The organism is Cronobacter malonaticus LMG 23826 (assembly GCF_001277215.2).
In the GTDB taxonomy this organism is placed as follows: Bacteria; Pseudomonadota; Gammaproteobacteria; order Enterobacterales; family Enterobacteriaceae; genus Cronobacter; species Cronobacter malonaticus.
In genome coordinates, this window is record NZ_CP013940.1 from 680,940 (window position 1) to 911,625 (window position 230,686).

Sequence of the window (230,686 nt, forward strand, 5' to 3'; positions counted from 1 at the left end):
CAGCGCGCGCAGCCTCGAATCGCAATCAGCCACAGAAGTGCGTCACCAGGTGGCAGCGTTTATGGAGCGTCGCGGCATGGGTGGCCTGATTCGCGGCGGCCTGTAACGCCGCGATAACCGGCTGTGCTCTTACATATCTTTTACAACTTCCTGTCCTCGCCCACGTCTGGCTTTATGCTATGATCCGCAGCCTCAGGAGCGTCCGGAAAAGGGCGCAGCATCTCACCCGCTGTCCACTTTCAGCGGGATAACAACAGGTTTTGGTGACAGATGAATAGTGGCTATCTGCATTTTCCCGATTTTGATCCGGTAATCTTCTCCCTTGGGCCGGTTTCGCTTCACTGGTACGGGCTGATGTATCTTGTGGGCTTTGTATTCGCCATGTGGCTCGCCGTTCGTCGTGCTAATCGTCCTGGTAGCGGCTGGACAAAAAACGAAGTTGAAAACCTGCTCTATGCGGGCTTCCTCGGTGTTTTCCTGGGTGGGCGTATCGGTTATGTGCTGTTTTACAATCTGCCGCTTTTCCTTGAAAACCCGCTGTATCTGTTCCGCGTATGGGATGGCGGCATGTCCTTCCATGGCGGACTCATCGGCGTTATCTGCGTCATGATTTGGTTTGCGAAGCGCACCAAACGTAACTTCTTCCAGGTCTCCGATTTTATCGCGCCGCTGATCCCCTTTGGGCTTGGCGCGGGCCGTCTGGGTAACTTTATTAATGGCGAGCTGTGGGGCCGTGTCGATCCGGGCTTCCCGTATGCCATGCTTTTCCCGGGCTCGCGCAGCGAAGATATCAGCCTGCTGGCCTCGCATCCGGAATGGCAGTCGTTGTTTAACACCTATGGCGTGCTGCCTCGCCATCCGTCGCAGCTTTATGAGCTGTTCCTGGAAGGCATCGTGCTGTTTATCATTCTGAATCTGTTTATCCGGAAACCGCGTCCGATGGGTGCGGTTTCCGGCCTGTTCCTGATTGGTTACGGCGCATTCCGTATTATTGTTGAATTTTTCCGTCAGCCGGATGCGCAGTTTACCGGCGAGTGGGTGCAGTACATCAGCATGGGGCAAATCCTCTCCATTCCGATGATCGTTGCAGGCGCAGCTATGATGATCTGGGTTTATCGCCGCCGCCCACAGCAACAACTTTCGTGAGACGCCATGAAACAGTATCTTGAACTGATGAACAAAGTGCTCCATGAGGGAGCACAAAAAGATGACCGTACCGGCACCGGGACGCTCTCGATTTTTGGCCACCAGATGCGTTTTAATTTGCAGGACGGTTTCCCGCTGGTTACCACTAAACGTTGTCATTTACGCTCCATCATCCATGAGCTGCTCTGGTTTCTGAAAGGCGATACCAATGTCGCTTATTTACATGAAAACAACGTCACCATCTGGGACGAATGGGCAGACGAAAACGGCGATCTTGGCCCGGTATACGGCAAGCAGTGGCGCTCCTGGGGGGCACCCGATGGCCGCCAAATCGACCAGCTTGAAACCGTGATTAACCAGCTGAAAAACGATCCGGACTCGCGCCGTATCATTGTTTCCGCCTGGAACGTCGGTGAGCTGGATAAAATGGCGCTGGCGCCTTGTCACGCGTTTTTCCAGTTCTACGTAGCGAATGGCAAACTCTCTTGTCAGCTCTACCAGCGCTCGTGCGACGTCTTCCTCGGACTGCCGTTTAACATCGCCAGCTACGCGCTTCTGGTACATATGATGGCGCAGCAGTGTGACCTCGAACCTGGCGATTTCGTCTGGACGGGCGGCGATACGCACCTCTACAGCAATCACCTGGAACAGGCGCGTTTGCAGCTCACCCGTGAGCCGCGCCCGCTGCCGAAGCTGGTTATCAAACGTAAGCCAGATTCGCTCTTTGATTACCGGTTCGAAGATTTCGAAATCGAAGGCTACGATCCTCACCCGGCTATCAAAGCGCCCGTCGCGATTTAACGCTTACCCTGCCATAACCGACGCTCGCCTGCGTCGGTTTTTTTATCCTCGTTATTCATTCTTCGGCACGTCTTCCAGGACGCCTGCAAGCACATGCAAACGTGCCGATTTCTTCCGGGATGTCTTCCAGTTTCACGGATTGCCGCTGGTCACGTTTGCTGACAGTGGCACACTTGCGCCATGAACAGAAAAGAGCAGGGCTATAGCCTGATTGAAGTGATGGTGGTGCTGGTCATTGTTATCGGCATGAGCACGGCTGGCGTGTATGGCTGGCAGCGCTGGCAAAACCAGCAACGCTTGTGGCAGACCGCACAGCAGACGCGGGATTTTCTTGAAGCACTCAGGGAGGATGCAAACTGGCGTAACGTTGACCACAAACTCTGGTTGAACCGTGGTTCTCAGGGATGGTGCCTCGGCACACAGACGAGCGGTGAGCAGACATGCAATACAGGGGCAAAAAACCAGTTTTCGCCACCGTGGCCGGAGGTAGAGATCGTTGAGATAACGCCAGGTCTCGCCTTTTATGGCTTACGCAATACGGCCTGGCCCGGTCACATCATTTTACGTAGCCCGGCGGGTGAGTGGCGCATTATTATTTCAGTCTGGGGGCGGATCCGGCTGTGCGAGCCGGGAGAAGGGACATCATGCGTGTAAAAGAGACAGGATTCTCTCTGCTTGAAGTACTGATTGCGCTTGGCATAAGCAGCGTATTGTTAACTGGCGCGTCCAGACTGCTCCCGGCGTTACAGCTTGGGGTACTGCGCCAGGCGCAGCAAACGCTACTGCAGGAAGAGCTCTGGCAGCTGGCATTTACGGTGGGTAAACAGATACAGCGAGCCGGTTACTGCTACGGCGGTTGTGATAGCCGTGCACTGCAACTCAATAGCGACGGCAGTTGTTTGCTGGTGCAGTGGGACGCTAACAACAATGGACGTTTCGAGACCACGCCTTCTGCAGATGCTGAACAAACAGGGTATCGCCTGCGCGACGGTAGCCTTGAGACGCAGCGTGGCGCCATGTCCTGCGAGGGTAAAGGATGGGAGAAAATGACGAATCCCGCCATGGTGCGCATCGACAAGTTTCAGGTTCAGGAAAAACAGCGGCCCGGCTTTCCTCCGCTATTTACCGTGGCGTTACGTGCAACAATGCTCCGCTATCACGGCGAGCCGGTGGCCGTTGAGCATAGCGTCAGCGGGTTTAATTTATGAATGCCAGGGAGAAGGGCATGTCGACGATTGCTATGGTTCTGGCCTTGCTGCTGTTGGGTAGCTTGATGCTGAGCGGGTTGCAGCAGCAACTGGACAGCCGTTTTGGCCGGGCGGCAAATGAGAGCGCGGCGATTAAAGCGTTTAACGCGGCGCTCTCAGCACTGACGCTCTCGCAAAGCCGGGACTGGGCCTTTACGCCGCAGTGGCAATGTCAGCTGTTGCCTGAAGTGAAAGGCCGCGCCTGCGTCAGGCAAATGCAAACGTATTTTCTGGTCGCAGCAGAGGGCGTGGAAGAGAATGCGGCGCCCCTCACTCTATGGCGTTGGGCGCAGCCAGACGGTGAGCGTCTGCGTTTTATGCCGCATGGCTGGAGCGACTTTTGTCCACTCCCGGAGGCGAAGCAATGCAAGCTTCCATAGCTCGCCACCGTCAGACTGGGTTTAGCCTGCCGGAAGTGCTGGTTTCTTTGGTTTTATTCATCGTCATCATCGGGGCATTGACGGGGTATTATCAGGTACTTGCGCAAGGGTTTCTTCATCAGTGGCACTATCGGCAGCTCTGGCGTTTTGCGAGCCAGCAGGCAGAAATCGACCCACCGTCTTTACCTGAAGGCTGGAAAGCGACGCGGGTGAAGACTTCCAGTGCGGGATGTGTCAGCATTTCGGTTCTTGTGTCGAGCCCTGGGGGCAGGCAAGGGCAGTTAAGACGTCTACATTGCCCCTCTGAAAAGCAGTAGTCAGGAGTCACTATGTTACGGGTTTATCACTCCAACCGGCTTGATGTGCTGGAGGCGATTATGGAGTTCATTGTTGAACAACAGCCGCTTCCCGATCCCTTCGAGCCAGAAATCGTCCTGGTGCAAAGCACCGGTATGGCGCAATGGTTGCAGATGAGCCTGGCACAGAAATTTGGCATCGCTGCGAATATCGAGTTTCCACTTCCGGCAAGCTTCATTTGGGACATGTTTGTGCGCGTGCTGCGCGATATTCCGCAGGAGAGCGCTTTTACCAAACAGAACATGAGCTGGAAACTCATGAAGCTTTTGCCTGGTATGCTCACTTCACCTGACTTCGACATGCTGCGGCACTATCTGCATGATGACGAGGACAAACGGAAGCTGTTCCAGCTCGCCTCGCGCGTGGCGGATCTCTACGATCAGTATCTGGTGTATCGCCCCGAGTGGTTAACTCGCTGGGAGGCGGGAGATATTGTCGATGGTCTTGGCGATCCACAGCGCTGGCAGGCGCCGCTCTGGCGTGCGCTGGTTGAACACACCGCTGAACTGGGGCAGCCGCAGTGGCACCGCGCCAACCTCTATCAGCGTTTTATTCGCACGCTTGAGACGGCGGAAAGCCGCCCGGAAGGGCTGCCCGCGCGCGTGTTTATTTGCGGCATCTCGGCGCTGCCGCCCGTCTATTTACAGGCCTTACAGGCGCTGGGTAAACACATTGACGTGCATCTTCTTTTTACTAACCCGTGCCGCTATTACTGGGGTGACATACAAGATCCGGCCTTCCTGGCGAGGCTATTGAGCCGTAAGCGTAAACTGCATGCGAAAGAGGGAACGGCACCGCTTTTTAAAGACAGCGAAACAGCCCCCGCGCTGTTCAACGAGGAAGGCGAACAGGAAGTGGGAAACCCCCTGCTTGCTTCCTGGGGTAAATTAGGCCGCGACTATACGTACCTGCTTTCAGGCCTTGAGCGCTTTGAAGAGATGGATGTGTTTGTCGATCTCGAACCCGATAACCTGTTGCACAGCCTGCAGTTCGATCTGCTGGAGCTGCGTAATCAGGCGCAGGCGGGCGTGACGCTTGAAGAGTTTGAGCGCAGCGACGGGAAACGCCTGTTGGATCCTGACGATCGCAGCATCAGTGTGCACGTCTGCCACAGCCCCCAGCGCGAAGTTGAAATTCTCCATGACCAGCTTTTGCAGATGCTGGAGGCCGATCCAGAGCTGACGCCGCGCGATATTATCGTGATGGTGGCGGATATCGACAGCTACAGCCCGTTTATTCAGGCCGTGTTTGGCAGCGCGAGTCAGGAACGATACCTGCCGTTTGCCATCTCGGACAGGCGCGCCCGTCAGGCGCATCCTGCGCTCCAGGCCTTCATTACGTTACTCTCGCTGCCGGACAGCCGTTTTGTCTCTGAAGATGTTCTGGCGCTACTGGAAGTCCCGTCGCTTTCCGCCCGCTTTAACATCAGCGAAGAAGGGCTGCGTTTTCTGCGCCAGTGGGTGAATGAGTCCGGCGTACGTTGGGGCATTGATGATGACAACGTGCGTGAACTGGCGCTGCCAGCGACTGGCCAGCACACCTGGCAGTTCGGCCTCACCCGTATGTTGCTGGGCTACGCCATGGAAAGCCATCTTGGCGAATGGCAGTCTGTGCTGCCCTACGATGAATCCAGCGGGCTGATTGCCGAGCTGGTGGGCCACCTTGCTGAACTCTTAATGCAGCTCAATTTGTGGCGCAAAGGGCTTTCGCAGGCGCGGCCGTTGGCGGAATGGCTGCCGGTCTGTCGGGAAATGCTTGATAGTTTCTTCGCCCCGGACGCCGAAACTGAAGCCGCGCTGGCGCTAATTGAACAGCAGTGGCAGGCGATTATCGAGCAGGGCATAGGCGCGCACTATGAAGATGAAGTGCCACTCACGTTGTTGCGCGATGAGCTTGCGAAAATGCTCGACCAGGAGCGTATCAGCCAGCGCTTCCTCGCCGGGCCAGTGAACTTCTGCACGTTAATGCCGATGCGCTCGATTCCTTTTAAGGTCGTGTGCCTGCTTGGCATGAACGACGGCGTTTATCCGCGAACGCTTGCGCCACTAGGGTTCGATCTGATGAGCCAGAAGCCGCAGCGTGGGGATCGCAGCCGTCGTGACGACGACCGCTATCTCTTCCTGGAGGCGCTGATTTCCGCCCAGCAGCAGCTTTACATCAGTTATATTGGCCGCTCGGTACAGGATAACAGCGAAAAATATCCGTCAGTGCTTGTGCAGGAACTCGTGGATTATCTTGCCCAGAGCCATTACCTGCCGGGCGACGAGGTGCTCAATTGTGATGAAAGCGCGAAAAAGGTCAAAGCCCATCTGATGCGGCTTTATCCCCGTACCCCTTTTGATGCGGAAAACTTTCAGCCAGCCAGAGAGACGCAGAGCTATGCCCGCGAATGGCTGCCAGCGGCCAGCGATCAGGGCGAGGCGCATCCGGAATTTATCAAACCGCTGACGCCGGTCACGCTTGAGGAGCTGCCGTTTGAACAGTTCCAGCGCTTCTGGCGACATCCGGTGCGTGCCTTTTTCCAGTTACGGCTGAAGGTTAATTTCCGCACGGAAGAGAGCGAACTGCCGGATGCCGAGCCTTTTACGCTGGATAGTCTCGGCCGCTATCACATGAACCAGCAGCTATTGAATACGCTGGTAGAACAGCAGGATCCCGAGGCGCTTTACCGACGATACCGCGCGGCAGGCGAGCTGCCCTATGGCGCGTTCGGCGAGCTGTTCTGGGAAAGTCAGCTACAGGAAATGCAGGTTCTGGCCGAGCGAGTGCTTGCCGAGCGCGATAGCGGCGAAAGCCAGGAGATTGCACTTGAGCTTGGCAATGTTGAAATGACCGGCTGGCTGCAGCATGTGCAGCAGGACGGCCTGTTACGCTGGCGGCCTTCCATACTGCGTGTTGAACATGGAATGCAACTTTGGCTCGAGCATCTGGTCTACTGTGCCTGCGGCGGTGAAGGAACCAGTCGGATTTACGGTCGAAAAGATAGCTGCTGGCGCTTTCCGCCTGTACCGCGTGAGCAAGCGGAACACTATTTACGCGAGCTTACCGAAGGTTATCAGCAGGGTATGCGCGAACCTCTGATTTTATTACCCCAGAGCGGCGGCGAGTGGCTAAAAGCCTGTTATGACGTGAAGAACGACGTCATCCTGTGGGATGAAGAAACCCAGCAGAAAGCGCGTAATAAGCTGATTCAGGCGTGGACGGGTAACCAGATGGTGGAAGGCGAGGGGATGGATATCTGGTATCAGCGTCTGTGGCGCAATCTGGAACCCGAATATTACGAGGCCATCATCCGCGAAGCGCAGCGTTATTTGTTGCCGCTCTTTCGCCATCACCAGCCCTGATCCATTAAGCGCAGACGGCCACTTTAACGGCCTCATGAGAAGGGTGTAGCCACATGCGCCGTTTGTTAATGATGAATAGTAGAAGCAGTAAATGAGAGGTTTATTGATGCCTGGATGTCGTAACTGGTACAAAGCGCTGTTGATCTGCATGGCCTTCTGGGCACCCTTGTCTCAGGCCGACTCGGGCTGGCAACCATTGAAAGAAACGATCCGCAAAAGCGATCGTGATAATCGTCAATACCAGGCTATCCGGCTCGATAACGGAATGGTGGTGTTACTGGTCTCCGATCCGCAGGCTGTAAAGTCGCTCTCTGCGCTGGTGCTGCCGGTGGGGTCGCTGGAAGATCCTGACGATCATCTCGGGCTCGCGCACTATCTTGAGCATATGACGCTCATGGGCTCGCAAAAATACCCTGAGCCTGACAGCCTGGCGGAATATCTGAAGCTGCATGGCGGAAGCCATAACGCCAGCACGGCGCCTTACCGTACCGCCTGGTATCTTGAGGTAGAAAACGATGCTCTCGACGGCGCGATGGACAGGCTTGCGGACGCGATCGCCGCGCCGAATCTTGATAAAACCTATGCCGATCGTGAACGTAACGCGGTTAATGCTGAATTAACCATGGCGCGTGCACGTGACGGCATGCGTATGGCGCAGGTCAGCGCCGAAACGTTAAACCCGGCGCATCCGGGCTCGCGTTTTTCCGGTGGCAACCTGGAGACGCTGCGTGATAAACCCGGCAGCCCGCTGCATGAGGCGCTGGTGGGCTTCCGGGATAAATACTATTCCGCGAATCTCATGAAAGCCGTGGTTTACAGCAATCGTCCATTGCCGGAGCTTGCCCGCATGGCCGCGAAAACCTGGGGACGCGTGCCGAATAAAAAACTGACGGCGCCGGCGATCACAACGCCTGTCGTTACGCCCGCACAGCAAGGGATTTTTATTCATTATGTTCCTGTACAGCCGCTTAAGGCGCTGCGCGTTGAGTTTCGCATCGATAATAACAGCGACAAATTCCGCAGCAAAACCGATGAACTCATCGGCTATATGATAGGCAGCCGCAGCCCTGGCACGTTATCAGACTGGCTGCAAAAGGAGGGGCTTGCCGAAAGTGTCAGAGCGGACTCTGACCCTGTTGTTGCCGGAAACAGCGGCGTAATGGTCATTTCCGTCTCGCTCACGGACAAAGGGCTCTCACAGCGCGACCGCGTTGTGGCAGCCATCTTCCGTTACCTTCAGACGCTGCGCGAAAAAGGCATTGATAAACGCTATTTCACCGAGCTGTCTCATGTGCTGGATCTCGATTTCCGCTATCCCTCCATCACCCGGGATATGAACTATGTCGAGTGGCTGGCAGACAGCATGCTGCGCGTGCCTGTCGAGCATACGCTGGATGTGGTGAATATTGCGGACCAGTTTGATCCCGGGGCGGTGAAAGCGCGTCTTGCGATGATGACGCCGGAAAACGCGCGAATCTGGTATATCAGCCCTGACGAGCCGCACAACAAAACGGCCTATTTTGTCGGCGCGCCGTATCAGGTTGAGAAAATCCCGGCTGCAACGCTAAAACAGTGGCAAACGCTGGGGCAGCAGATTGCGCTTACCCTGCCGGAGCCAAACCCTTACATCCCGAGCGATTTCAGCCTGATTAAACCCCAGAAGCCGTATGCGCACCCTAAGCTGCTGGTTCAGGATCCGGAATTGCGCGTGCTCTATATGCCAAGCCGCTATTTCGCCAGCGAGCCGAGAGCGGATATCACGCTGGTGCTACGCAATGAGCAGGCGATGAACAGCGCGAAAAACCAGGTGTTGTTCGCGCTTAACGATTATCTGGCTGGAATTGCGCTTGATCAGCTGAGCAACCAGGCTTCCGTGGGCGGCATCAGTTTTTCCAGCAGTGCCAATAGCGGGTTGCTGATCAGCGCGAACGGCTACACCCAGCATTTACGTAAGCTGTTCCTCACGCTGCTGGATGGCTATTTCAGCTATGAACCCACCGAGGATCAGCTGGCGCAGGCGAAGTCCTGGTATAAGCAGATGCTGGCATCGGCGGAACAGGGGAAAGCCTACGATCAGGCCATTATGCCGGTACAGATGGTCTCTCAGGTGCCGTATTTCCAGCGCGAAGAACGTCGCGCGCTGCTGCCGGAGATAACGCTTAATGACATTCTCGCTTACCGCGAGAGCCTGAAAACCCATGCCCGTGCAGAATTTCTCGTGGTCGGCAACCTGGCCCCTGAGCAGGTGAAAAATTTCACACAGGAGGCCGTTCACCAGTTGGGCCTGAAAGGGAAAAGCTGGACACGCACCCGGGATGTCAGCGTTGAGAAAACACAGCAGGCCATTTTTAACAAAGCGGGCAGCAGCACGGATTCCGCACTGGCAGCGCTGTTTGTCCCTGTCGGGTATAGCGAGTCCACGAGTTCGGCCTGTAGCGCTATGCTTGGGCAGATTATTTCGCCGTGGTTCTATAACCAGTTGCGTACGCAGGAGCAGTTAGGGTATGCGGTCTTTGCGTTCCCGATGCCGGTAGGACGTCAGTGGGGGATCGGTTTCCTGCTCCAAAGCAGCGAAAAGCAGCCCGATTTCCTCTGGAAACGCTATCAGGCTTTCTTCCCGCAAGTGGAGTCGCGGCTTCGCGCGCTTAACGCGCAGGATTTTGCGCATATTCAGCAAAGCATCATTAACGATATGCAACAGGCCCCACAGACGCTTGGCGAAGAAGCCTCGCAGGTGAGTAAAGACTTCGATCGGGATAATTTAAATTTCGATTCTCGTGATAAAGTTGTGGCCGAAATCAGACAGCTGACGCCGCAAAAACTGGCCGACTTTTTCCATCAGGCCGTGCTTGCCCGACAGGGCATGACGATCCTCTCACAGGTTTCCGGTAGCCAAAGCCCGCAGGCGCGTTATGCGACGCCTGAAGGATGGCCGGTCTATCAAAGCGTCAGCGAATTGCAACAATCTTTACCGCTTCTGAGTGATACGCAATGACCGATGAGCCAGCAGCGCCCCTTGATCCCCTCCGCCTGCCCTTAACGGGCGAGCGGTTGATAGAAGCCTCTGCAGGCACCGGGAAAACCTATACCATCGCAGCGCTGTATCTGCGCCTGCTATTAGGACTGGGCGGCGAGGCGGCTCACCCGCGCCCGTTAACCGTTGAAGAGCTGTTAGTCGTAACCTTTACCGAGGCCGCGACGGAAGAACTGCGCGGGCGTATTCGCAGCAATATTCACGAACTGCGTGTGGCCTGCCTGCGCGAGCGCACCGACGATCCGCTCTACCAGCGGCTGCTGGATGAAATTTCCGATAAACCACTGGCGGCCCGCACGCTGCTGCTGGCGGAACGGCAGATAGACGAGGCGGCCATCTTTACCATTCACGGCTTCTGCCAGCGCATGCTGAGCCTGAATGCCTTTGAGTCGGGTATGCCGTTTGAGCAGCAGTTAATTGAAGATGAATCGCTGCTGCGTTATCAGGCCTGTGCCGATTTCTGGCGCCGTCACTGTTACCCGCTCGCCAAACCGCTGGCGCGCGTGGTCTGTGAACAGTGGGACGGGCCGGAATCGCTGTTGCGTGATGTAAACAGTTTTCTGCATGGCGAAGCGCCGAAGCTCAAAACGCCACCGCCGGATGACGAAACGATTGAGTCGCGCTATGAAACCGCGATAGCGCGTATCAACGAGGTCAAAGCGCTATGGCGTGAAAACGCCGCTGAACTGGCAGTGCTGATTCAGAATTCGGGCGTTGATAAGCGCAGCTACAGCAGCCGTTATCTGCCCGCCTGGCTCGATCAGGTTGCCGCCTGGGCGGAGGAAGAAACCACTTCCTGGCAATTGCCGGGCGCGCTGGAAAAATTTGCCCAGAGTACGCTGCTTGAGAAGACCAAAAAAGGCGACGCGCCACGTCACGCGGTGTTTGAAGCAATTGATGCGCTGCTGGCCGAGCCTTTCACCATCCGCGATCTGCTCATTGCCAGAGCGATGACGGAAATCCGCTACACCGTCGCGCAGGAGAAGCGCCGCCGCGGCGAACTGGGCTTTGACGACATGCTAAGCCGCCTCGACGAGGCGCTGAATCAGCCGGGCGGCGAGGCACTGGCGGCGGCGATTCGCGCGCGTTATCCGGCGGCGATGATCGATGAGTTTCAGGATACCGACCCGCAGCAGTACCGCATTTTCCGTCGTATCTGGCTGGGCCAGCAAGAGACCACGTTGCTGCTCATCGGCGACCCGAAACAGGCGATTTATGCGTTTCGCGGCGCAGATATCTTTACTTACATGCGTGCTCGCGGCGAAGTAAACGCTCACTATACGCTAGATACCAACTGGCGTTCGGCACCGGGTATGGTGGAGAGCGTCAATAAAGTGTTCAGCCAGATGGATAACGCGTTTATGTTTCGCGATATCCCTTTCCTGGCAGTGAAGCCTGCCGCGCGCAACCAGTCGCTGCGTTTTACCTTCGCCGGGAAAACTCAGCCCGCCATGAAGCTTTGGCTCATGGAAGGCGACGGCGCAGGAGTAAGTGATTACCAACAAACGATGGCGCGCGTCTGTGCGCAGCAGATCCGCGACTGGTTAAGCGCGGGTATGAAGGGCGAAGCGCTGTTATGGCGCGAAGAGCGTGCGCGACCGGTACAGGCGTCAGATATCACGGTGCTGGTGCGTAACCGCATCGAAGCGAATCTGGTACGCGAGGCGCTGAACGCGCTTAACATTCCTTCCGTTTATCTTTCTAACCGCGACAGCGTCTTCGCAACCCAGGAGGCGCTGGAGATGCTCTGGTTGCTACAGGCTGTGCTGGCACCAGAGGTGGAAACGCGGCTTCGCAGCGCGCTGGCGGCAAGTATGCTCGGGCTGGATGCGCCTGCCATCGAAGCGCTCAATGAAAATGAAAACGCCTGGGATGCGCTGGTGGAAGAGTTCGACGGCTACCGGCAGATCTGGCTGCGCCGCGGCGTCATGCCGATGCTGCGCGCGCTTATGACGCACCGGCAGGTGGCGGAAAACCTGCTCGCCACACCCGGCGGCGAGCGCAGGCTGACGGATATTCTCCACCTGAGCGAATTGCTCCAGGAGGCTTCCGCGCAGGCCGACAGTGAATATGCGCTGGTGCGCTGGTTAGCCCAGCATATCGCCGAGCCGGACGCCAGCGCCTCCAGCCAGCAACTGCGTCTGGAAAGCGACAAGCATCTGGTTCAGGTCGTTACTATTCATAAGTCGAAAGGGCTTGAATATCCGCTGGTCTGGCTGCCCTTTATTGCCGATTTCCGCGAGCAGAAACAGGCCTTTTACCACGATCGCGAGACGTTTACGCCGATGCTCGATCTGAGCAACGCCGAAGAGAGCCTGGAGCTGGCAGAGATGGAGCGGCTGGCGGAGGATTTACGCCTGCTGTATGTGGCGTTGACGCGCTCCATCTGGCATTGCAGCCTGGGTATAGCGCCGCTTTTTCGCCGCCGTGGCGCGAAAGAGGGAGAAACCGATCTTCACCGCAGCGCGCTCGGCAGGCTGATTCAACAAGGCGAAGCGCTGGATGCGAACGGCCTGCGTCGCTGTATCGAAGCCTTGTGCGATGAAAATCTGGCGCTGGAGATCCCGGGCGAGCCGGATAACACGCCCTGGATGCCGCCGGAATCTGCTCCGCCGACGCTTGCGGCGCGCGAGCTGCAACGACGCATCATGGATGAGTGGCGCGTCACCAGTTATTCCGGCTTGCAGCAGCATGGTGCAGGGCGCGCGCTGGATCTGCTGCCAAAGCTGGATCTGGACGGTGCGGGCGCGCGTGACGTGCCTGATGAACCGGTGATGTCGCCGCATACGTTTCCACGCGGCGCGTCGCCTGGCACGTTTCTGCACGGCCTCTTTGAGGAGATCGATTTCACCCAGCCGGTATCAGCGGAGTGGGTAACGCAGCAGTTGCAGCTGGGCGGTTTCGATGAGGCCTGGCAGCCGGTTTTGAGCCGCTGGATAAATGACGTGCTGAGCGCGCCACTCAACGAGACCGGCGTGTCGCTGAATCAGCTTGGCGCGAAAGATAAACAGGTGGAGCTGGAGTTTTATGTGCCGATTGACGCCGCGCTTCGCCCTGAGGCGCTGGACGCGCTGATTCGCGAGCACGACCCGCTTTCGGCGCAGTGTCCGCCGCTCGATTTCCGCCAGGTGCGCGGCATGCTGAAAGGCTTTATCGATCTGGTTTTCCGCTGGCAGGGGCGTTATTACCTGCTGGATTATAAATCGAACTGGCTTGGCGACAGCCCGGAAGCGTATACGGTGGAAGCGATGTCGCAGGCGATGCAGACGCACCGTTACGATCTGCAGTATCAGCTATACACGCTGGCGCTACACCGCTATTTGCGCCATCGCCTGCCGAATTATGATTACGAACGCCACTTCGGTGGCGTGATTTACCTGTTTTTGCGCGGCGTAACGAAAGAGGATACCCGTCAGGGCATCTTTACCACGCGTCCCGCGCAGGCGCTGGTGACGGCGATGGACGCGCTGTTTGCCGGCGCGGAGGAGAAAGCGTCATGAAAATGCATCAACTGATCCAGCAAGCCGTGGTGCAAAAGCTTCTGCGCCCGCTGGATGCCCAGTTTGCGATGATGGTGGCAAGCGATGAAGAACCGGCAGTGATGCTCGCCGCCGCGCTGGTGAGCCGCGACGCCGGAGAAGGCCACGTCTGTCTGCCGCTCTCCCGGCTTTGCGCGGCGCACAGCTTCGCCGGGCGTCACGATGAAATGGCGCAAACGCTGTTTGAGGCGGCGGGCAATCCGGACGACTGGCGCTCGCTGTTACTGGCATCGCCTGCGGTGAGCGAGGACGAGGCGCCGACGCCGCTGAAGCTCATCGGCGAGCGTTTGTATCTGAACCGCATGTGGCGTCATGAGAGGGCGGTCGCAGCGTTCTTTCGCGAGCGTAATCATCGTATCGAGCTGGAAGAAGCGCGCCTGAGCGCGGTGCTGGAGTCGCTTTTTGGGCCACCAGGCGATGAAGTGGACTGGCAGAAAGTGGCGGCAGCGGTCGCGCTCACCCGACGCATCTCGGTGATTTCCGGCGGGCCGGGCACCGGGAAAACCACCACGGTGGCGAAACTGCTGGCGGCTATGGTGCAGCTCTCAGAAGAGAAATTGCCTCGTATCCGCCTTGCCGCGCCGACCGGTAAAGCCGCGGCGCGCCTGACGGAATCGCTCGGCGCTGCGCTGCGTCGTTTGCCACTGAGCGACGCGCAGAAAAACGCGCTGCCGGAAGAAGCCAGCACGCTGCACCGCCTGCTGGGCGCGCAGCCGGGCAGCCAGCGGCTGCGCTACCACGAAGGTAATCCGCTGCATCTGGATGTTCTGGTGGTGGATGAGGCTTCGATGATAGACCTGCCGATGATGGCGCGGCTTATCGCGGCGCTGCCGGACCACGCGCGGGTGATTTTTTTAGGCGATCGCGATCAGCTGGCCTCTGTGGAAGCGGGCGCGGTGCTCGGCGATATCTGCCACTACGTAAACCACGGCTTTACCACTGAACGCGCCACCGAGCTTGCCCGCATCACGGGGTGTCACATTAGCGGCGGCGAGCCGCATCCGGCAGGCGCGCTGCGCGACTGCCTGTGCCTGCTGCAGAAAAGCTATCGTTTTGGCAGCGATTCCGGCATCGGCCAGCTCGCGTTTGCCGTTAATCGCAGCGATCATCGCGCCGCCAGAGCGACGTTTAGCCGGGGATTTGACGATATAGCCTGCAAAACGCTGGCGGGTAACGACGATTATGCGCAGATGATTGACGAGACGCTGGCGGGCTACGAGCGGTTCTTAACACTGATCCGCGAGCGTGCCGAGCCGGAGGCCATTCTTGCGGCCTTTAGCGAATTCCAGATGCTTTGCGCACTGCGTGAAGGGCCGTTCGGCGTCGCCGGGCTTAACGAACGGGTGGAACATGCGCTGGCGCAGCGGCGTCTGATTCGTCGCATGCCGCTGTCGCGCTGGTATGAAGGGCGGCCGGTGATGATTTCGCGCAACGACAGCGCGCTGGGGCTGTTTAACGGCGATATCGGCGTGGCGCTGGATCGTGGCGACGGCCTGCGCGTCTGGTTCCCGATGCCCGGCGGCAAGCTGAAACCCGTCGTGCCAAGCCGCTTGCCGGATAATGACACCGCGTGGGCGATGACGGTGCATAAATCACAGGGTTCAGAGTTCGATCATGCGGCGCTGCTCCTGCCGGGGCAGTTCGCGCCGGTGGTCACGCGGGAGCTGGTCTATACGGCGATTACGCGCGCGCGGCGACGGTTGTCGCTGTATGCGGATGAGCGGGTGCTGGAGATGGCCATTGCGACCAGAACGGAACGGCGCAGCGGCCTGATGGCCTGCTTTGAACAATAAGCGCGGCCCGGCGATGGCCAGGCCGCAGCGCTGCTGTCAGGTTAAATCTGCCATCAGCACCTTCGAGCGGCGCTGGTAGTTGTACATCTGCTTTTTGCTTTCGGGCAGCAGGTCGATATCTACCGGCGCGAACCCGCGCTCCTGGAACCAGTGAATGCTGCGTGTAGTAAGCACAAACAGTTTGGATAAGCCCATCTGTTTGGCCTGGGTGGCGATGCGCTGCAACAGCACTTCGCCGCGCGCTGAGCTGCGGTAATCCGGATGCACGGCCACGCATGCCATTTCACCGATTTTCTCTTCCGGGAATGGATAGAGCGCGGCGCAGGCGATGGTCAGGTTATCGCGCTGAATAATCGTGAATTTATCGATCTCCATCTCCAGCTGTTCGCGCGAGCGGCGCACCAGAATACCCTGCTGCTCCAGCGGCCGGATAAGCTCCAGAATGCCGCCGATGTCATTAATGGTGGCGCGGCGGATCTGCTCGGCGCTCTCCATCACAATCTGCGTGCCGATACCGTCGCGGGAGAACAGCTCCTGCAACAGCGCGCCATCTTCCTGATAGCTGATGAGATGGCAGCGACGTACGCCGCTGCGGCAGGCTTTGACCGCGCCACGCAGAAAACGCACGGTACCGGAGTGGTAGTCGCCTGCCGCTTCCAGCGTCTCAAGACGCGCCTGCGCCTCGTTCGGGAACAGCTCGGAAATAATGTCGCCATCGTCGCTCATCACGCCCTGCGACGAGCAGAAACCGATCATCTTCTCAGCCTTAAGCTTGATGGCAAGCTGGGTGGCGACTTCTTCTGACGTCAGGTTGAAGCTCTCACCCGTCACCGACACCGCCACCGGCCCGAGCAGCACGATAGCGCCGCTGTCGAGCTGGCGGTGAATGGCGTCTTCATCAATGCGGCGAATGCGCCCGCTGTGGCAGTAATCGACACCGTCATCCACGCCGAGCGGCTGCGCGATGATAAAGTTGCCGCTCACTACATTAATATGCGCGCCCTGCAGCGGCGTGTTGCCGAGGCTCATCGACAGACGAGCGGTGATATCGAGCTGCAGCAACCCGGCGGCCTGCTTGACCAGCTCCAGCGTTTTGGCGTCGGTAACGCGGGTGTGTTTGTGATAAACCGGTTCATGATGGTGTTCGGCAAGGTTAGCGTCGATTTGCGGACGCGCGCCATACACCACCACCAGGCGGATGCCGAGGCTGTGAAGAAGACCTATATCGTTGACGATACTGGAAAAGTTTTCATGCTCAATAGCTTCGCCGCCAAGCATGATGACAAACGTTTTGCCCCGATGGGCATTAATATAGGGAACAGAATGGCGGAATCCCTGGACCAGTTCGGTTCGACGCTCCTTCACCACGGCAAAACCTCTCAGTGAATGGTTATTCGTAATTTGTGTATTTTTATTCTTTTATTATCCCATGCGCAAGTGGCAATTTTATGGCGGCGGCGCGTCATTACCGCGAACGTACACGCGCAAAGGCATTTGTTTACCCTTTTATAGATGACAGTTTCGCTACCATTCGCTAAAGTTTTTGGCCATTTTGGTCGTAAGTTGAGTTATTCGCATTAGTGCTCGGGAGTGGCATGTCAGGTTCCAGTCATCTTTTTAGTCGCCGCCAGCTGTTACAGGGCGCGGGGGCGATGTGGTTATTGAGCGTCAGCCAGGTGGGCCTGGCTGCGTCGGGCCAGGTTATTGCGGTGCGCGTCTGGCCTGCTTCCGCCTATACCCGCGTGACGCTGGAATCTAACCGTGTGCTGAAATATCGCCAGTTCGCGCTGAGTAACCCGGAACGCATCGTGGTCGATCTCGAAGGCGTTAATCTGAATGCGGTGCTGAAAGGCGTAAGCAATCAGATCCGCGTCGACGATCCGTTCATAAAATCCGCTCGCGTCGGGCAGTTTGACCCGAAAACCGTGCGTATGGTGTTTGAGCTAAAGAAAAACGTCACGCCGCATCTGTTTGCGCTGGCACCCGTCGCGGAGTTCCGCGAACGTCTGGTTATCGATCTCTACCCGGCTAACGGCACTAACGAGCAGGATCCGCTGCTGGCGCTGCTTGAGGATTACAACAAGGGCGAGCTGGATAAGCAGGTGCCGCCTGCCACCAGCGGCCCGCAGCCGGGCAAGGCGGGGCGCGATCGCCCGATTGTCATTATGATTGACCCCGGCCACGGCGGCGAAGACCCCGGCGCGATCGGCAAAAATAAGACGCGTGAAAAAGACGTGGTGCTGCAAATCGCCCGCCGCCTGCGCGCGTTGATTGAACGCGAAGCGAATATGAAAGCGTTCATGACGCGCAATGAAGATATCTTTATTCCGCTGAAAGTGCGCGTGGCGAAGGCTCAGAAGCAGCGCGCCGACCTGTTTGTCTCTATTCACGCTGACGCCTTTACCAGCCGCGCCGCGCGCGGTTCGTCCGTTTTTGCGCTCTCGACCAAAGGGGCGACCAGTACGGCGGCGAAATACCTGGCGCAAACCCAGAACGCCGCGGATCTCGTGGGCGGTGTGAGTAAAAGCGGGGACGTTTATCTCGATCACACTATGTTCGATATGGTGCAGTCGCTGACGATTTCCGACAGCCTGAAATTTGGCAAAGAGGTGTTAGGGCGTCTCGGACGGGTGAACAAACTGCATAAGAACAAAGTGGATCAGGCGGGCTTCGCCGTGCTGAAAGCGCCGGATATTCCGTCGATTCTGGTCGAAACCGCATTTATCAGTAATGAGGAAGAGGAGCGTAAGCTTCGCACCGCGACATTCCAGCAGGAAGTGGCGGAGTCGATTCTGGCAGGGATCAAAGCTTACTTCGCCGATGGCGGGACGCTGGCAAGGCGCGGATAACGCGCCTTTTTGCCTTGCTGGGACAGAGTGATACAGGGAATGGCTGAATTGCGGACATAAAAAAACACCCGTCAGGGTGTTCATTTTATTGGTTGCGGGGGCCGGATTTGAACCGACGACCTTCGGGTTATGAGCCCGACGAGCTACCAGGCTGCTCCACCCCGCGTCCGTCTTACTTCTTCACATTGTCGCGCCGTGCGCGTTAATTGGTTGCGGGGGCCGGATTTGAACCGACGACCTTCGGGTTATGAGCCCGACGAGCTACCAGGCTGCTCCACCCCGCGTCCGTGGATGCGCACTATACTCCGCTGAGCTTTCGTTGCAACCTTTTTTTAAAACAATAAGCTGAATCGGCGTCAGCTTGCCGAAATATTATCCGTCTTGATGATTCTTTAATCCCGATGTCCGTCTGAAAGGGCTTATGCGTTTCCTTGCGAGCGCCGGTTTGCTATCTTCGCCTGCGGACAGCGCAATAGCGGAGAGAGTCATGAAAGGACGTTGGGCAAAATATCTGGCGGCAGGGGCGATGATCGCGCTGCTTTCCGCCTGTTCCTCCAAACCGACCGATCGCGGTCAGCAATATAAAGACGGCAAATTTACGCAGCCGTTTTCGCTGGTAAACCAACCGGACGCCGTTGGCGCGCCTATTAACGCCGGAGATTTCTCCGAGCAGGTCGCGGCTATTCGCAGCGCCTCGCCGCGTCTTTTTGGCTCTCAAAGCAGCGTCTATAACGCCGTGCAGGAGTGGCTGCGCGCCGGTGGCGATACCCGCTCGCTGCGCCAGTTCGGCATCGACGCCTGGCAGATGGAAGGGGCGGATAACTACGGCAACGTCCAGTTCACCGGTTACTACACGCCGGTAGTGCAGGCGCGCTATACCCGTCAGGGCGAATTCCAGTACCCGATTTACCGTATGCCGCCGAAACGCGGTCGCCTGCCATCGCGCGCCGAAATTTACGCCGGCGCGCTCAGCGATAACTACGTGCTGGCATACAGCAACTCGCTGATGGATAACTTCATTATGGATGTGCAGGGCAGCGGCTATATCGATTTCGGCGACGGTCGTCCGCTGAACTTCTTCGCCTATGCCGGGAAAAACGGCCATCCGTACCGCAGTATCGGCAAGGTGCTTATCGATCGCGGTGAAGTGAAGCGTGAAGATATGTCGATGCAGGCGATTCGCCACTGGGGCGAAACCCACAGCGAGCAGGAAGTGCGCGCGTTGCTGGAAGAGAACCCGTCCTTTGTCTTCTTTAAGCCGCAAAATTACGCGCCGGTGAAAGGCGCAAGCGGCGTACCGCTGATTGGCCGCGCGTCGGTGGCCTCTGACCGCTCCATTATTCCGGCAGGCACCACGCTGCTGGCAGAGGTGCCGCTGCTGGACAATAACGGCAAGTTCAACGGACAATATGAGCTCAGGCTGATGGTGGCGCTGGATGTCGGCGGCGCGATTAAAGGCCAGCATTTCGATATTTATCAGGGGATCGGCCCGGACGCCGGGCACCGCGCAGGCTGGTATAATCACTACGGCCGCGTCTGGGTGCTGAAAACCGCGCCGGGTGCCGGCAACGTGTTCAGCGGCTGATTATGCTATTCTGAGCAACCTGTCGCCCGGCGGCGTAACCCTGCCGGGCCTGCGGATTTCTGAGCAAGGGTGAGGGAGAACTCTCACCCTTTTTACATCTGAGGTTTTATGGCTGTAGTTATCACAGACGCCTGGCGCAGCCGCTTTGGCGGCACGGCCCGTTTATATGGCGAAGCGGCGTTGCAGCTCTTTGCCGACGCGCATGTGTGCGTGGTGGGGATTGGCGGTGTCGGCTCATGGGCGGCGGAAGCGCTGGCGCGCACCGGTATCGGTGCAATTACGCTTATCGATATGGATGACGTGTGCGTCACCAATACCAATCGTCAGATCCATGCGCTACGCGACACGGTAGGGCAGGCGAAATCCGAGGTGATGGCCGAGCGTATTCGCCAGATCAACCCGGAGTGCCGCATCACTGTGGTGGATGATTTCGTCACTGTCGATAATGTGGCGCAATATATGAACGCCGGGTTTAGCTATGTCATCGATGCTATCGACAGCGTGCGGCCAAAGGCGGCGCTGATTGCGTACTGCCGTCGTAATAAAATTCCGCTGGTCACGACGGGCGGCGCGGGCGGGCAGACCGACCCGACGCAGATCCAGGTGGTCGATCTTGCCAAAACCATCCAGGACCCGCTGGCCGCGAAACTGCGAGAACGGCTGAAAAGCGATTTCGGCGTGGTGAAAAACAGCAAAGGGAAGCTTGGCGTGGACTGCGTTTTCTCTACCGAAGCGCTGGTCTATCCGCAGGCTGACGGCTCGGTATGCGCGATGAAAAGCACGGCGGAAGGGCCGAAGCGCATGGACTGCGCCTCAGGTTTTGGCGCGGCCACGATGGTCACCGCCACGTTTGGTTTTGTGGCGGTGTCGCACGCGCTGAAGAAGATGATGGCGAAAGCGGCGCGTAGCGCCGGGTGATCAGGCGTTGCGGGCGGCGTCCTGTACCGCCTGCGCCAGCGCGGTCAGGCCCTGGCCGCGCGATGCGCTAAGCTGGGCGCGCAGTCCTAACTCGTCAAATAACGCCAGCGGGGAGTTCTCCTGAAGCTCCTGCGGCGTTTTGCCTTCCACGGCGGTGAGCAACACCGCAAGCAACCCGCGCACGATGCGCCCTTCGCTGTCGCCATAAAAGTGCAGCCCGCCGTCGGGGCGTTTTTCATAGCCGAGCCAGACCCGGTTTTCACAGCCGGGGATCTCCTGCGCCTCTTGCTTTAATGTCTCCGGCAGCGCCGGAAGCTGTTTACCGAGCAGAATTAACTGGCGGTATTTGTCTTCCCACTGGGTGAGCGGGCCAAACGTCTGACGCAATGTGTCAGGCGTAATGGAAGCGCCGAACGGATGCCCGGCAAGGTAAGCAGTCGTCATTTAATCCACCAGTATGTCCAGCGCGCGGTCGATGGCGGCGATCAACGCCTCGACGTCGCCTTGCGTGTTATAGGGCGCGAAAGAGGCGCGCAGCGTGCCGCTGACGCCAAGCGCCGCCAGTAGCGGCTGGGCGCAGTGCTGGCCGGCGCGCAGCGCGATGCCGGACTCCGCAAGCAGCGTCACCAGATCGCTGTGGTGTACGCCTGCGAAATCAAACGCCAACAGGCTGGAATCCTGACAGCGAAAAGAGCGAAAGCCAGGGCGTTTCGCGAGTTCCGCCTCGGCAAGCGTCGCCAGCCCCCGGCTATAGCTTTCAGCTTTCGCCAGATCGATATCCTCAAGCCAGGCAAGCGCGGCGCTAAGGCCGATAACGCCCGCGACATTGGGCGTGCCTGCCTCAAAGCGGTACGGCACCGGCTGGGTTTTAAAACTGTCAAAGGAGACCTCAGTGACCATTTTTCCGCCGCCGAGCCACGGCGACATCTGCGCCAGCAGATCGGTTTTGCCATACAGCACGCCAATGCCGGTCGGCCCATAGAGCTTGTGGCCGGAGAAGGCGTAAAAATCGATGTCCAGTTGCTGGACGTCAGGCGGGCAGTGAACCACGCCCTGCGCGCCATCCACCACCACCACTGCGCCTGCGGCGTGCGCGGTGCCAATCGCCCGCGCGAGATCCGGGCAGCCACCGGTGACGTTGGACATCTGGCCGAGCGCCAGCAGGAATGTGCGTTCATTGATAAGCGCAGGGAGTGCCGCGAGATCCGGCAGAAGATCGGTGCCCAGCGGCAGTTTCACAACCTTCGCGCCGGTCTGCTCCGCCACCATCAGCCACGGCACCAGGTTGGCGTGATGCTCTGCTTCACTGACGATAATCTCATCGCCCGGCTTCAGGCGCGGACGTGCGTAGCACTGAGCGATGAGATTGATGGATTCGGTGGTGCCGCGCGTCCAGACGATATCGCGGCTGTCGGGCGCATTGATTAATCGTGCCACGCAATCACGCGCGGCTTCATAGCGCTCGGTAAGGCGCTGCGCCTCAGCAAACTGGCTGCGATGCACATTTCCTGCGCTTAATGAATAGAACTGCTGGCTGGCGTCAATAACCGGCTGCGGTTTTAGCGCCGTAGCGGCGCTGTCGAGATAGACGCCTGCGTCACGAAGCGAGGGAAACTGCGCGCGAAATTGGGCGGGACTGAATGCTTTCATGATACTCCTCTTTCCAGTCCTTCGATCGTGGCCCATTTGACGTCGTTAAACAAGGTCATTGATAACCATCGGATAAGTCTGTTTATTCTGGCAAACGGCAGAAAGCAGGTTATGCTGAATAGTGTTAGGTGAATATTTCAGCCTGTTAGCAGACGAAGTTTACATAGCATTAAACTCTAAAGGAGAAGAACCATGAATAAACTTGCCGCTGTAGTATCAGCATGCATGATGACTTTTGCTCTGAGCGCTTGTTCCGGTCCTAACTACGTAATGCATACCAATGACGGCCGTTCTATCGTGACCGACGGGAAACCGAAAACCGATGACGATACCGGTATGATTAAATATAAAGACGCCAACGGTAATCAGCAGCAGATCAACCGTACTGACGTGAAAGAGATGGTTGCGCTGGAGAAATAATCGACTCGCGCAGGCAAAAAAAAGCACCGCAAAGTGCGGTGCTACATTAATCACTATGGACAGACAGGGTAAATGTACAGGAAGTGAAAGAGTAGCTTAGCTACGATGGTCTGAATCGCAGACCAAATGCAAACACAACAACACAACATCACAACCGTAAGCCAAAAGCCCTCCAGAACTCTCATTCCTAAAGACTTTTCGTTCCGGCTCAGGAAGTGCCGCCACTATAGGTATTTGCTGGTGTAACCTCAACGGACAAATTATAATGGCTCAGATAAAAAAAACTAATGGGTTACGACTTGTTTCTCGTTTGTTAATACGCATTTACACATAAGCCAAATCATCATGTCCAAGCGATTACCGCCGTTAAACGCATTACGTGTTTTTGATGCCGCCGCACGCCATTTGAGCTTCACAAAAGCCGCCGAAGAGCTCTTTGTCACCCAGGCTGCCGTCAGCCATCAGATAAAATCATTAGAAGATTTTCTCGGGCTGAAGTTATTCCGCCGACGCAACCGTTCTCTTCTTTTAACGGAAGAGGGGCAGAGCTATTTCCAGGACATTAAAGAGATTTTTTCACAGCTGACGGAGGCGACGCGCAAACTTCAGGCGCGCAGCGCGAAAGGCGCGTTGACGGTAAGCCTGCTGCCGAGTTTCGCTATTCACTGGCTGGTGCCGCGGCTCTCCAGTTTTAACAGCAGCTGGCCTGGGATCGACGTGCGTATTCAGGCGGTGGACCGGCAGGAAGATAAGCTTGCTGATGACGTGGACGTGGCGATTTTTTATGGACGAGGCAACTGGCCGGGGCTGCGGGTGGAAAAGCTTTATGCGGAGTATCTGCTGCCGGTCTGTTCACCGCTGTTGCTCACGGGTGACAAGCCGTTAAAAGCGCCCGAGGATTTAGCCCGCCACACGCTTCTGCATGACGCCTCGCGCCGCGACTGGCAAACTTATACGCGCCAGCTTGGTCTTAATCATATTAATGTCCAGCAGGGGCCGATTTTCAGCCACAGCGCGATGGTACTGCAGGCGGCCATTCACGGCCAGGGCGTGGCGCTCGCCAACAATGTGATGGCGCAGTCGGAGATCGAAGCGGGTCGGCTGGTCTGCCCGTTCAACGACGTCCTGGTCAGTAAAAACGCTTTTTACCTCGTTTGTCATGACAGCCAGGCAGAACTGGGTAAAATAGCGGCCTTTCGACAGTGGATACTGGCGAAGGCGGCGAGTGAACAAGAAAAATTCCGTTTTCGCTATGAACAATAACGATGATTCGCGCGACGTAATCGCGCCTTACTGTAGGGTTACATCATGACCAGCCGATTTATGCTGATTTTCGCCTCAATCAGTGGCTTTGTTTTTGTGGCGCTGGGTGCCTTCGGCGCACACGTCTTACGTAAAACGCTCGGCGTTGCGGAGATGGGCTGGATCCAGACCGGCCTTGAATATCAGGCGTTTCATACGCTCGCGATTTTAGGGCTGGCGGTGGCGATGCAGCGCCGCATCAGCATCTGGTTTTACTGGAGCAGCGTTTTTCTGGCGCTTGGCACGGTGCTTTTTAGCGGCAGCTTATATTGTCTGGCGCTCTCTCATCTGCACTTATGGGCCTTCGTTACGCCGGTCGGCGGCGTAAGTTTTCTGGCCGGTTGGATATTAATGTTAATTGGCGCGGTGCGTCTGAAGCGTAAAGGTTCGGTTCATGAATAAGGTCATTTTGTACTGCCGTCAGGGTTTTGAGAAAGAGTGCGCGGCAGAAATAACCGACAAAGCCGCGCAGCAGGGCGTGTTTGGTTTCGCCCGCGTCAAAGAAAACAGCGCCTATGTGATTTTCGAATGTTATCAGCCGGAAGAGGCCGATAAGCTCGCCCGTGAGCTGCCGTTCAGCTCGCTAATTTTTGCCCGCCAGATGTTTGTGGCAGGCGATCTGTTGCAGGATCTGCCGCCGGAAGATCGCGTGACGCCGGTCGTTGGTATGTTACAGGGCGTGGTGGAGAAGGGCGGCGAGCTGCGCGTTGAAGTGGCGGACACCAACGAAAGCAAAGAGCTGATGAAGTTCTGCCGCAAATTCACCGTGCCGCTGCGCGCCGCGCTTCGCGACGCAAAGATCCTGGCGAATTTCGAAACGCCGAAGCGTCCGGTGGTGCATGTCTTTTTCATCGCGCCGGGCTGCTGCTACACCGGGTATTCCTATACCAATAACAATTCGCCGTTTTATATGGGCATTCCGCGCCTCAAGTTCCCGGCGGACGCGCCAAGCCGTTCGACGCTGAAGCTGGAAGAGGCGTTTCATGTGTTTATCCCGGCGGATGAGTGGGATGAGCGTCTGGCAAACGGCATGTACGCGGTAGATCTGGGTGCTTGCCCTGGCGGCTGGACGTATCAGCTGGTGAAACGCAACATGTGGGTCGCGTCCGTGGATAACGGCCCGATGGCGCAGAGCCTGATGGATACCGGGCAGGTGACGTGGCTGCGTGAGGACGGCTTTAAATATCGCCCGACCCGCACCAATATCACCTGGATGGTGTGCGACATGGTGGAGAAACCGGCCAAGGTTGCAGCGCTGATGGCGCAGTGGCTGGTGAACGGCTGGTGTCGCGAAACCATTTTCAACCTCAAGCTGCCGATGAAAAAGCGCTATGAAGAGGTGTCGCAGAATATCGCCTCGATTCAGGCGCAGCTGGATGAGCACGGTATTAACGCGCAGATCCAGGCGCGTCAGCTTTATCATGACCGTGAAGAAGTGACCGTTCACGTGCGCCGCTGGTGGGCCGCCGTCGGCGGGCGTCGCGACGAGCGATAAGCGCGTTGAATGGCGCATAAGGAAACGGCGGGTGCGCTGCGCTTACCCGCCCTGGGGAATATACGGTTAAATAATTATGGTATGGCGGGTGCGCTGCGCTTACCCGCCCTACGGGATATGCGGTTAAATAATTAATGTAGGGCGGGTAAGCGTGAGCGCACCCGCCTTTTTTATGGGACGCATAGCGCCCTGAAATCATCCATGCAACCGCAGCTGCTGCAAATTCCCGTCGAGCTGTAAATCGGTTTTCAGCGTCGCCACCGCGCGGCAAACAAAGGCGCTCTCACGGTGCGCTTCGAGCTTTTTACGCCACTTCTCCGGCACCTCATCAAGCCGCTCGTAGAGCGCCTCCAGCGTGCCGAAATCGTTAATCAACTGCGTGGCGCTTTTCGGGCCAATACCCGCAACGCCCGGTATCTTCGAACTGCTAATGCCTGCAAGCCCCCAGAAATCCGCCAGCTGGCCTGGCGACACGCCAAATTCACTCTCGATAAACGGCGCGTCCAGCCAGCGTTTCTGGAAATAGTCGCGGATGCGGATTTCCGGACGTAAGAGCTGACAATAACCTTTATCGGTCGACACGATAGTCGCCTCATGGCCTGCGGCCGCGACTTTCACCGCGAGCGTCGCGGCGAGATCGTCAGCTTCGTTCCCTTCCACATGCCAGCAGGGCACACCGCGGCGGGTAAACGCTTCGCGAAGCGCGGGCATCTCATGATGCAAATCGTCCGGCATTGGCGGACGTCCGGCTTTGTAATCAGGCAGAAGCTGGTGACGCCAGCCCTGCGCGCGGGCTTCATCGTCAAACACCGCGACGGCGTGCGTCGGCTGACTGTTGCCAATCAGTTGCTCCAGTGCGTGCAGACAGGTATCCACGCACGGCGTGCCCTGCACCGCATGGATCCGGCGGATCAGGTTTAGCGCATCGACAATCAGCAAATGAACGGGCATGGCGGCATCCCTTGCGAAAATAACAGGCCGTTACCGTAACATTTTCGCCGGACGCTCACCATAAAGCGGTACAGATTCAGGAAGATAACGCGCAAAAAACCGCCCTGCGAACAGGGCGGTGGAGGAGGGGATTAATCGCAGGCGACCACTTTAACCGCCAGCCCGCCGCGAGAGGTTTCACGGTAGCGGGCGTTCATGTCTTTGCCGGTTTCAAACATGGTTTCGATGACTTTATCAAGGCAGACGCGCGGCTCGCTGGTGCGGCGCAGCGCCATGCGCGCGGCATTGACGGCCTTCACCGAGGCGATGGCGTTACGCTCGATGCACGGCACCTGTACCTGACCTGCGACCGGGTCGCAGGTCAGCCCCAGGTTGTGCTCCATCGCGATTTCCGCCGCGATGCAGACCTGCGCCGGGCTGCCGCCGAGCAGTTCCGCGAGACCCGCCGCCGCCATTGAGCAGGCGACGCCCACTTCGCCCTGACAGCCGACTTCAGCGCCCGAGATAGACGCATTCATCTTATAGAGTGAGCCAATCGCGCTTGCCACCAGCAGGTAGCGCGCCAGCGAGTTAGCATTTACTTCACGAATGAATTTGTCGTAGTACGCCAGTACCGCCGGCACGATACCGCACGCGCCGTTGGTCGGGGCGGTGACCACGCGACCGCCTGCGGCATTTTCTTCATTGACCGCCAGCGCGAACATGTTGATCCAGTCCACGACGTTCATCGGATCGGCGTCGTTCTTGTCGTGGCTGACAAGCATACGACGCAGCGCGGCAGCACGACGCGGTACGCGCAGCTTGCCGGGCAAAACGCCTTCGGTGGTGGTGCCGCGCTCAATCCCTGCGCGCATGACGTCCCACACCTGGGAGAAGTGCGCTTCGAGTTCTTCTTTACTGTGCAGCGCCAGCTCGTTTTTCATCATCAGGCCGGAGAGCGACAGGCCGGTTTCACGGCAGTGGCGCTGAAGATCCGCGGCAGTGTTATAAGGGTACGGCACGTTGATTGCGGACGTTTGCGTCTGGCCGAAGTGGGCTTCGTCGACAATAAAACCGCCACCAATCGAGTAATACGTCTGGCTGTAGAGCACGTCGTCGCCCACAAGCGCGGTAATACGCATGCCGTTCTCGTGCAGCGCCAGGTTATCGGCATGAAAATTCATGCATTGATCCACCGGGAACGCCACTTCGTGCGCGCCGTTCGCCAGCATCAGACGGCTGTGGGTATTCACGTCCTGAATGAAGCCAGGAATGGCATCAATGTCTACGGTGTCCGGCAGGTTGCCCGCAAGACCCATAATAATGGCGATATCAGTATGGTGGCCTTTGCCGGTCAGCGACAGGGAGCCATACACGTCCACCACGACTTTCGTCGTCTTATGCAGCAGGTTCTGCGCGATAAGGTCGTCGGTAAACTGTTTGCCCGCTTTCATCGGCCCTACGGTATGGGAACTGGATGGACCAATACCGATTTTGAAAATATCAAAAACGCTGATCATGATGTGTACCATCGAATAAATAACGGGGGAGGGCTCGCGCCGCCGGGCGGCGGCGCGGACAAAGCATTAGCTGAAAAGTGAGTAGAAAATCGCGGAGATAGCGATAAGACCCATGATGGTCACAAACACGTTGCTGATGTGGCCACTGTATTTGCGCATCGCCGGGACTCTTGCAATGGCGTACATCGGCATCAGGAACAGGATCATCGCGATAATCGGGCCGCCCAGCGTTTCGATCATGCCAAGGATGCTCGGGTTCAGGGTCGCTACGATCCAGGTGGTGATCAGCATGAACAGCGCGGTAATGCGGTTCAGTTTGCTCACTTCGATGGTTTTGCCACGGCTGCGCAGCGATTTAATCACCATGCCGTTGAAGCCTTCACGTGCGCCCAGGTAGTGGCCCAGGAACGATTTGGTGATGGCGATAATCGCGATAACCGGACCAACCCAGGCGATAACCGGCACGTTAAAGTGGTTAGCCAGGTAAGACAGGATGGTGATGTTCTGTGCTTTCGCTTCCGCCAGGTTTTCCGGGGAGAGGCTCAGTACGCAGCTGAATACGAAGAACATCACGGTAACGACCATCATGATGTGCGCGTACGCCAGAATGCGGGAGCATTTTTTCTCAGCTTCAGCGCCGTACTCTTCACGTTTCGCCACGGCGAAAGCGGAGATGATCGGCGAGTGGTTGAAGGAGAACACCATGACCGGGATAGCCAGCCACAAGGTCATCAGCAGGCCATTACCGGTAGACGCGTGGCTGAAAGACAGCGTTTCCAGCGCTGCACCACTCCAGTTCGGGATCAGGAAGCAGGCCATCAGCATCAGTACGGCAACGAACGGGAACACCAGGACGCTCATCGCTTTCACGATCATCTGCTCGCCGAAGCGTACGATAGTCATCATGCCGACAATCAGAATCAGAGAAAGGATCGCGCGCGGCGGAGATGCCAGCCCAAGCTGGTGCGTAATGAAGCTATCAACCGTGTTGGTGATCGCCACGCTGTACATCAGCAGGATGGGGTAAATCGCGAAGAAATAGAGCAGGGTGATGACTTTACCTGCGCCAACGCCGAAATGTTCTTCAACGACTTCGGTAATGTCTTCACCCGGGTTTTTACCGGAAAGCACGAAGCGGGTCAGCGCGCGGTGCGCGAAGAAGGTCATCGGGAATGCAAGAATGGCCATGATAATCAGGGGAATCAGGCCGCCAACACCGGCGTTGATCGGCAGGAAAAGAACCCCTGCGCCAATCGCGGTGCCGTACAGGCCAAGCATCCACATGGTATCAGTTTTTCGCCACGCGCTGCTTTTGGCTGCTGTAGCAACATTGACGGTTTGAGTCGTTTCCATCTGTGTATCTCCTGGAGGAAGCAAAAACGAACTTTAAAGTGACATTCAATAAATTTGCGACGAACGGTAAAACGAAATCCTGTAGAGCGGGATTTTTTTGTAATTTTTCCCCAAATCTCTGGCGGTGCGAAAGATACATTCACGCACTGAATCTATCAGTGATCCCGATCCCAATTGCAATAATCCACTTTTTTATTACGCGTTTTTTAGATCATAACACTGGGTTTTGGCACCACGCCGTTATTAATGCGCGCAGAGCCTGACACTGACGGCAGATGAGGTAAATAGAGTGGGCTAAAATGATTATTCTTTTTCTGTAAAAACCTGCAAAAACAGCACGTCCGGATTCTTTCGCAGAAATTTCCGGGATTATGCGCGGTGTTTTTTAGAGCGCAAACGTTTTGGTTAAGTCACAGATGATGAAAAAGGCGGCCTGATGGCCGCCTGATTTCAGGTGCAGATTTCGTAGCAGGGGATGTAGGCGGAGCCAGGAAGTTTCATGCGGTGCTGGGCAACGAACCCTTGCAGGAGATCGTCCATGCGCTTCATCATCTGCGCATCCCCATGAATTTTATAGCGTCCATATTTTTCGATGGCGCGGATGCCCACCTCTTTCACGTTACCCGCGACGATGCCGGAGAAGGCACGGCGCAGGTCGGCCGCCAGAATTTCCGTCGGCTGATCGGGGTAGAGCTTCAGATTAGCCATGTTTTCGTGGGTCGGTTCGAACGGCACCTGGAGATCCGGCGAAATGCGAATCGCCCAGTTAAAGCTATACGCATCGCCCGTTTCACGGCGGCACTCTTTCACCAGCGGCATCGCTTTTTTCATTTCACGCGCCACTTCCGCCGGGTCGTCGATGATGACGCGATAGTGGCGGCGGGCCTTCTCGCCGAGCGTGTTGACGATAAAGTCATCCAGCACGCGGAAGTAATCGGCGCTCTCTTTCGGGCCGGTCAGGATCAATGGCAGCACCTGATCCGCGTTGTGCGGGTTCATCAGAATGCCGAGCAGATAAAGCAGCTCTTCCGCCGTACCGACGCCGCCCGGGAAGATAATGATCCCGTGGGCGATACGCACAAACGCTTCAAGGCGTTTTTCGATATCCGGCATGATGATGAGTTCGTTCACCAGCGGGTTAGGCGGCTCGGCGGCAATGATGGACGGCTCGGTCATGCCGATAAAACGCCCTTCTTTATAGCGCTGCTGTGCATGTCCGACCGCAGCGCCTTTCATCGGCGCTTCCATCGCGCCCGGCCCGCAACCGGTGCAGATATTTAACTCGCGCAGCCCCAGCTGATTGCCGACGCGTCGGGCGTAGAGATATTCAGTTTCGTTAATGGAGTGGCCGCCCCAGCAGACCACCATATTCGGCGCCTCGCCCACGTGCAGCGCTTTCGCGTTACGCAGGATAGAAAACACCAGGTTAGTGATATGGATGGAGTCGGTCAGATTCAGATGCTGAAAGCGCCCGGCGTTATGGATTTGCCCGTTGACGAACAGAATGTCGCGCAGCACCGCGAAGAGGTTGGCCTGCAACGAACGAATAATCTGCCCGTCGACGAACGCCTCTTCCGGCGGGTTAATCAGCTCAAGCTTTACGCCGCGCTCGCGGCGCAGCACGTTGATATCGAAATTTTCAAAGCGCGACAGCAGCGCTTTGCTGTTATCGGTCTGGCTACCGGAATTGAGAACCGCGAGCGAACAGTTGCGAAACAGTTGATACAGGTCGCTGCTGGCGGTGCGCTTAAGCATGTCCACTTCCAGCTGCGACAGCAGATCCATCGAGCCCAGCGGGCTAATATGTGTAATCAAGTAAGCTCCTTACGGGGCGATAAACGCCGCTCCCTCTGATTACAATAGCCCCGCCATGTGACATTTAACAACCCACCCCGCACCGCCTTCATGACGGATTTGCGGGATGTTTAGCAATTACTGACGCGCCAGACGGCCGGTTGCTGGCGTAAAGTCGCAGTTGCTGCGCCACGGGTTGATATCCAGACCGCCGCGGCGGGTGTAGCGCGCGTATACGCTGAGCTGTTCCGGTTGGCAGAAACGCGTGATGTCGTTAAAGATGCGCTCGACGCACTGCTCGTGGAATTCGTTATGATGGCGGAACGAGACCAGATAGCGCAGCAGCTTTTCCCGGCAGATTTTCGGCCCGCGATAGCGGATCTGTACGGAGCCCCAGTCCGGCTGGTGCGTGATCAGGCAGTTGGATTTGAGCAGGTGGCTCACCAGCGTCTCTTCCACCGTCTCCTCGCCTGCGGCACCGGAAAGCAGCGCGGCATCGAATTCGTAATCGGTGATCTCAATATCCTGATTATCGATGCAGTCGCCGCTAAAACGCGCGACCGGCTCGCCTTCCACATCCTCAAGGCGGCGAAGCGTGACGGAGACATCGCCCTGCGCGCAGGCGCGTAAATCACGCTCCAGCGTCTCGCGTACCGCGTCCAGGCTGTCAAAACGCGTCTGGTTAAAGCTGTTGAGATAGAGCTTAAAGCTTTTCGATTCCACCAGATTGACGCTGGTCGCGTTAATCTCCACCTGGCCTATCGCCACCTGCGGCAGGCCGTTGCGGTTAAGCCAGGAGAGTTCGTACATCGTCCAGATATCCGCGCCGTGAAAGGGCAGAGCATCGGCGCGCAGGCCCAGCGGATCGCGGTTTAAACTGCGCGGAACGGGCTGGAGCAGCGAGGCGTCGTAAACGTCGCGGTAATCAGTGGATTTGCCGAGCGTCAGGCCGTGAAGCGCCTGATGATTTTCATAAGAAGTCATGTGTCACCGGAATAATACAGGTACAATACAGGGTTCAGTGTATCTTACCTGATCTGAAGAGAGAATCTGGTGCAAAACGAAGTCCAACAGGCGCTGGCGTCATTCAGCGCGCGCTACTGCGAAGCGTGGCGGCAACAGCGGGGCAGCCTGCCCGTCAGTGAAGAATATATCGGTATTTCCTCCCCATGCATTGTATCTACCCACCCGGACGCGGTAGAGTGGCAGCCTCAGCCGTTTACACCCGAAGACTCTCTCGGCGCGGTTGAGAAGGCGCTCGATATTGTGATTCAGCCGGACGCCCATGCTTTTTATGTAAGCCAGTACGCTGGCGACATGGCCGCGCGGCATGATGAACTGGCGTTAACGCTGTTACAGGCCTGGAGCCAGGACGATTTCCGCCGCGTGCAGGAAAACCTGATAGGCCATCTGGTAACGCAAAAACGCCTGAAGCTGTCGCCGACAGTTTTTATTGCTACGCTTGATAGCGAGCTGGATGTGATCTCGCTGTGTAACCTGACCGGCGAGGTGGTGCGCGAGACGCTCGGCACCCGTAAGCGCCGCGTACTGGCACCTTCGCTTAGCGCGTTTCTGAACCAGCTCGATCCCCTCGTGTAATCCTTTTTTGCCTGCACCCTTGTAAGAGATCTCTCACAAACCCTGTGAGAGATCGCCGTCAAAGTAAGGGTTTTCTTACGTAAGCTAAAAATTAATAGTCTTATATTTCAAAGGCCTTTGTGCTCACGCTTCGCTTGCGAATGAAACTTATCTTAAATTGAACCTGTAAGCTGCCTTGTAAGTGCAGGCAGATTGCGAGATTCTATCTCTGCCGACACGGAGTGGTGCTGAAGCGAACATCAGGATGATGGCGCTTCAAAAGGACACGCCGGAGGGCGATTCAGGGAAGGCTTCAGGATGAAGCGAAAGGACGGCGCAGGAGCGCTGAGGGACACCTCCAGGAAGGAGAATGTGAGCCGGTCAGGATTACCGGTGGGTCAGGAAGACCAGGACACGCATCTGGATGATGCACCAGTGACATCAGGACGATGTGGGCAGGACGCGTAAACGGACGTAAGGTCGCAAGGCCGCAGGAAAAGTTGTCACGGACGAGCAGGGAGCACCGAAAAGTAGCCGGACTGCTGCGAAACGAACCGGGAGCACTGTGTTATCACAGTGCTCCCTTTTTTTATGCTTTTTTTTCTGCCGCCGGGAAATGGTATGCTGCGCGCCCGGTTTTTTTGATTCACAGAGGTTGTTATGGAACGCCATCAACGGGTTCGCCAGCAGTTGCAGCGCGTCGAGCAGGTGTTGCGCCATCATCAGCAGTGGCAAAGCGCCGCGCCGCACTCCTCCGCGTTTGAAAGCACGCAGCCTTTTTGCATGGATACGCTTGAGCCTTACGAATGGCTGCAATGGGTGCTGATCCCGCGCCTGCACGCGCTGCTGGACGCCGGTGCGCCGCTGCCGCAGGCGTTTGCCGTCGCGCCTTATTATGAAGTTGCGCTTGAAGCGAGCTATCCGGCGCGCGACGCCGTTCTGGTGACGCTGGTGGAACTGGACGCGCTGTTCGCCGGTGACGACGCGTGAGCCTCGAAATCCTTTATCAGGATGAATGGCTGGTGGCGGTCAATAAGCCGTCCGGCTGGCTGGTGCACCGCAGCTGGCTCGATCGCGATGAAAAGGTCGTCGTCATGCAGACGGTTCGTGATCAGATAGGCCAGCATGTTTTTACCGCTCATCGTCTCGACAGGCCCACGTCCGGCGTACTGCTGATGGGGCTTTCCAGTGAGGCTGGAAGACGGTTAGCGCAGCAGTTCGAACAGCATCAAATCCAGAAACGCTATCACGCTATCGTGCGCGGCTGGCTCACCGACAGCGCCGTGCTGGATTATCCGCTGGTGGAAGAGCTTGATAAAATCGCTGATAAGTTCTCCCGCCAGGATAAAGAGCCGCAGCCTGCCGTCACGCACTATCACGGCCTTGCGACGACCACGCAGCCGGTGGCGGTCGGGCGTTACGATTCAGTGCGCTATAGCCTTGTAGAAATGTTGCCGCAGACCGGCCGCAAACATCAGCTGCGCCGCCATATGGCGCACCTTCGCCACCCTATTATCGGTGACTCAAAGCATGGCGATCTGCGCCAGAACCGCGCGGCGGCGGAGCATTTTGGCTGTAACCGGCTAATGCTACACGCCAGCGAGCTGACACTGACGCACCCGTTTACCGGCGCGCCGCTGACCATTCGCGCGGGTCTGGATGACGTCTGGCGTCAGGCGCTGGCGCACTTTGGCTGGCAGGCGCATTTCCCCGCTGCCGATGGGGTTGAGTTTCCTGTGACGAACCCTCAGGATGAAGGCAGTCTGCATTCGAAAGGAGAGTAAGCGATGGCAAGCGTAGGGATTTTTGTCGGCACCATGTACGGAAATTCACTGCTGGTGGCGGAAGAAGCACAGGCGATCCTGAAAAAGCAGGGACATGACGCGACGGTGTATGAAGATCCCGATATCACCGACTGGGAGCGTTATGGCGACGGGTATGCGCTTATTGTCACTTCCACAACCGGGCAGGGCGATCTGCCGGACAGCATCGTGCCGCTTTATCAGGCTATCAAAGATCAGCACGGTCATCAGCCGACGCGGCGCTACGGCCTGATTGCGCTCGGCGACAGCAGTTACAGCCATTTTTGCGGCGGCGGCAAGAAATTTGACGCGCTGTTGCAGGAGCATGCAGCGCAGCGCGTCGGCGAGGTGTTATACATTGACGCCGCGGAATATCCGGAGCCGGAAACGCTCTCCAGCCCCTGGGTCGAGCAGTGGAGCGCGCTGCTTAAGTAAATCACGCCGTCGGCGCTCTGTGCGCCGACGCGGTTTATATCCCGGAAATACGCTGCGCTTCGCGCGCCACGTTATCCATCTCATCAAGTAATTCCAGCAGCTCCGGCTCCAGGTCGCTTGCGGGAACGCCGCTGCGCAACTGCTGTTCAATTAACTGACAGAGATTTTTCAGGCGCGGCACGCCGCTGTAGCCGCAGCTCCCGTGCAGTTTATGAATAAGCTCCGTCAGACCTCCCGGGTTTTCCCCTACCAGCTGTTCTTCCACGCGGTTGCGGACTTCCGGTAAAAACGCCAGCAGCATTTGTAGCATATCGCGCGCCAGATCCGGTTTATTGGCGGCCTGTCGCAGCGCCAGGCTCCAGTCGAGCGTGGCGTCGGGGTTGCCCTCCAGTGGCGTTGTCACAGGAGCGCTTGCGGCCACCGGCACCGCGTAGCCGGGCTGATAGCGCAGTAACAGGGCGCGCAGTTTCTCTTCTTCGATAGGCTTCGCCAGATAATCATTCATTCCGGCGCTGAGCAGCTTTTCTTTCTGCCCTGACATCGCGTGAGCCGTGACCGCGATAATCGGCGTATGCTGCTGTTGCGGCAGTTTGCGGATAAGCTCGCAGGCGTGAATGCCGTCCATATCCGGCATCTGGATATCCATCAGAATAATGTCGAACGGCTGAAGCATGGCGCGCTCCACCGCCTGATGCCCGCTTTCGCACAGCACCACATGCTGAACCATATCTTCCAGCAGCGCGCCGATAAGCTTCAGGTTGGCCGGGTTATCATCCACGGCCATCACCGTCATCGGCATCCTGCTCTGATCGCCTTCCGGCAGTTCACGGGCGTGAATAAGACGACAGTGTTCCAGCAACAGCGGCATCAAACGCGTGGCCGTCACTGGTTTCAGCAGGCAGGCGCTGGCCCCCTCTTTTTTCAGCATCTCGGCGTTGATTTGGGCGTGGCACGGCAGGGCGAGGATCAGGCAGTCCGTCAGCGTCGCTGCACGGGCCAGTTGATCGTGGCGCATCGACAGCGGCTCGCGGTCTGTGACCGGGGCGGCGTACAGTAAAATGTCGTAATGCGCCTGCGGAAGCGTTGCCAGATCGGGGCTGTAGACGACCGTGAGCGGCGTGTTAGCGAGCAGATCCCGCGTGCTTTTCGCGGCCGCTTCGTTTTTCTCGACATAGGCCAGACGCATCCCCGCCAGCATATCGGTGGCGTGGCGGTCCACCAGCGCGTTCGGGTTGAGATCAAGGCTGATATGGAACCAGAACGTCGAGCCGCGATGCGGCTGGCTGTGGAAGGAGATATCGCCGCCCATTTCGTTCACCAGCTTTTGGGTGATCACCAGCCCAAGCCCGGTGCCGCCGTGACGGCGTGAAATACTGGCGTCGGCCTGGCGAAACGCCTGGAACAGACGCGACTGATCGCGCTCCGGAATGCCGATGCCGGTATCGCGGATTTGTACTTCGATCTGCACCTTGTTGTTACTGATGGCGCGCTTCTCAACCACGATGTCGATATTGCCGTGGTCGGTAAATTTAATCGCGTTGCCGACCAGGTTAGTAATCACCTGCTGGAGACGCAGCGGGTCGCCAATGACATTGTCCGGCACGTCGTGGCGCACGCTAATGGTCAGTTCCAGCCCTTTATCGTGCGCCGAGTGCGCGAGCAGCGTGACCACTTCATCAAGCGTGGTACGCAGCGGGAACGGAATGCTTTCCAGCAGCAGTTTCCCGGCCTCAAGTTTCGAGAAATCCAGCACGTCATTAATGATGCTGAGCAGATTATTTGCCGAACGCTCGATGGTATTGAGGTGATCGCGCTGGGTTGGCGTGAGGTCGGTTTTCAGCGTCAGGCGGGTAAAGCCAATCACGCCATTCAGCGGCGTGCGCAGCTCATGAGACATATTAGCGAGAAATTCAGACTTAATGCGCGCCGCTTCCTGGGCGCGTTTTTTCGCCAGATCCAGCTCAACGTTCTGGATCTCCATCTGCTCCAGCGTTTCACGAAGATCAGACGTCGCCTGATCGATATTGTGCTGCATCTCTTCATGGTAAGCGGCAAGCGACATCGCCATTGAGTTGATGCCGTTTTTCAGCATATCCAGTTCGCCCAGCATAAAGCCTTCCACGCGGCTGTCGAGCTGGCCGCGGCGAATACGGTCAACGGTATTAACCATATTGCGGATAGGCGCGGTGACGTCGCGCATCAGGCGCCAGGCGAACAGCACCGCGCAGGCCATGCAAATCAGCATCATCAGCAGCGAAATGGCGATCTCCTGATACTGCTGGAGGCGTACTGATTTCAGATCAAGCTCCAGCGCCACGTAGCCCAGCGGGTTGGCGCTGAGTTTGGCGTCAGAAATTTCAGACTCGTCAGGAGAATAGCGCTCGGAGACCACAGGCGTGCGCAAAATCAGTATATCGTCGCGGCGCGTCACGCCCAGGCTGGTCGGCATGGATGCGCCGTCCGGGAGCTGCAGTTCGGACGGGTCAAGCTGATAATTAGAGGTGACAAACAGCTTATTGTGCCGATCGTAAACCGAAATGGCGCGTACAATTTCCGAATGACGGCGATGCAGTACGCTCACCAGCTGGCGCACCGACTCCTTATTTTGCAGGCTCATGCCATATTCGCTGGCGACCGCCAGCGGCTCGATAATGCTGGCGCCGGCGTCTTCCAACTGACGCTGCAAATCATGATAGCGGTGCACAACGAAGAAGACGCTGAGCAGCAGGCCGATAATAAAGGTGGGCGCCAGGATAAGAATCATCATCCGCGCCCGCAGGCTGTAGTTGGTCATGGGGTTCCGTTATGGGACAATCAGCGACATTCAGTTTATGTGAGAAATTTCCTGGCGATGGCGCAATTCTACTCTGCAAAGCGACGCGTGACGACGCGTGAAATCATAACCGTGACGGCTGACGGCCTCGATGCCTTTGGTCAGGGCGTGGCGCGCCATCATGGCAAGGCGTTGTTCATCTCCGGTTTATTGCCAGGCGAGCGCGCGGAAGTGGTGCTCAGCGAAGATAAAAAACAGTTCGCGCGCGGCGACGTTAAAAAGCGGCTTTCACAAAGCCCGGAGCGCGAGACGCCGCGGTGTCCGCATTTTGGCGTATGCGGCGGCTGCCAGCAACAGCACGCCAGCGTGGAATTACAGCAGCGCGCTAAAGCGCAGGCGCTGAGCCGCATGATGAAGCGCGAGGTGGATGAAGTGATCAGCGGGCCTGCGTGGGGCTACCGCCGCCGCGCGCGTCTGAGCTTGAATTTCCCGCCGCGCAAACCAGGCTTACAGATGGGTTTTCGCAAGGCGGGTTCGAACGATCTGGTGGATGTGCATCGCTGCCCTGTGCTTGTGCCCCGTCTTGAAGCGTTGCTGCCGAAACTTCGCGACTGCTTAAGCAGCCTTGATGGCGTGCGTCATCTTGGCCATGTCGAGCTGGTGGATGTGACGAGCGGTCCGTTAATGGTCTTGCGCCATCTCAAGCCGTTAAGTGCCGCCGATCGCGAAAAACTGGAATGCTTTTCGCATTCCGAAGGCGTGGCGCTGTACCTTGCGCCCCAGAGCGATACCCTTGAGCACCTTAATGGCGAGATGCCGTGGTATGAATCCGACGGCCTGCGGCTTACCTTCAGCCCGCGCGATTTTATTCAGGTCAACGAGGCTGTAAACCAGCAAATGGTGGCCCGCGCGCTGGAGTGGCTGGATATTCAGCCCGGCGAGCGCTTGCTGGATCTCTTCTGCGGCATGGGCAACTTTACGCTGCCGCTGGCGCGGCGCGCGGAAAGTGTGGTGGGCGTGGAGGGCGTTGCGGCGCTGGTGGAGAAAGGTGACTATAATGCCCGCCTTAATGCGTTGAAAAACGTCACATTCTTTCAGCATAACCTGGAAGAAGACGTCACCCGGCAACCGTGGGCGCAGCAGGGGTTCGACAAAGTGCTGCTCGATCCCGCGCGTGCGGGCGCGGCGGGCCTGATGCAGCATATTGTGAAATTAAAACCGCGTCGGGTGGTCTATGTCTCCTGTAACCCTGCCACGCTGATGCGTGACAGTGAGGCGCTGCTTGCAGCGGGCTATCGCACCGAACGGCTGGCGATGCTGGATATGTTTCCACACACCGGCCATCTGGAATCGATGGCGTTGTTTGAAAGAGATTAAGTAGTCAGGCCACCGCGCGGTGCGGAGAGGCTGTCCCGAAAGGAGAGGACGATGGTTGCGGTAAGAAGTGCACATCTTAATAAAGCTGGCGAATTTGACCATGAAAAATGGGTGGCGAGCCTTGGCATCGCCAGTCAGCCGTCGTGTGAACGCTTAACCGAAACCTGGCGCTATTGCGAACAGCAGACGCAGGGCCACCCGCAGGCCGAGCTTCTGCTCTGGCGCGGCGTGGAGATGGTCGAAATCCTCACCACGCTGAGCATGGATATCGACACGCTGCGCGCCGCGCTGCTCTTCCCGCTGGTGGACAGCGGTGTCGTGAGCGAAGAGGTGCTCATTGAGAGTGTCGGCAAATCCGTGGTCGGGTTAATCCACGGCGTGCGCGATATGGCCGCCATCCGCCAGCTTAAAGCCACGCATCACGATTCCGTCTCTTCTGAACAGGTCGATAACGTGCGCCGCATGCTATTGGCGATGGTCGATGATTTCCGCTGCGTGGTGATTAAACTCGCAGAGCGCATCGCGCATCTGCGCGAGGTGAAAGACGCGCCGGAAGATGAACGCGTACTTGCGGCGAAAGAGTGCACCAATATCTATGCGCCGCTGGCGAACCGTCTTGGCATCGGCCAGCTCAAGTGGGAGCTGGAGGATTTCTGCTTCCGCTATCTGCACCCCGAAGAGTACAAGCGTATCGCAAAGCTGCTGCATGAGCGGCGCATAGACCGCGAGCATTATATCGACGAGTTTGTGACGCATCTGCGCAGCGCCATGAAAGAAGAAGGCGTTAAGGCGGAGGTTTACGGCCGTCCAAAACATATCTACAGCATCTGGCGCAAAATGCAGAAAAAGCATCTGGCGTTTGATGAGCTTTTTGACGTGCGCGCCGTGCGCATCGTCGCAGAGCGCCTTCAGGACTGCTACGCCGCACTCGGGATAGTTCACACGCACTATCGCCATCTGCCGGATGAGTTCGACGATTATGTCGCCAACCCGAAACCCAACGGCTACCAGTCCATTCATACCGTGGTGCTTGGCCCTGGCGGCAAAACCGTGGAAATTCAGATCCGCACCAAACAGATGCACGAAGACGCTGAACTCGGCGTGGCGGCGCACTGGAAGTACAAAGAAGGCGCGGCAAGCGGCGTGCGTAACGGTCATGAAGACCGTATCGCCTGGCTGCGTAAACTTATCGCCTGGCAGGAAGAGATGGCGGATTCCGGCGAGATGCTCGACGAACTGCGCAGTCAGGTCTTTGACGATCGTGTCTACGTGTTTACCCCGAAAGGCGATGTCGTCGATCTGCCCGCAGGCTCCACACCGCTGGATTTTGCCTACCACATCCACAGCGATGTCGGGCACCGGTGCATCGGCGCGAAAATCGGCGGCAGGATCGTGCCGTTTACTTACCAGCTGCAAATGGGCGATCAGATTGAAATCATCACCCAGAAGCAGCCGAACCCGAGCCGCGACTGGCTGAATCCGAACCTCGGCTACGTCGGCACCAGCCGGGCGCGCGCCAAAATTCACGCCTGGTTCCGCAAACAGGATCGCGATAAAAACATTATCGCCGGTCGCCAGATCCTGGATGACGAACTGGCACATCTCGGCATCAGCCTGAAAGAGGCCGAGAAACACCTGCTGCCACGCTACAACTTTAATGAAGTCGATGAGTTGCTGGCGGCGATTGGCGGCGGCGATATTCGTCTTAACCAGATGGTGAATTTCCTCCAGGCGCAGTTCAACAAGCCCAGCGCGGAAGAGCAGGACGCCGCGGCGCTGCGTCAGTTGCAGCAAAAAACCTATACGCCGCAGGGGCGCAACACGCGGGATAATGGCCGCGTCGTCGTCGAAGGCGTCGGTAATCTGATGCACCATATTGCCCGCTGCTGCCAGCCAATCCCTGGCGATGATATTGTCGGCTTTATCACCCAGGGGCGCGGGATTTCCATCCACCGCGCCGACTGCGATCAACTGGCGGAACTGCAGTCACATGCGCCGGAGCGTATTGTCGATGCCGTCTGGGGCGAAAGCTACTCAGCAGGGTATTCGCTCATTGTGCGCGTGACCGCGAACGACCGCAGCGGCCTTTTGCGCGATATCACGACGATCCTCGCTAACGAAAAGGTCAATGTGCTTGGCGTTACCAGCCGCAGCGATACCCGTCAGCAGCTGGCGACCATCGATATGGAAATCGAAATTTACAATCTCCAGGTGCTTGGCCGCGTGCTCGGCAAACTCAACCAGGTGTCTGATGTCATTGATGCGCGCCGCCTGCACGGCGGCTGACGCGCGCGGCGGCGCCGTGCGGTAACGCCGCGCCGCCTTTATTTTCTCCTCCAGCGTGAGGCGCGTGGCGGTTCTCGCCACGTCTGTTTTTATAAGGACTTTCCATGACTCAAATCGACCGCCTGCTCGGCATTATGAAGCGTCTTCGCGACCCGCAAACCGGCTGCCCGTGGGATAAAGAACAAACCTTCGCGACCATCGCCCCGTACACCCTTGAAGAAACCTACGAAGTGCTTGATGCCATTGCGCGCGAGGATTTCGACGATCTGCGCGGCGAGCTGGGTGACCTGCTGTTCCAGGTGGTGTTCTACGCCCAGATGGCGCAGGAAGAGGGGCGTTTTAATTTTGACGACATTTGCGCGGCCATCAGCGATAAGCTTGAGCGCCGCCATCCGCATATCTTTGGCGACGCGGATTTCGGCAACAGCGCCGAGGTGCTGGCCAACTGGGAGAAAACCAAAAGCGCCGAGCGGGCCGAAAAAGCGCAGCATTCCGCGCTGGACGATATTCCTGAAAGTCTGCCAGCGCTGATGCGCGCGCAGAAAATCCAGAAGCGTTGTTCGGCGGTCGGCTTTGACTGGACCTCGCTTGGGCCGGTGGTCGACAAAGTGCATGAAGAGATAGACGAAGTGATGCACGAGGCGCAGCAGGCGGTTATCGACGAGGCGAAACTCGAGGAAGAGATCGGCGATTTATTGTTCGCGACCGTCAATCTTTCCCGCCATCTGGGGGCGAAAGCGGAGACCGCGCTGCAAAAAGCCAACCGTAAGTTTGAGCGCCGTTTCCGCCAGGTCGAGGCGATTATTCGCGCGCAGGGCCTCGAAATGGAGCAGGCGAGCCTCGATCAAATGGAAGCGGCCTGGCAGACGGTTAAACGCCAGGAAGTTGATAGTTAACGTTTTTTCACGTCAAGCGCCTGTTGTTAACACTTATTTCCAACAAGCGCTTGATTTGCGTCAAAAACATTTCTGAGAAAAGGGCTATTTTCTTCCGGCTTGGGTCTGGCGAGACCAGCCGGTGATCGTGCAGAATGAAAGTTTGTGACCCCCGTCCTGTTCGGGTATACTACTTTCCCGTCCTGGTTATTCCATCGTCTTTAAACCTAACTTCTCAGGTTCAGCATGACAACGAACTATATTTTTGTGACCGGCGGGGTCGTTTCCTCTCTGGGTAAAGGCATTGCCGCAGCCTCCCTCGCAGCCATTCTTGAAGCCCGTGGCCTCAACGTGACCATCATGAAACTGGATCCGTATATCAACGTCGATCCTGGCACCATGAGTCCAATCCAGCACGGGGAAGTGTTCGTTACTGAAGACGGCGCTGAAACCGATCTGGACCTGGGCCACTACGAGCGTTTTATCCGCACCCGCATGACGCGCCGCAACAACTTCACGACGGGTCGTATCTACTCTGAAGTTCTGCGCAAAGAGCGTCGTGGCGACTACCTGGGCGCGACCGTTCAGGTTATTCCGCACATCACCAACGCTATCAAAGAACGCATTCTTGCGGGCGGCGAAGGCCATGACGTCGTTCTGGTCGAAATCGGCGGTACCGTGGGCGATATCGAATCCCTGCCGTTCCTTGAAGCCATTCGTCAGATGGCGGTTGAAGTGGGTCGTGAACATACGATGTTCATGCACCTGACGCTGGTGCCATACATGGCGGCGGCCGGTGAAGTGAAAACCAAACCGACTCAGCACTCCGTTAAAGAACTGCTGTCGATCGGGATTCAGCCGGATGTGCTGATTTGCCGTTCCGATCGCGCCGTGCCGGCCAACGAACGCGCCAAAATCGCTTTGTTCTGTAACGTTCCTGAAAAAGCGGTTATTTCTCTGAAAGACGTCGATTCCATCTATAAAATTCCGGGCCTGTTGAAATCGCAGGGGCTGGACGATTATATTTGTAAACGATTCAGCCTGAACTGTCCGGAAGCTAACCTGGCTGAATGGGAACAGGTTATTTATGAAGAAGCGAATCCGGCGGGCGAAGTCACTATCGGTATGGTCGGCAAGTACATTGAACTGCCGGACGCCTATAAATCGGTTATCGAGGCGCTGAAACACGGCGGCCTGAAAAACCGCGTGACCGTCAACATCAAGCTTATCGATTCGCAGGACGTAGAAACCCGCGGCGAAGAACTGCTGAAAGGTCTGGATGCTATCCTGATCCCTGGCGGTTTCGGTTATCGCGGCGTGGAAGGCAAAATCGCCACCGCGCGCTACGCCCGTGAAAACAACATTCCTTACCTCGGCATTTGCCTCGGTATGCAGGTTGCGATGATTGAATATGCACGCAATGTTGCGGGCATGGAGAACGCCAACTCCACGGAATTTGTGCCAGACTGTAAGTACCCTGTCGTGGCGCTCATCACTGAATGGCGTGATGAAAACGGTAATGTCGAGACGCGTAGTGAGAAGAGCGATCTCGGCGGGACGATGCGTCTGGGCGCGCAGCAGTGCCAGTTGTCAGACGACAGCCTGGTGCGCAAGCTGTACGGCGAACCAGTGATTACGGAACGTCACCGTCACCGTTATGAAGTCAACAACATGTTGTTGAAGCAGATTGAAGCCGCTGGCCTGCGCGTTGCGGGCCGTTCCGGCGATGATCAGTTGGTCGAGATCATCGAAGTGCCAAATCATCCGTGGTTTGTCGCTTGTCAGTTCCACCCGGAATTTACTTCCACACCGCGCGACGGGCATCCGCTGTTTGCAGGCTTCGTAAAAGCCGCCAGCGAGTACCAGAAACGCCAGGCGAAGTAAGCAGAGTTAAAACGGCAACGCGCGACAATTTCGCGCGTTGTTTGTCTGGAGTTTTAGTTTAACTTGTACTGAGGAAAATCTAATGTCCAAAATCGTTAAAGTCATCGGTCGTGAAATCATCGACTCCCGTGGTAACCCGACTGTTGAAGCCGAAGTTCACCTGGAAGGCGGTTTCGTAGGTATGGCTGCTGCCCCGTCAGGTGCTTCCACTGGTTCCCGCGAAGCGCTGGAACTGCGCGATGGCGACAAATCCCGTTTCCTGGGCAAAGGCGTAACCAAAGCGGTTGGCGCGGTTAACGGCCCGATCGCTCAGGCTATCGTTGGCAAAGATGCTAAAGATCAGGCTGGTATCGACAAGATCATGATCGATCTGGACGGTACTGAAAACAAATCTAACTTCGGTGCAAACGCCATTCTGGCCGTTTCTCTGGCTGCTGCTAAAGCTGCTGCTGCTTCCAAAGGCATGCCGCTGTATGAGCACATCGCTGAACTGAACGGCACCCCGGGCAAATTCTCCATGCCGGTTCCGATGATGAACATCATCAACGGTGGCGAACATGCTGACAACAACGTTGATATCCAGGAATTCATGATCCAGCCGGTTGGCGCTTCCAGCGTTAAAGAAGCTATCCGCATGGGTTCTGAAGTTTTCCATCACCTGGCGAAAGTGCTGAAAGGCAAAGGCATGAACACCGCGGTAGGTGACGAAGGCGGCTACGCGCCGAACCTGGGTTCTAACGCCGAAGCTCTGGCTGTTATCGCTGAAGCGGTAAAAGCAGCAGGCTACGAGCTGGGCAAAGACATCACTCTGGCGATGGACTGCGCAGCGTCTGAATTCTACAAAGACGGCAAATACGTTCTGGCTGGCGAAGGCAACAAAGCGTTCACCTCTGAAGAGTTCACTCACTTCCTGGAAGACCTGACCAAACAGTACCCGATCGTTTCCATCGAAGACGGTCTGGACGAGTCTGACTGGGACGGTTTTGCATACCAGACCAAAGTGCTGGGCGACAAAATCCAGCTGGTGGGCGACGACTTGTTCGTTACCAACACCAAAATCCTGAAAGAAGGCATCGAGAAAGGCATCGCTAACTCCATCCTGATCAAATTCAACCAGATCGGTTCTCTGACCGAAACTCTGGCTGCGATCAAAATGGCGAAAGACGCTGGCTACACTGCTGTCATCTCTCACCGTTCTGGCGAAACCGAAGACGCAACCATCGCTGACCTGGCGGTAGGTACTGCGGCAGGCCAGATCAAAACTGGTTCTATGAGCCGTTCTGACCGCGTTGCTAAATACAACCAGCTGATTCGTATCGAAGAAGCGCTGGGCGAAAAAGCACCGTACAACGGCCGTAAAGAGATCAAAGGCCAGGCATAATCGCCCGACCTTTTCTGTTAAAAATGCCAGTCGATTGACTGGCATTTTTTTTATTTAAAATCGACTTCCATCTGCTGTGGAATGGTCAACCCGTTCGTGGTCTGCACACAGCGCGCAATATAGTCGGTAAAGCGTGGTGGTTTCGGCATACCGAGCTTCAGCAGCTTATCGTTACAGAAACGTACATTCAGCGTGGCGAACGCGCCATATAAACGCATCGCTTTCAGCATCAGACGCTCATTACACGGCCCGAAAATATCTTTTAGCTCACGGCGCATTTTCACTAAGGTTTTATAGCTCACCTGTGCGTAGTTATCCGCTATCGGCGCTTTTTCCTGAGCCTTCGCCATCGCGATATCAATATCCGCAAAACGCACGCTGTTCTCTTCGCCGGCAGAAATATGCACCACTTCGCCTTGCGCGATTTCTTTATCGAGCAGCAGCAGCAACGCTTCGGCGCAATAATCCACCGGGATCACATCCACGCGGTCTTCCAGCGAGCACATAAATTTCTGAAGCATCAGCCCCATGCTGAAGACCCAGAAAATACTGGTGGAAGGCAGGCAGCCGTGATGGGTATGGCCAACTACGATAGAAGGACGGGCGATCACCAGCGGCAGTTGCGGACAGTGCTGGCGCATCAGCTGTTCAATCGTCGATTTCGAATGGGTATAGGTCACCAGGTGCTCGGCGTTTTCACGAAACTCGGTGCTTTCAGGCACCAGCGAATGCGGCTCAGGCGTACACGACATCGCTGTGCCCACATGCAGGAAACGCTGCAAACCTGTAACCTCAGCCATGCGGCGGGCGAACGCCAGGGTTCCTTCAACATTCACTTTCCAGATAAGCGGATTATTGCCGAACGACGCTACGGCCGCGCAGTTAATGACATGCGTGACGCTATCAAGGCGGGTATCGTGCAGAAAACTCTCCGGCTCGCCCAAATCACCGCACAAAACTTGCGTGGTGTTCAGCATCGCAAGCTGTGCCTCGCTGAGGTTGAACTTGCGCATATTACTGAGCACGCGCGACAGTCCGGCTTCGCTGTTCTGCGCACGCACCAGCAGCAATAAATTGATCTTTTCGGTGCGCTGAAGAATTTTTTCTAATACTGCACCGCCCAGAAAACCCGTTACGCCCGTTATTAATAAAGTCTTCATTTCTGTTATTCCACCTGGGTTAATTGGGCGGATTGTAGGAGCAGAAAAGTAAACGGCGTTTAAATAACAGCGAGGCGGTAAAGGAGGAAAATTAAGGTTATTTTAAGGAAAGTCGCATAAGGCATTTTTCTATGACATCGTAATGGTAGAAAAAATCCTTTTATTATAATAAAAATATTTATGTCATTGAATTTGCTTTTTTTATTTGATGGATTGAGAAATTTAATAAACCGAAAAAATCCCACGGAAATTACGTCTGGTTACATTATTGTAGGTTTAAAAAAGCCGTTGCAGATTATTCGCACCTTGCAACGGCATTTTATTACAGCAATAACGGCAGCGTGGCGCTGGCGGTTTGCTGGCTAATTTCCCGGTAACGGCTATCCGTCGCTATCAGCCCTGCTGTTAATAATTCCACCAGCAGCATTGCGCCGACTTTAGCGTTCAGCGCACCCGCATTCAGCGGGCCTTCCGGTTTGGCGGCCACAAGCAGCATATCGCTTATTGATGCCAGCGGACTGCGCGGCGTGTTGCTCAGCGTGAGAACAGGCGCCCCGGCTTTTCGCGCGAGCGTCACGGCATGCAGCAGGTCGCGCGTGGATCCCGAGCTGGAAATGGCGACCACCAGATCGGTTTCGCCAAGCGTTGTGGCGTTCATCGACGCACGGTGCATATCGCTAAACAGATGTGCCGCTTTGCCAAGGCGCAGCAGCTTGTAATGCATATATTCGCCAATGATGGCGCTCGCCGCGACGCCGTAAATCTGTACTGACCGCGCCTGATGCAGCGCCTGCGCGGCCTGTTCCAGCATGGCGCGATCCAGCAGTTGTGCAGTGTCTCGCAGCGCCTGCACCGATTCCTCCACCAGCGCGTCCAGCGCATCGCCGCTCTGCGCGCGCGGTGCCTGCCCGCGCTGAACATCGAGCGCCAGCGCCATTTTAAATTCGGTATAGCCTTTGCACCCGAGCGCGCGACACAGCCGCGTCACGCTGGCTTCGCTGGTGTCACTCTCGCGGGCGAGCTCGGTGATGGTGAGATAAAGCACGCGTGCCGGGTCGCTCAGCACATAGTCACCGAGTTTGCGCTGCGTGGGACTAAACCCAGACAGCGCCTGGCGCAGCTTAAGCAGTAAATTTTCATGGTCAGACATAACAGGATCCTGAAGCACCGACGGCTGCCGATGAGTGTGCGGGAAAGCCCGCTACCAATGCCAGCCATTTTAAAAAAGTATGATCGGCTTCGCTATTATTGGTGATAATTTTCATAATATATTTTTATTGTGATAAATATTTTCATCATAACTACAGCGGGGATTTCATCATGGCATTCTTCAGCGGAACATCGTCAGGGCGCTGGTTTGAAAAGGCGCAGCGGTTTGGTAAGTCGTTTATGTTGCCAATTGCCGTGTTACCGGCGGCGGGCCTCCTGCTCGGCGTCGGCGGCGCGCTCTCCAATCCCAATACGCTGACGGCGTATCCGTTTCTCGACGTCGGCTGGCTGCAGGCGATTTTCACGATCATGAGCAGCGCCGGGGCGATCGTCTTCGCGAACCTGTCGGTGCTGTTTGCCGTCGGCGTGGCGGTGGGCCTTGCGCGTACCGATAAAGGCACGGCCGGTCTCGCCGCGTTACTGGCGTTTCTGGTGATGAACGCCACCATCAATGCGCTGCTGACTTTGACCGGACAGCTCGCGCAGAGCAATCCGGGCGCGGTCGGGCAGGGAATGGTGCTCGGGATCCAGACGCTGGAAACCGGCGTTTTCGGCGGCGTGGTGATTGGCCTTGTGACCTGCGCGCTGCATCAGCGGTTTAATAAAATCGCGCTGCCGCAGTTTCTGGGTTTTTTTGGCGGCTCGCGATTTGTGCCTATCATCAGCGCGCTGGCGGCGATTGTGGTCGGCGCGGCGATGACCGTCGTCTGGCCGCATTTTCAGAAAATGATTTTCGGGCTTGGCGGGCTGGTTGAGGCGACCGGTTATGTCGGCACGCTGCTGTATGGTTTTATCCTGCGTATGCTTGGCCCGTTCGGCCTGCATCACATCTTCTATCTGCCTTTCTGGACGACGGCGCTCGGCGGCAGTGAAATCGTCAACGGCCAGCTGGTGGAAGGCACGCAGCGTATTTTCTTCGCGCAGCTTGCAGACCCGACCACGCAGCAGTTTTATATCGGCACGTCGCGGTTTATGTCCGGGCGCTTTATTACCATGATGTTTGGCCTGATCGGTGCATGTCTTGCGATGTACCACACCGCGAAGCCGGAGAATAAAAAGCGCGTTGCCGGTCTGCTGCTTTCTGCGGCGCTGACCTCGTTCCTTACCGGCATCACCGAGCCGATTGAGTTCTCCTTCCTGTTTGTCGCGCCCGTGCTCTATGTCATCCACGCCTTCTTCGACGGGCTGGCTTTTATGCTGGCGCACATTCTGCACATTACTATCGGCCAGACATTCTCAGGCGGTTTTATCGATTTCATTCTCTTTGGGGTCTTGCAGGGCGAGGCGAAAACGCACTGGCTGATGGTGCCGCTGGTCGGCGTGCCGTGGTTTTTCCTCTATTACTTCACGTTCCGTTTCCTCATTACACGTTTCGATTTCGCCACACCCGGCCGGGAAAAAGAGCCCCAGGAAAGCGTGGCGATGAAAGACAGCGAGCGGGCGCAGGCCGTCGTGGCCGGGCTCGGCGGGCGGGAGAACCTTCAGGAAGTCGACTGCTGCGCCACGCGGTTGCGCGTCACCGTGAACGACGGAACTCAGGTCGATGAGGCCGCGCTGAAAGCGACCGGCGCGCGCGGCGTGATCCTGCGCGGCAACGGCGTACAGGTTATCTACGGCCCGCACGTCACGATTATTAAAAACGAAATCGAAGAGTTATTAAGCTGAGGTCAACGATGTTAGAGCAGATTAAAGGAAAGCTGGTGGTCTCCTGCCAGGCGCTGGAAAACGAACCGCTGCATAGCCCGTTTATTATGGGAAGGATGGCGCTGGCGGCGGCCCAGGGCGGGGCGGCAGGGATCCGCGCTAACAGCGTGGCGGATATTCTGGCGATTAAAGAACAAGTGGCGCTGCCGGTCATTGGCATCATTAAACGGGATTACCCCGCAAGCGACGTGTTTATCACCGCGACGATGCGCGAAGTCAGCGAACTGATGGAGGCGGCACCTGAGATGATCGCGCTCGATGCCACCGCACGTCCGCGCCCTGGCGGCGAAACGCTCGAACAGTTCGTCGCGGAGATCCGCCGTACCTGGCCTGATGTGCTGCTGATGGCGGATGTATCAAGCGTTGAAGAGGCCGTGACGACCGAAGCGCTCGGTTTCGACTGTGTGGGCACCACGCTTTATGGCTACACGGCGAACACCCAGGGGCATCGCCTGCCGGAAGACGATTTCGCGTTGCTAAAGGCCGTGCTGGCGGCGGTGACGGTCCCGGTTATCGCCGAAGGGAATGTAGACACACCGGAGGGCGCGGCGCGCTGTCTGGCGCTCGGCGCGCACGCGGTGGTGGTGGGCGGCGCTATTACGCGCCCGCAGCAAATCACCCGCCGCTTTACCGACGCGCTGCGCTCACCAGTTGTCTGACGAGCCGCCGCCGTCACTTGAGCCGCCATCGCCTGAGCTGACGCTGTGGTGGCTGCTGTGATGGCTGGCGCTGTCGCCGCCTGAGGACGAGTGAAGGTGACTGGTCGCAAGCCAGGCGGCGGAGGTGTCGCCGGACGATGAGCCGTTACCTGCCGCGCTGAGCCGATAATTCGGGAAGGCAAACACCACGATCAGCGCCAGGATCATCAACAGAAAGGGCACGGAAAAGCTCAGCCAGAGAAAGGGCTCCACCCACGGGAAAAAGTTGCTGGTGATGGCAAACGCGGGAGTCAGCAGGCAGGAGGTGCCGAAAAAGAGCGTCACCAGCGTTTTCTTTTTGCGCAGCATGATTAAGGCAAACAGCACGATGACGAGAACAGGCAGCGCCAGCCAGTAAGAGAAATTCAGCAGCAATGGCTTGAGCCAGGCCTGTACCCACGAGGGCGATGTCGCAGGCGGCAGCGGCTGATGGCTGAGCAGCGCATCGATACCGGTAAGCCCCTGACGCAGGCCCGCGGTGAGATCGCCCGCCCTGAACCACGGCAGCATCTGTTCTTTGATTATTCGGCTCGCCAGTGCATCCGGAATCGTCTTCTGCAGCCCGCGCCCGGTTTCGATACGCACCAGACGATCGTGCCAGGCGACCAGAATCAGCACGCCATCGTTGCGCTGCGCATTGCCGAGCCGCCAGGTATTAAACGTGCGCGTCGCAAAACGCTCCAGGTTGTCGCCTTTTAATTCCGGTAACACCAGAATCGCCGTTTGCGCGTGGGTGCGGGTATTGATTGCCGACACATCGTCAAGCAAGGCCACGTATTCCTGGCCGCTCAGCAGATCGGCGGGATCGTTGATAACGCCACGCATCGGCGGCACGTCGAGGGGCTGCGCCAGCGCGCTCACGCTCACTAACGTCAGCGCTACCGTCAAAATGAATGACGTTAATATGCGTACCATAACTCTCGCCTTGTCCTTGTTATCCCGCTGGCCGTCCCGCGCCATACTAACCGCCGCCTTGCAGCCCTGCCAATGCCCTGGAATTGAGGGGTAAATACGCATCAGACTTGGTAAAGTCTGCCGGTAAGGCGCAAATGGCACATGCCAGTCTGACGGTTATCTGTAATAATTACCGTTTTGGTAATAAACCGAGTGAATCATGCAGTACCCGATTAATGAGATGTTTCAGACCCTGCAGGGCGAGGGTTATTTTACCGGCGTGCCCGCCATTTTTATTCGTCTGCAGGGATGCCCCGTAGGTTGTGCCTGGTGCGACACCAAACACACCTGGGATAAGCTCGCCGATCGGGAAGTGTCGCTTTTCAGCATTATCGCGAAAACCAAAGAGAGCGATAAATGGGGCGCGGCGAGCCCGGAAGATCTGCTGGCGGCCATTGAGCGTCAGGCCTATACCGCGCGCCATGTGGTGATCACCGGCGGCGAGCCGTGTATCCACGATCTGCTGCCCTTAACGGAGCTTCTGGAAGCGCACGGTTTTAGCTGCCAGATTGAAACCAGCGGCACCCATGAAGTGCGTTGCACTACGGGCACCTGGGTGACGGTTTCGCCGAAAGTGAATATGCGCGGTGGTTACGAGGTGCTGGATCAGGCGCTGATGCGCGCCGATGAAATCAAGCACCCGGTCGGGCGTATGCGTGATATCGAGGCGCTGGATGAACTGCTGGCGCGCCTGCATGATGAAAGACAGCGGGTGATTGCGCTGCAGCCGATTAGCCAGAAGGAAGATGCGACGCGCTTATGCATTGAAACCTGTATCGCCCGCAACTGGCGGCTGTCGATGCAGACGCATAAGTATCTGAATATTGCATAAAAAAGAGAGGCGTTGAGCCTCTCTTTTTTTGTGTGTGGCATGTGAGCGGTGGGTGCGCTGCGCTTACCCACCCTACGAGAATTCCATGACGTTTGTCTTGTAGGGCGGGTAAGCGCAGCGCACCCGCCATCAAAACGTGTACCCGCCATTATCGGCGGCTCACACCGCCAGAACCTTATTCGCCGCGATATACGCAACCCGCGGTGCAGGTCTCTTTAATCATCACCGCGCTCAGCAGCGGCAGGCGGGGTTTCATCTGATCCCAAATCCAGCGCGCCAGCACTTCGCTGGTCGGGTTTTCAAGGCCCGGAATATCGTTCAGATAATAGTGATCCAGGCTATCGTAGATCGGCTTAAACGCCGCTTTCAGCTCGGCGAAATCGATAATCCAGCCGGTATGAGGGTCTACCTCGCCCGTTACCTCCAGGCGCACCATAAAAGAGTGTCCGTGCAGACGACCGCACTTGTGGCCTTCGGGGACATGAGGGAGTCGGTGAGCGGCTTCGAAGATAAAATCTTTAAACAGGGTGGTAGGCATAACGCAGTCTCAGTCTTGCTAAAAAACCGCCGCATAGTACCGGAATTGACCGTTTTTAGCATTAACTAAAACCCTCATAAACGATAAGCGCACAAAACACCTCGCGACGTTAAAAAATAACCATGATTTTCAATGCGTTAATTAACCGATTTTTACGCTTATGCTTATTGGTAAAACTGGTTAGTCCATTTGGTTATTTATTATTTCCATCCCTTCTTTAATTGTTATTCTTGCCGCCGTTACCCTTACTTTCTCTTCTGTTTTTGCGATAAAAAACAGCTTTGCTACTGGAACATAACGACGCATGACGACTCAGGCCCCACCGAACGCTTTGCTCCCGCTCAGCCCGGAGCAGCTGGCTCGCCTTCAGACGGCGACTCATGATTTCACCCCCACGCAGCTCGCCTGGCTTTCGGGCTATTTCTGGGGAATGGTAAACCAACAGCCAGGTGCGGCGGTGGTGCAAACGCCCGCAGCGCCGGCGTCGGTGATTACGCTGATTTCCGCTTCCCAGACCGGCAACGCGCGCCGCGTGGCGGAAGCACTGCGTGACGATCTGCTGGCGGCGCAGCTCAATGTAAATCTGGTAAACGCGGGCGACTATAAATTCAAACAAATTGCCCAGGAAAAACTGCTGGTCGTTGTGGCCTCAACCCAGGGCGAAGGCGATCCGCCGGAAGAAGCCGTCGCGCTGCACAAATTTTTGCTGTCGAAAAAAGCACCGAAGCTTGACGGCACGGCTTTCGCCGTCTTTGGCCTTGGCGACACCTCTTATGAACGCTTCTGCCAGGCCGGTAAAGATTTCGATACCCGCCTTGCGGAGCTGGGCGCCGAGCGCCTGCTGGATCGCGTGGATGCCGATGTCGAATACCAGGCGGCCGCTCAGGCGTGGCGCCAGCGCGTGGTGGATGTCCTGAAAGCGCGCGTGCCGAAAGAAGCGCCGTCCCAGGCGGCGTTCACCGCCAGCGGTGCGGTCAATCTGGTTGATTCGACCCCTTATACCAAAGAATCGCCGCTTACCGCGACGCTCTCGGTGAACCAGAAAATCACCGGGCGCCATTCAGAAAAAGACGTGCGCCATATCGAAATCGATCTGGGCGACGCAGGCCTGCGCTATCAGCCGGGCGACGCGCTCGGCGTCTGGTATCAGAACGATCCGGCGCTGGTGCAGGAGCTTCTTGAGCTGCTGTGGCTGAAAGGCGACGAGCCGGTGACGGTAGGCGAGAAAACGCTGCCGCTCAGCGAAGCGCTGCAGTGGCATTTCGAGCTGACGGTGAACACCGCCGCTATCGTTGAAAATTACGCGACGCTGACTCGCAGCGAAGCGCTGCTGCCGCTGGTGGGCGATAAAGCGAAGCTGCAAGATTATGCCGCCAGGACGCCCATCGTCGATATGGTGCGCTTCGCGCCGGCCCAGCTTGAGGCCGAACAGCTGACTGGCCTGCTGCGCCCGCTCACGCCGCGCCTCTATTCCATTGCTTCGTCGCAGGCGGAAGTCGAAAACGAAGTGCACATCACGGTCGGCGTGGTGCGTTTCGACATCGAAGGCCGTCCGCGCGCGGGCGGGGCGTCGAGCTATCTTGCCGATCGTCTGGAAGAAGATGGCGAAGTACGCGTGTTCATCGAGCACAACGACAACTTCCGCCTGCCGGCAACGCCTGAAACGCCCGTCATTATGATTGGCCCCGGCACCGGCATCGCGCCGTTCCGCGCCTTTATGCAGCAGCGCGAAGCCGATGGCGCTACCGGTAAAAACTGGCTCTTCTTCGGCAACCCGCACTTTACGGAAGACTTCCTCTACCAGGTCGAATGGCAGCGCTATGTCAAAGAGGGGCTGTTAACCCGCATCGACCTTGCCTGGTCACGCGATCAGGACCATAAAATTTACGTACAAGACAAAATCCGCGAGCAGGGCGCGGAGCTGTGGCGCTGGATCCAGGAAGGCGCGCACCTTTATGTCTGCGGCGACGCCAATCGCATGGCGAAAGATGTCGAGCAGGCGTTACTGGAAGTGATTGCGGCTTACGGCGGGATGGATGCCGAAGCGGCGGATGAATATTTAAGTGAGCTGCGCGTTGAGCGCCGTTACCAGCGAGACGTCTACTGATGAGCGAAAAATACCCAGGACCTTTGGTGGTCGAAGGAAAACTTTCCGATGCGGAACGCATGAAGCGTGAAAGTAACTTCCTGCGCGGCACCATTGCCGAAGATTTACATGACGGGCTGACCGGCGGGTTTAATGGCGACAACTTTTTGTTGATCCGCTTTCACGGCATGTATCAGCAGGATGACCGCGATATCCGCGCCGAGCGCGCGGCACAGAAGCTGGAGCCGCGTCACGCGATGATGCTGCGCTGCCGTCTGCCGGGCGGCATCATGACGCCGCAGCAGTGGCTGGCTATCGACAAGTTCGCCGAAGAAAACACGATTTACGGCAGCATTCGTCTGACCAACCGCCAGACGTTCCAGTATCACGGCCTGCTGAAGAAAAACGTCAAGCCGGCGCACCAGATGCTGCATTCCATCGGGCTTGACGCGCTGGCGACCGCCAACGACATGAACCGTAACGTGCTCTGCACGTCAAACCCGGTCGAGTCGCAACTGCATGCCGAAGCTTACGAGTGGGCGAAAAAGCTCTCTGAGCATCTGCTGCCGCGCACCCGCGCCTATGCGGAGATCTGGCTCGATCAGGAAAAAGTGGCGACCACCGGCGAAGAACCGATCCTCGGTGCGACCTATCTGCCGCGTAAGTTCAAAACCACCGTTGTAGTGCCGCCGCAGAACGATGTCGATCTGCACGCGAACGACATGAACTTCGTCGCGATTGCGGAAAACGGCAAGCTGGTAGGCTTTAACCTGCTGGTGGGCGGCGGGCTCTCTATTGAGCACGGCAACAAGAAAACCTACGCGCGCACCGCGACCGAGTTTGGCTACATTCCGCTGGAGCATACGCTGGCGGTGGCCGAAGCGGTGGTGACGACCCAGCGCGACTGGGGCAACCGTACCGATCGTAAAAACGCCAAAACCAAATATACGCTGGAGCGCGTCGGGCCTGACGTCTTTAAAGCGGAAGTCGAGCGTCGCGCAGGCGTGACGTTTGAGCCGGTGCGTCCGTATGAATTTACCGGCCGCGGCGATCGCATCGGCTGGGTGAAAGGCATTGATGATAAATGGCACCTGACGCTGTTTATCGAAAACGGCCGTATTCTCGATTTCCCGGACAAGCCGCTGAAAACCGGCCTGAAGGAAATCGCCAGGATCCATAAAGGCGATTTCCGCCTGACCGCCAACCAGAACCTGATCGTGGCGGGCGTGCCGGAAGGCGATAAAGCGAAGATTGAACAGATTGCCCGCGCCCACGGCCTGATGGCCGGTGTGACGCCGCAGCGTGAAAACTCAATGGCGTGCGTCTCTTTCCCGACCTGTCCGCTGGCGATGGCCGAGGCGGAGCGTTTCCTGCCGCAGTTTATCGATAAAGTCGACGGGATCATGGCGAAGCATGGCCTTGCGGACGAGCACATTGTGCTGCGCGTGACCGGCTGCCCGAACGGCTGCGGCCGCGCGATGCTGGCGGAGCTGGGTCTGGTGGGGAAAGCGCCGGGGCGTTACAACCTGCATCTGGGCGGCAATCGCATTGGTACGCGAATTCCGCGGATGTATCGTGAAAACATTACCGAATCGGAGATCCTCGATAATATCGACGAGCTGGTCGGCCGCTGGGCGCAGGAGCGCGAGCCGGGCGAAGGGTTTGGCGATTTCACGGTGCGCGCCGGGATTATCCGTCCGGTGCTCGATCCGGCGCGGGATTTCTGGGAATAAGCGGTTAGCGCGGCGGGCGGTAACGGTGGATGCGCTGCGCTTATCCACCCTACAACGGGCTGCCTTTCCCCAGGGCGGGTAAGCGCAGCGCGCCCGCTAACGCCCAACGGTTAATATTCCGTAGGGCGGGTAAGCGTAGCGCACCTGCCAGCGCGCGTCTGGCGCGTCACCGCCGCACCGGTATCACATTCATGCAAGCGAGGTTCACATGTCCGTACTTGATCTACATGCGCTGAACGCACTGGAAAAAGACGCCCGCGCCGGGGCGCTGGCCGACACCAACGCGCAGCTTGAGGCGTTAAGCGCCGAAGCGCGCGTCAGCTGGGCGCTGGAAAACCTGCCGGGCGAGTTTGTGCTCTCCTCAAGCTTTGGTATTCAGGCGGCGGTCTGCCTGCATCTGGTCACGCAGCAGCGCCCGGATATTCCGGTGATCCTCACCGATACCGGCTATCTCTTCCCGGAAACCTACCGCTTTATCGACGAGCTGACCGAAAAGCTCAACCTGAACCTGAAAATCTACCGCGCCGAGCAAAGCCCGGCCTGGCAGGAGGCGCGCTACGGCAAGCTGTGGGAGCAGGGCGTTGAGGGGATTGAGAAATACAACGACATCAATAAGGTCGAGCCGATGAACCGCGCGCTGAAAGAACTTAACGCGCAGACCTGGTTTGCGGGCCTGCGCCGCGATCAGTCCGGCAGCCGCGCGAATCTGCCGGTGCTGGGCGTGCAGCGCGGCGTCTTTAAAATCCTGCCGATTATCGACTGGGACAACCGCACTGTTTATCAGTATCTCCAGAAGCACGGGCTGAAATACCACCCACTGTGGGACGAAGGCTATCTCTCGGTGGGCGATACCCATACCACCCGCAAATGGGAGCCAGGCATGGCGGAAGAAGAGACCCGCTTCTTTGGCCTTAAACGCGAGTGCGGCCTGCACGAAGGCTAATAAAAAGCGCGCCCTGAGGCGCGCTTTTTTACTTCTCCGCTTTCGCCAGCGTTTTCACCAGCGGCAGCAGTACGCGCATCACGTCGCGGCAGCGCTTATTGATACGCCCCGGTAGCGTCTGATCCAGGTATTGCAGGCTATCCTCGCGCGCGTTGTGCGCCACCGGCGCGAGCGCGTGACGCCCGCGATGGCGGGTGGCGTCATTAACGGCGGCTACCGCCAGCACCGGAATGCCCGCCTTATCAAACGCGGCGGCGTCGTTATCCGCAGGCAGCACGCTGTTTGCCGCGACCGGAATGCCAAAGCGGTGCGCGAGCTTCACCGCGCTGTCGCGCGTGAGCTGGCGCACCGCAGCGGGCGTATTCTTACCGCTGATAAACGCGAGTTTATCGCCCGCTACCAGATGGCTGAGATTAATCACCAGCAGCGTCTGTTTTTTCTCGATGGCGCTCATTCGTTTAAGCAGGTTCTCCGCGCCCATGCCGCCTTCTTCTTCACCGCTGGTGGCGATAAAGCGCACGCCGTAGCGCGTCGGCACATCTTTCAGGCGCTCCGCCAGCTCCAGCATCACGCCGACGCCCGCCGCGTTATCATCCACGCCCTGTAGCGTCAGCCCGCCAAGGTTGTTATCGACATCCGCGTCGCTCTGCGGCGCATAAGTATCAAAATGCGCCATCACGATGATCTGCTGCGGCGACGCGCCTTCGTGGGCGGCTATCACGGTGCTGCCGGTTACGTTCTGCCAGTTGGTGCGATGGTTTCCGGCGGTATAGATATAGCGGCTGTGAAACGCGCGGATATCGCTCTGATAGCCGAGGCGTACAAACTGTTGTCGCAGATAATCTGCGGCAAGCATCTCGGCGGGCGATCCTGTCATGCGGCCTGGAAATAACGTCGCGATATGACGGGTTTGCTCACTGGCGATATCGCCGGGGTGAAGAGATTGCGAGAAAGCGGGCAGGGTGAAGCATGCGCTCAGCGCCAGGCTCAGGGTGCAGCGGCGCACTGCGGAAAACATAGAACGTCCTTACTCAAAAAAGCGCGACCAGATAGTGGCGCTTAGTATGAAACTGTGACGACGGTTACACAATTTGATTTACCGTTAAACGCCCGAAATTTCACGGCTTAAGCACTTTTTGATATTTGCATTTCTGCGGCCTTATTCCTTTGTGGAACTATAAATGCCAATTCGTAATTTCATCTGCGATCGGCCTCCCCCTATAGTCCCCTCTGGTCCCCTGTTGTTAGCGAGTTGTATCGCCGTGGAATATCTCCCGTTATTTGCTCAACTGAAACAACGCCCGGTGCTGGTGGTTGGCGGCGGCGAAGTGGCGCTGCGTAAAATCGCGCTGCTGCGGCGCGCGGGCGCCTGCGTCTCTGTCGTGGCGAAAAAGCTGCACCCGGAACTCGCGGCACTTGAGCAGGAAGGCGCACTGCGCTGGCAGGCGCAGACATTTGAGCCTGCGCAGCTCGACGCGGTGTTTCTCGTTATCGCGGCAACCAACGACGCGGCGCTCAACCGCCGGGTCTTTGATGAAGCTAACGCTCGTCAGCGCCTGGTCAACGTGGTGGACGATCAGCCGCTGTGCTCGTTTATTTTCCCCTCAATCGTTGACCGCTCGCCGCTTATCGTCGCTATCTCCTCCAGCGGCAACGCGCCGGTGCTGGCGCGACTGTTGCGCGAGAAAATCGAATCTCTGCTGCCGGCAAGCCTCGGCCGTATGGCCGAAGTGGCGGGCGGCTTTCGCGATCGGATTAAAGCGCGCATTCCGACCACCGACGGACGCCGCCGCTTCTGGGAAAAAGCCTTTCGCGGACGCTTTGCGAGCCTGATGGCCGCGGGCGATACCCGCGCCGCCGAAGCGGTGCTGGAAGCCGAACTCGACGCGCCGCAAGGCCCGCAGGGGGAAATCATTCTGGTGGGCGCAGGCCCCGGCGACGCCGGGCTGTTGACGCTGCGCGGTTTGCAGGTGATGCAGCAGGCGGACGTCGTGCTTTACGACCATCTGGTGAGCGACGGCGTGCTGGATCTGGTACGCCGCGACGCCGACCGCATCTGTGTGGGCAAACGCGCGGGCGCGCATGCGGTGGCGCAGCATGAAACCAACCAGATGCTGATTGATTTCGCCCGTGAGGGCAAAACCGTGGTGCGCCTGAAAGGCGGCGACCCGTTTATTTTCGGGCGCGGCGGTGAAGAGCTGGAAGCGGCGAAAGCTGCAGGCGTACCGTTTCAGGTGGTGCCCGGCGTCACGGCGGCAAGTGGTGCCACGGCATATGCCGGCATTCCGCTGACCCACCGTGATTACGCCCAGAGCGCAGTATTTGTCACCGGTCACTACAAACCGGACAGCGAGCCGTTCGACTGGGCGCTGCTCGCCAAAAGCCGCCAGACGCTCGCCATCTATATGGGCACCATGAAAGCGGCGGAGATAAGCCAGCAGCTTATCGCGCACGGCCGCGACGCCAAAACGCCGGTCGCGGTGATAAGCCGCGGCACGCGCGAGGATCAGCGCGTTCTGACCGGCACGCTCGACACACTCAATATTCTTGCGAAAGACGCCCCCATGCCCGCGCTGCTTGTTGTGGGCGAAGTGGTGCAGCTCCACCAGCAGCTCGCCTGGTTTCAACATTCAACCGACGCGGAAGCGATTCGCTCTTCCGTGGTGAATCTGGCTTAAGGAAAGGTTATGGATCAAAAACGACTCACTCACCTGCGGCAACTGGAGGCGGAAAGCATCCATATCATTCGTGAAGTGGCTGCGGAATTCGCCAACCCGGTGATGATGTACTCCATCGGTAAAGACTCCAGCGTCATGCTGCATCTGGCGCGCAAGGCGTTTTACCCCGGCACGCTGCCATTCCCGCTGCTGCATGTGGATACCGGCTGGAAGTTTCGTGAAATGTACGAATTTCGCGACCGCACCGCCAAAGCCTACGGCTGCGAGCTGCTGGTGCACAAAAACCCGGAAGGCGTGGCGATGGGCATTAACCCGTTCGTCCACGGCAGCGCCAAACACACCGACATCATGAAAACCGAAGGGCTGAAGCAGGCGCTGAACAAATACGGTTTTGACGCGGCCTTCGGCGGTGCGCGTCGCGATGAAGAGAAATCGCGCGCGAAAGAGCGTATCTACTCCTTCCGCGACCGCTTCCACCGCTGGGATCCGAAAAACCAGCGCCCGGAGCTGTGGCACAACTACAACGGCCAGATCAACAAAGGCGAAAGCATTCGCGTCTTCCCGCTCTCCAACTGGACCGAGCTGGATATCTGGCAATACATCTACCTGGAAAATATCGAAATCGTTCCGCTGTATCTGGCCGCCGAGCGTCCGGTGCTGGAGCGCGACGGCATGCTGATGATGATCGACGACGATCGTATCGATTTGCAGCCGGGCGAAGAGATCAAACCGCGCATGGTGCGCTTCCGTACCCTGGGCTGCTGGCCGCTGACCGGCGCGGTGGAATCGAACGCGCAGACGCTGCCGGAGATCATCGAAGAGATGCTGGTCTCCACCACCAGCGAGCGCCAGGGGCGCGTTATCGACCGCGACCAGGCAGGCTCAATGGAGCTTAAAAAACGTCAGGGTTATTTCTAAGGAGCCGCCATGAACACCACTATCGCACAACAGATCGCCAAAGAAGGCGGCGTGGAAGCCTATCTGCACGCCCAGCAGCACAAAAGCCTGCTGCGCTTTCTGACCTGCGGCAGCGTGGATGACGGGAAAAGCACCCTGATTGGCCGCCTGCTCCACGATACCCGCCAGATTTATGAAGATCAGCTCTCGTCGCTGCACAATGACAGCAAGCGCCACGGCACCCAGGGCGAGAAGCTGGATCTCGCGCTGCTGGTGGACGGCCTTCAGGCCGAGCGCGAGCAGGGCATCACGATTGACGTGGCGTACCGCTATTTCTCCACCGAAAAACGCAAATTTATCATCGCCGATACCCCGGGGCATGAGCAGTACACCCGCAACATGGCGACCGGGGCTTCTACCTGCGATCTGGCGATCCTGCTGATGGACGCCCGTAAAGGCGTGCTGGATCAGACCCGCCGCCACAGCTTTATCTCCACACTGCTCGGCATCAAGCATCTGGTGGTGGCGGTGAACAAAATGGATCTGGTGGATTTCAGCGAAGAGACGTTTGAGCGCATTCGCCAGGATTATCTGACGTTCGCGGGCCAGTTGCCGGGCAACCTGGACATTCGCTTTGTGCCGCTGTCGGCGCTGGAAGGCGACAACGTGGCGGTGCAGAGCCAGAACATGCCGTGGTATACCGGCCCGACGCTGCTGGAAGTGCTGGAAAATATCGAGATCCAGCGCGTGGTCGACGAACAGCCGCTGCGTTTCCCGGTGCAGTATGTTAACCGCCCGAATCTCGATTTCCGTGGTTATGCGGGCACCGTCGCAGGCGGCGTGGTGAAAGTGGGCCAGCGCGTGAAGGCGCTGCCGTCCGGCGTGGAGTCGAGCGTGGCGCGTATCGTCACCTTTGACGGCGATTTAGAGGAAGCGGGCGCGGGCGAAGCCGTCACGCTGGTGCTGAAAGATGAAATCGACATCAGCCGCGGCGACCTGCTGGTGGACGCCTCCCAGACGTTGGCCGCAGTGCAAAGCGCGGCGGTGGATGTGGTCTGGATGGCCGAGCAGCCGCTGGTGCCGGGCCAGAGCTACGACATCAAAATCGCCGGGAAGAAAACCCGCGCGCGCGTGGATAACATCCACTATCAGGTCGATATCAACAACCTGACCCAGCGCGTGGTGGAAAACCTGCCGCTCAACGGCATCGGCCTTGTGGATCTGACCTTCGACGAGCCGCTGAACCTCGATAAATACCAGGAGAACCCGGTGACCGGCGGGCTTATCTTTATCGATCGCCTCTCTAACGTGACGGTCGGCGCGGGTATGGTGCGCGAGCCGCAACAGAATGTGTATCAGGAGCCTTCCGCGTTCAGCGCGTTTGAACTTGAGCTGAATCAGCTGATTCGCCGTCACTTCCCGCACTGGGGCGCGCGCGATCTGCTGGGAGGCAAATAATGGCGCAGCATGACGAAAACGTCGTCTGGCACGCCCACCCGGTGACCGCGGCGCAGCGCGAGCAGCTCCACGGCCACCGCGGCGTGGTGCTGTGGTTTACGGGGCTTTCGGGCTCCGGCAAATCCACCGTCGCAGGCGCGCTGGAAGAGGCGCTGCATCAGCTTGGCGTCAGCACCTATCTGCTGGATGGCGACAACGTGCGCCACGGCCTGTGCAGCGATCTGGGCTTTAGCGACGACGATCGTAAAGAGAACATTCGCCGCGTCGGCGAAGTGGCGAAACTGATGGTGGACGCGGGTCTGGTGGTGCTGACTGCGTTTATCTCGCCGCACCGCGCCGAGCGTCAGATGGTACGCGATCAGCTGGGGGAAGGGCGCTTTATCGAGGTGTTTGTGGACACGCCGCTTTCGGTGTGCGAAGCGCGCGATCCGAAGGGGCTGTATAAAAAAGCCCGCGCCGGCGAACTGCGTAACTTTACCGGCATTGATGCCGTGTATGAGGCACCCGAGAGTCCGGAACTTCATCTCGACGGCCAACAATTGGTAACAAATTTGATGGCGCAATTATTAGACCTGCTGCGTCGCGAAGATATCATCAAATCCTGAGACCGCGCCGGGAGTCCTTTTCCCGGCCCGTCACGTCACAGGATAAGCGATGCGGAATACCACGAATATGATTGTCACCCAGGCGGATAGCGCGCCTGCCGTCGAAGAACCCACCTGGGCCTGGCCTGGCGCCGTGGTGGGCTTTATTTCGTGGCTGCTGGCGCTTGGCGCGCCGTTTCTGCTCTACGGCTCCAATACGCTCTTTTTTATGCTCTACACCTGGCCGTTTTTTCTGGCGCTGATGCCGGTGGCCGTGGTGGTCGGCGTGGCGGTCTTTTCACTGCTGGAGCGTCGTCTGGTTTACAGCACGCTTGCCACGCTCATCAGCGTCGGGCTGATGTTCGGGCTGCTCTTTCTCTGGCTGGTGAGCTAACCTTTCGCGATTTTCACACTCTCTCTACCGGCGCATGCGCATCGGCGCGCTTTCTGTGGTACATTCTGCCGCTGTTTAATTTCTTAACCTGCACGTCGTAGCAAGCCGGGTAGAGTCCGGCGGGAAGTTATGGGATGATGAGGCCGTTTTTCAGGGGGCAGAATGGGTAAACTAACGCTGCTATTGCTGGCTTTGCTGGTCTGGCTACAGTATTCGCTGTGGTTTGGAAAAAACGGCATCCACGACTATTCCCGCGTAGCCGACGACGTGGCGGTACAGCAGGCCACGAACGCCAAACTCAAAGCGCGTAACGATCAGCTTTTCGCCGAGATAGACGATCTTAACGGCGGTCAGGAAGCTATCGAAGAGCGCGCGCGCAACGAATTAAGCATGACCAAACCGGGCGAAACCTTCTATCGCCTGGTGCCGGACGCCACGAAACGCGCCGGTGGGCCTGCGCAAAATAATCGATAACCAGAAGCGGGTTTTACACATGGCGCCTTCCTTTGCGGACGTGATTGCCGTGGTGCCGGCAGCCGGAATCGGCAGCCGTATGCAGACGGAATGTCCCAAACAATACCTCACCATCGGGAACCAGACGATTCTCGAACACGCGGTCGCCCCGCTGTTGCAGCATCCGCGCATCAGCCGGGTGATCATCGCGATAAACCCCGCCGATACCGCCTTTGCCCGGCTGCCGCTCGCGGCGCACCCGGATATCCAGGTGGTGCGCGGCGGCGCGCAGCGGGCTGATTCGGTGCTGGCCGGGCTTCAGGCCGCAGGCGACGCGCGCTGGGCGCTGGTGCATGACGCAGCGCGCCCGTGTCTTAGCGCCCAGGATCTTGAACGGCTGCTCGCCTTAACGGAAACCAGTCAGGTTGGCGGCATTCTCGCCGCGCCCGCCTGCGACACCATGAAGCGCGCGGAGCCAGGCAAACCCGCCATCGCGCATACCGTCGATCGCGAAAATCTCTGGCACGCGCTCACCCCGCAGCTGTTCCCGCTGGAACTGCTGCGCGACTGCCTGACGCGCTCACTCGCGGAAGGCGCGACCATTACCGACGAAGCCTCGGCGCTGGAGCACTGCGGTTTCCACCCGGAGCTGGTCGCCGGTCGCGCGGACAATATTAAAGTGACCCGCCCTGAGGATCTGGCTCTGGCGGCGTTCTATCTTACCCGCTTAACCCCTATGGAGACGGCATAATGCGTATCGGACATGGTTTTGACGTACACGCCTTTGGTGGCACAGGCCCGATTATTCTTGGCGGCGTCCGTATTCCTTATGAGCAAGGGCTGCTGGCGCACTCTGACGGCGATGTGGCGCTCCACGCGCTGACCGATGCGCTGCTTGGCGCGGCGGCGCTGGGCGATATTGGCAAACTGTTCCCGGATACCGATCCGGCCTTTAAAGGCGCAGACAGCCGTGAACTGCTGCGTGAAGCCTGGCGTCGTATCCAGGCGAAGGGCTATACGCTTGGCAACGTCGATGTCACCATCATCGCCCAGGCACCGAAAATGGCTCCGCACATCCCGCAGATGCGCGTGTTTATCGCCGAAGATCTGGGCTGCCATATGGAGCAGGTGAATGTGAAAGCGACCACCACGGAAAAACTCGGCTTTACCGGCCGCGGCGAAGGCATCGCCTGCGAGGCGGTGGCGCTGCTGATGAAGGCTGGCGCATGAGTGATTTCAACACGCTGCGCTGGCTGCACGGCCAGCCGCAGGGGCAGGGGCGTCTGAAGACCAGCCCGGGCGATTTTCAGGTGGTCGAGGATTTAGGCTTCGCGCCGGACGGCGACGGTGAACACCTGCTGGTGCGCATCCGTAAAACTGGCTGCAACACCCGCGCGGTGGCGGACGCGCTGGCGAAGTTTCTCGGCATCGCGGCACGTGAGGTCAGCTTCGCGGGGCAGAAAGATAAATACGCCGTCACGGAGCAGTGGCTGTGCGCGCGCCTGCCGGGCAAAGAGATGCCCGCGATGCGCGCGTTTACGCTCGAAGGCTGTGAAGTGCTGGAATTCGCCCGCCACCGCCGCAAGCTGCGTTTAGGCGCGCTGAAAGGCAACCGCTTCTCGCTGGTGCTGCGCGATATCACGCACCGCGATGAAATCGAACAGCGGCTGGGCCTGATTGGCGAAAAGGGCGTGCCGAACTATTTCGGTCCGCAGCGTTTCGGGCGGGGCGGCAGCAATATTTACCAGGCGAAGCGCTGGGCGCAAACCGGCCAGCCGCCGCGCGAGCGCAATAAGCGCGGCTTCGCGCTCTCTGCCGCGCGCAGCCTGATGTTTAACACGCTGGTTAGCGAACGTCTGCAACGCTTCGGGGTGAATCAGGTGATGGACGGCGACGCGCTGCAACTCGCCGGGCGCGGCAGCTGGTTTGTCGCCACGCCTGAAGAGCTTACTGATTTACAGGCTCGGGTGGATAACGGCGAGCTGCTTATCACCGCCGCGCTGCCCGGCACCGGCGACTGGGGCACCCAGCGCGCGGCGCTGGCGTTTGAGCAGACGACGCTTGCAGATGAAACCGAGCTGCTCACGCTGCTGACCCGTGAAAAGGTCGAGGCCGCCCGACGTGCCATGTTACTGTTCCCGCGCGAGCTGCGCTGGCAGTGGCAGGACGACGCGACGCTTGAGGTGAGCTTCTGGCTGCCCGCCGGCAGCTTCGCCACCAGCGTTATCCGGGAGCTGTTTAATACCGCTGACGATGTCTCGGATATCAGCGAGTAACAGCCCATTGCGCTGGCTTCTTCGCGACGCATTAAAAAACCGCCCCAGGGCGGTTTTTTTGTCGCTACGCTCAGTCAAACAGCCATCGCCCGGCTTTCGCGGATTGCGCAAACATGCGTACGGTCAACGGTTTCGCCGTCTGCACGACAGGTTTACGGGTGAACCATCGACGAAAGAACCACGGTTTTTCCCATGGAAAGTAGCGATCCCAGTTCATTGCTGACATATCGACATGAAAATGTTGATCGTACTGGTTAATGGCTGCCAGCAGATCGTCAGGCTCCGCATATTCCTGCAATGCATCATCTATTTCGAGAGGGATGCTGTTAAGCCTGAGATCGGCAAGCGTGGGCAATGCCTTACGAAAGAAAGCCAGCACGTCGTCTTCAGTTACCATATTTTATCGTTGCCTCTGGCTATCCTGTTGTATTTGTTCATTACATTAAATGTAATTGTAGCGAAATCTTTGGCGAGTAATACCCAACCGACAACAGGTATTGTTCTACCAACAAAAGCACCAAGATTCCTGGTCATCATAGGTCTTAACGTTTTGATGCTTGCGTTAGTGAAAGTAGGAAGTGGACGTGGCAATTCAATATTGAGCCATCGACGTCCTGCTGCTGAGGCAATGGATGTGCCCGGAGTTGCACCTCGGGGCTTACCCCGTGTCTTGAGGATGGGTTGTCCCAACAGTATTAATGAGATAGTAAGAAGATCACCAATGTTGCCAAAATAATCGTTAATTTCATCAAGCATGATCCAGAAAAATAATTCGCCTGCTGAAATGTTACAAATCCCTTTATAAAAGTATGTGCCGTTAAGTTCTTCAACCGTGTCCATATTGCACTCATCCTTTTAAACTGTTGAATGAAAATTATACGAGGCAGTATATTATCCATACAATAAAAGGGGTTAAAGATCAGATTAACACTCGGCCAAACTTTCTCTTTCCTCGGCAGAGCCAGTTTGGCTTTCCTCGCAAAAATGAACTAATAACTGATGACGCGAAGCGCGGGACGTTACCCCTCCTGCTCATGTAACAACATGATATTGCGAAAATCGACCCTACCGGACAGCGGCATCGCGCGTTAGAATGCCAGCGAGCGGCTATCCGGCCTTCTGCCTGAATCAGCTTCAGCGCAGGCAAACTGAAAAAGCAGAATGAGATTTAGGAATCACGCTTGCATGTTTAACACCAGGAAAGGATTACGCGCTTTATGCGGATATTGTTAAGTAATGATGACGGGATCCACGCGCCGGGCATTCAGGCGCTGGCGAAAGCGCTGCGTGAATTTGCCGAGGTTCAGGTGGTGGCTCCCGACCGCAACCGTAGCGGCGCGTCTAACTCCTTAACGCTCGAATCTTCGCTTCGCACGTTCACTTACCCCAACGGCGACATCGCGGTGCAGATGGGCACGCCCACCGACTGCGTCTTCCTCGGCGTTAACGCGCTGATGCGCCCGCGCCCCGATGTGGTGGTCTCCGGCATTAACGCCGGGCCGAATCTTGGCGATGACGTGATTTACTCCGGCACCGTGGCGGCGGCGATGGAAGGCCGTCATCTGGGACTGCCGGCGCTCGCGGTGTCGCTCAACGGCCACGAGCATTACGAGACCGCCGCTGCCGTGACCTGCACGTTGTTACGCGCGCTCGCCCGCGAGCCGCTGCGCACCGGGCGCATCCTCAATATCAACGTGCCCGATCTACCGCTTGAGGAGATCAAAGGCATTCGCGTCACCCGTTGCGGCAGCCGTCATCCGGCGGATAAAGTCATTCCGCAGGACGATCCGCGTGGCAACACGCTTTACTGGATTGGCCCGCCGGGCGAGAAGCTCGACGCCGGCCCGGATACCGATTTCGCTGCGGTGGACGAAGGCTACGTCTCCGTCACGCCGCTGCATGTCGATTTAACCGCGCACAGCGCGCAGGATGTGGTAACCCGCTGGTTATCCAGCGCCGGAGTGAACGGGCAATGGTAAACAATCGTGTTCAGACCCTTCTGAATCAACTGCGTGCTCAGGGCATCAAAGATGAACGCGTGCTTGAGGCCCTTTCGCGCGTACCGCGTGAAAAGTTTGTCGATGAAGCGTTTGAGCACAAAGCCTGGGAGAACGTGGCGCTGCCTATCGGTTCAGGGCAAACCATTTCTCAGCCTTATATGGTGGCGCGGATGACCGAGCTTCTGACGCTTACGCCCGCTTCCAGGGTGCTGGAAATCGGCACCGGCTCCGGCTACCAGACGGCGATTCTGGCCCATCTGGTGCATCATGTCTGTTCTGTCGAGCGCATTAAAAGCCTGCAATGGCACGCCAGGCGGCGTTTAAAGCAGCTCGATCTGCACAATATTTCCACCCGCCACGGCGATGGCTGGCAGGGCTGGCAGGCGCGCGCGCCATTTGACGCTATTATTGTGACTGCCGCTCCGCCTGAAATCCCGACAGCCTTGCTGTCGCAACTGGACGAGGGCGGCATTCTGGTTCTTCCCGTGGGCGACGAACAGCAGGTGTTAAAGCGCGTTCGTCGGCGGGGGAGCGAATTTATTATCGACACCGTAGAAGCCGTGCGCTTTGTGCCTCTGGTAAAAGGGGAACTGGCGTAAACCAGGAATTTTTCCTGAGTTTTTAGCGCGTTTTTGGCGTATGGTGGGCGAAAATCGCGCCGGCCAGACGCCGGGCAGAGCGGTTGTCATCGTATTTATAGAGAAGTAAACCATTCCAGGGGGATAAATGAGCGCGGGAAGCCCAACCTTCACAGCACGCCGTGTCGCGGCGCTGTCACTGATTTCGCTTTGTCTGGCGGCATGTAATTCAAATAACTCCTCCGCACCGGCGCCTGTCAGTTCCGTTGGCGGCAGCACGAGCAGCGCAGAAGCCAGTTCCGGCGCAGGCGGCGGGATGATCATGCCGCCATCGAATATCTCCACGCAGGCGAGCCAGCCGCAGATTCAGCCAGCGCCGGTTCAGCCGCAGATAAGCCAGCCGCGTCAGGCGCAGGCGATCCCTGAAGAGCCGGTTCAGACCCAAAATGGGCGTATTGTTTACAATCGCAAGTATGGGAATATTCCGAAAGGCAGCTATGCGGGCGGCAGCACCTACACCGTAAAACGCGGCGATACGCTGTTTTATATCGCCTGGATTACCGGGAACGATTTCCGTGACCTCGCGCAGCGTAACCATATTGAAGCCCCGTACAGCCTTAATGTCGGTCAGACGTTACAGGTAGGTAACGCTTCTGGTACGCCGATCACAGGTGGCAATGCAATTACACAAGCTGATGCAAGCGCACAAGGAATAGTCTCAAAACCTGCGCAAAATACCAGCACGGTGGTTGCGTCCAAACCGACAATTATTTACTCTGAGGATTCAGGTGAACAGAGTGCTAACAAAATGTTGCCTGGGAATGTGAGCTCTGGGGCAGTCGTAGCTCCTTCCACAGCACCTGCTGTTAGCACGCAAGAACCGACCGTAAGCAGCACGACCAATAGCGCACCTGTCGCTACCTGGCGCTGGCCGACTGAAGGCAACGTTATCGAGAACTTCTCCGCCGCTGAAGGGGGGAATAAAGGGATCGATATCGCAGGCAGCAAAGGACAGGCAATCATCGCGACCGCGGATGGTCGTGTTGTGTACGCCGGTAATGCGCTTCGCGGTTACGGTAATCTTATTATCATCAAACACAACGATGATTACCTGAGTGCCTACGCTCATAACGACACAATGCTGGTCCGGGAACAACAAGAAGTTAAGGCGGGGCAGAAAATCGCTACCATGGGTAGCTCCGGAACCAGTTCAACACGCTTGCATTTTGAAATTCGTTACAAGGGGAAATCCGTAAACCCGCTGCGCTATTTGCCGCAGCGATAAATTGGCAGAGTGCGCTTCTTCAGGCGCTTTGCTCAGGGATCACGGGTAGGAGCCACCTTATGAATCAGAATACGCTGAAAGTTCATGACTTAAATGAAGACGCGGAATTTGATGAGAACGGAGTAGAGGCTTTTGACGAAAAAGCCTTGGTAGAAGAGGAACCCAGTGATAACGACCTGGCTGAAGAAGAGCTGCTGTCGCAGGGTTCAACACAGCGTGTATTAGATGCAACTCAGCTGTATCTTGGTGAGATTGGTTATTCGCCTCTGCTAACCGCTGAAGAAGAAGTTTATTTCGCACGCCGCGCTCTGCGTAGTGATGTGGCCTCCCGCCGTCGCATGATCGAAAGTAACCTGCGTCTGGTGGTGAAGATTGCCCGCCGTTACAGCAATCGTGGTCTGGCGCTGCTGGATCTGATTGAAGAGGGCAACCTGGGGCTTATCCGCGCTGTTGAGAAATTTGACCCGGAACGCGGGTTCCGTTTCTCCACTTACGCAACCTGGTGGATTCGTCAGACCATTGAACGGGCAATCATGAACCAAACCCGTACGATTCGCCTGCCGATTCACATCGTAAAAGAGCTTAACGTCTATCTGCGTACCGCTCGTGAACTGTCCCATAAACTGGACCACGAACCGAGTGCAGAAGAGATTGCAGAACAGCTGGATAAACCGGTTGATGACGTTAGCCGTATGCTGCGCCTGAACGAGCGTATTACCTCTGTTGACACCCCGCTGGGTGGCGATTCAGAGAAAGCGCTGCTGGATATCCTGGCTGATGAGAAAGACAACGGCCCGGAAGACACCACGCAAGACGATGATATGAAACAGAGCATCGTCAAATGGCTGTTCGAACTGAACGCCAAACAGCGTGAAGTTCTGGCCCGTCGTTTCGGTCTGCTCGGTTACGAAGCGGCAACGCTTGAAGATGTCGGCCGTGAAATTGGCCTGACTCGTGAACGCGTTCGCCAGATTCAGGTTGAAGGCCTGCGCCGTCTGCGTGAAATTCTGCAGGGCCAGGGGCTGAACATCGAAGCGCTGTTCCGCGAATAATCACCCTTCCTGTCAAAAGGGCCAGTCATCTGACTGGCCTTTTTCTTTTGCGCCTTATGCCTGTCGCGTTTCATGCAGGTGACGCCAGCGCGGTTCTCCTTGAGAAAGTTCAAACACAACGGTCGACCAGCGAACCGTGCTCTCCTGCGCTATCCGCTGCGTTTCTCGATACCCCACCACTGCGCCATCGGGCCACTCGGCGATTACCGAAAGCGCATCCATCTGAATCTCAAGCCCGGGCTTACTGCCGCCCGCGCCGGTAAAGAACGCGTTAAGCATGTGCCTATCAAGCGGCGCGCCGTTCAGCGGGATCATGGAATAGTCCGGGCTAAAACGGCCCAGCAGCGCCTGGACATCGCCCTCGCCCCGGCCGAGCCAGCGTTCAATCGCCACATGGGCGTCGAGAACTTCTTTAAACCAGCGATTCATCTCTTCTCCTTCTCTTCGACAAATGACAGCGTGACAGCCTGACGGGGCAGACGCCACGCGAAAATCAGCGGCACCAGCGTCAGCGCCGCCGCAAGGGTAAAGGTCGTCTGCCAGGCGGTGAGCGGCGAAAGCCACGTCAGCAGCGCATTCAGCGCGAGGCTCACCAGCGTGACGCCAAAGCAGAAGCTGAGCTGGCGGTTGATGTTCCACACTGCGCTGGCGTCCGGCATATCGGCGTTAGCGGTATGCAAAAACGCGCTGCTCTGCGCCGTACTGCTGCACAGGCTGCCGCCTGCGCCCATCAGAAAGAATGCCGTCACCAGCAGCGCCCACGGGCTCTGCGCATCGGTTTGCGTCAGCAGCACAATCCCGCCCGCCTGCAACAGGCAGCCGAGGGAAATTAACGGCCGCGGGCCGAGGCGGTTAAACAGACGGGCAGTCGCGGAAATCGCCATAAACGACGCCACCGACCATGGCACCATCAGCGCGCCGCTGGCGGCAGGTGAAAGCCCGGCGACGGTTTGTAGCCAGAACATGCCGACCACGTTAACGCCAATAAACATGCCGGGCACGCACTGATAAACCAGCATCGAAAAACGCATCAGCGGCTCGCCCAGCAGATGCACCCTCAGCAGCGGCGCGGGATGACGACGACAGCGGCGCAGCATCAGCGTAATAAGCACAATGCCCGACGCCAGACCTGCCGCCGCCAGCCACGGCGCGGTTTTTTCGCTAAGCCCGTTCAGCCCGAACAGCACCAGCAGCAGGCCGCCCGCGCCGGTAATAACGCTTATCGTATCGAGCGGGCGTTTATCGCGCGCTGGCGCATCGGGCCTGAGCCAGCAGAACGCCATCACGAGCGCCAGCAGCGAGAGCGGCAGGCTCGCCAGAAAGACCCACTGCCAGCCCGCCGTCTGGACGATAATCCCGCCTGCGACCGGCGAAAGCGCCGGTGCCAGCAGGCCCGTCAGCATCACGGCGGAAGAGAGCCCGGCACGCTCGTGTTTTGCAAACAGCTGCCAGGCCAGCGCCTGTCCGACCGGGATCAGCACGCCGCCGCCCGCGCCCTGGATGACGCGCCAGAAGATGAGCGACTCCAGTGACGTCGCCAGGCCGCAGGCCGCCGTCGCCACGGTGAACAGCGCCAGCGACAGTAAAAACAGACGCCGCGCGCCGAGGCGCTGCGTGAGCCAGGCGCTGAGCGGGATAACCACCGTCAGCCCGGCAATGTAGCCGTTGCTAATCCAGGAAAGCTGCGTCACCGACGCATGCAGCGCATCGCCAATGGCCGGAAAGGCCACCGCCGCGATAAACATATTGATGAGATCGAGAAAAAAGCCCAGCAGGTAAATCAGGGTAACTCTGTTTCGGTAGGTCATGACACGCCCTCAGTGGAAGAGGGGCACTCTAACCGCTCGCCATGAAAGGAAAAACGGCGTCCGGGTTGATATACTGTCAAACCCTTTTTGACAATCGGCGTAACGAAGATGCTGAATTTATCGCGGCTGGCTATGTTTGTCGCCGTCGTGGACGCGAAAAGCTTTACCGGTGCCGCCGCGGCACTCGGGCAGACCAAAGCCGTAGTCAGCTTTAATATCCGCCAGCTTGAAAGCGAACTGGGCGTGACGCTGCTGCTGCGCTCGACGCGCCGCCTGACGCTGACCGACGCGGGCGAGCGTTTATACCAGCGCAGCCTGTTACTGCTAAAAGATGCCGGTGCGCTGCTGGAGGATGTGCAGGCAAGCCATGACGGGTTTAGCGGCGAGCTGCGCGTGACCACCACGCCGGAATATGCAACCCATGTGGTCGGCCCGGCGCTCGCCGCCTTCAGCCGCGCGCATCCGGCGCTGCGCATTCGTCATTTTTCGTCGTCGCAGCACGCCGATTTAATCTCAGAGCGCGTGGATGTCGCAATCCGGCTCGGCACGTTGCAGGATTCCGCCTATCGCGCGGCGCTGATTTCCCGTTTCGATATTTTTCCCGTCGCGTCGCCCGCGTGGCTTGAACGCCACCCGATCTCAACGCCGGAGGCGCTCAGCCAGGCGGACTGGCTGTTGCATACCCGGCTGGCGTCGCCGCTGCGCTGGGAGCTTACCGGCCCGCACAACGAGACGCTGTGGTTTGAGATAACGCGCCCGCCCGTCATAGCGGCCGACGGCGCAGGCGCGCTGATGACGTTCGCGCTGGAAGGCTGCGGCGTGGCGCTGCTGCCCGCGTGGCTGGTTAAAACCGCGCTGGAAGAGGAAAGCCTGGTGCGGCTACTCCCTGCGTATCGCTTCCCTGCGCAGGGCGTTTATGCGGTCTACCCCGACGCACGCCACGTTTCCGGCAAAGTGCGGGGGTTTATCGATTTTCTGCGCGCGCGCGAAGCGCAGGCGGCGGCAGGCAAATAGCGTTACGGTTTGTCTATCATCCGCGTGATGAGCGTGGCGAACAGCGCGCGTTCTTCGGCGTTCAGCTTGCCTAAAAACGCCTCATCTACGGCGTCGCCCTTCGGAATGCTGGCGTGCAACAGCGCCTCGCCCTCCGGCGTGAGGTAAATAAACCGGCGGCGCTTATCCTCCGGCGCGCTTTCACGGCGCACCAGCCCGCGGCTCTCCATCCGGCTCAGCATTTCGGCAAGCGTCGCTTTAGTGCTGACGGCGGCCTCGATCAACGCCACCTGTTCAATGCCGGGGTTTTCGGCTATCGATCGCAGCACCGCGTATTGCGGCTTGGTCAGCTCAGGCAACGCCAGTTGCCACTGCGCCGTATGCTGCTGAAAAAGCTGGCGTAACAGATGAAAGGCTTGTTGATTAACGGCCATACACACTCCGGGATCAAAATCACCTCACCATAATAACCGCTGCGGGGCTGAAAGCTAACGCGGTGGTTTTTAGCAAAAAGTGTGACTGTACACGAACGATCTTGCCAGATTCACCTGTCCGGCGTACTTTTAATTTATATGTTCGTACACGAACAATAATTGAGGTAACGCATGAGGATAATTGTCGGAATGACGGGCGCAACCGGCGCGCCGCTTGGGGTCGCGCTGTTGCAGGCGCTGAAAGCGATGCCCGAGGTGGAAACCCATCTGGTGATGTCGAAGTGGGCGAAAACCACGATTGAACTCGAAACGCCGTTCTCCTGGCAGGATGTCGCAGGGCTGGCGGATGTCGTGCACAGCCCGGCGGATCAGGCCGCAACGATCTCCTCAGGATCGTTTCGCACCGACGGTATGGTGATTATTCCGTGCAGCATGAAAACCCTGGCGGGCATTCGCGCGGGCTACGCCGACGGGCTGGTGGGCCGCGCCGCTGATGTGGTGCTGAAAGAGAATCGCAAACTGGTGCTGGTGCCCCGCGAGACGCCGCTTAGCACCATTCATCTGGAAAACCTGCTGGCGCTCTCAAGGATGGACGTGGCCATCGTGCCGCCCATGCCCGCCTGGTACAACCATCCCGCGACGATCGACGACATCATCAACCATATCGTCGCCCGCGTACTCGATCAGTTCGGGCTTGATTCCCGTAACGCCCGCCGCTGGCAGGGGCTGAATCCTGCGAAAACAGCCGACACCCATTCATCACGAGGAGGAAACACGCATGGCGTTTGACGATCTGCGCAGCTTTTTGCAGGCGCTTGAAGAACAGGGACAACTGCTGAAGATCAGCGAAGAGGTGCAGGCGGAGCCGGATATCGCGGCGGCCGCCAACGCGACCGGGCGTATCGGCGAAGGCGCGCCCGCGCTCTGGTTTGACAATATCCGCGGCTTTACCGACGCGCGGGTGGCGATGAACACCATCGGCTCCTGGCCGAATCACGCGATCTCGCTCGGCCTGCCGCCCGCCACGCCGGTAAAACAGCAGATAGAAGAATTTATCCGCCGCTGGGATACCTTCCCGGTCGCGCCGGAACGCCGCGATAATCCGCCGTGGGCGGAAAACAGGGTCGACGGCGACGATATCAACCTGTTCGATATTCTGCCGCTGTTTCGCTTAAACGACGGCGACGGCGGGTTTTACCTTGATAAAGCGTGCGTGGTCTCGCGCGATCCGCTCGATCCTGACCACTTCGGCAAGCAGAACGTCGGCATCTACCGGATGGAAGTGAAAGGCAAGCGCAAGCTCGGGCTGCAACCGGTGCCGATGCATGATATCGCGCTGCATCTGCATAAGGCCGAGGAGCGCGGCGAGGATTTGCCGGTTGCGATTACGCTTGGCAACGATCCAATCATTACGCTGATGGGTGCCACGCCGCTGAAATACGATCAGTCGGAGTATGAAATGGCGGGCGCGCTGCGCGAAAGCCCGTACCCGATCGCCACCGCGCCGCTGACCGGTTTCGACGTGCCGTGGGGCTCGGAAGTGATCCTCGAAGGGGTGATCGAAGGGCGCAAGCGTGAGATAGAAGGGCCGTTCGGCGAGTTCACCGGACACTACTCCGGCGGGCGCAATATGACCGTGGTGCGTATCGATAAAGTCTCTTATCGCACCAAACCGATTTTCGAATCGCTCTATCTCGGTATGCCGTGGACCGAAATCGACTACCTGATTGGCCCGGCGACCTGCGTGCCGCTTTACCAGCAGCTTAAAGCGGAGTTCCCGGAAGTGCAGGCGGTGAACGCGATGTATACCCACGGGCTGCTCGCGATTATCTCCACCAAAAAACGCTACGGCGGTTTCGCCCGCGCGGTGGGCCTGCGTGCGATGACCACGCCGCACGGGCTTGGCTACGTGAAGATGGTGATTATGGTGGATGAAGATGTCGATCCGTTCGATCTGCCGCAGGTGATGTGGGCGCTGTCGTCTAAGGTCAACCCGGCGGGCGATCTGGTGCAGCTGCCGAATATGTCGGTGCTGGAGCTTGACCCAGGCTCAAGCCCGGCGGGGATTACCGACAAGCTGATTATCGACGCCACGACGCCGGTCGCGCCGGATAACCGCGGGCATTACAGCCAGCCGGTGAAAGACCTGCCGGAAACCCCGCAGTGGGTCGAGAAGCTGACCGCCATGCTGGCTAACCGTAAAAAATAAGGAGACGAGATGATTTGTCCACGTTGTGCCGATGGAACCATCGAAATTATGGCGACGTCGCCGGTGAAAGGCGTCTGGACGGTGTATCAGTGCCAGCATTGTCTGTACACCTGGCGCGACACCGAGCCGCTGCGCCGTACCAGCCGCGAGCATTACCCCGAGGCGTTCCGGATGACGCAGGCCGATATCGATAACGCGCCGGAAGTACCAACGGTGCCGCCGCTGCTGGCGGAAGGTAAGCGTTAACCCTCTGGCGCGATTGTTTAAACGGTGGGTGCGGAAGTAGAACGGCGGGTGCGCTTCGCTTACCCGCCCTACACGACAAACATGATGGCATTCTCGTAGGGTGGGTAAGCGAAGCGCACCCACCATTCATGCCCTGCCATCACCAACGACATCCACCCTACGAAACAAAGGCGCTGAAATTATGTAGGGTGGGTAAGCGAAGCGCACCCACCACAGCCGCTTACACCAGGCTCTTAAGCCGGTAGATCCACTCCAGCGCCTGGCGCGGCGACAGCGAATCCGGGTCGAGATTCTCCAGCGCTTCTACCGCCGGGCTGGTCTCTTCGGCGGCGGCGAGCAGCGACATCTGCGTGCCGTCCACCTGCGTTGCCGCCGCGTTACCGGAAAGGCTCTCCAGCTCGCGCAGCTTCTGGCGCGCGCGCTTAATCACCTCTTTCGGCACGCCCGCCAGCGCCGCGACCGCCAGACCGTAGCTCTTGCTGGCGGCACCGTCCTGAACGCTGTGCATAAACGCTATCGTATCGCCATGCTCAATCGCATCCAGATGCACGTTAGCCACGCCTTCCATCTTCTCCGGCAGCTGGGTCAGCTCGAAATAGTGCGTGGCGAACAGCGTCAGCGCTTTAATACGGTTGGCGAGGCTCTCGGCGCACGCCCACGCGAGCGACAGCCCGTCATAGGTTGACGTTCCGCGGCCAATCTCATCCATCAGCACCAGGCTATGTTCGGTGGCGTTATGCAGAATATTGGCGGTTTCGGTCATCTCAACCATAAAGGTCGAGCGCCCGGAAGCCAGATCGTCGGCGGCGCCCACGCGGGTAAAGATGCGATCGATCGGGCCGATTTCCGCCTGCTCGGCGGGCACGAAGCTGCCGATATACGCCATCAGCACAATCAGCGCCGTCTGGCGCATATAAGTACTCTTACCGCCCATGTTCGGGCCGGTGATGATCAGCATCCGGCGCTGCGGGCTGAGCGACAGCGGGTTGGCGATAAACGGCTCGTTCAGAACGCGCTCCACCACCGGGTGACGGCCTTCCACCAGGCGAATGCCGGGCTTGTCGGTCAGCGTCGGGCAGTGATAGTTCAGCGTATCGGCGCGCTCGGCAAGGTTCGTCAGTACGTCGAGTTCAGCAAGCGCGGCGGCGCTTTTTTGCAGTTCCGCCAGGTGCGGCAGCAGCAGATCGAACAGCTCATCATAGAGCTGTTTTTCCAGCGCCAGCGCTTTGCCTTTGGAGGTCAGAACTTTGTCTTCATACTCTTTGAGCTCAGGAATGATATAGCGCTCGGCGTTTTTCAGCGTCTGGCGGCGCACATAGTGAATCGGCACCATGTGGCTCTGGCCGCGGCTCACCTGAATAAAGTAGCCATGTACAGCGTTGAACCCTACCTTGAGCGTGTCGATGCCGAGCTTCTCGCGCTCGCGGATCTCCAGGCGGTCGAGATAATCCGTTGCGCCGTCGGCCAGCGCCCGCCATTCATCAAGCTCTTCATGGTAGCCTGGCGCAATCACGCCGCCGTCGCGCACCAGCACCGGCGGCGCTTCAATAATGGCGCGCTCCAGCAGATCGCGCAGCTCAGCGAAATCGCCCATCTGCTCGCGCAGCGTCTGCACATACTCAGCGTCAATATCGCCGAGCAGCGTATTGAGCGTCGGCAACTGCTGGAAGGCGTGACGCATGCGCGCCAGATCGCGCGGGCGGGCGGTACGCAGCGCCAGGCGCGCCAGAATACGCTCCAGATCGCCTACCTGGCGCAGCACCGGCTGGATGTCGGCGCTGTATTCCATCAGCGCCGCGATGGCCTGCTGGCGGTGGCGCAGCACGGCGGCATCGCGCACCGGCATATGCAGCCAGCGTTTTAACATGCGGCTGCCCATCGGCGTGACGGTGCAGTCAAGCACCGACGCCAGCGTGTTTTCCATACCGCCCGCCAGATTCTGGGTGATCTCCAGATTACGGCGCGTGGCGGCGTCCATAATGATGCCGTCCTGCTGGCGCTCCATGGTGATGGAGCGGATATGCGGCAGGCTGGTGCGCTGCGTGTCTTTCACGTACTGCAACAGACACCCGGCGGCGCACAGTCCGCGCGGCGCGTTCTCAACCCCAAAGCCCACCAGATCGCGCGTGCCGAATTGCAGGTTAAGCTGCTGGCGCGCGGTATCGAGTTCAAACTCCCAGAGCGGGCGACGACGCAGGCCGCGGCGGCCTTCAATCAGCGACATCTCTGCGAAATCTTCGGCATACAGCAGCTCCGCCGGGTTGGTGCGCTGCAATTCCGCCGCCATGGTCTCGCGGTCCTGCGGCTCGCTTACGCGAAAACGGCCGGAGCTGATATCCAGCGTTGCGTAGCCAAAGCCTTTGCTATCCTGCCAGATGGCGGCCAGCAGGTTGTCCTGACGCTCCTGCAACAGCGCTTCATCGCTGATGGTGCCGGGCGTAACGATGCGCACCACTTTGCGCTCGACCGGGCCTTTTGACGTGGCCGGGTCGCCAATCTGCTCGCAAATCGCCACCGATTCGCCAAGGTTAACCAGCTTCGCCAGATAGTTTTCCACAGCATGGTGCGGCACGCCCGCCATCGGGATCGGCTCGCCCGCCGAGGCGCCGCGTTTGGTCAGCGAAATATCCAGCAGCTGCGACGCGCGTTTCGCATCGTCATAAAAGAGTTCGTAAAAATCGCCCATGCGATAAAACAGCAGAATGTCAGGGTGCTGCGCCTTGAGCTTCAGATACTGCTGCATCATGGGCGTGTGGGCGTCGAAGGTTTCGCTTGTGCTCATCGTTTTTTGATGTCCATTTACTTAAATATGAATGAGTTAGTGATGTTAATTTTCATTATTGAATTTCACTGTGGCTCATTTCAGCTCATGAAATCCTGTATCTGAATACAGGTTAAAGGGGACGTTGCCAGGCTCTGGTCTGGAAAACAGGGCTACATACCGCGCAGCCGCAAAGCTTTTCCTGAATATCCAGGGAGCATGATAACGGAGTCTTTTTGGCAGGCAAACAAAAGGCAAAGCCCGTGTGGTTTAAAGCGAAAGAAATGAGGGGCCGGGGGAAAGACAAGTGTGCGAAACAAACGCGGCTGGGAGTTATCGCCCATAACGCTGCATTTCGGAATAAGGCCTGGGCCGCTTGCGCCAGCACCCCACCAAAAATGGGTGCTATAAGCATTCAGAAAAGCTGTCATTATGACCTGCCTGCATGAATATAACCTGCTGATGAAAGGTTAAAAATTCACTCTTCACCAGGAATCATCTTAATTGCAAATCGCCTTACTTTCCTCCATTTGCATATCTTTACAATAGAGACAGAATGGCGGCACTTAACCATAGGGATATCAATACAATGGCATATATCGCAAACACGCCCTCGGCGTATGTCGGCCAGTCTGTCGGTAATGGTCAGTGTGTGGCGTACACGCAAAAAGCGGCGAATATGCCGCGTACCGTCGCATGGAGACGCGGCGCGTTAGTAAAAGGCAATATGTCGATTGCACCCGGTACGGCCATCGCCACGTTTGATGGCAATGGTCGTTATGGCAACCATACTGACGGAAGTTCTCATGCTGCGATTTATCTTGGGCAGGATGCGTCGGGAATCGTGGTTCTGGATCAGTGGATGACGCATCGCACGTTGCCTAACGGCCAACGCGTAGCGACGCCGCACGCTGTGAGCAAACGCATTATCCGTTTTCATAAAGCGCCCCGCGCCGAAAACAATGGAGATAATTATTATGTTGTGGAGTAAAACGCTTTTGCTCAGCGCCGGGTTATTTTTATCCGTGACGGGCGCGCAGGCCACTGTGACACTATGCCCGCAATATCCGACGGCGCAGGATAAAACACATGTTTTAGACGATGCCAGTTTGTTTGTCGGGCCGCCAGAAGGGTTAGTTGATCTGATGCCGGATAACGATAGCGATACCGTCTGGACTTTGCCTGATTATCAGGACGAGGCCAAAAAGAGTAAAACCTCGCTCTATTTTGTATGCCTGTATAAGAATACGAAGCAGACCGTTAATTTGATTGTTCCGGCAACCGCTAAAAAATGCTCCGTTGCTTACGATAAAAACAGCAAGCTTATCGCTGCCTGCGAATAAGTGCTTACTTAATGGCGGCGCAATGGCTAAATAAAATAGCGCCGCCCGTTTTATCGGGTCTCACGTATCATCTTACCTGTCTTTAAACTCCTCCAGGTGTTTAATCTGCCGCCCACGGTCGTTGAAGTTTTCCGGGCGCAGCCAGGCGCGCAGCGTTTTAGCGTGGTGCGGCCATTCGGCTTCGACAATCGAATACCAGTTCACATTACTGTTTCGGCCTTTTCGGACCTGACATTCCCGGAATGTCCCTTCATAAATAAAGCCAAGACGCTGCGCGGCCTGAATAGCGGGGGTATTCAGCTCATCAGTTTTCCATTCGCAGCGCCGGTATTTTAATTCTTCGAAAACATACGCCAGTAATAAATAGATAGCCTCCGTACCGTAATGGGTTCTTTTCATGGCGGGCGACCAGTTTACATTGCCGATTTCAATCACACCGTGCGTTTTATCGACATTCATCAGGCACAGCGTACCGGTGGGCTGGCCGCTGATATTCTCCAGCACGGTGAAATACCAGGCGTCCGGCGCGGCTTCCAGACGGCGCAGATAATATTCAGTCGCGGTCAGGGTTGGCGGGCGTTCGTCGGTGAGATAAGTCCAGTCGCGCGTATCGTCAATGCTGTGCCAGGCGTGATGCAGCGCCAGCGCGTGACGCACGCTGACTGGCTCAAGGTGACAAAAATGCCCGGCGAACATTTTCTTCTGCGGCAGCTCGCGCGGCGTCCACTCCGTCACGGGCTGGCCAACATACTGACCGAAGCTGTTTAGCTCTTTCATGGTGCCTCCTTAAAACCCGGAAGGGACGTTCTGGAACGCTCGCGGGGTGAAAGGGATACTTTGACTATCGGCCAGAAAAAGGGGGGGGTTATCTTTTTATTTTAAATTATGGCGGTGCTCTCATATTTAAGTGGGATGGATAAAGTTTGCGCAGGTTATTCCGATAACAGCTTCACACGAGCGCCTTTTTCAGGGGATAGTTAACGATGATTAAAAATATAAAAGTGGTTAGCGGGATTATTATTATCCTGTTGACCTTTACGGTGTTGCAGATGGTCACCGGCAGCCTTTTTTATTCGGCAGTCAATAATGACAGAAATAATTTCCAGAATGCGAATTTACTTAATTTTCAGCAGGAGCAGCTTGGCGACAGTTTTCAGACGCTGGTGAAAACCCGCGTGACGGTGAACCGCGTGGCGATCCGTTTTCTGAAAAACCAGCGCGATCCGGCGTCGCTTGCGGCAATCAACAAACTACTGGCGACCGCCTCCACCTCGCTTGGCAAAGCGGAAAAGCATTTTGCACTCTACAAAGACTCGCCGCGCCTGAAAGGGCAGGATGAAGCGACGGCCAGTAAAATAGCTGAAAAATACCAGGCGCTGCATGACACGCTTCAGGCGTCCATTGGTTATCTTAGCGCGAATAACTATGAGGCTTACGGCAATCTCGACGCGCAGAAAGCGCAGGATGAGATGGAAGAGATCTACACCACGTGGCGCGCGCAGAACACCACGCTGTTGCAGGCCGCCGCCCAGGAGAACCAGCAGAGCTTTACCGGCATGCTCTGGACGCTCGGCGTTATCGCAGTGATTGTCGTTCTGGCCATCGCCACCATCTGGCAGGGCTTACGCCATCTGCTGTTGGGGCCGCTGCGCGACGCGATGGAACATATCCGTGCGATTGCCGGCGGCGATTTAACGCGCCAGATTGCGGTGGGAGGACGTAACGAAATGGGGCAGCTTGCCGCGTCGCTTCAGGAGATGCAGCAGGCGCTGGCGGGTACCGTGACCGCGGTTCGCGACAGTTCAGAATCCATCTACACCGGCGCGGGCGAAATCTCCGCAGGCAGCAACGATCTCTCCGCGCGTACCGAGCAGCAAGCCGCGTCGCTGGAAGAGACCGCCGCCAGTATGGAGCAGCTAACCGCCACCGTAAAACAGAACAGCGATAACGCGCGTCAGGCGTCGCAGCTGGCGAAAAACGCGTCTGAAACCGCCGATAAAGGCGGGCGCGTGGTGGATAACGTGGTGCAGACCATGAAATCTATCGCCGAAAGCTCGCAGCAGATTGCGCACATCACAAGCGTCATCGACAGCATCGCCTTCCAGACCAACATTCTGGCGCTCAACGCCGCCGTAGAAGCGGCGCGCGCCGGCGAACAGGGCCGCGGCTTCGCGGTGGTGGCGGGTGAAGTGCGCACGCTTGCCAGCCGCAGCGCCAACGCGGCGAAAGAGATCAAAGCGCTTATCGAAAATTCAGTAAACCGCGTCGATACCGGCTCCGGCCAGGTACAGGAAGCGGGCGACACCATGAAAGAGATCGTGCAGGCGGTCACACGCGTGACCGATATTATGGGTGAAATCGCCTCGGCGTCTGATGAGCAGAGCCGTGGTATTGAGCAGGTGAGCCTTGCGGTATCGCAGATGGACAGCGTCACGCAGCAGAACGCCGCGCTGGTGCAGGAATCTGCGGCGGCAGCCGCAGCGCTGGAAGATCAGGCGGAGCAGCTGCGCCAGGCGGTGGCGGCGTTTAAGGTCTCCCGTGGCGTCGTTAGCACGCCAGCACGCACTGGTGCCGCGCCGCTTGCCCGCATGGAGCCGGTAAAACCCGCGCTGGCAACGTCTGCGGGCAGCGATAACTGGGAAACGTTCTGATCTCTCGCTGTTAGCGAAATAAAAAAGCGTGGCTCGCCACGCTTTTTTTACGCCTTCTGTTTATCGCTTCAACTGACGGAAACTTTGAAAAAGCTGCTTTTGACATTGCTGTTAAACCAGCTCTCTTTTTCGTTACTCATCAGAAAGGTTTGCCAGGTTTTCGCCGGTACGCCGAGAAACTGCTCCACGCGCCCGTTGGCGTACTCAATCTCCATAATCGAACAGGTTGGATCGTAGCCTGCACTTTTAAACGTTCTCGACTGGACAGGATGTCGTTTCATTTCAGCCCCTTGATTTGAAAACCACTGAGCGTTATCGGCATTTCACCCGCTGCGCTTGACTACCAGAACTGGCGGGGCGGGCGGGAAAGTGAAGAATATATTCTTGTTGCGCGACCTGATTAATCTATGTATTTTTATTCACATTCAGTGCATAAAAATGAGGGTTGCGATCATGGTAAAATCTTTACTCAAGGCCGGTTTATTAATGGCAGCCCTCGCGGGCAGCGCGTTTGCGGCGCAGGAAACCTATATTGTCGGCGCGGGCGGCACCTATCGTCCGTTTGAATTCGAAAACAGCCAGAAACAGCTGGAAGGCTTCGATATCGACATCATTAAAGCCATCGCCAAAGCCGAAAACTTCAACGTGAAGCTGGTGAACACGCCGTGGGAAGGGATTTTCGCGACGCTCGGTTCAGGCGATCGCGACATTATCATCTCCGGCATTACCATCACCGATAAGCGTAAGCAGATGGTTGATTTCTCAGCACCCTATTTCCCGGCAGAACAATCCATCGTCGTTCCGGCAGATTCAAAAGTGGATTCGCTCGCCGCGCTGAAGAATGAAAAAGTCGGCGTAGTGAACTCCAGCACCGGAGATATCGTGGTTTCTGACGCGCTTGGCAAAAACAACACGGCCATTAAGCGTTTCGACAATACGCCGCTGATGCTTCAGGAGCTGTTTGAAGATGGCGTCAGCACCGCCGTGGGCGACGTGGGCGTGGTGAAGTACTACATCAAACAGCACCCGGAAAAACAGTTCAAACTGGTGCCGGACGCCAAATTTGAACGTCAGTATTTCGGGATCGCGGTGGCGAAAGGCAACGACGAACTGCGCGATAAAATCAACGCGGGCCTCGCGAAAATCGTCGCTGACGGCACTTACGCGAAAATCTACAAAGCCTGGTTTGACGACAACGTGCCGACGCTGCCTGCGCAGTAATCGCGCGCTTTCGCTTCCTGTTATTTAGCGGCTGACCGTCTCTGCGTCAGCCGCCTCTTTTTCGGAAATGGACATGTCAGGATTTCATTGGGAGATAATCCAGGAGTATGGCCCGCTGTTTATGCAGGGCGCCTGGATGACCATCAAATGCACCATTATCTGCGTGATCCTCGGCACGCTGTGGGGCTTAACGCTCGGGCTGGGGCGCATGGCGCACGCGGAGCACGGGCCCTGGAAATATGTGCTGCGTTACCTGGTGCAGTTCCCGGTGCGCTTTTATGTCAGCGCGTTTCGCGGCACGCCGCTGTTTGTTCAGATAATGGTGGTGCACTTCGCGCTGGTGCCGCTCTTTATTAACCCACGCGACGGCTGGCTGGTGGAAAGCGGCCTGATGACCAGCGAATTCGCCCGTATGCTGCGCTCCGATTACGGCGCGTTTCTCTCCTGTATCGTGGCGATCACCCTTAACGCGGGCGCGTACGTGTCTGAAATTTTCCGCGCGGGCATTCAGTCTATCGACCGCGGGCAGATGGAAGCCTCGCGCGCGCTCGGCATGCCGTGGTGGAAAACCATGCGCAAAGTTATTCTGCCGCAGGCGTTTCGCCGCATTCTGCCGCCGCTTGGCAACAATGCGATCGCCATTGTGAAAGACTCGTCGCTCGCGTCTGCCATCGGTCTTGCGGATCTGGCTTACGCGGCGCGTACCGTCTCCGGCGCTTACGCCACATACTGGGAGCCCTACCTGACCATTTCGCTGGTCTACTGGGTGATTACCTTCCTGCTATCGCAACTGGTGGCGCGGCTGGAAAAGAGGTTTGGCAAAAGTGATTCACGTTAAAAATCTGCATAAGCATTTCGGCGCAAGCCACGTTCTGCGCGGCATAAACTGCGACATCAAACCGGAAGAAGTAGTCTGCGTGATTGGCCCTTCCGGCTCCGGGAAAAGCACCTTTTTACGCTGTCTGAACGCGCTGGAAACAGCAGAAGAGGGCGAAATCCTGGTGAACGGTTTTGCCGTGCATGACCGCAACGCCGATGTAAATCAGCTGCGCGCGGGCGTCGGGATGGTGTTTCAGCGCTTTAATCTGTTTCCGCACATGACGGTGCTGGAAAATCTCATTATGGCGCCGATGAGCCTGAAGGGCATGAAACGCGCGCAGGCGGTGACGCTCGCCGAAGGGCTGCTGGCTAAAGTGGGCCTGAGCGATAAGCGTGACGCGTGGCCTGCGAGCCTCTCCGGCGGTCAGCAGCAGCGTGTGGCGATTGCCCGTGCGCTGGCGATGAACCCATCGGTCATGCTGTTTGATGAACCGACCTCCGCGCTGGATCCGGAACTGGTTGGCGAAGTGCTGGCAGTGATGAAAAATCTTGCCGAAGAGGGCATGACGATGGTTATCGTCACCCATGAGATGGGATTTGCGCGTGAAGTCGCCGACCGGGTGATTTTTATCGACAGCGGCGTGATTCAGGAAGAAGGCCCGCCCGCGCAGCTTTTTACCGCCCCGCAAAACCCCCGCACCGCGGCTTTTCTTAGCAAAGTCCTCTGATGGCGCGCGCAGGCGGTAAAATTTCCCGCCTGCGCCTCGCGCCGCGCTTCCTCGCTCGGCCCAGGATGATCTACCATTACTGCCATTCGTTCTGAACAGCCATATGGATATCTCATGTTAAAGCGTCGCTATGTCGCCCTGTTGCCGCTGATGATGGCGCTTGCCGCCTGCAGCAGCAAGCCGAAGTCTCAATCTGCAACCACCCAGACCGCAGGCGCAAGCCAGGGCGGCTTCCTGCTCCAGCCGCAGCACGATATGTTGCTGCCAACCGGCGATTTCACCGGCAACCCGGCGGCGGAAAATTTCATCAACATGATGGTCAGCAAGCACGGGTTTAACCGTCAGCAACTCCAAGAAGTATTCTCACAGACCAAAAGGCTCGATTACGTGCTGCGTCTGATGGACCGTCAGGCGCCGACCACTCAGCCTGCGCCGGGGCCGAACGGCGCCTGGCTGCGCTATCGCAATAAATTCATTACGCCGGACAACGTGCAAAACGGCGTGGCGTTCTGGAACCAGTATCAGGATGCGCTTAACCGCGCCTGGCAGGTTTACGGCGTGCCGCCAGAAATCGTGGTCGGGATCATCGGCGTGGAGACGCGCTGGGGCCGCGTGATGGGGAAAACCCGTATTATCGACGCGCTGGCGACGCTCGCCTTTAACTACCCGCGCCGCGCCGACTATTTTGCCGGTGAGCTGGAAACCTTCCTGCTGATGTCGCGTGATGAAGGCGACGATCCGCTGGCGCTGAAAGGCTCGTTTGCGGGCGCGATGGGCTACGGCCAGTTTATGCCGTCCTCTTATAAAGAGTACGCGGTCGACTTTAACGGCGACGGGCATATCAACCTGTGGGACCCGGAAGACGCTATCGGCAGCGTCGCGCACTACTTCCAGCAGCACGGCTGGGTGAAGGGCGATCTGGTGGCGGTGCCCGCCAACGGCCAGGCGCCGCAGCTTGAGAACGGTTTTAAAACCAAATACAGCGTCGGCCAGCTTGCAGCGGCGGGCTTAACGCCGCAGCAGCCGCTTGGCGATCACACCGAAGCGAGCCTCCTGCGTCTTGATATCGGCAGCGGCTACCAGTACTGGTACGGCCTGCCTAACTTCTACGCCATTACGCGCTATAACCATAGTACGCACTACGCGATGGCGGTCTGGCAGCTCGGCCAGGCGGTGGCGCTCGCTCGGGTGCAGTAAGACGTTTCCCCGCCTGTCCGGGCGGGGAAATAAACTGACCTCAAACCTTGAATTCGCCTCGTAAAACCCGATGTAACTGCCTGCAACGCTGAAAAATCGCTGTGGGATGCTTGGGGTTACGTTTACAATCGGAGCCGTCATGACAGATAACGAATTAATGCAGTTAAGTCAGCAGCTTGGCGCTGCGCTGAAGGCGCAGGGCGCGACCGTGACGACAGCGGAATCCTGCACCGGCGGCTGGGTGGCGAAAGTCATTACCGATATCGCCGGCAGTTCCGCCTGGTTTGAACGCGGCTTCGTGACCTACAGTAATGAGGCCAAAGAACAACTTATCGGCGTGGATGGCGCCACGCTCGCGGCGCATGGCGCGGTCAGCGAGCCCGTTGTGCGACAAATGGCGCTGGGCGCGCTGAATGCGGCGGCGGCCTCTTACGCCGTCTCCGTCAGCGGTATCGCCGGGCCTGATGGCGGCACCCCTGATAAGCCCGTCGGCACCGTCTGGTTTGGCTTTGCCGACAACCAGGGAAGGGTCGAAGCTCGCGTGCAACGCTTTGATGGCAATCGGGATTCCGTACGCCGTCAGGCGACCGCGTTTGCGCTGCAAACCTTGTGGCAACATTTTATACAAAACACTTGATACTGTATGCTCATACAGTATAATTGCACCAACGAAACAAATTCGCAGCGTGGCGCAATTGGGCTCACCCTGCATGACAGGAGTAAAAATGGCTATCGACGAAAACAAGCAGAAGGCGTTGGCGGCAGCACTCGGCCAGATTGAAAAGCAATTCGGCAAAGGCTCCATCATGCGTTTGGGTGAAGATCGCACCATGGATGTGGAAACGATCTCCACCGGCTCTCTCTCCCTGGATATCGCGCTGGGAGCGGGCGGTCTGCCGATGGGGCGTATCGTGGAAATTTACGGCCCGGAATCTTCAGGTAAAACCACGCTGACGCTGCAGGTGATTGCCGCAGCACAGCGCGCGGGTAAAACCTGTGCGTTTATCGACGCAGAGCACGCGCTCGATCCCGTCTATGCCCGTAAGCTCGGCGTAGATATCGATAACCTGCTCTGCTCTCAGCCGGACACCGGCGAGCAGGCGCTGGAAATCTGTGACGCGCTGGCGCGTTCCGGCGCGGTTGACGTGCTGGTTGTCGACTCCGTTGCGGCCCTGACGCCGAAAGCGGAAATCGAAGGCGAAATCGGCGACTCTCACATGGGCCTCGCGGCACGTATGATGAGCCAGGCGATGCGTAAGCTGGCCGGTAACCTGAAAAACTCTAATACCCTGCTTATCTTCATCAACCAGATCCGTATGAAGATTGGTGTGATGTTTGGTAACCCGGAAACCACGACCGGCGGTAACGCGCTGAAATTCTACGCGTCTGTGCGTCTCGACATCCGCCGTATCGGCGCGGTGAAAGAGGGCGAAGAAGTGGTAGGTAGCGAAACCCGCGTGAAAGTGGTGAAAAACAAAGTCGCTGCGCCGTTTAAACAGGCTGAGTTCCAGATCCTCTACGGGGAAGGTATTAACTTCTACGGCGAGCTGGTTGACCTTGGCGTGAAGCACAAGCTGATTGAAAAAGCGGGTGCCTGGTACAGCTACAACGGCGAGAAGATCGGTCAGGGTAAAGCGAACGCGACCAACTTCCTCAAAGAGAACAAGCCGATGGCTGACGAAATTGAGAAGAAGCTGCGCGAAATGTTGCTCAACAATCAGGACTCTACGCCTGACTTCACCGTCGATGATAACGACGGCGGCGTTGAAGAAACCAACGAAGAGTTTTAATCTCAAGGGCTGCTGATGCAGCCCTTACTTTTTTCTGTCCCTTCAATTTCGCCACTGTTATTCACACCTATGACTGACGCCACTCCCCGCCGTTCCGCTTACTCCCGACTTCTTGACCGCGCCATGCGAATACTCGCGATGCGCGATCACAGCGAGCAAGAGCTCAGACGCAAGCTTGGTGCCGTGTTGCCTGGCAAAAATGAAGATGAGCAGGCGCAGGCCACGCCGGAAGATATCGAGAAAGTGATCGCCTGGTGCCATGAGCAGCATTACCTCGATGACGCGCGTTTCGCCGAGCGCTACATCGCCAGCCGTGGCCGCAAAGGCTACGGGCCGCAACGCATTCGTCAGGAGTTGCAACAGAAAGGCATCTCCCGAACCGCGTGCGACAGCGCCTTCGCTGCCTGCGAGGTGGACTGGGAGGCACAGGCCCGCGATCAGGCCGAGCGTAAATTCGGCGCACCGCTGCCGCGCACCTTCCCCGAAAAAGCCAAAGTCCAACGCTTTTTGCTGTATCGCGGCTATTACATGGAAGATATCCAGGCGATCTACCGAAATTTTGAGTGATGACCCCATGCGGGGTTTTACTTCCCTGTAAAGAAAACTTATCTTATTCCCACTTTTTTCCGTTTAGCCTGGTCTGGCGGCAGCGTGCTGCGCCACTCGGGTGACACATTTCGTTAGCTTGATTTCAGGATAATTATGAGCAAGAGCACCGCTGAGATCCGTCAGGCGTTTCTCGACTTTTTCCATAGCAAGGGACACCAGGTAGTCGCCAGTAGCTCTCTGGTCCCGAATAATGACCCGACTTTGCTGTTTACCAACGCCGGGATGAACCAGTTCAAGGATGTGTTCCTTGGTCTCGACAAGCGTAATTATTCCCGCGCGACGACGGCGCAGCGCTGCGTGCGCGCCGGTGGTAAGCACAACGACCTGGAAAACGTCGGTTACACCGCCCGCCACCACACCTTCTTCGAAATGCTGGGCAACTTCAGCTTCGGTGACTACTTCAAACATGACGCTATCCAGTACGCCTGGGAGCTGCTGACCGGCGCGCAGTGGTTTAACCTGCCGAAAGATCGCCTGTGGGTGACCGTCTACGAAACCGATGACGAAGCTTACGAAATCTGGGAAAAAGAAGTCGGCATCCCGCGCGAACGCATTATCCGCATCGGCGATAACAAAGGCGCGCCTTACGCGTCTGACAACTTCTGGCAGATGGGCGATACCGGCCCGTGCGGTCCGTGCACCGAGATTTTCTACGATCATGGCGACCATATCTGGGGCGGGCCTCCGGGCAGCCCGGAAGAAGATGGCGATCGCTATATCGAGATCTGGAACATCGTGTTTATGCAGTTTAACCGTCAGGCTGACGGCACCATGGAGCCGCTGCCGAAGCCGTCCGTGGATACCGGTATGGGCCTTGAGCGTATCGCCGCGGTGCTGCAACACGTTAACTCCAACTACGAAATCGATCTGTTCCAGAAGCTTATCCAGGCGGTGGCGAACGTCACCGGCGCGACCGATCTGAGCAACAAATCGCTGCGCGTTATCGCTGACCATATTCGCTCCTGCGCGTTCCTGATCGCGGATGGCGTTATTCCGTCTAACGAAAACCGCGGCTATGTGCTGCGCCGCATCATTCGCCGCGCGATTCGTCACGGCAATATGCTGGGCGCGAAAGACACCTTCTTCTATAAGCTGGTGGGGCCGCTGGTGGACGTCATGGGCGCGGCGGGCGAAGAGCTGAAACGCCAGCAGGCGCAGGTTGAACAGGTTCTGAAAACCGAAGAAGAGCAGTTTGCCCGCACGCTGGAGCGTGGTCTGGCGCTGCTGGATGAAGAGCTTTCTAAGCTTACGGGCGATACGCTCGACGGCGAAACGGCTTTCCGTCTGTATGATACCTATGGCTTCCCGGTCGATCTGACCGCGGACGTCTGCCGCGAGCGCAACATTAAAGTTGACGAACCGGGCTTTGAAGCCGCTATGGAAGAGCAGCGCCGCCGCGCGCGCGAATCCAGCGGTTTCGGCGCGGATTACAACGCGATGATCCGCGTTGACGGCGCGTCAGAATTTAAAGGCTACGATCAGACCGAGCTGACTGCGAAAGTCACCGCGCTGTTTGTCGATGGCAAATCCGTTGAGCAAGTCACTGCGGGCCAGCAGGCCGTTGTGGTGCTGGATGAGACGCCATTCTATGCGGAGTCCGGTGGTCAGGTTGGCGATAAAGGCGAGCTGAAAGGCAATGGCTTTACGTTCACCGTTAACGATACCCAGAAATATGGTCAGGCGATTGGCCATATTGGCGAGCTGGCCAGCGGCGTTCTGAAAGTGGGCGAGGGCGTTAAAGCGGAAGTAGACCATGCGCGCCGCGACCGTATCCGTCTTAACCACTCAGCGACGCACCTGATGCACGCCGCGCTGCGCCAGGTGCTTGGCACCCATGTTGCGCAGAAAGGTTCTCTGGTCAACGACAAGGGCCTGCGTTTCGACTTCTCCCATTTCGAAGCGATGAAACCGGAAGAGATCCGCAAGGTGGAAGATCTGGTGAACGCGCAGATCCGCCGTAACCTGCCGATTGAAACCAACGTCATGGACCTTGAAGCGGCGAAAGCTAAAGGTGCGATGGCGCTGTTTGGCGAGAAATATGAAGACCGCGTGCGCGTACTGAGCATGGGCGATTTCTCCACCGAGCTGTGCGGCGGTATCCACGCGTCGCGCACTGGTGATATCGGCCTGTTCCGCATCGTTTCTGAATCAGGCACCGCCGCAGGCGTGCGCCGTATCGAAGCGGTAACCGGCGAAGGCGCGCTGTCTCTGGTTCATGCCCAGAACGACCGCCTGAACGAACTCTCTCATCTGCTGAAGAGCGACAGCCAGACGCTGAACGATAAAGTTCGCGCGATGGTTGAGCGCACCCGTCAGCTGGAGAAAGAGCTGCAGCAGCTCAAAGAACAGCAGGCGGCGCAGGAGAGCGCGAACCTCAGCAGCAAAGCCGTCGACATCAACGGCGTGAAACTGCTGGTGAGCGAGCTTGCAGGCGTTGAGCCGAAAATGCTGCGCACGATGGTTGACGATCTGAAAAATCAGCTCGGCTCCTCGGTAATTGTGCTGGCGACCGTGGCGGAGGGGAAAGTGTCTCTGATCGCGGGCGTATCGAAAGATGTGACGGATCGCGTCAAAGCTGGCGAACTGGTGGGCATGATTGCTCAGCAGGTCGGCGGTAAAGGCGGCGGCCGCCCGGATATGGCGCAAGCCGGCGGCACTGATGCCGCGGCGCTGCCTGCAGCGCTTGGCAGCGTTGAAAGCTGGGTAACCGCGAAGCTGTAAAACCAAAACGGCAGTAAAGACGCCATAACGCATTGTTGTTATGGCGTCTTTATCTGTGCCCGAACTATAACGATAAAGTCGGGTTGATTTTTTCTGGATCGGCTAAACTTAGGTTTAACAGAATGTAATGCCGTGACTGCTTACACCTCAGGTGTTTGTCATCGCTTACTTTTTGGCGTTATATGATGGATAATGCCGGGATACAGAGAGACCCGACTCTTTTAATCTTTCAAGGAGCAAAGAATGCTGATTCTGACTCGTCGAGTTGGTGAAACCCTCATGATTGGGGATGAGGTGACCGTGACAGTTCTTGGGGTAAAAGGCAACCAGGTACGTATTGGCGTGAACGCCCCCAAAGAGGTATCTGTACACCGTGAAGAGATCTACCAGCGTATCCAGGCTGAAAAATCGCAACAGTCCAGTTACTGAGTTGTCGCGTCTCGCTCATAACGGCGAGGCGCATCCCCTTTTTCTTTTCCTTCCTCGTTTCTTCTCATTTCTTCGTCTTCCGACGCGCTTTTCTGTTTCTCTTTTCCTGGCTTGATATGCTCCTGTCGCAGCGCATTTGCGTTGATAAAACAGCCTTTTTGTTGGCAAAGCAGGCGGATTGGGCGGTAATTGTGCAAACGATACAGAGTCGGGAAAAATTGTTTGACTTATAAGTCCCAGAAAGTAATATGTGCGCCACGCAGCGACGATGAGATGAAACAAGCTCTTCGAAGCACTCGTAAGAGGCGTGTGGTGAGGTGGCCGAGAGGCTGAAGGCGCTCCCCTGCTAAGGGAGTATGCGGTCAAAAGCTGCATCGGGGGTTCGAATCCCCCCCTCACCGCCATTTTGCATCCGTAGCTCAGCTGGATAGAGTACTCGGCTACGAACCGAGCGGTCGGAGGTTCGAATCCTCCCGGATGCACCATCTCTTACTTAGTATGGCTTTCGTAGCGATACTAATATCAGCAGTACAGTAGTATTCCCGATGCATCCGTAGCTCAGCTGGATAGAGTACTCGGCTACGAACCGAGCGGTCGGAGGTTCGAATCCTCCCGGATGCACCATGTTTTTCCACGGTATCAGCGATGATGACGTGACCTGGTAAGCGATGATTATCGCGAATTCCAGGGAGGATAACGCTGCTTCAGCAGCGGCCCGTCAGGGTGAGGCGAAGCCGAATAATCCTCCCGGATGCACCATATTTTTCCACGGTATCAGCGATGATGACGTGAACCGCAGTAAAGCAGTATCCCCGATGCATCCGTAGCTCAGCTGGATAGAGTACTCGGCTACGAACCGAGCGGTCGGAGGTTCGAATCCTCCCGGATGCACCATCTTCCTGCACAGTATCAGCAATGATGACGTGACCTGGTGAGCGATGATTATCGCGAACTCCAGGGAGGATAACGCTGCTTCAGCAGCGGCCCGTCAGGGTGAGGCGAAGCCGAATAATCCTCCCGGATGCACCATATTCTCCACGCTATCAGCAATGATGACGTGAACCGCAGTAAAGCAATATCCCCGATGCATCCGTAGCTCAGCTGGATAGAGTACTCGGCTACGAACCGAGCGGTCGGAGGTTCGAATCCTCCCGGATGCACCATTATTCTCCACGGTATCAGCGATGATGACGTGACCTGGTGAGCGATTGATTGTCGCGAATTCCAGGGAGGATAACGCTGCTCTCGCAGCGGCCCGTCAGGGTGAGGCGAAGCCGAATAATCCTCCCGGATGCACCATTACTTCCCCCTGAATATCCCCTCTCTCTGACCAAAGATATCTCGCTACGCCTCCAATCCCTTTTTACACTTTCCCTGAAATCACTCTTATCAGTTTGATTCTTTAAGCTATCGCCACCGCCCCTAAGCCTTAACAGCGACAACATTAACGGTTTAGGCTAAAGTAACAGTCCTGGCGGTCAGGTGATGAGGACATGATGTACGAGCGTTACGACGGGCTGATTTTTGACATGGATGGCACCATCCTTGATACCGAGCCGACGCACCGGAAAGCCTGGCGCGACGTCCTGGGCCGCTACGGCATGCAGTTTGACGAACAGGCGATGGTTGCGCTGAATGGTTCGCCCACCTGGCGTATCGCCCAGGCGGTCATTGAACTGAATCAGGCCGATCTCTGCCCGCATGCGCTGGCGCGTGAAAAAACGGCGGCAGTGCAGGCGATGCTGCTGGATACGGTGCGTCCGTTGCCGCTGATTGACGTCGTTAAGGCGTGGCACGGCCGTCGTCCTATGGCTGTCGGTACCGGCAGCGAAAGCGCGATGGCGGAAGCGCTGCTGGCGCATCTCGGCCTTCGTCACTACTTCACCGCGGTGGTTGCCGCCGACCATGTACAGCATCACAAACCCGCTCCCGATACGTTCCTGCGCTGTGCCACGCTCATGGGCGTCGCGCCTGAAAAATGCGTCGTGTTTGAAGACGCGGATTTCGGTCTCGAAGCGGCGCGTCTCGCGGGGATGGATGCCGTGGACGTGCGTTTGCTGTGAGCGACGCGCTGTCGCTCCTCTCGCTCTTCACCAGCAGTTTTCTGAGCGCCACGCTGCTGCCGGGCAGTTCCGAAGCGGTACTGGTGGCGTTGCTGGTGAGCGTTAAAACTGCCCCCTGGCTTTTGGTATTAACCGCAACAATAGGTAATAGCCTTGGGGGGTTAACTAACGTTATTCTTGGGCGGCTGTTTCCGCTGCGCGAGTCATCGCGCTGGCAGGAGCGCGCGCAGGGCTGGCTGCAACGATTCGGCGCGCCGGCACTGCTGTTAAGCTGGCTGCCTTTAGTCGGTGATTTATTATGCCTGCTGGCAGGGTGGCTGCGTCTTCCCTGGGGGCCGGTGATTTTTTTTCTGTGCCTTGGCAAGGCGCTGCGCTACATCATTATCGCGGCAGCGACTTTACAGGGTATGACGTGGTGGCACTAATTGGATTGTTTGAGCGACCTTTCATCGTCAACCTTTACCATTACAATTATGCTTAATAAAAATATTTTCGACACGACAGGCGGGAGGTCAATTTGATCCCGGACGTATCACAGGCGCTGGCCTGGCTAACCGAGCATCCTGAGGCATTGAAAGGCATTCGCCGTGGGCTTGAGCGCGAAACGCTGCGCGTCACGCCCGAAGGCGAGCTGGCGACCACGGGGCATCCGGAAAGCCTGGGCTCCGCGTTAACCCATAAGTGGATCACAACGGACTTTGCCGAAGCCCTTCTGGAATTTATCACGCCGGTAGATGGCGATATCGATCACATGCTGACGGTCATGCGCGATATTCATCGCCACACCGCCAGAGCGCTCGGCGACGAGCGCATGTGGCCGCTCAGCATGCCCTGCTATATCAAAGAGGGGCAGGATATTGAGCTGGCGCAATACGGCACCTCGAATATTGGCCGTTTTAAAACGCTCTATCGCTCAGGCCTGAAAAACCGCTATGGCGCGCTGATGCAGACGATTTCCGGCGTGCACTATAACTTCTCGCTGCCGCTGGCGTTCTGGCAGGCGAAGTGTCAGGTGGAAGATGCTGAGAGCGGCAAAGAGGCGATTTCGGCGGGATATTTCCGGCTCATCCGCAACTACTACCGTTTTGGCTGGGTGATCCCGTATCTGTTTGGCGCGTCACCGGCGATTTGCTCCTCTTTCCTGCAGGGCAAGCCGACGAAACTGCCGTTTGAGAAAACCGACTGCGGCATGTATTACCTGCCTTACGCGACGTCGCTGCGTTTAAGCGATCTGGGCTATACCAATAAATCGCAAAGCAATCTCGGGATTACGTTTAACGATCTGCACAGTTATGTGGCAGGATTGAAGCGCGCCATCAAAACCCCGTCGGAAGAGTACGCGAAGCTGGGGCTGAAGAAAGACGGCGACTATCTGCAAATCAACACCAACATTTTGCAGATTGAAAATGAGCTCTATGCGCCGATCCGTCCGAAGCGCGTCACGCGTGATGGCGAATCGCCGTCCGATGCGCTGCTGCGCGGCGGTATTGAATACATCGAAGTGCGTTCGCTCGATATCAACCCGTTCTCGCCGATTGGCGTCGATGAAAACCAGGTGCGTTTCCTCGATCTCTTTATGGTCTGGTGCGCGCTGGCGGATGCGCCGGAGATGAGCAGCGACGAGCTGCTGTGTACCCGCGCCAACTGGAACCGCGTGATTCTGGAAGGCCGCAAGCCGGGGCTGACGCTCGGCATCGGCTGCGAAACGGCGCAGTTCCCGCTAGAGAAAGTGGGCAAAGATCTGTTCCGCGATTTACGTCGCGTGGCGCAAACGCTCGACGGCATTCATGGCGGGCAGGAGTACCAGCAGGTATGCGACCGTCTGGTAGCCTGCTTTGACGATCCGGAACTCACTTATTCTGCGCGTATCCTGCGCTCAATGATTGAAAACGGGATTGGCGGCACCGGACGGATGCTGGCGGATAACTACCGCAACATGCTGCGTGAAGAGCCGTTACAGGCCCTGAATGAAGAGGATTTCCGTCAGGAGCAGGCGGCGTCGCTGGCGCGCCAGCGTGAGATTGAAGCCGCGGATACCGAGCCGTTTGATGAATGGCTGGCGAAGCAGGCGTGACACAAAAGAAAAAGGCCACATCGCTGTGGCCAAATTGTCATCTCTGAACTCAGTGATGATGATAACAAATGCGCGTCTTTCATAGAGTCAGACCCGGCCCGCGAACATAAGTTCAGTTAAATTTCAAAAAATCACTACTCGGAGGTGATCAGATGCCATTGCTTGATAGCTTCACTGTTGACCATACCCGTATGGAAGCGCCTGCGGTACGCGTGGCGAAGACCATGAACACGCCGCACGGCGACACTATCACCGTGTTTGACCTGCGTTTTTGCGCGCCGAACAAAGAAGTGATGCCGGAAAAAGGGATTCACACGCTGGAGCACCTGTTTGCCGGTTTCATGCGCGATCACCTGAACGGCAACGGCGTGGAGATTATCGATATCTCCCCGATGGGCTGCCGCACCGGTTTCTACATGAGCCTCATCGGCCAGCCTGACGAGCAGCGCGTGGCTGACGCCTGGAAAGCGGCGATGCAGGACGTGTTAAAAGTCAAAGAGCAGAACCAGATCCCTGAGCTGAACGTCTACCAGTGCGGCACTTATGAGATGCACTCACTGGAAGAGGCGCAGGAAATCGCCCGCCACATTATCGAGCGCGGCGTGGGCGTTAACAGCAATGATGAGCTGGCGCTGCCGAAAGAAAAATTACAGGAACTGCACCTGTAAGTCCTGAAAATAAATAATGACAAGGGAGCCTTAAAGGCTCCTTTTTTATTATATGATTGCCGCTACGGTTATATTTTGCGCCGCCAGACGCCATCCAGACGACTTAAAACAAATTTTTTGTAAGCCTTAAAATATCGCCGTGAAATAACATATTGGTTTAAATCATTAACCCCTTAACGAATAGCCTGAACAGCTTTGCAGATGCGTGGCGGGCCGCGTCCGGTCTTGCATATCGTCAGCGTCATGCGTTCAGGGGTAACACCGTGAATAATAATATCGCGCGCTGCGCAGATCTTTTCACGGCCGTCATACTATTATCAAGGCTATCGCAGACTGGGATCGAGGAATGAGGGGTTTATTCAGACGCGGCGTTTCTGACTTATCCGGTAACGAGACGGGAAATACCACACGTTTTATCCGGCGAACGTTACTTTTTATGGGGGCACTGCTGGGGCTGTTTTTCCTGATAGCGATGCTTTCTCTTTTGCACATCGCGAACAATATTAACGAGCGCACCGATGCGCAAAGCCGCCATCTGCTTTTAAAGGCTCTGCAAAATCGTCAGGATACGATAAAAACCACGCTTAATGACTACTCTGACTGGGGCGAGGCTTACCTGAATTTGCATCAGTCGGTCAACGTGACCTGGGCGTGGGACCGCGGAAATCTGGGCGCATCGCTCTATGACATGTTCGGCTATGACGGCGTTTTTGTCGTTGATGGCGGCGATCTGACCCGCTACAGCGTCGTGAATGGCAAATTCAGTCACCAGAAGGTGGAACACTGGACTGGCGCTCCCATGTTGAGCAGCCTGCGCACCGCGCTGGACGCCTCCGACGGTGCCTCCGTCATCACGCCGATGGAATATCATGGCAAACCCGCGCTGGTAGGTGCCGCCTGGATACGCAGCGGCGGGGACAAAAATGTTGCCGCTGAACCCGGCACGCCGTCGCTGCTGATTTTCATCGATGTGCTGAGTGGCGCGGAGCTCGCGCAGATGGGCCATGAGTACGGCATTGAGGATCTGCATGTGCGTAAACCCGGCGAAGTATCACCTGGCTACCGTGAGGTGACGCTGAGCCTGCCGCTTGGCAACGGCAACGTCACGATGGTCTGGCGCAGCGAAGATCCGGGGCACGATTTTATCGTCGTTATCCTGCCGCTGCTGATTTTCCTGATGTGTTTTACGGGGCTGGTCGCAGGTATTTCCATGCGTAACGCGCTCAATAAAGCGCGGCTCAATGATGAAAACGCCTTTTTGCTGGAGCAGAACCGGCTCGCGCTGGCTGCCAGCGAACGGCGTTTTCGTGATGTCGCAGAAGCCACCACTGACTGGATCTGGGAAACGGACGACGAGCTGCGCTTCACCTGGCTTTCCGAACGTTTTCCGGTCATTACCGGCTATCGCATCGCCGACTGGCTGGGGCGGCGCGTCACGGAATTTATTCAGGAGGACAGGGCGACGCTGGACGCGTGGTTCCACCAGCCGGGGCACGGCGGCCATCGCACCATGACCCATTGCCGCTATCTGTCGGCGCAGGGGCACCAGCGCTACTGCAATCTGGTGGCGAAACCCATCGCCACACCGGAGGGCGGGCTAAGCTTTCGCGGCACCGCGACCGACGTCACGCTTGAAGTCGAAGCGCAGGCGCGCGTGCAGTACCTCTCGCTGCATGACGAACTGACCGGCCTGCCTAACCGGGTACGCATGAAAGAGTTTCTGGAAGGCAAGCTTCAGTCGCGTCCGACGCGTGAACATCCTCTGGCGATGATTAGTCTCGATCTCGATAAGTTTAAACCGGTTAACGATCTCTTCGGCCACGGCGTCGGCGACGAACTGCTGCATCAGGTCTCCGAGCGGCTGCGCGCCTGCCTGCGCGATTTCGATCTGGTGGCGCGCCAGGGCGGCGATGAATTTATCCTGATTATCCCCGATATCGAACGCAAAGAGGCGCTGGAGCAGCTTTGCGAACGTATTCTTGGCGAGATCAACCGGCCGTTCAGCGTTCAGGATCATGAAATTCTCATTGGTGCCAGTATGGGGATCGCGCTCGCGCCGCAGGACGCCGTAAACGCGACCGATCTGCTGCGCTTCTCAGACATCGCGCTCTATAAAGCGAAAAGCAGCGGGCGCAACGGCTGGGTGTTTTATAACGCCGATATGGCCGAACAGATTGTCCAGCGTCGCGAAATGGAAAACAGCCTGCGCGAGGCGATCCGCGAGCAGCAGTTCCAGCTGGTCTATCAGCCGCGCTATGACGTCAACGCTGAAAAAGTGGTGGCCGTTGAAGCGCTGCTGCGCTGGCATCATCCGACGCTCGGCCTGCTGATGCCGGATCAGTTTATTCCGCTCGCGGAAGAGACGGGGTTGATTATCGCCATCAGCGACTGGGTGCTGAACGCCGCCTGCCGCGACGCGCAGCGTGACATGCCGGGCCTTGCGATTTCCGTGAATATTTCGGCGGTCGAGTTCCGCACGCCAGGGCTGGTGGAGCGGGTACAGGAGGCGCTGAACGCGACCGGGCTTTCACCGCAGAGGCTGGAGCTTGAAGTCACTGAGAACGTCACGCTCGCCCACCCTGAGCAGAGTCTGGAACTGATGAACGGCCTGAAAGCGCTCGGCGTAAGGCTGCTTATCGATGACTTTGGCACCGGGTATTCGTCGTTGAGTTACCTGCGTACCTTCCCGTTCGACGGTATTAAGCTTGATAAATCTTTTGTGGTGGGCATGCCGCATTCGGATAACGCCAACAGCATCGTGGAGAACATTATCGGGCTTGGCAAAGCGTTCTCTCTCAGTATTACCGTGGAGGGCGTGGAGACGCCGGAGCAACTGGCGCAGCTTAAAATGTATCAGTGTGATGAAACCCAGGGCTACCTGATGTGCCGGCCATTGCCGCTGGAGCGCCTCAAAGCGCAACTGCGTCTTCCTCCGGCGAAAGAATAAACCGGGGGAATAAAAAAGGCCCGCCAGTGCGGGCCTTTTTGCCGGCTGCGTCAGTGAGCGCCACCGCCGCCACCGCCCGCCCCGAAAGGGGGTCTCGCGAACCAGATAAGCCCGAGCAGCACCAGGAACACGCCCGCAGACGCCCAGAAAATCTCGTTGGCGGAGATAATCAGCCCCTGGTTGGTAATCTGCTGCGCGATATACCCGGACGCCTGCTGCTGCGTCATCCCCATGCCCTGGAGCTGGTTGTACATCTCCTGCGCGTTGGGGTTAAACGGCGTCACCGATTCGGTCAGCTGCGCGTGGTGCATCGATTCCCGGTTGGTCCACAGCGTCGTGGTTATCGAGGTGCCGATAGAGCCTGCCAGCGTTCGTAAGAAGTTCGACAGGCTCGATGCCGCCGCCAGCCGCTCCGGCGGCAGGCCGGAGAGGGTAATGGTCGTCAGCGGCATAAAGAAGCACGCCACCGCGAAGCCCTGAATAAACTGCGGCCATGCCGAGGCCCCGAAATCCATTCCCGGCTCGAAGGTATACGCGCGCCAGTAGAAGCACACCGCATACATAATAAAGCTGAATGTCACCAGGCGACGCATATCCAGCCGGTGCGCGAAGCGTCCGATAATCGGCGAGAGAATCACCGGGATTATCCCGACCGGTGCCGACGCGAGCCCCGCCCAGGTCGCGGTATAGCCGTAGACCTCCTGCAACAACTGTGGCAGCAACACAATCGAGCCGAAGTAGAGCATATAGGCCAGGCTGATACTCAGACAGCCGATGGTGAAGTTGCGCGACTTAAACAGCGAGAGATCGACAATAGGATGCTCGTCGGTCAGCTCCCAGACAATCAGGAAGCTCAGCGCCACTACCGCCACCACCGTCAAAACGATGATTTCGGTTGAGTTAAACCAGTCCAGCTCTTTACCCTGGTCAAGCATCACCTGCAGACAACCGATACCAATCACCAGCAGCCCCAGCCCCACGGCGTCGATGCGCCGCTGCTCGGTGCGGGTTTCGCGCCCGCGCAGCGATTGCAGCGTCATCAATACCACGACGATGCCGATCGGCACGTTGATAAAGAAGATCCAGCCCCAGTGGTAGTTATCGCTGATCCAGCCGCCGAGAATCGGGCCACAGATAGGCGCGACGATGACCGTCATCGACCACAGCGCCAGCGCGACAGAACGTTTGGCGGGCGGATAGTTGCTCAGCAGCAGGCTCTGGGAGAGCGGGATCAGCGGCCCGGCCACGATCCCCTGAATCACGCGGAAGAAAATCAGCATGTTCAGACTGCTGGAAACGCCGCAGGCCCAGGAGGCTATCGCAAACGCGATAGTGGACCAGACGAACAGCTTCACTTCGCCGACGCGCTTCGCAAGCCAGCCGGTCAGTGGAATCGAGATAGCGTTCGCCACCCCGAAGGAGGTGATGACCCAGGTGCCCTGGCTTAACGAGGCACCGAGGTTACCGGCGATGGTCGGGATCGCCACGTTCGCGATGGTGGAGTCCAGCACCTGCATGAAAGTGGCGAGCGAAAGGGCGATGGTCATGACGACCAGTTGCGCCCCTTCAAGCGGTTTACGTTGCTGCATACAACCTCCGCCGGTTAACCCGCGTTCGCCTGCACGATATCGTTAATCAGCTTGTTCACCGGCTCCAGCGCGATTTCGCGAGCGTTGCTCTGGTACGCAGGCTCAGAACGGGTCTGGGTCGCGAGGACGCCGCCGTCGCGGTTGGTGGTATCAACTTTCACCAGTGTGGACAGGCCGATGCGCAGCGGATGCTGCTCCAGCTGTTTCGCGTCAAGCTCGATACGTACCGGCAGACGCTGAACCACTTTGATCCAGTTACCGGTGGCGTTCTGCGCAGGCAACAGGGAGAAGGCGCTGCCGGTGCCCATATCGAGGCCGACCACTTTACCGGTGTACTCCACGTCATCGCCGTAGATATCGCTCACCACGGTGGCAGGCTGGCCGATGCGCATATGCGCCAGCTGGGTTTCTTTAAAGTTCGCGTCCACCCACAGGCCGCTCGACGGTACGATAGCCATCAGCGGGGTCGTCGGGCTTATCTGCGCGCCGACCTGAACAGAGCGGCGTGACACATAGCCGGTCATCGGGCTGACGATTTTGGTACGCTCAAGCGCAAGCCAGGCGTTGCGTACTTCGGTGGCGGCCTGTTGTACCGCAGGCTGATCTTCAAGCTTCGTGCCGAGGATCATCGCCTGGTTGGCGTTGTACTGCTGGATAGCGACATCCAGCTGCGCTTGGGCGCTGGCGACCGCATCGCGGGCGTGCTGGAGTTCTTCACGGCCAATTAAATTTGCGCTGCCGAGCGGCACGCGGCGGTTTAAGTCGCTCTGCGCCTGCGCCAGTGCGGTTTTCTTAACCTCAATATTCGCGGCGTACTGCTTGCTGTTAATCATCAGCTGGCGGGTCTGACGTACGCTTGAGGCCAGTTCCGTTTTCGCTTTCTCAAACGCCTGCTGGGCGTCGGTCGGATCGAGCGTCACCAGCACGTCGCCTTTTTTCACAAAGTCGGTGTTCTCCACCCAGACTTTGGTGACGCTGCCGGAGACCTGCGCCATGATTTGTACCTGATTCCCGGCCACGTAGGCGTCATCGGTCTCTTCAAAATGACGCGCCACTAAAAACCAGTAAACGCCATACGCCACGGCAATAACAACAAAGAGCAAGGTTAATAACAGCAGGGCACCTTTGCGTTTGCCCTTTTTGTTACTGACCGGTTGCTGCGGGGTGGTGTTCTCCGCATTTGCGCTCATGTTTATCTCCACGTTCTTATTGTTGTTGTCGGCGATAGCCGACCTCTGTTGTCAAAAAGGCCAGCATGCAAATGCTGGCCTGTCAGTGTAGCGGTTTCCTTGCAACGGCACGTTTGCGAAACGAGCGCTTATCGGCGCCTTAGCGAACGGCCTCAAGCAGCGTATTGTCCTCTTCCATCTGGTCGAGGCGGTCGAGCAATTTGCGGGTGATCTGCTCAAGCTGCTCTTTTTCCTGGTTGTTTAAAGAAGACCAGAGCAGATGCAGGCAGTGATGCTGCGGCGGTAACACCTGACGTAAAAATTCCTGGCCTTTCTCGGTCAGCTGAAGATGCAGGCAGCGGCGATCGTTATCGCTTTCACGGCGCTCGATCCAGCCGCGTTTTTCCAGCTCATCGGCAATGCGGGTGGCGTTGGTGCGCGACGATCCCAGTGCGCAGCTCAGCTCGCTCGGCTGAATGCTGTGATTCTCCTGGGATTCCAGGGTCAGCAACGCCATAAACAATGTCTCGTTAATCCCCTGAGCCTTCAGCATCTTATTGCGGTTTTCCAGCAGCTTGCCCTGCATGTGCATGCACAGGCGAGTCAGGAGAATTTCCTGGTACGGAAAATCCTCGTAGCGACTGGCGCGAAATTTAAGCATCTGTTCAATGGGCGTAAACGAACTATCCATTTGGGTATAACCTCATTAATTGCAGCCGATATAGTAACGACGGTAACAAATCATGTAAATCTATTATTCAGATGAATCACTAATGGCTACGTTACCGTCATGAGCTTCCGGGCTATTCCATACCCGGAGCGCCCGCCGCCTGCGGTCAGGCGGGCAGAATATGAAAGCGACGACCCCTGCGCGGTATGCGTATCGGCGAAAAACGGTGTGGGCCGGCGGTCGTTCATATAAGCGACAGAAATGTAAAAAGTCGATTCGGATGATGTCAAACCAGGCGGTACTGTGCAGAAACGCGTGATAAGAGCCACGGGCAAGCCGCTGAAAATTGATGGCAAAATTTCACTCAGGCTCCCTGCCAGCGAAAAGGTGCGAAGAGGCAGGGAGTGGCTTAAAGGTGTGGGTATATCCATATACGTTTTTGATATATTACCGAAGTTAAAATCACTCGAATAAATAACTCCGCATAACCTTAACAGAGTGTTACCGCCCTTAACACCCTTCGCAGGCATTCAGGACGGCAAAGGTGCGACGCAGGCCTCACTCTGTCCCGCTATGGCGGTGATAGCCCCTCCACCACACTACCAGATTTAGTAGGGCGATAATGGCGCCTGCGATGCAGACGCCGTTCCATCCTGCGTGTTGCCAGGCGGAGGCGGAGATAAGCGAACCCGCCGCGCCGCCAATGAAATAGCTGGTCATATAACCGGCGGTGAGGCGGTTACGCGCGTCCGGGTGGATGCGGTAAATCACGCTCTGATTGGTGATATGCACGCCCTGTACCGTGAGATCGAGCACCAGAATGCCAATAATGAGGGCGATAACCGAGAACTGGCCGAGCGCCACGGCAATCCATGACAGCAGCAGCAGAACCAGGCCCCAGGTCGTGGTGAGGTGCGCTTTACCTTTATCGACCAGACCGCCCGCCGGACGCGCGCCGAGCGCGCCTGCCGCACCCGCAAGGCCAAACAGCCCAATCACGCCGTCTGAGAAATGAAACGGCGCGCCCGCCAGCAAAAACGCCATCGATGTCCAGAGAATGCTGAAGTTGGCGAAGGTGAGGCAGCCAAGCAGCGCGCGAGTGCGCAGCAGTTTATCGCGGGTAAACAGGCTGAAGATGGAGCCGAGCAGTTGCGGATAATTGAGCGTGCTGGTCTGTTTCACCGCGGGCAGGCCGCGCCAGAGCGCCAGCGCCATAATGACCATCAGCACCGTCGCGACCCAGTAGACGGTGCGCCAGCCGCCAAGGTTTGCCAGCGCGCCGGAAACGGTACGCGCCAGCAGAATGCCGAGCAGCAGGCCGCTCATGATAGTCCCCACGACCTTACCGCGTTTTTCCGGCGCGGCGAGCGTGGCGGCGAGCGGCACCAGGATTTGCGCCACGACGGAGAACAGGCCGGTCAGCGCAGTGCCGAGGATCATCATCGCGAGCGTATGGCTGCTCGCGGTGATAAGCATCCCGGCGGCGGCCAGCAGCGTCATCACCACAATCATGCTGCGGCGTTCAAACATATCGCCAAGCGGCACCAGGAACAGCAGCCCGAAGGCGTAGCCGAGCTGGGCGGCGGTGACGATAAAGCCCGCCTGGTTGGCGGTAATGGCGAAGGCGTGGGCGATGGTGTCGAGCAGCGGCTGGGCATAGTAGTTGCTCGCGACCACAAGGCCCGTGGCGACGGACATCAGTACCGTCAGCGATGTGCTAAGTCCTTGAGTCTGTTTGGTCATAGTTGTCTGTATTGTTATTTGAAGAGGCGGGAAAACGCTTGCCGAAAGCCATTATGATAACGGAACCACATCGTAGCGCCAGAATGTTGGGGATTTGTTACGTGTCGGTTTGTGCGTTTTGGGCGGTGGGTGCGCTGCGCTTACCCACCCTACATTAAAGAAGCGATTCCATTTGTAGGGCAGGTAAGCGAAGCGCACTCGCCATTAAAACAAATCATCCGCCCGGAAGAAGCGATTCCATTCGTAGGGCAGGTAAGCGCAGCGCACTCGCCATTAAAACAAATCATCCGCCCGGAAGAAGCGATTCCATTCGTAGGGCAGGTAAGTGCAGCGCACCCGCCGTTAAAACAAGACACCCGCCCGGAAGAAGCGATTCCATTCGTAGGGCGGGTAAGCGCAGCGCACCCGCCGTGACACCAAAAACGTCGTGACAAAAAAACACCCGCCGGGTGACGGGTGTTATCTCTAATCGTTAAAGCGCTTACTCCTGCGCGGCCAGCGCCTCCTTGATCCAGCCGTCAAACTGCTGCTGGTGGGCTTTGATCCAGCCATCCACATGGCCCTCGATATCCGCCTCGCTCGCTCTGCCGCTGTGCATCATCGCGTTCTGGGCGTTGATATCGGTAATCGGCAACTTCATCACCGAGAACAGCTTCGCCGCCGCCGGGTTCTTCTCCGCCCAGGCTTTGTTCGCCACAATGTGCATCGTATTCACCGGGAAGCCGAAGTTATTGCCGTTCGAAAGCTTCGTATCGATATCCTTCTGCTCGCCCGGCAGGGACGAGAACGGCACCTGCAGCCACACCACATCTTTACCCGGCTTCAGCACATCGCTCACCCAGTACGGCGTCCAGGTGTAATAGAGCACCGGTTTGCCTTCTTTATAACGCGCAATGGTATCGGCCATCATCGCCGCGTAGTTGCCGTGGTTCACGGTCACGGTGTTTTGCAGGCCATACGCCGTGTTCTGATGGTTAATCACCGCCTCGCAGCCCCAGCCAGGCGTACAGCCCATCATGTCCGCTTTGCCGTCGCCGTTGCTGTCAAACAGCTTCGCGAGCTTCGGATCTTTGAGCTGCGCGATATTGGTAATGTGATATTTCTCGGCCGTTTTACGGTCAATCAGATACCCCTGCGCCGCGCCCGTCACATAGGTGCCTTCACGGTAAAACTTCTTGTCGCCGCCCGCAGCCGCGTACATATCGTCATGCAGCGGCTGCCAGTTTACGGCGGTAAAGGTGGCGTCGCCGGAGGCGATCGAGGTGTAGCCGACGTTGTAATCCACTTCGCTGGTTTTATTCACGGTATAGCCGAGCTTTTCCAGCGCGCGGCTTACTAACCGCGTCTGAAAACTCTCTTCAGAGATCGTGCTCTGCACCGGCTGGACGGTAATGCCTTTACCGGGCAGGTCGGCGGCAAAGGTGCTGGTGGTAACGAGTGTGGCAAAGGCTGTGGCGAAAAGAACAGAATGTCGCATCGTTATTCCTTTTATTCAGATGAGGGAAAGCGGGCGGCCTGCGCCGCCGGCGCTTTATTTGATGAATGGACGGGTGATAAAACCAAGCGGGCCGCTGGCATACCAGCGACGGTTGCCGCGGCTGCGGGCGTCGCGGCCCACGGCCTGCGTCAGACGGTCGAGAATAATGGCGAGAATCACAATCCCCACGCCGCCGACCGTGGCAAGCCCCATGTCGAGGCGGCCAATACCGCGCAGTACCATCTGACCGAGCCCGCCGACGGCGATCATCGAGGCGATCACGACCATAGAGAGCGCCAGCATCAGCGTCTGGTTAATCCCCGCCATAATGGTGGGCATGGCCAGCGGCAACTGTACTTTGAACAACATCTGGCGCGGGCTGGAGCCAAACGAGCGCGCCGCTTCAATAAGATCTTCCGGTACCTGGTTAATCCCGAGGATCGTCAGGCGCACCACCGGCGGCAGGGCGAAGATAATCGTCACCACCACGCCCGGCACGTTGCCGATGCCAAACAGCATCACGATCGGCACCAGATAAACAAACGCGGGCGTGGTTTGCATCGCATCCAGCAGCGGGCGAATAATTTTCGCCGCGCGCGGGCTTCTCGCCAGCCAGATCCCAAGCGGCAGGCCAATCACGACGCAGAACAACAGCGCGGTCAGCACCAGCGCCAGCGTCACCATCGCCTGCGACCAGGCGCCGATTGCCCCGATGAGGATCAGCGATACCAGGGTCGCAACACCCATACCCGCGCCGGAAATCTGCCAGGCGATCAGCGCGAAAAGGATAATCGCGACAGGGGCGGGCATCCCCAGCAGCAACTGCTGGAAGGCGTTCAGAATGTAATCCACCGGCACGCGAATGCCCTGGAACAGCGGGCGGAAGTGCGTCACCACCCAGTCGATGCCTTCCGTCACCCAGCGGTCAAGCGGGATCAGCGTGTTATGGAACGGGTCCATAATGTTGAAATGCTCGGGCGCAGGCGCGGGCGCGCTGTTCAGCCAGTCGGTGGAGCCGCTCTCCGGCGCAGGCGTCGGGCTGCCCCAGGCGTCTGCGCTGCTGGCGCTGTTTGCGGCGGCGTCAGCGCTGCCGGTATCCCACGGATTTTGCGTCTGATCAGTCATTGGTGGCCCCCTCGCGATCTAAAGCTTTCAGCAATACCCCTTTTGAGATAACGCCCACATACTGTTGCTCGTCGCCGACGACCGGGACGGCACACGGCGCAAGCCCAACCGGTGAGAGCAGTTCGCTTAACGGCGTGTCGGCGCTCACCGCCGCGGGCGTCTCCAGCAACGCGCTGTCCAGCCCCTGGCCTGCCGCCAGCGCCGCTTTCAGGGAATCGACAGACACGGTGCCGACAAAGCGGTTGCCGCGCTCGACCACGTAGCCAAATTCGCGGTCTTCATCCTGCAACAGCTTGATGGCCGAGCGCGGGCCGAAGCCTGGCGTTTTACGCAACAGGCCCGCCGGGCTTCGGCGCGCGATATCTTTCGCGCTAAAGACCTGGCTGATATCGACCCCGCGGAAAAACGTGCGCACATAATCGTTCGCCGGATTATTGAGAATTTCATCCGGCGTGCCGACCTGCACTACTTCGCCGTTTTGCATAATCGCGATGCGATCGCCAATTCGCATGGCTTCATCCAGATCGTGGGAAATAAACACGATGGTGCGCTGGTGGCGCGACTGAAGCTTAATTAATTCATCCTGCATTTCGCTGCGAATTAACGGATCGAGCGCCGAGAAGGCTTCATCCATTAACAGGATGTCAGGGTTAATGGCCAGCGCGCGCGCAAGCCCGACGCGCTGGCGCATTCCGCCTGAAAGTTCGTCGGGATACGCGTGGGCGTAATTCTCAAGCCCGACCTGACGCAGGGCGTCGAGCGCTTTTTCCTGACGCTCTTTCAGCGGCACGCCGGCTAATTCCATGCCGAAGGCGGTATTATTTAAAACCGTCATATGCGGCATTAGCGCAAATGACTGGAATACCATCGCTATCTTTTTCTTGCGCACCTCGCGCAGCGCGGCGTCAGATATTCTGGCGATATCCTCGCCGTCAATCAGCACCTGGCCGCGGGTGGGTTCAATCAGGCGATTGAGAAGGCGAACCATAGTGGATTTACCCGAGCCGGATAACCCCATGATCACAAATATCTCGCCTTCTTCAATGGCCAGAGTGGCGTCTTTTACGCCGACAGATAGCCCTGTTTTTTCCAGTATTTCGGCTTTCGAAAGCCCTTGTTCAATATATTTAAAGGCCCGCTGTGGGTGCTCTCCAAATATTTTATATAGATTCTTAATTTCTAATTTAATTGCCATGCAATAGCGTGAGTCCTGTTATATTTTGCCGTTAAGATGATTCCTGCAGGAAATAGTTACCGGGGCATACCCTAGCATACTCAGACTCTGAGACAACCCTCAATTTCCGCAGTCCGGGGCAAATTGTGTTGTCGAATGGCGATTATTTCCCGCGATAGCTGGGCTGAGCGGCAATGAATGGGAAGTGATATTTTTTGCTGTACGCAGCGAAATGACGGGTGAATCGGTGTGATTCACCCGTTGATAAGAGGAAATAGCAGCTCAGGAGGCTACAGCGATATTTGTGCGGATTTTACAATTTTGCAGCAAATTATTCTGTGGCGTTTTTCGCGATTATTTACGCCAGGCGGCGAATTAAAAATCCCAGTCTTCGTCTTCGGTTTCCACCGCTTTGCCCATGACATAAGACGAGCCAGAGCCGGAGAAAAAGTCGTGGTTTTCATCGGTGCCGGGGGAGAGGGCGGCCAGAATCGACGGGTTCACCTGCGTCATTTCCGGCGGGAACAGCGCCTCGTAACCGAGATTCATCAGCGCTTTGTTGGCGTTGTAACACAGGAACGCGCTGACATCGTCCACCCAGCCGACGTCACGGTAGAGCGCCTCGGTGTACGCAAGCTCGTTATCGTAAAGCTCCATCATCAGATCCAGCGCGAAGGTTTTGAGCGATTCGCGCCGCGCGTCGTCCACCTGCGCCAGCGCCTGCTGATATTTGTAACCGATGTAATACCCATGCACCGCCTCGTCGCGAATGATAAGACGAATCAGATCGGCGGTATTGGTGAGCTTGCCGCGGCTCGACCAGTACATCGGCAGATAAAAGCCGGAGTAGAACAGGAAAGATTCCAGAAATACGCTCGCGATTTTCTTCTTCAGCGGATCGTCATCGCGATAGTGCGCAAGGATAATTTGCGCTTTGCGTTGCAGCGGCGCGTTCTCTTCACTCCAGGCGTAGGCGGCGTCCACGTCCGGCGTCTGGCAGAGCGTGGAGAAAATCGAGCTGTACGAGCGCGCGTGTACCGCCTCCATAAAGCTGACGTTTGAGAGCACCGCTTCTTCGTGCGGCGTCAGCGCGTCGGCCATCAGCGCGGGCGCGCCCACCGCGTTCTGAATGGTGTCGAGTAGCGTCAGCCCGGTAAAAACGCGGATGGTCAGCTGCTGCTCGCCGGGCGTTAAGGTCTGCCAGGCCGGAATATCGTTTGAGAGCGGCACTTTTTCCGGCAGCCAGAAGTTACTGGTGAGCCGGTTCCACACCTCCAGATCTTTCTCGTCCTGAAGCTTGTTCCAGTTAATGGCGCTAATACGGCTTAAACGGATCATGGTGTTTCCTCACAGGGCGCAGGAGACGCAGCCCTCAATTTCGGTGCCTTCCAGCGCCAGCTGGCGCAGTCGAATGTAATAGAGTGTCTTGATGCCTTTCTTCCAGGCGTAAATCTGCGCTTTGTTGATATCGCGCGTGGTGGCGGTATCCGGGAAAAAGAGCGTCAGCGACAGCCCCTGATCCACATGGCGCGTCGCCTCGGCGTAGGTATCGATGATTTTCTCCGGGCCGATTTCATAGGCATCCTGGTAGAGCGACAGATTCTCGTTAGTCATAAACGGCGCGGGGTAGTAGACGCGGCCGATTTTGCCTTCCTTGCGGATTTCGATTTTCGAGACGATCGGGTGAATGCTCGACGTCGCATGGTTGATATACGAGATAGAGCCGGTCGGCGGCACCGCCTGGAGGTTGCGGTTATAGAGCCCGTGGCGCATCACGTCGTCGCGAAGCGCACGCCACATCTCAGGCGTCGGAAGCGTAATGCCTGCGCGCGCAAACAGTTCAGCGACCCGCGCGGTACGCGGCGTCCATGTCTGCAAGAGGTATTTGTCAAAGTACTCGCCGCTGGCGTAACGGGAGGCTTCAAACCCTTCAAAACGTTCGCCGCGCTCGCGCGCCAGTTTCATGGATGTGTTCAGCGCATGCCAGGTGACGGTATAAAAATAGAGATTAGTGAAATCGAGCCCTTCCGGAGAGCCATAAGCGATGCCTTCGCGCGCCAGATAGCCGTGCAGGTTCATCTGCCCAAGCCCGATGGCGTGGGAGGCGGCGTTACCCGCTTCAATCGACGGCACGCTGCGGATATGGCTCATGTCAGACACCGCCGTCAGCGCGCGTACCGCCACTTCCACTGTCCGGCCGAAATCGGGCGAATCCATGGTATGCGCGATATTCAGCGAGCCGAGATTGCAGGAAATATCGTGGCCTGTGGTCGCGTAATTGAGGTTTTCATCAAACGTCGAGGCGCTGTTAACCTGCAAAATCTCTGAGCACAGGTTGCTCATGTTAATGCGCCCGGCAATCGGGTTGGCGCGGTTCACCGTATCCTCAAACATGATGTACGGATAGCCGGATTCAAACTGAATCTCCGCCAGGCGCTGGAACAGCTCGCGGGCGCTGATATAGCGCTTGCGAACGCGTTCATCCTCCACCAGCTGTGTGTACATCTCGCTGACGCTGATGTCGCCGAACGGCTTGCCGTAAATACGCTCCACGTCATAGGGCGAGAACAGCGCCATCTGCGCGTTGGCTTTCGCCAGCTCAAAGGTGATATCGGGGATCACCACGCCGAGCGAGAGCGTTTTGATGCGGATCTTCTCATCGGCGTTTTCGCGTTTGGTATCCAGAAAACGCAGAATATCGGGGTGGTGCGCGTTCAGATAGACGGCCCCCGCGCCCTGGCGCGCGCCGAGCTGGTTGGCGTACGAAAAGGCGTCTTCCAGCATTTTCATCACTGGGATAACGCCGGAGGACTGGTTTTCGATGCGCTTAATCGGCGCGCCCGCTTCACGCAAATTCGAGAGCGAAAACGCCACGCCGCCGCCGCGTTTGGAGAGCTGGAGCGCGGCGTTTACCGCGCGCCCGATAGACTCCATATTATCTTCAATGCGCAGCAGGAAGCAGGAGACCAGTTCGCCGCGCTGCTTTTTCCCGCAGTTCAGGAAGGTGGGCGTGGCGGGCTGGAAGCGGCCGCTTAATATTTCATTAAGGATGTGGCGCGCCAGCGTTTCATCGCCGCAGGCGAGCGTCAGCGCCACCATGCAGGCGCGATCCGGGAAGTGCTCCAGATAGCGCTTGCCATCAAAGGTTTTCAGCGTGTAGCTGGTGTAAAACTTCCATGCGCCGAGAAACGTTTTAAACATAAAACCGTAGCGGTGCGCCTCATCAAACAGCCCGGCAACGAAGCTGGCGTCGTAGCGTTTGAACACATTCTCATCGTAATAGCCTTCGCTTACGAGATACGCCAGACGCGCGTGGGTGTCGGGAAACGTCACCGAGCGTGGCGCCACATGCGCGGTCATAAACGCCGCCACCGCCTCGCGGTCTTTCTCAAACTGGATACGTCCGTCGGCGTCGTAAAGGTTGAGCATCGCGTTCAGCGCGTGATAGTCCGGCGGCGTTTGCCGCACGGCGTCGCCGGTTAATGTTGTCGTTGCCAAAATTCGCTCACTCCCTTACGTACGTTATCGATGTCTTGCCCGGTGCCCATCAGCTCGAAGCGATAGAGAAACGGCACCTGGCATTTGTGGGCGATGATGTCGCCTGCGCGGCAAAACCCTTCGCCGAAATTACGGTTGCCTGCGGCGATCACCCCGCGCAGCAGCGCGCGGTTGTGTTCATCATTAAGAAACCGAATCACCTGGCGCGGGACGGCACCGGCGGTGCCGCCGCCGCCGTAGGTCGGCACCACCAGGATGTAAGGCTCGTCTGCCCGCAGCCGCTCGCGATCCTCCAGCGGAATTCGCGCCGCCGGCAGCCCCAGCCGCGCAATAAAACGGTGGGTATTTTCCGAGCGGCTGGAGAAGTAAATCAGGGCGCTCATGCGTTCGCCGCAAGGGAGTCTGCGCGCAGGCGGTTAATCATGTCCGGGCGAAAACCGCTCCAGCTCAGGGAATCGGCCATCACCACCGGCAACTGGCGAAAACCCTGGGCGCGCAGTGTGTCGATGGCTTCCGGCTGTTCGTCGAGATTGATGGTGTCAAACGCGATCCCGCGGCTTTCCAGCGCGCGTTTAGTGGCGTGACACTGGACGCAATCATTTCTTGTGTAAATAGTTATGCGCATGATTCGTATTCTCATCAATAGGTTAAAATCACCACCGCGAAGCCGTGTTGATTGGGGTTGTCTGATAAGAAAGATACTAGATGTAGTTATGATAACTTTCAACTGCGCAATATATAGGGTTTCTGGCAACGGGAGCACAATGAGCGTGCAGACGCAGGCAGGCCGCGTAGCAGCGGTAAAAAAAGTTTTTTGTCAGCAAAAAGGGTAAGAAAGGAGACTTGCAGAGATATCGTTCCCCGGCGAGGCCGGGGAAGAGGCATTGAACCGTGCTTCAGAGATTAGCGGCGGGTAATCAGCAGCGCGCCGAGGAAAATCCCGACTGCCGCGCCAATACCCAGGCTGCTCAGCGGGCGCTCACGTACAAACGTGCTGGCGCAGCTGACCGCGTCGCGGGCCGCCTGAGAAACCTGGCTTCTGCCATGCATACGTGCGCGGGTTTCGCGCAGCAGCGATTCCGCTTTACGGCGCGCCACGTCCGCTTCGCCTTTGGCATCGCTGCCCCAGGATTTGAGGACGCCTTCCAGCGTATCGGCAAGGCGGCTGATGTCCTGGTTGATCTCATCCACACCAGCGTTCACATCACTACGGGTATTTCGGTTAAACATAGCGCTCTCCCTTTTGTGTTTACTTAATAGCAGTATAGAACAAAATGTGAGCCGCTTCGGCGCATGGGGCCGTCAGAGGGCGTTTCTGGACTTTTCCGAAAGCCCTGCTATTTCTCCTAAGGTAAGGTTTCCCCGCAGCTGAAGCAGATGAGGAAAATTTATGTATTTACGACCCGATGAGGTGGCGCGCGTACTGGAGAAAGCCGGGTTTACCATGGATGTGGTGACGCCAAAAACTTATGGTTATCGTCGCGGCGAGAATTATGTCTATGTGAATCGTGAAGCGCGGATGGGGCGCACGGCGCTGGTCATCCACCCCACGCTCAGGGAGCGCAGCCAGTCGCTGGCAGACCCGGCTTCAGAAATGAAAACCTGCGATCACTACCAGCAGTTTCCGCTGTGGCTTGGCGGCGACGCGCAGGAGCATTACGGCATTCCGCTGGGATTCAGCTCCCGCATGGCACTGGAGCGTTATCTGAACGGCTTATTTGGCGAACCGCAGTAAACCGTCCCTTCTCAGGCCTGCGCGCTGACCGGCGCGGCGGGGCTTACCCGGAACAGACGGCGGCAATAATCGAGGAAATACCCGTAAGCCGCCCCCATCATCATCGACACCACAATATTGGAGCTTACCGCGGTGATAATCTGCGGGATATCCGCGCCCACAAACAGCAGGATGGCGGCGTACACCGGCGACTGAAAGGTAATGTAGGCGATAACATCTGCCAGATTTTTCACCAGGCGGCCTTTACCCACGCGCCCGGCAAAGCGCATTACGGCGTCGCGGTAAAGGCCATACGGCCAGGCAATCACCATATTGACCGGTATCGCTACCAGACGTGACGAGAGCGATTGCTCGAAGCTCATTCCTGAGACGAATATTTCAATCATCATCCCCACGACGGAGCAATACACTACCATGGCAAACGTGTCCGCTACGGCGTGACGCAGGCGAGAATGCGGAGAAAACATCGAATTAAGCTCCTGGCTCATCAACAGGGAAAACGGGAAGGTGAAGGCTATGCTGGCGATATACCTTGCATTTTGCGCTGATGATAGAGTATATGGCTGGCTTATTGCTTTCAATTAGCGATAAATTTTTATTTATCGCCACTTTGTCCATAAAATCCTCTGTAAATTCAAAAACGTGCGGCGCTTCGCTATTTTTTAACAGCATCTGACTGATTTGCTTTTAGTTTCAATGGGTTATTTTTTCATGGGCAATGACATCTCGCCTGGTGCGGCAGAGAATCTTTTACGCAGACGTTTTTGGCGCGCCGTAGCGTTTCAGATAGCGTGTTCAGGCAAAAAGCAGCCGTTTCTGCTGTTCAGGCGTCAGGTGCAGGCCGGTGCCATCAGGTGTATTTATTGGTGCGATGAATATGATTAGCCCGCCGTAAAACAGCTTTAACCATTATTCAGCCCAGGCGCGCCAGCACCGCCGGATAATGCCCGCCACTCTTGTAACGGGGATTAATCATCATGGACGCAATCAGCGACGTGTTATATCAGGTCGAGCGGGGCGTGATGGCGCTCGTTTGCGAAGGCGATTTGCGAAAAAAAATGCGGCGCTTCTGGTTTGAATCGCTTATGCATGTGTCGTCTGCCGCGCTGCCTGAGGCATTACAGCGTGAGCTGCTCCTGCTTCGCGCGCCGTTCAGCGCACCGCAGGCGCGCCCGGTCGCAGCGTGGAGTGACGAAGAGGTTCAGCAGTGGCTTAAAGCTCTCCTTGGGTTTTATCACCGGCTCAGTGAGCAGGCGTTCAGAGAGAATGCGGGGCAGAAAATGTAAGGCGGATGCACGTCGCTTATCCGCCAGACGTAACACCGTAGGATGGGTAAGCGAAGCGCACCCACCGTGAAACATCGCCACCGCATTCACCACCGGCGCGGCCTGTGAATCCACACACGCCTAATCGCCGTCTTCTTTATAGACTAAAACCGTAGGGTGGGTAAGCGAAGCGCACCCACCGTGAAACATCGCCACCGCACCCACCACCGGCGCGGCTTGCGAATCAACACACGCCGAAGTCACCGTCTTCTTTATACAGCGCTACATCGGCGGCTTTCAGCGTGACTTTCTCGCCCTGTTCGTCATCCGGGCGCACCGCGACAATCTGATCGCCATGCACTTCAATCACTTTCAGTTTCGGGCCGCCCAGACGCGGTTGAACGATATCACCTGCTGCAAACATAGTGCCTCCTGTTTATTCATCGTGTTTCTGTAACAGTAGCCCACCACCGCGCTCATCGACAACCGCAATCCCGCGCTTTGTTGGCAAAATGTTAATAACTTATCTTCTGTATAGCCGCGTTAGGCCAGGTAAAGTCCTGTATGGCGGGTGGCGCTTTGTCTTTCAGCGACTAAACTTAATAAAAATAAGTCACTTACAACACCTGCAAAAACTACAGGAGTAACTATGGGATTCTGGAGAATCATTTTTACTATCATTCTGCCGCCGCTTGGCGTACTGCTGGGGAAAGGTGTCGGTGGGGCGTTCCTTATTAACATCCTCCTGACGCTGCTGGGTTATTTCCCGGGGCTCATCCATGCCTTCTGGGTTCAAACCAAAAACTAATCCCTGTTTTAAGAGACCCGCTACGGCGGGTTTTTTATGCATGATTTCTGCCCTTTTTTCCCGCCATTTTCCCGTTTTAACCCTACTGCGAAACCGCTCACGATTTAACCGCTGCGTTGCATTTTAATTGCATACAAAACGTGCGGATTTACTCACGCTTAACAATATTTTAGCGAATGAACTGTTTTAATCGAAACTTTTGCCGATAACAGAGGGGCAGAGAGGCGTTTTTCTCTGAATAACTTGAAAAATAGAGATAAAAAGAGGCCACCATGGGGATCCTGTCAACATTAATCACGGGTCCAGGACGGACATTTTCGGCGCAAAGCCCCCGTAGCGGTGTGTATCGCTGTAATAAATTACCTACATCGTTACGTGACGCGGGCGTGCCGGATAAGCCGGGCATCTTGATGGTATTTGTACCGCCCAACGCGGATTTTCATGCTGTCAGTCAGGTCTGGCAGCGCTTCGCCACGCCGGAACGCACCGTACTTGTGCTTTCCTCCACCGGCACGCTGTGCCAGCAGGATAAAGCGACGGTCTATTGCTCTTTGGAGAGCGACGAAGGGAGCTGGTTACTGCTGCCAAAAGCGCTGATTGGCCGTCATGAAGTGCATTCTGTCGATCTTCACACCCGCATTCCGGGCGCGGTACAGCGCGTGCAGGCGATCTCGCGCGATCTCAGCGCGCTCAATGTGCAGATGCCGCTCAGCGCCGACCGCACGTTTGCGATGATTTACTGCGACGGGCTGGCCGCGTCGGAAGGTTTCCTGATGCAGGCCTGGTATAAATCCGGGCGTTTCCCGTGTCTCGCGGTCGGCGGGGCGGCGGGCGGCAAGCTCGATTTCAGCGGCACCTGGATGAGCGTTAACGGCCGGATGATGGACGGCCGCGCGATTGTCATCCTGTGTGAAATGGCACCGGGTAAATCTTTCGCGCCGTTTAAAAGCCAGAACTTCCAGCCGACCGACAAAAGCTGGCTGGTGGCGCAGGCCGATCCGGTCGCGCGTACCGTCACGTCGCTGTTCGACGCAAAGGATCATCAACAGCCCATTACGTCGTATCTGGCAAGCCAGCTCAACTGCAAACCGGACCAGCTGGCGCAGGCGCTGGAGGGTTACACCTTCGCGGTAAAAGTAGGCGATGATTTCTTTATTCGCTCCGTGGCGCAGATCGAGTCCTCACAGATCCGCTTCTTTTGCGATCTGGAATTTGGCGACAGGCTGTATCTGATGAAAGCGACCGATTTTGTCGCGCACACGGAGCACGACTGGCAGGCGTTCACGCGTCGCTACGGTAAACCGTCCGGAATGCTGCTTAACGACTGCGTACTGCGCCGCATGAACAACCTGGCAACGCTGCCGCGCGCCGATTTCTTTCGCAAGATCCCGGCGGCGGGCTTCTCAAGCTTTGGCGAAATTCTTGGGGTGCCTATCAACCAGACACTCTCCGCGCTGGTGTTTTTCGATAAGCCCAACCAGGCGATGAGCCAGTTCCCGGTGGAATACGCGGCCTACGCGGCACACTACGCGCAACGCACGCTGCGCCGCTGGGAGGCGATGCACCGTATGCAGTCGCAGGTGATTGAGCAGGTCATCAGCTATCAGCAGGAGCTGTCGCCGCTGCTCTCCACGCTGCCGCTGCTGGAGCATGCCACATCGCAACAGACTGAGACGCTGGATATCGCTCAGGGGAATATCCGCTCTATGAGCAATGCCGCGCGCGACACCCGTGACGCGCAGGACAGGCTGGAGCAGGGCTTAAGCGATCTGGAGACCATTTCGGCGGGGATCACTAAAATCACCAGCGGGATCCGCTCTATCGCCGATCAGACCAACCTGCTGGCGCTCAACGCCGCGGTTGAAGCGGCGAGAGCCGGTGAATCCGGGCGCGGTTTCGCCGTGGTGGCAGGCGAAGTGCGCCGTCTGGCGCATCTGTCACGCGAGCAGGCGGAGGCGACGGCACACAGCATCAACGAATCTGTCGAGACCATTGCGCGTATTCGCCAGGTCACCACGGAAACGGTCAGCGCGACCCAGACCATGGCGGACCGCAGTATCGAAGCCGCGGATCGCATCGCTTCGATGAGCGAGCAGACCAGCGAAGAGCGCGAAAACGTCGCCCAGAGCCTGGGACGTCTGAAGGTTGTCGCCAAAGGGATGGACGCGATGCAGGAGGCGGTCGCTCAGCTGCGCACGTTGCAGGAGCTGGCGAAGTAATTTGAGTCCGCTCTGAAAAGCGCTGTGTTTATATAAAAGCGAGACGGGGTAACACCCTCTCGCTTTTTTTATCGGTTCGCTGACGGACGTTACTCTTCTTCGCCGGCGGGGCGGGAAGGCGTTATTCACAAAACGCGTAAAACCGGGTGCTATTATCCTCAAGCCCAGCTTTACATTGATTCGCGCTATCCGGCACCTTTAATTCCACGGTTTTAGAGGTGTTTTCATAACGGCAAACCAGCCAGAGCGGCAAACCCATTTTCTTTCCGTAATCCTGATACTCTTGCAGCGTCCAGACTATGTGGCTGTCATTATCAGGCATCAGTTCACCGTGTTTTTCCGGCGGACCCTGGAAAAGGGTGGCGTCATTTAAGCGGTGTGTGGTTAAGGCATTCTGTAACGTGTTCGGGCACGTTATTTTTCCGGCACAGGCAGCGCCTGAAAAGATAAAAAAAGCCGTGCTCAGCAGTAGTGTTTTATTCCACGACAGAATAATTATCCCCGTTGTTTTCCGCGCGCGGTGCATGCCGGAAATAAATTGTACGCTGGCTGACGGGGGGTGTTACTGCTATATAAGCCATCTTTCAGTCTCCATTCAATTTTTGGAGATGATATTTTTGTTTGATGAGGTAAACGTAGTGATCCTTTATAATAGTAATTAATTAGGAATATTGCCCAGGCTTTTTAGTCAGTTGTTGAGTGATAATTGAAATAATCATTTATTACTACAAACATCAAATGACGATAATTTTAAACGCTATTGTCAATAAAGAGTGCCAGTTATGACTTTGAACAAGAAAACTACAGCAGCTGTTTTGAAATGGTATGACGAAAAGTGGAATCTCCCTGGGCTATTGCGCAAGAAAATACCGCTCACGCCTGAAATCAGCCTCACCACAGGCCGCTATCCGTGGGCGCGAGAGACGGGAGATGAGATTATGCAGGACTATTTTAACCGGTTTTCTGTGGATGATACGAGCTTTGATTTTTTAAGATACTGGCCTCCTGAAACAGGTATTTGGCCTAATTGCTTACGCCCTCGAGCATTGCGGGTGGAAATAAAAGATCCTGAACCATTAACCATATCTATGTTAATCGAGTCTGCGAAAGCCGGGCGATGGCTTTATTGAGGCATTATTTTTCGGCGTATCAGCGCGGCAAGATTATCTCGTGAGATATCAGATGTTCATGAACAGAGAGCTAAAATGGCTCCGGAGGTTACGTGATCGAGTGGCTATCAACATAACAACCTTCATAAAACTGCCCCAGGAAGAAAGCCCTCGCACACAGACCGGGCAGACATCTCTCCTTTACCCTGAACCCGTCAGCCCGGTTTGCACAGCGGCAGCAATCTGCGCCTGAAGCCTTACGCGCGGTTACACGTTAGAATTATCGCAACACGCACAAACACACGTTAAACCAAGCAGGGCCAGTGGCCCGTAATCAGGAGCAGAGATGTTCAGTAAAATTTATGAGGTTGATGAAAGCCATATCGATTTTCAGGGCGTCGTGGACGGGCTCTATTACCCGTTTTACATGGAATGGGCGCGCCACGCGTTTATGAAAGAAGCGCTGGGGATTGATATCGAAGAGGAGTTTAAGCAGGGGCGCCTGTACATGGTGCTGGAGTATTCCCTGCGTTTTCGCCAGAGCCTGAAAAAAGGCGACACCGTGGAAGTGACCTGCCAGCTTGAAAAAAACGTCAAGCGCAACCGGGTCAACTTCGCTCAGCAGATCCGCGTGAATGGCACAACCTATGCGGAAGCAACCTTCGTCGCCACCTGTCTGGTTAACGGCAGACCTTCTATGCCCGACGCGGTGGTCAAGGCGTTAGAAGAACTCTGATTTCCTATCCTGAACGGCGCCGCCGTTTTTGAGGGGGCGTGCGCCGGTTTACCGTGTCGTAAGGCAGGAACATAAGAAAAAACTAAGTCTCTTTTTTGTTATTGATGCGTCTTTCCTGACGTTGTTTTTTCTCTTCTTCACGATTCTTATTCATCCATCGAGAAGAAGCATATAAAACAGGGATGCTTACTATAAGTAAAAAGACAGCAACAGAACGGTCTGCATCCCATTCCGTTGCATTGGCATCAGACAGAATCAGCAAAATCCCTGAGGCGACACCCAGCATAATCGGCTCAACCGCTTCATCAGGCCCTTCTGTCACCAGCATGTACGCGAGTTGGATACCACATGAAATCGCCAGTGCTGAGGCGACATACTTTAACGTGCTAAAGTGGATGATAAAATAAATAGCCTCATCAAAAGAGTAAAGGCTTGCTTTATCCTGGGGGAACACTCCGAACGTTTGAAGTAATTCGAGCCCGCCTTTTACACAAAGCACGAGGGTCAGGGTTAAGAAAATTATTTTTTGCAGCCGTAGCTGAAAGTTTCTTGCGGCAGCTTCCAGCGCTACTGTGGTTCTGGCAAACAGAATGATACGGAGCTCCGTTTTAAAGTTACTGAAGCCTTTTTTTAAACGGTTACTGCTGGATGTAAATGCAAATACGGTAAATAATAACGTTGCGAAAACAAACCCTGCCAGAAAGCCAATCCATAACATATATATTCCCGGATGCGTGATTTAATGAATTTTTTAAGTGTTATCGTAATTTTACTGCTTTATGAAATTTATACAATCAATTATAAAAAATACGCATTGGTAAGGAGATTTTACTTATACACCGTCCTGTTGCTACTATTGGTGTGAGGCTAAATTATGAGCAACATCAGGATGATACCCTGAAGGATTTTTACTTAAAGTTATGGCGTGAAAGCGAATTTTCAGAAAAGATTCGTCATCAGAAAATAGAGTAATAATGGCAACCGGGTATGTAATTGATCCAGCACGTTTTCATGTAATCTTTGCCAGTTCAGCACAAAGCCACTCAATTTCAGTCTGAATATATTTCCTGCGCTGCTTTAACAGGATACGGGCAGGGACGAGGCGCTCGATCAACATTGGTTTTCTGATGACGTATGCCAGAACCATCTCTTTTACATCTTCTTCTGACCAGCCCTGCATGACCGGTGCTGGGTTATACAAAAGGTTTATCTGTAAGACAGGCGCAACTTCTTCATCCAGAATGGTCAGGATCTCTTCACGACTTTTACCGGATGCTTTTAACACCTGTGCCATCCATCGATAATCGTAATCCTGTAATTCCCGCCCGGTACAAATTCCCGACAGGGCATACCAGACAGGAACCCGGCTGGCGATTTCAGCGTCTCTGAGGTGCATAGATTTTTCCTGCGCGATGGGTGGTGAGTGGTGATAGTGAGGGATGCGCTTACTAGGGGCAAGTTAAGGACGGAGGTTTTATGTTGGCGATAGGGTAAATATCTTGGGTGACATCTTGCTATTCAGTTCTGTGCTATGCAGTGCCAGGCCGATTATCTGCAGGAGGCATTACATTAAAGATGCGACCGACGCTGAGCGATTACTATTCTGCGCAGGATCATGACATTATAACAGACATGAGATTCAGGCCTGAAGCGGCTTCACGCGATGATAGTCGTGAAAAATTCACGCCTGCACAGAACCTGAATTATACCCGCCGTCGTGCAGAACTGGCCGCGCAGTAGTCCTTTCAAAAATTCCCGCAAATCCCGCTGATTTTTTGTAAAAAAGCCATGCATGCATAAGGTGCATGGTTTTGCATGCGTTTTCGCGCGCCTGCACTCCCTGCCAGCGCCAGCGCCAGCGCCAGTCGCGGCGCGGCCTGAGGCATCTTTGCACCTGCATTAAAAGCGCCCCCTTAAGCGGGCAGGCGGGGCGGGGAGAGCATTGCGCGCCAGTGAGGCAAGTTAATTTTATTTGGCCTTTAACATATATGATTACATTGCACATAATTTTGGCAGCCTCATACACGGATCACTTAGAAATCAATGAGTTTGAATCTACTTTGTTAGTTGCCACAAAAAATAATAATCACTTGACCGTATTTCGTCCTCACTGAGAAATGCTGATTTATAATCAATCATTGAACTAACGATGGCACTTCCTCCGCCAATTGCTGCTAATATGCTACCTATATTTGAAGGCAACACTCCAGAGTAAAGCCCAAAGGCTACAGCTCCAGAACCAAAAATTAATTTATCACGAAGATTGTTTCTCTTTTTTATTTGGTAGTCTTTTAGCTTTTTATTAATTAGATTGATCTCAGGTAAAACTGTATCTCTAAAGATTTCAGGGAAATATTCTTGTTTTTGTTTAGGTGCTTCTAATAATAACTTATTTAATTTATCTCTGTAAACTTTAAATGATTCATCTTCTCTTTCTCTCAATTTTAATATTTCCAATGGATCTCGACAATGAATGGTAGGTAAGTAATGACTTACTGATTGATTGAAGGTGTTAGCATTTATAGACATCGTCTCAGCGTTCAGTTTACCAGTTATTTTAATTTTTTCTTTGTTATCGATTAATAGAGATGAGTTGTAGAAATGCGAAATCCACTCTTGCTCAATTATATCGTTAACCAAAGGATAAACCACTGATTGAAGAATGTTTTTCTGTTCTACTTCTTCGCGGGAAAAAGTGTGTTTGATATTTTTTTGTGCCAATTTCCTGAGGTGTTTGGATTTTGGTTTCTGATAAAAATTCAGATGTGTGCTCCCGTGATCGATAATGTTTCCTTTATCAAGTATTTCAATAAAGATCTCTCCGTTATCAAACTTATCGAGAGATATGGTGCAGTTTGATAGTAAATGTTCATTAAAGATGGAGGTTAATTCTTCTTCTTTTTTGAGAATTTTCTCTGCTAATGGTTTAGCTAATGTTTCGTGATGATGAGAACATAGGGACATATACCCACTTGAGTATTGTATAATCCCTAGTGAAAGGTATGGCTTCAAATAAAAGTATTGACAGATCGCTATTAAAATCTCGTTCTTTATATGGTTAATATGCAAATCCTCCCATGAAAAATAAAGAGGCTCAAAAGGATTGTTAATGTATATTACATCAGCATATAAAGATGCGAATGAAACTAGCTCATCTAGCTTATTGAGACGACAATCTAAACTAGCACAGTTAGTCACTCCTCCACTTAAAGATGTGTTAGCAATGAATGAAAAGTTTTCGTTGTTTTTATCTTGGTAGGGAGAATGGTTTCTTGTGCTTAAGTACAGAGTTTCGATAAACTTGAATAAGGTGTCTGGCGTTGAATTGTCTATGGATTTGGCGATTCCATCCTGTGACCATAGAGATATAACTAAGTCTAGTTCAGAAATTAATTCCATTTCTACTCTCCTTATCACTTAAGCACGATCTATTAAATATAGACACTTTAGAGCCCCACCAAGACATCAATTCTTTACGATGCACTAAGTAGTCAGAACGGTTATATGCACGCCTTACTTCATTCTTATCACTATGAGCTAAAGCTGCTTCAATAACATCTGGGTTAAAACCTTCTTCATTCATTGCAGTGCTTGCTATGGAACGCAAACCATGGGCTACCAGCTTTCCACTATAACCAATACGCTTAAGGGCAGCATTAGCTGTTTGGCTATTCATTGGCTGCTTTGGATCATTCCTACTAGGGAACACATGTTCTCGATGGGCACTAATAGGCTTCATAGTTTCTAAAATTTCTAATACCTGAAGTGATAAAGTAACAATGTATTCACGCTTAGCCTTCATCCGTTCGGCTGGAATCGTCCAAAGCTTTGCATCTAGATCAATTTCTTCCCACCGAGCTCCTGAAGCTTCTGAAGGACGTACAAGTGTCAGTAACTGCCATTCAATTAGACACCGAGTCGGAACAGATAGGTTTGACATAACTAAAGAACGCAACAGCCCAGGCAACTCTTCTGGTCGCAGCGTTGGCATGTTTTGTTTTTTGGGCTTCTCAAAGGCCATTCCGACACCAGATGCCGGGTTAGCATCAATCAAACCAGTGTTAACTGCATAAATCATTATTTCGTTAATGCGCCGCACCAACCAGCGTACTGTCTCAAGTGCTCCACGTGCTTTGATTGGCTTAAGGGCTTCAACCAATGTACGGGCTTTGATTTGCTGAACAGGGATCTCATCGATTGCAGGGAATACATCTTTCTCCAGTGAGCGCCAAATGTCTTTTGCATAATCAGAAGTAACGCTTTTGCTTTTGAGCTGAAACCAGTTAGCGGCGACCATTGAAAAAATACTGTTCAGTGCTATTTGCTGCTGTTCCTCTGCAACTTCAGTTTGAATTTGCGGGTCGATTCCGTTGGCTAATAAGGCAAGGTAATCCGCTCTTAATCCTCGGGCATCAGCAAGCTAAATCGCAGGGAAGGCACCTAGCTCCATCATGGTCCGTTGCTTTGTTCCCGGACGTTGATAGCGAAAGCGCCATAGCTTTTTGCCACTAGTTTTCACTATCAGGAAAAGCCCGTCGCCATCATGCAGTGTTAGATCCTTCTCTAACGCCTTAGCGCGCAGAACTTCGGTGTTGGTCAGGGGGCGTGTTGTCCGTGCCACTGTGGTAGCTCCTTCATGAATTGATATGCGCTTTTAGCTATATATCTTACCGTATACCGATAACCACCAGCTTTAGCCGAATGCCCAGGACTACAACAGACACAAAAAAGCCCGCAGGGCTTGCGCCGTGCGGGCTCTTAGGACTTCATCGGATGACTCTGGTAATCACCGATGGAGAATTTTGGGGCTGGCGTCCCTGTGCTTTTAATTATAGTGTATTGATATTTAATATTTTTGTTTAAATTAATTTCGTTATGGGTTCCAAAAAGGAACCATAAAGTAGAACCACAGAACCTCGCATGGTTCCAACATGCCTAGCGACTTCAAAATAACACGCTCTATGGCAAACTAAATGTAAGTGTGGCTGGATATTTAGCGTCTGATTACTGAGAGGGTCAATAAAAACTGCTCTATCTCAAATACTGTAGTGGCCCATAAACTTGTCCGCTTGAGTCGATGGTGTACCTCGTCCGTTCAGGCCCGGAGTGGCTAATTAGCAGAGTATTCATGTCTGCTATGAGCGAGGATCGGACGTAAAACAACTGTAAAAAACTATTTAACTCAGGCAGAAATGTCAAGATTCAGTGAAAATGTCTAATCACTGGTTCGTTAGAAATGCCCATATGTTGAAAAGGCTGCTGCAAAAAAGTCTCTCGCAGCGGCCTCTTTAATATAACGTCATTGTGTGCATCATCTTTAATTATGGGTTTAACTCAAACTGTTCCCCGTTTATTAATTTTCGCAATAAGTCAAGTGCCTCAGATGAGTATTTTCCGACACCACTTTTCCCAGATTTAATGAAAACATGATAATTGTTGTCTGATGCTTTAATGTTGAAGTCGGTTAGTTTTCTTAATTTTTCGAATTCTTGATTAACATAGTGCCACGATCCCATGTCGAGAATCCTTGCCAGATCAGTCATTGTATATGGGAAACTAGCATTTAGTGCCTGCCCATTATTGAGTTCAGCGATACCATACATTTTTGCTAATGCATCATCATGCTCTGCAATATTGCGGAACATCTCAAAATCGTATGGAAGTTCTTGTTTAACAAGGGATTCTGATGCGAATGTGTACGTTCTGGCTAGAAATGCACGCACAAGTTTTGGATTAACGCTAATTTCCGGTGTATTAGATGATAACGCATCAAAAATCCAACCAAAATTATTTGCGTATATCACCTTGATTCGAACGCTTTTATTCTCACCAACACCGATTAGCAATTCCTTTTGATGAGAACCAGTGGCCTCGCAGTCCTTACTGAAGGAGACAAGATAAATATTTGGAATCAATGCATTATTGGGAGCGATGATTTCATCTATATCAGAGAGAATTGCCTTTATGTTTTCATCATTGATACTGTACCCAAAGAAAAACAAGGGGTGTTCAGCAAAATATGTTAGCAACTTAGCACTGATATATTTCTTACGTTTATAGAAATCAACATAATCTTCATTTGTAATAACAATACTTTCAACTTCATGACTGCTACCATGAATTTTCATGATTTCGCCATAAGATGAATAATTCACTTTAACAACGTTATGACCAACTATTGCCTGATAATTGTCAAATATTTTTTCTAATGTGTCGTCATAATTTGTTGTGATTATTGCATGAGGTTTTACTTTCCTTAATTTCTGAACTTCCTCTGTATATTCCATGTTCGAGAAATCAACGGAGTTTGATAATTCATTCAGAATGGATGCAATTTCATGCTTAATATAAATATCTTTTGGAGTCGTTCCTTCAAAGTATGTCTCTGGATAGCGATCCTTGCCATCATCCCAAGCCCATTCAGCATAGAAGTCACAAAAATCGCTAGCAATCAAAGGTTTGTTATCACCCTTTGTTTGGCTGTAGTAACCATAAGGGCGTTTGATCAAGGGGCATATTTCCGCTAGTTGCTTTAATAGACCTTCCCAGTCAGGCGCTTTTATATATCGTTGTGAAATACCTGCACCCATGAATAAAATGGGTTGGACTTGTAAGTTTTCAAGGCAAGATTTAACATCTTCGATTATTTCTTCTTGATATTCCGTAAAGTCCATATAGTTACCTCAGGGATAGGTGATTGCTATGTGATGCACCGCGAAACGGTTCGGGGCTTTGTGACACCCAAACTTTACCCCGGTTTCCCAGCGTTTCCTTTGTATATAATATCATTGAAGTTAATTGCGTTTCTCAGAAATCTTCTTAGGATGTGATTGCAATAACGGCAACACAGCGCACACATCGCGGCTGATCAGTGAGTATGAAGTGGTTTACTGAATTTGGCCGCCTGAATCGAGAGACAAAATGTCCGCTCCTGGCACTAAGCAGAAGTTCCCGAACAACGTAAGCTGGCATATGCCCTCGTTCCTCCGTGGGGACTATCGATCTATTTGCCGGTTGTGTTTAAGCAATATCGCCAGCGGCGTGAGCTCTCAGTGCATTCAATCAAGCTCACAAATCACACAGTCTTTACTTTTTTTAGATTCCCTAATGGTTTCGCGTCATAGCCTCAGCCAGATAAACCTGAGCTGCTTTAGGGGTATATGCCTTTCCGAGCATAAAGGATACTGTTTCTATGAAAACTGATCGCGAGAGCACGATTAGGAGATCAGAACCTGATTTGACATTGATACTGGCTATCAGCGATGGGCAGTTCTCGAATACATCTGACAATCATTTACCTCATTAAGTTTTATTTCCAGAAGTGCCGTGATCCAGCACGAGTGCTGATAATCAATATCACTTGGGTAATGATTGACAAGTTCACTAAACAACGAGCAGATATTTTAAAATTGCCTGCAGCTTCCACATCACCAGGCAGAGGCGTCAGACCCTTAGCACCATACGATTCATAGAGTAATTCCCAATATAGTTGATGCTGAATTTCTTTGTTCATGTTGAGGCAGTATATTGAAACAATGAGAATGAATCACACATATAAGCTCTCACAATCTTCCGCCGTTTTTGACTGTTGCAGATATACTTTTAGCAGGTTTTAAATGCCTGGAGATTTCTTTCTGTTCTCGACGGATTTTGTATGAATTAATTTCTTCATAATCCTTGTGTTTATTTATTTTTGATAAATCAACCAAGAGATTATTTCTTATCATCCACTTTACAATTCGCTTGTTGATATCTTTATAGAGAGGGCCGCCTTTATATTTATAGAAGTGAATATCATGAATTTCACTGATGAAATCAAGTATGGATAAGATTTCTTTATAATCACCAATGTAACTGTTAATGGTGAAATGGTCTTTATTAAGTTCTATTTTGAATCCATGTTCAGAAAGGTAATACAAGAAAAAGGCTGAGTCGAGATCGCAAAAATCTACATGCAGCGTTCTTCTGTCAAATTTATCAATATGCGAGAGAATGATATCATGTAATTCATAATCATATACATTTTCAATAAATCCTTTCCCTGAATGATCAATTTGATTGACATTGCATCCAGCATCTATTGCTACGGATAAAACTTCCGGGGAAAGGGGCATGAAGAGAATATTCATTCCTTTTTTATCGATGTGATTTATATCACAACCAGCATTAATTAATTCTGTCAATCCTTCAGCATTCCTGTAATGTTCAAAAATGCATGTGTAGCCATTAGTATCCGTATGCGAGGTGTCTAAACCCAGTTCAATCAGTTTCTTCAGTATTTCTGGATTTTTTTGATGAAAGAGCGCATTTTGCCCATGTCCGTTGATATGGTGTATATTAATTCCATAACTGAGCAGGCAATCCATGGCTTCCAGGGTTCTGCAGGCAAAAATGGCATTGTTGCCGTTACTGTTAACAGCATTAATGTCATAGCCTATTTTTAAAGCTTTCTTTATATCATCAGGTGATCTTGCATTGAAGAATGATTCAGAAATGGCAAGGTCTAATGCCTTTTCTAATAATCCCTTTTGTAATAAGGATATGACTAATTCCATAAACACCCCCATGAAAAAATGTTTAAGTCATTAGATATCAGAAATTCTGTGAAATGCAACAGCTGGGGAAAGGTGTTCATGATGTGCGGAATAAAAATTTCCACAAACCACCCGTGGATACATCAGAAACACCTGCAGTAAATTTACGCCTGTAACCTGCCGTCCGGACTATAGGACCAAACCTTCGCGGGAGATGCTACCATTACATCGGCAATGTTGAACCGGATTTTACATCACACACGTCGTACAAATAAAAGGAGAAGGCTATCGACTGAAGCAAAAACGGAAAGCCGGGGTTATCGCTGAAGCTAATCCTGAGTAAACAAGGTGGATCAACATTAGACCGTCGGTGGTGGCGGTATGCGGATCACTTTTTACCCGTTGTTGACCCCTGGCGCTCCCAAACCATTTCCAGTGCTCTGATGGTAAGTTTGTTGTCAGGTGAGAATTGAATTTCATTGCCCACCCCTCCGGTTTTTCTGGCGAACAGGTCGAGAACAACGACAAGATACGCCCAGAGTAAAGTAAGAGGCAGGGCGTAGTCGGTCCATGTCCCTGCCTCTCCTTTCCTGACAGGACGTAGACCCTGGCAAGTTGCATCAAAAGATAACAAATTTCTCAGTTCAACTTCCTTCTGGCTAGGTTAACTTGCAAGCAGGAAGTGCTTTTCATCGATTAGTGAATACGGTAGTTTTTTCAAACTAACTGAACTCTATTCGTATGACTTAAATCTTTAAGAAGGCAGGAGATTTGAATTTTGAAAAACTGGTCACCAGAGCATACTAAAGAAATCAAAGCTTGGCTTGACATAGATAACTATCGCAAGCTCGAAGACATCAGTTTAAATGCCTTGTATCACGAACTTTGGGCAAGAGCACTTCTGTACAAGCCTGGGCCTACTGACGAAGAAAAGAAAGGGCTATGGGTGTACATGACTGAAATTTTCAGTGGGAACCCCCATCTTTTCAAAGGGAAGCATCTCGATTATCCAACAGTTAACGATACTCTCTACAGTCCTCCACACATTTTTATCACGGATATCACCAGGCTTGCTGAACTTAGTGTGATGGCTCTTAGTGTGAATCTTTTCACCTGGGAGGAAGGAAACGATGAATATTGTGTTAATGCGCCTCATCACGAAGCTTATGTGTCACAACTCTTGTCCCCCTTATGTGAGAAAACGGTGTTGCTTGAAATCGATCTTGGTAGTGGTACTGACGATGAAATAGCCGAATCGATAAAAGCGGCCCTGCCACAATGGAGATCGGTAAAAGGAGTGGAAGTTAATGAAACCGGTATCGTTCGTTTCGGCTATGGAACCATTAAAAAAATTATAAATTACAGGTTGGTTGCGATGCTGGACATCTTACTTTGGGCAAAAAGGAAAGAACTAAGAATCTCAGATGATCGCCTCTCCCGGCTTCTTTATACTGATGAAGATGAAGAAACAACTACCCGTTTAGGGTATCACATTAAAGACTCAGATCGTCCGCTTGCGATGAAAGCTGCAACGATAGACTTCATTAGGCAGTTCAATTTTTTCATGAACCGAAATCCCCACCTGAAAAACATGAGAGTTTCAGATGTGATGAAACTCTCTGATTCTAACTGATCTCGAATTCCCGAAGTCTACTACTGCAGGGCAGACCGTAACCCTGCAGTTAGGAAGCTCGCTCCTTTCTTTTCCCAACTGTTCGTATAGTGATCCCATCACAACGACAAAGGGAAAACAAAATGAACAATCAAAATACCCGCCTAATTCGCTTGCCAGAAGTTATGAACAGAACCGGCTATGGCAAGGCCTGGATTTATCGTCTAATCAACGAAGGTTTATTTCCACAACCAATAAAAATTGGTTCGCGTGCAATTGCATTTGTCGAAAGCGAAGTAGATGAATGGATCGCATCTGCAATTGAACTTTCACGTAAAAATGCAGCCTGATTACGGGGCTAATGATGAGTGTATTAAATTTGGTGTGTAAAAATAAATGGTGCTATTCAACAATGAGCCGAGGGCCGCCTGATATTTTATAAGTAGTATTAGGTTAGGCTTTGGTATTAAGAAGTAATAACAATAGTCATTGGTGGAAATTATGATGGCATTTTTACCGTGACATTATAAATTAATAAGTACAGGAGATTTAAAATGAATAATTCAATCAGAGTACCGGAAGATAAAGATTTTGTATGTGCATTTGTGACTTCACCGGATAGCTTGTATGAGGCTATTGAAACCTATCGTAATTATGTAGATCCAGTCGAAGAGATAGAGTTTGAGCACGTCCTTCTTTATTTGTTGTGTTCTATACTGGTCGAAGGTGCTACAGATGTTACCATTAATGATGAAGTACGAATGTGTATTGAGCACCTTGTCAATGAAAAAAATATTATCAGAAAGAATAACGCAGGTAAAAAGGTGTAAAGTCTGTAATAAATTATCATGGGTACAGACAGCACAAGTCTGTACCTTCTTATTTTAATCCTACTGGTAATGATATATAAAAATTATGTGCTTTTGATAGCGGTCATGTGGTTTTGCTATAGTAAGCATTGCAGGATAGGAATATCCTAAACTTTCATTCTCTGCCCTTTGTTTTATTTAAGATAACTGAAAAATACAGGGTTTAAACGATACTGGTATTTGAACTCAGTAGGTATAATAACATTCGTATCAATCAGTTCATCGATGGCCCGATAAAATCGGGCTGGCGTAATATGTATATCTTCCTGCTGTGCGATGGATGTTGCACGGTGAAAGTTCAGGTAAACAGTGTTTTTATCTGGTGTGTATGAAGCGATTAATGTGAGAAGCCAAAACACATAGTGAGCAGTATTGTTCAGATTGCGTTGTTCATCTGATAATTTATTCTGGTAAAGGTAAGCAGGGAGTCTTTGCTTCATAAAGATATCCTTTGTTTTATTAAGTTTTTCGCTGGTGTGGGGCGTAAAATCACCGCGCTGTTATGTCTTTTAAAAGGGAATGCCGTCAGTTGGATATCTGTTTCTGGATTTTTTTACAGGCTTTGTTTTGCGCCCTGCGCGATAAAAGTTGAATGAAGTGGCAAAATCTTCAGTCTCAAGTCTGGATTTACTGAATTTATCCATCAGATCTTCATTGAAACGATGAGGAATACCTTTTACGCATAAATTAGAATTCAGGTAAACCTGACCGTCTTCAGCGTTACGGATCAGTATTTTCCTCTCAAATAATTCTCTGAATGCACGTGAAACATTCGATTTATTCAGTCCTAACTCTCTGGCAGTACGTGACTGTGAAAAGTCAGGGATAATATTTCCATAATCAATGACTGAGAAAAGATAAAGAACAATTCTGAATGCCGTTGGTGTCAGATCCATTCGGGCGAGTGTGGCCGTATTATCTTTAAAGACCATCGAAAAATCGTCACGAAAGGATGTCTTTTTACAGGCACTTGCTTTAACTTTTATTTCTTCCAGACCTTCGGGCATAACATCTAATGCTTCTGCAATGATTGCTTTTTGTTCTTTAGTTAACATAACACTTGTGTTTGACATAATGGCTCCTTTTTTATTATTGTGATAACAGATATGGCATATTAAATTTGTTTGTCAATATTATTAGTAATAAAAATTTTAAAATATTATATTTATTGCTCTGTGATTATTTTTTTAGTGAAATATTAAGGGTTGTCAGAGTTATTACGAAGGGTGCTAAATTTCACCATCACCCGTTATGTCATTAATAATTTTTGGTTCTGAAAGATACAACCAATATTCTATCTTAACTTGTTGATGTAATTGATTAATTTTCTTTTTGTATTTGCAAGATAAAAGAGTGATAAAGAAACAAGAAACCGAAATTTAGCTTTAGACTGACACAAAATTCCATTGTACACAGTTTGATAAACACTGCTATTGCTGATTTTCCTTCGTAATATTATTCCTTAAGTGAAGCCTGCGCACCTGTATGTTGCGCCACTGGGCTTCAGAACATTGCTATAGTGTTTAACTGTCAGTAGAAATACGCTTCGCGCAGGAGTTCAGACAGTTGGGTTTAGCTCTCAGCACAAATACGCTTCGCGCAGAGATTCAGACTGCTGAGTTTAGCGAAAGAGTGGACCCGACTACATGATTTACCCGTTAACTTAATACGGCTCACGCCGGAACCCCTTCGGAAAAATCCTTTCTGCTTCAGCGAGTGAGTGCTGTGGGCACTCAGCGGCGCTGCAAGAGGGATTAAACGTTGGGTTTTCATCTGACGGGTAAAAATAATCTACATATATCTGTCGTCGGGGGCGTGAGCCGGTGCGTAGCACTCTCTCAAAAAAATTCCTGAAGGGGTTTTATCTGAAATCTGGAAACTACCTGGCTTTTGAAAAAAGGAAGTGGTAATGCAATCGATCGGACTCAACATTGCAACAGCGTAAGCTGTTTCCAGTATTAAAAGAATAAATAGTTGTCATTTTAAAATAAAATATTTTCAATTTTGTATTGATTTAAATTTTAAAGCTGATAGTACTTAATTATAAAAACAAAAAAGGAGAGGGTTATGAGTAATATTTGTGTTTCTTCTCAGGAAGAAAAGTTTATATTTGTTGTTGATAAATATATAACACAGCATCGCGACAGTGTTAATAACAATATTTTTTACAGAAAACTTTATGTGCTTTTCGCTGGATACCATCTGAAGTATTTTTATTCACGGGCGCAATATCGCAATTCGTGTTATCACGTTGATAATATCATGCAGATGTTTATGGGTGTCGTTTCTACCCTGAAGGCCCCTCTGCTCAGGCAACTCGCAAACAGTGACACATTACTGCATTGCCTGAATTCGCTCGTGAATTATATTTCAGGCAATCTGGATGAAGCAGAGCACATTTATGCTGATTTACTGGCACAGTATGAAAAGAAACGCATTGCACGTTCTCTGGCTTATACACCACCAGGATCCGTGGTCAGGAAAAGGCTGTGAGGCAGCGGATACGTACTGGACAGGGGATGGCAGAGTGACATAAAAGCAGTCGTTTCCCGCAAGACATTACCGGGCATTAAAAAGGCAGGAGCCACCGGTCTGGTGTCCTGCCTGGCGGGATTGTTTTACTGTGGTCTTACTTATCAATGACCTGCCAGCCATCATCCCTTTTGATCAGCGTGACAGCCGCTGTGCGTTTTTCGTTATCGACAACAGCTGTTACATTGCATTTATAGCTTTTATCCGATAGTTTTTCGCAGTCATGCTTTTTGACAGATTTTAATTCCCGCAGTGCGTCTTTCGGGACATCTTTACCTGCTATGGATTTAACGATGGCATTCGTCTGCTCCATGACCTTATTCATCGCAGTGTAAATATCCTGCTCAGACGGTTCACCGGTACAGCCACTCAGCAAAAAAATGGACGCAATGAGTGTGGTAAATGCATATGTTTTCATAAAATAATCCCAGACTGTAGAGTACGTTATTGAATAAGGCCGGTTTTCATCTTGCTGTTGTTTTCAGAGATCGTCCACTTACTGACCGTTTCGCCTTTAAATTCGATTTCCAGCGTTTTGGCCTGCGTCTGTGAACCGCCTGTCAGCAACCCGACCACTGGAATGAATGTGGTGGCATCAAACTGATTGTTATCCATCGAATAAGTCCATTCTTCATTGCCACTATCAAGTGTAGTTTTGGTTTCGGGCTCACCTAATGCGGTAATGATTTCTGATTTCGTTGTTTTATTTTTTATAATTTTCGACTGCAGACTTTGTGCTGTTTCTTTTTTTAGATGCTGGTTGCCTGATGTTGAACAACCAGAAATAAGGAAAGCAGAAATAAAAAACACAGAAATCATGAATCTGTTCATAAGTTCTCTCATATTAATTTTTTATGTTTGCGGTGGTATGAAATTAATATCACCGTATAAAAACAACTCTGTCTGCATATTTCTTTTTAATAATGCAGATAAGAATAATGACGCTGGCAAAAAACGTAATGACTGAGACAGGAGTGCTGCCGGTCAATGAAAATACTAACCAGGCGAGAGCTAATGCCACGAATTGAAACAGGAATGCCACACTGAGCGGACTCTCACCGTAGGCGACTTTTGCATGGCAGCCTTTGCAAATCCGCACGCCGTGCGGGCTTTGTGTAAAGCAGAAGGGGCAGCTAATCGTTTTATTATCCATCATGACTCCGTGGCCTGATTTAAGGTGATGTATTTTTGAACATTTTCGATGAATGATCCGCTTTAGTAAAATTGCTTGTACCGATCGATGGATCTCTGTTAATAGGTTATAACTATCATAACAAGATTATCGATCTATATAAACGATCAATATTTTATTGACTATCACTAAAATATGGATTAGTTAACTTATGGTGCAGGATGGGGGTTATTTTTAACTAATTGTTCTTTAATGGGATTTGTTGTCATGGAATGACAGGGTGTCAGAAGATGCAGGTGCAGGATTTGGTGGAAAGGATGTGCAGTGGCATGTAACAGAGACATGCCCCTGCGCCTGAGAAGTGCCACAATATGGCCGAGCAATACAAACCACGAATGCAGACGACGCTGGCGGGGTATCTGACGAGCTGTATTGTGCAGTTTGCTCCTGAGTTGAATGACACCCACTGTTTCCTGTTGTCTTTCCAGACGAATTTTTTCTTCAAGCTGAAGGATTTTCTCCAGAATCGTTTCCCGGTTTGCAACCTGTTCTTCAGGCTCGCATGATGGCACTGGCACTGGCACTGGCACTGGCACTGGCACTGGCACTGGCACTGGCACTGGCACTGGCACTGGTACAGTCTGTTGTTGCTCTTTTTTCAGTAAGGCCAGGTGCTCTGGTGTAAAATCAATCTGCGTTTGCAGAGAAGACCAGCCATACTTTTTTCCAAGCTGAGACGCTTTAAAGGCAATACCCTGGTACTGAAATGAAAATCCATTCATTTTTCCGGTCGACGCGATATTGGGTTTACAGGTCACACCTTTCTGTTCCAGCATGTCGATAAAAGTCAGTAAATCGGGACGATGCGTTAAGACATTATCAATCAGGGTCTGCAACTGAGACTTAGGGCAGGGAACTGCTGTTCGTTCTGCCATCATCAGCTCATTGCGTGAGGGTTTTCTTTTAGCCTGAGGGCGACTGCTGGTTGCAGGTGTTGTTTCAGTGAGTCCGTGTATTCGCTCCAGTTCGCTGATAATGCGGGTGCTGATGAGATTTTCATTTTTCCCCAGGTACAGCTTTCCACCGGCCATGTTAATGCGACTTGCAATGATATGGATATGCTGCCCGTCGGTATCATCGTGAAGGATATAACAGCGAAGGTGCGTTTCAGTGAACCCCATCCGGGTCATATAATCGTCGGCGAATGCCGCCCACTGTCTGGCTGACAGTGTTTCTCCCTTTGGCAGGCGAAGTGAATTATGCCAGACGGGTTTGGCGACATCGGGACGCAATTGTTTAGAAATTTCAAACTCACTGATAAGCTCAGCCACCGAACTTCCGATCATATTACCACCGATGACATAAGGCATAACGTTGTGGTGTGGACCGGATTTGAGGCTGTAAAGCACCACTCCTGCAAACTGTTTACCCCTTTTTATTTTCTGCATGCCTTTCATCGGTCTTGCTCCAGAAATGTTGAGGGAATAAGGTGATCCCGAAGCGTTTTGATTTGTCTGCGCAGGGCAAAGAGTTCTGTACGGGTTAGTTCGCTGTCAGGACTTTTCTTGTCAAGATGATTCAGTAGGTAATTTAAATCCTGGGAAAGGCTGCCGAGTTTAATCCATGCTTCGCGATTTATTTCGGGCAGAACCGGTGGGAGTTTGTTCAGGGAAGCCATTCTCAACCATTCCCCTTTTTTATACTGGCCTCTTTTACTGTCGAGAATAGTTAATTCTTCTTCATTTAATCTGACACTGACGCAGTGGCTTCGTCTTTCATCAGGCGGAAGTTTGTCAGTATGGAATTTTCCACGCCTTGATAGTCTTGTTATGTCATTATTCATAGTTATCCTTGTATTGTTTGTTTATTACTACAGATAACGGATGATGTAAATAAGTCAATACGTCATGTGAAATATAATGCATATAATCAGAGAAAATAAAATAAGTAAGCCATTGGCTGAATGGCTTACTTATCAGGATTTATCAGGTCAGTTATCATGAAATGAAACCTGCTCAGGCTGAATAAAGGGCTAAATTATCACATTCTTTTTCTCTTCGGCGCATGGGTGATTTCTGGTTTCATGATTTTGAGAAAATCTTTTTTCTCTCTTCCGCTTATATAGTCAAAAATTTTATCAGAGTCAGCACGCTGTCTCAGTATATCGTCGTCCACTCTGATACCATTTCGAATAAACCATTTTACTGTCTCAATACCAGTATAGACACCAATATGTCTGTCATGATAACAATTATAAAACTGAACATGACTGATATCGGTATATTTTTTCAGTGAGGTAAAGAAGGACTTCATGTTTTTGACATATAATGCGAAGGTACAGTGTTCAGCGATAAGGATATTACGCCCTTTTTCATGAAGCAAAGCAATCAGAGGCAACGCCTCAGTTGAAATATGTTTAAATAAAACTGGTGTGCTGTCTATTCTGTCAACATGGCGTTTGAGGGCATTAATACTGAAATCATATATCCACCACTCGTCGTCAGTCGGAAGGTCCAGCACCGCTTTGCCATTATAATCTCTGTGGTTTATGTCACACCCTTTATTTACCCAGTAATCAAAGACGTCATGATCGTGGAGGTTGTAAAGAAGCGTTTGACCTTCATTATCTGTGCTGTGGATATCAACGCCCGCGTTAATGAGGAGTTCCGCACAATCTATGTCGTAGTGCTGCCAGTGAAGACAGGACTGGCCTTTATTATTTTTGTGATGAACGTTAATACCTGATTTTATCAATAGCCCCAGTGTTCGTGGGCTTTTTCTGCTAAACAGGGCATTATTACCATAACAATCTGTATGGTTCAGCGCTATGCCTGCTTCAATCATAGCTTTTAAAGCCCCGATACTGTCGCAACCGAAAAGGGCGTTTTCACCGTGTTCATTTAGTGTGTTAATGTCAATGCCTGCAGCAATGCAATTCTGGACGTCTTTTTTAGATATGCTGTCAAATAAATTATCTTCTGTATAGTTACTCATGGGGGGCTCCTTTTTTAAGCGGCCATTTTGTGCCAGGTATTATTGTTGTATTCATATTCTTTTATCTTAACGATCTCGTCATAGATCCGTGAAAAGGAAAACCATGAGATCTCTTTCACTTCTCTTTTTTTGTTTGTGTAAATGATATTGCAGCCACGAAAAGAAAATGACTGATAAAAAGCGTCGTTATTCTCCTCTTTAAGGAAACGAGTAAAGGCTTTTATGGTCTCTTTTTTGTCCATGCCATAAGAGAAAAAGGTATGGATAGCAAATATGGTCAAAATGTTTCTTTCCGTCACCATATGTCTGGAAAAATAATTAAGATAAAAATCATGATCTTCAGTGCTATTTTTACAGAATACTGAGAAGTGCGGGTTATACAGGCGGTAGAGGTCTGTATTCTTTTTTGTTTTAGAGAGGTAACTTGTCAGGGTTGAGTGGTTTTGTTTTTTCATTTTTATTCTCCTTTATTATTTTTATTGATGGAATGAATATATATTATTAAATAATTAAAAATCAAATTTATTTTTAATAATGAAAAATAAGTAAACGTTTTCTTTTTATATGATTAATTTAATGCGATGTTTTATATAAATAAATTTATATTTAGCAAAAAGTGTTTTTTTTATTTCGCGGTTGATTGGTGGGTTTTTGTTTCCCAATGCTTAGGAGGAAATGTGTTCCATTAAAGATTTTATGTTTGAGGCGAATCTTATTGTAGCGGGGGAATGTTATATCTTTTACTCCAGGTTTAATTTTCAACTTTGTGTCTGAGACACAATATGTGATGGTGCTATGATAATCGTAAGTATCCCGTCAAAACGAATCATTCACTTTAAACCTTTTCCGACATATTGGTTATATATTCTGAGTAAATCATAATGCAAAAGGCCCAGTGTGCAGACTTACGCCAGCCCAACCAAGCCGTAGTGCTTTAGTTCTGGGGATTAGGTATGGTGGAAAAAAGCGACTCGTTAAGCTTGCTGATCTCTATGTATTTCAGGAGTCGGTCAGTAAGTTAACGATCCAACGAGGCTCATCAATCATAAGGGATTTATCTATCTCGATAGTATTGATACGGACGTTGTACGTACGTATCAGTCTTGCGAGACCCTCACGGATTTTATCGCCGTCATAGATAGCAATCTCTTCAATATTGTTACCGATGAAAGTTTCGGCTGCCTGGACGGCTATCTGTTCAGACATACCAACGTTATCAGCCATCTGGCGTGCTGCAATGACTTTGCTTTCAAGAGTTAGGATGACCGGCCTGTAGCCTGCACGTTTGTTTTCGACACAGCGCGAAATCAATTTCTCCATAGGTGCGGTGGTCACGTGGAATGCAGTAGTACCCACCTGAAAATCACCCTCACGGTCAGTGTGTAAGTCAGCTGCATTGGCTCTGTCACTGCCGATTTTAACATTGGGAAAGCGCAATTGGAGTTTGGCTCCAATAAGATGCTGTAGCACAGCTCCAGTGGGTTTGTCTGAACGTTCCGCCGACGCTTTAAGAATATCGCTTACCACAGATGCAACTGGCTTGTTGTAATCTAGGTCGACTGTTATTCTCTGTTTGTCAAAATAGTCCAGACGCACGCATTGAGTGAAGAAAGCTTCGAGCTGGTTGGAAACCAGTTTTGTGTCGACAGGCTCATTTCCATTTACTTGAGTATTGTTAAGTACATCCCGAAATGCAGCAGCAAGGAAAATAGTCCCTCTGGACGTACGCCCACCTTCACGGGTAAAAACGCGGGTTTCGCCATGTTGTTCCAGAATCTTTGATATGGTGGCACCACTGAGCCCTCGTACTTGGCTTTTTCCTTCGCTGTACAGACGTTCGTCAGTAATAGGCATACCATCAGCCATCATACGTGAGACGATCAGTCCTGCATTCATTACATTGGTATTTATCGCGCCACTCTTGGCTCGTTCACCTTCGTACCAGGCTTTCGCCGCTGCAAGATACGCTTCGGAGTAATTCAACTTATTCATTCACTTTTATTCCTTGCGCTTTTTTTGCGGCCTCAAGGTGAGGGAGGATCATGTGCCGGGCGACCCAGCCAACAACAGGAACAGCGACGGCATCCCCAAAACCATATTGAATTTGTGAGTCGCGCAAATTTTCCAGCGTGTACCAGCCAGCCCCCATCAGACGTGCATACTCAAGTCCGGTCATCCACCTGATTTTGAGTGCGCCCCTACCCATGATCACCACCGCCTGTTTGGAGGAACCGCCACGTGCTGTGCGTAAACATCCTGAAATGTCTTCTGCTCTCATTTCCCATACGGGAATGCCATTACGAGTTCTACGATAGGCTGTGCGGGCAGTTGTACAGTCTAGATTGACAAAATGTTCTAACCTTTCACGCTGTACCGATGCCATGGACTCTTTAAAAAGAGAAACTTTATCAGCATTCCACCACCGAGGGTCGCTGTCTGGGATAGCCTCAATCTCAAGAGTGAACCCTTGGCTTAGTAGCTCAGGTGCTTTAGGTAAAGGCATCATGAAGGTGCGTACTTCAGCATCTTTATGCAGCCAGGAAAGCCAGTCTGGTCTCAGGCACGAATCCTGTTCGCCTCCATCAATAGGATTTTTTGCTCCTATCAGGAATAACCTTGGTCGGGACTGTGGCACAAAACGTCGGGCGTCCAGAGTGATTGCGTCGACTGCATAACCTAACTCATTAAATTCTTTAACCGCAGCTCTCAAATCTTCTCTGTTATGGGAGGATGCAAGGCCTGTGACATTTTCGAGGACGATCACTTCAGGCTTGCGTTCATTCATCCCTGCAAGCAAATCAGTAAATCCGAAGAAGGCGGACGATTCCCTGCCTCCCCGCAGGCCGACACGCTTACCCGCCAGACTAAGATCAGTGCAGGGAGAAGAGGCCCAAGCAACATCTGCAGTTGGCAGGTCTTCGCTATTCAGGGTATGAATGTCTGCCAGAAAAAGCTTGTGAGTTTTCCAATGGCCTTCATACATCGATTTTTTGTTCAGGTCATAGTCATTAGACCAAACAGTCTTGATTCCCGCCTGCTCCATCCCAGCTCTCGCCAGGCCGATACCAGCAAAGAATTCCAAAGCGGTCCATTCGGCATCGCCCCGAATCGGTATAATATTCACTCAAAGTCTCCCGTTTTCATGTGCCTATCATCCCACAAAATACTCAGCTAGGTACATACTCTCAGTGGAACCCCACCTTGGTTATTTAGCATCTGCAAGATAGCCATTAAACTTCATGGTATGACTAGGCGAGTTCGCATTTATGTAAGCCTATATTGTTGAATGAATTTGCTCTAACGACTAGCGACGAGAGTGTCCGGTAGGCAACGATTTCTGGTCTTCAATCCTCGAAACTGTAAACCAGTTTATCCAACGCTCAGTGGATGAACGGGCATAGCTGAGCGTTTTGGCAGTGTCTCTGCCACGGTCACCACGATGCTACATCAGCATGGTGATCAATCTGCGGGTGTGGGTCTTGTCATGGGTTTTATGAAGCGTTTTATGTATCGGGCATCGTTCGCTACGGAGAAGAAGTGCTACGATCTGCTTCGCTCAGTGCGTGCTGAGTTCCCTCAAACTGTTTTACTATTCCGAGCATCTATTTAGGACGATCTGTTGATGAGATTTGGCATTGAATCCGCACAAAAAATTACCATTCCCATGAACAGAAGTTTTGTGATTTAATCATCATGAAGGGTAAGTTTTTTCTTAAAATTAAGCTATATCAAAGAGAATGCTTAGCTTGCTAATCAATTGACTTGCAAAGGACCTGATATGCAGTGTTTAGATTTAACATTTGAAGTCATCAGCAATACCAATGCTACCGCCAACTATACGGGTGGTTGCTCTGGAGAACGTAGTGACTGTTGTACTCGTGTATGCACGCGAGCTGGTAACGACGAGCAAAACTCAGCGTCGAATTTAGATGCTTGGGAAAAATACTTGGAGGTTAACGCCGGCGTTCTCCAATATTAATCTAAATTCAAAATCGCCCTTGATGGGCGATTTTGTTGGGAATATACAATGGACTCCAAAAAATATAAAATAAAAGAAACTGTGGATATTTTTATATCGAATGAAGATAATACTGATAATGTCAAACTCACATTTCATGTGATGACAACGCGTGATAGATTAGAAATAAAAACTAATAAAAATGTCGCTCGATTTATTGCCAGCCTTGATGGTATAAAAACTATAAATGATATAGTTACTGAGATGGGGTCCCTACGCTCAAAAGATGTCGATAAACTAATTGCTTTTTTACTAAATCAACATTTTATTTATGATGTAAATAACATTTGCGATATTGAACCTCGTTTTTCACGACAAATTACATTTTGGGACGATTTTGTCCTTGAACGACCTGGTGTAGAAACTCAACATATCTTGGAGAGCAAAAAGGTTGTTTTATTTGGGTGTGGAGCTGTAGGAGCCAAAATTATAGAAATACTTGTCCGCGCAGGTGTTAAAAATATAGTTTTGGTTGATTATAAGTCCCTTTCAAAGTCAAATGCAGCAAGGCATTGTTATTATAACTATAAGAAAATCGGAAAACCAAAGGTAGATGTCCTGTCAGAATTTTTGAGTTGGATCGATAGTCGAGTAATAATAACAAAACATTTTGAAAAACTTATACCTACTACTAATCTATCCTCTATCATTTCTGATGATACAGATCTGATTATTAATACTTGTGATGAGCCTTATATAGGTCATACTTCTTTAAAACTTGGTAGATATGCACAAGCAAGAGCTATTCCGCTGTATGTATCAGGTGGATTTGACGCCCACTTAATGAGTTCAGGAGAATTAATATTCCCTCCACATACACCCTGTATAGATTGTGCCCAAAATACGTTTTCAAAGGCATTAAAAGGATGGAAGCCTGTATATAGTATAGTCAATAATCCTCAACTGGACCTTTCAAAATCTGTCTATGATAATTATATTCCAGGAGGGCCTGGTGGATTAGCAATGATGAATGGTTTTTCAGCTAATCTAAGTTGCATGAAATTAATTCACTTCCTGTTGGATGATTCAGCATTTTCATATGTAAATAGTCGGTATGAATACCTTCCAAACGAAGGCAAAATGACTAATTTTGAATTGGTAAAACAAAGTGGATGCAAAATCTGTAATGAATAATTTTAGACTGCGACAAAGTATTGGTATCGTCGTAAATGATGATACTGTAGAGTTTTTTAAATCCAATATTAGAGAAAGTATAAAAATAAAAATCAACTTTCCAAATATAGTTGAACTCTTAAAGATGTTTGATGGGCAAACTTCTCTTCAAGAAATTGTAGCAAATTATTCAGGAATCGATATTCAACAACTTGAAAAATTAGCTTTGTTTTTGAATGAAAACAATATAATTATCGATCAAGATTGCCAATACCCTGCAGAGCTTGTCACTGAACAATATAGAATGATCAATACATTTGAAGACTACTGTCATACCACCAGTGAGGTTTTAGAATGTATAATTAATCTTAAAAAATCAAAAGTAATGATTGTAGGTATTGGAGCAGTCGGTAGTAATGTGGCAACGTATCTTGCTCATTGCAATGTTGGTTCGATAATATTTGTAGATCACGATAATGTAGATATAAGTAATTTACATCGTCAGTTTTATTTCGAGGATGAAATTAACTCTGATAAAAATATAGCGTTACTCAACTCTTTGAAAAAGATATCTCCAGATATTAAGATTGACATTATCAATGACATTATCGATGATGATTTTTTTAAAAGAAATATTCTACCCTCTGATATAGATTTGATAATAAACTGCGCTGATGAACCTAATGTGGATTACACCAGTAAAATAATCGCCCTCTTTAGTATGATTCATAATATCCCACATATAGTTGGCGGGGGATATAATCTTCATCAAACCCTTATCGGTCAGACAATTATTCCATTTAAGTCAGCATGCTTTAATTGTTTTAACCTATTTTTAGGAAAAATAAATAGCAAAGACCTTGTTAATGTGAAGAAATTGCACCGGGTAAAACGAAAATTAGGTTCATTTTCACCACTATCAGGTCTGGCTGCAAGCCTTGCAAGCTTGGACGCTATAAAATTACTTGCCGGGAAAGTAGATCACTTGCAACAAGAAAATAAAAGAGTCGAATTTAGTCTTAGAAGTTTATCTTTTAACGTCCAAGATGTTCCACGTGATCCTGAATGTGATTGGTGTAGAGGAAAGTATGAATAAGATCATTTTTGAGGGAATAGCCACCCATAATTTAAAAAATTTAGATGTTACTATACCATTTAATACAATAACCGCTATTTATGGCCGTTCGGGCGCAGGAAAAAGTTCTTTAGCATTTTCATCAATTTATCAATTATGCAAAGATGAGTTTGATGCTGTAGAAAACGGTTATTTGAATGAAAGTGATTATAAAGTTGCAAATTTCAGTGGGTTAATTCCCGCTGTTGCGATACCACAAAGAAACACAAATAACAACCCTCGTTCAACTATATATTCATATCTGAATATAGCTCAAGCTTTGTCATCTTTAAAAATCAAAAGAAACGTAGCAGTACCTAATTATGATAAATTAAAAATAAACAATTATAGAAATGAATGTCCACACTGCTTAGGCCTTGGCGAGATAGTTAGTGTGGATGAATCTGAATTAATTAATGAAAAATGTAGACTAGATCAAAAACCATTTTTATGTTGGCGGACTGGTGAGTTATCTGATTATTATCACCAATTACTTATGGTCTATTGTGATAAAAATAATATAAAAGTAGATGATACTTTTGATTCACTATCACTTGAAAAGAAAAACCTAATACTATATGGAGAAAGCGCTGAGAAATTATCTTTTAGATTTAAACACAAAGGAAAAACGAAGCAAAGAAGAGCTTTTTATAAAGGCGTAATGTCTTTTGCTAATTCGAATATAGGACGGAGCCAAAACAATTCAAAGTATAAAAAGGAAGAAAATTGCTCATTTTGTAATGGAAGCAGAATTAACCAAGAAACAGCCCAACTTGATGTTTTAGGATTTACATTTGATGAATTTTTACTATCTCCTATATCTGAATTATGTAATACCCTGAAAAAAACTATAGGTGACTCAGTATTAATTAGAGTGTTGTCCTCAATAAATAATATGGGATTGGGATATTTAAATTTGTCTCGTTCAATTCCCAGTCTTTCTGGGGGGGAAATACAAAAACTTATTTTCAGCAGGCTTTTAACATCTAATACAACAGGTATTCTGATTGTTATCGATGAAATATCATCCCAAATTAACCCTGTCGATTTTGAAGTTATCTTTCAAAAGCTAAAAAAATTATCAGAAAAAAACACAGTTATTTTAGTAGAGCACTCGCAGTATTTCATAGATCTTGCTGATCAGCAAATCCATGTTGGTAAATACGCTGGTTCTTCTGGTGGGGAAATTTGTGAAAAAGAAAAAATTCAGCCGCAAAGGAACCTCAATCCCAAAAATAATATATCTGATTACTATTATTTTGAAGGGCTTAATAAAAATAACATCATTAATCAAAATATACGTATCCCTAAAGAGTGTGTTACTGTTTTTTCTGGAATCTCCGGATCGGGGAAATCATCTTTAGCTAAAGCTATTTGTAGTCTTACCGATTCGATTTATATAAGCCAAAAATTGTCATCATATACAGGACGTTCTACTGTCGCAACTATCACGGATTTGAATAAATTAATTGCAGAATTTTTCTCCGATATAACAAAATTAGATATAGAGTATTTCCTTCCAAACAAACTTGGTGGATGTAAAGTTTGTGAAGGTAAGGGCGTGATAAAATATGAAAGGGGTTTTGAAAAGGATATCTACATATCATGTCATAAATGTGAGGGTAAACTGTTTGACCACAATATAGATGAAGTAAAGTCTCAGATTAATGGTATGAATATAATAGATGTATATGATACTGAGTTGAAAGAGTTAAGCTCTTTTTTTAATAACACTAAGATTAATACTATTCTTGAAACTATCCATTATCTTGGAATATCACATTTGAAACTTAATAGAAAAACGCAGTCCCTGTCAGGTGGTGAAATGCGTAGAATAAAATTATGTGAAATACTATCTAAGTCCAGAAAAACAAACAAAATATTGTTTATTGATGAACCTGTCGCTGGACTTGATTCTGAGACGGCTTCGAAGGTGCTGAATTTTATATATCAAAAATCTAAATTATTCAATGCAATTGTTATTATAGAGCATAGGCCTGAGGCAGATGACTATGCCGACTTTAAAGTACTAATTGGTCCTTTGTCTGGAAAGCAAGGTGGGCGAGTTATAGAACAAAAGATCATTGAGTCAGTTAGATGAATTTAATTAACACACTATCTAATTAGTATGTGTAGTTATGATATTAATTTAATGAAATATAAAGGGTGATATTTTGGAAGAGTTAAGAATCGATTTTTAAATTAGTGTTGTTATATATTTTAATCACATGAGATGAAGACATCTTGTTAAACTTATATACCCATGATCATCAAAGACGGTTGATTGTCTGCAATTGAGATCATGGGCTGTCACCTTTTTAAATTTTTACTGAACGTTATAAAATTGAACTGGAATGTCTGCACAGTTCCTGAGATGATAAAAGAGTTAATGATTCGATCAAAGCCGTACTGTCGGCTTATGTAGGCTGCAGTTCGTCATGATAATTCCAGCCTACATCTTCACAACAAGACCATAGATAACCACATTTATAATCACTAAATTTAGGAAATGACGCAAGTTCGATAGGTCGGATCTCCTTATCACTGACAAATTAGACTGAAGAGCATAGTGTGATTCTGGTAATTATCAAACCAGACAAGTCCGTATTGGATAAGATTACCGAAGGTTTTAAATAGCTATCATATGTTTAACTGTTCAGAACGCTGTAAGAAGAACGGAAAATTGAAGTGGACTCATTAACGGATTGCAATAATAATTATCTTTTTCAATTCTTTGATAATATTAATCTGGAACTGTGTTCAATGATATCTTGAAATGAACCTCCCTTTACCTCTAACCGGATGGATAGAGTTAAATTAAAAGAATCTACAATTCAAAGTTCGATTTTGACTATTAGTTTACCTACGTGTAAAAACTAACGGGATGCCTTGGTATATAAACTTAAATTTATCTTATGCAAAATGATTGATAAAAATGAGAGCTGCAATTTAAGCACTAGTTTTCCATATAAAATAAATAGTTGCGATTGTCTAATCTGTTGTAGTAAATGTGCAGACATTGAAAGAGAAAGACCAGGTTTTTCTTTTCTAACCGAAGGGAAGAAAAGCAAGGGGAAACCGGAGAAGCAAGCGCAGCGGCTTCGCAGAGTTAGCCCTTGCTTCTCTTATAATTGGCATTATTCATTCAAGAACAATAGGATCTTCGCTTGTACAAGCGAAGCTATAATAAAAACAATCAATTAATTATTTTAAAAGTATTAAACAAGAACCTATTGACATTCATAAAATACAAGTTATTTATAATGTATGCCATAAATAAAAAGTTTTATGTCATATGTATCCTGCACTATGTGCAGTTAATGTACCACTTGTCCCATAGATGGGAATATTGGAAAGGTTACTTTGTTTTGAAGTAGCCTTTCGTCCTTCAATATTAACGATTACTTATTGCTATTACCAAGTCCAGTCGAATCGAAGAACATCTTTTATCTGAAACGACTCCTAATACCCGGTTAAAGCCACAATAACTCTCGCATACGTAGACCAAAGAAAAATTATGATATTAAATATGTGATTTTTTTTAGTGTTAAGTTGAATAATTAAATACTGGAGAGTTTTCTGTGCACTACCAATTGCTGGTTCATCTGTTCTGCCGCTGATGTTTCTGACGAATCTCCCGGTGACACAGAACTGTCCCTCTCTACCAGCCTTTATTCGACTCAATGTCCGGCTGCTGATACGCAGTTATCCCTTCGTATCAATGACTGACACTTAAACGTAATGCTTTGGTTGCTGGCGTATCTGACAGCTTCTTCGGCGTGAAGGTCGTTGTGTAAGTATACTTCTTGGTTTATTTAGGCTATATAAAACCATGACTATGACTTGCTGTTTTCAGTAAGAGTCTTATCATCCAAAGAATTTATTCTAGAAATTCTTTTTAACTCATTAAGATAATCAACCTCGTTTTCTAAGAACCAATGAAGAACTTTAGAATTGCCAAGTAATTTATTAATATATGACTGGATTATAACGAATTTCAACATATCTGAACCATACTCGGTTTGAAGCTTTTTCGTTTCTTCCGAAGTTGTTGCCATTTCTTGTTCCAGACGAAGTATGGTTTTTTTTATGTCCTTTTTATAGGGAGTGTTTTTCCCTTTATTTACTATCATCGATGCCGGTGTTGCATCCAAGATGCTCATTGCAAATTTTTTACTATAATTATCAAAATTAATCATTGTACCGACTGCTTCAATTTGGCGAATTGGCTTCATTTTCCTCAAAACGTCAAATGTAGCCTTAGGTATAGGTTTATCAGAAAGTTTCGCAATTACACTTGGATCTATGCCGTTCATCACATTCGCTTTATCTTTTATGGCATCAACAGATATGCCCAAAGCAGCACTAAGTTTTTCAATTGATACTTTTGCCAGAGACTTAATTATCATTCTATGTTCTTCAACTACATTTATATGATTCACTTGTTTGTTAGGAGTGAAAGCATCATCTATGCTCGAAAGTATACATGGAGCTTTTTCTATACCTAAGTCTTTTAAAGCCTCAACCCTTAAATGGCCATCAAGTATCTTAGTGACATCTTTATCTTTGTCATAGAATACTATTATTGGTTCAATAATACCTAAGCTTTCGATAGAGGTAACTATTTGATGATATTTATGGCTTCGCTTTACGTTTTCTAATAATTCCTTAGATGGAATTAACTTATTAGTTTCCAGGTAAATAAAATTATCGCCAAAACGTATCTGAATCATTTTAATACCTCTTTGTTTACTGGGGTTAATATCTGAGATGGTAGTTCTGAAAGATTCTCTTGTTCAAGTATATGTTGAAAGCTTTTATTCATCATTATGATGTTAAAAATCTCATTTACTATTAGTAGGTTGGTTTTTATGAATTTTGAGTTGTTATAAACAGATTTATGTTCAGCGATACTATTTTCATAAAGCTCAATCAACTCCTCTGCAGTCATCCTTTTTGATGGTTTGTGATAATAAAATCCGGCTGCTTTTGCACCTTTATTCCCAACTGTTCTTTGATTTAGAATGTGTTTTATCTTTATAATGTCCCGACTTTTTATTAATTTTTTATCATATGCTTCGGTAAGAATATCTTGTGCTTCCTCAGTTTCACATCTTGCAAATTGCACTGCGAGATACAGAGGCAAATTACCCCGTTCGACTGCTGAGAGAAGTTTATGCTCTCCCTTATCAAGTAGCATATTAATACTGCTCACCCAGTTCGATGAATATCCAGTAATCTCACTTATTTCGGAGTCTGAAAGTCCTCTGATTTTCATGTCTTTAATCACCTGTAATAACTCATTAGAACGTGGTCTTCTCCTTGCAATGTTTTCAACTAAACTCATAACGTAAGCATCTTCTTCTGATACATCTCTTATAATTGCTGGAATAATAGTTTCACCTAATGCAACGAGAGCCTCTATTCTCCCTTGACCACAAATTAAAGCATATTTGAAATCGCCTTCATCAATAGCTCTTACGCTTATAGGCTTGCTTAATCCTCTTTTTTTTATGCTTTCCTTTATTTCTTCATGCACTACCTTATTTCTTGTTCGTGGGTTAAGAAATTTTATTTTTGCAATCTCAATTTGAATTATTGGGAATTCATTTTTTTCAGGCAGCATATAGTTCCCTCACTTTCATGCGAGTAATAATTTGTAGAAGTTTATCAAGATTATCAAATCCATAGAGATCTAATCGAATGTTGTTTGTTTCCGTCATGCACATTTTATTATATTCGTTTTCAATCTTTGGTATGATATAAAAATCAAGAGGTGAAATATTTTGTGAATTCATTCGTATAACAATTGTTATGTCTGCTTTCTGTGAGTTATCAAACCGGACTTTCCATCTAAGTTTACCTGATTTCATATGTATGCATTTAGTAACAAGGACGGAAATTAAAAACTCATCATTGATGTAAAGCATTGGGGCATATTTATACTCGTCTATATGACAGTTACTTTTTAAAATTTCACCCTTAAAATCCTCAATTATCTCTGAGTAAAATGATCTTAGTGCTTCATTTATTTTGAGATAGCTGTAATCATGTTCTGGCTTATAACCAATCAAAGTATATGCTCTTAAAAGACCACCAAATCGGGTTCTATAAACAGAAGATGAAGGGCCTGTATCATCTTCATCAATGATAAAGCCTGATAGTTTTCCATTAGATTCTAATTTTTGTTTTAGTTTTTCTAATAGATCTTCATTAGTCAAATGAATGGATCGGAGCTGAATTATTTCTTGAGCTTTATTGTATTTTTTCTTTGAAATAATAGGTTTATATGCCTTGTCACATCTAACCCATTCATGTTTGGGGTTTTTTACAAGCCTACTTTTTAATTTAGATGAGGTTTTGTTATATATGTTGTTTCCAATATATTTTTCATTTGTCAAAATTTGATGTATTTTTGCACGAGTCCATAATGTTCCATTTTCTGCAGGTATGTTCTGTTCATTTAATCTCTCAGCAATAATGAATTCTGGGACGTTATTATCTATAAAGAGATCATATATTCTATTTACAATTTTTATTTCATTTTTTGGTCCCGGAATTAATATTACCCTATCTGTTTGAATACTCTTTCTTTTGCGGAAACTCAATATTTCTTTAGCTATGCCATTTTCGTCTACTAAAAGACGTCTCAGCCCATAACCAGCCATACCGCCTTGATGATAACCAAGCTTTATTAAATTTACTTGCCCTATAAATACCTTTTCAGATAAATTCCTGCTGTGATATGCAGCACTAGATCTTTTTATATTCAGTATAACAGAGGACTCTAAAGGGAAATCTTTAGTGGGTATAGGTTCGGAACAATATATAAGATCTACACCATTTCTCTCAAATAGAAAGGAATAATATGCCGCTTCATCACTATTTTGAAAACGACCAAAACGGCTCACATCATAAAATAATACAGCCTGTATATCTATTTTCTTTTGTTCTACATCGCTAAGTAACTGCTGCAAAGAATGCCTGCCTACGATACTGACTCCGCTCTTACCTGCATCATCGTAGGTATAAGCGATTTCCATATTGTTCTTTTCAGCATAATCTTTGATATATTCGGACTGATTATGTAAAGAATATTGCTGATGGTCGGTAGACATCCTCAAGTACTGCGCGACCCTAACTCTATGATTTTTGTCATTTTCGCTAGCCATGCACGAAACATCATGGATGATTCAATACAATGTAGAGGATAAAATTGATCAAATTTTAACCGAATTCAACTGTTTTATCATTGATTAGAGCGAATTTGGTAGATCTTCGAGGTGTATGATAATCGAGAAGAGATGTGAATTATTTAGCTGATATGACCGACAGCTTTCGTTATGTGGACTCAATGTCCCCATTTGTAAATGGCTATGCTTAGTCCACATAGGTTAATGGTGTGATTATTAATTCTTTAACTAAATCAAGATAGTTAATCCATCATGGGAGAGTTATGCGGCAATAACTTTGCATTTATGAGACGAAACATAGTCACTCCACCATTGCATGAGAACCACCCGTTCAGTGAGATACTCTGCACGATTGTAGGCTGCAATTATTTCATCTTTCTTCGAGTGGGCAAGGGCGGCTTCTAAGACATCAGTCCTAAACTTGCCAGACTCCTCAGCAGCCGTTCTAGCAATGGATCGCATACCGTGAGCTACAAGCTCACCTCCGAAACCCATACGGATTATGGCCGCATTAGCTGTTTGTTCATGCATGTGATTGAGTGGAGCTTTGATACTGGGGAACACCCACTCTCTATGCCCGCTGATGACTTTCATTAAATCCAAAACTCGCAAAGCTTCTTTGCTCAGTGGAACTTTGTGAGGCTTCTTCATTTTCATAAACTCCGCCGGGATGTTCCACATGCCAGTTTCAATATCAATATCTGACCATCTTGTGCGAACAGCTTCACCTGGGCGAACCCATGTGAGAAGTTGCCACTCAATCAGTAGCCTTGTTTCCAAACGGATAGAAGCATTGTTTAGAGCAACCAAGAAGCGAGGGAGTTCGGAAGGGGGTAATGCTGGCATATTCTGTTTTTTTGGCTTGCTGAACCGTTGCCCCAGGTTGTCTGCCGGGTTGAATTCTATGAGTTCTTCTGTTGCTGCATAGCGGAAAATTTCATTCAGGCGGGATATGATGCGGCGAAGTGTTTCAAGGACACCTCGTTTTTCTATGGGTTCTAAATGCTGTTTAAGCATTTTAGGGCGAATCTCCTTAATTGGGGTATCACCCAATGTGGAAAAGATATTTCTCTCTAGGCTTCGCCAGATGTCGTTAGCATGATCTTGGGAGATGCCTGACGTTTTGACTTTCTCATCAAGCCACTTCTTGGCTACTGCTTGAAATGTATGTTCCGTGGCATCTTTCAGTGCATTGGCTTTTTGGTTGTTATGAACTTGGGGGTCTATACCATTTGTAAGCAACGACAAGTATTCATCACGTAAAGCTCGTGCCTTCGCAAGTGTAAGGTGAGGATAGGTTCCTAAGCTCACCTTAGTTCGCTTTTTGGTCACAGGCACTGCATATCTGAAATACCAATTTTTCTTCCCTCCCTTCGCCAGGGGAGCGATTCGCAACAGCAAACCATCGCCGTCAAAAAGGTTAACCTCTTTTTCGGCAGGTTTGGTGCTTTTGATTTCAGTGTCAGTGAGCTTCTTAGCGATTTTGGCCATGTTTGGGACCCTCGATTTTAGGACCCATCTTCGTGGGTCCCATTCAGGGTGCCATAACTCGTAGTTCTCAGCAATTCTCACTAGACTACAATAGACGTAAAAAAGCCCGCAGAGCTTGTGCTGTGCGGGCTTAGTAGACTTTACTGAACTTCAGTACATCAATATTTGGTGGAGCTGGCGGGAGTTGAACCCGCGTCCGAAATTCCTACATCCTCGGTACTACATGCTTAGTCCGGTCTTTACATTCGCCTGGCAGCTGCGGACGGACACGCCACTACCAGACTAGCCTGATTAGTTTTAACGCTTCAACCCCAGGCAGGGCATCCACGCGATCTCTTTTGGGTTTGACCTCTCTTGATCCCCGTCCTAAGAGCGGAGGCTAGGGAGAGAGGGCTCTAAGCAGGTTATTAAGCTGCTAAAGCGTAGTTTTCGTCGTTTGCGACTATTTTTTTGCGGCTTTTTACGAGGCCAACCGCCCCTCGGCATGCACCTTGGGTTTCGCGAATCCCGTCGAATCCAGAATCAGCCCCAAAAGTGTAACGCTAAGTATAACAGAGTTTACCCGTGCGTGACCAGTCCATATCGTTTCGCCTGCTAACTGCTGCATTTTTGCACTTTTTGCAGTGAGGCAGGGTAGTTGCAGCAGAATGAGATATACCTCACAAAACGCCTGACTAGCAGAATATTATCACGCTAAATATTCATTAGCTTTTGGGTTAAATAACAGGAAATAGGAAACAGGATATATTTTTACATTTATTGAAGAAAGTGATGATTAATTCATTTTTGATGATTTCTTTTCTCATTAATAACGCCAGTAGACTTTTTTAAATTTCCGATACTTAGCAAATAATTAAGCGAAGTAGACCACATTTTTAAATCTGCAAGCCCTCTTTTTTTTATCATTTTTTTGCCAAACCGCACCGCGTTGCTTATACATTTTGTTAAGGATTTGTACACATAAACCGCTTCGCTTTGCGTTAAGTGGCTGTTTTTGAGCTTTTTTACAACTATTTCAACTCGTTTCGAGAAAATACCCTCCCCGTTGCCGCCCTGGCTGGTAAGGGGTAACCCATAAGTATCCATTATTGGATGCTTGTGCAGGGCTGTATGCTTCCCCCGTCAGAGGAAATGAAAAATGGCCGTCCAAAATAACGTTTCACCTACCGTGGATATTCTTAATCAGGATACGGGAAATGTAATAACGCATTATTCCCAGAATGCAGACCGGGTGGTCAATTTATCCCAGACAAGCATTGTGCGAATAAATGCTTCTCCTGAAACGGTTAACTTTTATGAACGGCAGGGGAATGACCTGATTGTCCATATGAAAGACGGGACAACAGTACGTTACCAGAACTTTTTCCATCTCGACGCGGAAGGCCAGCACAGCGAGCTGATTTTCGAAGATGACAAAGGCGTGCACCACGCGCTGTTCCCGTTTGCGGCTGAAGCCGGTCCGGCGGTCGCTGAGACGATAACGCCAACGCTCGCTGATACTACGCTTGGCGCGCTCACCGGCGCCGAAGGGCTGACCACGTTACAGGCGCTCGGCGGGATTGCGGCGATTGGCGGTATCGCAGGCGTGGCGATTGCGGCCAGCAACAGCGGCGGCGGTGGTGGCGGCAACGATGATAACAATAACGGCGGCGGCGACAACGGCGGCGGTGACAACGGTGGTGGTGACAACGGCGGTGGTGATAACGGCGGCGGCGATAACGGCGGCGGAGAAACCCCGGACCCGGCGGAAATTGCGCTCGATCCGCTCACCGATGACAACGTATTAAACGGCAGCGAAGTGCTGCAAAATCAGGTCATTAGCGGCACGGTAGATGCCGCTAACGCAGGCCGCACGATTACCGTCACGCTGAACGGTAACACTTACACCGGCGTTGTCGGGGCGGATGGCAGCTGGAGCGTGACGCTGCCTTCCAGCGCGTTGCAGGCGCTGCCGCAGGGGGTGAGCACGATTACCGTGACGCTGGTTGACGTCAACGGCAACACGGTAACCCAGACGGCTGATATCAACGTCGATACCATCGCACCCACCCTGCAACTCACTCCGTTCACCGACGGGGTGCTCGGCGGTGAACAGGCCGCGACCACCCAGATCCTGCGCGGCTCAACCGGCGTCGCGGAAGAGGGGCAAACCGTCACCGTTACACTAAACGGTAAAACGTACACCGCCACGGTTGGCGCAGACGGCAGCTGGCAGGCCGCCATTCCGTCTGCGGATCTGCTGGCGTTGCAGAACGGGCAGCAGTATGTGCTTAGCGTGAGCATCACCGATCTCGCGGGCAACACCACCACCAGCGAAACGCGCTTTACCGTCAATTTTGACCGCCCGGTGCTGGCGGTGGATGATTTTACGGGCGATAACGTGCTGAACGGGGCAGAACTTGCCACCGATCAAACCCTCAGCGGCACCACGCAGAATATCGCGGCGGGCACCGTGGTGACGGTGACGCTGAACGGCCAGAACTATTACGCGACCGTCGGCGGCGATGGCACCTGGCAGGTGACTATCCCGACCGGCGATCTCCAGGCGCTGGCCAACGGCAGCGCAACGCTCACCGTGAGCGTGCCCAACGGCACCGGCGCGCCGCTCACCGTTACCGACACCCTGACGGTGGATCGCACGGTTCCGTCCGTCTCCATCGCCATTCTCTCAACCGATGATTATCTCAACGCGGCGGAAGCGACCCAGCCGCTGGAAATTCGCGGTTTTACGACGGTGACCGGGCCTGGCGCGCAGGTTACCGTGACCTTCAACGATAAAACCTACACCGCGGTGCTGGACAGCGCCGGTAACTGGAGCGTGCTGATCCCGGCGGCCGATCTCGCCACCCTGCCGGATGGCCCGCGCACCGTGACCGCGACCGTCACTTCCGGCCAGACGACGGCCACAGCGGATCGCGTCATCAACGTTGAAATCAACGATCTGCCCGCGCCCACTATCGTCACGCCATTTGGTGATGGCGCGCTGAGCGCGGCGGATTTGCAGCAGAACCAGACGCTCAGCGGTAATACGGGCGTCAGCGGCAGCGGACAGACGGTCACTGTTCAGATTGGCTCCCAGACCTACACCACCACCGCAGGCACCGACGGCGGCTGGAGCGTCACTATTCCGGCCTCGCAGCTGCAAACTTTGCCGCCGGGGCAGACGCCTATCGTGGTGACCGCAACGGACGGCGCAGGCAACAGCGCCAGCGCCACATCAAGCGTGAATATCGACACCACGCCGCCTGCGCTCTCGCTCTATGCGGTGACCGATGACGGCAAGCTGAACGCCCAGGAGCTGACGACCGATCAGGTGCTCTCTGGCAACAGCTCGGAAGCGGGGCAGACGGTCACCGTCACGCTCAATGGCAAAACCTACACCACCACCACCGGCAGCGACGGCAACTGGCAGGTAACGCTGCCTGCCGCCGATCTCGGTAATCTTTCGCCTGGCGCTAACCCGATTGTGGTGACGACCACTGACGCGGCGGGCAACACTGCGCAGGTCACCGATTCGCTGAATGTCAAAACTACGCAGCCGACGGTCACCGTCACGCCGTTTACCGGTGATAACGCGCTGGATGCCGCAGAGATCAAAACCGCGCAGCCGTTGCAGGGCAGCGTCACCAATGCCGAACCGGGCAGCGTGGTGACGGTGGCTATCGGCGCGTGGAGCGCCACGGCGACGGTCGACGCGGCGGGTAACTGGCGCGTGGATGTGCCTGCTGTTGTGCTGCAAGGGCTGGCGAATGGCGATAACAACATTCAGGTAAGCGTCACCGATACCTGGAACCAGACGACGACGATACAGGCGCCGATCACGGTGGATACCGCCGCCTCCGGCGTCGCTATCAGCATCATTGCCGATGACGATTTTATTAACCGCACAGAAGCCGATTCACCGCTGACGATTCGCGGTACCAGCGCCGGGCTGCCGGCAAATACCGAAGTAACGGTGACGCTCAACGGCGTTAACTACACCGCGACGGTCGACGCTAATGGCAACTGGCAGACCACCGTACCGGCGGCGGCTTTGCAGGGCCTGGCGGATGGCAATTATGAAGTGACCGCCACCGCGCAGCAGGGCGGCGTCAGCGACAGCCATACGCTCACCGTCATCATCAACAACCTGCCGGATACCACTATCGATCCGCTGTTTACCGATGGCACCTTAAGCCAGGCCGAAGCGGGCGTGGATCAGGTACTGACCGGGTCTACCGGTGTTGCGGGCGCAGGCCAGTCGGTGACGGTCACGCTTAACGGTCAGGCGTATCAGGGAACGGTGGATGCCAACGGTAACTGGTCGGTCACGCTACCGTCCGGCGCGCTGGATTCGCTGACCGGCAATGATTCTCCGGTGCCGCTGCAAATCGTCGTGCGCGACGCCGCTGGCAACAGCCAGACCACGACGACCGATTTTATCGTCGATGTTGAAGCGCCGACGTTAACCATCAATCCGTTCGCGCAGGATGACGCGCTGAACATCACGGAGGCAAGCCAGGCGCAGGCGTTCTCCGGCGTCGCCACCGGCGCGGCGCAGGGTGACGCCATTGTCGTCACGCTGAACGGCAAAACGTACAACACCACAGTGACCGGCGCGAATGGCGAATGGTCAGTGAATATTCCGGCGGCGGATCTGCAGGCGCTGCCGAACGGCCAGGCGCAGTTTACCGTCACGGTGACCGATGCCGCAGGCAACACCTCAACCGCCACGCGGCCGATTACCGTCGCAGTCGATCCGGCGCGCGCGCCGCTGCTGACCATCGATCCGGTCGGCGGTGACGGCGTGATTGACGCGGGCGAACGCGCGAGCGGCGTCACGCTGAGCGGCACCGCCACTAACGTCACCGCAGGCCAGACGGTCACCATCACGCTTGGCAGTGACACCTTCACCGGCGTGGTGGATTCCGCAGGCCGCTGGGAAGTCAATCTGCCTGCCGACACCCTTGCAGGCCTTACCAACGGCACTTACACCGTAACGGCAGTCGTGAGCGACGCGGCGGGCAACAGCGTCAGCCTCGATCGCGGCTTTAGCGTCAATACCGATATCAGCGCGCTGACGGTGTCACCGGTGACCGGCGATAACCGCGTCTCGCTTGATGATATCGCAGGCGGCCTGGTGCTGAGCGGCAGCAGCGTGAACTTCGCGCCGCAAACCACGCTCACCATTACACTTAACGGTAAACAATACACCGCCACTACCGGGGCTGACGGCAGCTGGAGCGTCACCGTACCGCGCGCCGACGCGCTGGATATCAGCGACGGTAAAGCGACGCTGACCGTCTCCGGTACGGATGAAAACGGCGCTGTCATCTCCGGTAGCCAGAGCTTTACCATCATCACCACCGATCTGCCTGCGGTGACGCTGAACACGCCGTTTACCGATGGCATTATCAGCGCGGCTGAAGTCAGTACGGGCGGCGCGCTGAGCGGCTCTACCGGCGTGACCGGCGCAGGGCAAACCGTCACCGTACAGTTCAACGGCGAGACCTATAACGCCGTGGTGGACAGCAGCGGCAACTGGTCAGTCACGCTGCCGCCTGCGGCTCTGCAAGGGCTGGCGGATGGCACCACACCGCTGGTCGTCACCGCGACTGACGCCGTGGGCAACCAGAACACCTCGCAAAGTACGGTAACCGTCGATCTCACTGCACCGGTGTTGACCGTAAACGACATCACGACGGATAACATCGTTAACGCCACTGAGGCAGCGCAGCCGCTTACCATAAGCGGCAGCGCGACGCCGTACGATCCGCAAAATCCGCAAACGGTCGTGGTGCAGATAGGTGGCCAGAGCTACAGCGCGCTGGTGCAGAGCGACGGCACCTGGAGCGTGACGCTGCCTGCGGGCGCGCTCACCACGCTGCCGGATGGCCCGGTCAGCGTGACCGCGACGGTCAGCGACGCGGCGGGCAATACCTCAAGCGAGAAAATCTCGCTGACGCTGGATGCCTCGCCAGTGAACGCGCCGCTGGTGGCGGTCAATACCGTCGCGACAGATAACTTTATCAACGCCGCAGAGGCGCAGTCGCCGCTGCAAATCACCGGTACCACCACGCGAGTGGAACCGGGCCAGACCGTCACTGTCACCCTCAACGGGCAGACGTACACAGGTAATGTCCAGGCGGACGGCACCTGGAGCGTGACCGTGCCTGCCACGGCGCTGGCGCAGGTGGCAGACGGCCAGCAGACGATTGGCGTAACGGTGACTGACGCCTCGGGCAACCAGGCGTTTGTCCAGTACCCGGTGACGTTTGCGGCCCAGCCTGGCTCGCAGCCACAGCTGGCGGTAAACGCTATCGCGGGCGATGACATTATCAACAGTCAGGAAAGTGGTCAGGATCTGGCCATTACCGGTACCTCTACCAACCTTGCGCCGGGCACCATCGTCAGCGTGGTGTTCAATAGCGTGACCTATACCGGCACCACCGGTGCCAACGGTCAGTGGAGCGTGACGGTGCCTGCTTCGGCGCTGGCAGGTCTCCAGGATGGTAATTACACCGTCACCGCCACCGCGCAGGATGCGGCGCAGAATACGGCCACCGACAGCAGTTCCGTCACGGTGGATACCGCCGAACCGCCGACCGGCATTAACACCGGCAGCTTCCTGGACGACGCCATTCTGAACGTCAGTGAATCGCTTACCGACCAGACGCTCGGCGGCACCACGACGGCGGGTGCCACCGTTCAACTGGTGGTCGGCACCCAGACCCTGACCACCGTAGCGGGCACTGACGGCACCTGGAGTATCACCATTCCGGCGGCGCAGTTGCAGGCGCTGGATAACGGCCCGCAGGATCTGACGCTCACCATCACCGCGCCGAATGGCAACACCAGTACGGTGCCGCTGCCGGTCACGGTCGGCAACGACACTGTACCGACGCTCGCGATAGATACGGTGTTCACTGACGGCCTGATTAACCTGAGCGAAATCGAGGGCGGCGGCGTCATCAGCGGCACCTCAACCGGGCTTGCGCAAGGCACGCCGATTGCGATCGCGATTGGTGGCATTACGCTTAACGGCACAGTGGGCGCAGGCGGCGCGTGGCAGATTACCGCGGGCGCCGACGCGCTGGACGCACTGCAAAACGGCCAGTACACGCTGACCGTCACCGCGCAGGATCAATACGGCAACCCGGCGACGGCGGGGGTGGCGGTGGATGTGCTGCGCACACCGCCGACCGCGACCGTGCCGGATCAGCTCTTTGGCGACGGGACAATCAACCAGAGCGAAGCCGCGCTCGGGCAGCAGATCACCGGTAATACCGGGCTGACCGGCGCAGGCCAGACGGTGCTCATCACCATTGACGGCGGCCAGCAGATTACCGGCACCGTCGATAACAACGGTAACTGGACGGTAGCGCTCACGCCCGCGCAACTCAGCGCGCTGGCCGAAGGCGATCACACGATTTCTGTGACGGTGTCCGACCGGGCGGGCAACACGACCACCAGCCCGGACGCCACCTTCAGCGTCTACGCCGATCCGCTCCCGACGCCGGTGGTCACGGAACCGTTTACCGATGGCATTCTTAATGCTGGTGAAGCCGCCGCAGGCGCTACGCTCAACGGAACGACCGGCCTGCCGGCCGATCGCATCGGTACTGTGATGGTGAGCCTTAATAATGGCGCGATGGTACAGGCCACCGTCGATGCTGACGGTAACTGGTCGCTGCCGCTCACCCCTGCGCAGCTCCAGGCGCTGCCGGATGGCACTATCCCTGTCACGGTGATCGTCACCGATACGGCGGGCAACACCAATACCGGCACCTCCAGCTTTGAAGCGCGTATTAACGATGTGCCGGACGCCACCATCAACACGCCGTTTATCGACGGCGCGCTCAATAACGCCGAAGCGGGCGTCGCCCAGACGATTACCGGTAGCACCGGCGTCAGCGGCGCTGGCCAGACGGTGGAGATTGTGCTCAACGGTAACACCTACACCGGTACGGTGCAGGCCAACGGCGACTGGTCCGTCTCGCTGCTGCCTTCCGCGTTTACGGGCCTCACGCCGGGCAGCACGCAAAACTTCGATGTTAACGTCAGCGATGCTTACGGCAATACTGACACCACTCCAGGTTCGTTCCAGGTCGAGACCCAACTGCCGACGCCTGCCGCGACCACGCTGTTTGGCAACGATGCCATACTGAACATCAGCGAGGCCAACGGGCCATTGACGCTCTCTGGCACCACCGGCATTACGGGTGACAACCAGTATGTGACGGTCACTATCGACGTGAACGGCACCACCTACGTGGCGAATGTGAACAGCGCAGGTAACTGGACGCTGCCGTTGCCTGCGGGCGCGCTCTCCGGGCTGACGCCGGGCGAACATACGCTGACCATCGTGGCGCAGGATAATTTCGGCAACAGCCAGACCATTGATGTACCGTTCCAGGCCGCGCTGACCCCGCCGCAGGTGGCGCTGACCCAGCCGCTGTTTGGCGACGGTTATGTGAATATCGCCGAGGCGGGCGCTGCCAGCACCATTAGCGGCACGCTGACAAGCGATCTCCCGGCGGGCAGCCAGATCTCCGTGACCATCGGTAATCAGACCTTCGGGCCTGACCGCGTAACGGTCACCGGCAATACCTGGACGCTGAACCTGACGGCTGCTGACTGGGCAAACGTGCCGAACGGCCTGCAATCGGTGAACGTGAGCCTGGTGGACGGCGCGGGCAACACCGCCACCACCACCGCGCCGCTCTATGTGTCGCTTGCCGCGCCCACACTTACCATTGACGCGCCGTTTGGTGGTGATGGCCTGAGCGGGGCGGAGAGCCAGCAGACCCAGACCATCACCGGTACGGTCACGAACGTCGAACCGGGGCAGACCATCACGGTGACGCTGGCGGGCCAGACCTTTACTACCACGGTGCAGAACGGCAATACCTGGTCGCTTCAGCTTTCTCCGGCGCAACTGGCGACACTTGCCAACGGCACCGAACAGCTTACCGCGACGGTGACGGATAAAGCGGGCAACGTGGCGACGAGCCCTGTGGTAACCGTGGATATCGACACTACGCCGCCGACCATTGCCGTCGCCATTAATCCGGTGGCGGGCGATAACATCATTAAAGCGGGCGAGCTGGGCGATGCGGTGACGATTTCCGGCACCACGCTGGGCGGCGTTACGGAAGTCACGGTACAGATCAACGGCGCTACCGTCGGCACGGCGACCGTGCAGCCGAATGGCAGCTGGTCGCTGGATGTGCCCGCCACGCAGTTCCCCAACCAGGGGAATTACACCATCATTGCCACGACCGATGGCGGCACGCCTGCCACCACCAACGTAACGGTGACAGTGGATACCATTGCGCCAGACGTGACCATTGGCACCGTGGCGGGCGATAACGTGATTGACGCCTCCGAAGCCAGCCAGCCGCTGGTGCTGAATGGCACCGCCAGCACGTCCGAGGCGGGGCGTCAGGTGGCCGTTACCTTTAACGGTGAAACCTATTACGCCGTGGTTGGCGCGGATGGCGCGTGGAGCGTCACCGTACCGCAAAGCGCGCTGAATGGGTTGTCTGACGGCACTTACCCGGTGACCGCGACGCTTACCGACGCTGCGGGTAATTCCGACACTGCTACCCGTAACGTTACGCTGGACACCACCGGGCCGCTGCTGACGGTGGACGCCGCGGGCGTGCCTGCGGTGCTCAACACCGTGAACGCGGCGGGCGGCCTGCTGTTGCAGGGCACCGGCGAGCCGGGGCAAACGGTGACGCTGCGTCTTGGGCCGTTGACCGAAACCGCCACCGTGGATCAGAACGGCAACTGGCAATACACCTTCCCGCAGCTCGATCTCAATTCGCTGACCGACGGCGCGCAGGTGATCAACATCTCCTCCACCGACGCGCAGGGCAACACGTCCACCAATAACGTGGCGCTGAACGTGGCGTTGAATAAAGGGTTTGGTGTGCTGGTGGACGATCTGTTCGGCGGCGACGGCATCCTGAACGTGGCGGAATCGCTGGTGACCCAGACGCTGACCGGGCAGCTGAGCGGCGACTATCGCGGCGCGACGGTGACGGCGACGCTGGTCGGCACCGATGTCAACATTCCGCTGAACGCGCTGGTGGGCGGCGACGGGCGAATTTCAGTCGACTTCCCGCCAAGCCTCTGGCAGGGCATTGTCGATAACACGCTTCAGGTGCAGCTCAACGTCACCGACGCCTTCGGCAACGTCACGAATAAGATTATCGATATCAACCTGGCGCTGACCGACGTACCGGTCGTAAGCCAGGTGCTAGTCGGCAACGATAACCTGATTAACTTCGCTGAAAGCACGGTTAACCAGACCATCAGCGGCGTCGTCAGCAACGCGGAAAATGTCTCGTCGATTATCGTTAACTTCGCAGGCCAGCGCCTGACCGCAGTGGTGGATGACACTGGCCGCTGGACGGCGACGCTGCCCTCTACGCTGCTCGGTTCGCTGCCGGATGGCCAGGCCGCGTTGCAGGTGGTTGTCACCGATAACGCGGGCAACGTCAACACCACCGGCGCGACCTTTAATGTCGCCATTAACAACCTGCCGACGATTAACATCGGCTCGCTGTTTGGCGACGGCACGCTGAGTATTCCTGAACTGTTGCAGGGCACGCTGAGCGGCACCACCACCGGCCTTGCCGGGCAGACGCTGACCATTCAGATTGGCAGCACTCAAGCCTTTACGGCGACGGTCGGCCCGAACGGCGTCTGGAGCGTCAATCTGCCGGACGCCGTACAAAGCGCGCTGACGGGGATCGCCACCGGAAACCAGACCGTGACCGTGACCGCCTCTGACGTTAACGGCAACTCGGCCTCGGCGACGGGCTCGCTGACGCTGGATCTGGTGGCACCTGTCCTCTCGTCGCTCTCGGTCTTCGGCGACGGCTTGCTGAACGCCGCCGACGCGCTGGTCAGCCAGACGATTTCGGGCGTGGTCACCAACGCGACGGCTGGCTCCAGCGTCAGCGTGGCGCTGGGCGCACGCACCTTTACCGGTACGGTGGGCAGCAATGGACGCTTTAGCATTCAGCTTAACCCGACCGATCTCGCCTCGCTGGCGGAAGGCTCTCTGACGCCGCGCGTGACTATCACGACGCCGGATGGCAATACCACGACGGTCAATGGAACGCCGGTGGTGGTAGGCATCACCACGCTGCCGACGGTCGCCATTAATACGCTCTTTGGCGGCGACGGCTGGCTGAACGCGACGGAGGCCAACGCCGGGCAGGTGATCACCGGCACCAGCAACCTCGCGAGCGGTACGGTGACATTGAATGTGGGCGGCAGCACCTTCACGGCGGCGATTAACAACGGCGCCTGGTCGGTGAACGTGCCAGCCACGACGCTCAAAGGTATCCAGGACGGTACGCTGACGGTCAGCGCCAGCGTTACCGACCCGGTGGGCAACGTGGCAACTGGCTCGCAGGTGGTCAGCGCGATTGTCCAGGCGCTGCCGCAGGTGGCGGTTAACCCCATCTTTGGCGACGGCAACCTGAGCCTCAGCGATCTGCTGAGCCCGCAGCTTATCAGCGGCACCGCCACTAACCTGGCGGCGGGTAGCGCACTGACAGTGAAACTGGGTGCCCTGACGTTTAACACCACGGTGCGCGCCGACGGCACCTGGCAGGTATCGGTGCCAACCACGTCTCTCCAGGGGCTGGCCGACGGCCCGCTTAACGTCACCGTGACGGCGCGCGACGCGGCAGGCAACACCGCCAGCGGCAGCGGCGGGCTGACGGTGAATATCGGCGCGCTGCCGACGCTCGCCATCACCTCGCTGTTTGGCGATAACGGCCTTAACGCCACCGATATTCTGAGCGCCCAGACCATTTCCGGCACCAGCACTAACGCCGTTGGCTCGCAGGTCACGGTGTCGCTCGGCGGTAAAAACTACGTCACCACCGTCGGTAACGACGGCACCTGGCAGCTGTCGGTGCCGAAAACCGATCTCAGCGGGCTGCTCGACGGCACGCTGACGGTGAACGCCAGCGTCACTAACCCGGCGGGCCACAGCACCAGCACCAGCGGCGTGCTGAATGTGATTACCCATTCGCTGCCGATCGTCTCTGTGACCTCGCTGTTTGGCAACGACGGCTACCTGAATGTCAGCGAAGCGGGCAGCGGCCAGACCATCAGCGGGAAAATTACCGGCGCGGCGGATGGCGCGACGGTGAAAGTGACGCTTGGCTCAAACACCTATAACGCGACGGTGGCGAGCGACGGCACCTGGTCGCTGCCGGTCAGCAGTTCGATTCTGGATGGGCTGTCCAACGGCGCGCTGAAAGTCGGCGTTTCGGTGACGGATAAAGTGGGTAACGTTAACAGCACCAGCAGCGACGTGACGGTAAAACTCACCACCCCGACGCTGACGTTCAACCCGCTCACCAGCCTTAACCCGCTGGCGCTGCTCTCAAGCGGGCTGACGCTGCGCGGCGGCTCCACCAACCTGGCGCCAGGCTCGGTGGTGCATCTGTCACTGCTGAACGGGACCGTTAATACCACGGCCATTACCGACAGCAATGGCAACTGGTCAGCGAACCTCGGGCTGGGGCTGAATATTCTGCAACTGCTGTCGCTCTCCAGCGTGCTGAATATCTACGCCACCGATGTGGCGGGCAACACTGGCTATCTTAACGTCGGGCTCGGCGGGCAGATTATCTCCACCACGCCACCTGCCACATTCGCCGCCGCCAGCGTCGATCATGAAGCCTCGCTGTTCGCGCTGGCCGATGAGACCAGCCAGACCGCGACCACGACCGACAGCCAGCAGACTACGGTGACCGCGAAAATCGCTGCCGTCGCCGCGACCACGGAACCGGCCAGCGACACCACCACAGCAACAGCGGACGACAGTACCAGCGTAACAGGGGGCTACACCATTGGCGGCGTCAGTATCGATCTCGCCGATGGCACCAGCCACAGCGGCGACTCGGTACAGGGCAGCAGCGGCAGCGACACGATTCACCTCGCCACGCTCGGTTTTGCATCGCTCGACGGCGGCGCGGGAACCGACACGCTGGTTATTGATGGCGTCAACATCAAACTCGACCTGACGGCGCTAAGCGGACAGGTCCAGCATATTGAGATCTTCGATCTCGGGAAGTCCGGCACTAACAGCCTGACGCTGGATCTGCACCAGGCGCTGACTTTAACCGACAAGCCGGAAGACGATCTGATCGTTAAAGGGGTGAACGGAGATCAGGTCAATCTGGTGAAAGGCGGCAGCGATATCTGGGAAGTCAGCGGACAGCGGGAAGTGGACGGCGTGCAGTTTGACGTCTGGCATAACAGTTCGCAGACCAACACGCTGGGGGATGTCCTGATTCAGCACGGATTGCACGTCAATATGGTCTAACGCCACGGCGCCTCAGGGATGAGGCGCCTGCGTCATTTTAACAATATCACCGGCCGCGCAGACGGCATTATTAAGGTGGAACAGGATGCACAACAAGACAATGCGCTACAGGCGGCTGGCATTGCTGCTGACAACCGTTTTATTCAGTTTACCCGCTATTTCACAGGAGGAGTTTACCTGGCAAACGGCACCGAGCGAGCAGCTACAGGCGCAGCTCACGATAAAAGAAGCCATTCTGCGCGCCTTTGCGCGCAATCCTAAAATCGCACAGGCCGCGGCGCAGATCCGTGTTGGCAAGGCCAATCTGGAAGAGGCGCAGAGCGCCTGGTTTCCGCAAATCTCCTTACAGGGCAATGTCGGGCGAAACCACCGTACCGACTCCTCCGGCTCTCTCAACAGTAACGCCGCAGGCGGCGTGAACCTCAAACAGCTGATTTACGACTTCGGCAAAACCGGCGGCAGCATCGACGAGCAGGAGAATCTCTCCGAAGCCTACCGCTTTCAGCTTTACGACACCCTGAATCAGGTGGGGATGCAGACGCTGCAGGCCTATTTGCAGGTGCGCCGCTACCAGAGCCTCGCGGCGGCGGCCGAGCGCAACCTTGAGTCGCTGCGTTCGGTGCAGGGCATGGCGGATTTACGCTCAGAGGCCGGGCTCAGTACGCAGTCTGATGTGTTACAGGCGCAAAGCCGCATCGCCGGGATGAACGCCACACTTGAGCAGTACCGCGCCCAGGCGCGCTCGGCGCAGGCGGCGCTAAGCGTGCTTACTGGCGTGGTGGCCGATACGTTGCCGGATCTGCCAGAGGATTTGCTGCGACAGCCGATTACGCTCAAATCGCTGCCGTATGAACAGACCAACGCGGTGCGCGCGGCCCAGGCCAAACAGCTCGCGGCTGAACAGCGTATCCGCCAGGCGCAGGCTCAGCACTGGCCAACGGTCTCGGTGCAGGCCGGGCGCACGCGCTACCAGAACGACAATTCCAACTACTGGGATGACCAGGTCCAGCTGGTGGTGGACGCGCCCGTCTATCAGGGCGGCGCGGTGAGCGCCCGTGTGGAGGCGGCCGAAGGCGATCGCGCCAGCGCGCGCGCCGATGTTGAGGCGAGCAAGCTCGATATCAACCAGAAAGCCGCCACCGCCTGGGCCGACCTGACCGGCGCGCAGCAGCGGCAGCAGGCGGGTGAACAGCAGATCGTCAGCGCCGGGCACGCGCGCGAGGTGTACCGCGATGAATACCGGCTCAGCAAGCGCAGCCTGAACGATCTTCTGAGCATCGAACAGGACGTTTTCCAGGCCGACACGCTCGCTATTACCGCCCGCTACGACGTGGGATGCCGCGGTGCGCTACGCCGCCGCGGTGGATAACCTGCTCGATATGCTTGGCATTGAACGCGCCCGGACGACCGGAGATACCCTGCCGTCGCTCTGAGCGCGGCATTTTAAGGAGACGCGATGTCCCAGATCCCTGATACCGAAAGCTGGATCCGCGCCATGACGCGCGCGGCAGGGCGGTTCGGATTGCCCGCCGACGCGCCGGCGGTGCGCCAGCAGATGCGCTGGTTTGAAAATTTACCGCTCGCGCCACGGCTCGAGCGTCTCGCCGGGCTGATGGGCTTACAGGTCCGCCTGACGCCCATTAAAAATATGCGCTGGAACAGCCAGACGCTGCCGGTCATTGTGCAACTGGAAGAGGGCGGGCTGATGCTGCTGGAAGCCATCGACGCCGACGGCGTGGTGACTTACTGGCTGAGCGAAGGCGGCGACCTGGTGCGCGAAGAGCCGCTGGAGGAGTTACTAAAGCGCGTGAAGCCCGACGTGGCGCTGCTCGGTATCGCCGCCCGCGGGCGCGACGCCCGCATCGATGATTTTACCCGCCCTTACGAACAACACTGGTTCTGGCGTCACTTCCGCCATGCCGGGCGCAAGCTGGCGGAGATTTCGCTGGCGTCGATTCTCGGCAATGTGCTGGCGCTCGCGGGCATTTTATTTTCGATGCAAGTGTATGACCGCGTGATCCCGGCGGAGTCGTTCCCGACGCTGTGGGTGCTGTTCTTCGGCGTGCTGCTGGCGGCGCTGTTTGAATTTTTCATCCGGCTTGCCCGCACGCATGTCTCCGACATCATGGGCAAGCATATCGATCTCAATGTGTCGTCGCTGTTTTATGCCCGCGCCATGGCGATTAAAAACGACGAGCGCCCGAAATCCACCGGCTCGTTTATCTCGCAGTTACGTGAGATCGATCAGGTGCGCGAGCTGCTGACCTCCACCACCGTCGGCGCGGCGATGGATATTCCGTTCGTGCTGCTGTTCCTCGGGATCATGGCGCTGGTGGGCGGGCAACTGGTGGCGATCCCGCTTATCGCGATCCCGCTGATTGTGATCCCGGGGCTTCTGATCCAGTGGCCGATGGCGAAACTCGCCAAAGAGGGGATGCGCGAGAGCGCTATCCGCAACGCCGTGCTGGTGGAGTCGATCGAGGGCGTTGAGGATATTAAAGCGCTCCAGGCCGAGCCCTATTTTCAGCGCCAGTGGGAGCACACGCACAGCGTGGGCGCGAACATCGGCATGAAGCAACGCGTCTGGGGCGCGCGCTTAAGCGGCTGGGCCTCGACGGTGCAGCAAATTACTTACGCGGGCATGCTGGTGTTCGGCAGCTATCTGGTGCTCGACGGGCAAATCACCACCGGGACGCTGGTGGCGTGTAGCCTGCTTTCCTCGCGCACGCTGGCACCGCTGATGCAACTGACGATGGTCTTTTCCCGCTGGCAGCACGCCAAAACCGCCATGAGCGGACTCAATGAGCTGCTGAAAAAGCCGCTGGATAAAGAAGCGGGCAGCAAGATGGCGCACTGCCCGGTGCTGGCGGGCCACTATCAGTTTCAGGATGTGCAGTACAGCTACGACAAAGAGAAAGGCGATCAGGCGCTGCTGGTGCCGTCCCTTGAGATCAAACCCGGCGAGCGCGTGGCGATCCTCGGCAAAGTGGGTGCCGGGAAATCGACGCTGCTGAAACTGCTCTCCGGCCAGGCGCAGGCGAGCAAGGGCAAAGTGATTATCGACGGTGTCGATCTGGCGCATATCGATCCGATGGACGTGCGCCGCCAGGTGGGTTTTTTGTCGCAGGAGTCGCGGCTCTTTTTCGGCACCCTGCGCCAGAACCTGATGCTCGGGCACCCGAACGCCACGGATGCTGAACTGTTGCAGGCGCTGCGCATCAGCGGCGCGCTCTCCATGGTGCAGCATGACGCCGCAAGCCTCGACCGGCTGATTAACGAAGGCGGACGAGGGCTGTCTGGCGGTCAGCGCCAGATGGTGCTGCTTAGCCGGCTGCTGGTGCGTAATCCGCAGATTGTGCTGCTCGATGAGCCGACCGCGTCAATGGATGAACAGCTGGAAAGCTACGTTATCCGCCAGCTTCACCAGTGGCTGACCGGCCGCACGCTGGTGCTGGTGACGCACCGCCCGGCGCTGTTGTCGCTGGTTGACCGCGTAGTGGTGATGGAAAACGGCAAAGTGGTGGCGGATGGCCCGCGCGACGCGATTTTGCAGACGGCGCAGCGTAACAGCAATGTCGCCTCGGTGGCGTAAGGAGCATTCATGAGCCAATTAACGATGCAGGAAGAGCTTGCGCGTCAGGGGCGGTTTTATTCGTCGGTTATCTGGCTGACGCTGGCGGCGCTGGTGCTGTTTTTTGTCTGGGCGTGGTTTGCGACGCTGGATGAAGTGACGGTTGGCACCGGCAAAATCACGCCGTCGAGCCGCGCGCAGGTGATTGAGAGTCTGGACGGGGGCATAGTTAACGCGCTGATGGTGCATGAGGGCGATGTGGTGGATCGCGGGCAGATGCTGGCGCGGCTCGACCCGACGCGGTTTCAGTCGAACTACGGCGAGGCGGCGGCGAGGGCGAGGGCGCTGCGCGCGTCCAGCGAGCGGCTGCGCTCGGAACTGACCGGTGAGCCGCTTCAGTTTAGCGAGGAGTCGATGCTCGAACCGGCGCTGGTGGCCCGCGAACGCCAGCTTTATGAGTCGCGCCGTCGTAACCTTAACGAGACGCTGGAGAACCTGCAAAAGACCTACAATCTGGTGATGGCGGAGCTGCGTATGACCCAGCCGCTGGTAGCGAAAGGGGCCGCCAGCGAAGTGGAGGTTATTCGTCTGCAACGTCAGGCCGCCGAGCTGAAGGGCAAAATGGACGACGCGCGCAACCAGTTCGCGGTGCGCGCCCGTGAAGAGCAGGTGAAGAATAATGCCGATCTCGACGCGCAATTGCAGGTAATGGCGGGCAAGGCGGATCAGCTCGATCGCGCCACGCTGTTTTCGCCGGTCCGCGGGGTGGTGAAAGATATCCAGGTGACGACGGTGGGCGGCGTGCTCCAGCCCGGCGGCAAGCTGATGGAGATTGTGCCGCTGGAAGATCAGTTGCTGGTGGAGACGCGCATCAACCCGCGCGATATCGCCTATATCCGGCCGGGATTGCCCGCGACGGTGAAGATTACGGCATACGATTCGTCTATCTATGGCGATCTGAAAGGCGAGGTGGAGATGGTCTCGCCCGATACGCTCCAGGATGAGGTAAAACGCGATCAGTTTTATTACCGCGTGTATGTGCGCACCAAAAGCGCCGAGCTTAAGAACCGCAACGGCAAGCGTTTCCCGATCCTGCCGGGGATGGTCGCCAACGTGGAGATCAAAACGGGGCAGAAAACCGTGCTCGATTATTTGATTAAGCCGCTTAATAAGGTGAAAGAGGCGTTAAGGGAACGGTAGGTTTATGGCCTGACATTGCAGTGGCGGATGTTATTGATATTGATGTGGCGGGAGCGCTATTGAGATGGCGGGAGCGCTATTGAGATGGCGGGTGCGCTGCGCTTACCCGCCCTACACTCGTATATAGTGTCATCTTGTAGGGTGGGTAAGCGAAGCGCACCCACCGGAGATAACAAGTGGCGAAATGGTCATCCAGGGTGGGTAAGCGAAGTGCACCCACCGCGCCCATAAAAAAACCGGCATTCGCCGGTTTTTTTGTCGCCAGGCTTAACGCCCCGCGTTTTTCATAATGCGTGCTTTATCAAGCTGCCATTCGCGCTCTTTCAGATCGGAGCGCTTATCATGCTGCTTCTTACCTTTCGCCACGCCGATTTTGACTTTGCACCACGCGTTCTTCCAGTACAGCGACAGGGCCACCACGGTATAACCATCGCGGTTAATGCGGCCATACAGATTATCCAGCTCGCGCTGGTTAAGCAGCAGCTTACGCGTGCGGGTCGGGTCGCAAACCACATGCGTGGACGCTACGTTCAGCGGCTGGAAGTTGGCACCGAACAGATACGCCTCGCCGTCTTTCAGGATAACGTAGCTGTCACCGATGTTGGCTTTCCCCGCTCGCAGGGATTTAACTTCCCAGCCCTGAAGGGCCAGGCCTGCTTCAAACTCTTCTTCGATGAAGTACTCATGGCGGGCGCGCTTGTTGAGCGCAATGGTGGCTGAGCCAGGTTTGTGTGCTTTTTTCTTGGTCATAGTGCCGCTCAGTATAGGTAATCCGGTCGTAAAACGCACCCCTTTCCCGGGGTGGAAAAGGGTTATCTTAGCATGTCTGCCGGCGAGTTTTTGTTTAATGGATGATAAATGTTATTATTTCTAAGTCGTATGACTCACAGGAAATACTATGCCCCAGATTAGTCGTACTGCCCTGGTGCCTTACAGCGCTGAGCAGATGTACAAGTTAGTGAACGATGTGAAATCCTACCCGGAGTTTCTGCCAGGCTGCGTGGGAAGCCGCGTGCTGGAATCGTCGCCGGGCCAGATGACGGCCGCGGTGGAAGTGTCGAAAGCCGGCATCAGCAAGACGTTCACCACCCGCAATACGCTGATCAGCAATCAGAGCATTTTGATGCATCTGGTCGATGGCCCCTTCAAAAAACTGATGGGCGGCTGGAAATTTACGCCGCTGACCGAAGACGCCTGCCAGATTGAATTCAATCTTGATTTTGAATTCACTAATAAGCTTATCGAACTCGCGTTTGGCCGGGTCTTTAAAGAGCTTGCGTCCAGCATGGTGCAGGCGTTCTCACAGCGTGCCAAAGAGGTTTACAGTGCCGGGTGAGATTCAGGTGGAAGTGGCGTATGCCCTGCCCGAAAAACAGTACCTGCGTAAGGTAAAATTGCCCGAAGGCGCGTCGGTGGAAGAGGCGATTATCGCCTCCGGCCTGCTGGAGCTGCGTAAAGATATCGACCTGAAAAAGAATAAGGTCGGCATCTACAGCCGCCCGGTTAAGCTTGCCGATACGTTAAATGACGGCGACCGCGTGGAGATTTACCGCCCGCTGATTGCCGACCCGAAAGAGCTGCGTCGCCAGCGTGCCGAACGCGCGGCGAAAAAATAAGCCTGCGCGTGCGACGCGTTATTCAATGTCGCCGTCTGGCTCTCGTCATAAAATGCCCAATAAAAAAGGTGCCTCAGGCACCTTTTTTCGTTTGAGCATCGGCTGCGATTAACGCTTCGCGTCAAGCTTCGGCTTGTTATCCATATTGGTCAGCACACCGTTGCTGTTGAAGGTCAGCGTCAGCGTTTGCTGCGTGACATCTTCGTGACCCGGCTGCTGGCGGAAAACGTAGAACCATGTATTGCTGCCGAACGGGTCCGTCATCATCGGCGTGCCCAGCGCGTAAGCAACCTGCTGTTGCGTCATGCCAATACGGACTTTAGCAATGTCGGTAGACGTCAGGTAGTTACCCTGGTTAATGTCGGGGCGGTAAACCACTCGCTCCAGAGTAGAACAGCCTGCGGTCAACATCAGAAGGACCGCTGCGGCAGCAGTCAGCGTTTTACAGCGCATAGTGATTAGATTCCTTTTCGGGCCCGAGCAACACGCGGCTCATACATAATTAGCCGATGATAATAAACCTTCAGTCAGTTTAAAACCTTAAGGCGCTTCACTATGACCGTAGCGGAGGAAAAAAGTTAGCGCAAAAAGCGATTAAAGCACGCCGCGCGCTTTTGTTGCTGCTTTTCTGAGCGAAAGCGCGGGGCGCAGAGCCCCGCCGGAGAGAAAATTACGCCGCCAGCAGCTCTTTAGCGTTCGCCAGGGTATTGCGTGTAACTTCGCTACCGCCCAGCAGGCGGGCCAGCTCCTGAAGACGCGCTTTTTTATCCAGCGGCTGCATATGGGTTTCGGTCATCGCGCCATCGGTCTCTTTGCTGACAAAGAAGTGATGATGGCCGCAGCCCGCGACCTGCGGCAGGTGGGTGACGCACATTACCTGGGTGGATTCGCCAAGCTGGCGCAGCAGTTTGCCCACTACGGCGGCGGTAGGACCGCTGATACCCACGTCCACTTCATCGAAAATCAGCGCCGGAGTTTCCATTTTACGGGCGGTGATCACCTGAATCGCCAGCGCGATACGGGAAAGCTCGCCGCCGGAGGCCACTTTCGCGAGCGGCTGCAGCGGCTGCCCCGGGTTTGTGGAGACGCGGAAATCGATGCGATTGGCGCCTTCCGCTGTCAGATGGTGCTCCTCAAACAGGACGTCAATCGTGAACTGACCGTGTGGCATCGACAGCGAATGCATACTGTCGGTGATGAGCTGCGTCAGTTCGCGGGCATAGACCACGCGGCTTTCATGCAGCGCGTGCGCTACCGCCAGCGCCTGCTGGTGGTGTTTGTTGACCGCCAGGGTCAACGTTTCCAGGCAATCGGCCTGGTCGTCCAGAAGCTGTTGCTCTTCAAGCAGCTTCTGGTGGAACGCGGGCAGCTCTTCCGGGGCGATATGGTGCTTGCGCGCAAGCGTGATTTGACGGGAGATGCGCTGCTCCAGCTCATACAGACGGTTCGGGTCGAGATCCAGACGTTCGCAGTAGTGACGCAGTTCGTCGCTGGCTTCGCTCAGCTGGATGGCGGCCTCTTCAAGCATATTCAGCACGCCGGAGAGTTTGTCATCCATGCCGACGAGATCGGTCACGAGATTGCGTGCGCTGTAGAGCTGGCTTTGCAGATTGGCATCTTCCGCGTCGGCCAGCAGGTTTAACGCCTGCTGGCTGGTAGAAAGCAGCTGCCCGCTGTTGGCTAAGCGTTTGTACTCTTCATCGATTTGCTCGAACTCGCCCGGCTGCGGGTTGAATTCGTTAAGCTCTTTTAACTGGTAGTGCAGCAGCTCGGCGCGCGCGGCGCGCTCCTGGCTCTGTTGCTGATGCAGGGCGAGATCGCGACAGCTTTGATGCCACTGGCGGTAGCTCTGCGCCATCTGCGCCATGAGCTCACCTTCGCCTGCATAGCCATCCAGCAGGCGTTTCTGATGTTCAGGTTTAAGCAGAAGCTGGTGGGCGTGCTGACCGTGAATTTGAATCAGCAACTGACCGAGTTCGCGCAGCTGCGAGAGCGGCACGGCGGTGCCGTTGATAAAGCCGCGCGAGCGGCCATCGCTGCTGATAACACGGCGCAGCAGGCACTCGCTGCCGTCTTCAAGCTGGTTTTCTTCCAGCCAGCGCAGGGCGGCAGGCGTGTCTTTCAGCGCGAAGCGGGCGCAGAGATCCGCGCGGCTGGCACCGGCGCGCACCATATCGCCCTCCGCACGGCCACCCAGGCACAAACCCAGCGCATCGATCGCAATGGATTTACCGGCGCCGGTTTCGCCGGTGATGGCGGTCATCCCGGCGTTAAAGTCGATTTCCAGTTCACGAACAATAGCGAAATTACTGATGGTTAATTGTGCCAGCATAGCCGCCTTCCTGTATAAACTCACAGAGCTGTAATTGCATACAGTATAAACTGGTTTTATATACAGTAAAGTGGCTGATGCGGGTTTCAGAATAATTTTTTTGACCAGCCGAGTTTTGTGCTTAACGTATTGAAATAGCTGTAGTCCTTCGGATGAATGAGGTTCAGCGGGTAGTCGCAGCGGCGGATAAACACATCTTCGCCTTCCTGGATAGGCAGCGCTATCTGGCTGTCGCAGCTGATTTCCAGATCGCTGCGCATGTTGGAAAAACGCAGGCGAATGGTGCTGCTGCTGTTAATCACCAGCGGACGCGCCGAAAGCGTATGCGGGAACATGGGCACCAGCGTGATGGCGTCGAGCGACGGCGTGAGAATCGGGCCGCCGGCCGAGAGCGAATAGGCGGTGGAGCCGGTTGGCGTTGAGATAATCAGGCCGTCCGAGCGCTGAGAAAACGCGAATTTTTCATCAATATAGACTTCGAATTCAATCATATGCGCCACTTTACCGGGGTGCAGAACCACTTCATTAATGGCAGTACTGATGCGCTTCTGGCAATTTTTCTGGCAGACCTGCGCCTCCAGCAAAAAGCGTTGCTCGCGGATATAATGACCTTCAAGCACGTCCGCCAGCTGCTGCTGGGCGTTGTCCGGATCGAGATCGGTAAGGAAACCGAGATTACCGCGGTTGATGCCGATGACGCTGATGTCATAGCGCGCCAGAACGCGCGCGGCACCGAGCATGTTGCCGTCCCCGCCGACCACGACCGCCAGATCCGCCTGCTGGCCAATTTCCGCCAGCGTTCCGGTGCGGGCATCCGTGAGTTTTAACTCCTCGGCTATCTGCTGCTCGATAATGACGTCGTAGCCGCGATCCAAAAGCCAGCGCCACAGCATTTCATGCGTCGTCAGCGCGGTAGGGTGACGTGGATGTCCGACAATACCGATGCAGTTGAAATGGTTATTCATTTTCCTGGTCGTCCTTATAGGCGTGGAAAGGGGGACAATCTGTCTGCTTCCCTTGAAACCCGCAAACTGATCCCCATAATAATCCAGGTTAGCGATACGAATGCATAAACGCGGAGAATTTCATGAGTAGTAAAGAACAGAAAACGCCTGACGGGCAAGCCCCGGAAGAGATCGTCACGGAGCAGCATGAAGAGGTTGAGGCTGTAGAATCTGCCGAATCTGCTGAGCAGGTGGATCCGCGCGATGAAGAGATTGCCCGGTTGCAGTCGGAGTTAACGCAGGCCCAGAACCGCGAGCGCGACACTGTGTTGCGCATGAAAGCGGAGATGGAAAACCTGCGTCGCCGTACCGAGCAGGATATCGAGAAGGCGCATAAATTCGCGCTGGAGAAATTCATCAACGAGCTGCTGCCGGTTATCGACAGCCTCGATCGCGCGCTTGAAGTGGCGAACAAAGAAAACCAGGATATGGCCGCGATGGTGGAAGGGATCGAACTGACCCTGAAATCGATGCTGGATGTAGTGCGTAAGTTCGGCGTGGAAGTGATTGCCGACACCAACGTGCCGCTGGATCCGAACGTGCATCAAGCTATCGCCATGGTGGAATCGGAAGACGTTGCGCCGAACCACGTGCTGGCGGTGATGCAGAAAGGCTATACCCTGAACGGCCGCACCATTCGCGCCGCGATGGTGACCGTCGCGAAAGCGAAGGCGTAAGCCGCGCCGTAACGAACGTAGTAATGAAAAAGGCCAGTCATCGACTGGCCTTTTTTAATGAGGTAACGGTTAGTTGCCTTCCACGCTTTCCCGCAGCGGTTTTACCGGTGTTATCCGCACTTGTTTAATCATGTTTTCCTGCACATCGAGAATATCGATATCGTACTGGTGCAGACGCAGGCGAATGCCGGCGGAGGGGATCTCCTCCAGCGCTTCGAGGATCATGCCGTTGACGGTGCGGGCTTCTTCTTCCGGTAAGCGCCAGTTAAACGCTTTGTTAAGCTCGCGCACGTTGGCGCTGCCTTCGATGATAACCGAGCCGTCGTTTTGCGGCGTGACTTCCTCAGCAAGCGTGGGTGACATCGACGTCGTGAAGTCGCCGACAATCTCTTCAAGAATATCTTCTACCGTCACTAGCCCCTGAATATCGCCATATTCATTGACCACCAGGCCCACTTTCTTTTTATTGCGCTGGAATTTCACCAGCTGGACGCTGAGCGGCGTACCTTCCGGCACGTAGTAGATCTCATCGGCGGCGCGCAGCATCACCTCTTTGGTGAACTCTTTTTTCTCGTTCATCTGCCGCCAGGCTTCGCGGATGCGCAGCATGCCGATAGCGTCGTCGAGGGATTCGCGATACAGCACGATGCGCCCGTGCGGCGAGTGGGTCAGCTGGCGGACGATAGATTTCCAGTCATCGTTGATATCAATGCCGACGATATCGTTACGCGGCACCATGATGTCGCTGACGCTCACTTTCTCCAGATCCAGCACGGAGAGCAGCATGTCCTGATTGCGGCGTGAAATCTGCGAGCGCGACTCATGCACGATGGTGCGCAGCTCATCTTTGCTGAGCGCGGCGCTCACCACGTTATCCGCTTTAATACCGACCATGCGCATCAGCACGCGCGTGATCATATTCAGCAGCCAGACCAGCGGCATCATAATGATTTGCAGCGGGCCGAGTAAAAAGCTGCTCGGGAATGCGACTTTCTCCGGGTAGAGCGCTGCGACGGTTTTTGGCAGGACTTCAGCGAAAACCAGCACCACGAAGGTCAGTACGCCGGTGGCGATCGCCACGCCCGCGTCGCCATACAGGCGCATACCAACAATAGTGGCAAGTGATGACGCGAGAATATTGACCAGGTTGTTGCCGATTAACACCAGGCTTATCAGCCGGTCAGGCTTGCGCAGCAGGCGTTCCACCCGTTTTGCCGCGCGGTTGCCCTGCTTCGACAGGTGCCGCAGGCGGTAACGGTTGAGGGTCATCATCCCGGTTTCGGAGCCGGAGAAGTAGGCGGAGACCACCACCATCACGATAAGCGTTACGATGAGTGTAGTGGTTGAGATATGTTCCAACGTATTGTCCTTTGAAGTTTAGCCAGCGAACTGCTGGATAACCCGGCTGCCGAAGTAGGCGAGCGTCAGCAAGGCGGCGCCTGCAACGTTAAACCACACCACGCGGCGGCCGCGCCAGCCTTCATGATAGTGTCCCCAAAGCAGGATGATATAGACAAACCATGCGACGATGGACAGCACCGCTTTGTCGATATTCTCCATGCTGAACATGTTGTGAAGATAGAACAGGCCGGTGCAGAGCGTCAGCGTCAGCAGCACGACGCCCACCTGGGTAATATGGAACATCTTGCGCTCGATGCCCATCAGCGGCGGCATATCGGCGCTGAACACCAGCTTTTTGTTCTTCAGAAGATAGTCTATCCACGCCAGTTGCAGCGCGTAGAGCGCAGCGATAATCAGCGTCGCGTAGGAGAAGAGCGACAGGCCGATGTGCACCATCATGCCGGGCGTGGTTTCCAGATGCGTAATGTATTCATTCGGTACGAAGGTCGCGAACGCCAGGTTGATAAGCGCAAACGCGTAAACAATCGGCAACAGCAGCCAGCCGCGGTTTTTCGAGGCCACAATCGTCATCACGGTGCAGATCATCAGGCTGACCAGTGAACCTACATTCAGCAGGCTGAGATTCTGGCCGCCGCTGCTGTCGTCCGGGAACAGCCGACCTTCCAGCGCCACGGCGTGACAGACGAGCGCTATCATCGCCGAAATTATCGCAAGACGACGCCACGCGCTGTTCTTGCGAAGCAGGCCGGGAATGATAAGCGCCAGGCTTACCGAGTAGGCGACAAGCGCCAGCAGTGAAAAAACAGGCATATAGGATGTCGGATTAGCCAGAAGAGAAAGAGAAGCAGTATAGCGTTACGCGCCGCCTGCTCCAACCGTTGCATCACAACCAGGGCGGCTTCATGTTATACTGCGCCTCATTCTTACTCGGTGTCGCTGCGGCGGCCTAAAGTTACCCTTGGGCAAGAGATCATGTTTGATAATTTAACTGACCGTTTGTCGCGCACGCTGCGCAATATCAGCGGCCGTGGGCGCCTGACTGAAGACAACATTAAAGAGACGCTGCGCGAAGTGCGCATGGCGCTGCTGGAAGCCGACGTCGCGCTGCCGGTGGTGCGTGACTTCATTAACCGCGTAAAAGAGAAAGCGGTAGGGCATGAAGTTAACAAAAGCCTGACGCCAGGCCAGGAGTTCGTGAAGATTGTTCGTAACGAACTGGTGGCGGCGATGGGCGAAGAAAACCAGAGCCTGAACCTGGCCGCGCAGCCACCCGCCGTGGTGCTGATGGCGGGCCTGCAGGGTGCCGGTAAAACGACAAGCGTCGGTAAGCTCGGTAAATTCCTGCGCGAAAAGCACAAGAAAAAAGTGCTGGTGGTTTCCGCGGACGTATATCGCCCGGCGGCGATTAAACAGCTCGAAACGCTGGCGCAGCAGGTGGGTGTGGATTTCTTCCCGTCTGACGTCGCGCAAAAGCCGGTCGACATCGTTAACGCGGCGCTCAAAGAAGCGAAGCTGAAATTCTACGACGTGCTGCTGGTGGATACCGCCGGTCGTCTGCATGTCGACGAAGCGATGATGGACGAAATCAAGCAGGTCCACGCCTCTATCAAACCAGTGGAAACGCTGTTTGTGGTCGATGCGATGACTGGCCAGGACGCCGCCAATACCGCGAAGGCCTTTAACGAAGCGCTGCCGCTGACCGGCGTGGTGCTGACCAAAGTGGACGGTGACGCCCGCGGCGGTGCGGCGCTCTCGATTCGTCACATCACCGGCAAACCGATTAAATTCCTCGGCGTTGGCGAGAAAACCGAAGCGCTGGAGCCGTTCCACCCGGACCGTATCGCGTCGCGTATTCTCGGTATGGGCGATGTACTGTCGCTTATCGAAGATATCGAAAGCAAAGTCGATCGCGCGCAGGCGGAGAAACTCGCCTCCAAGCTGAAAAAAGGCGACGGCTTCGATCTGAACGATTTCCTTGAGCAGCTCAAGCAGATGAAAAACATGGGCGGCATGGCGAGCCTGATGGGCAAGCTGCCGGGCATGGGACAACTGCCGGATAACGTGAAATCGCAGATGGATGACAAAATCCTGGTGCGTATGGAAGCCATCATTAATTCGATGACGCTGAAAGAGCGCGCGAAGCCGGAAATCATCAAAGGCTCCCGCAAGCGCCGTATCGCGGCAGGCTGCGGGATGCAGGTGCAGGACGTTAACCGTCTTCTGAAACAGTTCGACGACATGCAGCGCATGATGAAGAAGATGAAGAAGGGCGGGATGGCGAAGATGATGCGGAATATGAAGGGGATGATGCCGCCAGGCTTCCCCGGCCGCTAACCAGAGAAAAATCAGGCTATCTTATTTGCCATTTTCGCCCCGGGGTGTGCTCGGAATGCTCACGTACTGCGTGTACGCTCCGCTTCCTGCGCGCACGCCGTGGCGAAACTGGCTGCAACGATATACGCCTGATTGTTCTCTGTTGCTATATGCAGATTGCTTTTTCCTCAGAAATCAGTAAAATTTTCGGGCTTTTAATATGACGCCGGGCTCCGTTCCTCGATGGGGCCCGGTGTTTTATTCACACAAGAGGATGTTATGGTAACTATTCGTTTAGCACGTCACGGCGCTAAAAAGCGTCCGTTCTACCAGGTTGTCGTTACTGATAGCCGTAATGCACGCAACGGTCGCTTCATTGAGCGCGTTGGTTTCTTCAACCCGATCGCGAACGAGAAAGAAGAAGGCACCCGCCTGGATCTGGATCGTATCGAGCACTGGGTTGGCCAGGGCGCTACCGTTTCCGATCGCGTTTCCGCGCTGATCAAAGCAGCAAAAAAAGCAGCTTAATCTGTCACGGTGGTCATGATGAGCAAGCAAGACGCCGCTAAAGCCCCTGTTAACCCGATTGTTCTCGGGAAAATGGGTTCTTCTTACGGCATTCGTGGTTGGCTCAGAGTGTTTTCCTCCACCGAAGACGCTGAAAGCATTTTTGACTATCAGCCCTGGTTTATCCAGCAGGCGGGTCAGTGGCAGCAAGTACAGCTGGAAAGCTGGAAGCACCACAATCAGGACATGATCATCAAGCTGAAAGGCGTTGACGATCGTGATGCCGCGAATCTTTTGACCAATTGCGAAATTGTCGTGGATTCCTCGCAGTTGCCGGACCTCGAAGAAGGCGACTACTACTGGAAAGACCTTATCGGTTGCCAGGTAGTCACGACGGAAGGGTACAGCCTCGGTAAAGTCATCGACATGATGGAAACCGGGTCCAACGACGTTCTCGTCGTTAAGGCAAACCTGAAAGATGCGTTCGGTATCAAGGAGCGGTTACTTCCGTTCCTCGATGGGCAGGTTATCAAGAAAGTCGATCTCGCTACTCAAACCATTGAAGTAGATTGGGATCCTGGTTTTTAAACCTCCGGACAAACGGTAATAAACGGCGCTATGTGGATTGGCATAATCAGCCTGTTTCCTGAGATGTTCCGCGCGATTACCGATTACGGGGTAACTGGCCGGGCAGTAAAAAATGGCCTGCTGAGCATCGACAGCTGGAGTCCTCGCGACTTCACGCACGACCGGCACCGTACCGTGGACGACAGGCCCTACGGCGGCGGACCGGGGATGCTAATGATGGTGCAACCCTTGCGGGACGCCATTCACGCAGCGAAAGCCGCGGCAGGCGAGGGCGCAAAGGTGATTTACCTTTCACCTCAGGGACGCAAGCTTGATCAAGCGGGCGTCAGTGAGCTGGCGACGAACGAGAAGTTAATTCTGGTTTGTGGCCGCTACGAAGGGATAGATGAGCGCGTAATTCAGACCGAAATTGACGAAGAATGGTCAATCGGCGATTACGTTCTCAGCGGCGGCGAGCTACCCGCCATGACGCTGATTGATTCGGTCGCCAGGTTTATTCCGGGCGTACTCGGTCACGAAGCGTCGGCAACGGAAGATTCCTTTGCCGACGGGTTGCTGGATTGCCCGCACTATACCCGGCCTGAAGTGTTAGAAGGGATGGAAGTACCGCCAGTCTTACTGTCGGGGAACCATGCCGAAATCAGACGCTGGCGCCTGAAGCAGTCGCTGGGCCGTACCTGGCTTAGAAGACCTGAACTTCTGGAAAACCTGGCTCTGACTGAAGAGCAAGCAAAGTTGCTGGCGGAGTTCAAAACTGAACACGCACAACAGCAACATAGACATGATGGGACTGGCGACGCGTAAGCCGCTACCCGAAACATCAGTTTACCCAGGATAAGAGATTAAATTATGAGCAACATTATTAAGCAACTTGAACAAGAGCAGATGAAGCAGGACGTACCTTCCTTCCGTCCGGGTGATACCGTGGAAGTGAAAGTATGGGTTGTTGAAGGTTCCAAAAAACGTCTGCAGGCATTCGAGGGCGTGGTTATCGCTATCCGTAACCGCGGTCTGCACTCTGCATTCACTGTTCGCAAAATCTCCAACGGCGAAGGCGTTGAGCGAGTCTTCCAGACTCACTCTCCGGTAGTTGACAGCATTGCTGTTAAACGTCGTGGTGCTGTACGTAAAGCTAAACTGTACTACCTGCGTGAGCGCACTGGTAAGTCTGCTCGTATCAAAGAGCGTCTTAACTAAGATTCGCTTAAGCGACATCCGATATAAAAAGGGCTGGCCTGCGGGCTGGCCCTTTTTTTGTCGCTTTACCGCTTAAGCTCAGTGTAAAGAGCGCCTGTTTTCCTTCCTTTGCGTTAACCATCGACATCCAAATCATTTACAATAAGCCTCCCTTTCTGGAGGTGCAGTGGGCAGCAACATCTTTTATCAGTCAGTGTTTCGTTATCGCGCAGCTATGCTTGCGCTGTTCGCGATCCTGCTGATTGTGGTGGCACCGCTTATTTCTGTCAGCCTGCAAAAAGACCCGATGAGCGCGATGCCCGGCATGCATCACGAGATGCCCGGCATGCATCACGAGATGCCGATGGCTGACATGGGCGACATGGCCGATATGCATCAGGGGATGCATCACGAGAGAGCTGCTCCTGAGCCGGTATCCATGCCGGTCGATCATGCCGAAGCGTGCGGCTACTGCGTTCTGCTGGCGCACGTGCCAGGCCTGTTGCTGGCGCTTGTACTGCTCATCTCCTTTATTCTCCAACGCGTGCGGTTGCCGGTTCCTCGCCCGGTGGCCAGGCACTGGCGTTTTTACCCGCGTCTCTGGCCCGATACCCGCGCGCCGCCGCGCCTGTCTGCTTTTTCCTGCTAAAAACCCCTGCGCCCTGGCGCAGCGATAACACCTGCTTTTAAAAAGGAAAAGTATGACTTCCTGCACGCCGCGTGCGGCATGGGTAAACCTGCTGCGACGCCTTCATTTCTATATTGGTCTGTTTATCGGGCCGTTTATTTTCATCGCCGCGCTGACGGGCACGCTCTATGTCGCGACTCCGCAGCTCGAAACCTGGATCTATCGCGAGGCGCTGTCCGGCGCTACGTCGGGTGAGCGTCAGCCGCTGGCGCAGCAAATCACTGTCGCGGAGCAACAGACAGGCGGTAAGTTGCGCCTCTCTGCGGTACGTCCGGCGTTAACGCCTGGCGAGACAACGCGGGTGATGTTTGCTGACCCGTCGCTTGGCGAGTCGGAATCGCGCGCGATATTTATCGATCCGGTGACCCTTGCGGTAAAAGGCGACATGACCGTCTATGGCACCAGCGGCATTCTGCCCCTGCGCCAGTGGATAGACTATATGCACCGTTCGCTGCTGCTTGGCGACATCGGGCGTGTCTACAGCGAACTGGCGGCCTCATGGATGTGGGTGGCGGCGCTTGGCGGTATAGCGCTCTGGTACTTCACCCGCCCGAAACGGCGCATGAAAAACGCGTTTCAGAATACACGCCGCCTGCATACGGGTCTCGGCTGGGCGCTGCTCGCCGGTATGCTGCTCTTTTCCGCGACAGGACTCACCTGGTCGCAGTGGGCGGGCGCGAACGTCGATAAAATGCGCGCTGCGTTTGGCTGGCTGACGCCCCAGGTTAATACGCAGCTGCATGGCAGGGCGCAGGAACACGATCCGCACGCGGAGCACCATATGCATCACGGCGCGATGGGCATGCCAGCGCTGCATATCGATGCTCGTCAGTATGACCAGGTGTTGCTGGCGGCGAGAAGCGCCGGGATCGACGCCCGCAGGCTGGAGATTCGTCCGCCGCGTGAGGCGGGGCGCGCCTGGACGGTGACGGAAATCGACCGCGCCTGGCCCACGCAGGTGGATGCCGTGGCAGTGGACGGCGCAACGCTTCAGGTGATCGATATTACGCGTTTTGCGGATTATCCGCTGATGGCGAAGCTCACGCGCTGGGGCGTTGATTTTCATATGGGCATACTGTTCGGCCTGCCGAACCAGTTGCTGCTTATCGCCTTTGGCATTGCGCTGTGTGTGGCAATTGTGCTCGGCTACCGGCTCTGGTGGCTGCGTCGCCCGCAGGGGCCGCTGGTCAGCCCGGCGGCGACGCTAAGCCAGGGCTGGCTGAATCTGCCGGTTATCTGGCGTGTGGTGACGCTCGCGACAGCCGTACTGCTGGGGCTGGCGCTGCCGGTCATGGGCATTAGCCTCGTTATAATATTGTTGATGGACTACTGGCGCTGGCGGCAGGGGCGTCGCAAACCGGTCGTTGAATAAGTGCAGTAATAACAGGGCGGGAAAACCCGCCCTTTATTTTTGTAAATTTTTAATTACACAAACAAGCCAGAAAAGCGGCATTTATTTTCTTTTTGTAAACTTATAGGTACGTATTATGGATTGAAATCTTTACCGCCTGTGATATTGTTAAATCCTCCTCGCGGAGAAAAACTATCGCAACGAGCAAACTAACAGGATCGCCATCATGCAAAAAGACGCGCTGAATAACGTTCATATCGCCGATGAACAAGTGTTAATCACTCCGGATCAACTTAAAGCCCAGTTCCCGCTGACCGTTGAACAGGAGGCGCAGATTGCGCGCTCTCGCCAGACCATTTCCGATATCATCGCCGGTCGCGATCCGCGCCTGCTGGTGGTGTGTGGACCTTGCTCGATCCACGATCCTGAAGCCGCGATGGAGTATGCTCGTCGATTTAAAGCCCTGTCCGAACAGGTCAGCGATAGTCTTTACCTTGTCATGCGCGTCTATTTTGAAAAGCCCCGTACCACGGTTGGCTGGAAAGGGCTGATTAACGATCCGCATATGGATGGCTCGTTTGATGTGGAAGCGGGGCTGAAAATCGCGCGCCGCCTGCTGGTGGATCTTGTGAGCCTTGGCTTGCCGCTCGCGACCGAAGCGCTCGATCCGAACAGCCCGCAATACTTAGGCGATCTCTTTAGCTGGTCCGCGATTGGCGCGCGTACCACGGAATCGCAGACGCACCGCGAAATGGCGTCCGGCCTCTCTATGCCGGTCGGCTTTAAAAACGGCACCGACGGCAGCCTTGCGACCGCGATTAACGCGATGCGTGCTGCCGCGATGCCGCACCGTTTTGTCGGCATCAATCAGGCAGGCCAGGTTTGCCTGCTGCAAACCCAGGGCAACCCGGATGGCCACGTGATCCTGCGCGGCGGCAAAGCGCCGAACTACAGCCCGGCGGATGTCGCACAGTGTGAAAAAGAGATGGAGCAGGCGGGCCTGCGTCCGGCGCTGATGATCGACTGCAGCCACGGCAACTCCAATAAAGATTACCGCCGCCAGCCGGGCGTCGCGGAATCCGCGGTGGCGCAAATCAAAGACGGCAACCGTTCTATTATTGGTCTGATGATTGAAAGCCACCTTCACGAAGGCAATCAGTCCTCCGAACAGCCGCGCAGCGCCATGAAATACGGCGTTTCGGTTACCGACGCCTGCATCAGCTGGGAAACCACCGAGGCGCTGCTGCGCGAGCTTCATCAGAGTCTGCGAGGGGCGCTGGCGGCGCGCCTGGCGTAAGGGGTTTAACGATGGTGGCTGAATTGACCGCGCTGCGCGATCAAATTGATGAAGTGGATAAGGCGCTGCTGGGGCTGCTGGCGCGCCGTCTGGAGCTGGTAGCGGAAGTCGGCGAAGTAAAAAGCCGCTACGGACTGCCGATTTATGTACCGGAGCGCGAGGCCTCTATGCTGGCGTCACGCCGTCAGGAGGCCGAAACGCTCGGCGTGCCGCCGGATCTTATCGAAGACGTATTACGCCGCGTGATGCGCGAATCGTACTCCAGCGAGAACGATAAAGGCTTTAAAACACTTAACCCGGCGCTGCGTCCGGTGGTGATTGTCGGCGGCGGAGGCCAGATGGGCCAGCTGTTTGAAAAAATGCTCGCGCTCTCCGGCTACCAGGTGCGCATTCTGGAGCAGGAAGACTGGCCACAGGCACAGACGCTGTGCGCTGATGCCGGAATGGTGATTGTCAGCGTGCCGGTGCACCTGACCGAAGCGATTATCCGCAAGCTGCCTGCGCTGCCGGAAGATTGCGTACTTGTCGATTTAACCTCAGTGAAAAACGTGCCGCTGCAGGCGATGCTGGAAACGCACTCCGGCCCGGTACTGGGTCTGCACCCGATGTTCGGGCCAGACAGCGGCAGCCTTGCCAAACAGGTGGTGGTTTACTGCGACGGCCGCATGCCGGAGGCGTACCAGTGGTTCCTTGAACAGATTCAGGTGTGGGGCGCGCGGCTGCACCGCATCAGCGCGGTCGAGCACGATCAAAATATGGCGTTTATCCAGGCGCTGCGCCATTTCGCGACGTTTGCCTACGGCCTGCATCTGGCCGAAGAAAACGTACAGCTGGAGCAACTGCTGGCGCTCTCCTCACCGATTTACCGGCTGGAACTGGCGATGGTGGGCCGCCTGTTTGCGCAGGATCCGCAGTTGTATGCCGACATTATTATGTCGTCGCCGGGCAATCTGGCGCTGATTAAGCGTTACTATCAGCGCTTTGGCGAGGCGATCGGCCTGCTGGAGCAGGGCGACAAGCGTGCGTTTATCGACAGCTTCCGGAAAGTTGAACACTGGTTCGGCGATTATGCGAAGCGATTCCAGCAGGAGAGCCGCGCGCTGTTGCGCCAGGCAAACGACAGCCGCCAGTAACGCAAAATCCGCTTATACTCAAAAGCCAGCAGGCCAGTTCCGCTGGCTTTTTTTATGGCGAAAAAGGATGAACGAAATGGCGCAACCGCAGCTGTTGTTTGATTACACCGGCCATCTGCCGGAATGCCCGACCTGGGACGCGCAGGAGCAGGCGCTCTACTGGGCCGATATCCTGGAGCAGGAGATCCATCGCTATCAGCCGCAAAGCGGCGAACACCGCGTCTGGCAGTTCCCGGAAGAGGTGGGCTGTTTCGCGTTGCGTGAGAAGGGCGGTTTTATCGTCGCGCTGCGCAGCGGCATCTGGCTTGCCGACGAGCGCGGCATTCTGGGGCAGAAGGTTTGCGATAACCCCAATAACCCGGCGCTGGCGCGCTTTAACGACGGCGGCACCGACCACGATGGACGCTTTTACGCGGGCACCTTCTGGGCGCCTGGCGATTACAAAGGCGCGCTGCTGGTGCGTGTAGATAATGACCTGAGCGCGCATGTTATCCAGAGCGATATTCACGGTGCGAACGGCCTTGCCTTCAGCCCTGACAGACGCTGGATGTATACCTCCGATACGCCCAAAGGCGTCATTTACCGCACGCCGCTTGATGAACTCGGCGAACCGGGCAAACGCGAAATTTTCAAAACCTTTGGCGAAGGTGAAGGCATTCCTGATGGCGCTGCGCTGGATGTGGAAGGCTGCTACTGGACGGCGATGTATGACGGCCATCGCATCGCGCGGTTTTCCCCAGACGGCGAGCAGCTTGAGGAGCACCGCCTGCCGGTGCGCTGCCCGACGATGGCCTGTTTTGGCGGCCCGGAGATGAAAACGCTCTATATCACCACTACGCGGGAAAATATGGATATGGAGGAGCTGGAAAAATTCCCGCTCTCGGGCGCGCTCTTTACGCTTGAGGTCAGCGTTGCGGGGCTGCCGAAGCCGCGATTCAAAGGATAAAAAAGCGGCCGGTTTTCCGGCCGCCTCTGGTTATGCCGGGTCGACCGGCACCACGTTTTCGCTTGGGTAACAGCCCAGCACTTTCATCGACCGGGTGATCTCCACAAGCTCTTTCAGCGCCTGCTGCATCGCCGCATCGTGGAGATTCGCCTGGATATCCAGATAGAACATCTCTTCCCAGGGGTTGCCGTTAATCGGGCGCGATTCGAGCTTCGTCATAATCAGATTGTGATTACGCAGCACCAGAAGCGCCTCTACCAGCGCGCCAGCCTGCTGGCCGGTGGCGATTAACAGCGTGGTTTTCGCCGGTACCTGATCGGATACGTTGATTGCCTTGCGGGCCAGCACCACAAAGCGGGTGATGTTCTGCGTCTGGTTGGCGAGATTGCGCTCCAGCACCTGCAAACCGTAGAGCGCGCCGCCCGCTTCGCTACCGAGCGCGGCGACATACGGAGAGCTGGCGTGCGCCACTTTTTCCATCGCGGCGGCGGTGCTTTCGCAATATTCGATTTTCCAGTTCGGGTAGCGTTTAAGGAACTGGCTGCACTGCTGGAACGGCTGCGGGTGGCTGTAGACGGTTTCGATTTTATCAAGCGTGGTGGAGGTGGAGACCAGCACGCAGTGATCGATAGGCAGCGTCAGCTCGCCGACAATCGACAGGCTGGTGTGTTGCAGCAGATCGTAGACATCGTTAATCGCGCCGGAGCTGGTGTTCTCAATCGGCACGACGGCGTAATCGGCCTGGCCTGTCTCCACCTGATTAAAAATGTCGTGAAATTTTGCACAGCCGCTTTCAATGAATTGATCGAAATGACGTGCTGCGTACTGGCGGGCGGCCAGGTGCGAGTAAGAGCCTTTCGGGCCGAGAAACGCGATGCGGGCGGAGTGCGGATTGGTCTGGTTAAGATGCTGCTGGAGAAGCGCCTGCTGGGTAAGAACGGAGTCTTCGATGATCAGCTGAAAAAGCCGGGTGATGTAGTGCGCGTCGAGATGGTGGGTTTTGCCAAGGCTAATTAAATGCTCCAGTAAATCCCGCTCGCGATCGATATCTCTGACCGGACGATGGGTGGCGAGTTTCGCTTTGCCTACCTCAACCGCCAGCGCCCGGCGTTGCGCCAGCAGGGCGAGTAATTGTTCATCCAGCGCGCTGATTTTATCGCGCAGGGCCAGCAACGGGTTTTCCGCAGTCATAACGCCACCTTGTGTATAGCCATAAAAAAGGCCCCCCGGAGTGGGAGGCCTGTTAGTTCGTCTTCGCTTGCTTTCTGTACGACGACACGCCTCCCGTTCAGGGGAAGGTAAAAAAGAAAGCGAAGAAAAACGCGTGTTGCTTCATGAGAGATTCCTTAATAAGCATACCGGTAAAGTACCCGCACCCTTTTTGTTCTGTCAATAAAAAACGCGCCCGAAGGCGCGTGATAAAAGATGACGCTGATGGTTTTACTCTTCTTCTTCGACTTCGGCGAAGTTGGCGTCTTTAACGGAGCCTGTGGTGCGGCGGGCTTCGCCTTTGTGTTGCACCTTGTTCAGTTGCCTTTCCAGCTTGTTAATGAGTTCGTTAATGGCCGTGTACATATCTTCATGTTTGGCGCTGGCGACCAGATGGCCGTTAGGCGTATTGATGGTGGCGTCAGCGACGAACCCCTGGGGTTCTTTAGATAAAATGATATGCGGATTAATCAGATGAGTTTGCCATTTTTCAAGTTTGGCGAGACGGTCGGCGACGTGCTGGCGGATAGCGGGGGTGATGTCCATCTGTTTGCTGGTAATGTTCATTGTCATAAATGTTACCTCTTGTCTTTCCCGTCTTGGTAACTTCAGCATAACCGCCCCAGCGTCAATTTGCGTGATTCAGATCACTTTATTTTGTCACTTTTTGTCAATAAAACGTTTTTGTGAGTCAGGACAGGAAGAGGGCGGATTTCACTTGTCGGCCTTGTGAAAAGCGGTCATAGTTGATGAGTTAACTCCATCGCCTTCTCTGTTTAAACCTTCATCAAATCCGTTTTTATGACTCTTTTTCAGCTCGTATACCTTTTTTGAGAGCTCCTCGAAAGGCACGGCTTCGGCAATAATGCGTCATTAACGCCTGCCCTGATGCGCAGGTTTCATGTAAAAAGGATTGTTATGAAAGCCACCCTTCGGTTGACGTCGCTTCGTCGTCTTGCGCTCTGCGTGACACTCGCCTGTGGCGCTGCGCCTGCCATCGGCGCGTCGTTTGATTGTGATAAAGCAGGCACGCCTGTTGAACACGCCATCTGCCAGCAAACGTCGCTCGGCGAACTCGACAGCAAAATCAGCGACAGCTACCTGCGCGCGACGAGCAGTATGACCGTACAGGATGCCGCGGCGTTACGCGCAGAACAGCGCGCGTGGCTTAAAACGCGCAACGCCTGCGCGGGTAACGCGAGTGAGCTGAACGCATGTCTCATGGCTACTATGAAACCCCGCGCTGAACAGCTTGAGCAAATTGCGCGCCGCGCTAACCATGATTTCGATACGGCGGTGAGCCTTATCCCGACAGCTCCGGCCACGGCGGCTGATAAGCTGCGCCAGTACCAGACACCGCTGGCCTCTGCATGGCTGGTCTATCTCAACCGTTTCGTGCCCGCCAGTGGCGTGACGGCGCAGGAGGCCAATAAGCGTCACCAGATGGCCCTGGACGGGCTTAAGGACGATGATTTCGCTTACTCCATAATGAAAGATATCGACAGAGACCCGAAGGAAGGTAAAGACCGGGCGGTGCTGACGCTGCTGCGTATGAATATCGAAAGGCTGGATTACGAAAACGATAGCGACCGCCCGTACGTTCACTGCTTTATTTTCCCGGCGCAAGGGCAGGCCGCTTATGAAGCGTTTGGCGCGCTGTATGGTTCGTCACGCGACGGCGCTGCGCCAGTTTGTGCCCCTCAGGCTGCAATTTTCAGTACGCCTGCCTGGAAGGCGCTTAACGATGCGTTTTCCGATGCGCTGAGCAAAGCGAGTGAAGGCGCCGGGACGATTCAGCATGCCAGCTATGCGGACTGGCGTATTTTTGAGCTGCACGTGACCGTTAAGCCAGAGGATTACCTCAACCCTTCCGAACCGGCTCAAAAACCGCGGGATTCGGAAAAAGAGATCCGCGAGTGGAAAGATGAAACCGCCTGGCCAAAAGCGCAGCGTGAAAAAGTGCTGGCGGCGCTTGAGCCTGCGCGTAAGGCGACCGCACAGTGGCTGCAAAACGATCGCGGCTGGACGCCCGAAAATGCCCGTAAAGCGGCAGAGAACATTGTGCGCGAGTGGGTGGATGACCGCGTTACCTTTATTGACGGATCGACGTGGACCGGCGAGTAGCGCCATAAAAAAAGCCAGCCCGCCGGGCTGGCTTTTTACGCTGATGTAAGGCTCAGGAGCCGGTGTTATTCGCGGCGATAAGCTTCGCCACTTTATCCGCCTGCGCGTTGAGCTGCAGCTCGCGATAGGCGTTTTCCATCAGGCCCAGCCCTTCATGAGTCGCCTGAGTATCCGGGTAATCACGCAGCATACCTTCCACACGGTTCACAACCGCCACCCATGCGCCGCGTTTGGTGTAATATTGCGCAACGGAAAGCTCATATTTCGACAGACGGTCTTTCAGATAGACCAGACGTTTGGTGGCGTCGGTGGCGTACTGGCTCTGCGGATAGCCGCGAACCAGCTTCGAGAAGTCGCGGAACGCGTCGCGCGCATGCTGTGGATCGCGGTCGCTGCGATCGACACCGAAGAAGCCCTGCAGCGCGCTGTCATCAAGCGCCATATTGGTCAGGCCGCGCATGTAGATCACGTAGTCGATATTCGGGTGGGTCGGGTTAAGGCGAATAAAGCGGTCAATAGCGGCCTGGGCCAGCGGCAGATCGGCATTTTTATAATAGGCGTAGATCAGATCCAGCTGTACCTGCTGAGAATAAGGGCCAAACGGATAACGGTTATCTAACGCTTCCAGTTGCGTTATTGCCGCTTTCCAGTTACCGTCCTGCAGCTTTTGCTGCGCAGTCGCGTAGATCTCTGAAGGCGGATTATCGGGCACCTCTTCCTTAGAACCGGAGCAGCCCGCCAAAGCCAGGCTCAACGTGGCGGCTGCCACCAGATATTTCATGCGCGTCATGACGTTTTGACTTTCCTCAGATGTTATGCGGGAGTTTCACAGTTCCAGCTCCCGATTAAGACCAGCTACAATAGCACACTATATTAAACGGCAAAGCCGTAAAACCCAACGTTAACGAAGAAGCTGTATATGGCACAACGAGTACAACTCACCGCAACGGTGTCCGAGTCACAACTCGGTCAACGCTTAGATCAGGCTTTGGCCGAATTGTTCCCGGATTATTCACGTTCACGCATAAAAGAATGGATACTTGACCAGCGCGTGCTGGTAAACGGCCAGATGTGCGATACGCCGAAGGAGAAAGTGTTGGGTGGGGAACGTGTCGCCATCAATGCTGAAATCGAAGAAGAAGCGCGCTTTGAGCCGCAGGATATCCCGCTCAATATCGTTTATGAAGATGACGATATTATGGTTATCAACAAACCGCGCGATCTGGTGGTTCATCCGGGCGCCGGCAACCCGGACGGCACGGTGCTTAACGCGCTACTGCACTATTATCCGCCTATCGCAGATGTGCCGCGTGCAGGTATCGTGCATCGTCTGGATAAAGACACGACTGGCCTGATGGTTGTCGCGAAAACCGTTCCGGCGCAGACGCGCCTGGTTGAAGCGCTGCAGCTGCGTGAAATCACCCGCGAATATGAAGCAGTGGCGATTGGACATATGACGGCGGGCGGTACGGTCAGCGAGCCTATCAGCCGCCACCCGACCAAACGCACCCATATGTCGGTGCATCCGATGGGCAAACCGGCGGTGACGCACTACCGCATTATGGAGCATTTTCGGATTCATACCCGCCTGCGTTTGCGTCTGGAAACCGGTCGTACGCACCAGATCCGCGTACATATGGCGCACATCACCCATCCGCTGGTGGGCGATCAGCTGTATGGCGGCCGTCCGCGTCCGCCGAAAGGCGCGAGTGAAGCATTCATTCAGGCGCTGCGTAAGTTCGATCGCCAGGCGTTGCATGCGACTATGCTGCGTCTCTATCACCCCATCAGCGGTATTCTGATGGAGTGGCATGCGCCTATTCCGCAGGATATGGTTGATCTTATCGACGCGCTGCGCGCTGACTTCGAAGCCCATAAAGACGACGTGGACTGGTTATGAAACTGATTACTCCGCAGTGGCCGCTGCCTTCGGGCGTCGCGGCCTGTAGCTCTACCCGCCACGGCGGCGTCAGCCTGCCGCCTTACAACGCCTTAAATCTGGGCGCGCACTGCGGGGATAATCCTGAACATGTCGAAGAGAACCGTCGCCGTTTTTATCAGGCGGCGAATTTCCCTTCTGCACCCGTCTGGCTTGAGCAGGTTCACGGTAAGGATGTCCTTCGTCTCGACGGCGGGCCGTATGCCTCTAAGCGTGCGGATGCGTCTTATACCCGTGAACGGGGAACGGTCTGCGCGGTGATGACCGCCGATTGCCTGCCGGTGCTGTTTTGCGAGGCGTCCGGCACGGAAGTGGCGGCGGCGCACGCGGGCTGGCGTGGGCTGTGCGAAGGCGTGCTCGAAGAGACCGTCGCCTGTTTTCGCGCGCCGCCCGCCACAATCCAGGTCTGGCTTGGCCCGGCGATTGGCCCGCAGGCTTTTGAAGTTGGCCCGGAAGTGCGCGACGCGTTTACCGCTAAAGATCCCGCGGCTGCAGCTGCTTTTCGCCCGCACGGCGAGAAATATTTCGCCGATATCTATCTGCTGGCGCGCCAGCGTCTCGCGAACATCGGCGTGACCGCCGTTTATGGCGGCGAGCGCTGTACGCATAGCGAAAGCCACGATTTTTTCTCGTATCGCCGCGACAGAACGACAGGTCGTATGGCAAGTTTCATTTGGCTGATATAACCTATTGAATCAAGACGATCCGGTACGGATAACTGACGCTCCACATATTTCAGGCCATTAACCTTGAATAATTGAGGGATGACCTCATTTAATCTCCAGTAGCAATTTTGACCTGTTATGGGAGGAGTTATGCGTCTGGATCGTCTTACTAATAAATTCCAGCTTGCTCTCGCCGATGCCCAGTCTCTAGCACTGGGTCACGACAACCAGTTTATCGAACCCCTTCACCTCATGAGCGCCCTGTTAAATCAGGAAGGCGGTTCCGTTCGTCCTTTACTGACATCCGCAGGCGTTAATGCCGGGAAGTTACGCACCGATCTCGACCAGGCGCTGAGCCGCCTGCCGCAGGTGGAAGGCACCGGCGGCGACGTTCAGCCGTCGCAGGATCTGGTGCGGGCGCTGAATCTCTGCGACAAGCTGGCGCAGAAACGGGGCGACAATTTTATTTCCTCAGAGTTGTTTGTTCTGGCGGCGCTGGAGTCGCGCGGAACGCTTGCGGATTTACTCAAAGCCGCAGGTGCCACGACCGCGAACGTCACACAAGCGATTGAAAACATGCGCGGAGGCGAAACCGTGAACGATCAAGGTGCCGAAGATCAGCGGCAGGCACTGAAAAAATATACCGTCGATCTGACCGAGCGTGCCGAGCAGGGCAAGCTCGATCCGGTCATTGGCCGCGATGAAGAAATCCGTCGTACGATTCAGGTTCTGCAGCGTCGTACCAAAAACAACCCGGTACTGATTGGTGAGCCTGGCGTCGGTAAAACCGCGATAGTCGAAGGGCTGGCGCAGCGTATCGTTAATGGCGAAGTGCCGGAAGGCCTGAAAGGGCGTCGGGTGCTGGCGCTGGATATGGGCGCGCTGGTGGCCGGTGCGAAATACCGCGGGGAATTCGAAGAGCGTCTGAAAGGCGTACTGAACGACCTCTCAAAACAGGAAGGCAACGTCATTCTGTTTATCGATGAGCTGCATACTATGGTCGGCGCGGGTAAAGCCGATGGCGCGATGGATGCGGGCAACATGCTCAAACCGGCGCTGGCACGTGGCGAGTTGCACTGCGTGGGTGCCACGACGCTTGATGAATATCGTCAGTACATTGAAAAAGACGCCGCGCTGGAGCGCCGTTTCCAGAAAGTGTTTGTCGCCCAGCCGTCGGTGGAAGATACCATCGCGATCCTGCGTGGCCTTAAAGAGCGCTATGAGCTGCATCACCATGTGCAGATAACTGACCCGGCGATTGTCGCAGCGGCGACGCTGTCGCACCGCTATATTGCCGACCGCCAGTTGCCGGATAAAGCCATCGACCTTATCGATGAAGCCGCATCCAGCATTCGTATGCAGATTGACTCGAAGCCGGAAGAGCTTGACCGTCTTGACCGCCGCATCATTCAGCTCAAGCTGGAACAGCAGGCGCTGATGAAAGAGTCTGACGAGGCCAGTAAAAAACGCCTCGATATGCTGAACGATGAGCTGGCGGATAAAGAGCGTCAGTATTCTGAGCTGGAAGAAGAGTGGAAAGCAGAAAAAGCTTCACTCTCCGGCACGCAGACCATTAAAGCAGAGCTTGAGCAGGCGAAAATCGCCATTGAGCAGGCGCGCCGCGTGGGCGACCTGGCGCGGATGTCTGAACTGCAGTACGGCAAAATCCCTGAGCTTGAGAAACAGCTCGCCGCCGCCACGCAGTCGGAAGGCAAAACGATGCGCCTGCTGCGTAATAAAGTCACCGACGCGGAAATCGCCGAGGTACTGGCGCGCTGGACCGGCATTCCGGTCTCCCGCATGATGGAGAGCGAGCGCGATAAGCTGCTGCGTATGGAGCAGGATCTGCATCAGCGCGTGATCGGCCAGGATGAGGCGGTTGAAGCGGTGTCGAATGCGATTCGCCGTAGCCGCGCCGGGCTATCCGACCCGAACCGTCCGATTGGTTCATTCCTGTTCCTCGGGCCGACCGGGGTGGGTAAAACCGAGCTCTGCAAAGCGCTGGCTAACTTTATGTTCGACAGCGACGATGCGATGGTGCGTATCGATATGTCCGAGTTTATGGAGAAACACTCGGTGTCGCGTCTGGTGGGTGCCCCTCCGGGATATGTCGGTTATGAAGAGGGCGGCTATCTGACCGAAGCGGTTCGCCGTCGCCCTTATTCCGTCATCCTGCTGGATGAAGTGGAAAAAGCGCACCCTGATGTGTTCAACATTCTCCTGCAGGTGCTGGATGATGGACGCCTGACGGACGGACAAGGCAGAACGGTCGATTTCCGCAACACCGTGGTTATCATGACGTCTAACCTGGGTTCAGATCTGATTCAGGAACGCTTTGGCGCGCTGGACTACGCGAGCATGAAAGAACTGGTGATGGGCGTGGTCGGGCAGAGTTTCCGTCCGGAATTCATCAACCGTATTGATGAAGTGGTGGTGTTCCATCCGTTAGGACAGCAACATATTGCCTCTATTGCGCAGATCCAGTTGCAGCGGCTCTATCAGCGTCTGGAAGATCGCGGTTATGCGGTGCATATCTCGGATGACGCTCTGCAGTTGCTCGGTGAGAACGGCTACGACCCGGTTTACGGCGCGCGGCCGTTGAAACGAGCCATCCAGCAGCAGATTGAAAACCCGCTGGCACAGCAAATCCTTTCCGGAGAGCTGGTGCCCGGTAAAACTATCGAGCTTATCGTGCGCGACAATCGCATTGTGGCTGTGCAATAACTCGCAAAAACTGAAAAACGGGCCCTTCGGGGCTCGTTTTTGTTTATAAACCAGGCGATAATGGCGGTTCTTCAAGCGCGTTGCCTAGAAATTGAACGGTCAGAAAGTTTTTTTAAATTTCCTCTTGTCAGATTCTGATTACTCCCTATAATGCGCCTCCACTGACACGGCACAACGGCAAACGAGCCGGCCCGTCAGGCAGACGAAAGCGAAAATAAACGCTTGACTCTGAAAGAGGAAAGCGTAATATACGCCACCTCGCGACAGCAGGCTGAAGGCCGCGTCGCACTGCTCTTTAACAATTTATCAGACAATCTGTGTGGGCACTCGGGGCACTGATATCTTAACGTCTACGGACGATAAACGAATATCAAGTCTCAAGTGAACAACAGTTAATTCATTACGAACTAACAGTTTAATTCTTTGAGCATCAGACTTTTAATTGAAGAGTTTGATCATGGCTCAGATTGAACGCTGGCGGCAGGCCTAACACATGCAAGTCGAACGGTAACAGGGAGCAGCTTGCTGCTCTGCTGACGAGTGGCGGACGGGTGAGTAATGTCTGGGAAACTGCCTGATGGAGGGGGATAACTACTGGAAACGGTAGCTAATACCGCATAACGTCTTCGGACCAAAGTGGGGGACCTTCGGGCCTCATGCCATCAGATGTGCCCAGATGGGATTAGCTAGTAGGTGGGGTAACGGCTCACCTAGGCGACGATCCCTAGCTGGTCTGAGAGGATGACCAGCCACACTGGAACTGAGACACGGTCCAGACTCCTACGGGAGGCAGCAGTGGGGAATATTGCACAATGGGCGCAAGCCTGATGCAGCCATGCCGCGTGTATGAAGAAGGCCTTCGGGTTGTAAAGTACTTTCAGCGGGGAGGAAGGCGTTGTGGTTAATAACCACAGCGATTGACGTTACCCGCAGAAGAAGCACCGGCTAACTCCGTGCCAGCAGCCGCGGTAATACGGAGGGTGCAAGCGTTAATCGGAATTACTGGGCGTAAAGCGCACGCAGGCGGTTGATTAAGTCAGATGTGAAATCCCCGGGCTCAACCTGGGAACTGCATTTGAAACTGGTCAGCTTGAGTCTCGTAGAGGGGGGTAGAATTCCAGGTGTAGCGGTGAAATGCGTAGAGATCTGGAGGAATACCGGTGGCGAAGGCGGCCCCCTGGACGAAGACTGACGCTCAGGTGCGAAAGCGTGGGGAGCAAACAGGATTAGATACCCTGGTAGTCCACGCCGTAAACGATGTCGACTTGGAGGTTGTGCCCTTGAGGCGTGGCTTCCGGAGCTAACGCGTTAAGTCGACCGCCTGGGGAGTACGGCCGCAAGGTTAAAACTCAAATGAATTGACGGGGGCCCGCACAAGCGGTGGAGCATGTGGTTTAATTCGATGCAACGCGAAGAACCTTACCTGGTCTTGACATCCAGAGAATCCTGCAGAGATGCGGGAGTGCCTTCGGGAACTCTGAGACAGGTGCTGCATGGCTGTCGTCAGCTCGTGTTGTGAAATGTTGGGTTAAGTCCCGCAACGAGCGCAACCCTTATCCTTTGTTGCCAGCGGTTCGGCCGGGAACTCAAAGGAGACTGCCGGTGATAAACCGGAGGAAGGTGGGGATGACGTCAAGTCATCATGGCCCTTACGACCAGGGCTACACACGTGCTACAATGGCGCATACAAAGAGAAGCGACCTCGCGAGAGCAAGCGGACCTCATAAAGTGCGTCGTAGTCCGGATTGGAGTCTGCAACTCGACTCCATGAAGTCGGAATCGCTAGTAATCGTGGATCAGAATGCCACGGTGAATACGTTCCCGGGCCTTGTACACACCGCCCGTCACACCATGGGAGTGGGTTGCAAAAGAAGTAGGTAGCTTAACCTTCGGGAGGGCGCTTACCACTTTGTGATTCATGACTGGGGTGAAGTCGTAACAAGGTAACCGTAGGGGAACCTGCGGTTGGATCACCTCCTTACCTGAAAGATACAACCTCGTAGTGCTCACACAGATTGTCTGATAGAAAGTAAAGAAGCAGGGTTGTCTGCGAAAGCGAAGTCCCTTTCGTCTAGAGGCCCAGGACACCGCCCTTTCACGGCGGTAACAGGGGTTCGAATCCCCTAAGGGACGCCACCTGCTGGTAATGAGTGAAAGGCGTTACCGATTGATATCTCAAAACTGACTGTAAAGTCACGTTTGAGATATTTGCTCTTTAACAATCCGGAACAAGCTGAAAATTGAAACAGACATGCTGTTGCATTCTTCCGTAATCAGGAATGCGCGGTGTGTCAGAGTCTCTCAAACTCGCAGCACGAAGACTTCTTCGGGTTGTGAGGTTAAGCGAACAAGCGTACACGGTGGATGCCCTGGCAGTCAGAGGCGATGAAGGACGTGCTAATCTGCGAAAAGCGCCGGTAAGGTGATATGAACCGTTATAACCGGCGATGTCCGAATGGGGAAACCCGGTGCACTTCGGTGCATCATCGTTAGCTGAATACATAGGCTAACGAAGCGAACCGGGGGAACTGAAACATCTAAGTACCCCGAGGAAAAGAAATCAACCGAGATTCCCCCAGTAGCGGCGAGCGAACGGGGAACAGCCCAGAGCCTGAATCAGCTTGTGTGTCAGTGGAACGGTCTGGAAAGGCCGGCGATACAGGGTGACAGCCCCGTACACGAAGGCACACAGGCTGTGAGCTCGATGAGTAGGGCGGGACACGTGATATCCTGTCTGAAGATGGGGGGACCATCCTCCAAGGCTAAATACTCCTGACTGACCGATAGTGAACCAGTACCGTGAGGGAAAGGCGAAAAGAACCCCGGCGAGGGGAGTGAAACAGAACCTGAAACCGTGTACGTACAAGCAGTGGGAGCCTTCGTAAGAGGGTGACTGCGTACCTTTTGTATAATGGGTCAGCGACTTATATTCTGTAGCAAGGTTAACCGTATAGGGGAGCCGAAGGGAAACCGAGTCTTAATTGGGCGTTAAGTTGCAGGGTATAGACCCGAAACCCGGTGATCTAGCCATGGGCAGGTTGAAGGTTGGGTAACACTAACTGGAGGACCGAACCGACTAATGTTGAAAAATTAGCGGATGACCTGTGGCTGGGGGTGAAAGGCCAATCAAACCGGGAGATAGCTGGTTCTCCCCGAAAGCTATTTAGGTAGCGCCTCGTGAACTCATCTCCGGGGGTAGAGCACTGTTTCGGCTAGGGGGCCATCCCGGCTTACCAACCCGATGCAAACTGCGAATACCGGAGAATGTTATCACGGGAGACACACGGCGGGTGCTAACGTCCGTCGTGAAGAGGGAAACAACCCAGACCGCCAGCTAAGGTCCCAAAGTCATGGTTAAGTGGGAAACGATGTGGGAAGGCCCAGACAGCCAGGATGTTGGCTTAGAAGCAGCCATCATTTAAAGAAAGCGTAATAGCTCACTGGTCGAGTCGGCCTGCGCGGAAGATGTAACGGGGCTAAACCATGCACCGAAGCTGCGGCAGCGACACTATGTGTTGTTGGGTAGGGGAGCGTTCTGTAAGCCTGCGAAGGTGTGCTGTAAGGCATGCTGGAGGTATCAGAAGTGCGAATGCTGACATAAGTAACGATAAAGCGGGTGAAAAGCCCGCTCGCCGGAAGACCAAGGGTTCCTGTCCAACGTTAATCGGGGCAGGGTGAGTCGACCCCTAAGGCGAGGCCGAAAGGCGTAGTCGATGGGAAACAGGTTAATATTCCTGTACTTGGTGTTACTGCGAAGGGGGGACGGAGAAGGCTATGTCAGCCGGGCGACGGTCGTCCCGGTTTAAGCGTGTAGGCTGACCTTCCAGGCAAATCCGGAAGGTTAAGGCTGAGGCGTGATGACGAGGCACCACGGTGCTGAAGTGACAAATGCCCTGCTTCCAGGAAAAGCCTCTAAGCATCAGGTAACATCAAATCGTACCCCAAACCGACACAGGTGGTCAGGTAGAGAATACCAAGGCGCTTGAGAGAACTCGGGTGAAGGAACTAGGCAAAATGGTGCCGTAACTTCGGGAGAAGGCACGCTGACATGTAGGTGAAGCCCCTGCGGGTGGAGCTGAAGTCAGTCGAAGATACCAGCTGGCTGCAACTGTTTATTAAAAACACAGCACTGTGCAAACACGAAAGTGGACGTATACGGTGTGACGCCTGCCCGGTGCCGGAAGGTTAATTGATGGGGTTATCGCAAGAGAAGCTCCTGATCGAAGCCCCGGTAAACGGCGGCCGTAACTATAACGGTCCTAAGGTAGCGAAATTCCTTGTCGGGTAAGTTCCGACCTGCACGAATGGCGTAATGATGGCCAGGCTGTCTCCACCCGAGACTCAGTGAAATTGAACTCGCTGTGAAGATGCAGTGTACCCGCGGCAAGACGGAAAGACCCCGTGAACCTTTACTACAGCTTGACACTGAACATTGAGCCTTGATGTGTAGGATAGGTGGGAGGCTTTGAAGCGTGGACGCCAGTCTGCGTGGAGCCAACCTTGAAATACCACCCTTTAATGTTTGATGTTCTAACCTGGCGCCGTGATCCGGCGTGGGGACAGTGTCTGGTGGGTAGTTTGACTGGGGCGGTCTCCTCCCAAAGTGTAACGGAGGAGCACGAAGGTCAGCTAATCCTGGTCGGACATCAGGAGGTTAGTGCAATGGCATAAGCTGGCTTGACTGCGAGAGTGACGGCTCGAGCAGGTGCGAAAGCAGGTCATAGTGATCCGGTGGTTCTGTATGGAAGGGCCATCGCTCAACGGATAAAAGGTACTCCGGGGATAACAGGCTGATACCGCCCAAGAGTTCATATCGACGGCGGTGTTTGGCACCTCGATGTCGGCTCATCACATCCTGGGGCTGAAGTAGGTCCCAAGGGTATGGCTGTTCGCCATTTAAAGTGGTACGCGAGCTGGGTTTAGAACGTCGTGAGACAGTTCGGTCCCTATCTGCCGTGGGCGCTGGAGAATTGAGGGGGGCTGCTCCCAGTACGAGAGGACCGGAGTGGACGCATCACTGGTGTTCGGGTTGTCATGCCAATGGCACTGCCCGGTAGCTAAATGCGGAAGAGATAAGTGCTGAAAGCATCTAAGCACGAAACTTGCCCCGAGATGAGTTCTCCCTGAGACTATAAGTCTCCTGAAGGAACGTTGAAGACGACGACGTTGATAGGCCGGGTGTGTAAGCGCAGCGATGCGTTGAGCTAACCGGTACTAATGAACCGTGAGGCTTAACCTTACAACGCCAAAGAAGTCTGGCGTGTTGAGAGAGATATTCAGCTTGTGACGGATAAACGTTCATGGCGAAAGCGGTGAACGGACAGAATTTGCCTGGCGGCTGTAGCGCGGTGGTCCCACCTGACCCCATGCCGAACTCAGAAGTGAAACGCCGTAGCGCCGATGGTAGTGTGGGGTCTCCCCATGCGAGAGTAGGGAACTGCCAGGCATCAAATAAAAGAACCCCTCAGCACCGCTGAGGGGTTTTTGCTTTTGCGCGTGACACAAAAAAACAGCGCCAGCGGGCAGCACGTTCGCGTCTTTTTATACCCCTTACCCCATGCATGCCCGCACTGACCCCCTTAAAAGCGCTGCGCCGCCAGCCACTCAGCGATAAACGCTGCCACCTGTGCGGGAGCGTTGATATCCAGTACCGGTAATGCCACGCCCGGTAACGGGATATCACTGGCCACGGCAATCACGTGGCTGTCCGGCGCTAACTCTGCGACGTCCCGCCCGGCTGCTTCCCGGAACAGCATAATTTTCGGTATCGCGTCATGTTTATCCCTTCAGCCATATTTGCTTTCTCGCACCATGGCCTTCATCCAGTATCAAGTTTTGATAACGCCCGGCTTGTTCAGGCAGCAGCCACGTCATATTCTGATTTTAAGCCCTGGTGCTTGTCGTCTTACTGTCGGGTTCCTGTCAGGCCCGTGTCGTGGCGGTTTTCGCCCGCAGAGCGCAATACTTCTGCCACATTTCTCATAAAGAAGGTCACAGTTATGCAAACTGAAAACCGCATTCGCGCGCTGCGCCTCGCGCGTGCCTGGTCTCAGGAACAACTGGCAGAGCTCTCCTCCGTCAGCGTGCGCACTATTCAACGTATAGAAAAAGGCGATCCGCCTTCGCTCGAAACCTTAAGCGCGCTGGCTGCCGTCTTTGAAACGCGCGTTGAAGAATTAACGGGCGCGCCGCTTCAGGCTGCGGGTCCTCTTGACGATGCGGTATCAAATGCCCGCAAGCGTCTCAATGAGGAACAACACTTTTACCGCAGCCTAATCACTGCTCTGGTGGTTTGCGGTGGGCTTTTCCTGATTAACCGCTTTACTTCGCCGGCAACGCAATGGTCATTATGGGTGATGCTTATCTGGGGCGGGTTACTGGCAGTGAAAGGGCTTCGCCTGTTCTTGCTGCGTGGATGGATAGAGCAATGGCAGCAGCAGCGGCTGCAAAAGTTACTGCGCAAGTAACAGAAACAGGCTCCTCAGCTTACCTGAGGAGCCGTCGTGTTACGATTTCTTACCCGGCAGGACGGTGTTCATTACCTGATGCGCGGTATCGGCAATCACCTTACCAGCCGACTTATCACCTTTCGCCATAGAAGACATAAACCCTTTCGCCTGGGCGAAGCTGATATGCGGTGGCAGCGGTGCCACTTCCGGATCGGTTTTCACTTCCAGCACAACCGGACGATCGGCCGCCAGCGCCTGCTGCCAGGCGGCCTGAAGTTCTTCCGGCGAATCTACATAAATCCCTTTCAGACCGATCGATTCCGCAAACTGCGCATAAGGCACGTCCGGCACATCCTGCGTGGCGGCAAACCGCGGGTTGCCTTCCATAATGCGCTGTTCCCACGTCACCTGATTCAGATCCTGGTTATTGAACACGCAGACGATTAATCGCGGATCGGACCAGCGCTGCCAGTATTTCTGGATAGTGATCAGCTCCGCGAGATTATTCATCTGCATCGCGCCATCGCCCACCAGTGCCACCACGGGTTTTTCCGGGAAAGCGAATTTCGCGGCGATAGCATATGGCACCGCCGCGCCCATACACGCGAGACCGCCCGAGAGCGATGCCCGCTGGCCCTGTTTCACTCTGTAATCCCGCGCAAACCAGTTAGCGCACGAGCCGGAATCAGAGGTCACGATGGCGTTATCCGGCAGTAATGGCGACATCTCCCACACCACGCGCTGCGGGTTGACCGGCGTCGCTTTCGCCATCGCGCGTTCTTCGATTTTTTCCCACCACGCTTTGACGGAAACCGCGATTTTCTCCTGCCAGCTACGGTCTTCTTTACGCTTGAGCAGCGGAAGCAGCGCCTGCAATGTGCTCACGGCATCGCCATGCAGGTTCACTTCCGTCGGATAACGCAGGCCGAGCATCGACGCATCGATATCTATCTGCACCGCCCGCGCCTGACCTTCTTTCGGAAGGAATTCCGTCCACGGGAAGCCGGTGCCAATCATCAGCAGCGTATCGCAGCCCTGCATCAGATCCCATGACGGCTCGGTGCCCAGCAGGCCGATACAGCCCGTCACAAACGGCGCGTCATCCGGCAGCACGTCTTTGCCGAGCAGCGCTTTTGCTACGCCCGCGCCGAGCAGGTTCGCCGCCTGTACCACTTCCACCGCCGCTTCCCGAGCGCCCGCGCCTATCAGAATCGCCACTTTTTTGCCGTCGTTGAGAATATCTGCCGCGCGCTGAAGATCGTACTGATGCGGGATCACATGCGGGCGCTGGTAGCCTGGTCCTGAATGCGTAAAACCGTGCGCGTGCTGCGGCTCCTGCCAGGGTTCATCCTGGATATCTTTGGGCAGGATCAACACCGTCACGCCATTATTCGCTTTCGCGATCCGCACGCCGCGATCCACCAGATGACGCAACTGCGCGGGCGTTGCCGCCTCCTGAACAAAACTCGCCACATCGCTGAATACGCGATCGAGATTCAGTTCCTGCTGATAGGTCGCGCCGCGGGCGGTCGTTTCCGCCTGGCCTGCGATGGCGATAACCGGCATATGGTCCATCTGCGCGTCATACAGGCCGGTTAACAGATGTGTGGCGCCCGGCCCGCCGGTAGAGAGGCAGACGCCCGGCTCGCCCGTAAATTTCGCATGGGCGCAGGCCATAAACGCCGCCATCTCTTCATGGCGCACCTGGATAAACTCAATGCCGTCGCCGGCTTTATCGGCGCGCTGCAACGCGCCCAGAACGCCGTTAATGCCGTCGCCGGGGTAGCCGTAAATCCGGGTTACGCCCCACGCTTTCAGTCGTTCTACAAAAAAATCGCTCGTTTTTTTGGTCATTATCGTGCCTCGCGTCAGGTGAGTGTGCGCATAGATCCTGAGCTGCGCTCGAAAAGCTAACCTGTTGAAGGGTAGACCACTTCATGGCGGTAAGCGAAAGCGGGAGTTCTCTGAAGCCTGCTATGGTTATACGAACCACATTACAGGAGGCATGCCCGTGGCCACTAAACCTTTTGATTATCAGCAGGACTTCGACAGCATCGACTTTCGCGCGCACCCGGAACGGTATCAGGTGGGGCGGGGCGAGCAGGGCGTGTTGCTGGTTGAGCCTTACAAAAGCGAAATCCTCCCGTACTGGCGCTATAAAGATGAAGAGAGCGCCAGAGCCTCGGCAGAAAAGATTTATGAGTTGTTCGAAGAGTATCGTGAAAAGGACGATTTTGTTGGCATGGATATGGCGCGCAAGTTTATTCAGATGGGATACACGCGCGCGCGTCGCTACGCCAACTATAAAGGCGGCAAAAAGTATGACGCCGACCGTAACCTCAATCCCCGCGGCAATGACCCCACCAAAGCGGCGGCGGCGACGGTGTTTAAAGGGTGGTGGGATCGTATCCGGGCGGATGAAGACTATCTGCGGCGTAAAAAAGCCCATCAGGAAAAATGGGGCTAAAGGCGCATAAGATCCCCGCTTACTCACGGAAATGATATTAACATATAATTAACATGATATTTTATAGCCTGCTAATTGCCCCGGGGTACAAGCCGCGGATTTGAAAAGGAGAGAGACATGACTGAAGTTACGGCCCGGACAGATAAACCGTCACTGACTTCCAGCGATACCCGCCGGCGCGTCTGGGCGATTGTCGGTGCCTCGTCTGGCAATCTTGTCGAATGGTTTGATTTCTACGTCTACTCCTTTTGTTCGCTCTATTTCGCGCATATCTTTTTCCCCTCCGATAACAGCACCACACAGCTTCTGCAAACGGCAGGCATCTTCGCCGCAGGCTTTCTGATGCGTCCCATCGGCGGCTGGCTCTTTGGTTACATCGCCGATAAACATGGCCGTAAAACCTCCATGCTGATTTCTGTATGTATGATGTGTTTCGGCTCGCTGGTCATCGCCTGTCTGCCGGGTTATGCGGTGATTGGCACCTGGGCGCCGCTGCTCTTGCTTGTAGCGCGCCTGTTCCAGGGGCTGTCGGTCGGAGGCGAATATGGCACCAGCGCCACTTACATGAGCGAAGTTGCTATCGAAGGGCGTAAAGGCTTTTATGCGTCGTTCCAGTACGTGACGCTTATCGGCGGGCAGTTAATGGCGCTGCTGGTTGTCGTCGTGCTGCAACAGATTTTGTCAGATGACGCTCTGCGCGCCTGGGGCTGGCGTATTCCCTTTGCGCTGGGCGCGGTGCTGGCGGTAGTGGCGCTGTGGCTGCGTCGCTCGCTGGATGAAACCTCACAGCAGGAGACGCGCGCGCTGAAAGAGGCGGGCTCGCTGAAAGGCCTCTGGCGCAACCGTCGGGCATTCATCATGGTACTCGGGTTTACCGCCGCCGGTTCGCTGAGCTTTTACACGTTTACGACTTATATGCAGAAATATCTCGTCAATACGGCGGGAATGCATGCGAATACCGCGAGTATGGTGATGACCGCCGCGCTCTTCGCATTTATGCTGCTGCAGCCGTTTTTCGGGGCGCTGTCGGATAAAATTGGCCGTCGCAATTCAATGCTCTGCTTCAGCGCGCTCGCCACGCTCTGTACCGTGCCGATCCTCATGGCGCTGCAAAGTGTCAGTTCGCCGCTCGCGGCGTTCGGGCTGGTGATGCTGGCGCTGCTAATTGTCAGTTTCTATACCTCGATAAGCGGCATCGTGAAGGCGGAGATGTTCCCGGCGCAGGTGCGCGCGCTGGGCGTCGGGCTCTCATACGCGGTTGCCAACGCGCTCTTTGGCGGCTCGGCGGAATATGTGGCGCTGTCGCTCAAATCGCTGGGCTCAGAAACGGCGTTCTTCTGGTATGTCTCGGCGATGGGTGCCGTCGCGTTTCTGGTCTCGCTGAAGCTTCACCGCAAAGGAAAAGGCATGCGGCTTTAATGCTCCGCCATTTGCCAGACCGCGTAACCGGCGCTGGCACCCGCCACGTCCCACGCCAGATCTTTCCAGCTCCAGCCGCTCCCCGCCGGGCGGCTGTCCAATAGCTCTTTCGTTGCGCCAAGGGAAACCGAAAACATCAGCCCGAACGCGGCGGACCGATCCGGGGAATATCCCTGGCGCTGTGCATATTCATTCCCGGCGGCGGCGAGCAGCGCAGAACCTAAAAAGTGTTGAGCTTTATCCTGGCCTGCCCAGCTATCCTGCGCCATATGGCTACAGCCGGTCAGGGTGACGACGAGAGGAAGCAGCAGGGCGCGCATAGCGTTCTCCATAAAAAAGCCCTGCGGTGCAGGGCTTCGTTAAGCGACAGGCGTCAGAGAATACGGCTAATTAACCGGTCAATACGGATACGGCGCAGACGACGAATAAGCTTGCGCACTTTCACCGGGTAATCGGCGATGCTTTGCAGATCGCGATAGTGTTTCACCACCGTGGTATGGGTGCGGATCTCAGCAAGTTCGCGCTGACGCAGGGAAGCCAGCTGCTGCTTCGGATCGTGGATAAGAATCGCGTTTTCCAGATCGAGACGCCAGGCGCGCGGGTTAAGGTTGTTGCCGGTCAGCAGCATCCATTCATTGTCGACCCACATGCCTTTCAGGTGATAGCTGTTATCGCCATCTTTCCACAGACGCACCACCAGTTGATCGGTGTTGACGTAATATTGCAGGCGGCTTAAGAAACGACGCAGGTTGATCTCATAGAGATAAGGCAGCGCGCCGATGATCTTAAACGGCTGATCTTCGGGAATGTAGAAATCGTTCGCCGTTTTATCGCCGACAATAATTTCCACTTTTTTGCCGTCGCGCAGAAGCTGGATGATATTACGCACCAGCACCGCGGGCAGGTTAAAGTACGGCGTACAGATGACCAGCTTCTCTTCGGCGCAGGGCATCAGGTGGAAAATCGCTTTATTCAGCGGGCTCGATTTGCCAAGCCCCACCAGCGGCGTCACGGCCAGCTGGTCGTTATCGGCATCGCCCTGGAAATGATACGCGGCATCGCGCAGCAGATGGCGGAACTGGCGAATGTCGTTTTTAATTTCCGGGCTTTTTGGACGGTTCGGATCGTCGAGACGATTCACCGCGTGGCCATTCATTAACTGCGTGCGCACCCAGTCAAACATCACGTCGGCAAGCTTCGCGTTGCGAATGCAGTGGTAGCGGTCATAGCGATATTTATCGTGCTGGTGCAGATACACGTCGTTCAGGCTGGCGCCGCTGTAGAGCACGCAATCATCGATGATAAAGCCTTTGAAATGCAGCACGCCGAGCGCTTCACGGGTATTCACCGGCACGCCATACACCGGCACGCTGACGTCCGGGTTTTCCTGCGCCATGCGGCAATACCAGTCGGCGTTGGTGTTTGAGGCTTCCACGCCGATGCGTCCGCGCTGCGCGCGATGCCAGTCCACCAGGACGCTGACATCAAGCTCCGGGCGCTGGCGTTTGGCTTCATAAAGCGCCGACAACACGCCTTTACCGCCATCGTCCTGCTCAAGATAGAGCGCGATGATGCAGATACGCGTGGTCGCCGTCGCAATCTTTTCCAGGAGCTGTTTGCGGAAATCGGCGGGAGCGAAACAGAACGCGACATCATCAACTGACTGAGAAAGCTTCGGTAGTTGGGCAAGGTGTTGTTGATGTTTGTTGCGTTTAAATTTTGACAACATCACAGTGCATATCTTCTCTGAAGTGGATGGTCTTCTGTGCAATGCAGACGACGGAAGCGGACGATAATACCATTACTGTCCAAAAATGTGGTCAACATTTCCAGTACCTTACTCACGAATCGGCGGGTTCTGCCAGCGCCAGGCTCAGGGCCACAATGCCTTCATCCAGCTGAATATCGACGCTAAACCCAAGCTTGCGGGCGAGCGCCACCATCCCCTGGTTATGCGGCATCGTAATGCCGTTCAGCCGCGACAGGCCGTGATCGCGCGTATAGGCGATTAACTTTTCCAGCAGCCGACGCCCGAGGCCCAGCCCTTTCAGATCGGATCTGACAAGCACAGCGAACTCGGCGTCGATATTATCCGGATCGGAAATCGCGCGGGTAACGCCGATGATTTCCTCACTGCCTGTCTGCTGACGTACCGCCACAAAAGCCATTTCTCGATCGTAGTCGATCTGGGTCATATTGGCTAAATCATCATGGGTAAATTCATTGATCTCGCTAAAGTAACGGTAATAAAGATCTTCTTTCGTCACCTGCGAGATAAAGCGTTGCAGCTGGGGTTCATCTTCGGGAAGGATAGGGCGGAACAGGCAGCGCTCGCCGTTTTTCAGCGTCACCCACTCCTCTAAACGGTGCGGATAGGGGCGAACCGCCAGCCGCGCGTCCGCGTCACCGCTAAAGGGCGCAAGCTGCATCGTGACGTCCAGCGCCGTAAAATCGCTGCCAGAGGCGAGCAGGGGATGAATATCCAGCCGTGAAATTTCCGGGCAATCCACCACGAGGTTAGACACCTGCACCAGCAGCTCGCTTAAGCCTGCAATATCCAGTGGGCGCAGCGCGCTACGCCCGCGAATTTTGCCGCTCTTGATGGCCTGAATGACCAGATAGCGCGCCAGATTCATATTAAGCGGCGGCAGCGCGACGGCGGCCTGCGCCTCAGGACGCCACTCGACGCCGCCTTCGCCCAACATAATCAGCGGCCCGAAGACCGGGTCGTGCTCAACCACCACCCTCAGCTCCTGCGCGCCGGCGCGGTTCGCCATGCTCTGCACCAGCAGGCCATGAATGCGCGCCTGTGGCCAGGTCATTTTCACCCGGTCGAGCATCGCGTCCGCCGCGCGCTGCACTTCGTGGGCGGTGCGCAGATAAAGCATCACCCCCTGAACTTCAGATTTATGCGGAATATCCGGCGAGCGCAGCTTCAGCGCCACCGGGTAGCCAATCTCTCCCGCGATGTGCACCGCCTCGGCGCTGTCGCCCGCTATCCATGTCGGCAGCGTGTGCAGGCCATAAGCTTCCAGTATCGGGCGCACTTCATGAGTATCGAGCTGCGTCACGCCTTCGGCGCACGCCTGCTGCAACAACTGGTGCGCCTGGGCGGTATCCGCCGGGAGCGTAGCGGGCAGCGCCGGGGTTTCCCGCAGCTGTTTCTGGTTGCGGCGATACTCCACCATATGCATAAAGGCGGTGACTGCGCCTTCCGGCGTGCGATAGGTGGGAATACCCGCTTCGCTGAACAGATGACGCGCCTCCTGGGAAGAGAACTCACCGCCCCAGTTGGTAATCAGCGTCACGTACTTGCCGCGCGGGTGGCGGTTAAAGAGATCGATCAGCGCGCGGGCGCTCTCGCTGCCGGGCGCGGCGGCGCTCGGCGAGTGGATAACCATCAGCGCGTCGAAATCGTGGCTGTCCAGCAGCGCTTCGATCGTTTTTAAATAGCGCGCAGGCGTGGCGTCATCGCGCAGGTCGAGCGGGTTGTCAGCGTGAATGCCTTCCGGCAACTGCTGCTGAAGCCGCGTCAGCATGGCGTCATCGAGCGTGGCGAGTTTCCCCTGTCGCCGCCAGAGTTCGTCGAGCGCCAGCGCGGCAGGGGCGGCGCCGTTGCTGACAATCATCAGTCGCTCGCCGCGCAGCGGGCGCATATGACTTAAGGTTTCCACCGCCGAGAACAGTTCATGAGTGTCCTGTACGCGCAGCAGACCGGCGCGCTGGATTGCCGCATCCCAGGCTGTGTCCAGCCCGGCGTGGGTATTTAGCAGGCGGCGCGCGCTGGGGCTGCGTCCGCTCTTGATGACCAGAATAGGTTTATTGCGCGAGGCGCTACGGGCGGCGGAGACAAAGCGCCGGGCGTCGCTCAGGTGCTCCAGGTAGAGCAGAATGGCGCTGGTTTTACTGTCGCGGGCCAGATAATCGAGCAGTTCATCCACGTCGATATCCAGGCTATCGCCCAGCGCGATAAACCAGGAGAAGCCAAGCTGGCGCTGCTGCGCCCAGTCGAGAATGGTGTTTGAAACGGCTGCGGACTGCGAAATGAACGCGAGCTTGCCTTTGCGGATCGGCACCGGCGAGAAACTGGCGTTAAGGCCCTGCCACGGCGCCAGCAGCCCCAGACTGTTCGGGCCGAGCAGGCGCATCTGGAAGCGCGCCGCGCAGGCCAACAGTTCGGCATGTTGTTCCGGGGGCGATGAGAGCACCAGGCACGTTTTACAGCCTTTTTCGCCGAGCGCCTCCAGCAGCGCCAGGTTGCGCTTTGCGTGGGTACACAGCACCGCGAGATCGGGCGTAAACGGCAGGCTTGCGACATCCGGCCAGGCCAGCACGCCGCAAACCGCTTTCCAGGCGGGCGTCACCGGCAAAACCGGCCCGCTAAAACCGCCCGCCAGCAGATTGCGCATCATCAGAAAACCGGCTCGTTCGGGTTTCATCGACGCGCCGATGACGGCGATGGATTTGGGACGTAACAGCGCTTCCAGGCCACGTTGGCTCATCATTTCCTCCGGCGTCGAAGTGACCTGATGATTTTAAACGCTTTCTGCCTGCGCTGCTGTGACGCTGCCCTGATGATGTGGTTTACCGGCGAGATAGCGCTCGCGAAACAGCGCAAAGTGATCGCTTAAGCCTTGCGCCGCTGCGGTATCGCCCGCGCCGTCCAGCAGCGCTATCGCCACTTCCGCCGTGCAGTACTGGCCGTCGGCATGCGCTTCGCGAAGCTGATACGCCGATACCCGCGTTAAATCCACCGACATCACCGGCAAGGCGTCAAGATAGGGGCTTTTGCGAAACATTTTGCGCGCTTCGGTCCAGGTGCCGTCGAGCATAATAAAAAGCGGCGGCTTGCCGGTACGCGGCGGGGCGGTCAGCACTTCGCGTCCGGCATCGGCGTAGGAGGCCGGGAACACCACCACAGGCTGATAGTCAGGGTTTGCCACGAGTTCAAGAAGCGCTGCAGGCGGCTCGGTGCGCGACCACTGAAACGCCTCCGTATCAGGCAGAATATCGGCGATAAGCCTGCCGGTATTGCTGGGCTTCATCGGCTCTGTGTCAAACATTATCAGACAGAAACGGCTGCGGGCCGGCTGCGGCTGTAGCGTGTCGCACAAGCAGTGGCGTAACGGCAGCAGGCAACGCTGGCAGCGCTTAATGCGGTTGCCGCGGGCGAGAAAAGGGCGGGTGGCGCGCGCCAGGCGCTCGGCGCGCAGGCGAAGGACGGCGTTTTCAGTCATGGGAAGTCGGCAAAAACGCCATTGTCGCAGAGGGAATCGCGGGGCACAAGACGCGCCCCGCGGCAGACGTTATACAGCTTCGTTCGTCGCTTCGTTCAGCCAGGTATCGAACGGCGCTTTCGGTACGGCGCCGTTGAGCATATCCACCAGCTGTCCGTTTTTGAACATCATAATGGTCGGGATGCTGCGAATGCGAAAACGCGCGCTCAGCTCAGGCTCGGCTTCGGTATTCACTTTTACAAAGCGCATTTTACCGCTGCGCTCTTCGGCGACATCTTCAAAAATTGGCGCAAAGCTACGGCACGGGCCGCACCACGGCGCCCAGAAATCAATCACTACCGGCAGGTCATCTTTAAGCAGCTGATCCAGCGTTTCGCTGGTGGCGTTAATCACGTCGCCGTCAAACAGCGCGTGGCCACAGCGGCCGCACTTCGCGCCGTCTTCAATACGCTCTTCGTCCACGCGATTGACAGTCTGGCAAGCGGCACAAACGGTATTCATAGCTAACCTCTGGGTTACAGGTGACAGAAACCGACGCGGAAACGTCGTCTATGTTTCGATAATGTTATCCAGTATCTGCAAGAATGTTTCGAGGCTCAAACCGTTTTATCCAATGAGTACAATAGTTATTAGCTTTTGCGCGAAAGAATGGCTAAGCGCGGACACATCGGGTAATCTGCGCGCTTCGCGCAGCGCAGGTGGAGAAAGACATGAACGACGAATTTAAAGGCAAGAGCGGCAAGGTCAAAGTGATGTATGTCCGCAGTGATGAAAATACGGACAAACGCAGCTCAAACCCGCGTACCGGAAAAGGCGGCGGTCGCCCCGCTGGCAACGGTAAACCGGAAGGCGGTCGTCGTGCTGCGCGCAGTGACAGACCGTCTGACCGTGAACGCAGCCGTGGCCGTGATCGTGACGGCGACCGTGAGGCGTCCCCGTGGCGCACCGTATCCCGCGCGCCGGGCGCAGAAGCGCCAGCGAAGCCGGATCACGGCGGCATTAGCGGTAAAAGTTTTATCGATCCGGAAGTGCTGCGCCGTCAGCGCGCCGAAGAGACCCGCGTCTATGGCGAAAACGCCTGTCAGGCGCTGTTCCAGAGCCGTCCGGAATCTATCGTTCGCGCCTGGTTTATCCAGAGCGTGACCCCGCGCTTTAAAGAAGCGCTGCGCTGGATGGCGGCAAACCGCAAAGCGTATCACGTGGTGGATGACGCGGAGCTGACCAAAGCCTCCGGCACCGAGCATCACGGCGGCGTCTGCTTCCTGATTAAAAAACGCAGCGGCGCGAGCGTTGACCAGTGGCTGAGCAAAGCGGGCGATGAAGATTGCGTGCTGGCGCTTGAAGACGTGGGCAACCCGCATAACCTGGGCGCTATCGTGCGCAGCTGCGCGCACTTCGGCGTGAAAGGCGTGGTCGTGCAGGACGCCTCGCTGCTGGAGTCCGGCGCGGCGGTACGTACCGCAGAAGGCGGTGCCGAGCATGTCGAGCCGATCACCGGCGACAGCTTTAGCGACGCGCTGGCGCAGTTCCGCGCCGCGGGTTACGCCATCGTGACCACCTCCAGCCATAAAGGTACGCCGCTCTTTAAAGCGACCCTGCCGAAGAAAATGGTGCTGGTGCTGGGCCAGGAAAGCGAAGGTATTTCTGAAGCGACGCAGGCGAATGCCGATTTGAGCCTCTCCATCGACGGCACCGGCAATGTGGAAAGCCTGAACGTCTCTGTCGCGACCGGCGTTCTGCTCGCCGAGTGGTGGCGTCAGAATAAAGCGTAAAAAAACGCCAGCGTAAGGCTGGCGTAACAGACGTAAAACCTCCTGCGGGAGGTTTTTTATTGGGCGTTTTCCGGCAGAACGGGCATCCATTCGATGGGCGCTTCGCCACGGCTTTCCAGGTACTGATTCGTTTTGACGAAATGACCGCAGCCGAAGAAACCGCGATGCGCGGAGAGCGGCGACGGGTGCGGCGCCTGCAATACATGGTGGCGGTTGCGGTCGATAATCGCGCCTTTTTTCTGCGCGTGCGAGCCCCACAGCAGAAACACCACACCTTCACGATGTTCGTTAATCAGCGAGATCACCTTATCGGTAAAGGTCTCCCAGCCCAGATTCGCGTGGGAATGCGCTTTGCCTGCCTGTACCGTCAGCACGGTATTAAGCAGCATCACGCCCTGGCGCGCCCAGCTTTCTAAATAACCGTGAGAAGGGCGGGTGAAACCCGGCACCGACTGCTCCAGCTCTTTATACATGTTCACCAGCGACGGCGGCGGCGCGACGCCCGGCCGCACCGAAAAGGCGAGGCCATGCGCTTGCCCTGGCCCGTGGTAAGGGTCCTGGCCCAGGATCACTACTTTCACATCGCCAAGCTCGGTAAAGCGGAAGGCGTTAAAAACATCTTTCTGCGGCGGATAGATGGTGACGCCTGCCTCACGCTCGGCAGCGACGGTGGTCAGGATCTTTTTGAAGTAAGGCTTTTCTTTTTCATCAGCCAGCACATCGTGCCAGGTCAGTTTATCGGTCATCTCGCTCTCCTGCGATTTTCTGTTTCCTAAGCTTAACGCCTTATTTCCGAAGAACAAAACCGGGACGCCCATGACGCAGGTTTACAAAATTACCAGAGGATCAGGACGGCGCTAAGTTGATGTAAAGCAATTCTTTTATGTTATACCCACATTGCGAGAGTGGTTTATTTTGATTTAAATCAAAGAATGACCGCCCTTTGGTGGTATATAAAACAATAAGACAACATTGGTTTTACCAATTAGCCAGCCGCCTGTTCTGAAGCCCGCTGGCTGAACGCATCAAACTCGCCCACAGGGAGGCAACTTATGATCACAGGTATCCAGATTACTAAAGCCGCAAACGACAGTCTGCTGAACTCTTTCTGGCTGCTCGATAACGAAAAAGGTGAAGCACGCTGCGTCTGCGCCAAAGCCGGTTTCAATGAAGACGACATCGTGCCGGTGAGCCAGCTTGGCCAGTTCGAATACCGTGAAATTCCGATGGAAATTAAACCGGAAGTGCGTGTGGAAGGCGGTCAGCACCTGAACGTGAACGTGCTGCGTCGCGAAACGCTGGAAGATGCCGTTAAGCACCCGGAAAAATATCCGCAGCTGACTATCCGTGTTTCCGGTTACGCGGTGCGTTTTAACTCGCTGACCCTGGAACAGCAGCGCGACGTGATCGCCCGTACCTTTACCGAAAGCCTGTAAGTTCAGGTGTTCGTTAACCGGCGGCGCGCCGTCGGATAAAACAAAAACCGCCAGCATGTGCTGGCGGTTTTTTTATCACTCGGCGTTGTCAGATGACGGCGCCGCGTTGCTGCTCGGCTTGCGGCGTTTGCCGATGTTTTTGGTGTCGCGGTGACGCTTTTTCACACGCGGCTTCTCTTTTTCTTTCTCTTTTTTCTTCTCTTCGCGTTTCGCGAGCGCTTTTTTGGACGGCTTACCGGTGAGCTTTTCACTCGGCGCGCGCGTGGTCGGGCGCAGCTCGTCAATCACGCGGGCTTTCAGCGGCTCGTTGAGGTAGCGGCCCACTTTGCCCAGCAGCAGGTGGTCGTGCGCTTCAACCAGCGAAATCGCGGTGCCTTTACGCCCGGCGCGGCCGGTACGGCCAATGCGGTGCAGATAGGTGTCGGCGGTGCGCGGCATGTCATAGTTAAAGACGTGGCTGACATCCGGAATATCAATGCCGCGTGCGGCCACATCGGTGGCGATAAGCACATTAACGCGGCCGTCGGTCAGACGTTTAATCGCCTCGTTACGCTTCACCTGCACCATTTCGCCTTCGAGATAGCAGTTATTAATGCCCGCTTCACGCAGCCAGTTCGCCAGCTCATGCACACGCTCGCGTTTACGCACAAACACGATGGAGCGGGTGGCTTCCGGCTGCTTCAGCAGATGCACCAGCAGCGCGGTTTTGTGTTCGATGTTATCAACGCGGTAATACCACTGGTGGATCTTTTTGCGCTCGCGCGTGGAGGGCGTGGCGGAGACTTCCACCGGCTCTTCCAGCAGGCGTTCGGCGAAATCTTTAATCGCGTCGCCTTCAAGCGTGGCGGAGAACAGCAGGGTCTGTTTACGCCAGCGTGTTTCACCCGCGATAGTCTCGATATCCTGCGCGAAGCCCATATCCAGCATGCGGTCGGCTTCATCAAGGATGAGGGTTTCTACCGCGCGGCAGTCAAAGTTTTCTTCTTTAATGTATTGCAGCAGACGACCCGTCGTGGCGACCACGATATCCTGGTTTTCGCTGAAGACTTCCGCGTGGTTCATATAAGCCACACCGCCGGTGATGGTGGCGATATCCAGATGCGTATGCTTTGCCAGTTCGCGCGCATGCTCTGCAACCTGCATCGCCAGCTCGCGGGTCGGGGTCAGGATAAGAATGCGCGGCGGCCCCGATTTTTTGCGAGGGAAGTCGAGCAGATGCTGCAACGCCGGCAACAGATAAGCTGCCGTTTTACCGGTGCCTGTCGGCGCAGAACCGAGCACATCACGCCCGTCGAGCGCAGGCGGAATGGCGGCCGCCTGGATAGCGGTCGGGCGGGTGAAGCCTTTTTCCTGGAGCGCGTCCAGCAGGCTGTCATCTAGTTCAAGTTCGGAAAAAGTGGTTACAGTCATTTTCTACCTCAGTGTGGGGCGCAGATTATAGACGTTCAGCGCCCAATGTTCATCCCTTTCCCGGCTTCTCCTTTTCCCCGGCGGCGCTTTCGCCTATGCTACAGCGGTTTTGTTACCAGGTCTTAAAGATGTCGCAGCCAAAAACCCCGTTACGCCGCAATGGTTTTACCTTCAAACAATTTTTTGTCGCGCACGACCGCTGTGCGATGAAAGTCGGTACTGATGGCATTCTCCTCGGGGCGTGGGCGCCGGTTGCGAAAGCGCAGCGTGTGCTGGATATCGGGGCAGGCAGCGGTTTGCTGACGCTGATGCTGGCGCAGCGCACCGAGGATACCGTGACGCTGGATGCCGTCGAGCTTGACGCCCAGGCCGCAGAGCAGGCGCGTGAAAACATTGATGCCTCGCCGTGGGCGGCGCGGATTCAGGTGCACAGCGCTGACATTCAGACCTGGACGCAGCAGCAAACGCAGCGTTACGAGCTTATCGTCAGCAATCCGCCTTATTATGACAAAGGCGTCGCCTGCGCCACGCCCGCCCGTGAACAGGCGCGCTACACTACAACGCTCGATCACGGAACGCTGCTCGCCTGTGCGGCACAGTTAATTACGGAAGAGGGGTTTTTCTGCGTGGTGTTGCCGGAAAGCAGCGGCGAAGCGTTCAGCCGTCTGGCCGGCGAACAAGGCTGGCATTTGCGGCTACGCACCGATGTGGCCGAAAACGAAGGAAAACTGCCGCACCGGGTGCTGCTGGCGTTTTCCCCATCGCCTGGCGAATGCTTCTGTGATGATTTACTGATCCGCGGGCCGGATCAGCACTACTCACCGGCCTATTGCGCGCTCACGGAAGCTTTCTACTTGTTTATGTGAACCAGCGGGGCGAGCACCGACGGCCCGGATTCCGGCAACGTTTCCGGGTAATCCAGCGTGTAGTGCAGCCCGCGGCTCTCTTTGCGCATCATGGCGCAGCGCACGATAAGCTCCGCCACCTGCACCAGATTACGCAGCTCCAGCAGGTTATTGGAGACGCGGAAGTTGGCGTAATACTCTTCTATCTCCTGCTGTAGCATCGTGATGCGCCGCAGCGCGCGCTCCAGCCGTTTGGTGGTGCGCACAATGCCCACGTAATCCCACATAAACAGCCGCAGCTCATGCCAGTTATGCTGTAACACTACCAGTTCATCCGGATGCTCCACGCGACTTTCGTCCCAGGCGGGCAGCGTTTTGGCCTCGCGCGCATAGGGCAGGCGCAGCCGGATATCTTCCGCCGCCGACCAGCCGTAAACCAGACACTCCAGCAGCGAGTTCGAGGCCATACGGTTCGCGCCGTGCAACCCGGTGTAAGTGACCTCGCCGATGGCGTAAAGCCCGTCGACGTCGGTGCGTCCGTGCTCATCGACCATCACACCGCCGCAGGTGTAGTGCGCCGCGGGCACCACCGGCACCGGTTCACGAGTGAGATCGATGCCAAGCCCCAGTAGCTTTTCATAAATCGTCGGGAAGTGCTGGCGGACAAACGCCTCCGGTTTGTGGCTGATGTCGAGATACATGCAGTCGGCGCCGAGACGTTTCATTTCATGGTCGATGGCGCGCGCCACGATATCGCGCGGCGCCAGTTCGGCGCGCTCGTCAAACTCCGGCATAAAGCGGGTGCCGTCAGGGCGTTTAAGATAAGCCCCTTCGCCACGCAGCGCTTCGGTCAGCAGGAAATTGCGCGCCTGCGGATGAAACAGGGCGGTTGGATGGAACTGATTGAATTCGAGATTCGCGACGCGACAACCGGCGCGCCAGGCCATCGCGATGCCGTCGCCCGAGGCGATATCCGGGTTGGTCGTGTACTGATAGACTTTTGACGCGCCGCCGGTGGCGAGCACCACAGCTTTCGCGCGACAGGTTTCCACTTCTTCTTTATTGCGGTTCCAGATCCAGGCACCCACCACGCGGCGCGTGCCCGGCAGACCGATTTTATCAGAGATAATCAAATCCACGGCGTTATGACGCTCAAGGATGCGGATATTCGGATGGCTTAACGCTTTATCCATCAACGTTGTAGCGACGGCCTTACCGGTGGCGTCGGCCGCATGCAGAATGCGGCGGTGGCTGTGGCCGCCTTCACGCGTGAGGTGGTAGCTCTCTTCGCCGTTCGACTGCACTTCGGTATCAAACAGCACGCCCTGATCGATAAGCCACTGCACGCAGTGGCGGGCGTTGCTGGCGACAAACTCGACGGCGCTGCGATCGCACAGGCCAGCGCCTGCAATCAGCGTGTCCTCCACGTGCGAGGCGATGCTGTCGGTTTCGTCAAAAACCGCGGCTATTCCGCCCTGGGCATAAAAGGTGGAGCCCTCGCTCAACGGGCCTTTGCTCAATACTATCACCTGGCTATGTTCCGCCAGGCGCAGCGCCAGTGAAAGGCCGGCGGCACCGCTGCCGACAATCAGCACATCACAGTGAAGTTCAGGTGTCTTATTCATTGTCGTGTTTAATTTACTAAACAAGGTTTGGCCAGCATAGCACCAGAATGCGAAATCAAACACGCTTTTTTTAATCTTCGTTGTAACCACTAAACACGCGAGCGACACTCTGCCTTAACGCGGCCCGGCATGCTGAAAACGCTGCGTAACACCGCGCATCCCAAAGATTTAAAGGTGAAAAAATGGTGGTGTTGCGTTACCCTGCAAGCGGCTTGTGTAACAAAGTCACGTCTTCGCAGGCCGTCATTCAGATTGTGGACATATAATGAATAGAACCGGCGTTCGCGATTGCCGCACAAAAACAAAGGCGTAACGGAACTTTCCGGGCAACCGGCGCTCTAAGCTTCTGCTTGCTCACAGTGCAGAGTTCGGGTGGCATTTCGATTACGCGTGGAAATTCAGGTTTGGGGAGACATTACCTCGGATGAGCGAGCAGTTAACGGATCAGGTCCTTGTCGAACGGGTCCAGAAGGGAGATCAGAAAGCCTTTAACTTACTGGTCATTCGCTACCAGCATAAAGTGGCGAATCTGGTATCCCGCTATGTCCCCTCAGGCGACGTCTCTGATGTTGTTCAGGAATCTTTTGTTAAAGCCTGGCGCGCGTTTGATTCTTTTCGCGGCGACAGCGCGTTTTATACCTGGCTCTACCGTATCGCCGTGAACACGGCAAAAAACTATTTAGTCGCTCAGGGTCGTCGCCCGCCGTCCAGTGACGTGGACGCCAACGAGGCGGAAAATTTCGAAAGCGGCGGCGCGTTGAAAGAAATTTCGAACCCAGAGAACTTAATGTTGTCTGAGGAACTGAGACAGATTGTATTCCGTACCATTGAGTCACTCCCGGAAGATTTACGCATGGCAATTACGTTGCGGGAGCTGGATGGCCTTAGCTATGAAGAGATAGCGGCTATTATGGATTGCCCGGTTGGTACGGTACGCTCCCGCATTTTCCGTGCGCGGGAAGCCATTGATAATAAAGTTCAACCGCTTATCAGGCGTTGACGATAGCGGGATACTGGAAAAGGTATTAAGCATGCAGAAAGAAAAACTTTCCGCTTTAATGGATGGGGAAGCACTGGACAGCGAATTGCTGAGCGCGGTCGAAAACGACAAAGCGTTGCAGCAAACCTGGGAAAGCTATCACCTCATTCGCGATACCCTGCGCGGCGATACCGGCGAAACGCTTCATTTTGATATCTCCGCGCGCGTGATGGCGGCGATTGAAAATGAGCCAGCCCGTCAGGTTGCGCCGCTCATCCCTGAATCACAGCCCGCGCCGCAACAGTGGAGCAAAATGCCCTTCTGGCACAAAGTGCGCCCCTGGGCGAGCCTGCTGACGCAGGTCGGCATGGCAGCGTGCGTATCGCTGGCGGTGATCGTCGGCGTTCAGCACTATAACGGTCAACCTGATGCTACCGCGCAGCCAGAAGCGCCGGTTTTCAATACGCTGCCGATGATGGGTAAAGCCAGCCCGGTCAGCCTTGGCGTGCCGACGGCGGATAACAACGCCGCAGGCGGTCAGCCGCAGGTACAGGAACAGCGTCGCCGCATTAACGCGATGTTGCAGGATTACGAACTGCAACGCCGCCTGCATGCCGAGCAGCTCCAGCTGGAGCAGTCGCAGACGCAGCAGGCCGCCTTACAAGTGCCTGGTAACCAGACTTTAGGAACTCAATCGCAGTAATGAAGCAACTTTGGTGCGCCGTCTCTCTTTTGACGGGCAGCCTGTTCGTTTCCTTCAACGCCTCGGCAGATGCATCGTCCGAGGCGTTGTTGCAGCAAATGAACCTGGCGAGCCAGTCACTCAACTACGAGCTCTCATTTGTCAGCATCAACAAGCAGGGTGTGGAATCTTTACGCTACCGCCACGCAAGGCTCGACAATAAGCCCCTCGCACAATTATTGCAGCTGGACGGCCCGCGTCGCGAAGTCGTGCAGCGCGGTTCGGAAATCAGCTATTTCGAGCCAGGGCTTGAGCCGTTTACCCTGAACGGCGATTTCATCGTCGATTCGCTGCCGTCGCTGGTTTATACCGATTTCCGCCGCCTCGCGCCGTATTACGACTTTATCTCCGTCGGGCGCACCCGCATTGCCGACCGGCTTTGCGAAGTGATCCGCGTGGTGGCGCGCGATGGCACCCGTTATGGTTATATCGCGTGGGTTGATAGCGAGACCCGCCTGCCAATGCGTGTCGATTTGCTGGATCGCGACGGCGAAACGCTGGAGCAGTTCCGCGTCGTCTCCTTTACGGTGAACGATAAGCCCGGCACGATGATGCAGAATCTGGCGAAAGCCTCGCTGCCGCCGCTTCTCTCCGTACCGGCGGGCGATGACGTTAAGTTTGGCTGGTCAGCATCGTGGTTGCCGCAGGGCTTTACTGAAATTTCCAGCAGTCGCCGGCCGCTGCCGGGCGTCGATTCGCCGGTAGAGTCGCGGCTCTATTCTGACGGGCTGTTTAGTTTCTCGATTAACGTGAGCCGCGCGAGCGCCAATAGCAGCGAACAGATGCTGCGCACCGGCAGACGCACCGTCAGCACCGAAGTGCGCAATAATGCCGAAATCACGGTGGTGGGTGAACTGCCGCCACCGACGGCGAAGCGCATCGCGAGCAGCATTACCTTCAGGGCATCTCAATGATTAAAGAGTGGGCCACGGTCGTATCGTGGCAAAACGGCGAAGCTGTACTTAGCTGTGACGTCAAAGCCTCCTGCAGCAGTTGCGCGTCCCGCGCCGGTTGCGGCACGCGCGTGCTGAACAAGCTGGGGCCGCAGAACACGCACTATATCAACGTGCCGAGCGAACAGCCGCTGGTAGCCGGGCAGAAAGTGGAACTGGGCATCGCCGAAGGCAGCCTGCTTGGCTCCGCGATGCTGGTCTATCTGTCGCCGCTGGTGGGCCTGTTTATCATGGCAGGCGTGTTCCAGGCGCTGTTTGGCTCCGATCTCGCCGCGATGTGCGGCGCGGCGCTGGGTGGCGTGGGCGGTTTTCTGCTGGCGCGCGGCTTGTCGCCGAACTTCGCGTCGCGTGACAGCTGGCAGCCGGTTATCCTCAGCGTGGGCCTTCCGCCCGATGCGCTGCGCGTTGAAACGTCTCCTTCCTCAGACAGCCGGTAACCACCGGCTGCGTGTTTTACGCCGCCTTTCCCTGTGATTTTCATTCGCCGTCTATGCTTACCTGAGACGCAGTTTCCCCGCTTTCTGGTTGTAGTGTAGAATGCAGCGTTTCAGGCATAAGACAGCCAGAGACATCATGCTCAGTACCGCGCGTTGCGCCGAGCCTCTCAGGATTTATAAGGCATAAAAATCTCGCTATATGAAGAACATACGCAACTTTTCGATCATCGCTCACATCGACCACGGTAAATCGACGCTGTCTGACCGTATTATTCAAATTTGCGGCGGCCTTTCCGATCGCGAAATGGAAGCGCAGGTGCTGGACTCCATGGATCTGGAGCGCGAGCGCGGCATTACCATTAAAGCCCAGAGCGTGACGCTGGACTACAAAGCCTCTGACGGCGAAACCTACCAGCTTAACTTTATCGACACTCCCGGCCACGTGGACTTCTCCTATGAAGTTTCCCGCTCCCTCGCCGCGTGCGAAGGTGCGCTGCTGGTGGTGGACGCAGGCCAGGGCGTGGAAGCGCAAACGCTCGCCAACTGCTATACCGCGATCGAAATGGATCTCGAAGTGGTGCCGGTACTGAACAAAATTGACCTGCCCGCCGCCGATCCTGAGCGCGTGGCGGAAGAGATCGAAGATATCGTCGGCATCGACGCTACCGACGCGGTGCGCTGCTCGGCGAAAACCGGCGTGGGCGTACAGGATGTGCTGGAACGTCTGGTGCGCGACATCCCGCCGCCGGAAGGCGACCCGGACGCGCCGTTACAGGCGCTGATTATCGACTCCTGGTTTGATAACTATCTCGGCGTCGTTTCACTTATTCGCGTTAAGAACGGTACCCTGCGCAAAGGCGACAAAGTGAAAGTCATGAGCACCGGCCAGACGTATAACGCTGACCGTCTCGGGATTTTCACGCCGAAGCAAATCGACCGCACCGAGCTGAAATGCGGCGAGGTGGGCTGGCTGGTGTGCGCGATTAAAGACATTCTCGGCGCGCCGGTGGGCGATACCCTGACGCTCGCCCGTAACCCGGCGGAAAAAGCGCTGCCTGGCTTTAAGAAAGTGAAGCCGCAGGTTTACGCGGGCCTCTTCCCGGTCAGCTCTGACGATTACGAGTCTTTCCGTGACGCGCTCGGCAAACTGAGCCTGAACGACGCCTCGCTGTTCTACGAGCCGGAAAGCTCGACGGCGCTGGGCTTCGGCTTCCGCTGCGGCTTCCTCGGCCTGCTGCATATGGAAATCATCCAGGAGCGTCTGGAGCGCGAATACGATCTCGACCTCATCACCACGGCACCAACCGTTGTGTATGAAGTGCAGATGACCAATAACGAAGTGGTCTATGTCGACAGCCCGTCCAAGCTGCCGCCGCTGAACAACATTCAGGAACTGCGCGAGCCTATCGCCGAGTGTCACATGCTGCTGCCGCAGGAATACCTCGGTAACGTCATCACGCTCTGCGTTGAAAAACGCGGCGTGCAGACCAACATGGTGTACCACGGCAATCAGGTTGCGCTGACCTATGAAATTCCGATGGCGGAAGTGGTACTCGACTTCTTCGATCGCCTGAAGTCCACCTCGCGCGGTTACGCGTCGCTGGATTACAACTTCAAACGCTTCCAGGCCTCGAACATGGTGCGTGTCGACGTGCTGATCAACGGCGAGCGTGTCGATGCGCTGGCGCTGATTACCCACAACGACAACGCGCCGTACCGCGGTCGCGAGCTGGTGGAGAAGATGAAAGATCTGATCCCGCGCCAGCAGTTCGATATCGCCATTCAGGCGGCTATTGGCAACCACATTATTGCCCGCTCCACAGTGAAACAGCTGCGTAAAAACGTGCTGGCAAAATGCTACGGCGGCGACGTCAGCCGTAAGAAAAAGCTGTTGCAGAAACAGAAAGAGGGTAAAAAACGCATGAAGCAGGTCGGTAACGTCGAGCTGCCGCAGGAAGCGTTCCTCGCCATTCTGCACGTTGGGAAAGACGGTAAATAACCTAAGGAGTTGGCATGGCGAATATGTTTGCCCTGATCCTGGTCATCGCAACGCTGGTGACGGGCATCTTGTGGTGCGTGGATAAATTTATCTTCGCGCCGAAGCGTCGCGAGCGCGCGGCGCATGCCGCCGCGGATGCGCAGGACGCGGGCGCGTCGAAAAAAGCAGGCCCGAAACCGGGCTGGCTGGAAACCGGCGCGTCGGTTTTCCCGGTTCTGGCGGTCGTTCTGGTGGTGCGCTCGTTTATTTATGAGCCATTCCAGATCCCGTCTGGCTCCATGATGCCGACGCTGCTTATCGGCGATTTTATCCTTGTGGAGAAATTCGCCTACGGCATTAAAGATCCGATTTACCAGAAGACGCTTATCGAAACCGGCCATCCGAAGCGCGGCGATATCGCCGTGTTTAAATATCCGGGCGATCCGCGTCTTGACTACATCAAGCGCGTGGTCGGTCTGCCGGGCGATAAAGTCAGCTACGATCCGGTGGCGAAAGAAGTGACCGTCCAGCCGAACTGCAGCTCAGGCCAGGCGTGCGCGAACGCGCTGCCAATCACCTATTCGAACGTCGAGCCGAGCGATTTCGTACAGACGTTTGGCCGTCAGAGCGGCGGCGAGGCGAGCAGCGGCTTCTTCCAGGTACCGAAGAACGAAAGCAAAGACGGCGGCATTCGCCTGACCGAGCGTAAGGAAACCTTAGGCGACATCACGCACCGCATTCTCACAGTGCCTATCGCGCAGGATCAGGTCGGTATTTACTACCGTCAGCAGGGCCAGCAGAACGGCACCTGGATTGTTCCGCCGGGCCACTACTTCATGATGGGCGACAACCGCGATAACAGCGCCGACAGCCGTTACTGGGGTTTCGTCCCGGAGGCGAATCTGGTGGGCAAAGCGACCGCTATCTGGATGAGTTTCGAGAAGCAGGAAGGTGAATGGCCGACAGGCGTGCGCCTGAATCGAATCGGCGGCATTCATTAACGAATTAAATCTGTTGGAACTAACGACATCCCCTGTCGTTGTGTATAGAATATTCCCCCGACGATTTCCGGCTGGCTCCCGCAAGGGAGCCACGGCACACGAAACAGCTTTGAACCCCATCAGCCCTGTTCCGTGTGCTGAATTTTTGACGCATTCATTAATTGGTATCGCATGAACCCCATCGTAATTAATCGGCTTCAGCGAAAGCTGGGCTACACTTTTCATCATCAGGATCTGTTGCAGCAGGCATTAACGCATCGCAGTGCCAGCAGCAAACATAATGAGCGTCTGGAGTTTCTGGGTGACTCCATTTTAAGTTTCGTGATTGCGAACGCGCTGTATCACCGTTTTCCGCGTGTCGATGAAGGCGACATGAGTCGTATGCGTGCAACGCTGGTGCGTGGTAATACGCTCGCCGAAATCGCGCGTGAATTTGAGCTGGGCGAGTGCCTGCGCCTTGGGCCGGGCGAGCTGAAAAGCGGCGGTTTTCGTCGCGAATCGATTCTTGCCGATACCGTTGAAGCCTTAATTGGCGGCGTGTTCCTCGACAGCGATATCCAGACCGTTGAGCGCTTAATTCTCACCTGGTATCAAACGCGTCTGGATGAAATTAGTCCGGGCGATAAACAAAAAGATCCGAAAACGCGTCTGCAGGAATATCTGCAGGGGCGCCATCTGCCGCTGCCGTCTTACCTGGTGGTACAGGTGCGTGGGGAAGCTCACGATCAGGAATTTACTATCCACTGCCAGGTAAGTGGCCTGAGCGAACCGGTGGTCGGCACGGGTTCCAGCCGCCGCAAAGCGGAGCAGGCAGCCGCTGAGCAGGCGCTGAAAAAACTGGAGCTGGAATGAGCGAAACCAAAACATACTGCGGGTTTATCGCCATCGTTGGCCGCCCGAACGTCGGGAAGTCAACGCTGCTGAACAAACTGCTCGGGCAGAAAATTTCTATTACTTCCCGTAAGGCGCAAACCACGCGCCACCGTATCGTGGGCATTCATACCGAGGGCGAGTATCAGGCGATTTACGTCGATACCCCCGGCCTGCATATGGAAGAGAAACGCGCCATTAACCGCCTGATGAACAAGGCGGCCAGCAGCTCTATCGGCGACGTCGAGCTGGTGATTTTCGTGGTCGAAGGCACCCGCTGGACGCCGGACGACGAAATGGTGCTGAACAAACTGCGCGACGGTAAAGCGCCGGTCATTCTGGCTATCAACAAAGTCGACAACGTGCAGGACAAAGCGGAGCTGCTGCCGCATTTACAGTTCCTGGGCAGCCAGATGAATTTCCTCGATATTGTGCCGATCTCCGCAGAAACAGGCATGAATGTCGATACTATCGCCGCGATTGTGCGCAAGCACCTACCGGAGGCGATTCATCATTTCCCGGAAGATTACATCACCGACCGTTCGCAGCGCTTTATGGCCTCCGAAATCATCCGTGAAAAACTGATGCGTTTCCTGGGCGCCGAGCTGCCGTATTCGGTGACGGTCGAAATCGAGCGTTTCGTGACGAACGAGCGCGGCGGTTACGACATCAACGGGCTGATCCTCGTTGAGCGCGAAGGGCAGAAGAAAATGGTGATTGGCAATAAAGGCGCCAAAATCAAAACCATCGGCATCGAAGCGCGTAAGGACATGCAGGACATGTTCGAAGCGCCGGTGCACCTTGAGCTGTGGGTTAAAGTAAAATCGGGCTGGGCCGACGATGAGCGCGCCCTGCGCAGTCTCGGTTACGTCGACGATCTCTAAGGCCACCTGATGGAAGGCTGGCAGCGCGCCTTTGTGCTCCACGCGCGTCCGTGGAGCGAAACCAGCCTGATTATCGATCTGTTCAGCGAAGAGTCGGGACGCGTGCGCGTGGTCGCCAAAGGCGCGCGCCGTAAACGCTCTAATCTCAAAGGCGCGCTACAGCCATTTACCCCGCTGCTGGTGCGCTGGAGCGGGCGCGGCGACGTCAAAAACCTCACCAGCGCCGAAGCCGTTTCGCTTGCGCTTCCGCTTTCCGGCATCACGCTATACAGCGGCCTGTACGTTAACGAACTGGTCGCGCGCGTGCTGGAGCCGGAAACCCGCTTTTCCGAGCTTTTCTTCGATTACCTGCACTGCATTCAGGCGCTGGCTGGCGCGAGTGGCTCACCGGAGCCTGCGCTGCGTCGCTTTGAACTCGCGTTGCTCGGGCATCTTGGCTACGGCGTCGATTTTCTGCACTGCGCGGGCACCGGCGATGAAGTCGATGACGCAATGACCTACCGCTATCGTGAAGAGAAGGGCTTTATCGCAAGCCTGGTTATCGACAACACTTCCTTTACCGGCCGTCAACTCAAAGCGCTCGCCACACGCGAATTCCCCGATGTTGACACCCTGCGCGCCGCCAAGCGTTTCACGCGTATGGCGCTCAAACCGTATCTCGGCGGCAAACCGCTGAAGAGCCGCGAGCTGTTTCGCCAGTTTGTGCCTAAAAAACGTCCGCTTCCGCCGGAAGGCGAAACCGCCTGACCGCGCAACCATAGCCAGCCTTTCCCGACCAGGTGTAAACTGCCTGCACTTTTTGTCGATTTACGAGGATTGTCATGGCTGAATTGCTGTTAGGGGTCAACATCGACCACATCGCCACGCTGCGTAACGCCCGCGGCACGGCTTATCCGGACCCGGTACAGGCGGCGTTCATCGCCGAGCAGGCAGGCGCGGACGGCATCACCGTTCACCTGCGTGAAGATCGCCGTCATATCACCGATCGCGATGTGCGTATTCTGCGCCAGACACTCCACACCCGTATGAACCTCGAGATGGCCGTCACCGAAGAGATGCTGGCCATCGCCTGCGAGACAAAACCGCATTTCTGCTGCCTGGTGCCGGAAAAGCGTCAGGAAGTGACCACCGAAGGCGGGCTGGATGTCGCGGGTCAGCTCGATAAAATGCGCGACGCCTGCCAGCGTCTGGCGGCGGCGGGCATTCTGGTGTCGCTGTTTATCGACGCCGATAACGCGCAGATTGACGCTGCGGTCGCGGTCGGCGCGCCATATATTGAAATCCACACCGGCTGCTATGCGGATGCCGAAGACGACGCCACCCGCGCGCGCGAACTTGAGCGTATCGCGAAAGCCGCCACCTATGCGGCGAGCAAAGGCCTGAAAGTGAACGCCGGGCACGGGCTTACCTACCACAACGTCCAGGCGATTGCCGCGCTCCCGGAAATGCATGAGCTGAATATCGGCCACGCAATTATCGGGCGCGCCGTAATGAGCGGCCTGAAAGAGGCGGTTTCTGAGATGAAACGTCTGATGCTGGAAGCGCGTCGCTAATGGCGATTCTGGGTCTGGGGACCGATATCGTGGAGATTGACCGCATCGAGGCGGTCATCTCCCGCTCCGGCGACCGGCTGGCGAAGCGGGTGCTGAGCGCGAACGAGTGGGCGCAGTATCAGGCGCACCAGCAGCCGGTGCGCTTTCTGGCGAAGCGCTTCGCGGTAAAAGAGGCGGCGGCGAAAGCCTTTGGCACCGGCATCCGCAACGGGCTGGCGTTTAATCAGTTTGAAGTGTTTAACGACGAGCTGGGAAAACCAAAGCTGCGGCTGTGGGATGAAGCGGAACGGCTGGCGGCGCGGATGGGCGTGACGTCAGTACACGTCACGCTTGCTGACGAGCGGCACTACGCCTGTGCCACGGTAATTATCGAAAGCTAGATCTTATCGGCATGATGCAGCAGCACGAATTTATCCCACAGCTGCTCTTCATTCTCTGCATGCGCCGGATCCTTAATAATCGTATTGGGGATCGGGCACACTTTCTGACAGGTGGGCGTCTCGTAGTGCCCCACGCATTCTGTGCAACGGGCGGTGTCGATCTGGTAGATGTTGTCTCCCATTGAGATAGCCTCGTTCGGGCACTCCGGCTCGCACATGTCACAGTTGATACATTTTTTAGTGATTAGCAGCGCCATCAGGAAAATCTCAGAAACAACACAAACAGGGCGGGCATTATACGCCCATTTGTTACTCAGACCAGTTTTTTTACCAGCGCCTCGCTGTGCCGAATACGCTCCGGGGCTTTCTCCAGATCCTGCTGCACCAGCGCCATAAACAGCAGATCCGCGAGCATCATCTGGGCGGAAGTGGAGGAGATTGCCGCGCTGCGCGTCGCCTGCTCTTCGGCGATCGTATAAAGGCACTGCGTCGCGC

Annotated in this window: 198 protein-coding genes, 8 tRNA genes, 3 rRNA genes, 1 other RNA gene, 7 pseudogenes and 1 other annotated feature (2 of these 218 only partly in view); of the genes and pseudogenes, 129 read left to right on the forward strand and 88 right to left on the reverse strand. The window is 54.8% G+C overall.

The genetic code is table 11. The annotated features are described in order from the left end of the window. The 11 genes from ptsP to recD all read left to right on the forward strand — a co-directional run. Window positions 1–106, forward strand: the 3' end of a protein-coding gene (gene ptsP / locus AFK66_RS03210) for a phosphoenolpyruvate--protein phosphotransferase (protein WP_032982931.1). 2,141 nt of this gene lie to the left of the window's left edge; the window shows 106 of its 2,247 coding nt (coding positions 2,142–2,247); its start codon lies off the left edge, out of view; the stop codon is at window positions 104–106. Between the two features lie 164 nt (window positions 107–270). Then, window positions 271–1,146, forward strand: a complete 876-nt coding sequence (lgt, locus tag AFK66_RS03215; RefSeq protein ID WP_007777811.1) for a prolipoprotein diacylglyceryl transferase — start codon at window positions 271–273, stop codon at window positions 1,144–1,146. 6 nt (window positions 1,147–1,152) lie between these two features. Then, window positions 1,153–1,947: a thymidylate synthase gene (gene thyA, locus AFK66_RS03220; RefSeq protein WP_007777810.1), complete on the forward strand. Its 795-nt coding sequence runs from the start codon at window positions 1,153–1,155 to the stop codon at window positions 1,945–1,947. 180 nt (window positions 1,948–2,127) lie between these two features. Further along, a complete protein-coding gene (locus AFK66_RS03225; RefSeq protein ID WP_007777808.1) occupies window positions 2,128–2,601 on the forward strand; it encodes a prepilin peptidase-dependent protein in 474 nt (157 codons plus the stop codon). Then, entirely contained in the window at window positions 2,592–3,155 is a 564-nt protein-coding gene (locus AFK66_RS03230; RefSeq protein ID WP_007777807.1) for a prepilin peptidase-dependent protein, read from the forward strand. Before AFK66_RS03225 ends, AFK66_RS03230 begins: the two co-directional genes overlap by 10 nt. 17 nt (window positions 3,156–3,172) lie before the next feature. Next, window positions 3,173–3,574, forward strand: a complete 402-nt coding sequence (locus AFK66_RS03235; RefSeq protein WP_007777805.1) for a DUF2509 family protein — start codon at window positions 3,173–3,175, stop codon at window positions 3,572–3,574. Further along, a complete protein-coding gene (locus AFK66_RS21010; protein WP_032971137.1) occupies window positions 3,559–3,891 on the forward strand; it encodes a prepilin-type N-terminal cleavage/methylation domain-containing protein in 333 nt (110 codons plus the stop codon). Before AFK66_RS03235 ends, AFK66_RS21010 begins: the two co-directional genes overlap by 16 nt. A gap of 12 nt (window positions 3,892–3,903) precedes the next feature. After that, a complete protein-coding gene (gene recC / locus AFK66_RS03240; protein WP_007777802.1) occupies window positions 3,904–7,275 on the forward strand; it encodes an exodeoxyribonuclease V subunit gamma in 3,372 nt (1,123 codons plus the stop codon). A gap of 106 nt (window positions 7,276–7,381) precedes the next feature. Then, window positions 7,382–10,270, forward strand: coding sequence for a pitrilysin (gene ptrA, locus AFK66_RS03245; RefSeq protein WP_032982930.1), 2,889 nt, complete (start codon window positions 7,382–7,384; stop codon window positions 10,268–10,270). After that, complete coding sequence (gene recB / locus AFK66_RS03250; RefSeq protein WP_032968396.1) at window positions 10,267–13,809, forward strand: exodeoxyribonuclease V subunit beta; 3,543 nt, start codon at window positions 10,267–10,269, stop codon at window positions 13,807–13,809. Before ptrA ends, recB begins: the two co-directional genes overlap by 4 nt. Then, window positions 13,806–15,641, forward strand: a complete 1,836-nt coding sequence (recD, locus tag AFK66_RS03255; RefSeq protein WP_007777799.1) for an exodeoxyribonuclease V subunit alpha — start codon at window positions 13,806–13,808, stop codon at window positions 15,639–15,641. The genes recB and recD overlap by 4 nt, the downstream gene beginning before the upstream one ends. A gap of 36 nt (window positions 15,642–15,677) precedes the next feature. On the opposite strand, the gene argA is transcribed toward recD, so the two are convergent. Next, on the reverse strand, window positions 15,678–17,009 hold the full coding sequence (gene argA / locus AFK66_RS03260; RefSeq protein WP_032968395.1) for an amino-acid N-acetyltransferase: 1,332 nt from the start codon (window positions 17,007–17,009) through the stop codon (window positions 15,678–15,680). 227 nt (window positions 17,010–17,236) lie between these two features. On the opposite strand from argA, the gene amiC reads away from it, so the two are divergent. Continuing rightward, entirely contained in the window at window positions 17,237–18,490 is a 1,254-nt protein-coding gene (gene amiC / locus AFK66_RS03265) for an N-acetylmuramoyl-L-alanine amidase AmiC (RefSeq protein WP_023898064.1), read from the forward strand. An 89-nt stretch (window positions 18,491–18,579) separates the two neighbouring features. On the opposite strand, the gene AFK66_RS03270 is transcribed toward amiC, so the two are convergent. Together AFK66_RS03270 and AFK66_RS03275 are read right to left on the reverse strand one after the other, a co-directional pair. Then, window positions 18,580–18,656, reverse strand: a tRNA-Met gene (locus tag AFK66_RS03270). Window positions 18,657–18,697: 41 nt separating this feature from the next. After that, window positions 18,698–18,774, reverse strand: a tRNA-Met gene (locus AFK66_RS03275). Between the two features lie 203 nt (window positions 18,775–18,977). Here AFK66_RS03275 and mltA point away from each other — a divergent pair. Together mltA and tcdA are read left to right on the forward strand one after the other, a co-directional pair. Next, window positions 18,978–20,075, forward strand: coding sequence for a murein transglycosylase A (gene mltA, locus AFK66_RS03280; RefSeq protein ID WP_004385385.1), 1,098 nt, complete (start codon window positions 18,978–18,980; stop codon window positions 20,073–20,075). A 108-nt stretch (window positions 20,076–20,183) separates the two neighbouring features. Continuing rightward, window positions 20,184–20,993, forward strand: a complete 810-nt coding sequence (gene tcdA / locus AFK66_RS03285; protein ID WP_007777796.1) for a tRNA cyclic N6-threonylcarbamoyladenosine(37) synthase TcdA — start codon at window positions 20,184–20,186, stop codon at window positions 20,991–20,993. Here the strand turns inward: tcdA and csdE are convergent, their stop codons facing one another. Then, the gene (gene csdE, locus AFK66_RS03290) at window positions 20,994–21,437 is read right to left on the reverse strand and encodes a cysteine desulfurase sulfur acceptor subunit CsdE (RefSeq protein WP_007777795.1); all 444 of its coding nucleotides are present in this window, start codon (window positions 21,435–21,437) and stop codon (window positions 20,994–20,996) included. Further along, window positions 21,438–22,643, reverse strand: a complete 1,206-nt coding sequence (gene csdA, locus AFK66_RS03295) for a cysteine desulfurase CsdA (RefSeq protein WP_023898065.1) — start codon at window positions 22,641–22,643, stop codon at window positions 21,438–21,440. Window positions 22,644–22,835: 192 nt separating this feature from the next. Between csdA and AFK66_RS03300 the strand changes: the two genes are divergently transcribed. From AFK66_RS03300 to rlmM, 4 genes are all read left to right on the forward strand, one after another. Next, entirely contained in the window at window positions 22,836–23,063 is a 228-nt protein-coding gene (locus tag AFK66_RS03300) for a YgdI/YgdR family lipoprotein (protein ID WP_004385389.1), read from the forward strand. Between the two features lie 345 nt (window positions 23,064–23,408). Beyond that, window positions 23,409–24,326, forward strand: a complete 918-nt coding sequence (gcvA, locus tag AFK66_RS03305; protein ID WP_004385390.1) for a glycine cleavage system transcriptional regulator GcvA — start codon at window positions 23,409–23,411, stop codon at window positions 24,324–24,326. Between the two features lie 45 nt (window positions 24,327–24,371). Next, window positions 24,372–24,767, forward strand: coding sequence for a DUF423 domain-containing protein (locus tag AFK66_RS03310; protein ID WP_007701398.1), 396 nt, complete (start codon window positions 24,372–24,374; stop codon window positions 24,765–24,767). Further along, window positions 24,760–25,860, forward strand: coding sequence for a 23S rRNA (cytidine(2498)-2'-O)-methyltransferase RlmM (rlmM, locus tag AFK66_RS03315; RefSeq protein ID WP_007777794.1), 1,101 nt, complete (start codon window positions 24,760–24,762; stop codon window positions 25,858–25,860). The genes AFK66_RS03310 and rlmM overlap by 8 nt, the downstream gene beginning before the upstream one ends. Window positions 25,861–26,055: 195 nt before the next feature. On the opposite strand, the gene xni is transcribed toward rlmM, so the two are convergent. From xni to queF, 5 genes are all read right to left on the reverse strand, one after another. Then, window positions 26,056–26,811 (reverse strand): flap endonuclease Xni, encoded by a 756-nt coding sequence (xni, locus tag AFK66_RS03320; RefSeq protein ID WP_023898070.1) that lies wholly within the window; start codon window positions 26,809–26,811, stop codon window positions 26,056–26,058. Between the two features lie 131 nt (window positions 26,812–26,942). Continuing rightward, a complete protein-coding gene (locus AFK66_RS03325; RefSeq protein ID WP_023898071.1) occupies window positions 26,943–28,310 on the reverse strand; it encodes an L-serine ammonia-lyase in 1,368 nt (455 codons plus the stop codon). Between the two features lie 66 nt (window positions 28,311–28,376). After that, entirely contained in the window at window positions 28,377–29,663 is a 1,287-nt protein-coding gene (locus AFK66_RS03330) for an HAAAP family serine/threonine permease (protein WP_007777788.1), read from the reverse strand. A gap of 450 nt (window positions 29,664–30,113) precedes the next feature. Further along, window positions 30,114–31,478: a nucleotide 5'-monophosphate nucleosidase PpnN gene (gene ppnN / locus AFK66_RS03335; protein WP_004388155.1), complete on the reverse strand. Its 1,365-nt coding sequence runs from the start codon at window positions 31,476–31,478 to the stop codon at window positions 30,114–30,116. 117 nt (window positions 31,479–31,595) lie between these two features. Continuing rightward, window positions 31,596–32,441 carry an NADPH-dependent 7-cyano-7-deazaguanine reductase QueF gene (queF, locus tag AFK66_RS03340; protein ID WP_023898073.1) on the reverse strand — a complete coding sequence of 282 codons (846 nt, stop codon included), beginning with the start codon at window positions 32,439–32,441 and terminating at the stop codon, window positions 31,596–31,598. Window positions 32,442–32,510: 69 nt separating this feature from the next. On the opposite strand from queF, the gene syd reads away from it, so the two are divergent. The 4 genes from syd (at window position 32,511) to AFK66_RS03360 (ending at window position 35,272) form a co-directional block, all read left to right on the forward strand. Further along, window positions 32,511–33,056, forward strand: a complete 546-nt coding sequence (syd, locus tag AFK66_RS03345) for a SecY-interacting protein (RefSeq protein ID WP_007777783.1) — start codon at window positions 32,511–32,513, stop codon at window positions 33,054–33,056. Window positions 33,057–33,695: 639 nt separating this feature from the next. Beyond that, entirely contained in the window at window positions 33,696–34,025 is a 330-nt protein-coding gene (locus AFK66_RS03350; RefSeq protein WP_007777781.1) for a YqcC family protein, read from the forward strand. Continuing rightward, a complete protein-coding gene (gene truC, locus AFK66_RS03355) occupies window positions 34,022–34,819 on the forward strand; it encodes a tRNA pseudouridine(65) synthase TruC (protein WP_007777780.1) in 798 nt (265 codons plus the stop codon). Before AFK66_RS03350 ends, truC begins: the two co-directional genes overlap by 4 nt. Before the next feature lie 3 nt (window positions 34,820–34,822). Next, window positions 34,823–35,272: a flavodoxin gene (locus AFK66_RS03360; RefSeq protein WP_007777778.1), complete on the forward strand. Its 450-nt coding sequence runs from the start codon at window positions 34,823–34,825 to the stop codon at window positions 35,270–35,272. 34 nt (window positions 35,273–35,306) lie between these two features. Here AFK66_RS03360 and barA read toward each other — a convergent pair whose 3' ends face one another. Further along, complete coding sequence (gene barA, locus AFK66_RS03365) at window positions 35,307–38,066, reverse strand: two-component sensor histidine kinase BarA (RefSeq protein ID WP_023898075.1); 2,760 nt, start codon at window positions 38,064–38,066, stop codon at window positions 35,307–35,309. 57 nt (window positions 38,067–38,123) lie between these two features. On the opposite strand from barA, the gene rlmD reads away from it, so the two are divergent. From rlmD to eno, 5 genes are all read left to right on the forward strand, one after another. Continuing rightward, window positions 38,124–39,422 carry a 23S rRNA (uracil(1939)-C(5))-methyltransferase RlmD gene (gene rlmD / locus AFK66_RS03370; RefSeq protein ID WP_032968392.1) on the forward strand — a complete coding sequence of 433 codons (1,299 nt, stop codon included), beginning with the start codon at window positions 38,124–38,126 and terminating at the stop codon, window positions 39,420–39,422. A gap of 51 nt (window positions 39,423–39,473) precedes the next feature. After that, window positions 39,474–41,708 carry a GTP diphosphokinase gene (relA, locus tag AFK66_RS03375; RefSeq protein ID WP_023898076.1) on the forward strand — a complete coding sequence of 745 codons (2,235 nt, stop codon included), beginning with the start codon at window positions 39,474–39,476 and terminating at the stop codon, window positions 41,706–41,708. Between the two features lie 104 nt (window positions 41,709–41,812). Then, complete coding sequence (mazG, locus tag AFK66_RS03380) at window positions 41,813–42,604, forward strand: nucleoside triphosphate pyrophosphohydrolase (protein ID WP_007777770.1); 792 nt, start codon at window positions 41,813–41,815, stop codon at window positions 42,602–42,604. Window positions 42,605–42,829: 225 nt separating this feature from the next. Continuing rightward, the gene (gene pyrG, locus AFK66_RS03385; protein ID WP_023898077.1) at window positions 42,830–44,467 is read left to right on the forward strand and encodes a glutamine hydrolyzing CTP synthase; all 1,638 of its coding nucleotides are present in this window, start codon (window positions 42,830–42,832) and stop codon (window positions 44,465–44,467) included. An 82-nt stretch (window positions 44,468–44,549) separates the two neighbouring features. Then, window positions 44,550–45,848, forward strand: a complete 1,299-nt coding sequence (gene eno / locus AFK66_RS03390; RefSeq protein ID WP_007777765.1) for a phosphopyruvate hydratase — start codon at window positions 44,550–44,552, stop codon at window positions 45,846–45,848. Window positions 45,849–45,898: 50 nt separating this feature from the next. Here the strand turns inward: eno and AFK66_RS03395 are convergent, their stop codons facing one another. Together AFK66_RS03395 and AFK66_RS03400 are read right to left on the reverse strand one after the other, a co-directional pair. Continuing rightward, entirely contained in the window at window positions 45,899–47,008 is a 1,110-nt protein-coding gene (locus AFK66_RS03395; RefSeq protein ID WP_007777764.1) for an SDR family oxidoreductase, read from the reverse strand. Between the two features lie 322 nt (window positions 47,009–47,330). Continuing rightward, entirely contained in the window at window positions 47,331–48,158 is an 828-nt protein-coding gene (locus tag AFK66_RS03400) for a MurR/RpiR family transcriptional regulator (protein ID WP_007777762.1), read from the reverse strand. A gap of 167 nt (window positions 48,159–48,325) precedes the next feature. Between AFK66_RS03400 and AFK66_RS03405 the strand changes: the two genes are divergently transcribed. Continuing rightward, entirely contained in the window at window positions 48,326–49,882 is a 1,557-nt protein-coding gene (locus AFK66_RS03405) for a PTS transporter subunit EIIC (protein WP_167346754.1), read from the forward strand. An 8-nt stretch (window positions 49,883–49,890) separates the two neighbouring features. After that, window positions 49,891–50,580, forward strand: coding sequence for an N-acetylmannosamine-6-phosphate 2-epimerase (locus AFK66_RS03410; RefSeq protein WP_007777760.1), 690 nt, complete (start codon window positions 49,891–49,893; stop codon window positions 50,578–50,580). Here AFK66_RS03410 and AFK66_RS03415 read toward each other — a convergent pair. Continuing rightward, entirely contained in the window at window positions 50,566–51,534 is a 969-nt protein-coding gene (locus AFK66_RS03415; RefSeq protein WP_007777758.1) for a TPM domain-containing protein, read from the reverse strand. The two genes, AFK66_RS03410 and AFK66_RS03415, sit on opposite strands and share 15 nt — an antisense overlap. A 199-nt stretch (window positions 51,535–51,733) precedes the next feature. Between AFK66_RS03415 and queE the strand changes: the two genes are divergently transcribed. Beyond that, a complete protein-coding gene (gene queE, locus AFK66_RS03420; protein ID WP_007777757.1) occupies window positions 51,734–52,405 on the forward strand; it encodes a 7-carboxy-7-deazaguanine synthase QueE in 672 nt (223 codons plus the stop codon). A gap of 175 nt (window positions 52,406–52,580) precedes the next feature. Here the strand turns inward: queE and queD are convergent, their stop codons facing one another. Together queD and AFK66_RS23155 are read right to left on the reverse strand one after the other, a co-directional pair. Beyond that, the gene (gene queD / locus AFK66_RS03425; protein ID WP_032804901.1) at window positions 52,581–52,943 is read right to left on the reverse strand and encodes a 6-carboxytetrahydropterin synthase QueD; all 363 of its coding nucleotides are present in this window, start codon (window positions 52,941–52,943) and stop codon (window positions 52,581–52,583) included. 180 nt (window positions 52,944–53,123) lie between these two features. Beyond that, the gene (locus AFK66_RS23155; protein ID WP_007701306.1) at window positions 53,124–53,249 is read right to left on the reverse strand and encodes a hypothetical protein; all 126 of its coding nucleotides are present in this window, start codon (window positions 53,247–53,249) and stop codon (window positions 53,124–53,126) included. On the opposite strand from AFK66_RS23155, the gene cysJ reads away from it, so the two are divergent. From cysJ to cysH, 3 genes are all read left to right on the forward strand, one after another. Next, entirely contained in the window at window positions 53,248–55,050 is a 1,803-nt protein-coding gene (gene cysJ, locus AFK66_RS03430; RefSeq protein ID WP_032982929.1) for an NADPH-dependent assimilatory sulfite reductase flavoprotein subunit, read from the forward strand. The two genes, AFK66_RS23155 and cysJ, sit on opposite strands and share 2 nt — an antisense overlap. Next, window positions 55,050–56,762 carry an assimilatory sulfite reductase (NADPH) hemoprotein subunit gene (cysI, locus tag AFK66_RS03435; protein ID WP_032968390.1) on the forward strand — a complete coding sequence of 571 codons (1,713 nt, stop codon included), beginning with the start codon at window positions 55,050–55,052 and terminating at the stop codon, window positions 56,760–56,762. Before cysJ ends, cysI begins: the two co-directional genes overlap by 1 nt. Window positions 56,763–56,970: 208 nt before the next feature. Then, window positions 56,971–57,705, forward strand: coding sequence for a phosphoadenosine phosphosulfate reductase (gene cysH / locus AFK66_RS03440; RefSeq protein WP_004387915.1), 735 nt, complete (start codon window positions 56,971–56,973; stop codon window positions 57,703–57,705). A gap of 28 nt (window positions 57,706–57,733) precedes the next feature. Here the strand turns inward: cysH and AFK66_RS03445 are convergent, their stop codons facing one another. Next, window positions 57,734–58,723 carry an aminopeptidase gene (locus tag AFK66_RS03445; RefSeq protein ID WP_023898084.1) on the reverse strand — a complete coding sequence of 330 codons (990 nt, stop codon included), beginning with the start codon at window positions 58,721–58,723 and terminating at the stop codon, window positions 57,734–57,736. Between the two features lie 244 nt (window positions 58,724–58,967). On the opposite strand from AFK66_RS03445, the gene cysG reads away from it, so the two are divergent. The 9 genes from cysG (at window position 58,968) to truD (ending at window position 66,445) form a co-directional block, all read left to right on the forward strand. After that, window positions 58,968–60,383: a siroheme synthase CysG gene (cysG, locus tag AFK66_RS03450; protein WP_007795873.1), complete on the forward strand. Its 1,416-nt coding sequence runs from the start codon at window positions 58,968–58,970 to the stop codon at window positions 60,381–60,383. Window positions 60,384–60,392: 9 nt separating this feature from the next. Continuing rightward, on the forward strand, window positions 60,393–61,301 hold the full coding sequence (gene cysD / locus AFK66_RS03455; RefSeq protein ID WP_004387918.1) for a sulfate adenylyltransferase subunit CysD: 909 nt from the start codon (window positions 60,393–60,395) through the stop codon (window positions 61,299–61,301). Window positions 61,302–61,310: 9 nt separating this feature from the next. After that, window positions 61,311–62,738, forward strand: a complete 1,428-nt coding sequence (gene cysN / locus AFK66_RS03460; RefSeq protein ID WP_007777742.1) for a sulfate adenylyltransferase subunit CysN — start codon at window positions 61,311–61,313, stop codon at window positions 62,736–62,738. Then, window positions 62,738–63,343, forward strand: a complete 606-nt coding sequence (cysC, locus tag AFK66_RS03465; protein ID WP_007777740.1) for an adenylyl-sulfate kinase — start codon at window positions 62,738–62,740, stop codon at window positions 63,341–63,343. The genes cysN and cysC overlap by 1 nt, the downstream gene beginning before the upstream one ends. Before the next feature lie 49 nt (window positions 63,344–63,392). After that, the gene (locus AFK66_RS03470; RefSeq protein WP_004387921.1) at window positions 63,393–63,716 is read left to right on the forward strand and encodes a DUF3561 family protein; all 324 of its coding nucleotides are present in this window, start codon (window positions 63,393–63,395) and stop codon (window positions 63,714–63,716) included. 162 nt (window positions 63,717–63,878) lie between these two features. Beyond that, on the forward strand, window positions 63,879–64,190 hold the full coding sequence (gene ftsB, locus AFK66_RS03475; RefSeq protein ID WP_004387922.1) for a cell division protein FtsB: 312 nt from the start codon (window positions 63,879–63,881) through the stop codon (window positions 64,188–64,190). A gap of 19 nt (window positions 64,191–64,209) precedes the next feature. Then, window positions 64,210–64,920, forward strand: a complete 711-nt coding sequence (gene ispD, locus AFK66_RS03480) for a 2-C-methyl-D-erythritol 4-phosphate cytidylyltransferase (protein WP_023898085.1) — start codon at window positions 64,210–64,212, stop codon at window positions 64,918–64,920. Beyond that, window positions 64,920–65,399 (forward strand): 2-C-methyl-D-erythritol 2,4-cyclodiphosphate synthase, encoded by a 480-nt coding sequence (gene ispF, locus AFK66_RS03485; protein WP_007701242.1) that lies wholly within the window; start codon window positions 64,920–64,922, stop codon window positions 65,397–65,399. Before ispD ends, ispF begins: the two co-directional genes overlap by 1 nt. Beyond that, a complete protein-coding gene (gene truD / locus AFK66_RS03490) occupies window positions 65,396–66,445 on the forward strand; it encodes a tRNA pseudouridine(13) synthase TruD (protein ID WP_023898086.1) in 1,050 nt (349 codons plus the stop codon). The genes ispF and truD overlap by 4 nt, the downstream gene beginning before the upstream one ends. Window positions 66,446–66,515: 70 nt before the next feature. On the opposite strand, the gene AFK66_RS03495 is transcribed toward truD, so the two are convergent. Both AFK66_RS03495 and AFK66_RS03500 read right to left on the reverse strand, forming a co-directional pair. Then, complete coding sequence (locus AFK66_RS03495) at window positions 66,516–66,842, reverse strand: DUF1493 family protein (RefSeq protein WP_007751864.1); 327 nt, start codon at window positions 66,840–66,842, stop codon at window positions 66,516–66,518. Continuing rightward, window positions 66,836–67,285: an STM2901 family protein gene (locus AFK66_RS03500; RefSeq protein WP_014728168.1), complete on the reverse strand. Its 450-nt coding sequence runs from the start codon at window positions 67,283–67,285 to the stop codon at window positions 66,836–66,838. Before AFK66_RS03500 ends, AFK66_RS03495 begins: the two co-directional genes overlap by 7 nt. A 377-nt stretch (window positions 67,286–67,662) precedes the next feature. Between AFK66_RS03500 and surE the strand changes: the two genes are divergently transcribed. The 4 genes from surE (at window position 67,663) to rpoS (ending at window position 71,360) form a co-directional block, all read left to right on the forward strand. Continuing rightward, the gene (surE, locus tag AFK66_RS03505) at window positions 67,663–68,424 is read left to right on the forward strand and encodes a 5'/3'-nucleotidase SurE (RefSeq protein ID WP_007777731.1); all 762 of its coding nucleotides are present in this window, start codon (window positions 67,663–67,665) and stop codon (window positions 68,422–68,424) included. Continuing rightward, the gene (locus AFK66_RS03510; protein WP_007763606.1) at window positions 68,418–69,044 is read left to right on the forward strand and encodes a protein-L-isoaspartate(D-aspartate) O-methyltransferase; all 627 of its coding nucleotides are present in this window, start codon (window positions 68,418–68,420) and stop codon (window positions 69,042–69,044) included. Before surE ends, AFK66_RS03510 begins: the two co-directional genes overlap by 7 nt. A 127-nt stretch (window positions 69,045–69,171) precedes the next feature. After that, window positions 69,172–70,308, forward strand: a complete 1,137-nt coding sequence (gene nlpD / locus AFK66_RS03515) for a murein hydrolase activator NlpD (protein WP_007777728.1) — start codon at window positions 69,172–69,174, stop codon at window positions 70,306–70,308. Window positions 70,309–70,367: 59 nt separating this feature from the next. Beyond that, entirely contained in the window at window positions 70,368–71,360 is a 993-nt protein-coding gene (gene rpoS, locus AFK66_RS03520; RefSeq protein ID WP_007777727.1) for an RNA polymerase sigma factor RpoS, read from the forward strand. A gap of 54 nt (window positions 71,361–71,414) precedes the next feature. Here rpoS and AFK66_RS03525 read toward each other — a convergent pair whose 3' ends face one another. Together AFK66_RS03525 and AFK66_RS03530 are read right to left on the reverse strand one after the other, a co-directional pair. Next, a complete protein-coding gene (locus AFK66_RS03525; protein ID WP_007777726.1) occupies window positions 71,415–71,789 on the reverse strand; it encodes a hypothetical protein in 375 nt (124 codons plus the stop codon). Then, window positions 71,786–73,168, reverse strand: a complete 1,383-nt coding sequence (locus AFK66_RS03530; protein WP_007777725.1) for an MFS transporter — start codon at window positions 73,166–73,168, stop codon at window positions 71,786–71,788. The genes AFK66_RS03525 and AFK66_RS03530 overlap by 4 nt, the downstream gene beginning before the upstream one ends. Window positions 73,169–73,276: 108 nt before the next feature. On the opposite strand from AFK66_RS03530, the gene AFK66_RS03535 reads away from it, so the two are divergent. Next, entirely contained in the window at window positions 73,277–74,182 is a 906-nt protein-coding gene (locus AFK66_RS03535) for a LysR family transcriptional regulator (protein ID WP_023898088.1), read from the forward strand. A gap of 2 nt (window positions 74,183–74,184) precedes the next feature. Here AFK66_RS03535 and AFK66_RS03540 read toward each other — a convergent pair whose 3' ends face one another. Next, window positions 74,185–74,595 (reverse strand): MarR family winged helix-turn-helix transcriptional regulator, encoded by a 411-nt coding sequence (locus tag AFK66_RS03540; RefSeq protein ID WP_007777720.1) that lies wholly within the window; start codon window positions 74,593–74,595, stop codon window positions 74,185–74,187. A 171-nt stretch (window positions 74,596–74,766) separates the two neighbouring features. Between AFK66_RS03540 and AFK66_RS03545 the strand changes: the two genes are divergently transcribed. From AFK66_RS03545 to AFK66_RS03555, 3 genes are read left to right on the forward strand one after another with little or no spacing between them, the layout of a single operon-like run. Next, on the forward strand, window positions 74,767–75,384 hold the full coding sequence (locus AFK66_RS03545) for a non-oxidative hydroxyarylic acid decarboxylases subunit B (RefSeq protein ID WP_071602995.1): 618 nt from the start codon (window positions 74,767–74,769) through the stop codon (window positions 75,382–75,384). Then, complete coding sequence (locus AFK66_RS03550) at window positions 75,374–76,804, forward strand: non-oxidative hydroxyarylic acid decarboxylases subunit C (protein ID WP_023898090.1); 1,431 nt, start codon at window positions 75,374–75,376, stop codon at window positions 76,802–76,804. Before AFK66_RS03545 ends, AFK66_RS03550 begins: the two co-directional genes overlap by 11 nt. Window positions 76,805–76,813: 9 nt before the next feature. Then, window positions 76,814–77,050 carry a non-oxidative hydroxyarylic acid decarboxylases subunit D gene (locus tag AFK66_RS03555; protein ID WP_032983230.1) on the forward strand — a complete coding sequence of 79 codons (237 nt, stop codon included), beginning with the start codon at window positions 76,814–76,816 and terminating at the stop codon, window positions 77,048–77,050. Between the two features lie 220 nt (window positions 77,051–77,270). On the opposite strand, the gene mutS is transcribed toward AFK66_RS03555, so the two are convergent. Next, complete coding sequence (gene mutS / locus AFK66_RS03560) at window positions 77,271–79,832, reverse strand: DNA mismatch repair protein MutS (RefSeq protein ID WP_032983231.1); 2,562 nt, start codon at window positions 79,830–79,832, stop codon at window positions 77,271–77,273. A 568-nt stretch (window positions 79,833–80,400) separates the two neighbouring features. Here mutS and AFK66_RS03565 point away from each other — a divergent pair. Both AFK66_RS03565 and AFK66_RS03570 read left to right on the forward strand, forming a co-directional pair. Beyond that, complete coding sequence (locus AFK66_RS03565; protein WP_007777681.1) at window positions 80,401–80,802, forward strand: BPSL0067 family protein; 402 nt, start codon at window positions 80,401–80,403, stop codon at window positions 80,800–80,802. Then, window positions 80,789–81,154: an STY0301 family protein gene (locus AFK66_RS03570; RefSeq protein ID WP_007777680.1), complete on the forward strand. Its 366-nt coding sequence runs from the start codon at window positions 80,789–80,791 to the stop codon at window positions 81,152–81,154. The genes AFK66_RS03565 and AFK66_RS03570 overlap by 14 nt, the downstream gene beginning before the upstream one ends. A gap of 72 nt (window positions 81,155–81,226) precedes the next feature. On the opposite strand, the gene AFK66_RS03575 is transcribed toward AFK66_RS03570, so the two are convergent. Beyond that, a complete protein-coding gene (locus tag AFK66_RS03575) occupies window positions 81,227–81,931 on the reverse strand; it encodes a GNAT family N-acetyltransferase (protein WP_007777679.1) in 705 nt (234 codons plus the stop codon). Window positions 81,932–82,137: 206 nt separating this feature from the next. Here AFK66_RS03575 and tcp point away from each other — a divergent pair, with 206 nt between their 5' ends. After that, window positions 82,138–83,805 carry a methyl-accepting chemotaxis citrate transducer gene (tcp, locus tag AFK66_RS03580; protein WP_007777677.1) on the forward strand — a complete coding sequence of 556 codons (1,668 nt, stop codon included), beginning with the start codon at window positions 82,138–82,140 and terminating at the stop codon, window positions 83,803–83,805. Between the two features lie 68 nt (window positions 83,806–83,873). Here tcp and AFK66_RS03585 read toward each other — a convergent pair whose 3' ends face one another. Further along, a complete protein-coding gene (locus AFK66_RS03585) occupies window positions 83,874–84,086 on the reverse strand; it encodes a KTSC domain-containing protein (protein WP_007870378.1) in 213 nt (70 codons plus the stop codon). 172 nt (window positions 84,087–84,258) lie between these two features. Here AFK66_RS03585 and AFK66_RS03590 point away from each other — a divergent pair, with 172 nt between their 5' ends. From AFK66_RS03590 to AFK66_RS03680, 19 genes are all read left to right on the forward strand, one after another. After that, the gene (locus AFK66_RS03590; RefSeq protein WP_007777675.1) at window positions 84,259–85,026 is read left to right on the forward strand and encodes a basic amino acid ABC transporter substrate-binding protein; all 768 of its coding nucleotides are present in this window, start codon (window positions 84,259–84,261) and stop codon (window positions 85,024–85,026) included. A gap of 73 nt (window positions 85,027–85,099) precedes the next feature. Next, window positions 85,100–85,864 carry an amino acid ABC transporter permease gene (locus AFK66_RS03595; protein WP_032968382.1) on the forward strand — a complete coding sequence of 255 codons (765 nt, stop codon included), beginning with the start codon at window positions 85,100–85,102 and terminating at the stop codon, window positions 85,862–85,864. Then, window positions 85,851–86,573, forward strand: coding sequence for an amino acid ABC transporter ATP-binding protein (locus tag AFK66_RS03600; protein ID WP_007777670.1), 723 nt, complete (start codon window positions 85,851–85,853; stop codon window positions 86,571–86,573). Before AFK66_RS03595 ends, AFK66_RS03600 begins: the two co-directional genes overlap by 14 nt. A 114-nt stretch (window positions 86,574–86,687) precedes the next feature. Beyond that, window positions 86,688–87,770 carry a lytic murein transglycosylase B gene (mltB, locus tag AFK66_RS03605; protein ID WP_004387895.1) on the forward strand — a complete coding sequence of 361 codons (1,083 nt, stop codon included), beginning with the start codon at window positions 86,688–86,690 and terminating at the stop codon, window positions 87,768–87,770. A 139-nt stretch (window positions 87,771–87,909) separates the two neighbouring features. Next, window positions 87,910–88,407, forward strand: coding sequence for a nicotinamide-nucleotide amidase (gene pncC / locus AFK66_RS03610; protein WP_023898097.1), 498 nt, complete (start codon window positions 87,910–87,912; stop codon window positions 88,405–88,407). Between the two features lie 88 nt (window positions 88,408–88,495). Next, window positions 88,496–89,560, forward strand: coding sequence for a recombinase RecA (gene recA, locus AFK66_RS03615; protein WP_007777662.1), 1,065 nt, complete (start codon window positions 88,496–88,498; stop codon window positions 89,558–89,560). Window positions 89,561–89,629: 69 nt separating this feature from the next. Then, window positions 89,630–90,127 (forward strand): recombination regulator RecX, encoded by a 498-nt coding sequence (recX, locus tag AFK66_RS03620; RefSeq protein WP_032968379.1) that lies wholly within the window; start codon window positions 89,630–89,632, stop codon window positions 90,125–90,127. A 135-nt stretch (window positions 90,128–90,262) separates the two neighbouring features. Next, window positions 90,263–92,890, forward strand: coding sequence for an alanine--tRNA ligase (gene alaS, locus AFK66_RS03625; protein WP_032972039.1), 2,628 nt, complete (start codon window positions 90,263–90,265; stop codon window positions 92,888–92,890). 243 nt (window positions 92,891–93,133) lie between these two features. Continuing rightward, window positions 93,134–93,319, forward strand: a complete 186-nt coding sequence (gene csrA / locus AFK66_RS03630) for a carbon storage regulator CsrA (RefSeq protein ID WP_000906486.1) — start codon at window positions 93,134–93,136, stop codon at window positions 93,317–93,319. A 311-nt stretch (window positions 93,320–93,630) separates the two neighbouring features. Continuing rightward, window positions 93,631–93,723 (forward strand) — tRNA-Ser (locus AFK66_RS03635). 4 nt (window positions 93,724–93,727) lie between these two features. After that, a tRNA-Arg gene (locus AFK66_RS03640) sits at window positions 93,728–93,804 on the forward strand. A gap of 62 nt (window positions 93,805–93,866) precedes the next feature. Beyond that, window positions 93,867–93,943: transfer RNA gene (locus tag AFK66_RS03645), tRNA-Arg, on the forward strand. 193 nt (window positions 93,944–94,136) lie between these two features. Next, window positions 94,137–94,213, forward strand: a tRNA-Arg gene (locus AFK66_RS03650). 192 nt (window positions 94,214–94,405) lie between these two features. Then, a tRNA-Arg gene (locus tag AFK66_RS03655) sits at window positions 94,406–94,482 on the forward strand. Between the two features lie 333 nt (window positions 94,483–94,815). After that, window positions 94,816–95,382: a fructose-1-phosphate/6-phosphogluconate phosphatase gene (gene yqaB / locus AFK66_RS03660; protein ID WP_004386439.1), complete on the forward strand. Its 567-nt coding sequence runs from the start codon at window positions 94,816–94,818 to the stop codon at window positions 95,380–95,382. After that, window positions 95,379–95,807, forward strand: a complete 429-nt coding sequence (locus AFK66_RS03665) for a YqaA family protein (protein ID WP_007777638.1) — start codon at window positions 95,379–95,381, stop codon at window positions 95,805–95,807. Before yqaB ends, AFK66_RS03665 begins: the two co-directional genes overlap by 4 nt. 92 nt (window positions 95,808–95,899) lie before the next feature. Beyond that, the gene (gshA, locus tag AFK66_RS03670) at window positions 95,900–97,456 is read left to right on the forward strand and encodes a glutamate--cysteine ligase (protein ID WP_023898100.1); all 1,557 of its coding nucleotides are present in this window, start codon (window positions 95,900–95,902) and stop codon (window positions 97,454–97,456) included. Window positions 97,457–97,608: 152 nt separating this feature from the next. Then, window positions 97,609–98,124 carry an S-ribosylhomocysteine lyase gene (gene luxS, locus AFK66_RS03675; protein ID WP_007701138.1) on the forward strand — a complete coding sequence of 172 codons (516 nt, stop codon included), beginning with the start codon at window positions 97,609–97,611 and terminating at the stop codon, window positions 98,122–98,124. Between the two features lie 436 nt (window positions 98,125–98,560). Beyond that, complete coding sequence (locus AFK66_RS03680; RefSeq protein ID WP_007777635.1) at window positions 98,561–101,071, forward strand: bifunctional diguanylate cyclase/phosphodiesterase; 2,511 nt, start codon at window positions 98,561–98,563, stop codon at window positions 101,069–101,071. Window positions 101,072–101,121: 50 nt separating this feature from the next. On the opposite strand, the gene emrB is transcribed toward AFK66_RS03680, so the two are convergent. From emrB to AFK66_RS03740, 12 genes are all read right to left on the reverse strand, one after another. Continuing rightward, window positions 101,122–102,660, reverse strand: coding sequence for a multidrug efflux MFS transporter permease subunit EmrB (emrB, locus tag AFK66_RS03685; protein WP_023898101.1), 1,539 nt, complete (start codon window positions 102,658–102,660; stop codon window positions 101,122–101,124). Between the two features lie 14 nt (window positions 102,661–102,674). Further along, entirely contained in the window at window positions 102,675–103,850 is a 1,176-nt protein-coding gene (emrA, locus tag AFK66_RS03690) for a multidrug efflux MFS transporter periplasmic adaptor subunit EmrA (protein ID WP_004386445.1), read from the reverse strand. Window positions 103,851–103,989: 139 nt separating this feature from the next. Continuing rightward, window positions 103,990–104,520 carry a transcriptional repressor MprA gene (gene mprA / locus AFK66_RS03695; RefSeq protein ID WP_007777630.1) on the reverse strand — a complete coding sequence of 177 codons (531 nt, stop codon included), beginning with the start codon at window positions 104,518–104,520 and terminating at the stop codon, window positions 103,990–103,992. Between the two features lie 537 nt (window positions 104,521–105,057). Then, the gene (locus AFK66_RS03700; protein ID WP_023898104.1) at window positions 105,058–106,242 is read right to left on the reverse strand and encodes an MFS transporter; all 1,185 of its coding nucleotides are present in this window, start codon (window positions 106,240–106,242) and stop codon (window positions 105,058–105,060) included. A gap of 481 nt (window positions 106,243–106,723) precedes the next feature. Further along, window positions 106,724–107,719, reverse strand: coding sequence for a glycine betaine/L-proline ABC transporter substrate-binding protein ProX (gene proX, locus AFK66_RS03705; protein ID WP_007777626.1), 996 nt, complete (start codon window positions 107,717–107,719; stop codon window positions 106,724–106,726). Between the two features lie 54 nt (window positions 107,720–107,773). Further along, window positions 107,774–108,844: a glycine betaine/L-proline ABC transporter permease ProW gene (proW, locus tag AFK66_RS03710; RefSeq protein WP_007777624.1), complete on the reverse strand. Its 1,071-nt coding sequence runs from the start codon at window positions 108,842–108,844 to the stop codon at window positions 107,774–107,776. Continuing rightward, a complete protein-coding gene (gene proV, locus AFK66_RS03715) occupies window positions 108,837–110,039 on the reverse strand; it encodes a glycine betaine/L-proline ABC transporter ATP-binding protein ProV (RefSeq protein WP_023898106.1) in 1,203 nt (400 codons plus the stop codon). Before proV ends, proW begins: the two co-directional genes overlap by 8 nt. Before the next feature lie 354 nt (window positions 110,040–110,393). After that, window positions 110,394–111,353, reverse strand: coding sequence for a class 1b ribonucleoside-diphosphate reductase subunit beta (gene nrdF, locus AFK66_RS03720; RefSeq protein ID WP_032968994.1), 960 nt, complete (start codon window positions 111,351–111,353; stop codon window positions 110,394–110,396). A gap of 12 nt (window positions 111,354–111,365) precedes the next feature. Further along, window positions 111,366–113,447, reverse strand: a complete 2,082-nt coding sequence (gene nrdE / locus AFK66_RS03725; RefSeq protein WP_369832608.1) for a class 1b ribonucleoside-diphosphate reductase subunit alpha — start codon at window positions 113,445–113,447, stop codon at window positions 111,366–111,368. A gap of 50 nt (window positions 113,448–113,497) precedes the next feature. Beyond that, the gene (gene nrdI / locus AFK66_RS03730) at window positions 113,498–113,899 is read right to left on the reverse strand and encodes a class Ib ribonucleoside-diphosphate reductase assembly flavoprotein NrdI (RefSeq protein WP_023898108.1); all 402 of its coding nucleotides are present in this window, start codon (window positions 113,897–113,899) and stop codon (window positions 113,498–113,500) included. Then, the gene (gene nrdH / locus AFK66_RS03735) at window positions 113,896–114,141 is read right to left on the reverse strand and encodes a glutaredoxin-like protein NrdH (protein WP_007777609.1); all 246 of its coding nucleotides are present in this window, start codon (window positions 114,139–114,141) and stop codon (window positions 113,896–113,898) included. Before nrdH ends, nrdI begins: the two co-directional genes overlap by 4 nt. Before the next feature lie 278 nt (window positions 114,142–114,419). Next, a complete protein-coding gene (locus AFK66_RS03740; protein WP_004386456.1) occupies window positions 114,420–114,746 on the reverse strand; it encodes a DUF883 family protein in 327 nt (108 codons plus the stop codon). 160 nt (window positions 114,747–114,906) lie between these two features. On the opposite strand from AFK66_RS03740, the gene AFK66_RS03745 reads away from it, so the two are divergent. Beyond that, a complete protein-coding gene (locus AFK66_RS03745) occupies window positions 114,907–115,251 on the forward strand; it encodes a DUF2002 family protein (protein ID WP_004386457.1) in 345 nt (114 codons plus the stop codon). An 11-nt stretch (window positions 115,252–115,262) separates the two neighbouring features. Here the strand turns inward: AFK66_RS03745 and AFK66_RS03750 are convergent, their stop codons facing one another. Next, a complete protein-coding gene (locus AFK66_RS03750; protein ID WP_007777607.1) occupies window positions 115,263–115,718 on the reverse strand; it encodes an L-alanine exporter AlaE in 456 nt (151 codons plus the stop codon). Between the two features lie 4 nt (window positions 115,719–115,722). Further along, complete coding sequence (locus tag AFK66_RS21020; protein WP_007777604.1) at window positions 115,723–115,923, reverse strand: hypothetical protein; 201 nt, start codon at window positions 115,921–115,923, stop codon at window positions 115,723–115,725. A gap of 305 nt (window positions 115,924–116,228) precedes the next feature. Here AFK66_RS21020 and AFK66_RS03755 point away from each other — a divergent pair, with 305 nt between their 5' ends. Next, complete coding sequence (locus AFK66_RS03755; protein WP_007777601.1) at window positions 116,229–116,537, forward strand: SAM domain-containing protein; 309 nt, start codon at window positions 116,229–116,231, stop codon at window positions 116,535–116,537. A gap of 223 nt (window positions 116,538–116,760) precedes the next feature. Here the strand turns inward: AFK66_RS03755 and AFK66_RS03760 are convergent, their stop codons facing one another. Further along, a complete protein-coding gene (locus AFK66_RS03760) occupies window positions 116,761–116,940 on the reverse strand; it encodes a hypothetical protein (RefSeq protein WP_004386460.1) in 180 nt (59 codons plus the stop codon). 225 nt (window positions 116,941–117,165) lie between these two features. Between AFK66_RS03760 and AFK66_RS21025 the strand changes: the two genes are divergently transcribed. Beyond that, window positions 117,166–117,324, forward strand: a complete 159-nt coding sequence (locus tag AFK66_RS21025) for a YqaE/Pmp3 family membrane protein (protein ID WP_004386461.1) — start codon at window positions 117,166–117,168, stop codon at window positions 117,322–117,324. Window positions 117,325–117,665: 341 nt separating this feature from the next. Continuing rightward, a complete protein-coding gene (locus tag AFK66_RS03765) occupies window positions 117,666–119,543 on the forward strand; it encodes a methyl-accepting chemotaxis protein (RefSeq protein ID WP_007777598.1) in 1,878 nt (625 codons plus the stop codon). Window positions 119,544–119,664: 121 nt separating this feature from the next. Here AFK66_RS03765 and AFK66_RS23175 read toward each other — a convergent pair whose 3' ends face one another. Further along, entirely contained in the window at window positions 119,665–120,069 is a 405-nt protein-coding gene (locus AFK66_RS23175) for an STY0301 family protein (protein WP_023898110.1), read from the reverse strand. Between the two features lie 256 nt (window positions 120,070–120,325). On the opposite strand from AFK66_RS23175, the gene AFK66_RS21030 reads away from it, so the two are divergent. Both AFK66_RS21030 and AFK66_RS03775 read left to right on the forward strand, forming a co-directional pair. After that, window positions 120,326–120,673, forward strand: coding sequence for a DUF1493 family protein (locus tag AFK66_RS21030; RefSeq protein ID WP_071602997.1), 348 nt, complete (start codon window positions 120,326–120,328; stop codon window positions 120,671–120,673). Window positions 120,674–120,998: 325 nt separating this feature from the next. Continuing rightward, window positions 120,999–121,388: an acyl-CoA thioesterase gene (locus AFK66_RS03775; RefSeq protein ID WP_007777593.1), complete on the forward strand. Its 390-nt coding sequence runs from the start codon at window positions 120,999–121,001 to the stop codon at window positions 121,386–121,388. Window positions 121,389–121,470: 82 nt separating this feature from the next. Here the strand turns inward: AFK66_RS03775 and AFK66_RS03780 are convergent, their stop codons facing one another. Both AFK66_RS03780 and AFK66_RS03785 read right to left on the reverse strand, forming a co-directional pair. Further along, a complete protein-coding gene (locus tag AFK66_RS03780) occupies window positions 121,471–122,106 on the reverse strand; it encodes a hypothetical protein (protein ID WP_014728196.1) in 636 nt (211 codons plus the stop codon). Between the two features lie 291 nt (window positions 122,107–122,397). Next, window positions 122,398–122,784, reverse strand: coding sequence for a DUF7079 family protein (locus tag AFK66_RS03785; RefSeq protein ID WP_032968375.1), 387 nt, complete (start codon window positions 122,782–122,784; stop codon window positions 122,398–122,400). A gap of 111 nt (window positions 122,785–122,895) precedes the next feature. Here AFK66_RS03785 and AFK66_RS21035 point away from each other — a divergent pair. Further along, window positions 122,896–123,128, forward strand: a pseudogene (locus AFK66_RS21035) (phage polarity suppression protein); the annotation flags it as partial. A gap of 315 nt (window positions 123,129–123,443) precedes the next feature. On the opposite strand, the gene AFK66_RS03795 reads toward AFK66_RS21035, so the two are convergent. From AFK66_RS03795 to AFK66_RS03810, 4 genes and pseudogenes are all read right to left on the reverse strand, one after another. Continuing rightward, complete coding sequence (locus AFK66_RS03795; RefSeq protein ID WP_007777581.1) at window positions 123,444–124,787, reverse strand: hypothetical protein; 1,344 nt, start codon at window positions 124,785–124,787, stop codon at window positions 123,444–123,446. Continuing rightward, window positions 124,771–126,009 (reverse strand): annotated as a pseudogene (locus AFK66_RS03800) (integrase domain-containing protein). The gene AFK66_RS03795 and the pseudogene AFK66_RS03800 overlap by 17 nt, the downstream one beginning before the upstream one ends. A 700-nt stretch (window positions 126,010–126,709) precedes the next feature. After that, window positions 126,710–128,062 (reverse strand): SIR2 family NAD-dependent protein deacylase, encoded by a 1,353-nt coding sequence (locus tag AFK66_RS03805; protein WP_007777577.1) that lies wholly within the window; start codon window positions 128,060–128,062, stop codon window positions 126,710–126,712. Between the two features lie 888 nt (window positions 128,063–128,950). Beyond that, the gene (locus tag AFK66_RS03810) at window positions 128,951–129,943 is read right to left on the reverse strand and encodes an ankyrin repeat domain-containing protein (RefSeq protein ID WP_000424355.1); all 993 of its coding nucleotides are present in this window, start codon (window positions 129,941–129,943) and stop codon (window positions 128,951–128,953) included. 174 nt (window positions 129,944–130,117) lie between these two features. On the opposite strand from AFK66_RS03810, the pseudogene AFK66_RS21045 reads away from it, so the two are divergent. Continuing rightward, window positions 130,118–130,265, forward strand: a pseudogene (locus AFK66_RS21045) (ATP-binding protein); the annotation flags it as partial. 66 nt (window positions 130,266–130,331) lie between these two features. Here the strand turns inward: AFK66_RS21045 and AFK66_RS22890 are convergent. Continuing rightward, window positions 130,332–130,460 (reverse strand): annotated as a pseudogene (locus tag AFK66_RS22890) (IS3 family transposase); the annotation flags it as partial. Between the two features lie 240 nt (window positions 130,461–130,700). On the opposite strand from AFK66_RS22890, the gene AFK66_RS03815 reads away from it, so the two are divergent. The 3 genes from AFK66_RS03815 to AFK66_RS03820 all read left to right on the forward strand — a co-directional run bounded on the left by AFK66_RS03815 (window position 130,701) and on the right by AFK66_RS03820 (window position 132,364). Continuing rightward, complete coding sequence (locus AFK66_RS03815; RefSeq protein ID WP_000800614.1) at window positions 130,701–131,555, forward strand: DUF6387 family protein; 855 nt, start codon at window positions 130,701–130,703, stop codon at window positions 131,553–131,555. A 122-nt stretch (window positions 131,556–131,677) separates the two neighbouring features. Further along, window positions 131,678–131,884: a helix-turn-helix transcriptional regulator gene (locus tag AFK66_RS21050; protein ID WP_007777564.1), complete on the forward strand. Its 207-nt coding sequence runs from the start codon at window positions 131,678–131,680 to the stop codon at window positions 131,882–131,884. 204 nt (window positions 131,885–132,088) lie between these two features. Continuing rightward, window positions 132,089–132,364, forward strand: a complete 276-nt coding sequence (locus tag AFK66_RS03820; protein ID WP_001065761.1) for a hypothetical protein — start codon at window positions 132,089–132,091, stop codon at window positions 132,362–132,364. Window positions 132,365–132,537: 173 nt separating this feature from the next. On the opposite strand, the gene AFK66_RS03825 is transcribed toward AFK66_RS03820, so the two are convergent. Both AFK66_RS03825 and AFK66_RS03830 read right to left on the reverse strand, forming a co-directional pair. Next, on the reverse strand, window positions 132,538–132,843 hold the full coding sequence (locus AFK66_RS03825; protein ID WP_000813690.1) for a hypothetical protein: 306 nt from the start codon (window positions 132,841–132,843) through the stop codon (window positions 132,538–132,540). A gap of 69 nt (window positions 132,844–132,912) precedes the next feature. Further along, the gene (locus AFK66_RS03830) at window positions 132,913–133,476 is read right to left on the reverse strand and encodes a helix-turn-helix domain-containing protein (RefSeq protein WP_007777561.1); all 564 of its coding nucleotides are present in this window, start codon (window positions 133,474–133,476) and stop codon (window positions 132,913–132,915) included. 994 nt (window positions 133,477–134,470) lie between these two features. Here AFK66_RS03830 and AFK66_RS03835 point away from each other — a divergent pair. Continuing rightward, window positions 134,471–134,896, forward strand: a complete 426-nt coding sequence (locus tag AFK66_RS03835; protein WP_000065074.1) for a hypothetical protein — start codon at window positions 134,471–134,473, stop codon at window positions 134,894–134,896. Between the two features lie 136 nt (window positions 134,897–135,032). Here the strand turns inward: AFK66_RS03835 and AFK66_RS03840 are convergent, their stop codons facing one another. The 10 genes and pseudogenes from AFK66_RS03840 to AFK66_RS23210 form a co-directional block, all read right to left on the reverse strand. Next, complete coding sequence (locus tag AFK66_RS03840; RefSeq protein WP_007777557.1) at window positions 135,033–135,353, reverse strand: hypothetical protein; 321 nt, start codon at window positions 135,351–135,353, stop codon at window positions 135,033–135,035. Window positions 135,354–135,379: 26 nt separating this feature from the next. Continuing rightward, window positions 135,380–135,766 carry a hypothetical protein gene (locus AFK66_RS03845; RefSeq protein WP_001079016.1) on the reverse strand — a complete coding sequence of 129 codons (387 nt, stop codon included), beginning with the start codon at window positions 135,764–135,766 and terminating at the stop codon, window positions 135,380–135,382. 49 nt (window positions 135,767–135,815) lie between these two features. Next, the gene (locus AFK66_RS03850) at window positions 135,816–136,088 is read right to left on the reverse strand and encodes a hypothetical protein (RefSeq protein WP_001594380.1); all 273 of its coding nucleotides are present in this window, start codon (window positions 136,086–136,088) and stop codon (window positions 135,816–135,818) included. 188 nt (window positions 136,089–136,276) lie between these two features. Further along, a complete protein-coding gene (locus AFK66_RS03855; protein WP_038882246.1) occupies window positions 136,277–137,524 on the reverse strand; it encodes a relaxase/mobilization nuclease domain-containing protein in 1,248 nt (415 codons plus the stop codon). Next, window positions 137,521–137,910, reverse strand: a complete 390-nt coding sequence (locus AFK66_RS03860) for a hypothetical protein (RefSeq protein ID WP_007777547.1) — start codon at window positions 137,908–137,910, stop codon at window positions 137,521–137,523. The genes AFK66_RS03855 and AFK66_RS03860 overlap by 4 nt, the downstream gene beginning before the upstream one ends. Before the next feature lie 197 nt (window positions 137,911–138,107). Further along, the gene (locus AFK66_RS03865; protein ID WP_007777545.1) at window positions 138,108–139,061 is read right to left on the reverse strand and encodes an ankyrin repeat domain-containing protein; all 954 of its coding nucleotides are present in this window, start codon (window positions 139,059–139,061) and stop codon (window positions 138,108–138,110) included. Between the two features lie 14 nt (window positions 139,062–139,075). After that, a complete protein-coding gene (locus tag AFK66_RS03870) occupies window positions 139,076–139,516 on the reverse strand; it encodes a hypothetical protein (RefSeq protein ID WP_007777535.1) in 441 nt (146 codons plus the stop codon). 544 nt (window positions 139,517–140,060) lie between these two features. Further along, window positions 140,061–141,053, reverse strand: a complete 993-nt coding sequence (locus AFK66_RS21060) for a DUF4928 family protein (RefSeq protein WP_007777521.1) — start codon at window positions 141,051–141,053, stop codon at window positions 140,061–140,063. Beyond that, the gene (locus tag AFK66_RS03880) at window positions 141,046–142,185 is read right to left on the reverse strand and encodes a DNA cytosine methyltransferase (protein ID WP_007777519.1); all 1,140 of its coding nucleotides are present in this window, start codon (window positions 142,183–142,185) and stop codon (window positions 141,046–141,048) included. The genes AFK66_RS21060 and AFK66_RS03880 overlap by 8 nt, the downstream gene beginning before the upstream one ends. 183 nt (window positions 142,186–142,368) lie before the next feature. Further along, window positions 142,369–142,608: pseudogene (locus tag AFK66_RS23210) on the reverse strand (IS630 family transposase); the annotation flags it as partial. A 480-nt stretch (window positions 142,609–143,088) separates the two neighbouring features. Between AFK66_RS23210 and AFK66_RS21070 the strand changes: the two are divergent. The 3 genes from AFK66_RS21070 to AFK66_RS03890 are packed head-to-tail and all read left to right on the forward strand — an operon-like array spanning window position 143,089 to window position 147,407. After that, entirely contained in the window at window positions 143,089–144,213 is a 1,125-nt protein-coding gene (locus AFK66_RS21070; protein ID WP_007777516.1) for a ThiF family adenylyltransferase, read from the forward strand. Continuing rightward, window positions 144,206–145,288 carry a HesA/MoeB/ThiF family protein gene (locus AFK66_RS03885; RefSeq protein WP_007777514.1) on the forward strand — a complete coding sequence of 361 codons (1,083 nt, stop codon included), beginning with the start codon at window positions 144,206–144,208 and terminating at the stop codon, window positions 145,286–145,288. The genes AFK66_RS21070 and AFK66_RS03885 overlap by 8 nt, the downstream gene beginning before the upstream one ends. Further along, window positions 145,281–147,407, forward strand: coding sequence for an ATP-binding cassette domain-containing protein (locus tag AFK66_RS03890; protein WP_032175260.1), 2,127 nt, complete (start codon window positions 145,281–145,283; stop codon window positions 147,405–147,407). The genes AFK66_RS03885 and AFK66_RS03890 overlap by 8 nt, the downstream gene beginning before the upstream one ends. A gap of 1,735 nt (window positions 147,408–149,142) precedes the next feature. On the opposite strand, the gene AFK66_RS03895 is transcribed toward AFK66_RS03890, so the two are convergent. From AFK66_RS03895 to AFK66_RS22895, 6 genes are all read right to left on the reverse strand, one after another. Further along, on the reverse strand, window positions 149,143–150,039 hold the full coding sequence (locus tag AFK66_RS03895) for a ParB/RepB/Spo0J family partition protein (RefSeq protein WP_000614783.1): 897 nt from the start codon (window positions 150,037–150,039) through the stop codon (window positions 149,143–149,145). Further along, a complete protein-coding gene (locus AFK66_RS03900; protein ID WP_000936465.1) occupies window positions 150,036–150,932 on the reverse strand; it encodes a ParB/RepB/Spo0J family partition protein in 897 nt (298 codons plus the stop codon). The genes AFK66_RS03895 and AFK66_RS03900 overlap by 4 nt, the downstream gene beginning before the upstream one ends. Continuing rightward, window positions 150,922–152,478, reverse strand: coding sequence for a recombinase family protein (locus AFK66_RS03905; protein WP_007777502.1), 1,557 nt, complete (start codon window positions 152,476–152,478; stop codon window positions 150,922–150,924). The genes AFK66_RS03900 and AFK66_RS03905 overlap by 11 nt, the downstream gene beginning before the upstream one ends. Window positions 152,479–152,760: 282 nt before the next feature. Continuing rightward, a complete protein-coding gene (locus AFK66_RS03910; RefSeq protein WP_007777500.1) occupies window positions 152,761–153,990 on the reverse strand; it encodes an integrase domain-containing protein in 1,230 nt (409 codons plus the stop codon). Between the two features lie 166 nt (window positions 153,991–154,156). After that, window positions 154,157–154,520, reverse strand: a transfer-messenger RNA (tmRNA) gene (gene ssrA, locus AFK66_RS03915). A gap of 250 nt (window positions 154,521–154,770) precedes the next feature. After that, window positions 154,771–155,076 carry a hypothetical protein gene (locus AFK66_RS22895; RefSeq protein ID WP_007777496.1) on the reverse strand — a complete coding sequence of 102 codons (306 nt, stop codon included), beginning with the start codon at window positions 155,074–155,076 and terminating at the stop codon, window positions 154,771–154,773. Between the two features lie 52 nt (window positions 155,077–155,128). On the opposite strand from AFK66_RS22895, the gene AFK66_RS03920 reads away from it, so the two are divergent. The 4 genes and pseudogenes from AFK66_RS03920 (at window position 155,129) to AFK66_RS03935 (ending at window position 172,103) form a co-directional block, all read left to right on the forward strand. Beyond that, the gene (locus tag AFK66_RS03920) at window positions 155,129–167,332 is read left to right on the forward strand and encodes an Ig-like domain-containing protein (RefSeq protein ID WP_038882249.1); all 12,204 of its coding nucleotides are present in this window, start codon (window positions 155,129–155,131) and stop codon (window positions 167,330–167,332) included. Between the two features lie 85 nt (window positions 167,333–167,417). After that, window positions 167,418–168,765 (forward strand): annotated as a pseudogene (locus tag AFK66_RS03925) (TolC family outer membrane protein). 23 nt (window positions 168,766–168,788) lie between these two features. Beyond that, a complete protein-coding gene (locus tag AFK66_RS03930; RefSeq protein ID WP_023898154.1) occupies window positions 168,789–170,924 on the forward strand; it encodes a type I secretion system permease/ATPase in 2,136 nt (711 codons plus the stop codon). A gap of 9 nt (window positions 170,925–170,933) precedes the next feature. Further along, window positions 170,934–172,103, forward strand: a complete 1,170-nt coding sequence (locus AFK66_RS03935) for a beta-barrel domain-containing protein (RefSeq protein WP_007777474.1) — start codon at window positions 170,934–170,936, stop codon at window positions 172,101–172,103. Window positions 172,104–172,370: 267 nt separating this feature from the next. Here AFK66_RS03935 and smpB read toward each other — a convergent pair whose 3' ends face one another. Beyond that, the gene (gene smpB, locus AFK66_RS03940) at window positions 172,371–172,853 is read right to left on the reverse strand and encodes an SsrA-binding protein SmpB (protein WP_004387953.1); all 483 of its coding nucleotides are present in this window, start codon (window positions 172,851–172,853) and stop codon (window positions 172,371–172,373) included. A 148-nt stretch (window positions 172,854–173,001) separates the two neighbouring features. On the opposite strand from smpB, the gene AFK66_RS03945 reads away from it, so the two are divergent. After that, window positions 173,002–173,439 carry a type II toxin-antitoxin system RatA family toxin gene (locus AFK66_RS03945; protein ID WP_007763442.1) on the forward strand — a complete coding sequence of 146 codons (438 nt, stop codon included), beginning with the start codon at window positions 173,002–173,004 and terminating at the stop codon, window positions 173,437–173,439. Continuing rightward, on the forward strand, window positions 173,429–173,719 hold the full coding sequence (locus AFK66_RS03950; RefSeq protein WP_004387955.1) for an RnfH family protein: 291 nt from the start codon (window positions 173,429–173,431) through the stop codon (window positions 173,717–173,719). Before AFK66_RS03945 ends, AFK66_RS03950 begins: the two co-directional genes overlap by 11 nt. Window positions 173,720–173,827: 108 nt before the next feature. Here the strand turns inward: AFK66_RS03950 and bamE are convergent, their stop codons facing one another. From bamE to nadK, 3 genes are all read right to left on the reverse strand, one after another. Next, window positions 173,828–174,172 carry an outer membrane protein assembly factor BamE gene (gene bamE, locus AFK66_RS03955; protein WP_004387956.1) on the reverse strand — a complete coding sequence of 115 codons (345 nt, stop codon included), beginning with the start codon at window positions 174,170–174,172 and terminating at the stop codon, window positions 173,828–173,830. 217 nt (window positions 174,173–174,389) lie between these two features. Continuing rightward, window positions 174,390–176,051 carry a DNA repair protein RecN gene (gene recN / locus AFK66_RS03960; RefSeq protein ID WP_023898158.1) on the reverse strand — a complete coding sequence of 554 codons (1,662 nt, stop codon included), beginning with the start codon at window positions 176,049–176,051 and terminating at the stop codon, window positions 174,390–174,392. An 86-nt stretch (window positions 176,052–176,137) separates the two neighbouring features. Beyond that, on the reverse strand, window positions 176,138–177,016 hold the full coding sequence (nadK, locus tag AFK66_RS03965) for an NAD(+) kinase (RefSeq protein WP_007777462.1): 879 nt from the start codon (window positions 177,014–177,016) through the stop codon (window positions 176,138–176,140). A 122-nt stretch (window positions 177,017–177,138) separates the two neighbouring features. Between nadK and grpE the strand changes: the two genes are divergently transcribed. Then, window positions 177,139–177,732, forward strand: coding sequence for a nucleotide exchange factor GrpE (grpE, locus tag AFK66_RS03970; protein WP_004387959.1), 594 nt, complete (start codon window positions 177,139–177,141; stop codon window positions 177,730–177,732). A gap of 69 nt (window positions 177,733–177,801) precedes the next feature. Here the strand turns inward: grpE and AFK66_RS03975 are convergent, their stop codons facing one another. Next, entirely contained in the window at window positions 177,802–179,091 is a 1,290-nt protein-coding gene (locus AFK66_RS03975) for an HlyC/CorC family transporter (protein WP_014728249.1), read from the reverse strand. 18 nt (window positions 179,092–179,109) lie between these two features. Continuing rightward, on the reverse strand, window positions 179,110–179,904 hold the full coding sequence (locus tag AFK66_RS03980; RefSeq protein WP_007777459.1) for a cytochrome C assembly family protein: 795 nt from the start codon (window positions 179,902–179,904) through the stop codon (window positions 179,110–179,112). Between the two features lie 162 nt (window positions 179,905–180,066). On the opposite strand from AFK66_RS03980, the gene ffh reads away from it, so the two are divergent. The 10 genes from ffh (at window position 180,067) to AFK66_RS04030 (ending at window position 189,093) form a co-directional block, all read left to right on the forward strand. Further along, complete coding sequence (gene ffh / locus AFK66_RS03985; RefSeq protein ID WP_007777457.1) at window positions 180,067–181,428, forward strand: signal recognition particle protein; 1,362 nt, start codon at window positions 180,067–180,069, stop codon at window positions 181,426–181,428. 258 nt (window positions 181,429–181,686) lie between these two features. After that, window positions 181,687–181,935, forward strand: a complete 249-nt coding sequence (gene rpsP / locus AFK66_RS03990; RefSeq protein WP_004385557.1) for a 30S ribosomal protein S16 — start codon at window positions 181,687–181,689, stop codon at window positions 181,933–181,935. Window positions 181,936–181,953: 18 nt separating this feature from the next. Then, a complete protein-coding gene (gene rimM / locus AFK66_RS03995) occupies window positions 181,954–182,502 on the forward strand; it encodes a ribosome maturation factor RimM (protein ID WP_007870198.1) in 549 nt (182 codons plus the stop codon). A gap of 30 nt (window positions 182,503–182,532) precedes the next feature. After that, window positions 182,533–183,306, forward strand: coding sequence for a tRNA (guanosine(37)-N1)-methyltransferase TrmD (gene trmD, locus AFK66_RS04000; protein WP_004385559.1), 774 nt, complete (start codon window positions 182,533–182,535; stop codon window positions 183,304–183,306). Window positions 183,307–183,351: 45 nt separating this feature from the next. Next, complete coding sequence (gene rplS / locus AFK66_RS04005) at window positions 183,352–183,699, forward strand: 50S ribosomal protein L19 (RefSeq protein WP_002914145.1); 348 nt, start codon at window positions 183,352–183,354, stop codon at window positions 183,697–183,699. Between the two features lie 166 nt (window positions 183,700–183,865). Beyond that, the gene (locus AFK66_RS04010) at window positions 183,866–184,327 is read left to right on the forward strand and encodes a DUF2946 domain-containing protein (protein ID WP_032983496.1); all 462 of its coding nucleotides are present in this window, start codon (window positions 183,866–183,868) and stop codon (window positions 184,325–184,327) included. A gap of 52 nt (window positions 184,328–184,379) precedes the next feature. Then, entirely contained in the window at window positions 184,380–185,738 is a 1,359-nt protein-coding gene (locus AFK66_RS04015) for a PepSY-associated TM helix domain-containing protein (protein WP_007777448.1), read from the forward strand. A 205-nt stretch (window positions 185,739–185,943) separates the two neighbouring features. Then, window positions 185,944–187,014, forward strand: coding sequence for a 3-deoxy-7-phosphoheptulonate synthase AroF (gene aroF / locus AFK66_RS04020; protein ID WP_007777438.1), 1,071 nt, complete (start codon window positions 185,944–185,946; stop codon window positions 187,012–187,014). Window positions 187,015–187,025: 11 nt separating this feature from the next. Further along, complete coding sequence (gene tyrA, locus AFK66_RS04025; RefSeq protein WP_007777435.1) at window positions 187,026–188,147, forward strand: bifunctional chorismate mutase/prephenate dehydrogenase; 1,122 nt, start codon at window positions 187,026–187,028, stop codon at window positions 188,145–188,147. Between the two features lie 76 nt (window positions 188,148–188,223). Beyond that, window positions 188,224–189,093 (forward strand): SMP-30/gluconolactonase/LRE family protein, encoded by an 870-nt coding sequence (locus AFK66_RS04030; RefSeq protein WP_413540256.1) that lies wholly within the window; start codon window positions 188,224–188,226, stop codon window positions 189,091–189,093. A 30-nt stretch (window positions 189,094–189,123) separates the two neighbouring features. Here the strand turns inward: AFK66_RS04030 and pheA are convergent, their stop codons facing one another. The 3 genes from pheA to raiA all read right to left on the reverse strand — a co-directional run bounded on the left by pheA (window position 189,124) and on the right by raiA (window position 190,875). Next, a complete protein-coding gene (gene pheA, locus AFK66_RS04035) occupies window positions 189,124–190,284 on the reverse strand; it encodes a bifunctional chorismate mutase/prephenate dehydratase (RefSeq protein WP_023898164.1) in 1,161 nt (386 codons plus the stop codon). Between the two features lie 21 nt (window positions 190,285–190,305). Then, window positions 190,306–190,430, reverse strand: a sequence feature (Phe leader region). Beyond that, on the reverse strand, window positions 190,382–190,429 hold the full coding sequence (gene pheL, locus AFK66_RS22805) for a pheA operon leader peptide PheL (protein ID WP_192961017.1): 48 nt from the start codon (window positions 190,427–190,429) through the stop codon (window positions 190,382–190,384). (Overlaps the previous feature by 48 nt.) A gap of 103 nt (window positions 190,431–190,533) precedes the next feature. Beyond that, window positions 190,534–190,875: a ribosome-associated translation inhibitor RaiA gene (gene raiA, locus AFK66_RS04040; protein WP_007777430.1), complete on the reverse strand. Its 342-nt coding sequence runs from the start codon at window positions 190,873–190,875 to the stop codon at window positions 190,534–190,536. Window positions 190,876–191,220: 345 nt separating this feature from the next. On the opposite strand from raiA, the gene AFK66_RS04045 reads away from it, so the two are divergent. Continuing rightward, a complete protein-coding gene (locus AFK66_RS04045; RefSeq protein WP_007777426.1) occupies window positions 191,221–192,426 on the forward strand; it encodes a lysozyme inhibitor LprI family protein in 1,206 nt (401 codons plus the stop codon). A gap of 52 nt (window positions 192,427–192,478) precedes the next feature. Here AFK66_RS04045 and bamD read toward each other — a convergent pair whose 3' ends face one another. Next, window positions 192,479–193,216 carry an outer membrane protein assembly factor BamD gene (bamD, locus tag AFK66_RS04050; RefSeq protein WP_007777423.1) on the reverse strand — a complete coding sequence of 246 codons (738 nt, stop codon included), beginning with the start codon at window positions 193,214–193,216 and terminating at the stop codon, window positions 192,479–192,481. 129 nt (window positions 193,217–193,345) lie between these two features. On the opposite strand from bamD, the gene rluD reads away from it, so the two are divergent. From rluD to rrf, 7 genes are all read left to right on the forward strand, one after another. Beyond that, window positions 193,346–194,326 (forward strand): 23S rRNA pseudouridine(1911/1915/1917) synthase RluD, encoded by a 981-nt coding sequence (rluD, locus tag AFK66_RS04055; RefSeq protein ID WP_032968361.1) that lies wholly within the window; start codon window positions 193,346–193,348, stop codon window positions 194,324–194,326. Next, a complete protein-coding gene (yfiH, locus tag AFK66_RS04060) occupies window positions 194,323–195,051 on the forward strand; it encodes a purine nucleoside phosphorylase YfiH (RefSeq protein WP_023898168.1) in 729 nt (242 codons plus the stop codon). Before rluD ends, yfiH begins: the two co-directional genes overlap by 4 nt. Before the next feature lie 129 nt (window positions 195,052–195,180). Continuing rightward, entirely contained in the window at window positions 195,181–197,754 is a 2,574-nt protein-coding gene (gene clpB, locus AFK66_RS04065) for an ATP-dependent chaperone ClpB (protein ID WP_007777417.1), read from the forward strand. A gap of 439 nt (window positions 197,755–198,193) precedes the next feature. Next, window positions 198,194–199,735: ribosomal RNA gene (locus tag AFK66_RS04070) — 16S ribosomal RNA — on the forward strand. A 79-nt stretch (window positions 199,736–199,814) separates the two neighbouring features. Further along, window positions 199,815–199,890: transfer RNA gene (locus AFK66_RS04075), tRNA-Glu, on the forward strand. A gap of 201 nt (window positions 199,891–200,091) precedes the next feature. After that, window positions 200,092–202,993: ribosomal RNA gene (locus AFK66_RS04080) — 23S ribosomal RNA — on the forward strand. A gap of 91 nt (window positions 202,994–203,084) precedes the next feature. Continuing rightward, window positions 203,085–203,200: ribosomal RNA gene (rrf, locus tag AFK66_RS04085) — 5S ribosomal RNA — on the forward strand. The 16S, 23S and 5S rRNA genes sit together here with 1 tRNA gene alongside, the layout of an rRNA operon. A 133-nt stretch (window positions 203,201–203,333) precedes the next feature. Here rrf and AFK66_RS04090 read toward each other — a convergent pair. Beyond that, window positions 203,334–203,534, reverse strand: a pseudogene (locus tag AFK66_RS04090) (P-loop NTPase family protein); the annotation flags it as partial. A gap of 219 nt (window positions 203,535–203,753) precedes the next feature. Between AFK66_RS04090 and AFK66_RS04095 the strand changes: the two are divergent. Next, window positions 203,754–204,221 (forward strand): helix-turn-helix domain-containing protein, encoded by a 468-nt coding sequence (locus AFK66_RS04095; RefSeq protein WP_007777415.1) that lies wholly within the window; start codon window positions 203,754–203,756, stop codon window positions 204,219–204,221. Window positions 204,222–204,260: 39 nt separating this feature from the next. Here the strand turns inward: AFK66_RS04095 and AFK66_RS04100 are convergent, their stop codons facing one another. Then, entirely contained in the window at window positions 204,261–206,057 is a 1,797-nt protein-coding gene (locus AFK66_RS04100; protein WP_007777414.1) for a thiamine pyrophosphate-requiring protein, read from the reverse strand. Window positions 206,058–206,214: 157 nt separating this feature from the next. Between AFK66_RS04100 and AFK66_RS04105 the strand changes: the two genes are divergently transcribed. Further along, entirely contained in the window at window positions 206,215–206,670 is a 456-nt protein-coding gene (locus tag AFK66_RS04105; protein ID WP_023898171.1) for a DUF4385 domain-containing protein, read from the forward strand. Between the two features lie 117 nt (window positions 206,671–206,787). Further along, entirely contained in the window at window positions 206,788–208,089 is a 1,302-nt protein-coding gene (locus AFK66_RS04110; protein ID WP_007777411.1) for an MFS transporter, read from the forward strand. Here the strand turns inward: AFK66_RS04110 and AFK66_RS04115 are convergent. The 5 genes from AFK66_RS04115 to trxC all read right to left on the reverse strand — a co-directional run bounded on the left by AFK66_RS04115 (window position 208,086) and on the right by trxC (window position 213,827). Beyond that, on the reverse strand, window positions 208,086–208,409 hold the full coding sequence (locus AFK66_RS04115; protein WP_007777409.1) for a YfiM family lipoprotein: 324 nt from the start codon (window positions 208,407–208,409) through the stop codon (window positions 208,086–208,088). The two genes, AFK66_RS04110 and AFK66_RS04115, sit on opposite strands and share 4 nt — an antisense overlap. A gap of 53 nt (window positions 208,410–208,462) precedes the next feature. Next, window positions 208,463–209,818, reverse strand: coding sequence for a CDP-diacylglycerol--serine O-phosphatidyltransferase (gene pssA / locus AFK66_RS04120; RefSeq protein WP_004386364.1), 1,356 nt, complete (start codon window positions 209,816–209,818; stop codon window positions 208,463–208,465). Window positions 209,819–209,930: 112 nt separating this feature from the next. Next, entirely contained in the window at window positions 209,931–212,591 is a 2,661-nt protein-coding gene (locus AFK66_RS04125; RefSeq protein WP_032983151.1) for a bifunctional acetate--CoA ligase family protein/GNAT family N-acetyltransferase, read from the reverse strand. A 33-nt stretch (window positions 212,592–212,624) separates the two neighbouring features. Next, entirely contained in the window at window positions 212,625–213,326 is a 702-nt protein-coding gene (locus AFK66_RS04130; protein WP_023898174.1) for a tRNA-uridine aminocarboxypropyltransferase, read from the reverse strand. A gap of 69 nt (window positions 213,327–213,395) precedes the next feature. After that, on the reverse strand, window positions 213,396–213,827 hold the full coding sequence (gene trxC, locus AFK66_RS04135; protein ID WP_007777393.1) for a thioredoxin TrxC: 432 nt from the start codon (window positions 213,825–213,827) through the stop codon (window positions 213,396–213,398). Window positions 213,828–214,036: 209 nt separating this feature from the next. Here trxC and AFK66_RS04140 point away from each other — a divergent pair, with 209 nt between their 5' ends. Continuing rightward, complete coding sequence (locus tag AFK66_RS04140) at window positions 214,037–215,098, forward strand: tRNA/rRNA methyltransferase (protein ID WP_014728268.1); 1,062 nt, start codon at window positions 214,037–214,039, stop codon at window positions 215,096–215,098. A gap of 56 nt (window positions 215,099–215,154) precedes the next feature. On the opposite strand, the gene ung is transcribed toward AFK66_RS04140, so the two are convergent. Further along, window positions 215,155–215,844 carry a uracil-DNA glycosylase gene (ung, locus tag AFK66_RS04145; RefSeq protein ID WP_007777389.1) on the reverse strand — a complete coding sequence of 230 codons (690 nt, stop codon included), beginning with the start codon at window positions 215,842–215,844 and terminating at the stop codon, window positions 215,155–215,157. Between the two features lie 306 nt (window positions 215,845–216,150). Here ung and grcA point away from each other — a divergent pair, with 306 nt between their 5' ends. Further along, on the forward strand, window positions 216,151–216,534 hold the full coding sequence (grcA, locus tag AFK66_RS04150; RefSeq protein WP_007777387.1) for an autonomous glycyl radical cofactor GrcA: 384 nt from the start codon (window positions 216,151–216,153) through the stop codon (window positions 216,532–216,534). Window positions 216,535–216,609: 75 nt separating this feature from the next. Here grcA and srmB read toward each other — a convergent pair whose 3' ends face one another. Then, window positions 216,610–217,944, reverse strand: a complete 1,335-nt coding sequence (srmB, locus tag AFK66_RS04155) for an ATP-dependent RNA helicase SrmB (protein ID WP_007777385.1) — start codon at window positions 217,942–217,944, stop codon at window positions 216,610–216,612. Between the two features lie 128 nt (window positions 217,945–218,072). On the opposite strand from srmB, the gene trmN reads away from it, so the two are divergent. Beyond that, window positions 218,073–218,810: a tRNA(1)(Val) (adenine(37)-N(6))-methyltransferase TrmN gene (gene trmN, locus AFK66_RS04160; RefSeq protein WP_007777381.1), complete on the forward strand. Its 738-nt coding sequence runs from the start codon at window positions 218,073–218,075 to the stop codon at window positions 218,808–218,810. Here the strand turns inward: trmN and nadB are convergent. After that, the gene (gene nadB, locus AFK66_RS04165; RefSeq protein ID WP_032983079.1) at window positions 218,795–220,414 is read right to left on the reverse strand and encodes an L-aspartate oxidase; all 1,620 of its coding nucleotides are present in this window, start codon (window positions 220,412–220,414) and stop codon (window positions 218,795–218,797) included. The two genes, trmN and nadB, sit on opposite strands and share 16 nt — an antisense overlap. Window positions 220,415–220,838: 424 nt before the next feature. Here nadB and rpoE point away from each other — a divergent pair, with 424 nt between their 5' ends. From rpoE to acpS, 11 genes are all read left to right on the forward strand, one after another. Continuing rightward, window positions 220,839–221,414, forward strand: coding sequence for an RNA polymerase sigma factor RpoE (gene rpoE / locus AFK66_RS04170; protein ID WP_004387373.1), 576 nt, complete (start codon window positions 220,839–220,841; stop codon window positions 221,412–221,414). A 31-nt stretch (window positions 221,415–221,445) separates the two neighbouring features. Beyond that, window positions 221,446–222,096: an anti-sigma-E factor RseA gene (rseA, locus tag AFK66_RS04175; protein ID WP_007777375.1), complete on the forward strand. Its 651-nt coding sequence runs from the start codon at window positions 221,446–221,448 to the stop codon at window positions 222,094–222,096. Next, window positions 222,096–223,049 carry a sigma-E factor regulatory protein RseB gene (rseB, locus tag AFK66_RS04180; RefSeq protein WP_032968359.1) on the forward strand — a complete coding sequence of 318 codons (954 nt, stop codon included), beginning with the start codon at window positions 222,096–222,098 and terminating at the stop codon, window positions 223,047–223,049. The genes rseA and rseB overlap by 1 nt, the downstream gene beginning before the upstream one ends. Continuing rightward, entirely contained in the window at window positions 223,046–223,525 is a 480-nt protein-coding gene (gene rseC, locus AFK66_RS04185; protein WP_023898183.1) for a SoxR-reducing system protein RseC, read from the forward strand. The genes rseB and rseC overlap by 4 nt, the downstream gene beginning before the upstream one ends. Window positions 223,526–223,724: 199 nt before the next feature. Further along, window positions 223,725–225,524 carry a translation elongation factor 4 gene (gene lepA / locus AFK66_RS04190; protein WP_004387377.1) on the forward strand — a complete coding sequence of 600 codons (1,800 nt, stop codon included), beginning with the start codon at window positions 223,725–223,727 and terminating at the stop codon, window positions 225,522–225,524. A gap of 14 nt (window positions 225,525–225,538) precedes the next feature. Next, window positions 225,539–226,504, forward strand: coding sequence for a signal peptidase I (lepB, locus tag AFK66_RS04195; protein WP_023898184.1), 966 nt, complete (start codon window positions 225,539–225,541; stop codon window positions 226,502–226,504). Window positions 226,505–226,675: 171 nt separating this feature from the next. Further along, window positions 226,676–227,356: a ribonuclease III gene (rnc, locus tag AFK66_RS04200; RefSeq protein ID WP_004387379.1), complete on the forward strand. Its 681-nt coding sequence runs from the start codon at window positions 226,676–226,678 to the stop codon at window positions 227,354–227,356. Next, the gene (era, locus tag AFK66_RS04205) at window positions 227,353–228,258 is read left to right on the forward strand and encodes a GTPase Era (RefSeq protein ID WP_007777363.1); all 906 of its coding nucleotides are present in this window, start codon (window positions 227,353–227,355) and stop codon (window positions 228,256–228,258) included. Before rnc ends, era begins: the two co-directional genes overlap by 4 nt. A 9-nt stretch (window positions 228,259–228,267) precedes the next feature. Continuing rightward, a complete protein-coding gene (recO, locus tag AFK66_RS04210; protein WP_004387382.1) occupies window positions 228,268–229,005 on the forward strand; it encodes a DNA repair protein RecO in 738 nt (245 codons plus the stop codon). A 74-nt stretch (window positions 229,006–229,079) separates the two neighbouring features. Continuing rightward, complete coding sequence (pdxJ, locus tag AFK66_RS04215) at window positions 229,080–229,811, forward strand: pyridoxine 5'-phosphate synthase (RefSeq protein WP_004387383.1); 732 nt, start codon at window positions 229,080–229,082, stop codon at window positions 229,809–229,811. Beyond that, entirely contained in the window at window positions 229,811–230,191 is a 381-nt protein-coding gene (acpS, locus tag AFK66_RS04220) for a holo-ACP synthase (protein WP_004387384.1), read from the forward strand. Before pdxJ ends, acpS begins: the two co-directional genes overlap by 1 nt. On the opposite strand, the gene AFK66_RS04225 is transcribed toward acpS, so the two are convergent. Both AFK66_RS04225 and AFK66_RS04230 read right to left on the reverse strand, forming a co-directional pair. Continuing rightward, window positions 230,188–230,448 (reverse strand): YfhL family 4Fe-4S dicluster ferredoxin, encoded by a 261-nt coding sequence (locus AFK66_RS04225; RefSeq protein ID WP_023898185.1) that lies wholly within the window; start codon window positions 230,446–230,448, stop codon window positions 230,188–230,190. The genes acpS and AFK66_RS04225 overlap by 4 nt on opposite strands. A gap of 56 nt (window positions 230,449–230,504) precedes the next feature. Beyond that, on the reverse strand, window positions 230,505–230,686 hold the 3' end of the coding sequence (locus tag AFK66_RS04230; RefSeq protein WP_004387386.1) for a MurR/RpiR family transcriptional regulator. Its footprint extends 667 nt past the window's final position; only the last 182 of its 849 coding nucleotides appear in the window; the start codon falls outside the window, past its right edge; it ends in the stop codon at window positions 230,505–230,507.

Coding starts and splice junctions, on each gene's coding strand:
- lgt (WP_007777811.1), top strand. CDS start 271: ATGAATAGTGGCTATCTGCATTTTCCCGATTTTGATCCGGTAATCTTC.
- thyA (WP_007777810.1), top strand. CDS start 1,153: ATGAAACAGTATCTTGAACTGATGAACAAAGTGCTCCATGAGGGAGCA.
- AFK66_RS03225 (WP_007777808.1), top strand. CDS start 2,128: ATGAACAGAAAAGAGCAGGGCTATAGCCTGATTGAAGTGATGGTGGTG.
- AFK66_RS03230 (WP_007777807.1), top strand. CDS start 2,592: ATGCGTGTAAAAGAGACAGGATTCTCTCTGCTTGAAGTACTGATTGCG.
- AFK66_RS03235 (WP_007777805.1), top strand. CDS start 3,173: ATGTCGACGATTGCTATGGTTCTGGCCTTGCTGCTGTTGGGTAGCTTG.
- AFK66_RS21010 (WP_032971137.1), top strand. CDS start 3,559: ATGCAAGCTTCCATAGCTCGCCACCGTCAGACTGGGTTTAGCCTGCCG.
- recC (WP_007777802.1), top strand. CDS start 3,904: ATGTTACGGGTTTATCACTCCAACCGGCTTGATGTGCTGGAGGCGATT.
- ptrA (WP_032982930.1), top strand. CDS start 7,382: ATGCCTGGATGTCGTAACTGGTACAAAGCGCTGTTGATCTGCATGGCC.
- recB (WP_032968396.1), top strand. CDS start 10,267: ATGACCGATGAGCCAGCAGCGCCCCTTGATCCCCTCCGCCTGCCCTTA.
- recD (WP_007777799.1), top strand. CDS start 13,806: ATGAAAATGCATCAACTGATCCAGCAAGCCGTGGTGCAAAAGCTTCTG.
- amiC (WP_023898064.1), top strand. CDS start 17,237: ATGTCAGGTTCCAGTCATCTTTTTAGTCGCCGCCAGCTGTTACAGGGC.
- mltA (WP_004385385.1), top strand. CDS start 18,978: ATGAAAGGACGTTGGGCAAAATATCTGGCGGCAGGGGCGATGATCGCG.
- tcdA (WP_007777796.1), top strand. CDS start 20,184: ATGGCTGTAGTTATCACAGACGCCTGGCGCAGCCGCTTTGGCGGCACG.
- csdE (WP_007777795.1), bottom strand. CDS start 21,437: ATGACGACTGCTTACCTTGCCGGGCATCCGTTCGGCGCTTCCATTACG.
- csdA (WP_023898065.1), bottom strand. CDS start 22,643: ATGAAAGCATTCAGTCCCGCCCAATTTCGCGCGCAGTTTCCCTCGCTT.
- AFK66_RS03300 (WP_004385389.1), top strand. CDS start 22,836: ATGAATAAACTTGCCGCTGTAGTATCAGCATGCATGATGACTTTTGCT.
- gcvA (WP_004385390.1), top strand. CDS start 23,409: ATGTCCAAGCGATTACCGCCGTTAAACGCATTACGTGTTTTTGATGCC.
- AFK66_RS03310 (WP_007701398.1), top strand. CDS start 24,372: ATGACCAGCCGATTTATGCTGATTTTCGCCTCAATCAGTGGCTTTGTT.
- rlmM (WP_007777794.1), top strand. CDS start 24,760: ATGAATAAGGTCATTTTGTACTGCCGTCAGGGTTTTGAGAAAGAGTGC.
- xni (WP_023898070.1), bottom strand. CDS start 26,811: ATGCCCGTTCATTTGCTGATTGTCGATGCGCTAAACCTGATCCGCCGG.
- AFK66_RS03325 (WP_023898071.1), bottom strand. CDS start 28,310: ATGATCAGCGTTTTTGATATTTTCAAAATCGGTATTGGTCCATCCAGT.
- AFK66_RS03330 (WP_007777788.1), bottom strand. CDS start 29,663: ATGGAAACGACTCAAACCGTCAATGTTGCTACAGCAGCCAAAAGCAGC.
- queF (WP_023898073.1), bottom strand. CDS start 32,441: ATGACTTCTTATGAAAATCATCAGGCGCTTCACGGCCTGACGCTCGGC.
- AFK66_RS03350 (WP_007777781.1), top strand. CDS start 33,696: ATGGAACGCCATCAACGGGTTCGCCAGCAGTTGCAGCGCGTCGAGCAG.
- AFK66_RS03360 (WP_007777778.1), top strand. CDS start 34,823: ATGGCAAGCGTAGGGATTTTTGTCGGCACCATGTACGGAAATTCACTG.
- barA (WP_023898075.1), bottom strand. CDS start 38,066: ATGACCAACTACAGCCTGCGGGCGCGGATGATGATTCTTATCCTGGCG.
- rlmD (WP_032968392.1), top strand. CDS start 38,124: ATGGCGCAATTCTACTCTGCAAAGCGACGCGTGACGACGCGTGAAATC.
- relA (WP_023898076.1), top strand. CDS start 39,474: ATGGTTGCGGTAAGAAGTGCACATCTTAATAAAGCTGGCGAATTTGAC.
- mazG (WP_007777770.1), top strand. CDS start 41,813: ATGACTCAAATCGACCGCCTGCTCGGCATTATGAAGCGTCTTCGCGAC.
- pyrG (WP_023898077.1), top strand. CDS start 42,830: ATGACAACGAACTATATTTTTGTGACCGGCGGGGTCGTTTCCTCTCTG.
- eno (WP_007777765.1), top strand. CDS start 44,550: ATGTCCAAAATCGTTAAAGTCATCGGTCGTGAAATCATCGACTCCCGT.
- AFK66_RS03395 (WP_007777764.1), bottom strand. CDS start 47,008: ATGAAGACTTTATTAATAACGGGCGTAACGGGTTTTCTGGGCGGTGCA.
- AFK66_RS03400 (WP_007777762.1), bottom strand. CDS start 48,158: ATGTCTGACCATGAAAATTTACTGCTTAAGCTGCGCCAGGCGCTGTCT.
- AFK66_RS03410 (WP_007777760.1), top strand. CDS start 49,891: ATGTTAGAGCAGATTAAAGGAAAGCTGGTGGTCTCCTGCCAGGCGCTG.
- AFK66_RS03415 (WP_007777758.1), bottom strand. CDS start 51,534: ATGGTACGCATATTAACGTCATTCATTTTGACGGTAGCGCTGACGTTA.
- queE (WP_007777757.1), top strand. CDS start 51,734: ATGCAGTACCCGATTAATGAGATGTTTCAGACCCTGCAGGGCGAGGGT.
- queD (WP_032804901.1), bottom strand. CDS start 52,943: ATGCCTACCACCCTGTTTAAAGATTTTATCTTCGAAGCCGCTCACCGA.
- cysJ (WP_032982929.1), top strand. CDS start 53,248: ATGACGACTCAGGCCCCACCGAACGCTTTGCTCCCGCTCAGCCCGGAG.
- AFK66_RS23155 (WP_007701306.1), bottom strand. CDS start 53,249: ATGCGTCGTTATGTTCCAGTAGCAAAGCTGTTTTTTATCGCAAAAACA.
- cysI (WP_032968390.1), top strand. CDS start 55,050: ATGAGCGAAAAATACCCAGGACCTTTGGTGGTCGAAGGAAAACTTTCC.
- cysH (WP_004387915.1), top strand. CDS start 56,971: ATGTCCGTACTTGATCTACATGCGCTGAACGCACTGGAAAAAGACGCC.
- AFK66_RS03445 (WP_023898084.1), bottom strand. CDS start 58,723: ATGTTTTCCGCAGTGCGCCGCTGCACCCTGAGCCTGGCGCTGAGCGCA.
- cysD (WP_004387918.1), top strand. CDS start 60,393: ATGGATCAAAAACGACTCACTCACCTGCGGCAACTGGAGGCGGAAAGC.
- cysN (WP_007777742.1), top strand. CDS start 61,311: ATGAACACCACTATCGCACAACAGATCGCCAAAGAAGGCGGCGTGGAA.
- cysC (WP_007777740.1), top strand. CDS start 62,738: ATGGCGCAGCATGACGAAAACGTCGTCTGGCACGCCCACCCGGTGACC.
- AFK66_RS03470 (WP_004387921.1), top strand. CDS start 63,393: ATGCGGAATACCACGAATATGATTGTCACCCAGGCGGATAGCGCGCCT.
- ftsB (WP_004387922.1), top strand. CDS start 63,879: ATGGGTAAACTAACGCTGCTATTGCTGGCTTTGCTGGTCTGGCTACAG.
- ispD (WP_023898085.1), top strand. CDS start 64,210: ATGGCGCCTTCCTTTGCGGACGTGATTGCCGTGGTGCCGGCAGCCGGA.
- ispF (WP_007701242.1), top strand. CDS start 64,920: ATGCGTATCGGACATGGTTTTGACGTACACGCCTTTGGTGGCACAGGC.
- truD (WP_023898086.1), top strand. CDS start 65,396: ATGAGTGATTTCAACACGCTGCGCTGGCTGCACGGCCAGCCGCAGGGG.
- AFK66_RS03495 (WP_007751864.1), bottom strand. CDS start 66,842: ATGGTAACTGAAGACGACGTGCTGGCTTTCTTTCGTAAGGCATTGCCC.
- AFK66_RS03500 (WP_014728168.1), bottom strand. CDS start 67,285: ATGGACACGGTTGAAGAACTTAACGGCACATACTTTTATAAAGGGATT.
- surE (WP_007777731.1), top strand. CDS start 67,663: ATGCGGATATTGTTAAGTAATGATGACGGGATCCACGCGCCGGGCATT.
- AFK66_RS03510 (WP_007763606.1), top strand. CDS start 68,418: ATGGTAAACAATCGTGTTCAGACCCTTCTGAATCAACTGCGTGCTCAG.
- nlpD (WP_007777728.1), top strand. CDS start 69,172: ATGAGCGCGGGAAGCCCAACCTTCACAGCACGCCGTGTCGCGGCGCTG.
- rpoS (WP_007777727.1), top strand. CDS start 70,368: ATGAATCAGAATACGCTGAAAGTTCATGACTTAAATGAAGACGCGGAA.
- AFK66_RS03525 (WP_007777726.1), bottom strand. CDS start 71,789: ATGAATCGCTGGTTTAAAGAAGTTCTCGACGCCCATGTGGCGATTGAA.
- AFK66_RS03530 (WP_007777725.1), bottom strand. CDS start 73,168: ATGACCTACCGAAACAGAGTTACCCTGATTTACCTGCTGGGCTTTTTT.
- AFK66_RS03535 (WP_023898088.1), top strand. CDS start 73,277: ATGCTGAATTTATCGCGGCTGGCTATGTTTGTCGCCGTCGTGGACGCG.
- AFK66_RS03540 (WP_007777720.1), bottom strand. CDS start 74,595: ATGGCCGTTAATCAACAAGCCTTTCATCTGTTACGCCAGCTTTTTCAG.
- AFK66_RS03545 (WP_071602995.1), top strand. CDS start 74,767: ATGAGGATAATTGTCGGAATGACGGGCGCAACCGGCGCGCCGCTTGGG.
- AFK66_RS03550 (WP_023898090.1), top strand. CDS start 75,374: ATGGCGTTTGACGATCTGCGCAGCTTTTTGCAGGCGCTTGAAGAACAG.
- AFK66_RS03555 (WP_032983230.1), top strand. CDS start 76,814: ATGATTTGTCCACGTTGTGCCGATGGAACCATCGAAATTATGGCGACG.
- mutS (WP_032983231.1), bottom strand. CDS start 79,832: ATGAGCACAAGCGAAACCTTCGACGCCCACACGCCCATGATGCAGCAG.
- AFK66_RS03565 (WP_007777681.1), top strand. CDS start 80,401: ATGGCATATATCGCAAACACGCCCTCGGCGTATGTCGGCCAGTCTGTC.
- AFK66_RS03570 (WP_007777680.1), top strand. CDS start 80,789: ATGTTGTGGAGTAAAACGCTTTTGCTCAGCGCCGGGTTATTTTTATCC.
- AFK66_RS03575 (WP_007777679.1), bottom strand. CDS start 81,931: ATGAAAGAGCTAAACAGCTTCGGTCAGTATGTTGGCCAGCCCGTGACG.
- tcp (WP_007777677.1), top strand. CDS start 82,138: ATGATTAAAAATATAAAAGTGGTTAGCGGGATTATTATTATCCTGTTG.
- AFK66_RS03585 (WP_007870378.1), bottom strand. CDS start 84,086: ATGAAACGACATCCTGTCCAGTCGAGAACGTTTAAAAGTGCAGGCTAC.
- AFK66_RS03590 (WP_007777675.1), top strand. CDS start 84,259: ATGGTAAAATCTTTACTCAAGGCCGGTTTATTAATGGCAGCCCTCGCG.
- AFK66_RS03595 (WP_032968382.1), top strand. CDS start 85,100: ATGTCAGGATTTCATTGGGAGATAATCCAGGAGTATGGCCCGCTGTTT.
- mltB (WP_004387895.1), top strand. CDS start 86,688: ATGTTAAAGCGTCGCTATGTCGCCCTGTTGCCGCTGATGATGGCGCTT.
- pncC (WP_023898097.1), top strand. CDS start 87,910: ATGACAGATAACGAATTAATGCAGTTAAGTCAGCAGCTTGGCGCTGCG.
- recA (WP_007777662.1), top strand. CDS start 88,496: ATGGCTATCGACGAAAACAAGCAGAAGGCGTTGGCGGCAGCACTCGGC.
- recX (WP_032968379.1), top strand. CDS start 89,630: ATGACTGACGCCACTCCCCGCCGTTCCGCTTACTCCCGACTTCTTGAC.
- alaS (WP_032972039.1), top strand. CDS start 90,263: ATGAGCAAGAGCACCGCTGAGATCCGTCAGGCGTTTCTCGACTTTTTC.
- csrA (WP_000906486.1), top strand. CDS start 93,134: ATGCTGATTCTGACTCGTCGAGTTGGTGAAACCCTCATGATTGGGGAT.
- yqaB (WP_004386439.1), top strand. CDS start 94,816: ATGTACGAGCGTTACGACGGGCTGATTTTTGACATGGATGGCACCATC.
- luxS (WP_007701138.1), top strand. CDS start 97,609: ATGCCATTGCTTGATAGCTTCACTGTTGACCATACCCGTATGGAAGCG.
- AFK66_RS03680 (WP_007777635.1), top strand. CDS start 98,561: ATGGGGGCACTGCTGGGGCTGTTTTTCCTGATAGCGATGCTTTCTCTT.
- emrB (WP_023898101.1), bottom strand. CDS start 102,660: ATGCAGCAACGTAAACCGCTTGAAGGGGCGCAACTGGTCGTCATGACC.
- emrA (WP_004386445.1), bottom strand. CDS start 103,850: ATGAGCGCAAATGCGGAGAACACCACCCCGCAGCAACCGGTCAGTAAC.
- mprA (WP_007777630.1), bottom strand. CDS start 104,520: ATGGATAGTTCGTTTACGCCCATTGAACAGATGCTTAAATTTCGCGCC.
- AFK66_RS03700 (WP_023898104.1), bottom strand. CDS start 106,242: ATGACCAAACAGACTCAAGGACTTAGCACATCGCTGACGGTACTGATG.
- proX (WP_007777626.1), bottom strand. CDS start 107,719: ATGCGACATTCTGTTCTTTTCGCCACAGCCTTTGCCACACTCGTTACC.
- proW (WP_007777624.1), bottom strand. CDS start 108,844: ATGACTGATCAGACGCAAAATCCGTGGGATACCGGCAGCGCTGACGCC.
- proV (WP_023898106.1), bottom strand. CDS start 110,039: ATGGCAATTAAATTAGAAATTAAGAATCTATATAAAATATTTGGAGAG.
- nrdE (WP_369832608.1), bottom strand. CDS start 113,447: ATGCTCAACCTTTACGACGCCGACGGACGTATCCAGTTTGAGAAAGAC.
- nrdI (WP_023898108.1), bottom strand. CDS start 113,899: ATGAGCGCCCTGATTTACTTCTCCAGCCGCTCGGAAAATACCCACCGT.
- nrdH (WP_007777609.1), bottom strand. CDS start 114,141: ATGCGCATAACTATTTACACAAGAAATGATTGCGTCCAGTGTCACGCC.
- AFK66_RS03740 (WP_004386456.1), bottom strand. CDS start 114,746: ATGTTTAACCGAAATACCCGTAGTGATGTGAACGCTGGTGTGGATGAG.
- AFK66_RS03745 (WP_004386457.1), top strand. CDS start 114,907: ATGTATTTACGACCCGATGAGGTGGCGCGCGTACTGGAGAAAGCCGGG.
- AFK66_RS03750 (WP_007777607.1), bottom strand. CDS start 115,718: ATGTTTTCTCCGCATTCTCGCCTGCGTCACGCCGTAGCGGACACGTTT.
- AFK66_RS21020 (WP_007777604.1), bottom strand. CDS start 115,923: ATGCTGTTAAAAAATAGCGAAGCGCCGCACGTTTTTGAATTTACAGAG.
- AFK66_RS03755 (WP_007777601.1), top strand. CDS start 116,229: ATGGACGCAATCAGCGACGTGTTATATCAGGTCGAGCGGGGCGTGATG.
- AFK66_RS03760 (WP_004386460.1), bottom strand. CDS start 116,940: ATGTTTGCAGCAGGTGATATCGTTCAACCGCGTCTGGGCGGCCCGAAA.
- AFK66_RS21025 (WP_004386461.1), top strand. CDS start 117,166: ATGGGATTCTGGAGAATCATTTTTACTATCATTCTGCCGCCGCTTGGC.
- AFK66_RS23175 (WP_023898110.1), bottom strand. CDS start 120,069: ATGCACCGCGCGCGGAAAACAACGGGGATAATTATTCTGTCGTGGAAT.
- AFK66_RS21030 (WP_071602997.1), top strand. CDS start 120,326: ATGACTTTGAACAAGAAAACTACAGCAGCTGTTTTGAAATGGTATGAC.
- AFK66_RS03775 (WP_007777593.1), top strand. CDS start 120,999: ATGTTCAGTAAAATTTATGAGGTTGATGAAAGCCATATCGATTTTCAG.
- AFK66_RS03780 (WP_014728196.1), bottom strand. CDS start 122,106: ATGTTATGGATTGGCTTTCTGGCAGGGTTTGTTTTCGCAACGTTATTA.
- AFK66_RS03785 (WP_032968375.1), bottom strand. CDS start 122,784: ATGCACCTCAGAGACGCTGAAATCGCCAGCCGGGTTCCTGTCTGGTAT.
- AFK66_RS03795 (WP_007777581.1), bottom strand. CDS start 124,787: ATGGAATTAATTTCTGAACTAGACTTAGTTATATCTCTATGGTCACAG.
- AFK66_RS03805 (WP_007777577.1), bottom strand. CDS start 128,062: ATGGACTTTACGGAATATCAAGAAGAAATAATCGAAGATGTTAAATCT.
- AFK66_RS03810 (WP_000424355.1), bottom strand. CDS start 129,943: ATGGAATTAGTCATATCCTTATTACAAAAGGGATTATTAGAAAAGGCA.
- AFK66_RS21050 (WP_007777564.1), top strand. CDS start 131,678: ATGAACAATCAAAATACCCGCCTAATTCGCTTGCCAGAAGTTATGAAC.
- AFK66_RS03820 (WP_001065761.1), top strand. CDS start 132,089: ATGAATAATTCAATCAGAGTACCGGAAGATAAAGATTTTGTATGTGCA.
- AFK66_RS03825 (WP_000813690.1), bottom strand. CDS start 132,843: ATGAAGCAAAGACTCCCTGCTTACCTTTACCAGAATAAATTATCAGAT.
- AFK66_RS03830 (WP_007777561.1), bottom strand. CDS start 133,476: ATGTCAAACACAAGTGTTATGTTAACTAAAGAACAAAAAGCAATCATT.
- AFK66_RS03835 (WP_000065074.1), top strand. CDS start 134,471: ATGAGTAATATTTGTGTTTCTTCTCAGGAAGAAAAGTTTATATTTGTT.
- AFK66_RS03840 (WP_007777557.1), bottom strand. CDS start 135,353: ATGAAAACATATGCATTTACCACACTCATTGCGTCCATTTTTTTGCTG.
- AFK66_RS03845 (WP_001079016.1), bottom strand. CDS start 135,766: ATGAACAGATTCATGATTTCTGTGTTTTTTATTTCTGCTTTCCTTATT.
- AFK66_RS03850 (WP_001594380.1), bottom strand. CDS start 136,088: ATGGATAATAAAACGATTAGCTGCCCCTTCTGCTTTACACAAAGCCCG.
- AFK66_RS03855 (WP_038882246.1), bottom strand. CDS start 137,524: ATGAAAGGCATGCAGAAAATAAAAAGGGGTAAACAGTTTGCAGGAGTG.
- AFK66_RS03860 (WP_007777547.1), bottom strand. CDS start 137,910: ATGAATAATGACATAACAAGACTATCAAGGCGTGGAAAATTCCATACT.
- AFK66_RS03865 (WP_007777545.1), bottom strand. CDS start 139,061: ATGAGTAACTATACAGAAGATAATTTATTTGACAGCATATCTAAAAAA.
- AFK66_RS03870 (WP_007777535.1), bottom strand. CDS start 139,516: ATGAAAAAACAAAACCACTCAACCCTGACAAGTTACCTCTCTAAAACA.
- AFK66_RS21060 (WP_007777521.1), bottom strand. CDS start 141,053: ATGAATAAGTTGAATTACTCCGAAGCGTATCTTGCAGCGGCGAAAGCC.
- AFK66_RS21070 (WP_007777516.1), top strand. CDS start 143,089: ATGGACTCCAAAAAATATAAAATAAAAGAAACTGTGGATATTTTTATA.
- AFK66_RS03885 (WP_007777514.1), top strand. CDS start 144,206: ATGAATAATTTTAGACTGCGACAAAGTATTGGTATCGTCGTAAATGAT.
- AFK66_RS03890 (WP_032175260.1), top strand. CDS start 145,281: ATGAATAAGATCATTTTTGAGGGAATAGCCACCCATAATTTAAAAAAT.
- AFK66_RS03895 (WP_000614783.1), bottom strand. CDS start 150,039: ATGATTCAGATACGTTTTGGCGATAATTTTATTTACCTGGAAACTAAT.
- AFK66_RS03900 (WP_000936465.1), bottom strand. CDS start 150,932: ATGCTGCCTGAAAAAAATGAATTCCCAATAATTCAAATTGAGATTGCA.
- AFK66_RS03905 (WP_007777502.1), bottom strand. CDS start 152,478: ATGGCTAGCGAAAATGACAAAAATCATAGAGTTAGGGTCGCGCAGTAC.
- AFK66_RS03910 (WP_007777500.1), bottom strand. CDS start 153,990: ATGGCCAAAATCGCTAAGAAGCTCACTGACACTGAAATCAAAAGCACC.
- AFK66_RS22895 (WP_007777496.1), bottom strand. CDS start 155,076: ATGGATACTTATGGGTTACCCCTTACCAGCCAGGGCGGCAACGGGGAG.
- AFK66_RS03920 (WP_038882249.1), top strand. CDS start 155,129: ATGGCCGTCCAAAATAACGTTTCACCTACCGTGGATATTCTTAATCAG.
- AFK66_RS03930 (WP_023898154.1), top strand. CDS start 168,789: ATGTCCCAGATCCCTGATACCGAAAGCTGGATCCGCGCCATGACGCGC.
- AFK66_RS03935 (WP_007777474.1), top strand. CDS start 170,934: ATGAGCCAATTAACGATGCAGGAAGAGCTTGCGCGTCAGGGGCGGTTT.
- smpB (WP_004387953.1), bottom strand. CDS start 172,853: ATGACCAAGAAAAAAGCACACAAACCTGGCTCAGCCACCATTGCGCTC.
- AFK66_RS03945 (WP_007763442.1), top strand. CDS start 173,002: ATGCCCCAGATTAGTCGTACTGCCCTGGTGCCTTACAGCGCTGAGCAG.
- bamE (WP_004387956.1), bottom strand. CDS start 174,172: ATGCGCTGTAAAACGCTGACTGCTGCCGCAGCGGTCCTTCTGATGTTG.
- recN (WP_023898158.1), bottom strand. CDS start 176,051: ATGCTGGCACAATTAACCATCAGTAATTTCGCTATTGTTCGTGAACTG.
- nadK (WP_007777462.1), bottom strand. CDS start 177,016: ATGAATAACCATTTCAACTGCATCGGTATTGTCGGACATCCACGTCAC.
- grpE (WP_004387959.1), top strand. CDS start 177,139: ATGAGTAGTAAAGAACAGAAAACGCCTGACGGGCAAGCCCCGGAAGAG.
- AFK66_RS03980 (WP_007777459.1), bottom strand. CDS start 179,904: ATGCCTGTTTTTTCACTGCTGGCGCTTGTCGCCTACTCGGTAAGCCTG.
- ffh (WP_007777457.1), top strand. CDS start 180,067: ATGTTTGATAATTTAACTGACCGTTTGTCGCGCACGCTGCGCAATATC.
- rpsP (WP_004385557.1), top strand. CDS start 181,687: ATGGTAACTATTCGTTTAGCACGTCACGGCGCTAAAAAGCGTCCGTTC.
- rimM (WP_007870198.1), top strand. CDS start 181,954: ATGAGCAAGCAAGACGCCGCTAAAGCCCCTGTTAACCCGATTGTTCTC.
- trmD (WP_004385559.1), top strand. CDS start 182,533: ATGTGGATTGGCATAATCAGCCTGTTTCCTGAGATGTTCCGCGCGATT.
- rplS (WP_002914145.1), top strand. CDS start 183,352: ATGAGCAACATTATTAAGCAACTTGAACAAGAGCAGATGAAGCAGGAC.
- AFK66_RS04015 (WP_007777448.1), top strand. CDS start 184,380: ATGACTTCCTGCACGCCGCGTGCGGCATGGGTAAACCTGCTGCGACGC.
- aroF (WP_007777438.1), top strand. CDS start 185,944: ATGCAAAAAGACGCGCTGAATAACGTTCATATCGCCGATGAACAAGTG.
- tyrA (WP_007777435.1), top strand. CDS start 187,026: ATGGTGGCTGAATTGACCGCGCTGCGCGATCAAATTGATGAAGTGGAT.
- AFK66_RS04030 (WP_413540256.1), top strand. CDS start 188,224: ATGGCGCAACCGCAGCTGTTGTTTGATTACACCGGCCATCTGCCGGAA.
- pheA (WP_023898164.1), bottom strand. CDS start 190,284: ATGACTGCGGAAAACCCGTTGCTGGCCCTGCGCGATAAAATCAGCGCG.
- raiA (WP_007777430.1), bottom strand. CDS start 190,875: ATGACAATGAACATTACCAGCAAACAGATGGACATCACCCCCGCTATC.
- AFK66_RS04045 (WP_007777426.1), top strand. CDS start 191,221: ATGAAAGCCACCCTTCGGTTGACGTCGCTTCGTCGTCTTGCGCTCTGC.
- bamD (WP_007777423.1), bottom strand. CDS start 193,216: ATGACGCGCATGAAATATCTGGTGGCAGCCGCCACGTTGAGCCTGGCT.
- rluD (WP_032968361.1), top strand. CDS start 193,346: ATGGCACAACGAGTACAACTCACCGCAACGGTGTCCGAGTCACAACTC.
- yfiH (WP_023898168.1), top strand. CDS start 194,323: ATGAAACTGATTACTCCGCAGTGGCCGCTGCCTTCGGGCGTCGCGGCC.
- clpB (WP_007777417.1), top strand. CDS start 195,181: ATGCGTCTGGATCGTCTTACTAATAAATTCCAGCTTGCTCTCGCCGAT.
- AFK66_RS04095 (WP_007777415.1), top strand. CDS start 203,754: ATGCAAACTGAAAACCGCATTCGCGCGCTGCGCCTCGCGCGTGCCTGG.
- AFK66_RS04100 (WP_007777414.1), bottom strand. CDS start 206,057: ATGACCAAAAAAACGAGCGATTTTTTTGTAGAACGACTGAAAGCGTGG.
- AFK66_RS04110 (WP_007777411.1), top strand. CDS start 206,788: ATGACTGAAGTTACGGCCCGGACAGATAAACCGTCACTGACTTCCAGC.
- AFK66_RS04115 (WP_007777409.1), bottom strand. CDS start 208,409: ATGCGCGCCCTGCTGCTTCCTCTCGTCGTCACCCTGACCGGCTGTAGC.
- pssA (WP_004386364.1), bottom strand. CDS start 209,818: ATGTTGTCAAAATTTAAACGCAACAAACATCAACAACACCTTGCCCAA.
- AFK66_RS04125 (WP_032983151.1), bottom strand. CDS start 212,591: ATGAGCCAACGTGGCCTGGAAGCGCTGTTACGTCCCAAATCCATCGCC.
- AFK66_RS04130 (WP_023898174.1), bottom strand. CDS start 213,326: ATGACTGAAAACGCCGTCCTTCGCCTGCGCGCCGAGCGCCTGGCGCGC.
- trxC (WP_007777393.1), bottom strand. CDS start 213,827: ATGAATACCGTTTGTGCCGCTTGCCAGACTGTCAATCGCGTGGACGAA.
- AFK66_RS04140 (WP_014728268.1), top strand. CDS start 214,037: ATGAACGACGAATTTAAAGGCAAGAGCGGCAAGGTCAAAGTGATGTAT.
- ung (WP_007777389.1), bottom strand. CDS start 215,844: ATGACCGATAAACTGACCTGGCACGATGTGCTGGCTGATGAAAAAGAA.
- grcA (WP_007777387.1), top strand. CDS start 216,151: ATGATCACAGGTATCCAGATTACTAAAGCCGCAAACGACAGTCTGCTG.
- srmB (WP_007777385.1), bottom strand. CDS start 217,944: ATGACTGTAACCACTTTTTCCGAACTTGAACTAGATGACAGCCTGCTG.
- trmN (WP_007777381.1), top strand. CDS start 218,073: ATGTCGCAGCCAAAAACCCCGTTACGCCGCAATGGTTTTACCTTCAAA.
- nadB (WP_032983079.1), bottom strand. CDS start 220,414: ATGAATAAGACACCTGAACTTCACTGTGATGTGCTGATTGTCGGCAGC.
- rpoE (WP_004387373.1), top strand. CDS start 220,839: ATGAGCGAGCAGTTAACGGATCAGGTCCTTGTCGAACGGGTCCAGAAG.
- rseA (WP_007777375.1), top strand. CDS start 221,446: ATGCAGAAAGAAAAACTTTCCGCTTTAATGGATGGGGAAGCACTGGAC.
- rseB (WP_032968359.1), top strand. CDS start 222,096: ATGAAGCAACTTTGGTGCGCCGTCTCTCTTTTGACGGGCAGCCTGTTC.
- rseC (WP_023898183.1), top strand. CDS start 223,046: ATGATTAAAGAGTGGGCCACGGTCGTATCGTGGCAAAACGGCGAAGCT.
- lepA (WP_004387377.1), top strand. CDS start 223,725: ATGAAGAACATACGCAACTTTTCGATCATCGCTCACATCGACCACGGT.
- lepB (WP_023898184.1), top strand. CDS start 225,539: ATGGCGAATATGTTTGCCCTGATCCTGGTCATCGCAACGCTGGTGACG.
- rnc (WP_004387379.1), top strand. CDS start 226,676: ATGAACCCCATCGTAATTAATCGGCTTCAGCGAAAGCTGGGCTACACT.
- era (WP_007777363.1), top strand. CDS start 227,353: ATGAGCGAAACCAAAACATACTGCGGGTTTATCGCCATCGTTGGCCGC.
- recO (WP_004387382.1), top strand. CDS start 228,268: ATGGAAGGCTGGCAGCGCGCCTTTGTGCTCCACGCGCGTCCGTGGAGC.
- pdxJ (WP_004387383.1), top strand. CDS start 229,080: ATGGCTGAATTGCTGTTAGGGGTCAACATCGACCACATCGCCACGCTG.
- acpS (WP_004387384.1), top strand. CDS start 229,811: ATGGCGATTCTGGGTCTGGGGACCGATATCGTGGAGATTGACCGCATC.
- AFK66_RS04225 (WP_023898185.1), bottom strand. CDS start 230,448: ATGGCGCTGCTAATCACTAAAAAATGTATCAACTGTGACATGTGCGAG.